Annotated in this window: 202 protein-coding genes, 1 tRNA gene and 1 pseudogene (2 of these 204 cut by a window edge); 108 read left to right on the forward strand and 96 right to left on the reverse strand. The window is 62.5% G+C overall.

The window, feature by feature from the left end; translation table 11 throughout:
- The 3 genes from sufC to VGD45_RS05840 all read right to left on the reverse strand — a co-directional run.
- Positions 1–608 carry the 5' portion of a Fe-S cluster assembly ATPase SufC gene (sufC, locus tag VGD45_RS05830; protein WP_331154330.1) on the reverse strand. It extends 145 nt beyond the left edge of the window, so the window shows 608 of its 753 coding nt (coding positions 1–608); it begins with the start codon at positions 606–608; its stop codon lies off the left edge, out of view.
- Positions 609–733: 125 nt separating this feature from the next.
- A complete protein-coding gene (sufB, locus tag VGD45_RS05835) occupies positions 734–2,191 on the reverse strand; it encodes a Fe-S cluster assembly protein SufB (RefSeq protein ID WP_331154331.1) in 1,458 nt (485 codons plus the stop codon).
- A gap of 20 nt (positions 2,192–2,211) precedes the next feature.
- A complete protein-coding gene (locus VGD45_RS05840; RefSeq protein WP_331154332.1) occupies positions 2,212–2,670 on the reverse strand; it encodes an SUF system Fe-S cluster assembly regulator in 459 nt (152 codons plus the stop codon).
- A 278-nt stretch (positions 2,671–2,948) separates the two neighbouring features.
- Here VGD45_RS05840 and VGD45_RS05845 point away from each other — a divergent pair, with 278 nt between their 5' ends.
- The 8 genes from VGD45_RS05845 to VGD45_RS05880 all read left to right on the forward strand — a co-directional run bounded on the left by VGD45_RS05845 (position 2,949) and on the right by VGD45_RS05880 (position 9,168).
- The gene (locus VGD45_RS05845) at positions 2,949–3,968 is read left to right on the forward strand and encodes a class I fructose-bisphosphate aldolase (protein ID WP_331154333.1); all 1,020 of its coding nucleotides are present in this window, start codon (positions 2,949–2,951) and stop codon (positions 3,966–3,968) included.
- Between the two features lie 56 nt (positions 3,969–4,024).
- Positions 4,025–4,876, forward strand: coding sequence for an ABC transporter ATP-binding protein (locus VGD45_RS05850; protein WP_331154334.1), 852 nt, complete (start codon positions 4,025–4,027; stop codon positions 4,874–4,876).
- Positions 4,873–5,640, forward strand: a complete 768-nt coding sequence (gene mlaE, locus VGD45_RS05855) for a lipid asymmetry maintenance ABC transporter permease subunit MlaE (RefSeq protein WP_331154335.1) — start codon at positions 4,873–4,875, stop codon at positions 5,638–5,640. The genes VGD45_RS05850 and mlaE overlap by 4 nt, the downstream gene beginning before the upstream one ends.
- Before the next feature lie 13 nt (positions 5,641–5,653).
- Positions 5,654–6,196, forward strand: a complete 543-nt coding sequence (mlaD, locus tag VGD45_RS05860) for an outer membrane lipid asymmetry maintenance protein MlaD (RefSeq protein WP_331154336.1) — start codon at positions 5,654–5,656, stop codon at positions 6,194–6,196.
- The gene (locus tag VGD45_RS05865; RefSeq protein ID WP_331154337.1) at positions 6,193–6,861 is read left to right on the forward strand and encodes an ABC transporter substrate-binding protein; all 669 of its coding nucleotides are present in this window, start codon (positions 6,193–6,195) and stop codon (positions 6,859–6,861) included. Before mlaD ends, VGD45_RS05865 begins: the two co-directional genes overlap by 4 nt.
- Before the next feature lie 8 nt (positions 6,862–6,869).
- A complete protein-coding gene (locus VGD45_RS05870) occupies positions 6,870–7,205 on the forward strand; it encodes an STAS domain-containing protein (RefSeq protein WP_331154338.1) in 336 nt (111 codons plus the stop codon).
- Positions 7,206–7,292: 87 nt separating this feature from the next.
- Positions 7,293–8,423 carry an aminotransferase class I/II-fold pyridoxal phosphate-dependent enzyme gene (locus VGD45_RS05875; RefSeq protein ID WP_331154339.1) on the forward strand — a complete coding sequence of 377 codons (1,131 nt, stop codon included), beginning with the start codon at positions 7,293–7,295 and terminating at the stop codon, positions 8,421–8,423.
- 370 nt (positions 8,424–8,793) lie between these two features.
- Positions 8,794–9,168 carry a hypothetical protein gene (locus tag VGD45_RS05880; protein ID WP_331154340.1) on the forward strand — a complete coding sequence of 125 codons (375 nt, stop codon included), beginning with the start codon at positions 8,794–8,796 and terminating at the stop codon, positions 9,166–9,168.
- Positions 9,169–9,211: 43 nt separating this feature from the next.
- On the opposite strand, the gene VGD45_RS05885 is transcribed toward VGD45_RS05880, so the two are convergent.
- A complete protein-coding gene (locus VGD45_RS05885) occupies positions 9,212–9,982 on the reverse strand; it encodes a VacJ family lipoprotein (RefSeq protein ID WP_331154341.1) in 771 nt (256 codons plus the stop codon).
- 121 nt (positions 9,983–10,103) lie between these two features.
- Positions 10,104–11,609: a M48 family metalloprotease gene (locus tag VGD45_RS05890; RefSeq protein WP_331154342.1), complete on the reverse strand. Its 1,506-nt coding sequence runs from the start codon at positions 11,607–11,609 to the stop codon at positions 10,104–10,106.
- Between the two features lie 345 nt (positions 11,610–11,954).
- On the opposite strand from VGD45_RS05890, the gene VGD45_RS05895 reads away from it, so the two are divergent.
- The 3 genes from VGD45_RS05895 (at position 11,955) to VGD45_RS05905 (ending at position 12,904) form a co-directional block, all read left to right on the forward strand.
- Positions 11,955–12,368 carry a cupin domain-containing protein gene (locus VGD45_RS05895; protein WP_331154343.1) on the forward strand — a complete coding sequence of 138 codons (414 nt, stop codon included), beginning with the start codon at positions 11,955–11,957 and terminating at the stop codon, positions 12,366–12,368.
- Positions 12,369–12,464: 96 nt separating this feature from the next.
- Positions 12,465–12,557: transfer RNA gene (locus VGD45_RS05900), tRNA-Ser, on the forward strand.
- Between the two features lie 80 nt (positions 12,558–12,637).
- The gene (locus tag VGD45_RS05905; protein WP_331154344.1) at positions 12,638–12,904 is read left to right on the forward strand and encodes a hypothetical protein; all 267 of its coding nucleotides are present in this window, start codon (positions 12,638–12,640) and stop codon (positions 12,902–12,904) included.
- 35 nt (positions 12,905–12,939) lie between these two features.
- Here the strand turns inward: VGD45_RS05905 and VGD45_RS05910 are convergent, their stop codons facing one another.
- The 3 genes from VGD45_RS05910 to VGD45_RS05920 form a co-directional block, all read right to left on the reverse strand.
- Entirely contained in the window at positions 12,940–14,538 is a 1,599-nt protein-coding gene (locus tag VGD45_RS05910; RefSeq protein ID WP_331154345.1) for a methyl-accepting chemotaxis protein, read from the reverse strand.
- A gap of 99 nt (positions 14,539–14,637) precedes the next feature.
- A complete protein-coding gene (locus VGD45_RS05915) occupies positions 14,638–15,765 on the reverse strand; it encodes a DJ-1/PfpI family protein (protein WP_331154346.1) in 1,128 nt (375 codons plus the stop codon).
- Positions 15,766–15,848: 83 nt separating this feature from the next.
- Entirely contained in the window at positions 15,849–17,201 is a 1,353-nt protein-coding gene (locus VGD45_RS05920; protein WP_331154347.1) for an amidase, read from the reverse strand.
- Positions 17,202–17,297: 96 nt separating this feature from the next.
- On the opposite strand from VGD45_RS05920, the gene mltF reads away from it, so the two are divergent.
- On the forward strand, positions 17,298–18,725 hold the full coding sequence (mltF, locus tag VGD45_RS05925) for a membrane-bound lytic murein transglycosylase MltF (protein WP_331154348.1): 1,428 nt from the start codon (positions 17,298–17,300) through the stop codon (positions 18,723–18,725).
- 146 nt (positions 18,726–18,871) lie between these two features.
- Here mltF and tagH read toward each other — a convergent pair whose 3' ends face one another.
- Positions 18,872–20,269: a type VI secretion system-associated FHA domain protein TagH gene (gene tagH / locus VGD45_RS05930; RefSeq protein ID WP_331154349.1), complete on the reverse strand. Its 1,398-nt coding sequence runs from the start codon at positions 20,267–20,269 to the stop codon at positions 18,872–18,874.
- A gap of 120 nt (positions 20,270–20,389) precedes the next feature.
- Here tagH and VGD45_RS05935 point away from each other — a divergent pair, with 120 nt between their 5' ends.
- Positions 20,390–20,719 carry a DUF1820 family protein gene (locus VGD45_RS05935; protein WP_331154350.1) on the forward strand — a complete coding sequence of 110 codons (330 nt, stop codon included), beginning with the start codon at positions 20,390–20,392 and terminating at the stop codon, positions 20,717–20,719.
- Positions 20,720–20,806: 87 nt separating this feature from the next.
- On the forward strand, positions 20,807–24,709 hold the full coding sequence (purL, locus tag VGD45_RS05940) for a phosphoribosylformylglycinamidine synthase (RefSeq protein WP_331154351.1): 3,903 nt from the start codon (positions 20,807–20,809) through the stop codon (positions 24,707–24,709).
- 45 nt (positions 24,710–24,754) lie between these two features.
- Here purL and VGD45_RS05945 read toward each other — a convergent pair whose 3' ends face one another.
- The gene (locus tag VGD45_RS05945) at positions 24,755–25,408 is read right to left on the reverse strand and encodes a hypothetical protein (RefSeq protein ID WP_331154352.1); all 654 of its coding nucleotides are present in this window, start codon (positions 25,406–25,408) and stop codon (positions 24,755–24,757) included.
- Between the two features lie 72 nt (positions 25,409–25,480).
- Positions 25,481–27,157, reverse strand: coding sequence for an energy-dependent translational throttle protein EttA (gene ettA, locus VGD45_RS05950; protein ID WP_331154353.1), 1,677 nt, complete (start codon positions 27,155–27,157; stop codon positions 25,481–25,483).
- A gap of 132 nt (positions 27,158–27,289) precedes the next feature.
- On the opposite strand from ettA, the gene VGD45_RS05955 reads away from it, so the two are divergent.
- From VGD45_RS05955 to VGD45_RS06035, 17 genes are all read left to right on the forward strand, one after another.
- The gene (locus VGD45_RS05955) at positions 27,290–30,190 is read left to right on the forward strand and encodes a monovalent cation/H+ antiporter subunit A (RefSeq protein ID WP_349263226.1); all 2,901 of its coding nucleotides are present in this window, start codon (positions 27,290–27,292) and stop codon (positions 30,188–30,190) included.
- Entirely contained in the window at positions 30,190–30,534 is a 345-nt protein-coding gene (locus VGD45_RS05960) for a Na+/H+ antiporter subunit C (protein WP_331154355.1), read from the forward strand. Before VGD45_RS05955 ends, VGD45_RS05960 begins: the two co-directional genes overlap by 1 nt.
- A complete protein-coding gene (locus tag VGD45_RS05965; protein ID WP_331154356.1) occupies positions 30,531–32,159 on the forward strand; it encodes a monovalent cation/H+ antiporter subunit D in 1,629 nt (542 codons plus the stop codon). Before VGD45_RS05960 ends, VGD45_RS05965 begins: the two co-directional genes overlap by 4 nt.
- Positions 32,156–32,641, forward strand: a complete 486-nt coding sequence (locus VGD45_RS05970) for a Na+/H+ antiporter subunit E (RefSeq protein ID WP_331154357.1) — start codon at positions 32,156–32,158, stop codon at positions 32,639–32,641. The genes VGD45_RS05965 and VGD45_RS05970 overlap by 4 nt, the downstream gene beginning before the upstream one ends.
- The gene (locus tag VGD45_RS05975; RefSeq protein WP_331154358.1) at positions 32,638–32,919 is read left to right on the forward strand and encodes a K+/H+ antiporter subunit F; all 282 of its coding nucleotides are present in this window, start codon (positions 32,638–32,640) and stop codon (positions 32,917–32,919) included. Before VGD45_RS05970 ends, VGD45_RS05975 begins: the two co-directional genes overlap by 4 nt.
- Positions 32,916–33,233 carry a monovalent cation/H(+) antiporter subunit G gene (gene mnhG, locus VGD45_RS05980; RefSeq protein ID WP_331154359.1) on the forward strand — a complete coding sequence of 106 codons (318 nt, stop codon included), beginning with the start codon at positions 32,916–32,918 and terminating at the stop codon, positions 33,231–33,233. Before VGD45_RS05975 ends, mnhG begins: the two co-directional genes overlap by 4 nt.
- Positions 33,234–33,396: 163 nt before the next feature.
- On the forward strand, positions 33,397–34,392 hold the full coding sequence (locus VGD45_RS05985; protein ID WP_331154360.1) for a hypothetical protein: 996 nt from the start codon (positions 33,397–33,399) through the stop codon (positions 34,390–34,392).
- 106 nt (positions 34,393–34,498) lie between these two features.
- Positions 34,499–35,761 (forward strand): serine hydroxymethyltransferase, encoded by a 1,263-nt coding sequence (gene glyA / locus VGD45_RS05990; protein ID WP_331154361.1) that lies wholly within the window; start codon positions 34,499–34,501, stop codon positions 35,759–35,761.
- A 56-nt stretch (positions 35,762–35,817) separates the two neighbouring features.
- On the forward strand, positions 35,818–36,324 hold the full coding sequence (gene nrdR / locus VGD45_RS05995; RefSeq protein ID WP_331154362.1) for a transcriptional regulator NrdR: 507 nt from the start codon (positions 35,818–35,820) through the stop codon (positions 36,322–36,324).
- A gap of 2 nt (positions 36,325–36,326) precedes the next feature.
- Complete coding sequence (ribD, locus tag VGD45_RS06000) at positions 36,327–37,478, forward strand: bifunctional diaminohydroxyphosphoribosylaminopyrimidine deaminase/5-amino-6-(5-phosphoribosylamino)uracil reductase RibD (protein ID WP_331154363.1); 1,152 nt, start codon at positions 36,327–36,329, stop codon at positions 37,476–37,478.
- A 38-nt stretch (positions 37,479–37,516) separates the two neighbouring features.
- On the forward strand, positions 37,517–38,110 hold the full coding sequence (locus VGD45_RS06005; protein ID WP_331154364.1) for a riboflavin synthase: 594 nt from the start codon (positions 37,517–37,519) through the stop codon (positions 38,108–38,110).
- An 18-nt stretch (positions 38,111–38,128) separates the two neighbouring features.
- Positions 38,129–39,235, forward strand: coding sequence for a bifunctional 3,4-dihydroxy-2-butanone-4-phosphate synthase/GTP cyclohydrolase II (gene ribBA, locus VGD45_RS06010; protein ID WP_331154365.1), 1,107 nt, complete (start codon positions 38,129–38,131; stop codon positions 39,233–39,235).
- A gap of 94 nt (positions 39,236–39,329) precedes the next feature.
- Positions 39,330–39,806, forward strand: coding sequence for a 6,7-dimethyl-8-ribityllumazine synthase (gene ribE / locus VGD45_RS06015; RefSeq protein WP_331154366.1), 477 nt, complete (start codon positions 39,330–39,332; stop codon positions 39,804–39,806).
- Positions 39,806–40,264, forward strand: a complete 459-nt coding sequence (gene nusB, locus VGD45_RS06020) for a transcription antitermination factor NusB (protein WP_331154367.1) — start codon at positions 39,806–39,808, stop codon at positions 40,262–40,264. Before ribE ends, nusB begins: the two co-directional genes overlap by 1 nt.
- A gap of 29 nt (positions 40,265–40,293) precedes the next feature.
- Positions 40,294–41,274, forward strand: coding sequence for a thiamine-phosphate kinase (thiL, locus tag VGD45_RS06025; RefSeq protein ID WP_331154368.1), 981 nt, complete (start codon positions 40,294–40,296; stop codon positions 41,272–41,274).
- Between the two features lie 5 nt (positions 41,275–41,279).
- Positions 41,280–41,780: a phosphatidylglycerophosphatase A gene (locus tag VGD45_RS06030; RefSeq protein WP_331154369.1), complete on the forward strand. Its 501-nt coding sequence runs from the start codon at positions 41,280–41,282 to the stop codon at positions 41,778–41,780.
- 52 nt (positions 41,781–41,832) lie between these two features.
- A complete protein-coding gene (locus VGD45_RS06035) occupies positions 41,833–43,146 on the forward strand; it encodes a serine/threonine-protein kinase (RefSeq protein WP_331154370.1) in 1,314 nt (437 codons plus the stop codon).
- A 74-nt stretch (positions 43,147–43,220) separates the two neighbouring features.
- Here the strand turns inward: VGD45_RS06035 and folE2 are convergent, their stop codons facing one another.
- The 4 genes from folE2 to VGD45_RS06055 form a co-directional block, all read right to left on the reverse strand.
- Positions 43,221–44,054: a GTP cyclohydrolase FolE2 gene (gene folE2 / locus VGD45_RS06040; protein WP_331154371.1), complete on the reverse strand. Its 834-nt coding sequence runs from the start codon at positions 44,052–44,054 to the stop codon at positions 43,221–43,223.
- 139 nt (positions 44,055–44,193) lie between these two features.
- Positions 44,194–46,083, reverse strand: a complete 1,890-nt coding sequence (dxs, locus tag VGD45_RS06045) for a 1-deoxy-D-xylulose-5-phosphate synthase (RefSeq protein WP_331154372.1) — start codon at positions 46,081–46,083, stop codon at positions 44,194–44,196.
- 88 nt (positions 46,084–46,171) lie between these two features.
- Positions 46,172–47,113 carry a farnesyl diphosphate synthase gene (locus tag VGD45_RS06050; RefSeq protein ID WP_331154373.1) on the reverse strand — a complete coding sequence of 314 codons (942 nt, stop codon included), beginning with the start codon at positions 47,111–47,113 and terminating at the stop codon, positions 46,172–46,174.
- Between the two features lie 3 nt (positions 47,114–47,116).
- Positions 47,117–47,398, reverse strand: a complete 282-nt coding sequence (locus tag VGD45_RS06055; RefSeq protein WP_331154374.1) for an exodeoxyribonuclease VII small subunit — start codon at positions 47,396–47,398, stop codon at positions 47,117–47,119.
- A 274-nt stretch (positions 47,399–47,672) separates the two neighbouring features.
- On the opposite strand from VGD45_RS06055, the gene VGD45_RS06060 reads away from it, so the two are divergent.
- The 5 genes from VGD45_RS06060 to parC all read left to right on the forward strand — a co-directional run bounded on the left by VGD45_RS06060 (position 47,673) and on the right by parC (position 54,499).
- Positions 47,673–48,089 (forward strand): rubrerythrin family protein, encoded by a 417-nt coding sequence (locus VGD45_RS06060; RefSeq protein WP_203169133.1) that lies wholly within the window; start codon positions 47,673–47,675, stop codon positions 48,087–48,089.
- A 169-nt stretch (positions 48,090–48,258) separates the two neighbouring features.
- Positions 48,259–49,638, forward strand: coding sequence for a heterodisulfide reductase-related iron-sulfur binding cluster (locus tag VGD45_RS06065; RefSeq protein ID WP_331154375.1), 1,380 nt, complete (start codon positions 48,259–48,261; stop codon positions 49,636–49,638).
- The gene (locus tag VGD45_RS06070) at positions 49,628–50,230 is read left to right on the forward strand and encodes a DUF3501 family protein (RefSeq protein ID WP_331154376.1); all 603 of its coding nucleotides are present in this window, start codon (positions 49,628–49,630) and stop codon (positions 50,228–50,230) included. Before VGD45_RS06065 ends, VGD45_RS06070 begins: the two co-directional genes overlap by 11 nt.
- A 97-nt stretch (positions 50,231–50,327) precedes the next feature.
- Positions 50,328–52,217: a DNA topoisomerase IV subunit B gene (parE, locus tag VGD45_RS06075; protein ID WP_331154377.1), complete on the forward strand. Its 1,890-nt coding sequence runs from the start codon at positions 50,328–50,330 to the stop codon at positions 52,215–52,217.
- Between the two features lie 38 nt (positions 52,218–52,255).
- Entirely contained in the window at positions 52,256–54,499 is a 2,244-nt protein-coding gene (gene parC / locus VGD45_RS06080) for a DNA topoisomerase IV subunit A (protein ID WP_331154378.1), read from the forward strand.
- Between the two features lie 9 nt (positions 54,500–54,508).
- Here the strand turns inward: parC and VGD45_RS06085 are convergent, their stop codons facing one another.
- Together VGD45_RS06085 and epmB are read right to left on the reverse strand one after the other, a co-directional pair.
- Entirely contained in the window at positions 54,509–56,563 is a 2,055-nt protein-coding gene (locus tag VGD45_RS06085) for an EAL domain-containing response regulator (protein WP_331154379.1), read from the reverse strand.
- A gap of 38 nt (positions 56,564–56,601) precedes the next feature.
- Entirely contained in the window at positions 56,602–57,684 is a 1,083-nt protein-coding gene (gene epmB / locus VGD45_RS06090) for an EF-P beta-lysylation protein EpmB (protein ID WP_331154380.1), read from the reverse strand.
- Between the two features lie 75 nt (positions 57,685–57,759).
- Between epmB and efp the strand changes: the two genes are divergently transcribed.
- Positions 57,760–58,335 (forward strand): elongation factor P, encoded by a 576-nt coding sequence (efp, locus tag VGD45_RS06095; protein ID WP_331154381.1) that lies wholly within the window; start codon positions 57,760–57,762, stop codon positions 58,333–58,335.
- Between the two features lie 197 nt (positions 58,336–58,532).
- Here efp and VGD45_RS06100 read toward each other — a convergent pair whose 3' ends face one another.
- Positions 58,533–59,012 carry a GAF domain-containing protein gene (locus tag VGD45_RS06100; RefSeq protein ID WP_331154382.1) on the reverse strand — a complete coding sequence of 160 codons (480 nt, stop codon included), beginning with the start codon at positions 59,010–59,012 and terminating at the stop codon, positions 58,533–58,535.
- Between the two features lie 134 nt (positions 59,013–59,146).
- Here VGD45_RS06100 and VGD45_RS06105 point away from each other — a divergent pair, with 134 nt between their 5' ends.
- Together VGD45_RS06105 and VGD45_RS06110 are read left to right on the forward strand one after the other, a co-directional pair.
- A complete protein-coding gene (locus tag VGD45_RS06105) occupies positions 59,147–61,735 on the forward strand; it encodes a serine/threonine-protein kinase (protein WP_331154383.1) in 2,589 nt (862 codons plus the stop codon).
- A gap of 135 nt (positions 61,736–61,870) precedes the next feature.
- Positions 61,871–62,857 (forward strand): aldo/keto reductase, encoded by a 987-nt coding sequence (locus VGD45_RS06110; protein WP_331154384.1) that lies wholly within the window; start codon positions 61,871–61,873, stop codon positions 62,855–62,857.
- 5 nt (positions 62,858–62,862) lie between these two features.
- Here VGD45_RS06110 and epmA read toward each other — a convergent pair whose 3' ends face one another.
- From epmA to VGD45_RS06125, 3 genes are read right to left on the reverse strand one after another with little or no spacing between them, the layout of a single operon-like run.
- Entirely contained in the window at positions 62,863–63,819 is a 957-nt protein-coding gene (gene epmA, locus VGD45_RS06115) for an EF-P lysine aminoacylase EpmA (RefSeq protein ID WP_331154385.1), read from the reverse strand.
- Complete coding sequence (gene asd / locus VGD45_RS06120) at positions 63,816–64,700, reverse strand: archaetidylserine decarboxylase (RefSeq protein ID WP_331154386.1); 885 nt, start codon at positions 64,698–64,700, stop codon at positions 63,816–63,818. The genes epmA and asd overlap by 4 nt, the downstream gene beginning before the upstream one ends.
- 24 nt (positions 64,701–64,724) lie before the next feature.
- Positions 64,725–65,360 carry an SCO family protein gene (locus VGD45_RS06125; RefSeq protein ID WP_331154387.1) on the reverse strand — a complete coding sequence of 212 codons (636 nt, stop codon included), beginning with the start codon at positions 65,358–65,360 and terminating at the stop codon, positions 64,725–64,727.
- 27 nt (positions 65,361–65,387) lie between these two features.
- Here VGD45_RS06125 and prmB point away from each other — a divergent pair, with 27 nt between their 5' ends.
- The 12 genes and pseudogenes from prmB to VGD45_RS06185 all read left to right on the forward strand — a co-directional run bounded on the left by prmB (position 65,388) and on the right by VGD45_RS06185 (position 79,917).
- A complete protein-coding gene (prmB, locus tag VGD45_RS06130; RefSeq protein WP_331154388.1) occupies positions 65,388–66,401 on the forward strand; it encodes a 50S ribosomal protein L3 N(5)-glutamine methyltransferase in 1,014 nt (337 codons plus the stop codon).
- Positions 66,402–66,439: 38 nt separating this feature from the next.
- Positions 66,440–67,546, forward strand: coding sequence for a chorismate synthase (gene aroC / locus VGD45_RS06135; protein WP_331154389.1), 1,107 nt, complete (start codon positions 66,440–66,442; stop codon positions 67,544–67,546).
- A gap of 135 nt (positions 67,547–67,681) precedes the next feature.
- Positions 67,682–68,704, forward strand: a complete 1,023-nt coding sequence (locus VGD45_RS06140; RefSeq protein WP_331154390.1) for an aspartate-semialdehyde dehydrogenase — start codon at positions 67,682–67,684, stop codon at positions 68,702–68,704.
- Positions 68,705–68,878: 174 nt separating this feature from the next.
- Positions 68,879–71,884, forward strand: coding sequence for a FimV/HubP family polar landmark protein (locus VGD45_RS06145; protein ID WP_331154391.1), 3,006 nt, complete (start codon positions 68,879–68,881; stop codon positions 71,882–71,884).
- Between the two features lie 61 nt (positions 71,885–71,945).
- Entirely contained in the window at positions 71,946–72,767 is an 822-nt protein-coding gene (gene truA, locus VGD45_RS06150; RefSeq protein ID WP_331154392.1) for a tRNA pseudouridine(38-40) synthase TruA, read from the forward strand.
- Positions 72,768–72,797: 30 nt separating this feature from the next.
- A pseudogene (gene accD, locus VGD45_RS06155) lies at positions 72,798–73,652 on the forward strand (acetyl-CoA carboxylase, carboxyltransferase subunit beta); the annotation flags it as partial.
- 22 nt (positions 73,653–73,674) lie between these two features.
- Positions 73,675–74,949, forward strand: coding sequence for a bifunctional tetrahydrofolate synthase/dihydrofolate synthase (gene folC / locus VGD45_RS06160; protein WP_331154394.1), 1,275 nt, complete (start codon positions 73,675–73,677; stop codon positions 74,947–74,949).
- 56 nt (positions 74,950–75,005) lie between these two features.
- On the forward strand, positions 75,006–75,761 hold the full coding sequence (locus tag VGD45_RS06165) for an SPOR domain-containing protein (RefSeq protein WP_331154395.1): 756 nt from the start codon (positions 75,006–75,008) through the stop codon (positions 75,759–75,761).
- A gap of 122 nt (positions 75,762–75,883) precedes the next feature.
- Positions 75,884–76,477: a CvpA family protein gene (locus tag VGD45_RS06170; RefSeq protein WP_331154396.1), complete on the forward strand. Its 594-nt coding sequence runs from the start codon at positions 75,884–75,886 to the stop codon at positions 76,475–76,477.
- A 2-nt stretch (positions 76,478–76,479) separates the two neighbouring features.
- Positions 76,480–77,982 carry an amidophosphoribosyltransferase gene (gene purF, locus VGD45_RS06175; RefSeq protein WP_331154397.1) on the forward strand — a complete coding sequence of 501 codons (1,503 nt, stop codon included), beginning with the start codon at positions 76,480–76,482 and terminating at the stop codon, positions 77,980–77,982.
- A 28-nt stretch (positions 77,983–78,010) separates the two neighbouring features.
- Positions 78,011–79,309 carry a serine/threonine-protein kinase gene (locus tag VGD45_RS06180; RefSeq protein ID WP_331154398.1) on the forward strand — a complete coding sequence of 433 codons (1,299 nt, stop codon included), beginning with the start codon at positions 78,011–78,013 and terminating at the stop codon, positions 79,307–79,309.
- Entirely contained in the window at positions 79,306–79,917 is a 612-nt protein-coding gene (locus VGD45_RS06185) for a tRNA-(ms[2]io[6]A)-hydroxylase (protein WP_331154399.1), read from the forward strand. Before VGD45_RS06180 ends, VGD45_RS06185 begins: the two co-directional genes overlap by 4 nt.
- Before the next feature lie 17 nt (positions 79,918–79,934).
- Here VGD45_RS06185 and VGD45_RS06190 read toward each other — a convergent pair whose 3' ends face one another.
- From VGD45_RS06190 to VGD45_RS06200, 3 genes are read right to left on the reverse strand one after another with little or no spacing between them, the layout of a single operon-like run.
- The gene (locus VGD45_RS06190) at positions 79,935–80,186 is read right to left on the reverse strand and encodes a hypothetical protein (RefSeq protein ID WP_331154400.1); all 252 of its coding nucleotides are present in this window, start codon (positions 80,184–80,186) and stop codon (positions 79,935–79,937) included.
- A 58-nt stretch (positions 80,187–80,244) separates the two neighbouring features.
- Entirely contained in the window at positions 80,245–81,018 is a 774-nt protein-coding gene (lpxH, locus tag VGD45_RS06195) for a UDP-2,3-diacylglucosamine diphosphatase (RefSeq protein WP_331154401.1), read from the reverse strand.
- Positions 81,015–81,716: a peptidylprolyl isomerase gene (locus VGD45_RS06200; protein ID WP_331154402.1), complete on the reverse strand. Its 702-nt coding sequence runs from the start codon at positions 81,714–81,716 to the stop codon at positions 81,015–81,017. The genes lpxH and VGD45_RS06200 overlap by 4 nt, the downstream gene beginning before the upstream one ends.
- A 5-nt stretch (positions 81,717–81,721) precedes the next feature.
- On the opposite strand from VGD45_RS06200, the gene gltX reads away from it, so the two are divergent.
- The 4 genes from gltX to VGD45_RS06220 all read left to right on the forward strand — a co-directional run bounded on the left by gltX (position 81,722) and on the right by VGD45_RS06220 (position 86,023).
- The gene (gltX, locus tag VGD45_RS06205; RefSeq protein WP_331154403.1) at positions 81,722–83,149 is read left to right on the forward strand and encodes a glutamate--tRNA ligase; all 1,428 of its coding nucleotides are present in this window, start codon (positions 81,722–81,724) and stop codon (positions 83,147–83,149) included.
- A 13-nt stretch (positions 83,150–83,162) separates the two neighbouring features.
- Positions 83,163–84,575: a cysteine--tRNA ligase gene (gene cysS, locus VGD45_RS06210; RefSeq protein ID WP_331154404.1), complete on the forward strand. Its 1,413-nt coding sequence runs from the start codon at positions 83,163–83,165 to the stop codon at positions 84,573–84,575.
- Between the two features lie 379 nt (positions 84,576–84,954).
- Positions 84,955–85,431 (forward strand): Hsp20 family protein, encoded by a 477-nt coding sequence (locus VGD45_RS06215; RefSeq protein ID WP_331154405.1) that lies wholly within the window; start codon positions 84,955–84,957, stop codon positions 85,429–85,431.
- 82 nt (positions 85,432–85,513) lie between these two features.
- Positions 85,514–86,023: an Hsp20/alpha crystallin family protein gene (locus VGD45_RS06220; RefSeq protein ID WP_331154406.1), complete on the forward strand. Its 510-nt coding sequence runs from the start codon at positions 85,514–85,516 to the stop codon at positions 86,021–86,023.
- Here the strand turns inward: VGD45_RS06220 and VGD45_RS06225 are convergent.
- Positions 86,013–86,822: a TenA family transcriptional regulator gene (locus tag VGD45_RS06225; protein WP_331154407.1), complete on the reverse strand. Its 810-nt coding sequence runs from the start codon at positions 86,820–86,822 to the stop codon at positions 86,013–86,015. The genes VGD45_RS06220 and VGD45_RS06225 overlap by 11 nt on opposite strands.
- Positions 86,823–87,298: 476 nt before the next feature.
- Between VGD45_RS06225 and VGD45_RS06230 the strand changes: the two genes are divergently transcribed.
- On the forward strand, positions 87,299–88,828 hold the full coding sequence (locus VGD45_RS06230; protein WP_331154408.1) for an FAD-dependent oxidoreductase: 1,530 nt from the start codon (positions 87,299–87,301) through the stop codon (positions 88,826–88,828).
- On the forward strand, positions 88,821–90,143 hold the full coding sequence (locus tag VGD45_RS06235; RefSeq protein ID WP_331154409.1) for an NAD(P)/FAD-dependent oxidoreductase: 1,323 nt from the start codon (positions 88,821–88,823) through the stop codon (positions 90,141–90,143). Before VGD45_RS06230 ends, VGD45_RS06235 begins: the two co-directional genes overlap by 8 nt.
- Positions 90,144–90,191: 48 nt before the next feature.
- Here the strand turns inward: VGD45_RS06235 and VGD45_RS06240 are convergent, their stop codons facing one another.
- The 4 genes from VGD45_RS06240 to VGD45_RS06255 all read right to left on the reverse strand — a co-directional run bounded on the left by VGD45_RS06240 (position 90,192) and on the right by VGD45_RS06255 (position 93,534).
- Entirely contained in the window at positions 90,192–91,328 is a 1,137-nt protein-coding gene (locus tag VGD45_RS06240; RefSeq protein ID WP_331154410.1) for a hypothetical protein, read from the reverse strand.
- A gap of 66 nt (positions 91,329–91,394) precedes the next feature.
- Entirely contained in the window at positions 91,395–91,856 is a 462-nt protein-coding gene (locus VGD45_RS06245; protein ID WP_331154411.1) for a DUF421 domain-containing protein, read from the reverse strand.
- A 14-nt stretch (positions 91,857–91,870) separates the two neighbouring features.
- Positions 91,871–92,368 carry a hypothetical protein gene (locus VGD45_RS06250; protein ID WP_331154412.1) on the reverse strand — a complete coding sequence of 166 codons (498 nt, stop codon included), beginning with the start codon at positions 92,366–92,368 and terminating at the stop codon, positions 91,871–91,873.
- Between the two features lie 80 nt (positions 92,369–92,448).
- Positions 92,449–93,534 carry a sensor histidine kinase gene (locus tag VGD45_RS06255; RefSeq protein ID WP_331154413.1) on the reverse strand — a complete coding sequence of 362 codons (1,086 nt, stop codon included), beginning with the start codon at positions 93,532–93,534 and terminating at the stop codon, positions 92,449–92,451.
- A gap of 191 nt (positions 93,535–93,725) precedes the next feature.
- On the opposite strand from VGD45_RS06255, the gene VGD45_RS06260 reads away from it, so the two are divergent.
- The 4 genes from VGD45_RS06260 (at position 93,726) to VGD45_RS06275 (ending at position 99,725) form a co-directional block, all read left to right on the forward strand.
- Positions 93,726–94,220, forward strand: a complete 495-nt coding sequence (locus tag VGD45_RS06260) for a sigma-70 family RNA polymerase sigma factor (protein WP_331154414.1) — start codon at positions 93,726–93,728, stop codon at positions 94,218–94,220.
- A gap of 2 nt (positions 94,221–94,222) precedes the next feature.
- Positions 94,223–95,185, forward strand: coding sequence for a FecR family protein (locus tag VGD45_RS06265; RefSeq protein WP_331154415.1), 963 nt, complete (start codon positions 94,223–94,225; stop codon positions 95,183–95,185).
- Positions 95,186–95,271: 86 nt separating this feature from the next.
- The gene (locus VGD45_RS06270; RefSeq protein WP_331154416.1) at positions 95,272–98,166 is read left to right on the forward strand and encodes a TonB-dependent receptor; all 2,895 of its coding nucleotides are present in this window, start codon (positions 95,272–95,274) and stop codon (positions 98,164–98,166) included.
- The gene (locus tag VGD45_RS06275) at positions 98,163–99,725 is read left to right on the forward strand and encodes an alkaline phosphatase D family protein (RefSeq protein WP_331154417.1); all 1,563 of its coding nucleotides are present in this window, start codon (positions 98,163–98,165) and stop codon (positions 99,723–99,725) included. The genes VGD45_RS06270 and VGD45_RS06275 overlap by 4 nt, the downstream gene beginning before the upstream one ends.
- Position 99,726: 1 nt before the next feature.
- Here VGD45_RS06275 and VGD45_RS06280 read toward each other — a convergent pair whose 3' ends face one another.
- The 7 genes from VGD45_RS06280 to VGD45_RS06310 all read right to left on the reverse strand — a co-directional run bounded on the left by VGD45_RS06280 (position 99,727) and on the right by VGD45_RS06310 (position 108,046).
- Positions 99,727–100,710 carry an MDR family oxidoreductase gene (locus VGD45_RS06280; protein WP_331154418.1) on the reverse strand — a complete coding sequence of 328 codons (984 nt, stop codon included), beginning with the start codon at positions 100,708–100,710 and terminating at the stop codon, positions 99,727–99,729.
- A 111-nt stretch (positions 100,711–100,821) separates the two neighbouring features.
- The gene (locus VGD45_RS06285; RefSeq protein WP_331154419.1) at positions 100,822–101,952 is read right to left on the reverse strand and encodes a CaiB/BaiF CoA-transferase family protein; all 1,131 of its coding nucleotides are present in this window, start codon (positions 101,950–101,952) and stop codon (positions 100,822–100,824) included.
- 89 nt (positions 101,953–102,041) lie between these two features.
- On the reverse strand, positions 102,042–102,851 hold the full coding sequence (locus VGD45_RS06290; protein ID WP_331154420.1) for an enoyl-CoA hydratase/isomerase family protein: 810 nt from the start codon (positions 102,849–102,851) through the stop codon (positions 102,042–102,044).
- 123 nt (positions 102,852–102,974) lie between these two features.
- A complete protein-coding gene (cofH, locus tag VGD45_RS06295) occupies positions 102,975–105,428 on the reverse strand; it encodes a 5-amino-6-(D-ribitylamino)uracil--L-tyrosine 4-hydroxyphenyl transferase CofH (RefSeq protein WP_331154421.1) in 2,454 nt (817 codons plus the stop codon).
- The gene (gene cofC / locus VGD45_RS06300) at positions 105,429–106,091 is read right to left on the reverse strand and encodes a 2-phospho-L-lactate guanylyltransferase (protein ID WP_331154422.1); all 663 of its coding nucleotides are present in this window, start codon (positions 106,089–106,091) and stop codon (positions 105,429–105,431) included.
- Positions 106,092–106,247: 156 nt separating this feature from the next.
- A complete protein-coding gene (locus VGD45_RS06305) occupies positions 106,248–107,012 on the reverse strand; it encodes a LytTR family DNA-binding domain-containing protein (protein ID WP_331154423.1) in 765 nt (254 codons plus the stop codon).
- Between the two features lie 2 nt (positions 107,013–107,014).
- Complete coding sequence (locus VGD45_RS06310; RefSeq protein ID WP_331154424.1) at positions 107,015–108,046, reverse strand: sensor histidine kinase; 1,032 nt, start codon at positions 108,044–108,046, stop codon at positions 107,015–107,017.
- Between the two features lie 146 nt (positions 108,047–108,192).
- Between VGD45_RS06310 and VGD45_RS06315 the strand changes: the two genes are divergently transcribed.
- The 5 genes from VGD45_RS06315 (at position 108,193) to VGD45_RS06335 (ending at position 115,535) form a co-directional block, all read left to right on the forward strand.
- Positions 108,193–109,056 (forward strand): cytochrome c, encoded by an 864-nt coding sequence (locus VGD45_RS06315; protein WP_331154425.1) that lies wholly within the window; start codon positions 108,193–108,195, stop codon positions 109,054–109,056.
- 108 nt (positions 109,057–109,164) lie between these two features.
- Positions 109,165–109,704: a sigma-70 family RNA polymerase sigma factor gene (locus VGD45_RS06320; RefSeq protein WP_331154426.1), complete on the forward strand. Its 540-nt coding sequence runs from the start codon at positions 109,165–109,167 to the stop codon at positions 109,702–109,704.
- A 2-nt stretch (positions 109,705–109,706) separates the two neighbouring features.
- Positions 109,707–110,759, forward strand: a complete 1,053-nt coding sequence (locus VGD45_RS06325; protein ID WP_331154427.1) for a FecR family protein — start codon at positions 109,707–109,709, stop codon at positions 110,757–110,759.
- A 133-nt stretch (positions 110,760–110,892) separates the two neighbouring features.
- Complete coding sequence (locus VGD45_RS06330) at positions 110,893–113,889, forward strand: TonB-dependent receptor (protein WP_331154428.1); 2,997 nt, start codon at positions 110,893–110,895, stop codon at positions 113,887–113,889.
- Positions 113,889–115,535, forward strand: a complete 1,647-nt coding sequence (locus tag VGD45_RS06335; protein ID WP_331154429.1) for an FAD-dependent oxidoreductase — start codon at positions 113,889–113,891, stop codon at positions 115,533–115,535. Before VGD45_RS06330 ends, VGD45_RS06335 begins: the two co-directional genes overlap by 1 nt.
- Before the next feature lie 8 nt (positions 115,536–115,543).
- On the opposite strand, the gene VGD45_RS06340 is transcribed toward VGD45_RS06335, so the two are convergent.
- Both VGD45_RS06340 and VGD45_RS06345 read right to left on the reverse strand, forming a co-directional pair.
- Positions 115,544–116,593 carry an alpha/beta hydrolase family protein gene (locus VGD45_RS06340; protein ID WP_331154430.1) on the reverse strand — a complete coding sequence of 350 codons (1,050 nt, stop codon included), beginning with the start codon at positions 116,591–116,593 and terminating at the stop codon, positions 115,544–115,546.
- A 70-nt stretch (positions 116,594–116,663) separates the two neighbouring features.
- Positions 116,664–117,047 (reverse strand): DoxX family protein, encoded by a 384-nt coding sequence (locus tag VGD45_RS06345; protein ID WP_331154431.1) that lies wholly within the window; start codon positions 117,045–117,047, stop codon positions 116,664–116,666.
- Between the two features lie 147 nt (positions 117,048–117,194).
- Here VGD45_RS06345 and VGD45_RS06350 point away from each other — a divergent pair, with 147 nt between their 5' ends.
- The gene (locus tag VGD45_RS06350; RefSeq protein ID WP_331154432.1) at positions 117,195–117,992 is read left to right on the forward strand and encodes an AadA family aminoglycoside 3''-O-nucleotidyltransferase; all 798 of its coding nucleotides are present in this window, start codon (positions 117,195–117,197) and stop codon (positions 117,990–117,992) included.
- 55 nt (positions 117,993–118,047) lie between these two features.
- Here VGD45_RS06350 and VGD45_RS06355 read toward each other — a convergent pair whose 3' ends face one another.
- On the reverse strand, positions 118,048–119,331 hold the full coding sequence (locus tag VGD45_RS06355; RefSeq protein ID WP_331154433.1) for a metal-dependent hydrolase family protein: 1,284 nt from the start codon (positions 119,329–119,331) through the stop codon (positions 118,048–118,050).
- Positions 119,332–119,437: 106 nt separating this feature from the next.
- Positions 119,438–120,070: a DUF1326 domain-containing protein gene (locus VGD45_RS06360; RefSeq protein WP_331154434.1), complete on the reverse strand. Its 633-nt coding sequence runs from the start codon at positions 120,068–120,070 to the stop codon at positions 119,438–119,440.
- A 138-nt stretch (positions 120,071–120,208) separates the two neighbouring features.
- On the opposite strand from VGD45_RS06360, the gene VGD45_RS06365 reads away from it, so the two are divergent.
- Positions 120,209–120,535 carry an antibiotic biosynthesis monooxygenase family protein gene (locus tag VGD45_RS06365; RefSeq protein WP_331154435.1) on the forward strand — a complete coding sequence of 109 codons (327 nt, stop codon included), beginning with the start codon at positions 120,209–120,211 and terminating at the stop codon, positions 120,533–120,535.
- A gap of 6 nt (positions 120,536–120,541) precedes the next feature.
- Here VGD45_RS06365 and VGD45_RS06370 read toward each other — a convergent pair whose 3' ends face one another.
- From VGD45_RS06370 to VGD45_RS06425, 12 genes are all read right to left on the reverse strand, one after another.
- The gene (locus tag VGD45_RS06370; protein ID WP_331154436.1) at positions 120,542–121,102 is read right to left on the reverse strand and encodes a 3'-5' exonuclease; all 561 of its coding nucleotides are present in this window, start codon (positions 121,100–121,102) and stop codon (positions 120,542–120,544) included.
- A gap of 38 nt (positions 121,103–121,140) precedes the next feature.
- Entirely contained in the window at positions 121,141–121,914 is a 774-nt protein-coding gene (locus VGD45_RS06375) for an alpha/beta hydrolase-fold protein (RefSeq protein WP_331154437.1), read from the reverse strand.
- A gap of 64 nt (positions 121,915–121,978) precedes the next feature.
- The gene (locus tag VGD45_RS06380; protein ID WP_331154438.1) at positions 121,979–124,558 is read right to left on the reverse strand and encodes a hypothetical protein; all 2,580 of its coding nucleotides are present in this window, start codon (positions 124,556–124,558) and stop codon (positions 121,979–121,981) included.
- Positions 124,559–124,691: 133 nt separating this feature from the next.
- Positions 124,692–127,280: a DUF7133 domain-containing protein gene (locus tag VGD45_RS06385; protein WP_331154439.1), complete on the reverse strand. Its 2,589-nt coding sequence runs from the start codon at positions 127,278–127,280 to the stop codon at positions 124,692–124,694.
- A complete protein-coding gene (locus VGD45_RS06390; RefSeq protein WP_331154440.1) occupies positions 127,202–128,578 on the reverse strand; it encodes a putative oxidoreductase C-terminal domain-containing protein in 1,377 nt (458 codons plus the stop codon). Before VGD45_RS06390 ends, VGD45_RS06385 begins: the two co-directional genes overlap by 79 nt.
- Before the next feature lie 5 nt (positions 128,579–128,583).
- Entirely contained in the window at positions 128,584–129,951 is a 1,368-nt protein-coding gene (locus VGD45_RS06395; RefSeq protein WP_331154441.1) for a Gfo/Idh/MocA family oxidoreductase, read from the reverse strand.
- Positions 129,952–129,961: 10 nt separating this feature from the next.
- Complete coding sequence (locus VGD45_RS06400; RefSeq protein WP_331154442.1) at positions 129,962–132,823, reverse strand: TonB-dependent receptor; 2,862 nt, start codon at positions 132,821–132,823, stop codon at positions 129,962–129,964.
- A 222-nt stretch (positions 132,824–133,045) separates the two neighbouring features.
- Complete coding sequence (locus tag VGD45_RS06405) at positions 133,046–134,206, reverse strand: Gfo/Idh/MocA family oxidoreductase (protein WP_331154443.1); 1,161 nt, start codon at positions 134,204–134,206, stop codon at positions 133,046–133,048.
- Between the two features lie 9 nt (positions 134,207–134,215).
- Positions 134,216–135,556, reverse strand: a complete 1,341-nt coding sequence (locus VGD45_RS06410) for a DUF1080 domain-containing protein (RefSeq protein WP_331154444.1) — start codon at positions 135,554–135,556, stop codon at positions 134,216–134,218.
- Between the two features lie 92 nt (positions 135,557–135,648).
- The gene (locus tag VGD45_RS06415) at positions 135,649–136,668 is read right to left on the reverse strand and encodes a hypothetical protein (RefSeq protein WP_331154445.1); all 1,020 of its coding nucleotides are present in this window, start codon (positions 136,666–136,668) and stop codon (positions 135,649–135,651) included.
- A 15-nt stretch (positions 136,669–136,683) separates the two neighbouring features.
- On the reverse strand, positions 136,684–137,910 hold the full coding sequence (locus tag VGD45_RS06420; protein WP_331154446.1) for a M56 family metallopeptidase: 1,227 nt from the start codon (positions 137,908–137,910) through the stop codon (positions 136,684–136,686).
- A complete protein-coding gene (locus VGD45_RS06425; RefSeq protein ID WP_331154447.1) occupies positions 137,907–138,329 on the reverse strand; it encodes a BlaI/MecI/CopY family transcriptional regulator in 423 nt (140 codons plus the stop codon). Before VGD45_RS06425 ends, VGD45_RS06420 begins: the two co-directional genes overlap by 4 nt.
- A 208-nt stretch (positions 138,330–138,537) precedes the next feature.
- Here VGD45_RS06425 and VGD45_RS06430 point away from each other — a divergent pair, with 208 nt between their 5' ends.
- Positions 138,538–138,921: a hypothetical protein gene (locus VGD45_RS06430; protein ID WP_331154448.1), complete on the forward strand. Its 384-nt coding sequence runs from the start codon at positions 138,538–138,540 to the stop codon at positions 138,919–138,921.
- Between the two features lie 145 nt (positions 138,922–139,066).
- Here VGD45_RS06430 and VGD45_RS06435 read toward each other — a convergent pair whose 3' ends face one another.
- Positions 139,067–140,662, reverse strand: coding sequence for an IPT/TIG domain-containing protein (locus VGD45_RS06435; protein ID WP_331154449.1), 1,596 nt, complete (start codon positions 140,660–140,662; stop codon positions 139,067–139,069).
- Positions 140,663–140,699: 37 nt separating this feature from the next.
- Between VGD45_RS06435 and VGD45_RS06440 the strand changes: the two genes are divergently transcribed.
- Entirely contained in the window at positions 140,700–140,891 is a 192-nt protein-coding gene (locus tag VGD45_RS06440) for a hypothetical protein (RefSeq protein WP_331154450.1), read from the forward strand.
- A gap of 224 nt (positions 140,892–141,115) precedes the next feature.
- Here VGD45_RS06440 and VGD45_RS06445 read toward each other — a convergent pair whose 3' ends face one another.
- The 5 genes from VGD45_RS06445 to VGD45_RS06465 form a co-directional block, all read right to left on the reverse strand.
- A complete protein-coding gene (locus VGD45_RS06445; RefSeq protein ID WP_331154451.1) occupies positions 141,116–144,277 on the reverse strand; it encodes a TonB-dependent receptor in 3,162 nt (1,053 codons plus the stop codon).
- A 91-nt stretch (positions 144,278–144,368) separates the two neighbouring features.
- Positions 144,369–145,445, reverse strand: coding sequence for a FecR family protein (locus tag VGD45_RS06450; protein ID WP_331154452.1), 1,077 nt, complete (start codon positions 145,443–145,445; stop codon positions 144,369–144,371).
- Positions 145,446–145,448: 3 nt separating this feature from the next.
- On the reverse strand, positions 145,449–145,964 hold the full coding sequence (locus VGD45_RS06455; RefSeq protein ID WP_331154453.1) for an RNA polymerase sigma factor: 516 nt from the start codon (positions 145,962–145,964) through the stop codon (positions 145,449–145,451).
- A 178-nt stretch (positions 145,965–146,142) separates the two neighbouring features.
- On the reverse strand, positions 146,143–147,540 hold the full coding sequence (locus VGD45_RS06460) for a glycoside hydrolase family 27 protein (RefSeq protein WP_414717558.1): 1,398 nt from the start codon (positions 147,538–147,540) through the stop codon (positions 146,143–146,145).
- A 111-nt stretch (positions 147,541–147,651) separates the two neighbouring features.
- Complete coding sequence (locus VGD45_RS06465; protein WP_331154455.1) at positions 147,652–148,605, reverse strand: LysR family transcriptional regulator; 954 nt, start codon at positions 148,603–148,605, stop codon at positions 147,652–147,654.
- Between the two features lie 166 nt (positions 148,606–148,771).
- On the opposite strand from VGD45_RS06465, the gene VGD45_RS06470 reads away from it, so the two are divergent.
- The 9 genes from VGD45_RS06470 (at position 148,772) to VGD45_RS06510 (ending at position 158,078) form a co-directional block, all read left to right on the forward strand.
- Positions 148,772–150,250, forward strand: a complete 1,479-nt coding sequence (locus VGD45_RS06470; protein WP_331154456.1) for a form I ribulose bisphosphate carboxylase large subunit — start codon at positions 148,772–148,774, stop codon at positions 150,248–150,250.
- A gap of 15 nt (positions 150,251–150,265) precedes the next feature.
- A complete protein-coding gene (locus VGD45_RS06475; protein WP_331154457.1) occupies positions 150,266–150,682 on the forward strand; it encodes a ribulose bisphosphate carboxylase small subunit in 417 nt (138 codons plus the stop codon).
- Positions 150,683–150,773: 91 nt separating this feature from the next.
- Positions 150,774–151,724, forward strand: coding sequence for a CbbX protein (gene cbbX, locus VGD45_RS06480; protein ID WP_331154458.1), 951 nt, complete (start codon positions 150,774–150,776; stop codon positions 151,722–151,724).
- On the forward strand, positions 151,721–152,782 hold the full coding sequence (locus tag VGD45_RS06485) for a class 1 fructose-bisphosphatase (RefSeq protein WP_331154459.1): 1,062 nt from the start codon (positions 151,721–151,723) through the stop codon (positions 152,780–152,782). Before cbbX ends, VGD45_RS06485 begins: the two co-directional genes overlap by 4 nt.
- Before the next feature lie 10 nt (positions 152,783–152,792).
- Entirely contained in the window at positions 152,793–153,716 is a 924-nt protein-coding gene (locus VGD45_RS06490) for a phosphoribulokinase (RefSeq protein WP_331154460.1), read from the forward strand.
- A gap of 31 nt (positions 153,717–153,747) precedes the next feature.
- Positions 153,748–154,461 (forward strand): phosphoglycolate phosphatase, encoded by a 714-nt coding sequence (locus VGD45_RS06495; RefSeq protein WP_331154461.1) that lies wholly within the window; start codon positions 153,748–153,750, stop codon positions 154,459–154,461.
- Between the two features lie 14 nt (positions 154,462–154,475).
- Complete coding sequence (tkt, locus tag VGD45_RS06500; protein WP_331154564.1) at positions 154,476–156,512, forward strand: transketolase; 2,037 nt, start codon at positions 154,476–154,478, stop codon at positions 156,510–156,512.
- Positions 156,509–157,573 carry a class II fructose-bisphosphate aldolase gene (fba, locus tag VGD45_RS06505; RefSeq protein WP_331154462.1) on the forward strand — a complete coding sequence of 355 codons (1,065 nt, stop codon included), beginning with the start codon at positions 156,509–156,511 and terminating at the stop codon, positions 157,571–157,573. Before tkt ends, fba begins: the two co-directional genes overlap by 4 nt.
- A gap of 82 nt (positions 157,574–157,655) precedes the next feature.
- On the forward strand, positions 157,656–158,078 hold the full coding sequence (locus tag VGD45_RS06510) for a c-type cytochrome (RefSeq protein WP_331154463.1): 423 nt from the start codon (positions 157,656–157,658) through the stop codon (positions 158,076–158,078).
- Positions 158,079–158,186: 108 nt separating this feature from the next.
- Here the strand turns inward: VGD45_RS06510 and VGD45_RS06515 are convergent, their stop codons facing one another.
- The 5 genes from VGD45_RS06515 to VGD45_RS06535 are packed head-to-tail and all read right to left on the reverse strand — an operon-like array spanning position 158,187 to position 163,275.
- Complete coding sequence (locus VGD45_RS06515) at positions 158,187–159,566, reverse strand: sigma-54 dependent transcriptional regulator (protein ID WP_331154464.1); 1,380 nt, start codon at positions 159,564–159,566, stop codon at positions 158,187–158,189.
- On the reverse strand, positions 159,559–160,680 hold the full coding sequence (locus VGD45_RS06520; RefSeq protein ID WP_331154465.1) for a sensor histidine kinase: 1,122 nt from the start codon (positions 160,678–160,680) through the stop codon (positions 159,559–159,561). The genes VGD45_RS06515 and VGD45_RS06520 overlap by 8 nt, the downstream gene beginning before the upstream one ends.
- Complete coding sequence (locus VGD45_RS06525; protein WP_331154466.1) at positions 160,677–161,309, reverse strand: hypothetical protein; 633 nt, start codon at positions 161,307–161,309, stop codon at positions 160,677–160,679. Before VGD45_RS06525 ends, VGD45_RS06520 begins: the two co-directional genes overlap by 4 nt.
- Entirely contained in the window at positions 161,306–162,643 is a 1,338-nt protein-coding gene (locus VGD45_RS06530) for a BamA/TamA family outer membrane protein (RefSeq protein ID WP_331154467.1), read from the reverse strand. Before VGD45_RS06530 ends, VGD45_RS06525 begins: the two co-directional genes overlap by 4 nt.
- 23 nt (positions 162,644–162,666) lie before the next feature.
- The gene (locus VGD45_RS06535; RefSeq protein WP_331154468.1) at positions 162,667–163,275 is read right to left on the reverse strand and encodes an outer membrane beta-barrel protein; all 609 of its coding nucleotides are present in this window, start codon (positions 163,273–163,275) and stop codon (positions 162,667–162,669) included.
- 256 nt (positions 163,276–163,531) lie between these two features.
- Here VGD45_RS06535 and VGD45_RS06540 point away from each other — a divergent pair, with 256 nt between their 5' ends.
- The gene (locus VGD45_RS06540; RefSeq protein ID WP_331154469.1) at positions 163,532–164,050 is read left to right on the forward strand and encodes a hypothetical protein; all 519 of its coding nucleotides are present in this window, start codon (positions 163,532–163,534) and stop codon (positions 164,048–164,050) included.
- A 271-nt stretch (positions 164,051–164,321) separates the two neighbouring features.
- Complete coding sequence (locus VGD45_RS06545; protein WP_349263227.1) at positions 164,322–165,080, forward strand: GlcG/HbpS family heme-binding protein; 759 nt, start codon at positions 164,322–164,324, stop codon at positions 165,078–165,080.
- A gap of 54 nt (positions 165,081–165,134) precedes the next feature.
- Here VGD45_RS06545 and VGD45_RS06550 read toward each other — a convergent pair whose 3' ends face one another.
- Positions 165,135–165,956: an IclR family transcriptional regulator domain-containing protein gene (locus VGD45_RS06550; RefSeq protein ID WP_331154471.1), complete on the reverse strand. Its 822-nt coding sequence runs from the start codon at positions 165,954–165,956 to the stop codon at positions 165,135–165,137.
- Between the two features lie 153 nt (positions 165,957–166,109).
- On the opposite strand from VGD45_RS06550, the gene VGD45_RS06555 reads away from it, so the two are divergent.
- From VGD45_RS06555 to VGD45_RS06585, 7 genes are all read left to right on the forward strand, one after another.
- Positions 166,110–166,919, forward strand: a complete 810-nt coding sequence (locus VGD45_RS06555) for a citryl-CoA lyase (protein ID WP_331154472.1) — start codon at positions 166,110–166,112, stop codon at positions 166,917–166,919.
- Between the two features lie 9 nt (positions 166,920–166,928).
- Positions 166,929–168,095: a CoA transferase gene (locus VGD45_RS06560; protein ID WP_331154473.1), complete on the forward strand. Its 1,167-nt coding sequence runs from the start codon at positions 166,929–166,931 to the stop codon at positions 168,093–168,095.
- Between the two features lie 26 nt (positions 168,096–168,121).
- On the forward strand, positions 168,122–170,341 hold the full coding sequence (locus VGD45_RS06565) for a TonB-dependent receptor (protein WP_331154474.1): 2,220 nt from the start codon (positions 168,122–168,124) through the stop codon (positions 170,339–170,341).
- A gap of 31 nt (positions 170,342–170,372) precedes the next feature.
- On the forward strand, positions 170,373–170,909 hold the full coding sequence (locus VGD45_RS06570) for a VOC family protein (RefSeq protein WP_331154475.1): 537 nt from the start codon (positions 170,373–170,375) through the stop codon (positions 170,907–170,909).
- Between the two features lie 16 nt (positions 170,910–170,925).
- Positions 170,926–172,077, forward strand: a complete 1,152-nt coding sequence (locus VGD45_RS06575; protein WP_331154476.1) for a cobalamin-independent methionine synthase II family protein — start codon at positions 170,926–170,928, stop codon at positions 172,075–172,077.
- Positions 172,078–172,118: 41 nt separating this feature from the next.
- Positions 172,119–172,895: an alpha/beta hydrolase gene (locus VGD45_RS06580; RefSeq protein ID WP_331154477.1), complete on the forward strand. Its 777-nt coding sequence runs from the start codon at positions 172,119–172,121 to the stop codon at positions 172,893–172,895.
- 110 nt (positions 172,896–173,005) lie between these two features.
- A complete protein-coding gene (locus VGD45_RS06585) occupies positions 173,006–175,546 on the forward strand; it encodes a TonB-dependent receptor (protein WP_331154478.1) in 2,541 nt (846 codons plus the stop codon).
- A gap of 41 nt (positions 175,547–175,587) precedes the next feature.
- On the opposite strand, the gene VGD45_RS06590 is transcribed toward VGD45_RS06585, so the two are convergent.
- Together VGD45_RS06590 and VGD45_RS06595 are read right to left on the reverse strand one after the other, a co-directional pair.
- Positions 175,588–176,358 (reverse strand): hypothetical protein, encoded by a 771-nt coding sequence (locus tag VGD45_RS06590; protein ID WP_331154479.1) that lies wholly within the window; start codon positions 176,356–176,358, stop codon positions 175,588–175,590.
- A 216-nt stretch (positions 176,359–176,574) separates the two neighbouring features.
- On the reverse strand, positions 176,575–177,225 hold the full coding sequence (locus VGD45_RS06595; RefSeq protein WP_349263228.1) for a DsbA family oxidoreductase: 651 nt from the start codon (positions 177,223–177,225) through the stop codon (positions 176,575–176,577).
- A gap of 152 nt (positions 177,226–177,377) precedes the next feature.
- On the opposite strand from VGD45_RS06595, the gene VGD45_RS06600 reads away from it, so the two are divergent.
- Complete coding sequence (locus tag VGD45_RS06600; protein ID WP_331154481.1) at positions 177,378–177,632, forward strand: YheU family protein; 255 nt, start codon at positions 177,378–177,380, stop codon at positions 177,630–177,632.
- Positions 177,633–177,677: 45 nt separating this feature from the next.
- Positions 177,678–179,021, forward strand: coding sequence for a glutathione-disulfide reductase (gor, locus tag VGD45_RS06605; RefSeq protein WP_331154482.1), 1,344 nt, complete (start codon positions 177,678–177,680; stop codon positions 179,019–179,021).
- Positions 179,022–179,031: 10 nt separating this feature from the next.
- On the opposite strand, the gene VGD45_RS06610 is transcribed toward gor, so the two are convergent.
- The 4 genes from VGD45_RS06610 to VGD45_RS06625 all read right to left on the reverse strand — a co-directional run bounded on the left by VGD45_RS06610 (position 179,032) and on the right by VGD45_RS06625 (position 184,345).
- Entirely contained in the window at positions 179,032–180,189 is a 1,158-nt protein-coding gene (locus VGD45_RS06610) for an aminotransferase class V-fold PLP-dependent enzyme (protein WP_331154483.1), read from the reverse strand.
- 24 nt (positions 180,190–180,213) lie between these two features.
- On the reverse strand, positions 180,214–181,596 hold the full coding sequence (locus VGD45_RS06615; RefSeq protein ID WP_331154484.1) for a PhoPQ-activated pathogenicity-related family protein: 1,383 nt from the start codon (positions 181,594–181,596) through the stop codon (positions 180,214–180,216).
- 165 nt (positions 181,597–181,761) lie between these two features.
- Positions 181,762–182,547 carry a 2-keto-4-pentenoate hydratase gene (locus tag VGD45_RS06620; RefSeq protein WP_331154485.1) on the reverse strand — a complete coding sequence of 262 codons (786 nt, stop codon included), beginning with the start codon at positions 182,545–182,547 and terminating at the stop codon, positions 181,762–181,764.
- Positions 182,548–182,614: 67 nt separating this feature from the next.
- Entirely contained in the window at positions 182,615–184,345 is a 1,731-nt protein-coding gene (locus tag VGD45_RS06625) for a hypothetical protein (protein ID WP_331154486.1), read from the reverse strand.
- Between the two features lie 198 nt (positions 184,346–184,543).
- Here VGD45_RS06625 and VGD45_RS06630 point away from each other — a divergent pair, with 198 nt between their 5' ends.
- Positions 184,544–185,308: a DUF2182 domain-containing protein gene (locus VGD45_RS06630; protein WP_331154487.1), complete on the forward strand. Its 765-nt coding sequence runs from the start codon at positions 184,544–184,546 to the stop codon at positions 185,306–185,308.
- Here VGD45_RS06630 and VGD45_RS06635 read toward each other — a convergent pair.
- Complete coding sequence (locus tag VGD45_RS06635) at positions 185,305–185,955, reverse strand: glutathione S-transferase family protein (protein WP_331154488.1); 651 nt, start codon at positions 185,953–185,955, stop codon at positions 185,305–185,307. The two genes, VGD45_RS06630 and VGD45_RS06635, sit on opposite strands and share 4 nt — an antisense overlap.
- Before the next feature lie 178 nt (positions 185,956–186,133).
- Here VGD45_RS06635 and VGD45_RS06640 point away from each other — a divergent pair, with 178 nt between their 5' ends.
- From VGD45_RS06640 to VGD45_RS06650, 3 genes are all read left to right on the forward strand, one after another.
- Complete coding sequence (locus VGD45_RS06640; RefSeq protein ID WP_331154489.1) at positions 186,134–186,718, forward strand: class I SAM-dependent methyltransferase; 585 nt, start codon at positions 186,134–186,136, stop codon at positions 186,716–186,718.
- A 90-nt stretch (positions 186,719–186,808) separates the two neighbouring features.
- Positions 186,809–187,165, forward strand: coding sequence for a phage holin family protein (locus VGD45_RS06645; protein WP_331154490.1), 357 nt, complete (start codon positions 186,809–186,811; stop codon positions 187,163–187,165).
- Positions 187,166–187,283: 118 nt separating this feature from the next.
- Positions 187,284–188,330: an ATP-dependent DNA ligase gene (locus VGD45_RS06650; RefSeq protein ID WP_331154491.1), complete on the forward strand. Its 1,047-nt coding sequence runs from the start codon at positions 187,284–187,286 to the stop codon at positions 188,328–188,330.
- Here the strand turns inward: VGD45_RS06650 and ligD are convergent.
- Positions 188,285–189,529 (reverse strand): non-homologous end-joining DNA ligase, encoded by a 1,245-nt coding sequence (gene ligD / locus VGD45_RS06655; RefSeq protein ID WP_331154492.1) that lies wholly within the window; start codon positions 189,527–189,529, stop codon positions 188,285–188,287. The genes VGD45_RS06650 and ligD overlap by 46 nt on opposite strands.
- A gap of 96 nt (positions 189,530–189,625) precedes the next feature.
- On the opposite strand from ligD, the gene VGD45_RS06660 reads away from it, so the two are divergent.
- Entirely contained in the window at positions 189,626–190,294 is a 669-nt protein-coding gene (locus tag VGD45_RS06660; RefSeq protein WP_331154493.1) for an MOSC domain-containing protein, read from the forward strand.
- A 15-nt stretch (positions 190,295–190,309) separates the two neighbouring features.
- On the opposite strand, the gene VGD45_RS06665 is transcribed toward VGD45_RS06660, so the two are convergent.
- Positions 190,310–191,641 carry an MFS transporter gene (locus tag VGD45_RS06665; protein ID WP_331154494.1) on the reverse strand — a complete coding sequence of 444 codons (1,332 nt, stop codon included), beginning with the start codon at positions 191,639–191,641 and terminating at the stop codon, positions 190,310–190,312.
- A 137-nt stretch (positions 191,642–191,778) separates the two neighbouring features.
- Between VGD45_RS06665 and cyoA the strand changes: the two genes are divergently transcribed.
- The 7 genes from cyoA to VGD45_RS06700 are packed head-to-tail and all read left to right on the forward strand — an operon-like array spanning position 191,779 to position 198,607.
- Positions 191,779–192,942, forward strand: coding sequence for a ubiquinol oxidase subunit II (cyoA, locus tag VGD45_RS06670; RefSeq protein WP_331154495.1), 1,164 nt, complete (start codon positions 191,779–191,781; stop codon positions 192,940–192,942).
- A complete protein-coding gene (gene cyoB / locus VGD45_RS06675) occupies positions 192,942–194,960 on the forward strand; it encodes a cytochrome o ubiquinol oxidase subunit I (RefSeq protein WP_331154565.1) in 2,019 nt (672 codons plus the stop codon). Before cyoA ends, cyoB begins: the two co-directional genes overlap by 1 nt.
- A gap of 4 nt (positions 194,961–194,964) precedes the next feature.
- The gene (gene cyoC, locus VGD45_RS06680) at positions 194,965–195,597 is read left to right on the forward strand and encodes a cytochrome o ubiquinol oxidase subunit III (protein WP_331154496.1); all 633 of its coding nucleotides are present in this window, start codon (positions 194,965–194,967) and stop codon (positions 195,595–195,597) included.
- Positions 195,594–195,992 (forward strand): cytochrome o ubiquinol oxidase subunit IV, encoded by a 399-nt coding sequence (gene cyoD, locus VGD45_RS06685; protein WP_331154497.1) that lies wholly within the window; start codon positions 195,594–195,596, stop codon positions 195,990–195,992. Before cyoC ends, cyoD begins: the two co-directional genes overlap by 4 nt.
- Positions 195,929–196,726 carry an SURF1 family protein gene (locus VGD45_RS06690; protein ID WP_414717559.1) on the forward strand — a complete coding sequence of 266 codons (798 nt, stop codon included), beginning with the start codon at positions 195,929–195,931 and terminating at the stop codon, positions 196,724–196,726. Before cyoD ends, VGD45_RS06690 begins: the two co-directional genes overlap by 64 nt.
- The gene (locus tag VGD45_RS06695) at positions 196,723–198,039 is read left to right on the forward strand and encodes an ATP-binding protein (RefSeq protein WP_331154499.1); all 1,317 of its coding nucleotides are present in this window, start codon (positions 196,723–196,725) and stop codon (positions 198,037–198,039) included. Before VGD45_RS06690 ends, VGD45_RS06695 begins: the two co-directional genes overlap by 4 nt.
- The gene (locus VGD45_RS06700; RefSeq protein ID WP_331154500.1) at positions 198,032–198,607 is read left to right on the forward strand and encodes a response regulator transcription factor; all 576 of its coding nucleotides are present in this window, start codon (positions 198,032–198,034) and stop codon (positions 198,605–198,607) included. Before VGD45_RS06695 ends, VGD45_RS06700 begins: the two co-directional genes overlap by 8 nt.
- 47 nt (positions 198,608–198,654) lie before the next feature.
- Here VGD45_RS06700 and VGD45_RS06705 read toward each other — a convergent pair whose 3' ends face one another.
- Positions 198,655–199,089, reverse strand: coding sequence for a cupin domain-containing protein (locus tag VGD45_RS06705; RefSeq protein WP_331154501.1), 435 nt, complete (start codon positions 199,087–199,089; stop codon positions 198,655–198,657).
- 224 nt (positions 199,090–199,313) lie between these two features.
- Here VGD45_RS06705 and VGD45_RS06710 point away from each other — a divergent pair, with 224 nt between their 5' ends.
- Positions 199,314–200,972, forward strand: a complete 1,659-nt coding sequence (locus tag VGD45_RS06710; protein WP_331154502.1) for a phospholipase D-like domain-containing protein — start codon at positions 199,314–199,316, stop codon at positions 200,970–200,972.
- A 54-nt stretch (positions 200,973–201,026) separates the two neighbouring features.
- Here the strand turns inward: VGD45_RS06710 and VGD45_RS06715 are convergent, their stop codons facing one another.
- Both VGD45_RS06715 and VGD45_RS06720 read right to left on the reverse strand, forming a co-directional pair.
- Entirely contained in the window at positions 201,027–202,067 is a 1,041-nt protein-coding gene (locus tag VGD45_RS06715) for a DUF5924 family protein (RefSeq protein WP_331154503.1), read from the reverse strand.
- A 69-nt stretch (positions 202,068–202,136) separates the two neighbouring features.
- On the reverse strand, positions 202,137–206,099 hold the full coding sequence (locus VGD45_RS06720; protein ID WP_331154504.1) for a two-component regulator propeller domain-containing protein: 3,963 nt from the start codon (positions 206,097–206,099) through the stop codon (positions 202,137–202,139).
- 557 nt (positions 206,100–206,656) lie between these two features.
- On the opposite strand from VGD45_RS06720, the gene VGD45_RS06725 reads away from it, so the two are divergent.
- Positions 206,657–206,875: a hypothetical protein gene (locus tag VGD45_RS06725; RefSeq protein ID WP_331154505.1), complete on the forward strand. Its 219-nt coding sequence runs from the start codon at positions 206,657–206,659 to the stop codon at positions 206,873–206,875.
- A gap of 29 nt (positions 206,876–206,904) precedes the next feature.
- Entirely contained in the window at positions 206,905–207,078 is a 174-nt protein-coding gene (locus VGD45_RS06730; RefSeq protein ID WP_331154506.1) for a hypothetical protein, read from the forward strand.
- 14 nt (positions 207,079–207,092) lie between these two features.
- Here the strand turns inward: VGD45_RS06730 and VGD45_RS06735 are convergent, their stop codons facing one another.
- The 20 genes from VGD45_RS06735 to VGD45_RS06830 form a co-directional block, all read right to left on the reverse strand.
- A complete protein-coding gene (locus VGD45_RS06735; RefSeq protein WP_331154507.1) occupies positions 207,093–209,078 on the reverse strand; it encodes a flagellar biosynthesis protein FlhA in 1,986 nt (661 codons plus the stop codon).
- Positions 209,079–209,107: 29 nt separating this feature from the next.
- The gene (locus VGD45_RS06740; RefSeq protein WP_331154508.1) at positions 209,108–210,172 is read right to left on the reverse strand and encodes an EscU/YscU/HrcU family type III secretion system export apparatus switch protein; all 1,065 of its coding nucleotides are present in this window, start codon (positions 210,170–210,172) and stop codon (positions 209,108–209,110) included.
- Positions 210,169–210,960, reverse strand: a complete 792-nt coding sequence (sctT, locus tag VGD45_RS06745; RefSeq protein ID WP_331154509.1) for a type III secretion system export apparatus subunit SctT — start codon at positions 210,958–210,960, stop codon at positions 210,169–210,171. The genes VGD45_RS06740 and sctT overlap by 4 nt, the downstream gene beginning before the upstream one ends.
- A 2-nt stretch (positions 210,961–210,962) precedes the next feature.
- Positions 210,963–211,229 carry a type III secretion system export apparatus subunit SctS gene (gene sctS, locus VGD45_RS06750; protein WP_331154510.1) on the reverse strand — a complete coding sequence of 89 codons (267 nt, stop codon included), beginning with the start codon at positions 211,227–211,229 and terminating at the stop codon, positions 210,963–210,965.
- 7 nt (positions 211,230–211,236) lie between these two features.
- Entirely contained in the window at positions 211,237–211,890 is a 654-nt protein-coding gene (sctR, locus tag VGD45_RS06755; protein ID WP_331154511.1) for a type III secretion system export apparatus subunit SctR, read from the reverse strand.
- A complete protein-coding gene (gene sctQ, locus VGD45_RS06760) occupies positions 211,887–212,975 on the reverse strand; it encodes a type III secretion system cytoplasmic ring protein SctQ (protein ID WP_331154512.1) in 1,089 nt (362 codons plus the stop codon). The genes sctR and sctQ overlap by 4 nt, the downstream gene beginning before the upstream one ends.
- Positions 212,959–213,531 carry a hypothetical protein gene (locus VGD45_RS06765; protein WP_331154513.1) on the reverse strand — a complete coding sequence of 191 codons (573 nt, stop codon included), beginning with the start codon at positions 213,529–213,531 and terminating at the stop codon, positions 212,959–212,961. The genes sctQ and VGD45_RS06765 overlap by 17 nt, the downstream gene beginning before the upstream one ends.
- A gap of 140 nt (positions 213,532–213,671) precedes the next feature.
- Positions 213,672–214,196 (reverse strand): hypothetical protein, encoded by a 525-nt coding sequence (locus VGD45_RS06770; RefSeq protein WP_331154514.1) that lies wholly within the window; start codon positions 214,194–214,196, stop codon positions 213,672–213,674.
- Entirely contained in the window at positions 214,196–215,527 is a 1,332-nt protein-coding gene (locus VGD45_RS06775) for a FliI/YscN family ATPase (protein WP_331154515.1), read from the reverse strand. Before VGD45_RS06775 ends, VGD45_RS06770 begins: the two co-directional genes overlap by 1 nt.
- Positions 215,528–215,530: 3 nt before the next feature.
- Entirely contained in the window at positions 215,531–216,178 is a 648-nt protein-coding gene (gene sctL / locus VGD45_RS06780) for a type III secretion system stator protein SctL (protein WP_331154516.1), read from the reverse strand.
- Entirely contained in the window at positions 216,175–216,900 is a 726-nt protein-coding gene (locus VGD45_RS06785; RefSeq protein WP_331154517.1) for a SctK family type III secretion system sorting platform protein, read from the reverse strand. Before VGD45_RS06785 ends, sctL begins: the two co-directional genes overlap by 4 nt.
- Positions 216,890–217,753, reverse strand: coding sequence for a type III secretion system inner membrane ring lipoprotein SctJ (sctJ, locus tag VGD45_RS06790; protein WP_331154518.1), 864 nt, complete (start codon positions 217,751–217,753; stop codon positions 216,890–216,892). Before sctJ ends, VGD45_RS06785 begins: the two co-directional genes overlap by 11 nt.
- On the reverse strand, positions 217,750–218,142 hold the full coding sequence (locus tag VGD45_RS06795) for a hypothetical protein (protein WP_331154519.1): 393 nt from the start codon (positions 218,140–218,142) through the stop codon (positions 217,750–217,752). The genes sctJ and VGD45_RS06795 overlap by 4 nt, the downstream gene beginning before the upstream one ends.
- Before the next feature lie 36 nt (positions 218,143–218,178).
- Complete coding sequence (locus tag VGD45_RS06800) at positions 218,179–218,664, reverse strand: tetratricopeptide repeat protein (protein WP_331154520.1); 486 nt, start codon at positions 218,662–218,664, stop codon at positions 218,179–218,181.
- A 13-nt stretch (positions 218,665–218,677) separates the two neighbouring features.
- Positions 218,678–218,896 carry a hypothetical protein gene (locus VGD45_RS06805; RefSeq protein WP_331154521.1) on the reverse strand — a complete coding sequence of 73 codons (219 nt, stop codon included), beginning with the start codon at positions 218,894–218,896 and terminating at the stop codon, positions 218,678–218,680.
- Positions 218,897–218,967: 71 nt separating this feature from the next.
- Positions 218,968–219,216 carry a hypothetical protein gene (locus VGD45_RS06810; protein WP_331154522.1) on the reverse strand — a complete coding sequence of 83 codons (249 nt, stop codon included), beginning with the start codon at positions 219,214–219,216 and terminating at the stop codon, positions 218,968–218,970.
- Positions 219,213–220,346 (reverse strand): FHA domain-containing protein, encoded by a 1,134-nt coding sequence (locus VGD45_RS06815; RefSeq protein ID WP_331154523.1) that lies wholly within the window; start codon positions 220,344–220,346, stop codon positions 219,213–219,215. Before VGD45_RS06815 ends, VGD45_RS06810 begins: the two co-directional genes overlap by 4 nt.
- A gap of 41 nt (positions 220,347–220,387) precedes the next feature.
- Positions 220,388–221,248: a hypothetical protein gene (locus VGD45_RS06820; protein ID WP_331154524.1), complete on the reverse strand. Its 861-nt coding sequence runs from the start codon at positions 221,246–221,248 to the stop codon at positions 220,388–220,390.
- Positions 221,249–221,332: 84 nt separating this feature from the next.
- Entirely contained in the window at positions 221,333–224,164 is a 2,832-nt protein-coding gene (locus tag VGD45_RS06825) for a tetratricopeptide repeat protein (RefSeq protein WP_331154525.1), read from the reverse strand.
- Positions 224,165–224,181: 17 nt separating this feature from the next.
- Positions 224,182–224,724: an ECF-type sigma factor gene (locus VGD45_RS06830; RefSeq protein WP_331154526.1), complete on the reverse strand. Its 543-nt coding sequence runs from the start codon at positions 224,722–224,724 to the stop codon at positions 224,182–224,184.
- Between the two features lie 381 nt (positions 224,725–225,105).
- Between VGD45_RS06830 and VGD45_RS06835 the strand changes: the two genes are divergently transcribed.
- From VGD45_RS06835 to VGD45_RS06845, 3 genes are all read left to right on the forward strand, one after another.
- Entirely contained in the window at positions 225,106–227,973 is a 2,868-nt protein-coding gene (locus VGD45_RS06835; protein ID WP_331154527.1) for a LysM peptidoglycan-binding domain-containing protein, read from the forward strand.
- Positions 227,974–228,107: 134 nt separating this feature from the next.
- On the forward strand, positions 228,108–230,303 hold the full coding sequence (locus VGD45_RS06840) for a hypothetical protein (RefSeq protein WP_331154528.1): 2,196 nt from the start codon (positions 228,108–228,110) through the stop codon (positions 230,301–230,303).
- A gap of 98 nt (positions 230,304–230,401) precedes the next feature.
- Positions 230,402–230,686, forward strand: partial view of a hypothetical protein gene (locus VGD45_RS06845; RefSeq protein WP_331154529.1) — the 5' portion only. Its footprint extends 225 nt past the window's final position; the window shows 285 of its 510 coding nt (coding positions 1–285); it begins with the start codon at positions 230,402–230,404; its stop codon lies off the right edge, out of view.

Below are 230,686 nucleotides of genomic sequence, written 5' to 3' on the forward strand. Positions count from 1 at the left end.
TGCGTGACTAGCACGATGGCGCGCTCGGGGCTGCGCAGGCTGTTAACGCCGTTGGCGACGACACGCAACGCGTCGATGTCCAGGCCCGAGTCGGTTTCGTCGAGGAGTGCGAGCGAGGGCTCCAGCACCGCCATCTGCAGAATCTCGTTACGCTTCTTTTCGCCGCCGGAGAAGCCTTCGTTGACGCCGCGATTCAGAAAGCTCTCGTCCATCTGCATGAGCTTCATCTTCTCGCGCACCAGCGTGAGAAACTCGAACGCGTCCATCTCTGACTCGCCGCGATGCTTGCGGATGGCGTTCAAGCCCGCCTTCAACAGATACACATTATTTACACCGGGGATTTCCACCGGGTACTGAAACGCGAGGAACACGCCTTCGCGGGCGCGCTCTTCGGGCGGCAGCGCCAGCAGGTCCTTGCCTTTATATGTGACGCTGCCGTCGGTGACGGTGTAGCCCTCGCGGCCGGCGAGCACCTGCGCGAGCGTGCTCTTGCCCGAGCCGTTCGGGCCCATGATGGCGTGGACTTCGCCCGCGCCGACCTCGAGATCGAGGCCGTGCAATACCTGCTTTTCGCCAGCGAGTGCGTGAAGGTTCTTGATGGTCAGCATGCATTGATACCTTAGTAACTCATCTCAAGCAGCCATCCCTGGGGCCTCAGCCAGCCAGTACATCCGTGTACTGTCGTTCGCGCGGTCCGAGGACACGTTAAGTGTCCTCGGAAAGGCATCCGCGCTCACCCGACGGACCCCTCGAGGCTCACTGCGAGCAGGTTCTGAGCTTCGACGGCGAACTCCATCGGCAGCTCCTTGAACACGGCCTTGCAGAAGCCGTTGACGATCATGTTCACCGCGTCCTCTTCGGAGATGCCGCGGCTCAAGCAATAGAACAGTTGATCGTCACCGATCTTCGAGGTGGTGGCTTCGTGCTCGACGCTCGCGGTCGGCGTGCGGACTTCCATATAAGGGAAGGTGTGCGCGCCGCACTTGTCGCCCATGAGCAGCGAGTCGCACTGGGTGAAGTTGCGCGCGTTGATGGCGCTCGGCAGCACCTTCACCAGACCGCGATAGGCGTTCTGACCATGACCGGCCGAGATGCCCTTGCTCACGATCGTGCTGCGGGTGTTCTTGCCGATGTGAATCATTTTGGTGCCGGTGTCGGCCTGCTGATAATTGTTGGCCACGGCCACCGAGTAGAACTCGCCCACCGAGTTGTCGCCGGTGAGGATGCAGCTCGGATACTTCCAGGTGATGGCCGAACCGGTCTCCACCTGCGTCCAGCTGATCTTCGAGTCCGCGCCACGGCACTCGCCACGCTTGGTGACGAAGTTATAGATGCCGCCGCGACCTTGCTCGTCGCCCGGATACCAGTTCTGCACGGTCGAGTATTTGATCTGCGCGCCTTCCAGCGCGATCAGCTCGACGACCGCGGCGTGCAACTGATTCTCGTCGCGCATCGGGGCGGTGCAGCCTTCGAGATAGCTCACGTGCGAGCCTTCTTCGGCGACGATCAGCGTCCGCTCGAACTGGCCGGTCTTCGCGGCGTTGATGCGGAAGTAGGTGGACAGCTCCATCGGACAACGCACGCCCTTCGGCACGAACACGAACGAGCCGTCCGAGAACACGGCCGAGTTCAGGGTCGCGAAGTAGTTGTCCGTGTAGGGCACGACGCTGCCGAGATACTTCTCGACCAGCTCGGGATATTTCTGCACGGCCTCGGAGAAGGAGCAGAAGATCACGCCGGCCTTGTGCAAGCGTTCTTTGAACGTCGTGGCCACCGACACGCTGTCGAACACCGCATCGACGGCGACGCCGGCAAGCCGGGCGCGCTCGTGCAGGGGAATGCCGAGCTTGTCGTAGGTCTCGAGCAGCTTCGGATCGACTTCATCGAGACTCTTGGGCGCATCCGCCTTAGGTCTCGGCGCCGAATAGTAGGAAATCGATTGGTAGTCGATCGGCTGGATGCGCAGGTGCGCCCAGTGCGGCTCCTGCATGGTGAGCCAATGCCGGTACGAGCGCAGGCGCCAGTCGAGCATGAACTGGGGCTCGCCCTTCTTGCGCGAGATGAGACGAATGACGTCCTCATCCAAGCCGGGCGGAACGGTGTCGGATTCGATGTCCGTGACGAAGCCGTGCCGGTACTTCTGGGCGACCAGGGCTTCGAGGGTAGGATCGGTTTGCGGATTACTTGCCATTGTCTGAATCAGCGCAAAAGTTAATCGTGCGGAGCTCGCAGCCGGGTCAGCGGCACGGTGGTGGTGGTCACCCCGCGCTCGGAACCCGCCAGCTGCGCGAGCGAGATGTCGGTGAGCGCGCGGCGAATGGCGGCGTTGACCTTCTGCCAGGTATGGCCGACCGCGCACTGCGACTCGATGCCACAGGTGCTGTGGGAGCCGCTGCACTCGGTGATGGCGAAGGGGCCTTCGAGCGCATCCAGGATGCGGGCCGCGGTGATTTCACTGGGTGGCTGTGCCAGTTGATAGCCGCCGTGGCTGCCGCGCGTCGACACGACCAGGCCGCTCCGTTGCAGCTTTTTCAGCAGTTTGCTGACGGTGGGCAGACCGATATGGGTGGCCTCGGCGACTTCCGCGGCCGTCCACAAGCGCTCCGGCTGCCCCGCGAGGCGGGCCAGGATCACCGTGCCGTAGTCGGTCAGCTTGCTGATGCGAAGCATGGCGGTTCCAGAGATAGGGAAGGAGGAAATGGGACCATTCTAGTCCCAATACAACCCCCTGACCATCCTGGTGCCAAACTTGCTCAGTCGCTGTGGGCATGGAACCCGTCGCGACGGGGCGTAGTCCAACGTTGTCGTTCCGCTACAACAAGGGCGTCCGCAGAGAAGGGAGGCGATTTGCTATTCTACGCGCCCCATAACTTGAGGCTTGCCGGCCGGGCTGACGCCCGCGAGGCGTAGGGTCGCGCGCAAGCTCACCCCTGAAGGCGGAGGATCGTATGAATCGCAGTGAACTCGAATCGATTGCGCGCGCAATGGTTGCTAAAGGCAAAGGCATCCTGGCGGCCGACGAATCCGGCGGCACCATCAAGAAGCGCTTTGACAGCATCCAGCTCGAATCGACCGAGGAAGCGCGTCGCACGTATCGCGAGCTGCTGTTCACCACTCCGGACGTGGCGAACTACATCAGCGGCGTGATTCTTTACGACGAGACCATTCGCCAGAAGACCAAGAGCGGCACGCCGTTCGCGGAGCACCTGACCAAGCTCGGCATCGTCCCGGGCATCAAGGTCGACATGGGCGCCAAGCCGCTGGCCGGCTTCCCGGGCGAGACCATCACCGAAGGTCTGGACGGTCTGCGCGAGCGCCTGGCCGAGTATCACAAGCTGGGCGCGCGCTTCGCCAAGTGGCGCGCGGTCATCGACATCGCCAAGGACATTCCGAGCCAGTTCGCGATCGAAGCCAACGCGCACGCGCTGGCCCGCTACGGCGCGCTCTGCCAGGAAGCGAACATCGTTCCGATCATCGAGCCGGAAGTGCTGATGGACGGCGATCATTCCATCGAGCGCTGCGAAGAAGTGACCAGCGCCACGCTCGAGGCGGTGTTCGAGCAGTTGCATTCACACCGTATTCATCTCGAAGGCATGATCCTGAAGCCCAACATGGTCATCTCGGGCAAGAAGAACACCTCGCGCGCGGGTCGCCAGCAAGTTGCCGAAGCCACGGTGCGCACGCTGAAGCGTTATGTCCCGAGCGCCGTGCCGGGCATCGCGTTCCTCTCCGGCGGCCAGAGCGCCGCGGAAGCCACCGAGCACCTCAGCCTCATGAACAAGATCGGCAATCTGCCGTGGGAACTGACGTTCTCGTACGGCCGTGCTCTGCAGGATGAAGCGCTGAAGGCGTGGGCTGGCAAGCAGGAAACGTTCGCGGCCGGCCAGAAGGCGTTTGCTCGTCGCGCCAAGTTGAATGGCATGGCGCGCAGTGGCAGCTACACTGCTCAGTCCGAGCAGGCCGCCTAAGGCAGGGCTAATGATGGGCGGCGACAATGCATCGTGTGTTCACCTCGGGGTCATGAATGGTCTCTGCTGTTAGCACCCCTGCGTCGTCCGCCCAATCTGCCGCCGTCACCGAATCGCTCATCGAGATTCGTGATGTGCATTATTCGGTCGGCGGCAGATCGATCTTCTCCGGCCTGAATCTGTCGATTCCGCGCGGTCGGATCACCGCGCTCATGGGACCGAGCGGCACCGGTAAAACCACTCTGTTGCGTTTGATCACCGGCCAGATCAAGCCGACGCGCGGCCAGATCACGTTCGACGGCATCGACGTGTCGTCGCTCAAGACCAAGGAGCTGTATGCCCTGCGCCGGCGCATGGGCATGCTGTTCCAGAACGGCGCGCTGCTCACCGACATGGATGTGTTCGAGAACGTCGCGTTCCCGTTACGCGAGCACACCGATCTTCCCGAACCTTTGATTCGTAACGTCGTGCTCACCAAGCTGCAGGCCGTGGGCTTGCGGGGCGCTGCGCGGTTGATGCCATCGGAGTTATCGGGTGGCATGAATCGCCGTGTCGCGCTCGCGCGCACGATGGCGACCGATCCCGAAGTGCTCATTTATGACGAGCCCTTCACCGGTCTCGATCCGATTTCGATGGGCATGATCGTGCGCCTGGTGCGTCATATGAATAACGCGCTGGGCATCACCAGCATCGTGGTGTCGCACGACGTGAAGGAGCTCACCGAGCTTTCCGACACCAGCTACATCATCGCCGCCGGCAAGGTCGCCGCGTCCGGCGAGCTCAAGGACCTGAAAGGGCATCAATCCGACATCGTCAACCAGTTCGTCAACGGACTGCCCGACGGTCCCGTGCCCTTTCACTATCCGGCGGCTGATTATCGGCAGCAGTTGCTGGCGGACTCCGAATGAAACTACTGCGAGAGCTGACGGGTAACGCGTTCGATTTCGCCGGGACCGTCGGCGGCGTTACCTTGTTTCTCGGTCGCCTGCTCGGGCAGATACCGCGCGCGCTGCTGCGGCCGTCGCTGATCGTCGCGCAGGTCCACAATACTGGCGCCTTGTCGCTCGTCATCATCATGACTTGCGCCTTGTTCGTCGGCGCTGTGCTCGGCTTGCTGGGCTACGACACACTACTGCGCTTCGGTTCCGAGGATGCGCTTGGCACCGTGGGCGCGCTGGGCCTGGTGAAAGAGCTGGGTCCCGTCGTGACCGCATTGTTGTACGCCGGTCGTGCGGGTACGGCGCTCGCTTCCGAGCTCGGCCTGATGCGCGCGACCGATCAGCTGACCGCGATGGAAATGATGGCGGTCGATCCGATGCGCCGTGTAGTCGCGCCACGCTTCCTCGGCGGCCTGATCGCCATGCCGCTGCTGACGGTCATCTTTATCGCGATCGGCATCTTTGGCGTGCAACTGGTCGGCGTGCAGAACTTCGGCGTGGACTCGGCGTCGTTCTGGTCGCAAATGCGCGCTAGCGTGGAGTTGAACGATGTTGCCGAAGGCGTGATCAAGGGCTGTGTATTCGGTTTCGCGTGCAACTTGATCGCGGTGTACGAAGGCTACACCGCGCATCCCACCGCCGAAGGCGTGGGCCGCGCGACCACCCGCACCGTGGTGATTTCGGCGGTGCTGACATTGATGCTGGATTACATGATCACGGCTGTGATGCTGTGATTGCGGAGCGAATATGCAAGCGACACGCACTGTAGAAATTTCGACCGGATTGTTCGTGCTGTTGGGATTCGCGGCACTGTTCTTCATGGTGACGCAGATCACCAACCGTGATCTCACGGTCGACGGCGCTAGTTACGACGTGACCGCGCAGTTCGAGAACATCGGCAGCCTCAAGCCTGGCGCCGCGGTCTCGATGGCGGGCGTCACAGTGGGCCGCGTCGATTCCATTACCTTCGACCAGAATGTCTACAAAGCGGTTGTGAAAATGCGGATCGCCTCCAATTTCAACCGTATTCCGAATGACAGCGATGCAGCCATCATGACTTCGGGCCTGCTGGGCGGGCAGTACATCGGCATCACGGCGGGCGGCTCTGAGGAGTTCCTGAAAAACGGCGACCGCATCGAACTGGTGCAGGACGCGCTGGTGCTGGAGAACTTGATCAATCAGCTCGTCGCCAGCTTCATGGGGCGGCGTGACGAGAACAATTCGGGCGGCAACTCGGGCGGAGAGTCCGGCGAGGGCGCCCAGACCAAGACGGAGGAAGCGAAGCAATGAATCTCTTCGTGAAGCAGACTCGTAGAAATATTCTTTCGGCCGGGTTGTCGCTGGTTGCGACACTGGGCCTGTTCGCAGGCGGCGCGCATGCGCAGGATGCCTCGACGCTCGGACCGCAGGAGCTGGTGTCCAAGGTCGCGAACGACACCTTGAAGGATCTCGACGCGAATCGCGCCGAGTACGCCAAGAACAAGGGCAAGGTGCGCGAGCTGGTCGACAAGAACATGCTGCCGTACTTCGACACCGCCTATGCGGCGCAGCTGGTGCTCGCGAAGCACTGGCGCACGGCGACGCCGGAGCAGCGCAAGCGCTTCGTCGAGGCGTTCTATCAATCGCTGTTGCAGAACTACGGCGAGGCGCTGCTGGAGTTCACGCCGGATCGTTTGAAGATCCTGCCGTTCCAGGGCAACCCAGCGGACAAGGTGGCCACGGTGCGCACCGAGATCCGTCGCGACAACGGCAGCCGCGTACCGGTGAACTACTCGCTGCGTCAGACGGAGAAGGGCTGGCGCGCTTATGACGTTCAGATCGAAGGCGTGTCGTACGTGAAGTCGTTCCGTACGGACTTCGGCGCTGAGATCGACCAGAAGGGTCTCGAGGCCGTGATTCAGCGGCTCGAGCAGCAGGTCGCCAGCGGCACGGTCAAGAAGCCGACCGCGGCCTGAGTATCTCGATGAACGCGAAGCCCGCGACAACCCCGGGTCCCGCCAAACTTGAAGCGCTCGCCGACGGGCGCTTCAAGGTTTACGGCGCGCTCAACGCCGAGACCGTGACCGAGCTGCTCAAGCGCAGCGAGGCGGCGTTCAAGGGCGCGGTTTCCCTCGAGATCGATCTCGCCAATGTTCCGGAAGGCGACAGCGCCGGCCTGGCGCTGATGATCGAGTGGCTGCGGCTGGCCAAGCAGCGTCAGCAGACCATTCATTTCAAGAACGTGCCCGAACAGATCGCGGCGCTGGCGCGCATCAGCGAAGTCGCGGATCTGCTCGACTGCGGCGCTAAACCCTGCTGATTTCCTAGTTTCTTCCCTGGGACGTTTCCTACCGCCGTTTGCGGGCAGGTGGGTTCATAATGGGGCTCTCCGTTGCCGGGTGCCCCGATGCTCGCTCACGTCGATCCTTTCCACGCCATCACCATCAGCCGTCTCGCTCATGAGCTGCAGGCTCAGGGCCGATCGGTCATTCACATGGAGTTCGGCCAGCCCTCCACGGGCGCGCCTCGGGCGGCGATCGCGCGGGCTCATCAGGTGCTCGATTCGGATCCCATGGGTTACTGGGAGAGTCCGGCGCTCAAGGCGCGGCTGGCCCGGCACTATCTGGAAACTTACGGGGTCAAGGTCGAGCCCGAGCAGTTCGTTCTCATGTGCGGGGCTTCGCCCGCGCTGACGCTCGCGTTGAGCTCCACATTCTCCGCCGGCGATCGCATCGCGCTGGCCCGGCCGGGGTATGTCGCCTATCGCAACACGCTGCGAGCGCTGCATCTCACGCCGGTTGAGATTTCGTGCGGGCCTGAGTCGCGATTTCAGCTGACGGCTGCCGCTTTGGGGGCGCTCGATCCGGCGCCTCAAGGTGTGATCGTTGCGAGCCCTGCCAATCCGACGGGCACCATCATCGTTGCTTCCGAACTGGAGGCGATCGCGCGCGTCTGTCGCGAGCGGAATATCACCATCATTTCTGATGAGATCTATCACGGCCTGAGCTACGTGGCTCCCGCGCGCTCCATGCTGGAGTTCGAGCCCAAAGCGCGCGTCGTCAACAGCTTCTCCAAATACTTCAGCATGGTCGGCTGGCGGCTCGGCTGGCTGCTCGTGCCGCCGGAACATCAGGCTCGCGCTCGCGCCTTCATGGGGAACTTGTTTCTTACGGCGCCTTCGCTGAGTCAGCACGCTGCGTTGGTGGCGCTCGATTGTCGCGAAGAGCTGGAAGGTCACGTCGCGACCTACGCGCGCAATCGCGAGTTACTACTCGAGGCTCTGCCGCGCCTCGGCCTGACTCACATCGCCCCGCCCGATGGCGCCTTTTACATCTACGCCAACGTCGGCCACCTCACCAACAACAGCCTCGACCTCTGCCTCTCCCTTCTCCGCGACACCGGCGTCGCCACAGCAACCGGCATCGACTTCGACCCCGTTGAAGGCCACCGCTACATGCGCCTCAGCTTCGCGGTATCTACCGCGGAAGTTAAAGATGCAATCGCGCGCATGCAGTCATGGTTCGCGCGCCGCGCGTGAGGCGCGAGCTTGGGATTGAGCGACGTTTGGGGGTAGGAGCAAAGAGATTGGCGGTCTAAGAGGATGCTGGCTAAGGACAGTTCCCAACGCCTGTCCTCAAACCATTCGGTGCCTTGAATGAGTGCGACGGCTGAAATTCAAAAACGTCCCCCGCGTCGCATGCCCGGCCTTCCAGCGCACATTCAGGAATATCTGTTATGCGTTTTGTTTCATCTACTCCTGCCGTTTCTGCCAATCCTCATAGAATGGGTCGTCTCCGCTAGCATCAGTCAGCAAACGATACTGCTATTCCTAGCAGTCTGTCCGTTATCGATCGGTGTTAGTTCGCGCAGTCGGCGCCATTCTGGGAATTCGGCTAAGGTAGTGGGTTATGCAAGCAGAAATCCTGATGTCTGTTGCATCGGCCGTTGCGGCAATTATTGGAGTCGCCTGTAGCATTGCCTCGATCAAACATAAATCTGAGGCGGAGCAGCAATTTCTCGATATCCTGGCAAAACGAGAATCGGTCGTTCGGTTGCATCACCTCCGCGATCAGATAGTGCGCGATGGAGTGGCAACGACCAAGGAGTTGCAACGGCTCATCGACGCATTGGATGCCGAGAGTGAAAGATTGTCCGAAGAGCATCGTCGCCTAATCATCGAAGGTCTCCATCAGCCGTCGATGCGCGGGCGAGCCAGGTACGTCGCGAAGCTGATGGATAAAGCCGGAATAGGATCTGGCGCAATCCCGACCGTGACCGAGTAGGCGCGCCGGAACTGTTCGGGCGCGCCTCGGGCAAAGCCTACTGTTACTGCTGCGGCGGCTGAGGCGCTTCGGGCTCTTCGGTTTCTTCCGGCTCTTCGCCCATCACGTCTTCGAGGGTTTCCGGAGGGGGATTGCCGTCGAAGATGTTGTATTCGCGCTGTTGGACCCACGCGTCGCGGATGAAGACGTACGGGTCGTAAGTGCGCTGTAACGTTTCATCCAGCGGCAGCAGTTCCGAGCGGCTGTGGACGACGTTGATCACGCGGTTGCCCCATTCGGCTTCCCAGGGAAGGTCGGTGTACTGCAGCGGGTTGGTGAACCAATCGAACACGCGGGCCGGGGCGTCGCGCATGGTGGAGGGGCCGAGCAGGGGCAGGTTGATGAACGGGCCGGAAGAGACACCCCAGAAGGCCAGGGTCTGGCCGAAATCCTCGTCGTTCTTTTCCAGGCCGAGCGGTGTGGCGACGTCGAAGATGCCGGCGACGCCGAGGGTGCTGTTGATCAGGAAACGCCCGGTGTCCTTGAAGCCCAGCGCCCACTTGCCCTGCAGGAACTGGTTGATGAAGGTGCCGGGGTACTCGAGATTGCTCAGCACGTTGCCGATGCCGGTGCGGACGAACTGCGGCGTGACCTTGCGATAGCCCTTGGCCACCGGCTTCAACGCCGCTCGATCCAGCGTGTCGTTGAATTTGTAGACGCCGCGATTCCAACCCTCGAAGCTCTCTTCGTTGGTGGTGCGGCCCGGCGCGCTGGCGCAACCGGCGACGGCGAGCGAGGCAAGCAGCAGGGGCGCGGCGCGCAATGACTTGGACATGCGTCGAGGATCCTTCAGGCGACCAGTATTGTTGCGACCAAGATAGGTAGACGGCGCGCGCCGGAAAAGCAATCGGTACGCGGGGCCAGGATATTGCACACCTGGCGAAACGAGGATTGTATCAATTTGCGCGACGGCCGCCGTTGCTCGCTTCGATGGGGCGACGGGCGGCTCGCTTGGGCAATGCTTGCTGGATTTCGTCCAGACGGGCTTCGAAGCGGGCGCGCTGCACCTCGGAGATCTTCGGCACCGCCAGCGCCAGCTGCAGCTGATTGACCGCCAGCAACAGGTCGCCGCTCAGGATGTGATACTCGGACATGTAGTAGTACGAGTCCGCCACGTCGCCGGCGGCGTTCGCCGCGAGGGCAGTGAGCTTTGCTTGCTCGGGCGTGGGCGGCACCGTGTTGAACAGGTCGAGCAGAATCTCGTGCGCCTGCTTGGCGTCGCCCTTTTGCATCAATGTTTCGGCGTACCGGATGGTCACCGCCACGTTGCGCGGGAACAGCTCGCGAGCGCGCTTCAATGTTTGCAACGACGCGTTGCCATCGCCGGCCTGCAACTGCGCCTGGCCGAGCGCGGTGTGGTACTGGAGCATGGTCGGATCGGCGGCGCGCAGCCGCTCGAAGATCGGCACGGCCTTGGCGGGCTGACCAGCCATCATCAACGCCAGCGCCTGACCGTAAGTCTGCGCCGAAGTCGCGTCCGGCTCGTTGTTGATGGTCGCCGCGTAATACGAGCGCGGATCCTCGCCGGCAGGCGTCGACAGCACGCGCAAACGCTCGCGTGTCAGCGCATAACTCAAACTCTGGGGCGCAGGAGTTATATCCAGCTGAGCCGCACGCTCTTTGGTTTCGGCGATACGGTTGCTGCTCACCGGGTGCGTGCGAAGCATCTCGGGCATGTTCAATTCGCTGCTGCCCGCGAGCCGGCTCATTGTCTCGAAGAATGCGGGCATGCCGTTTGGATCGAAGCCCGAGCGGGCCAGAATGCCCAGTCCGACTCGGTCCGCTTCGGTTTCGTTGGAACGCGTGAAGCTGATCTGTTGCTGGATGGCCAGACTCTGCGCCGCTGCCACGCCGGCCATCGCGGCGTCGCCACCGCCCGCCGCCGCACCGACCAGAATGGCCGCGAGCATGGCCGCCGTCGACACGAGGCTCGAACGACTTTGCGCGGCGATGCTGCGAGCGATGTGTCGCTGTGTAACGTGAGCAATTTCGTGCGCCAGCACGCCGGCCAACTCGCTCTCGTTCTCGGTCTTCAACAACAGCCCGGTGTTTACGCCGATGAACCCGCCCGGCAACGCGAACGCATTGATGGCATTGTCCCGGACCATGAAAAAGTTGAAGCGTTGCGAGCCGTCGTGCGCCTGGCTGGAGAGCTTGTAACCCAGCGTGCGGATGTACTCGGTGACTTCCGGATCCTCGAGGATCTGATCCTGGTCGCGCAGACCACGCACGATCATGCGGCCGATCTGATACTCGTCCTCCAGGGTCAGCATGGCCTGCGCCGGGCTGCCGATGTCCGGCAAATCCTCCGGGTCGGCCGCACTCGTGCCCCCGACCAGAACCAGGGACGCCAGGGTGGCGCACAACAGCGCCTTGAGCTTGGAGCAGGTGGGGATTTTCACAACGAGCAGTGTGGTGCCGGCCGGGAAGGCTGTAAAGCGTCACAACTTCGACCTTAATGGCCGCTGTACGTTCATCGCTGACGCAAAATTCGCGACAGCTCAGTGAGTTGGCGTCGCCCCACGGCCACGGCTCGCGGTGGTTCGCAGAGGCGGTCCCGACGCGGGCCGCGCACCAGACTGAGGATGTTCCGGCTCGCACGGGGCGAATATTCGCGGCCCGTTCGGCCACCGGATTCCCACGGCTCGCACCTGTCGCAGGTGGGCGTCAGTCGATTTCGTGCGGCGATTGTCACAACCGGCGGGCCTGGCTCGTCTGATGGCCATTCCTCCAACAGCGAGCACACCATGAAAAAGACAGCGTTACTGATGACGATCGGGGCCATCGCGGCCAGCGTGCTGGTGACCCAGTGGGCCCCGGCCGCTCAGCAGGCGCAGGCAGAAGTAAAGGAGCTCATGACCAGGGAGCTGACCGATCTGCCGGGCAAGGAAGGCAAGATGATCACAGTCACGTACCCGCCGGGTTACGTCGGCGCGATCCATCGGCACGATGCGCACGCTTTCGTCTACGTGCTGGAAGGCTCGATCGTCATGCAAGTGAAGGGCGGCCCGGAGCAGACCCTCGGCGTGGGCCAGACCTACTACGAAAACCCCGCCGACATTCACCTCGTGGGCCGCAATGCGAGCGACACCAAGCCCGCCCAGTTCGTGGTGGTGCTGGTGAAGAACAAGGGCGCGCCGGTGACCATCCCGGTGCGCTGAGCCTGTCGGGCGCCTTCGGACGAGTTTCTTGGCCAGAAGGCGACACGAACCCCTTTCTAGCGGGGGGCGACTCCATTAGAATGCCGCGCCCCGCACGGAGAGGTACCGAAGCGGTCACAACGGCACCGATTCGAAATCGGTTGAGGGCATTACGTCCCTACGAGGGTTCGAATCCCTCCCTCTCCGCCAAATTAAAGAAGCCCTCGCAAGAGGGCTTTTTTAGTTTGCGGCTCGGGAAGGCGTCGGCCAGCGATCGCGTGAGCACGACCATGAACAAGAGCATCTATCTTCGGCATGAGGGCTACACATACATCCGCGTGGAGCCTACGGATATCGGCCGTGAAATGGAGAACCTCAAGCTCACGATTCAACTCGCACGCGCGAGGATCGTTGAAGTCAAGGGCGGGCTGAACGAGCTGGAAGAGAATTCGACGCAATATGAGGATCGGATGGATGAGGTCAACGATCTGGAAATGCTGATCGAAGACAGCAATGCGCGCTTCGAAAAGCTGCTGAATATCCCGCAACAGGAATGATTTCCGAACGTAACCGAATGGCGGCCAAGCGCCGCTCAAGCGGCTAGCGCAGTTTCATGAAGCGACGCCGTCTGTGGAGCCCGCACCGGCGACACCGGCGCTGCCGACCGTGACTCGACGCTGAAGAACCCGACGGCCGCGAGCAAGTGCCGCGTTTGATCGGACATCGAGTTGGCGGCCGCGGCCGCTTCCTCGACCAGCGCGGCGTTGCGCTGGGTCACTTCGTCGATCTGCCCCATGGCGCGGTTGACCTGGTCGATGCCTGCCGACTGCTCCTCGGTCGCCGCCGAAATCTCCGCGACGATCTCGGCAACTTTTTTCACGCTCTCCATGATTTCGGTGATGGTCCGACCGGATTCGTCGACCAGAGAGCAGCCGGCCGTGACTTTCTCGACGGATTCGCCGATCAACCCTCTGATCTCGCGAGAAGCGCCGGCGCTGCGCTGAGCGAGGTTCCGGACCTCCGATGCGACCACTGCGAAACCCTTGCCCTGTTCGCCCGCGCGAGCTGCTTCGACGGCCGCGTTGAGCGCAAGCAGATTGGTTTGAAATGCGATCTCGTCGATGACACTGATGATCTCGGCGATCTTGCGACTCGACGCGTTGATCTCGTTCATCGCAGTCACGGCGCGGGTGACCACCATGCCTCCCTTGTCGGCCTGACCGCGCGCGCTGAGCGCGAGCCGGTTCGCTTCGCGGGCGTTGTCGGCATTTTGTTTCACGGTCGCAGTCATTTGTTCCATGCTCGCGGCCGTTTCCTCCAGCGCCGCAGCCTGTTCCTGCGTGCGCTGACTCAAGTCGTCGTTACCGTCCGCGAGCTGACGCGCCGTCGCACCGACTCGATCGGTCGCACCATGCACCGTGACGACGATGTCCGAGAGCTTTCGATCCATTCCTTGCAACGTTTCGAGCAGTGCGCCGAGCTCGTCGCGCCGCTCGATGTTTATTTCGCGCCCCAGCTCGCCGCGCGCTATGCGGCCGATTGCTGCGGACAAACGGGTGATGCCTGCAGTAATGGCGCGAACGATGGTCGTCGATGCGGCCAATGCGACGAGCACGGCAACGAACAGAAGCACGAGCGTCATCATTTTCGAACGTGCGAGCATGCGGGCCGCATCGTTCTCGGCGCTCTGCGTAGTGCTTTGGATCCGATCGCTCACGTTGGACATCTGCTCTTCGAGATCTTCGAAGGACGTCATGAACGTGGGCATCAGACTGCGGGCCCGCGCCTGGTCGGTGGCAGCCGCTTCGAAAATGGACTCGGCGTTTGCGATATAAGCCTGGAGCGCCGGCCTCACCGCGGCAAGCGCGGCCTTGGTTTCGCCCGTGGCGAGTCGATCGTTCTGATCCAGGACCTCACGGAAGTGCTGAACGTGCTCGTGGAGCGAGTCTTTGGCTTTGTCGTAATCGGCCGGCGATTCGGCCAGCAGGGCTGCGAGCACATCTGCACGCAAGGCATCGTGCATCATGTCGCCCTCGATGTGATTGCGTAGCGTGCGGCTCGTGAGCACGACGTCCGCGAGCGAGTCACCGGCAACCGAAAGATCGTAGCGCGCAGTCAGGCCGAGCACGGTCATCAGCGCCAGCATCAGCGCGACCAGCGCGTACAACCGTGACCGAATCGACATCAGCATAGCAAGACCCCCGCGTTTCTCTTCACGCAGCTATCGGCCGCCGCCGTCGGAACATTCTGCGACCGGCGGAGAATTCAGGGTTCGCCTTAGGTGTCGGTCTTAGGGTCGCGACTGGTTCGAGCAGTCCGGTCGGCCGGCGTATTCGAGCTCCATCGAGACCCACTCCTGGCGCGCTTCGCCGAAGCGCGAGCCGATCTCGCACAGGGTGCGGTCGAGTTGCTGGATGGGTTTGAGCTCGGCGGTCAGCGGCAGGCGAGGGGCGTCATCGGGGGCGGGCTCGGGCAAGAGAGTGAGTCCGCTGCGGAGTTGCACTGGATTCGGCGCGGCGGCTGCGACTGTGATGTGCCCAGTACGCGACCACGCGTCGGCGGTGAAGGCGAGGGAGATGTCGTCCATGCCGTTCTGAACGTCGACGCGCCATTGCTCGTCGCGCCAGAACGCAAGTTTGTTGAGGATGAAGCTCAGGCCGCGAGTGAAGTTGAGACCGAACAGAGAGCTGTCGTGGACGGGTGTCCACGAGTCCACGCCGAATTCGGATGCGAGCGTCTGCGCTTTGTCACGTCCGCCGATGGCTTCGATCAGCGCCAGCATGGTCGGCACGGACGCCGTGATGCCGGTGGTCGTGGCGATGTTGTCGTCGAGCACGTAACGCTGATGAGGCACGTACTCAGCGCTCGGGTGGTTCTCGATCAACTCATCGCGGTAATACCAATGCGTGGTGAAGCGGCGCTGATCGAGGAGCCCCGCATTGCCCACGACCAGTCCGCCGGCGCAGATGCCGATGATTCGTGCGCCCCGATCCGACTGTTGTTTCAGCCAGGTTGTGATCGTGGCGTCGTTGTTGTTACTCATGGCGGGAACGATTACGTAATCCGCGCCGGACGGATACGTTTTATCGAAGCCGGCGAGATCCTGAGCCACTTCGACCTGCAGAGCGGGATATAAAGAAACACGCCCGGCGCGCGGGGCCACGGCGTGCACTTCGGCGATGTCGGCACGTTGCAGAACCGCGTGCGTCAGCAGGAAGTCCGTGATCTCGGTGCCTTCGTTCAGCGCAACGACTGCGATGACCGGCCTGCCTTCGCGGCGCGGCTTGATGGCATCGATAAAGGCTTGTGCCTGCTGTTCGAGCGCCGCGCTATCGGCGGGAGGGGCGGGTGGCACATCGGAGCCGCAGCCTGCCAGTGCGAACACGGCCGCCGTGGCCAGTGAAAGAAGCTTATGCATGCGCTCTCCGAATCCGTCGACGAGAAAGTCGCAATCGCTCCGGCGAATATCATACAAGCAGCGCCGTGCTCACAAGCGCTGGCTCAAATATTTTGTGTCTTTTTGAGCGAGGCCTCGGCGGCCTGCGCGATGGCCAGCAACCGTTCATCGCCGCCGCGTCGACCGATCAGCATCAAGCCCACGGGGGCGTCGCCCTGGCGATGCACGGGTAAAGAGATGGCGCAGCGATCCAGGAAGTTGGCCAGAGAGGGATTACGCAGCACCAGGCTGTTGAGCCGGATGTAGTCGGCGTCCTGTTCGAACGCGGCCATGGGCGGCGGGATGATCGGCGTCGTGGGCAACACAAGTGCATCGAAGTCGGTCGTCACCTGGTCGACGGCGTCGATGATCTCTGCGCGAGCATCGTGCGTCTCGCGCACGTCCTGATCCGTCGGATGGCGCGCTTTGAGGATTCTGTTTGCGACGCGCGGGTCGTATCGATCCCGGAAGCGTTCGAGAAACGGGCGATGCCACGCGTACGCTTCCGGGGTGGCAAGCCCACCTCGCGAATTGATTTCAGCGATACGCAACAACTCTGTGAGCGGCCCACGTGAAATCGTCGCGCCTGCGCGCGAGAGATCGCCGATGCCACGCTCGAAAGTCTTGGCAACGTGCTCATCCATGTCATTCAAAACAAGTGACGTTGGCAGGAGCAGACGAACGTCGCGAAGAGAAACATCGGCAAGTGGGCGAGGTGTGACGCCGCGCAAGATCGCATCCAACGTCGCACAGCACGCCACGCTGTTCGCGAGCGGGCCAATCGAGTCGAGCGAGTGAGCCAGTGGAACGACGCCATCCCGCGGCACGCGATGAGCGGTGGGTTTGAAACCGACGATGCCGCAGAACGCCGCCGGGATGCGGCATGAACCGCCGGTGTCCGTTCCCAAGGCGGCAGCTGCCATGCCGTCCGCGACGGCGACGGCGCCACCCGATGTCGATCCGCCGGGAATACGACGAGTCGCGCGATCGAACGGACTGGCGGGCGTGCCGTAGTGTGGATTCAGCCCGAGACCGGAGAACGCAAACTCGGTCATCGTGTTGCGGCCGATGAATATGAACCCGGCGGCGCGCAGGCGTGCGATCACCGGAGCGTCGCGCAGCGCTGGCGGCTCATTTTCCAGAATGCGTGAGCCGGCGCGTGTGACTTCGCCAGCGATGTCGAACAGATCTTTGATGGATAGGGGAATGCCTGCAAACATCGGCAGCGCTTCCCCCGCCGCGCGCTTTCGATCGATCTCGTCGGCCTGGGCTCGCGCCGCTTCCGTTGCCACGGTCATGAAAGCTCTTGCGCCTTCGCCGTTTGGATCGGCGATGCGGTCAAGCGCCTGGTCAACGAGTGCGCGGGCCTGGATCCGGCCGCTTGACAGTGCTTGTGAGAGGTTGGCAAGGGTTTGCATTAGGGGAGTCTCTCACAGTAGCCCGTATGCGACATTGCTCCGGGGCCGGCTTTCGGGTCCAATGCCGGGCCTCGCGGGTTGCCACTTGGAGGCGGGTTGAAGATCACCCTCGCCATTATCGCTATGCTGCTGTTGGGTACGTGCTCCCAGCCGCCGAGCGTCATGGAGCAGATATTGCGCAGCGGAGAACTGCGTGTGGTGACCCGCAACCTTCCGAGCGCTTACTACCTGGGCGCCGATGGCCCGCAGGGGCCCGAATTCGATCTCGCCGCCCGATTTGCTGCTGAGCTGGGCGTCAAGCTCTTCATTTATTCCGTGCCCAACGTGGCGGACGCCATGCGCGAGCTCGAATCGCGCCGTGCGCACATCGCGGCGGCGGGTTTGACGCGCGGCTTGCGCCTGCCGCCGCAGACGGGGTTTGGCCCGCCGTATCAACAGGTGCGCGAGCATCTGATCTTTCGTCAGGGTGATTCTCGTCCGCGGCGGCTCGATCAAACCTACGACAGTCACATCGAAGTCGTCGCCGGGAGCGCGCATGCCGCGACGCTCGAGCAATTGCGCGTTCATTACGCCAATCTGAGTTGGGTGGAGAACCCGGCCGTCGAGACCGAAGAGTTGTTGTATCGCCTGTCCCGGCGCGAGTTCGACTACACGGTCGCCGATTCGAACGAGTTCGCCATCGGTCGCGCCTTTCATCCCGAGATCCGGATTGCATTCGATCTGTCGGGCGGCAAGGCGCTCGCGTGGGCCGTCGATGCGCGCGATCCGACGTTGCTGAAGCGAGTCACGGCGTTCTTTTCTTCTGCGCGCGCCGAGGGCAGGTTGGCTTCGATTCTGGATACGTATTACGGCGGCACGGATCGTTTCGATTACATCCAGGCCCGCGTGTTCATGGAGCACATCGAGTCGCGGCTGCCGCAGTACCGGCACTGGTTCAAAGAGGCGGCCGACGAGGTGGGGATCGATTGGCGGCTGCTCGCGGCGGTCGGTTATCAGGAGTCACATTGGGATCCGAACGCCACTTCGCACACCGGCGTGCGGGGCTTGATGATGCTGACGGAAGAAACGGCGCAGTCGCTGAATGTGGGCGATCGACTCGATCCGCGGGCGAGTATTTTTGGTGGCGCGCGATATTTCGTCTGGCTGCGTAATCAGATTCCGAAGCGCATCCTGGAACCGGATCGCACCTGGTTCACGCTCGCTGCCTACAACGTCGGCGTCGGACATTTGGAGGACGCACGCATCCTCACGCAGATGCATGGCAAGGATCCCGATTCTTGGAATGACGTGCGTGAGCATTTGCCTTTGCTGACGCAGGCCAAGTGGTACACGCGTGTGAAGCGAGGTTATGCGAGAGGTTGGGAGCCTGTGCGCTTCGTGGAGAATATCCGCGGCTACATCGATATCTTGGATTGGGTTGCGACGGACAGCGGCCCGGCCGCGCAGCGTGACGCGAAGCCAACCGTCACCACGACGAGCACCACCGCGCCGCCGCCGAACGGCATGCTCACGCCTCGGCGATAAGACCCCCACCCCAACCCCTCCCCTGCTGGGGGAGGGGCTATGGATTTTTATAAAAAAGGTATTTTTCTTTCTCAGCAGAGGAAACAGCGGCTGAAATGATTTTGCCGCTGGAGAAGCCGCACGGTTGAGCGCGCGGCTTCGAGAGGTTAGCGCTTCTTCTGCGCCGCCTTCTCAGCGTACGTGCGCGCCAGTTCTTCGGCGAACAGCGTCGGCAGGTTCTGCTCGTTGCGCTGATTCAGCACGTGATAGAACTCGGTGTACAGGTCCCAGTATTTCATCTTGTTGGCCGCGCCAAGCAGCGCGCCGCGTTTCAAGCCGCGGTCGAACTTTTCTTGCAACTCACCCGGCTCGATGCGGTTCATCACTTCGTCGATGGCGGCCTGGATGGCGCCCGAGAGCGCCTGCTGATGCCCGCGCAGATCGGCGAATGAATCGCGAATCGCTTCAACAGGGCCGAGATAGCGAGTGTTGCTGTGTCCGTCGAACAGTTTGAGCAACGCCTCGTCGACGCTCGCCGAGAACTTCAGCGGATTGTTGTCGACCGGTTGAATCTGTGTCTGGCTCAAGCGCAGGCGGTTCTTTTGATCCGCGCGGCCTTTGAGCACATCCATCAAACCGAGCACGACTTCGCGCGTCATCTGGCCGGCCAGCTGCAGCAGCGCGTGCTGCGTTTCCAGCGGCAGTGACGATGGGTCGATGCCAGCGCCACGACAGAATGCTTCCACGCCATTGGCCGGCTCCAGCGTGCCGCCGCCGTCGGTGGCGCGGCGAGCCGGGGTCGGAGCAGGTTTTTCCGCGGGGCGCGCGAGCGAGCCCGGATTGGTCAACGCCTGCAGCGACTTGCGATCGTACGGCTGGGTCTGCATCTGCCAGTCGTCCGGTTTACGACCAGGCGTGATGGTCCGCTGTTCGGGTTCGTCCGGGTTGTCCAGCAGCGAGGTGAAACCGCTGCGGGTCGGGCGGCTGGGGATGCCGGGTCGGGTGGTCTGCAGGTCGATGCCGAGCGCCTTGTTGAGGTCCAGCAGGCTCGGGCTGGACCCGCCACCGCTGGCAGCGGGCGCCGGCTTCGGCGGATCGACCGGCTTCATGGCCGCGTCGCTCAACAGGTCGGTGAGATCGAGCTCCTCGCCCAGGTCCACTTCGGGCTCGGGCGAGCCGCGGCGGGCAGGGGCGCGCACCGGCGCCGGCATCTGGCCGCTCGCGTCCGAGGGAAAATCGTTGCGCTCGTCGATGCTGACGATGATTTCATAATCGCCGAGCCGGAGCCGGTCGCCATCTTTGAGTGCGTAGGCACCCTCCACCGAGGCGGGCACGTCGGACCCGTTTATGAAGACGCCGTTGGTGCTGGTATCCTCCAACACCCATTGGCCGGCGCGAAACTCCACCTTGCAGTGGTGGCTGGAAATGTAGCGATCCGGGTCGGGGAGGATCCAGTCGTTGTCCGCGGCACGGCCGATCCTTCCGCCGGTGACGCCGAACAGGCGCGAGCTGCGCTTGCCGAGCGCCTTGTAGTGATCGCTGATGATGCGGAGTTTCAGTGCCATTTCAGGGTCAAAACTGACCGGAACTTAGGAGATTGCCTTACGCGCTCGTGCCGCCGGACGATGCATGTGACATATGACATAGCCCGGCACGCAGCGTACCAACCAAGGCCCAACAGCAAGATGGCAGCCAGTCACATTTTCAAGGTCGTTTTTGTCAACCAGGGCAAGGTCTATGAAATCTACGCCCGCAAGGTGAGCCATGGCTCGCTGTTCGGCTTCATCGAAGTCGAGGAGCTGGTGTTTGGCGAGCGTTCCGCCGTGGTGGTCGACCCCACCGAAGAGAAGGTCAAAGCCGAATTCGAAGGCGTGAAGCGCACTTATCTGCCCATGCACTCGGTGCTGCGCATCGACGAGGTGCGGCAGCAGGGCGTGAGCAAGATCAGCAACTTCGAAGGCTCCAACGTCACGCCGTTCCCGATGCCGGTGTATACGCCGGGCGACAAGAAGTAGCCTGCCCGGAACCGGGCAGCACCCTCCGCAGAACGGGCCGATTTCCGGTATGATTCGCGCCCGTTCCGCTGCCCCCCGTCGCAATACATGCTGACACTGTCTGGCGCGCCTGCTCTTTCCGATTTCCGTACCGCTCGCCTGCTTGCCGCTCTCCGTTCGCGAGTCCCTGCCGTCGAGTCTCTCACCACGCGCTTCACGCACTTTGTGCAGGCGCCACGGGAGCTTACGGCCGATGAACGGCGCGTCCTCGACGCGCTGCTGACCTACGGGCCGGCGCAGCCACCCGCGCCCCCAGAGGCATCCGCCCAACTCATCGTCGTGATTCCGCGGCCGGGCACGATCTCGCCCTGGTCGAGCAAGGCGACCGACATCGCGCAGGTGTGTGGATTGCAGGCAATCGAGCGCATCGAGCGCGGTATCGCTTACTTCGTGCGCGGCTCGTCGCCGCTGTCGGCAGACGATCTCAAAGCGATGGCGCCGGCGCTCTACGACCGCATGACCGAAGCGGCGGTGTTTTCCTACGACGATGCGGCTCAATTGTTCGATCATCAGTCGCCGCGACGTCTGAACACTGTGCCGCTGCTGGCGCAGGGGCGGGACGCGTTGGTCAAAGCGAACGAATCGCTCGGCCTGGCGTTGTCGCCGGACGAAATCGATTACCTCGCCGACAATTTCAAGAAGCTGGGCCGCGACCCGACCGACGTCGAGTTGATGATGTTCGCGCAGGCCAACTCCGAGCACTGCCGTCACAAGATCTTCAACGCGGACTGGATCATCGACGGCGAGCGGCAGCCCAAATCGTTGTTCGCCATGATCAAGAACACGTACGCGAAGAATTCGCGTGGCGTGCTCTCCGCCTATCGCGATAACGCCGCCGTCATCGAAGGTCCGGTGGGCCGCCGCTGGTTCGCGGACGTGAACGATCACCAGTACGAGTTCAACGACGAGCCCATCGACATCCTGATGAAGGTGGAGACTCACAATCATCCGACCGCGATCTCGCCGTTCCCTGGCGCGGCGACAGGCTCGGGTGGCGAGATTCGAGATGAAGGCGCGACTGGCCGCGGCGGCAAGCCGAAGGCGGGTCTCGCGGGATTCTCCGTATCTCACTTGCGCATTCCCGGCTTCGAGCAGCCGTGGGAGAAAGATTTCGGCAAACCGGGGCGCATTGCTTCGGCGCTGGACATCATGATCGACGGCCCGCTCGGCGCGGCCGCGTTCAACAACGAGTTCGGCCGGCCGAACATCCTCGGCTATTTCCGCACGTTCGAATTGGAAGGTCAGTCATCGAGTGGGCGCGCCACGCTGCGCGGGTATCACAAGCCCATCATGATCGCCGGCGGCGTCGGCAACGTGCGTCGCATGCACGTGGAGAAGTCGGAGATTCCTCCGGGCTCGAAGATCGTCGTGCTCGGCGGCCCCGCGATGTTGATCGGCCTGGGCGGCGGCGCCGCTTCGTCCGTCGGCAGCGGCGCGAGCACGGAAGATCTGGATTTCGCGTCCGTGCAGCGAGGCAATCCCGAAATTCAGCGCCGCGCGCAGGAAGTCATCGATCAGTGCTGGGCGATGGGCGAGAACAATCCCATTCTGCTGATTCACGATGTCGGCGCGGGCGGCCTGTCGAATGCGATTCCCGAATCGGTCGCGCACAGCAGCGATCGCGGCGGCCGCATCGATCTTCGCACCGTGCCGTCGGTCGAGCCCGGCATGTCTCCGGTGGAAATCTGGTGTAACGAGGCGCAGGAGCGCTATGTGCTGTTGATCGCCGCCAAGGATGTGAAACGTTTTGCCGAGCTGTGCGAGCGCGAGCGCTGTCCGCACTCCGTTGTCGGTGAGATCACCAACGACGGCTGGCTGAAGGTGGGCGATCCGTTGCTGAAAGATCCGCCGGTGGATCTGCCGCTCAACGTGATGCTCGGCAAGCCGCCGAAGATGACGCGCGATGTGAAGCGTCTGCCCCCGCTGGGGGATGACTTCGCCGGCGCCGGGCTGCATGTGCCCGACGCGGCTTATCGCTTGCTGCGCTTCCCGGCCATTGCCGACAAAACATTCCTCATCACGATTGGCGACCGTACGGTTGGCGGCTTGATCAGTCGCGACCCCATGGTCGGTCCGTGGCAGGTGCCGGTCAGCGACGTCGCTGTGACCTTGAGCGATTACACGTCAAAGACGGGTGAGGCGATGGCGATGGGCGAGCGCACGCCGCTCGCGTTGCTCAATGCGCCGGCATCGGGTCGCATGGCGGTTGCCGAAGCCGTTACAAACATTGCCGCAGCCGATGTCGCCGCGCTCGATCAGGTGCGCCTGTCCGCGAACTGGATGGCTGCGTGCGGCGAGCCCGGTGAAGATGCTGATTTGTACGCTACCGTGAAGGCGGTGGGCGAGGAGTTCTGCCCGGCGCTCGGCATCACCATTCCCGTCGGCAAAGATTCGCTGTCGATGAAGACCATCTGGCAAAGCGACAAAGGCACGCGCCGCATGGTCGCGCCGCTGTCGCTGATCGTCTCGGCGTTCGCGCCGGTGCGCGATGCCGGTCGCACACTGACGCCGCAATTGCGGCCGGAGATCGACAGCTCGCTCGTGCTGATCGATCTCGGCGCGGGTCGCGATCGTCTCGGCGGCTCATGTCTCGCGCAGGTGTTCGGCAAGCTCGGTCACGAGGCGCCGGATTGTGACGATCCCAAAGTGCTCGCGAATTTCTTCGCGGCCATCGTGGAGTTGCGGGCGGCCGGGTCCGTCATTGCCTACCATGATCGCTCGGACGGTGGTTTGTTTGTAACGCTCGCCGAGATGGCCTTCGCGGGTCATTGCGGGGTGGACGTCGATCTGGGCGTCGAAGTGCGCGATCCCAACGCCGCGTTGTTCAGCGAAGAGTTGGGTGCGGTGCTGCAGGTTCGCACGGGCGATGTTAAGTCCGTGCTGGGCGTGCTGGATCGCCACGGCCTCGCGACGATGAGTCGGGTCATCGGCAAGGTGACGAAGGACGATCGCGTGCGAATTCGTTCGGGCGGCGATGCGCTGCTGGATGAGACGCGCACCAACCTGCATCGCGCGTGGTCCGAGACCAGCTTCCGTATGACGAAGCTGCGCGATAATCCGCAGGGCGCGCAGGAGCAGTTCGAGACCGTGACGGATCCGAACAATCCGGGTCTGAACGTCAAGCTCGGTTACGATCCTAAGCAGGACATCGCGGCGCCGTTCATTTCCAAGGGCACGCGTCCGAAGGTGGCGATCCTGCGCGAGCAGGGCGTGAACAGTCACGTCGAGATGGCAGCTGCTTTCCATCGCGCCGGCTTCTCGCCGTTCGACGTTCACATGACCGATCTGGTCGCCGGTCGCTTCGATCTGAACGATTTTCGCGGCATGGTCATCTGCGGCGGCTTCTCGTATGGCGATGTGCTGGGGGCGGGCGAGGGTTGGGCGAAGTCGATCCTGTTCCACTCGCAGCTGCGCGATTCGTTCACCAAGTTCTTCTATCGGCCTGAGACGTTCTCGCTCGGCGTTTGCAACGGCTGTCAGATGATGGCGGCCTTGCGCGAGCTGATCCCGGGCACCGAACATTGGCCGAAGTTCGTGCGCAATCGTTCGGAGCAGTTCGAAGGGCGCTTGAGCCTGGTGGAAGTGGTGAAGTCGCCGTCGCTGTTCTTCGCCGGCATGGAAGGCTCACGCATGCCCATCGCCGTCGCGCACGGCGAGGGTTACGCCGACTTCGCGGGCCGCGGCAACATCGATGCGCTGATCGGCGCGAATCTCATGTCGCTGCGTTTCGTCGATAACAACGGCAATGCGACGGAACGTTATCCCGCGAACCCGAACGGCTCGCCTCGCGGCCTCACCGGCATCACGACGCCGGACGGCCGCGTGACGCTGCTGATGCCGCATCCGGAGCGCGTGTATCGCACGCTGCAAAACTCCTGGCGCCCGGACGGTTGGGGCGAGGACAGCCCGTGGATGCGAATCTTCAGGAATGCTCGGGTGTGGGTGGGATAACGCCGCCGCAGGTTTTACTTTCAGCTCGCCGCTGGCCCGGAAAAGTTACTTCCAACTGCCGGCGGCCTGCTGAGCGGCGGCGTTCACGGGCCGAGCAATCAGCCCGGACTGCGTGATCGAAACTTCATAGCGCGCGCCATCTGACATCGGCATGTAAGCGGCGTTGCCATACACCGCATCCACGAACGGCAGGCGGTCGGGCTTGTCGAGCGTCATCTGCCACAGATCCAGGCCAGGATTCTCCGAGAGCCCGTACACGGTGCGCTCGCCGGTGCGTTCCTGCTCGATGTTTCTATAGCGGCCGCTGACCCGCTCCAGACGATATTGGGCGTCCAAGCCGAACAAATTCGCCCAGCCTTTCCATTTCAAAACGCGAGCGTCGAGCTGCCACTCGTCGCCCGCCAACACGAACATCTGGATTTCGCCGTTGGGCACTTGAGTGAGCGTGGCGTTGAAGGACTGCGGGCCCCGCTGCTGGAACACGATCTCCGCCACCGGACGCTCGTGAGTCAGACGAGCGTAGGTGTGCAGATTCAAAGAAACGACGAACAGCAGCGCGGCGACGGCGAGCAACAACGAGCCCATCACGGCGCTGCCGCCAGCAGCGAGGAAGCGCGCCCGGAACAGGCGCTGACACGCGAGTATCAGCAGCAACAGTCCGAAGATCGCGATGACCAGAATGACTGCGTCGGATATCACGGGCTAACAACCTCCCATGTCAGCGAGCCTTGCGATCGCCGCGCCTCTCATCCGGCCGCGCCCGTCGCTGCCTCACGCATCCAGCTTCTTGTAGCGGATGCGATGCGGCCGATCGGCATCTTCGCCCTTACGACGTTTGAAATCCTCGACGTACTCGGCGTAATTGCCTTCGAACCAGGTGACTTCGGAGTTGCCTTCGAAGGCCAGGATGTGGGTGGCGATGCGATCCAGGAACCAGCGATCGTGCGAGATCACGATGGCGCAGCCTGGGAAGCCCAGCAGCGCTTCTTCCAGCGCGCGCAGCGTTTCCACGTCCAGATCGTTGGTCGGTTCGTCGAGCATCAGTACGTTGCCGCCGCTCTTCAGCACCTTCGCGAGATGCACGCGATTGCGCTCACCGCCCGACAGCTCGCCGATCAGCTGTTGTTGTTGCGTGCCGCGGAAGTTGAAGCGGCCCACATAGCCGCGTGACGCGGTTTCGTAGTTGCCGACTCTGATCATGTCGAGGCCACCGGAGATTTCCTGCCACACCGTGTTGCTATCGGTGAGCGACTGACGCGATTGATCCACGTACGCCAGCTGCACCGACGGACCAATTCGGATCTCGCCCGAATCTGGTTTTTCCTGGCCGGTGAGCATGCGGAACAGCGTGGTCTTGCCGGCGCCGTTCGGGCCGATCACGCCGACGATGCCGCCGGCCGGCAAGTTGAAGCTCAGGTTGTCGAACAGCAGCCGATCGCCGAAGCCTTTCTTGAGATTCTTGGCTTCGATCACCAGCTCGCCCAGGCGCGGGCCGGGCGGGATGTAGATTTCGTTGGTCTCGTTGCGCTTCTGGAATTCCTGCGAAGCGAGCTCCTCGTAGCGCTGCATGCGGGCCTTGCTCTTGGCCTGGCGCGCCTTGGGATTCGAGCGCACCCACTCCAATTCGCGTTCCAGCGTCTTGCGCAGGCCTTCCTGCTGCTTCTCTTCCATCGCGAGGCGCTTTTCCTTCTGGTCGAGCCAGGAGGAGTAATTGCCTTGCCAGGGAATGCCGTGGCCGCGGTCCAGTTCCAGGATCCAGCCGGCGACGTTGTCCAGGAAGTAACGATCGTGCGTGACCGCGATGACGGTGCCGGGATATTGCTCGAGGAAACGTTCCAGCCACGCCACCGACTCGGCGTCGAGATGGTTGGTGGGCTCGTCGAGCAGCAGCATGTCCGGTTTGGACAGCAACAAGCGGCACAGAGCGACGCGACGGCGCTCGCCGCCGGAGATCTTGGTCACATCCGCGTCCCACGGCGGCAGGCGCAAGGCGTCGGCCGCCACTTCCAGCGTGCGCTCCAGTTCCCAGCCGCCCTTGGCGTCGATGGCGTCCTGCAGCTTGGCCTGCTCCTCGAGCAGTTTGTTCATTTCGTCCGGATCGAGGTCGGGATCGGCGAACTTGTCGCTCACCGCGTTGAAGCGGTCGATCAGCGATTGCACGTCGCCCACGCCTTCGAGCACGTTGCCGCGCACGTCCTTGTTGGGATCGAGCCCGGGCTCCTGCTTCAAGAAGCCGATCTTGATGCCCGGCTGCGGACGTGCCTCGCCGTCGATCTCCTTGTCCTCGCCCGACATGATGCGCAGGAGCGTGGATTTACCCGAGCCGTTCAAGCCGAGCACGCCGATCTTGGCTCCGGGAAAAAACGACAGGGAGATGTCCCGCAGGATGACGCGCTTGGGCGGCACCACCTTGGAGACGCGATTCATGGTGTAGATGAATTGGGCCATGGCTTACCGGGTCGAGGGCGCAGGAGTGCGCGTAAGGGAGCGGAATGATACGGCGCTCGATCATTGACGGCTACCCAGCCGATAGTCTGCAAGGCTACCCAGCCGATGCCCGATCATGCAGCATTGAGCCCGATGACCCTGTATCTCGTATTACTGTTACCGTTCCTCGGCGCCATGGGCGCGGCGCTGTTGCGAGCCAATGCCCGTAATCTGGAGGCATGGCTTGCGGCCGCCATCGCGGTTTCGTGCGCGACCTTGCTGGCGATGTTCTATCCCGACATGGCGGCGGGCCGCGTGGTGCGGGTCGCGGTGGACTGGCTGCCGCAGTATGGCCTGACCTTCGGGTTGCGGCTCGACGGCTTCGCGTGGATGTTCGCCATGATGGTGACGGTGATCGGCGCGCTCGTCGTGGTCTATGCGCGCTATTACATGTCGCCGGAAGATCCCGTACCGCGCTTCTTTTCGTTCCTGCTGGCGTTCATGGGCTCGATGCTCGGCGTGGTGTTGTCGGGCAATCTGATCCAGCTGGTGCTGTTCTGGGAGCTGACCAGCTTCACGTCGTTCGTGCTCATCGCGTACTGGTATCACCGCGCCGATGCGCGAGCGGGCGCACGCATGGCGCTGACAGTCACCGCGGCTGGTGGCATGTGTTTGCTGGCGGCGGTGCTCATGCTGGGTCACATCGCTGGCGGATATGACCTGGATCAGGTGATCGCGGCGACACAGGCCATCCACGCACATGCGTTGTATCCGGCGATCGTCGTGCTCGTGCTGCTCGGCGCATTTACGAAGAGCGCGCAGTTTCCCTTTCATTTCTGGCTGCCGCGCGCGATGGCCGCGCCGACGCCGGTGTCTTCGTACCTGCATTCGGCGACCATGGTCAAAGCAGGAGTGTTCCTGTTGGCGCGGACATGGCCCGTGCTTTCGGGCACCGATCTGTGGTTTGCGATCGTTTGTAGCGCGGGCCTCGCCTCGCTGCTGCTCGGTGCTTACGCGGCGACCTTCCAGCGCGATATGAAGGGCGTGCTGGCGTACTCGACCATCAGTCACCTCGGGCTCATTACGCTGCTGTTGGGCATGAACAGTCCGCTCGCGCTGGTCGCGGCCGTGTTCCACATGCTCAATCATGCAACGTTCAAGGCTTCGCTGTTCATGGCGGCGGGCATCGTGGATCACGAAACAGGCACGCGCGATCTGAAGCGTTTGGGCGGCTTGTATCACGCGATGCCCATCACCGCGACGTTGGCAATGGTGGCGGCCGCGGCCATGGCGGGCGTGCCGTTGTTGAACGGTTTCCTGTCCAAGGAAATGTTCTTCGCCGAGACCATGTTTGCAGGCGAGGCGCTGTGGCTACGCGTAACTCTGCCGGCCACGGCGATTCTGGCGGGCATGTTCAGCGTCGCGTACTCGGCGCGTTTCATTCGTCAGGTGTTCTTTGGAACCGCGCCCGACGAGTTGCCGCGTGCGCCTCACGAGCCGACGCGATGGATGTTGTTGCCGAGCGCGACTCTGGTGTTGTTGTGTCTGCTGGTGGGTACGTTGCCAGGGCGGACAGTCGGTCCTGTGCTGGATCTCGCGACTCGATCCATTCTCGGTGACGCACACATGCCGAGCTACAGCTTGAAGGTGTGGCACGGCCTGAATGCACCGCTGCTGATGAGCGCGGCCGCGTTCCTCGGCGGGCTGGCGATCCACGCCGTGTTGACCCGACAGGGTCATCCGGAAGGCGTGTTGACGCCGTTGTTCCGTCGCTTCGATGGCAAGCGCGCCTTCGCTGTCTATCAGATTTCGCTGGTGCGCGCGGCGACCTTGCTGGTGCGGCTCATTTCCTCGTCGAGGCTGCAAATTCAGTTGGGCTTGATCGTCGCCTTCGTGGTCGCGGCGGGCGCGGTCGCGACCGCTGGAGGGCTGCAGTTCGACTTCACTTCCGATTGGACGCAAATCGACGTGGCGTTCGCCTTGTTGTGGCTGGTGGGTGCAGCTTGCGCCATCGGGGCGGCGATGCAGGCAAAGTTTCATCGTCTGGCCGCGCTGATCATGGTGGGTTGTGCGGGCCTCGTGACCTCTCTCACCTTTGCATGGTTTTCAGCGCCGGACCTGGCGCTGACTCAGGTGAGTGTGGAAGTCGTAACCACCGTGTTACTGCTGTTGGGCTTGCGCTGGATGCCGAAGCGCTTGCCGCTGGAGTTGCTGAATCGAGATCGGCCGCGCGCGCGTGCTCGTCGCGTTCGTGACGTCACGCTTGCGATTCTCGCTGGAGCGGGAATGGCGGCGCTGGCTTATGCAGTGCTCATGCGGCCCGCCGGTCCGGGCATACGAGATTTCATCGTGGCGAACGCGCTGCCCGGTGGCGGAGGGCAGAACGTCGTCAACGTGATCCTGGTCGACTTCCGCGGGTTCGATACATTCGGCGAGATCACCGTGCTCGGCATCGTCGCGCTCACGATCTACAAGTTGCTGCGTCGATTCCGTCCCGCGCCCGAAGTCATGACCACGTCTTCGGAGAAGCGCGATCCGGCGCGCGAGCTGCCCGATCCTCGCGACCCGGTGCCGAGTGGCGCGCTGTTGGTGCCGGCGATCCTGGGCCGATTGTTGCTGCCGATGGCGGGCGTCGTATCGGTGTTCTTTCTCTTGCGCGGACACAACGAACCGGGCGGCGGTTTTGTCGGCGGCCTGGTGATGGCGACTGGCTTTATCGCGCAGTATCTCGTGAACGGAACATTGTGGGTGGAATCGCGGATGCGTATCCATCCGCAGTATTGGATAGGCGCGGGGCTGCTCTGCGCCGCAGGCGCCGGTGTGCTCGCCTGGTTCGCCTCGCGCCCATTCATGTCCGCGCTGGTGTGGGAGCCGAAGCTGCCGTTGTTCGGCAAGCTGCACCTGTCCAGCGTGTTGATCTTCGATCTCGGCGTGTATCTGCTCGTGGTCGGCACCACGACGCTGATGTTGATTGCGCTGGCGCACCAGTCGCTGCGTAGTCACCGTCGCGCGGCCGAAGCGGAAGAGATGACCAGTATCAGGATGGTGCGCTGATGGAGCTGATCTATTCCCTCGCGATCGGCATCTTCTGCGGCTGCGGCGTGTGGCTGCTGCTGCGGCCACGAACCTTCCAGGTGATTCTCGGGTTGGTGCTGCTGTCGTACGCGACCAACTTGTTTATTTTCGCGATGGGCCGCCTGACGCTCGACCGGCCGCCGTTGATCGATCCCAACGCCATAGCCGATGCCACACTCTATGACGATCCGATACCGCAAGCGCTGGTATTGACGGCCATCGTCATCGGCTTTGCGACCACGGCGCTGTTCCTGGTGATGTTGATCGCCTCGCGTGGCTTCACCGGCACCGATCATGTCGACGGCGTGGAGAGAAACGAATGAACTGGCTGCAGCATCTGCCGGTTCTGCCCATCGTCCTGCCGCTGGTAGCGGGCGCGCTGCTGTTGTTCCTGCCGCAGTCACGCACGCTGCTGCGCCCCTCGATTGGGTTGTTCTCGACTCTGTCGCAAGTCGCGATCGCGGCCTACATGCTCTATCGGCTGATCCGGCCGCAGCCCGGGTTGCTCGAGCATGGCGTCGAGGTTTACGTGCTCGGCGGATGGGTCGCGCCCTACGGCATCGTGCTGGTGGTCGATCGGCTCTCGGCGCTGATGCTGGCGTTGAACGCGGCCATCGCTTTGCCCGTGCACGTGTATTCGCTCGCGCGCTGGGATCGCGTCGGAGTGCACTATCACTCGCTGTTGCAGTTCTTGTTAATGGGACTGAACGGCGCGTTTCTCACCGGCGACTTGTTCAACCTGTTCGTGTTCTTCGAGATCCTCTTGGCCGCCTCCTATGGATTGCTGCTGCATGGTTCGAACGCCGTGCGCGTGAAGGCCGGCTTGCACTACGTCGCGGTGAATCTGACGGCTTCGCTGATATTCCTGATCGGAGTGGCGTTGATTTACGGCGCCTCGGGTACGTTGAACATGGCCGATATGGGCTCTGTTTGGACCACGCTGTCCGCCGCCGATCGCACGGTGTTCGAAGCGGGGATAGGAATTCTCGGGATCGCGTTCCTGATCAAGGCGGGTGTCTGGCCGCTCAACTTCTGGTTGCCGAGCGCTTACACCGCAGCGAGTCCGCCCGCGGCGGCGATGTTCGCGATTCTGACGAAGGTGGGCGTCTATGCGTTGCTGCGTCTGGGATCGTTGCTGTCTCAGCCCGAAGCCCCGGCGCCATTCTCCGGTCCATGGCTGTTCTACGGCACCGTCGCGACGATGTGGTTCGGCATCGTGGGCATGCTTGCCGCCCGACAGTTGAGCCGGCTGGTGGCGTTCTCGGTGATTGTTTCTTCCGGCACCTTGCTTGCCGTCTTCGCTCTCGGCATCGACTCGGCGATCGCGCCGGCGCTGCTGTATCTGATCGCCTCCGTTCCTGCGGGCACGGCGTTTTTCCTGATCGCGGGCATGACGGAGCGCCTGCGCGTCAACACCGTGGGCGAAACGATGGCGCCGCAGCCGACCACTTACACGGCTTTCATGGCCGGTGAACCGCAGGAGCCCGAAGCCGCTGATAACGAGCTGGATGAAGTCGGCGTCGCCATTCCCGCCGCGCTGGCCTTCCTGGGCATGGCGTTCGTCAGTTGCGTGATCCTCACGACAGGGCTGCCGCCCCTGGTGGGTTTCCTTGCCAAGTTCTCGCTGATCTCCGTGCTGCTCGGTGCGGCCATGGATGAGTCGTCGAAGGATGCCTGGCTGCTGATCGTTTCATTGCTTGCGGCGGGCTTCGCGGGCTTGATCGCTCTGACCAGTCGCGGCATTCGCAGCTTCTGGTTCAGCGGTCGCACGACGCCGAGATTGCGCTTCATCGAAGCCATGCCGGTGGCGTTTCTGATCGTGCTGTGCGTGACGATGACGGTGATCGCGGGCCCGGTCATGGAATATCTCGAGCTCGCGGCCGAGTGGTTGCATCAGCCGGATGCATATATCCACGCGGTGATTCCCGCCACGGAGTCTCCGCTATGACGCGCGTCCCCGTGCTGTTTCCTCTGAGTTTGGCCGTGCTGTGGCTCGTGCTCGCTGAATCGCTGTCGCCGGGCAACGTGCTGCTGGGCCTCGTGCTTGGGTTTGGCATGACGCTGACTTTTCAGAAGCTGCGGCCGGTCAGGCCGCGGCTGCGCCGACCCCAAATCGCGATCCGTTTGCTCGGCATGGTGCTGGTGGACATCGTCCGATCGAATATCGCCGTCGGGCGCGTCGCGCTCGGGCTGACCGGTGGACGCGTCGTGAAGTCCGGATTCCTCGACGTTCCCCTCGATCTGCGCGATCCGCACGGGCTCGCGGTGCTGGCCATGATTGTGACCGCCACTCCCGGCACCGTCTGGTCCGGCCTCGCGCAAGATTCGTCGATGCTCAAGCTGCACGTGCTGGACCTGCAGGATCCGGAACATTGGATCCGCACCATCAAGCAACGGTACGAGCGGCCGCTGATGGAGATGTTCGAATGAACGTAGTGCTGAACGCCTCGGTATGGTTCGCGCAGCTGTGTTTCGCCGTGGCGATGGTGAACGCCGCCATCATCATGATGCGAGGTCCGACCGCACAGGATCGTGTGCTCGCGCTCGACACGCTGTACATCAACGGCATGCTGACGCTGCTGCTGTTCGGCGTGCGGTGGACCTCGGACGTGCACTTCGAGGTCGCCATGCTGATCGCGTTGTTTGGGTTCGTCGGCTCGGCGTCGCTGGCGATGTTTCTATATCGAGGCGAGGTGATCGAGCCATGATGGCGGACGTTCCTCTCTGGGCCGCGGTGCCGGCCACCGTGCTGCTGATCGCCGGCGGGCTGCTCACGCTGGTGGGCTCCATCGGGCTGCTGCGGCTGCCCAACTTCTTCATGCGTATCCACAGTGTCTCGATGGGGAATACCCTCGGCGTGGGATGTGTGCTGGTGGCCTCCATGCTGCTCGATTCGGCGGTGGCGGGTCAGCTGGTCCTCCATGAACTGCTGATCACGTTGTTCGTGGTGTTCACCGCGCCCATCACGGCGATCCTGCTCATGCAAGCCGCGATCAGAAGAACCAAGCCGCCGCGCAAGTGATGCGCGCGGCGCAATCGCCGGTGGCGAGGGCGCTGCGTGAAAACTGAGGGGAAAGATCGCAGCGCGCTGCTGCTATGGCTATCGCAGCGACGTTGCGGGTAGAGTGCGGCCATCGTCAAAATCCCCTGCAGGAACCGATGTCCGCCGTCCGGGTGCTTTGTCCGTGAACGACACCAACTGTCGTGTCCTGCTCGTCTCCGGAGATGAGATCGCGCGCTATGGGTTTGGCGACGGGCACCCGTTCGGGACCGATCGCCATGAAGCGTTCATGCGCGAGCTGCACAACTGCGGCATGGACGGCCGGGTGCTTCGGGCCAGCGCCCGCCCCGCGACTCGGGAAGAGCTGGAGTGGTTTCATGCTCCCGCCTACGTGGACTTGGTCCGGGACCGTTCGGTGACCGGGCACGGTTATCTGGACGCAGGCGATACGCCGGCATTTCGTGGCGTCTACGAGGCAGCCAGCCATGTCGTTGGCGGGACACTGACCGCGGTCGAGGCGGTCATGGCCGGAACGGCGCGCCGCGGCTTCATTCCCATCGGCGGACTTCATCACGCGGCTCCCGAGCGTGCCGCCGGCTTCTGCGTGTTCAACGACTGTGGCATCGCTGTCCATTACCTGCGACACCGGCACGGGCTCAAACGCATCGCCTACGTCGACATCGACGCTCATCACGGCGACGGCGTGTTCTACGCCTTCGAAGACGATCCGGACCTGCTGTTCGCGGACCTGCACGAGGATGGCCGGTATCTATACCCGGGCACCGGGCGGGCCGATGAGACCGGGGCCGGAGCCGCCCGCGGCACGAAACTCAATATCCCGCTGCCGCCCGGCGCCGAAGACGACGCGTTTCACGACGCCTGGGCCCGCGTCGAGGAATACCTGCTGGCCGGCCAGCCCGAGTTCATCCTGCTTCAATGTGGCGCGGACAGCCTGGGTGGCGACCCCATCACTCATTTGCGCTTCACCGAGGCCGCGCACACCCATGCGGCCGCCCGCTTGTGCGCGATCGCCGACCAGCTTGGCCATGGCCGCGTGGTCGGCATGGGGGGCGGGGGCTACAACCGCCGCAACCTGGCGAAAGCCTGGACCGGCGTCGTCGGCGCCTTCCTGGACAGCGAGGCGCGGGAAGAGTCCTTGGGGGAAATCGCAGCCCGCTGAGCCCCCGTTCGAGCCAAGCCTCTGTACCCGCTCGGTTCCGGCCTAGCTGCCTCGGCTGAAACTCCCGCTTTCCCGTACAATCGGCGCCCCCACTGCCGAGGTATCCATGTTCCCCGCCAACGCCAACATCGCCGGCTTCGACCCGGAATTGCAGGTCGCGCTCGACGCCGAGCGCCGCCGCCAGGAAGCCCACATCGAGCTGATCGCTTCCGAGAACTACGCCAGCCCGCGCGTGCTCGAAGCGCAAGGCTCCGTGCTGACCAATAAGTACGCGGAAGGCTATCCGGGTAAGCGCTATTACGGCGGTTGCGAGCATGTGGACGTGGCCGAGCAGTTGGCCATCGACCGCGCCAAGAAACTGTTCGGCGCCGCTTACGCCAACGTGCAGCCGCACTCCGGCTCGCAGGCCAATGCCGCCGCGTATCTGGCGCTGGTCAATCCCGGCGACACCATCCTCGGCATGAGCCTGGATCACGGCGGCCATCTCACTCACGGCGCCAAGGTGAATTTCTCGGGCAAGCTGTTCAAGGCCGTGCAGTACGGCCTGAATCCCTCGACGGGTGAAATCGACTACGAGCAGGTCGAGCGTCTGGCGCAGGAACATCGTCCGCGCCTGGTCATCGCCGGCTTCTCGGCCTACTCGCGCGTCATCGATTGGGAACGTTTCCGCAAGATCGCCGACAGCGTGGGTGCTTACTTCCTCGTCGACATGGCTCACATCGCAGGCCTGGTGGCGGCGGGTGTGTATCCGAGCCCGGTTGGCATCGCCGACGTGACGACCACGACCACGCACAAGACCCTGCGCGGCCCGCGCGGCGGCATGATCCTCGCGCGTGAGAACGAAGAGGTTCAGAAGAAGCTCAACTCGCTCGTGTTCCCGGGCACCCAGGGCGGACCGCTGATGCACGTGATCGCCGCCAAGGCGGTGGCGCTGCTCGAAGCGTTGCAGCCGGAGTTCGTTGCTTACCAGAAGCAGGTCGTCGCGAATGCGCGCGCCATGGCAGCCGCTTTCATCAAGCGTAACTACAAGGTCGTGTCCGGCGGCACGGACAATCATTTGTTCCTGCTGGATCTGATCGGCCGTGACATCACGGGTAAAGATGCGGATGCGGCACTCGGCCGTGCTCACATCACGGTCAACAAGAACGCGGTGCCGAACGACCCACGTTCGCCGTTCATCACCAGCGGCCTGCGCATCGGCACGCCGGCGTCGACCACTCGCGGCTTCAAGGAAGCGGAAGTAACGGAAGTGGCCAACTGGATCGCCGACATCCTGGACGAGAACGGCAGCGAGGCCGCCGTCAACCGGACGCGCGCGAAGGTGGAAGAGATCTGCCGTAAGTTCCCGGTCTACGCGCAGGCCAAGTAACAAGGTCAGGTAACAAGGCCAGGTAACAAGGACACGCTCGGCGGTTTTCTCGGCATATGCATTGTCCCTTTTGTAATCACGAGGAAACCAAGGTCATCGATTCGCGGCTGGCCGGCGAAGGGCAGCAGATTCGCCGCCGCCGCGAATGTTTGAAGTGCGGCGAGCGCTTCACGACCTTCGAGACCGCCGAGCTGGTCATGCCTCGCATCGTCAAGAGCGACGCCAGTCGCGAGCCCTTCAATGAGCAGAAGCTGCGTAACAGTCTGCTCAAGGCGCTGGAAAAGCGACCGGTGGCGAGCGAGGGGTTGGATGCTGCCGTGGCGCATATCTGTCACAAATTGCGCGCGCTCGGTGAGCGTGAGGTGCCAGCCCGCCTGATCGGCGAGATGGCCATGGAAGAGCTGCACTCGCTGGACGAAGTGGCGTACGTGCGTTTCGCCTCGGTGTATCGCAGCTTCCAGGACGTGGAAGCGTTTCGAGAAGAGATCGAACGCATGCGCGCACGGGTGCGCGACACCGAAGGCCAGTTGCCGCTCTGGGCGGGCGGCGACAAGAAGAAATAACCGTGTTTTCCCCATTCGACGAGCGGATGATGCAGCGGGCGATCGAGCTCGCCGCGCTCGGTCGTCACACCACGCCGCCCAATCCGTGCGTTGGCTGCATCGTTACTCAAGGCGAGCGCATCGTCGGCGAAGGTTGGCATCGCAAGGCGGGTGAGCTGCATGCCGAGCCGATTGCTCTACAGGCGGCCGGCGCTGAGACCAAAGGCGCGACTGCGTATGTCACTCTCGAGCCGCATTCGTTTCACGGCAAAACTCCGCCGTGCACGGATGCGCTGATTCGAGCGGGTGTGCGCCGTGTCGTCATCGGCGTGCTCGATGCAAATCCGAAGGTCAGCGGTGACGGCGTGCGTCAGTTGGAAGCCGCCGGGATCGACGTGCAGGTCGGGCTGTTGGCGGACGCGGCGCGCGAGTTGAATCTCGGCTTCGAGAAACGAATGATCACGGGGCTGCCGCGCGTGATCGTGAAATCCGGGATCAGCCTGGATGGTCGTATCGCCCTCGCCAGCGGCGAAAGCAAATGGATCACTGGTGCTGCCGCGCGTGCTGATGTGCAGCGACTGCGTTCGCGGATGAGCGCGGTGCTGACGGGCGTCGACACGGTGCTGGCCGATGACCCGCAGTTGAATGTTCGCGATCCGTCGATCGATATGCTGGGCCGTCAGCCAATGCGTGTCGTGCTCGACAGCAAGCTTCGTACGCCGCCGGGCGCGGCTATGCTGAAGCTGTCAGGAGAAACATTGGTGTTTGCTGGCAGAGAGGCGGTCGATGGGCCGGCGGCTGCTGCCGCGACATCGCAGACGGCGAAGGCAGGTTCTGCCGCCGACGAACTGCGGCGGGCTGGAGCGGAAATCATTGCCGCCGACCTGGATCCTTTCGGCCGCATCGATCTCGATTTCGTGCTGCGAGAGTTGGGCCGCCGGATGTGTAACGACGTGCTGGTCGAATCCGGGCCCACGCTGGTGGGGCGAATTCTGCAGCTCGGCCTGGCGGATGAGTTGATCGCCTACGTCGCACCTGTCCTGCTGGGGCCGGACGCGCGCGCGATGGCGAATCTGCCACCCTTGCAAGGGCTGGAACAGGCACAAAGATATACAATGCACTCCGTCGACCGGATCGGCGACGACGTGCGATTGATTCTGCGGCGTCCCCTTTGACCCCCTCATTAGTCATTATTCATCGCTCACCGCTCGAAATGTTTACCGGAATTGTTCAGTCTATCGGCGAAGTGCGAGCCGTCACGCCGCGCGGCGGCGATGTCGAATTGCTGATCGGCGCGCCCGGTCTGGATCTGAAGTCGGTCGCCATCGGCGACAGCATCAGCTGCAGCGGTTGTTGCCTGACCGTGACGCGCATCGAAGGTGACGCTTTTGCCGCCGACGCTTCGCTGGAAACATTGAACGTGACGACGCTGGGTCAGTGGCAGACGGGCGCGCGCTTGAATCTGGAAAAGGCGTTGTGCGCAGGCCAGCCGCTCGGCGGACATTATGTGACAGGTCACGTGGATGGCATCGCGACGGTCGTCGAACGCGTGAACGATGCGCGTTCCATTCGCGTGCAGTTCGAAGCGCCGGCGCCGCTCGCTCGTTACATCGCGCGCAAGGGCTCGGTCTGTATCGACGGCGTCAGTTTGACGGTAAACGACGTTGATGGCGCACGTTTCTCCGTCAACTTGATTCCGCACACGCTCGAAGTCACCACGCTCGACGATTACCGCGCCGGCACGCGGGTGAATCTCGAGGTGGATATCATCGCGCGCTATCTGGAACGACTGAACGCTCCGGTCTGAGATTTGTTTGGGACTCGCATGAAGCTGAATACTATCGATGAGATCCTGGCCGACCTTCGCGCCGGCAAAATGGTCATCATCATGGACGATGAGGATCGTGAGAACGAAGGCGACCTGGTGATGGCCGGCGAGTTCGTTCGTCCCGAAGATGTGAATTTCATGGTGCGCTATGCGCGCGGCCTGATCTGTCTCACCTTGACGCGTGAGCGTTGCAGACAGCTGCGCCTGCCGCTGATGGTGAGCGAAACGCACGCCGATCATCGCACCAATTTCACTTTGTCCATCGAAGCGGCCGAAGGCGTGACGACAGGCATCTCCGCGCACGACCGAGCCGCGACGATTCGCGCCGCCGTGCGTCGCGATGCGAAGCCGGAAGATCTGCGCCAGCCCGGCCATATCTTTCCTGTGATGGCGCAGGCGGGCGGCGTGCTTACTCGCGCGGGCCATACCGAAGCGGGTTGCGATCTGACCAGGCTCGCTGGTTGCGAGCCGGCGGCGGCCATCGTCGAGATCTTGAATGACGACGGCACCATGGCGCGTCGCCCGGATCTCGAGAAGTTCGCCCAACAGCACAACCTCAAGATCGGCACCATCGCCGACTTGATTCGCTATCGGTTGGAAAAGGAGCGCTCGGTGGAGCGCATCGCCGAGCAGCAGGTGCAGACGGAGTTCGGACCGTTCCGCATGTTCTGCTACGAAGATCACGTGAATCGCACGGTGCACCTGGCGTTGGTCGCCGGTGAGGTGAGCGATGGCAAGCCGCCGCTGGTGCGCGTGCACTTGAAGAACACGCTGGGCGATGTGGTCGGCATTCACGAGCCCGCGCTCGGATGGCCGCTGCGTTCGGCCATGGCCCGCATCGCGAAGGAGGGGCACGGCGTGATCGTGATCCTGCGCCCCGACGAAACGCCGCGAGACCTGATGGATGCGGTGGCGGCGGTCAGCCAGCCCGAGAAGGCCCATACGCCTCGCCATGTCGGTCCTGAAGTGCTGCGAACCTATGGCATCGGGGCGCAGATCCTGCGCGATCTCGGTGTGACCCGGATGCGGGTGCTGTCCGCGCCCAAGCACATGCATGGCCTGTCGGGCTTCGACCTGGAAGTGGTCGAGTACGTCGACGCCTGAGGGGCCGCCCACGGGGACACAGGGGATAAAAGATATCCCCTTTGTCCTGGTATACTGCGCTACCCGGCCTGCGGCGCTAACCCCTTAAATTCCCATGGAATCCATCAAGACCCTCGAAGGCGACCTCCAGTGTCGCGAGCTGCGGTTCGCCGTCCTGGCGTCGCGCTTCAATGAGTTCATCGTCGATCAGCTGGTGAAGGGCGCGGTCGACTCGCTGCGTCGCCACGGCGCCAGCGACAAGCAGATCGAGATCATTCGCGCCCCTGGGGCGTTCGACTTGCCCGTGGTGGCTCGCAAGCTCGCGCTGAGCAAGCGGTATGACGCCATCATCGCGCTCGGCGCGGTGATCAAAGGCGCGACGGCGCACTTCGACTATGTCGCAGGCGAATGCGCCGGCGGCCTCGCCCGGGTAGCCAACGACACCGGCATTCCGGTTTCCTTCGGAGTGCTCACCACCGACACCATCGAGCAGGCCGTCGAGCGTGCCGGCACCAAGGCCGGTAACAAGGGCGCGGATGCGGCGGTGACCGCGATCGAGCTCGCCAACCTGCTGCGCAAGATCGAAGCTTGATGACTGACGAAGCTCCCAAACAAATTGCTCGTGGCACGGGCTCGCGCGCACGGTCGCTGGCGCGGAAGCTGGCGATGCAGGCTCTGTATCAGTGGCAACTGACGCAGCAGGACGCCGTCGAGATCAAGCAGCAGTATCTGGAAAGCGAGGACTCGGCGGGCGTCGACGAGGATCATTTCGTCGAGCTCGTCACCCAGACCATCGCTCGCAACGAACAGATCACCGGCGCATTGAAGCCGTTCGTCGACCGCCCGCTCGAGCAGCTCGACCCGGTCGAATCCGCCATTCTGATGATCGGCATGTACGAGCTGCAGCAGCGCCTCGATATTCCTTACCGCGTGGTGATCAACGAAGGCGTCGACCTGTGCAAGCGCTTCGGCGCCACCGACGCCCACAAATACATCAACGCCGTGCTCGATCGAGCCGCCCGCGAGATTCGCGCCGCTGAACGGCAATAGCCGCCGCCACGGACTGAGGTCTTCTAGCCATGAGCCTCGGAGAATTCGACATCATCGCCCGCTACTTCGCTCGCAAGAGCACGCGTGGCGATGTGTTGCTCGGCGTCGGTGACGATGCCGCCGTGCTCGATGTTCAGCCGGGCCGCAAGCTCGTGGTCGCCATGGACACCATCGTGGAGGGCGTTCATTTCCTCGCGGACTCCGATGCGGCGGACATCGGCTATCGCGCCATCGCGGTAAACTTAAGCGATCTGGCGGCCATGGGCGCGGAGCCCGCGTGGATGACGATGTCACTATCGCTGCCGCGTGCAAATGAGCAATGGTTGAGCGGCTTCGCGAGCGGCCTGTTCGAGCTGGCCGACGAATACAACGTCGCCTTGGTCGGCGGCGATACCGTACGCGGCCCTCTGGTGGTGACGGTGCAAATCGCCGGCTGGGTCGAAGCGGACGCGTGGCTGACGCGTTCAGGCGCGAAGCCGGGCGATCTGTTGTTTGTTTCAGGCATTCCCGGCGAAGCGGCCGCCGGTCTCGCTGTCATTCAGCGTCGCATGTTGGGCGGCGAAGCGGCGGCGTTTCTCAAACATCGCTTTCTCAGACCACGGCCGCGCATCGCGTTGGGACGGCAACTACGTACCGTCGCCAGTGCGGCCATGGATGTATCCGACGGTTTGATCACCGACCTCAAGAAACTTTGCGTGGCGAGCGGCTGTGGCGCTCAGCTGAACGTCGATCTGCTGCCGGAGTCGGCCGCCATGCGCGAGCTGTTCGAAGCCGATGACGGTCTGCAGTACGCGCTGGCGGGCGGCGACGATTACGAATTGCTATTTACGCTGCCTCCGGATCGCGCGCCTGCTGTGCTGAGCGCGTTACAGCTCGAGCAGCGAGTGACGCAAATTGGCGTCATGACGTTGGGCGAGGAGGGGACCGTGCAGTGCCTGCGCGACGGTCAGCCGTTCAGGATCAAGCGCGCGGGCTACGATCATTTCGCGGCCGGCGATCAGGGCAGCTAATACTTATGAAGTGGACCGCCGATCCCGCCCTGATGCGCGAGCCCGTGCATCTGATCGCATTTGGCTTCGGCAGCGGCCTCATGCCGAAAGCGCCAGGCACATGGGGGACGCTGGTCGCAATTCCAATCACGTTATTTGTGATGCAGTTCGGCTTTGCCGCGCATCTCGGTTTCGCAATCTTCGCGTCGCTTTTCGGAATCTACGTCTGCGGCGAGAGCGCGCGACGGCTGGGCGTGCACGATCATCCTGGTATCGTATGGGACGAGATCGCCGGGTTCGCCGTCACGATGTTGACGGTCCCGGCTAATTCCGCCGGAGGCGGATCGAGAATAATTTACTGGGTCGTCGCGGGGTTCGCCTTGTTCCGACTGCTGGACATCTGGAAGCCCTGGCCGATCCGGGAGGCTGATCACAGTCTCTCCGGCGGACTGGGAATTATGCTTGATGACGTTATTGCGGGCATTTTCGCGGCAGCGATCCTGCTCGGTATACGGTACATCCTCTAGTGCATGCATCCTGACGAGGGGCGCGTGCGAACGATAGTTCAGTGAGCCAGTAGTGAGCCCGAGCAGTGAGATGGGCGGTCTGATGGCACAGCGCAGCGCCACACGCGAACAGCGCATTCCCGAAAAGATCGGGAAATATGTCATCGTCAAAGAAGTCGGTCGCGGCAGCACCGGCGTCGTCTATCTTTCCCACGATCCTTACTACCGTCGCGACGTCGCCATCAAGGTCTACAACCTCGAGTCGCACGACGAGGACCGTCAGCGCGTCACGCGCAAAATGTTTCTTTCGGAAGCGCACATGGTCGGCATGCTGCAGCATCCGAACATCCTTCCTATTTTCGACGCGGGCGAAGAGAACGGTCACTACTACATCGTGACTGAGCACGTGCACGGCGCGCGCACGCTGTCCGCATACTGCAAGCCGGACAACCTGCTGCCCGTCGATGATGTGGTGGAGATCATGTACAAGTGCGCCAAGGCCCTGCACTACGCGCACAGCCGCGGCGTGATTCATCGTGACATCAAGCCGTCGAACATCATGCTCACGCAAGCCAACGACGTGCGCATCATCGACTTCGGCATCGCGCTGGTGGCGGACTCGGATATCTCGCGCATCGAGGGCATTGCCGGTAGTCCGTCGTACATGTCTCCGGAGCAGGTTCAGTCGCTGGAGATCACCAACCGGTCGGATCTCTATTCGCTCGGTGCGGTGTTGTACGAGATGCTGACCGGCTTCCGTCCGTTCCGCGGCGGCAATCTTTCCAAGCTGCTCCATCAAATCGTTTACGCCACGGCGCAGCCGATTCATTCGCTGCGACCGGATATTCCGGAGGTGCTGGAGACTTCAGTGGCCAAGGCGCTGCAGAAGGACCCGGCGAAGCGCTATCGCAACGGGTTGGAACTGGCGGCGGATCTGACCCGCGTTCACCAGGCACTGCGAGATGGCACGTCCAAGCTGGATCGCCAGGAGCAGTTCTCCATCCTGCGCACTTTGAAGTTCTTCCACGACTTCTCCCAGTCGGAGATTCTCGAAGTACTGCGCGCGAGCACGTGGCAGGACTACGAGGAGGGCGAGGAGATCGTCAAGGAAGGCGAAATGGACGATCGCTTCTACGTCATCGTTTCCGGCAGCGTCGCGGTCATGCGCAACGGCAATAACGTGGGGCAGCTGGAAGCGGGCGACTGTTTCGGCGAGACCAGCTACGTCCGCGGCGCGAAACGGCTCGCGACCATCAAGGCGCTGTCTGGAGTGACGTTGATGAAGGTCAGCTCCACTTTGCTCGAGCAGAGCTCGGCGGCGTGTCAGCTGCGATTCAACAAGGTGTTCCTGCGCAGTTTGATCAGCCGGTTGCAGAGCCCGAGCTGAGTCACAACGGGCACATTCGTCCACAAAAAAAGCCGGGCGAACCCCGGCTTTTTTAAAACAAAACTATGGCGGCGTTATAAGCCGACGACTTCGTCCTTGTCCTTCTCAATCAACGCATACGCCGAATGATTGTGGATGGACTCGAAGTTCTCCGCCTCCACCACATACGCGCGCACACGCTCTTCGTTGTTCATGCGAACGGCCACATCGCGCACGATGTCTTCGACGAACTTCGGGTTCTCATAAGCACGCTCGGTCACATACTTCTCGTCGGCGCGCTTGAGGATGCCGAACACCTCACACGAAGCCTCCGACTCCGCGATGTCGATGAGCTCTTCGAGGAACATATGACCGTCGACCTTGGCCTTGATGGTGATATGCGAGCGCTGGTTGTGCGCGCCGTACTTGGAGATGTCCTTGGAGCAGGGGCACAGGCTGGTGGCCGCGACGACGACCTTGAGCCACAACTCGGACTGGCCGTTGTGAAGCTCGCCGATGAGCGACGCCTGATAATTCATCAGGCTCTCCACGCCCGACACCGGCGCCTTCTTCATCACGAAGAACGGAAACTCCATCTCGATGTGACCCGTCTGTGCGTTCAGCTTCTCGGTCATCTGCGCCAGGATGTCTCGGAACGATTCGACGGAGATCTCACGTTCGTTACCATGGAGCAGCTCGACGAAGCGTGACATGTGGGTGCCCTTGAAGTTGTGGGGCAAGGCCACGTACATGTTGAAGTTCGCAATCGTGTGCTGCTCGCCGCTGGAGCGGTCCTTCACCCGGACCGGGTGATACACGTCCTTGATACCGACCTTGTTGATCGGAATGCGGCGGGAATCGGCGCGGGCCTGCACGTCCTCGATGGAGGTCGGGGGCGGAGACAGGACGCTTTTGGGCAGTGTCGACATACAGAGTTTCCGGACCGGGCCGGAGCACCGGCCTATGCTGGCAATCGATTAGGTCGAGGCCAGTATAGATCAAGGGGTGCGGAGGCCGTTCCCCCGTCCCGGAAATACACACATGCCCTAAATCGAGGATTGGCGGCGCTCAGCCGCCCACCGCCAGACGCTTTTCGCCCTGCCACCAGCGCGTAATTGCCGTCTCCAGCGACGCCATATCCAGCCCCGCGGCCGCCAGGCAGTCCTCGCGGGAGCCGTGCTCGATGAACCGGTCCGGGATGCCCAGGTTCAGGGTGGGCGGAATGTGACCGTGGGCGGCCAGACATTCGGTGATGGCCGAGCCGGCACCGCCGGCCACGACGTTTTCTTCGACGGTGACGATGGCGCGGTGACTGGCCGCCACGCGCACGATCAGCTCTTCGTCCAGCGGCTTGATGAAGCGCAGGTTCACCAGCGTCGCGTCGAGCTTCTCGGCGATCCGTTCGCAGAACGGAACCATCGCACCGACAGCGAGGATGGCGAGCCCACTGCGGCCCTCGCGCCGCGTTTGAGCTTTACCGATGGGCAGGGCGCGCATGGTCGATTCGATCGCCGTGCCCGGGCCCTGACCGCGCGGGTAACGCACGGCCGCCGGCAGGTTGGACTGCACGGCGGTGTACAGCATCTGGCGGCATTCGTTTTCATCCGCCGGCGCCATGACGATCAGGTTGGGAATACAGCGCAGGAACGACAGGTCGTAACTGCCCTGGTGAGTCGCGCCGTCGCCGCCGACCAGGCCGGCGCGATCGATCGCGAATGTGACGGGCAGATTCTGGATCGCCACGTCGTGAATCAATTGATCGTAAGCCCGCTGCAGGAACGTCGAGTAGATCGCGACCACCGGCCGCAAGCCTTCGCACGCCATGCCCGCCGCCAGCGTCACCGCATGTTGTTCGGCGATGGCGACGTCGAAATAACGAGCCGCGAAACGTTTGGAATATTCGACGAGCCCGGAGCCTTCGCGCATGGCCGGCGTGATCGCGACCACTTTCGGATCGGCCGCCGCCATGTCGCACAGCCACTGGCCGAACACCTGAGAGTAGCTCGGACCGCTGGCCTTCTCTTTGAAGATCACGCCGCTCTTGGCATCGAACGGACCCGGGCCGTGCCATTTGATCGGATCGGCTTCGGCCGGCGCATAGCCTTTGCCCTTGCGCGTGATCACATGCAGGAACTGCGGGCCCTTCAGGTCGCGCAGATTCTTGAGCGTGGCCACCAGCGCATTCACGTCGTGCCCGTCGATGGGGCCGATGTAGTTGAAGCCCAGCTCTTCGAAAATCGTGCCCGGCAGCACCATGCCTTTCATGTGCTCTTCCGAGCGGCGCGCGAGCTCCCACACCGTGGGCATGCGGCTCAGGACTTTCTTGCTGCCTTCACGCAAGGTTGCATACAACTTTCCGGAAAGCACGCGCGCGAAATAGTTCGAGAACGCGCCGACGTTTTCCGAAATCGACATGTCGTTGTCGTTGAGGATGACCAGCATGTCGACATCCAGACTGCCGGCGTGATTCAACGCTTCGAACGCCATGCCGGCGCTCATCGCGCCGTCGCCGATCACGGCGACCACGCGACGTTCTTCATTCTTCGCAGCCGCCCCGATGGCCATGCCGAGCGCGGCGGCGATCGAGGTGCTGGAATGACCGACGCCGAAGGTGTCGTATTCGCTTTCGGCGCGAGTCGGAAACGGCGCCAGGCCATCTTTCTGCTTGATCGTATGCAAACGATCGCGGCGACCGGTGAGCACCTTGTGCGGATATGCCTGATGACCCACGTCCCAAACGAGCCGGTCGTGGGGCGTATCGAAGACATAATGCAGAGCTACGGTGAGCTCGACGGTGCCGAGGCCGGCGGCGAAATGTCCGCCCATCTGGCTCACGGTCTCGATGAGATATTGGCGCAGCTCCGTGGCGACCTGCGTCAGCTCGCTGGCAGGAAGCTTGCGCAGATCGGCTGGTGAGCCGATCGCAGCCAGCAACGGATGAGGCGTGGCGGGATTCATGGCCGGCGAAGTCTACAGGAAACCAGGCGGACGATTGGTGGCGCAGTTCGGGCGAGCGGCGGATGAATCGTGGCGCTCAAGAGGGTGCTCAGTACTTCCGCAAGACCAGCCAGTCCGACATCGCCGCCAGCGGCGCGGCCTGCAGACCGGTTACTTTCAACGCGGCCAGCGCGCGAGCATGCAATTCATTCATGCGCTGACGAGACGGTTCGACGCCCGCGACGGAAGGATAGGTGGGCTTATCGAGCGCGCGATCCGCGCCCGTCGCCTTGCCGATCACCGCTACATCGCCTTCGACGTCCAGCAGGTCGTCCTGAATCTGAAAGGCCAGGCCGATGGCGCGCGCGTAATCGTCCAACGCGCGCCAGGTGGTTTCGGAAAGATTTGGAGCGCAAGCGGCGGCCATCATCACGGCGGCATGAATCAACGCGCCCGTTTTGCGAACGTGCATTTCTTCGACATCGGCCACGGATAACTTGCGACCGATGGCCGCGAGATCCAGCGCTTGTCCGCCGGCCATGCCGTTGGTGCCGCTCGCGACTGCCAGCAGCTGTACGAGCTTGAGTCGAACGGCCGGATCTGCCGGCGCGCCCGAGCCGCTTGCGAGCAACTCGAACGCCAGAACCTGCAGCGAGTCGCCGACCAGAATGGCCGTCGCTTCATCGAACGCCTTGTGACACGTCGGCCGCCCGCGGCGCAGATCGTCGTTGTCCATGGCCGGCAGGTCGTCGTGCACGAGGGAATAAGCATGAATCAACTCGACGGCGCACGCGGCTGCATCGAGCGTCGTTTCTGGAATACCTAGAGCCGCGCCCGTTGCATAAACCAGCGTGGGACGCACGCGTTTGCCACCGCCCAGCACGCTGTAACGAATCGCTTCGTGCAGGCGGCTCGGTTGAACGTCGATGGCAGGCAGGCGAGCCGACAATTCGTGCTCGACGCGTGCCTGCCAGATTTTGAGTTGCACGGCGAAGTTGGCCTGCGGGCCTGAAGCCAGCGAGGGCTCGACCAGCCTCGGTTGGAAGGACATGCGTTACCGCTCGTCGTCCGTGTCGGTGTCGAAAGGCGCGGCCGTGAACTCACCTTCGGCGCCGCTACGCTTGAGCAGGATCTCCACTTTCTGCTCGGCCTGCTTGAGCGCGCTCTGGCACGAGCGCGTCAGCTGCACGCCGCGCTCGAAGTGGCGCAGCGAATCGTCCAGCGACAGGTCGCCCTCCTCGAGCTTGTCGACGATGGCTTCGAGCTCGGCCAGCGAGCGTTCGAAATCGGCGGTCGGCTCGGTGGAGGTGTCGGCGGTGGGAGTTTTACTGGTCACGATACGTGAAATCGGGGTCATTGGCGGCGCGGCAAGCTTATAGCTTCTTGGCCACCAGCAACAGTTGATGAGAATGCTGAAAGAGCCCTTAATAGCAAATGAATACCAAGGCAGGACTCGACTCCGCGCCGTTGACTCCGTCAGCGGCCGGGACTAGATTCTGCGCGTTAGACTATGTCTAATGGGCCTGGGCCCCAGCCTATACAGTGGGCCCTCAAGGGCCGATTTCAGAGTTTCGCCACTTCCTACCCGCCGGCAATCGAGGTGAGCTGTAATGAAGAATCTGAAAGGCACGAATACTGAGAAGAATCTAAAGGACGCCTTCGCGGGCGAATCCCAGGCGAATCGTCGGTATCTTTACTTCGCAGCCAAGGCGGACGTGGAAGGCTTCAACGACGTGGCGGCGGTATTCCGTTCGACCGCCGAGGGCGAGACTGGCCATGCGCACGGCCATCTGGAATATCTCGAGGCTGTGGGCGACCCGGCGACGGGCCTGCCGATCGGTCCCACGGGCGCCAACCTGAAGGCGGCCATTGCCGGTGAGACCCACGAGTACACCGACATGTACCCGGGCATGGCCAAGCAGGCCCGCGACGAGGGTTTCGAGGAAATCGCCGACTGGTTCGAGACGCTCGCCAAGGCCGAGCGCTCGCACGCCAATCGCTTCCAGAAGGCGCTCGACACGCTGTAACCAACCGCCGGCGCCGTTTGCGCCCTTCGCGGTCAACGCGCACCGGGCCGGTCCTGCGCATCCATGCGCCCCCGGCATTCGGGCATCCTGCCCAGCACCGGCAGAGACATCTCTGCCGGCCGTTGGCTTTGCGTGTTCACTCAGTCCCAGCCATTCGCCAGGTAACTGCGTGTCCGAACAAAAAAACACCACAGCCCGCGAGGGCAGCCTGGAAGCGCCGACGCGCCATCCCATCGCGTGGCAAGATCCCGACTACGGCAACGAAGCGTCGCTGTTCAAAGAGCTGGAACGCATCTTCGACATCTGCCACGGCTGCCGGCGTTGTTTCAGCCTGTGCAATTCGTTTCCAACGTTATTCGACGCGGTTGACGAATCGTCGACCGGCGAAGTGGATGGCGTCGACAAGAAGGTCTACTGGGACGTCGTCGACCACTGTTATCTGTGCGACATGTGCTACATGACCAAGTGTCCGTACGTGCCGCCGCATCCCTGGAACGTCGACTTCCCGCACTTGATGCTTCGAGCCAAGGCATTCAAATTCAACAACGCTCCCGAAGGAGCGAAGCCGGTCACGCCGCGGGACAAGATTCTCAGCGCCACCGATCTGGTCGGCAGCATCGCGGGCATTCCGGTGATTGCCGAGGCGGTGAACGCCATCAACAAAACTGATTTCGGCCGCAACATGCTCGATCGGACCCTCGGCGTGCATCCCAAGGCGCCGGTGCCGGAATATCACAGCAACACCTATCGCAAGCGTCATTCAGCCAGGCAACATCCGCAGCTCGAAGCCAAACCCGCGGGCGATACGCGCGGCAAGGTGGTGTTGTTTGCGACTTGCTACGGCAATCGCAACGAACCGCAGCTGGGCGAAGATCTCACCGCGATCTTCGAGCACAACGGCATTCCAGTCAGGATCGCCGGGCGCGAGCGCTGCTGTGGCATGCCGAAGCTCGAAATCGGCGATCTGGAAAGTGTGGAGCGGCTGAAACAAGAGAACATTCCGGAACTCGCGAAACTGGTGGACGAAGGTTGGGACATCGTCACGCCCGTGCCATCGTGCACGTTGATGTTCAAGCAGGAACTGCCGTTGATGTTTCCTGACGATCCGCAGGTCATCAAGGTGCGGGACGCGATGTTCGATCCCTTCGAATATCTGTGGGCGCGTCACAAGGCGGGCCTGCTGCGAACCGAGTTCCCGCACAAGCTGGGCAAGATCAGTTATCACGTGCCGTGTCACTTGCGGGTGCAGAATCTCGGCATGAAGACGCGAGACATTCTGCTGCTGGTGCCGGAGACGCAGGTCGACGCCATCGAGCGGTGCTCGGGACACAACGGTACTTACGGCGTGAAAAAAGAATTCCGCGACGTGTCGATGAAGATCGGCAAACTGGTGATCCGGCGCGTCAGCGACTCCGGCGCCGACTACTATTCCAGCGACTGCCCGATGGCGGGTCGCCAGATCGAATCCGGCCTGGCCGGCGCCGACGAGGGCACGGCCACGCCGCCGGTGCATCCGCTCACTTTGTTGCGGAGGGCTTATGGGATCTGAACCTGTTCAGCGCGGCCGGCTCGGCCGGGCCGACTTGCTGAGCCTCGAACAGTATTCGACGGCCCGCAAGGAATTCCGCGGCCGAGTGCTGGAACACAAGCGCAACCGCCTGATCCCCATCGGCCCGAACGTCACCTGGGCCTTCGAGGACCGGCTCACCATCCAGTATCAGATCCAGGAGATGCTGCGCGTGGAGCGCATCTTCGAAGCGGCGGGCATTCAGGATGAGCTCGACGCGTACAACCCGCTGATCCCGGACGGCTCGAATTGGAAAGTCACGTTCCTGATCGAATTTCCCGATCCTGATGAACGCAAGCAACGCCTGGCGGCGCTCAAGGGCATCGAAGGCCGCTGCTGGGTTCAGGTCGCCGGCCTGGAGCGGTCATACGCCATCGCCGATGAGGACCTGGAGCGCGAGAACCACGAGAAGACTTCCTCGGTGCACTTCCTGCGCTTCGAGCTCGATGCCGAGATGGTGGCGCAGGCGAAGGGCGGGGCGCCGGTAAGCGTCGGCATCGATCATCCGAACTACAATTACGACGTCCAACTCTCGGAACCGCAACGCAAGTCGCTGGCTGCCGACCTGGTCTGAAGCGGCCGCCAGATCCCTGGGTGGATGTACAGGCGAAAGCGCGTGCTATCATCCGCGCCGCCCTAACTCTGCCCCTAACGAAATCAGCTCGTTACAGATGGCTCAATCGTATAACGCGTCCGACATCGAAGTTCTAAGCGGTCTCGACCCCGTGCGCCGGCGTCCCGGCATGTACACGGACACGAGCCGCCCCAACCATCTTGCCCATGAAGTCATCGACAACTCCGTCGATGAGGCCATGTCCGGGCACGCCAAGCGCATCGACGTGAAGGTGTACAAGGACGGCTCGCTGGAAGTCGCCGACGACGGTCGCGGCATGCCGGTGGACATTCATCCTCAGGAGAAGGTCAGCGGCGTCGAGCTCATCCTGACCCGCCTGCACGCTGGCGGTAAGTTCAACGATAAGAACTACAAGTTTGCCGGCGGTCTGCACGGCGTCGGCGTGTCCGTCGTCAATGCGCTGTCCAAGAACCTGGAAACCTACATCAAGCGCGGCGGCAAGGAATACAGCATCAGTTTCGCCTCCGGCAAACTGAAGTCGAAGCTGAAAGTGATCGGCGACGTTGGCGCCAAGAACACCGGCACGCGCGTGCGCTTCTGGCCGGATGCGAGCTTTTTCGAAACGCCGAATTTCTCGATCCCGAAACTGAAGCACGTGCTCAAGGCCAAGGCGGTGTTGTGCCCCGGTCTGCACGTCACGCTGGAAATCGAAGGCGGCGAGAAGGAAGAGTGGCAGTACTCCGGCGGCCTGAACGAGTACCTGACCGAATCGCTGGGTCAGGGCGAGTGGCTGCCTCAAGAACTTTTCACCGGCAGCATCGAAAGCGACGCGGAAGCCGTCGAATGGGCCCTGGCGTGGCGCATCGACGAAGGCCCGCGCGTCGAGGAAAGCTACGTCAACCTCATTCCGACCGAGCAAGGCGGCACGCACGTCAACGGCCTGCGCGTCGGCCTCACCGACGCCGTTCGTGAGTTCTGCGAATTCCGCAATCTGCTGCCCAAGGGCTTGAAGCTGGCGCCCGAAGACGTTTGGGACGGCGTCACTTACGTGCTCTCGATGAAGATGAAAGAGGCGCAGTTCGCCGGTCAGACCAAAGAGCGTCTATCGTCGCGCGAAGCTGCCGCGTTCGTCTCCGGCGTGGTGAAGGATCAGTTCGGTCATTGGCTGAACCAGCATCCGGAGTCGGGCGAGAAGATCGCGCAGCTGGCGATTCAGAGTGCGCAGACTCGCTTGAAGGCATCGAAGGCGGTCTCTCGCAAACGCGTCGTCGCCGGCCCGGCCTTGCCCGGCAAGCTGGCTGACTGCTCCTCGCAGGAGCCCGAGCGCGGCGAGTTGTTCCTGGTCGAAGGCGATTCCGCCGGTGGCTCGGCCAAGCAGGCGCGCGATCGCGAGTTCCAGGCAGTGATGCCGCTGCGAGGCAAGATCCTGAACACCTGGGAAGTCGATGCGAGCGACGTGTTGTCGTCTCAGGAAGTGCATCACATCGCCATCGCGCTCGGCGTCGACCCGGGCTCGGACAAGCTCGACGGCCTGCGCTATCACAAGGTTTGCATCCTGGCGGACGCCGACTCCGACGGTCAGCACATCGCCACGCTGTTGTGCGCGCTGTTCCTGCGTCACTTCCGTCCGCTGGTGCTGGCGGGTCACGTCTATGTCGCCATGCCGCCGCTGTATCGCATCGACTTGGGCAAGCAGGTGTTCTATGCGCTCGACGACGCGGAACGTCAGGGCACGCTCGATCGGCTCGCTGCGGAACATCCGCGTGGCAAGCCGACGGTCACTCGCTTCAAAGGTCTGGGTGAGATGAGCGCTCTGCAGTTGCGCGAAACCACCATGGCGCCGGAAACGCGCCGCCTGGTGCAACTCACCGTGGACGCGAAAGACGAAGCCGACTCGACGATGGACATGCTGCTGGCGAAGAAGCGCGCGAGCGATCGCCGCGAATGGCTCGAGACCAAGGGCAACCTAGCCGAAGTCGTTCCCTGAGCCGCGCCGCCGTCACTCAATAAACATTCTCTGGATCTATGCCCACGCAACCTCCTTTGAACTTCGAAGGCGTCGAGCGGCAGCCGCTCCGCGCCTTCACCGAAAAGGCGTACCTCGATTATTCGATGTACGTCATCCTGGATCGCGCCCTGCCGCACATCGGCGACGGCTTGAAGCCGGTGCAGCGGCGCATCGTTTACGTCATGAGCGAGCAGGGCTCGTGGCAGGCCGCGAAACACAAAAAAGCGGCGCGCGCTATCGGTGACGTGATCGGTAAATATCATCCGCACGGCGACTCGGCTTGCTACGAAGCGATGGTGCTGATGGCGCAGCCGTTCTCGTATCGCTATCCGCTGGTCGACGGACAAGGCAACTTCGGTTCCTCCGACGATCCGAAGTCGTTCGCGGCCTATCGTTACACCGAAGCGCGCCTGACCAAGTACTCGGAGCTGCTGTTGTCCGAGCTGGGGCAGGGCACGGTGGAGTGGATTCCGAACTTCGACGGCACGCTGGAAGAGCCCAAGCTGCTGCCGGCGCGCGTGCCGAACATCCTGCTGAACGGCGCGACTGGCATCGCGGTCGGCATGGCGACCGACATTCCGCCGCACAACCTGCGCGAGGTCGTGAATGCCTGTATCAAGTTGCTCGAAGATCCCGATACGCCGCTACGCGAGCTGATGAAAGACGTGAAGGGCCCGGACTTCCCGACCGGCGCCGAGATCATTTCGCCCAAGGCCGATCTCAAGCAAATCTACGAAACCGGCAACGGCACATTCCGCGCGCGCGCCACGTACGAGTTGGAAGACGGCGAGATCGTCATCACTCAGCTGCCGTATCAGGTGTCGGGCAGCAAGATCCAGGAGCAGATCGCGGCGCAGATCAACGCCAAGAAGCTGCCAATGGTAGAGGACATCCGTGACGAGTCCGACCACGAGCATCCGACGCGCATCGTGATCGTGCCGAAGTCGAGCCGTGTCGACCAGGTGCAGGTGATGAATCACCTGTTCGCGACCACGGATCTGGAGCGCACTTATCGCGTCAATCTGAACATCATCGGCCTCGACGGCCGGCCGCGCGTGATGGGATTGAAGGAGCTGCTCGAAGAGTGGCTCAAGTACCGCATCGACACCGTCACGCGCCGTCTGCAGTGGCGCCTGGAGAAGGTGAAGTCGCGCCTGCATATCTTGGAAGGTTTGCTGATCGCGTATCTGAATCTCGACGAAGTGATCCGCATCATTCGTCGCGAGGACGAGCCGAAGCCGGTCTTGATGAAGCGCTTCAAGATCACCGAGATCCAGGCGGACGCAATTCTCGACACGCGCCTGCGTCACCTCGCCAAGCTGGAAGAAATGAAGATCCGCGGCGAGCAGAGCGAGCTGCAGGCCGAGCAGGACCGCCTCGACAAACTGCTCGGCAGCAAGGCCAAGCTGAAGAAGCTGGTGCGCGACGAGCTGGAAGCGGATGCGAAGGAATTCGGCGACGACCGTCGCACCAAGATCGTCGAGCGCGCGGCTGCGGTCGCCATCGATGAGACTGAGCTGGTCACGAGCGAGCCGGTGACGGTGATTCTGTCCGAGCGCGGCTGGGTGCGCGCTGCCAAAGGACATGAAATCGATCCGACCTCGATTTCTTACAAGACCGGCGACGGATTCCTCGCGGCTGCGAAGGGCAAGAGCACGCAGCAGGCGGTGTTCCTCGACAGCACCGGTCGCACGTACACGTTGATTGCCCACTCGTTGCCATCGGCGCGCGGTAATGGCGAGCCGTTGTCAGGCCGCCTGGATCCGCCGGAAGGCGCGACGTTCTCGGGCGTGATTATTGGCGAAGCGACAGAGAAGTGCGTGCTCGCTTCGGACGCGGGCTACGGCTTTGTCGTGCCGGTCGGTGAGCTGCACTCTCGTAACAAAGCCGGCAAGGCGGTGCTCAAAGTGCCGGATGGCAGCAAGGCGCTTGCTCCGGCGCTCGTGCCGGCCGACGAGAATGCGTTGATCTGCGCGACCAGCAGCGAAGGCAAGATGCTGGTGTTCCCGGTGAAGGACTTGCCCGAGCTGCCCAAGGGCAAGGGCAACAAGATCTTCGGCGTGTCCTCCAAGGGCGATGAGACCATGACGGCCATCGCGGTCATCACTTCGTCGCAGAACCTCGTGGTTCGCTCGGGCGAGCGCAAGATGACCATCAAGTTCGCCGACCTCAAGGAATACAAGGGCGAACGCGCTCAGCGCGGGGCGGTGTTGCCTCGTGGCTGGCGGAAGGTCGATAAGCTCGAGGTGGAGAGCGCGTAACCCGCGCTCTCAGCCCATCACCACCTGCTCGGGTTCATTCACGAAATAGCCCTGAATGAACTCGATGCCGAGCTGCCACAGCACCGCCATCGTATTCGCATCTTCCACGCGTTCTGCGATGGTGGAAATGTTTCGTTCCTTGGCTTGATCGACCAGCTCGCGGACGCGGGCTTGCAGCGCCGGATCGACCGCCAGGCCCTGCATCAGAGTGCCGTCGACCTTGACGAAGTCGATGGGCAGGTGGGCGATCAGGCGTTGCGGGTCGCGGCCCGTGCCGAAGTGTTCGATGGTGAAGCGGAAGCCGGCTTTGCGCAGGCCGTTGGCGAGCTCGCTGGTGTCGGCCAGGTATTCCGTCGCGATCTGCTCGCTGATCTGGAAGGCTAGGCGGCTGGGCTCGATGCGCGAGGCTTTGAGCTGATTGTGCAGCCACTGCAGTAGCGACTTATCGCGCACCGAGTCCTTCGACAGACGCACGAACAATTGTTTCACCGGGCGGCTGGCGATGAAGGTCATGGACGCGCCGATCACCCAGCGGTCGATGTTCTTCATCAGGTCGTTGCGCTCGGCGGCCGACATGAATTCGGCGGGCAACAACTCTTCGCCCTGTTCGTCGACCATGCGCACCAGCACGTCGAACATGCCTTTGTCTTCGCCGAGCAAGCTGGCGACGGGCTGTTGCATCAACCGGAAGCGGTTTTCCATGAGCGCCGCCCGGATGCGCTTCACCCACAGCTCGTCGGCGGCTTCTCGCTTCGTGTCTGCCTCACGATGATCGACGATGTTCACTTTGCCGCCGCCGGAAGTCTCGGCGGTGCGTCGCGCCGACAGCGCATCGAGGATTGCGCTGCCCGCATTGGGTGAGCGGGGGTCGATCAAGCCGACGCCGACGCTGCACGTGCAGGAGATTTGTTTCTCTCCCAGTCGGAACACCTGCGTGCCCACTTTGCGGATCAGATTCGCGGCCCACACCTCGATGTCTCGAGCGGTGCCGCGCTCCATCAGCAACACCAGCGTGCCATCGCCGAAGCGGCCGAACAGGTCGGTCGGCTGACGAGTCTCGCCGATCAGGCCAGCAAACTGCGCCATGAAATCTTCAAAAGCCAGCGGCCCGATGTCGTCCGCAACCGCTTCAAGCTTGTCGGGCTGAATGGCAACCAGCTCGCGCACGCCCGCCTTGATGGGCTGGGCCAGCGCTTTTTTCAGATGTTCGATGAAGAAGCGACGTTGCAGAGCGCCGGTGCTCGCGTCACGCTCCAGCGCTTCGGTGAGCTGCTCGTTGAGATTGCCGGACTCGCCGCGCTTGCGAGCGGCGAAGCACAGCCGCACGGCGGGCTCGCCATCGAACTCGACCCGCGACAATTCCATTTCCAGCGGCACGCTCGAACCGTCGTTCAACAAAGCATTCGCCTTGAGCGGGTGGTTCGACCACTTGCCCTGCAGACATGCCACCAGCGCGCCCTTGAGCGCGGCGTGCGCTTCAGGATCGAACACGTCCATCAGCGGCGTGCCGGTCAGCGCGTCGGCTTCGGTGAAGCCATACAAATCCAGCCACGCCGGATTGGCGTCGACGATGATGCCTTCCTGCACGTGAGCGATGGCGTCGGCCGAGCCGGCCATGAAAGATTTCAATTGATCGCGATATTCGCGCGCCGAGCTGATGGTGCTGTTGAGCGCGCGCGCCTGGCGACTCGCTTCCAGCTCGCGAGCAACGACGCCGCGCAGGCGATTCGGGTTCATCAATGTGATCACGTCGCGCGCGCCCTGTTGCATGGCATTGGCCATGATCTCTTCGTCGACCTGATCGCGCGCGAACAGCACCGGCACCTCGGCGCCATACTGCCTGACGACCGTCATGACCTTGGTCATGTCGGCGGGATCCGGTCCGACGAACGCAACCAGCATGTGCGCGTTGATCTGTTGCAAGGCCTCGCCCAGGTCGGTGAGCTCCTTGATCCAGTTGCAACGGACCGCCACGCCCGCGTTGCGCAGGGTGCTGTTGATCGCCTCGACATTGTCCTGATGTCGGGTCAGGACAATCATCGGCACGGCGCTAGATTCGGCCAACGTTCTGCTCCAGCAAACTCATTCAATGAAAAATAGGGTCAATCGACCCTATCGGCGCCGACCACGGCGGTCTTAGCCGGGGCGCCTGCGACTTCCCGAACCAGCTTCGGCACTAAGTACCCGGGCAGTTTCGCGGTCAGCTCCCGGTGGAGCTGCAGCGCCCGGGCTTCGGGCAGGTCGAAATGCGCCGCGCCCTGCACCTTGTCCAATACATGGAGGTAATAGGGAAGGACGTGCGTCTCGAATAGCGCTTCACTCAATTCGGCCAGCGCCGTGACGTCGTCGTTGACCCCTTGGAGCAGCACCGATTGATTCAGCAGAGTGACGCCCGCCGCCTTCAGGCGCCCGCACGCCTGGCGCACCGACTGGTCGATTTCCCGGGCGTGGTTGGCATGCATCACCACCACCTTCTGCAGACGCACTCCTTGCAACCAGTCGAGCAGGCCGAGATCGATGCGCTCGGGCAGGACGATGGGATAACGGGTGTGGATCCGCAGGCGCCGGATATGAGGGATCGCCTGAAGGCCGTCGGTCAGCTGCTTCAATCGCCGATCGCTCAGGCTCCACGGATCGCCGCCGCTGAGAATGACCTCGTTGATGGTGGTATCGGCGCGCAGGTGGTCGAGCGCCGGCTGCCAGCCCTGTTGAAGGGCCGACTCTTCCGAATAGGGAAAATGCCGGCGAAAACAGTACCGGCAATGGACGGCGCAGGCGCCGGTGGTCACCAGCAAGGCCCGGCCTTGATACTTGTGCAGTAAGCCCTGAGCCGCGCGGCGGTTCATGTCGCCGACCGGATCGGTCACGAAGCCCTCCGTCACCTGCAATTCGGCGGCGACCGGCAATATTTGCAGCAGCAACGGATCGTTCGGGTCGCCCTTCCGCATCCTTGCCACGTAACTGCGCGGTACGCGCAGGGCGAAGTCCTTGGCCGCCGCGATGGCGGGCAGGACCAGTGCTGGATCGAGGTCGAGCAGGCTGCACAGCTCCCGAGGATCGGTCACCGCTTCAGCCAGCAATTGCTGCCAGCCGGGCTCACGAGGCACGGATTTAGCCGTGGAATCGAGGGAAATGGCGTCGAACTGCGGGGCCAACTGGTTTGCGTGGGAGGTTGCGGCTATCATCTGCGCCCTTTGCCGGGGACCCCGCTGGAAATGCGGGGCCGGTCCATTTTCGCAGACTTTCAGCCGCGGTGCCCAATGGCCAGTTACTCCACCAATGAATTCAAGTCGGGCGTCAAGATCCTGCTTGAAGGCGTCCCGTATTCCATCGTCGAAAACGAGATGGTCAAGCCCGGCAAAGGCCAGGCGTTCAACCGCGTCAAAGTGCGCAATCTGAAGAACGGCAAGGTTACGGAGCGCACGTTCAAGTCGGGCGACACGGCCGAGGCCGCCGACGTCGTCGAAACCGAAATGCAATATCTCTACACGGACGGCGAGTTCTGGACTTTCATGAATCCGGAGTCGTTCGAGCAGTACACCGCCGGCAAAGAAGCCATGGGCGACGGCGCGATTTGGCTGAAGGACGGCATGAATTGCACGGTCATGCTGTGGAATGGCGAGCCGCTCAACGTGACGCCGCCGGCGCACGTCGAGCTGAAGGTCATCGAGACCGACCCCGGCCTGCGCGGCGACACCGCCACTGGCGGCGCCAAACCCGCCAAACTGGAAACCGGCGCCACGGTGCGCGTCCCGTTGTTCATCAACGAAGGCGAGTACATCCGCGTCGACACCCGCACCGCCGAGTACATCGCCCGCGCCAAGGCTCCGGCTTAAGAGAAAAAAGACTGCCTCGGTGGCTCGCACGCCGCCGAGGTGGGGTATCTCCTTCCGGCACCGTGCTCCCCCTCAGTCGCGCTTTCGCGCGACGTCGTCGGGTCCCATCCCTGGGCGCACTTTGCCGAAAAGGTCCCTCTTTCTCGACAATGCCGGAAGAAGATACCCCACCTCGACGACGTGCCGAAACGTTTGTCTTAGTTTGACAGCAACGCCGCCACGAACTGTTCCAGTCCTTTCTTATCCTGTTCGTCGAAGCGAGCCAGCTTCGGGCTGTCCAGGTCGAGCACGCCGAGCAACTCGCCGTTGCGGATCATCGGCACCACGATTTCTGAATTCGAAGCGGCGTCACATGCGATGTGGCCAGGGAACTCGTGCACGTTGCGGACGAGCTGTGTGGCGCGCTGAGCGGCGGCGGTTCCGCAGACGCCTTTGCCGATAGCTATGCGGACGCATGCGGGTTTTCCCTGAAAGGGGCCGACCACCAGCTCGCCTTCCTTGAGCAAATAAAATCCCGCCCAGTTCAAATCGGGCAGCGAGTGATATATCAGCGCCGCGCTGTTCGCGAGATTGGCGATGAAATCGCGCTCGCCTGCGATCAAACCCTGCAGCTCCTGCACCAGTTGCTGATAAAGCACCGGCTTGGGCTGGCTGGCGTCGATGTGACTCTCGTGCATGGCTCGGCTCGTTGACAAAGACAATAGCGCGATTGTAACTCCGGCCAGCCGGTCACACTGTTGCGATACTGACGCTTCCAGCTTTGCCCATCGCGCGTGTACGCTGACGCGCACAACATCAGCGGATGAATCCTATGGAGCCGGGAGCCAGCCCCGAGCCCCCCAGCGACGCGGGGCTCGATCCAACCGTACAGCAACCTGCCACCACGACCCGCCGCGAGCTGCCGCCTGGCGAGATCGTCGGTCGTTATCGCATCGTCCGTCTGCTCGGCCGCGGCGGCATGGGCTCGGTGTATTTCGCCGAGCGCGCCGACGAGGAATATCAGCAGTCGGTGGCGTTGAAGGTGGTCGAGTGGTGCCCCGCTGTGACCGACCTCGCCGGTCGTTTCCGCGCGGAACGACAAATCCTTGCGCGTCTCTCGCACGAGAACATCGCTCGTTTGCTCGACGGCGGTCAGATGCCCGATGGCACGCCGTATCTGGTGATGGAGCACATCGCCGGTACGCGCATCGATCATTACTGCAAGCTGCGACGGCTCGGCACCGAAGCCAAGCTCCGGTTGATGCAGCAAGTGTGTGCGAGCGTGCAGTACGCGCACCAGAACCTGGTCATTCACCGCGATCTGAAGCCCTCGAACATTCTGGTCACCGAAGAGGGCGTGGTGAAGCTGCTCGATTTCGGCGTCGCCAAGCTGCTGAGCCCGGACGCCGGCGCCGACTCGATGACCCAGCAGATTGACCGCGTGTTGACGCCGGACCATGCCAGCCCCGAACACCTGCTCGGTCAACCGGTCGGCACGACGTCCGACGTCTACGCGCTCGGCGTATTGCTCTATGAGTTGTTGAGCGGCAAGCGGCCGTTCGAGTTCGCAAATTTATCCTTCAGCGAAATCACTCGCATAGTCGGCCTCACCAGTCCTGCGCCCCCGAGCACGAGGGTTCCTGTTGAAGCGGACCGGCGTGGGCTCGCAGCGGAGTTGCGTGGCGATCTCGACAACATCGTGCTCAAAGCGATGCATCGCGAGCCGAACCGCCGTTATCAGACGGCGGCCGCGCTCGCGGCGGATATTCAGAATTATCTGGAAGGCAGGCCGGTACAGGCGCGTCCGGATACATGGACCTATCGCGCACGAAAATTCGTGCGTCGTAACGCGTGGGCCGTGGCTGGATCGACAGCCTCCGTGCTGATGATCGCCACCGTGATTGCGTTCTACACCGTGCGGCTTTCGGAAGAGCGCGACATCGCACAACGCGAGCGCAAGGCTGCCGACACCGTCGCCGAATTCATGATCGACGTGTTTCGTCGCGCGAACCCCAATGAGACTCGCGGCGCTGAAGTGTCGGCGCGCGATGCGCTCGACGCCGCGGCAGCGCGCATCGATCGCGATCTGCTCAATGAGCCGCATCTGCGTTTGTCACTGATGCGCAAGATGGGGCAGTCCTACAGCGGTCTGGGTCTCATGCCCGAAGCACTCGGTCTCATGGAACGGCAGGTGAGCCTCGCGCGCTCGGTGTTCGGCGAAACTCACGTCGAACTGGCGCGCGCTCTGGAGGCGCTGGGTCACATTCATCACTCCACGTCCAAGTTCGTTCTGGCGGAACAGGCCTTCGGCGAAGCCGAGCTGATCCGGATGCGCCTGGGTCTGGAGCACGACGCCGAATGGGCGCGCTTGCTGCATTCCATCGCCAGCAATCTCCGGGCCGAACAGCGCTTCGAGGACGCGATCAAATATCACAAGCGAGCGGAAGAGAGCGCTCGCGCGTTGCCCGAGCTGGAGCGCGCGACCTTGGGCAATGTGCTGCAAGGGTTGGCGTTCACATACGGCGAGTCTGGCAACTACGCCGAGGCCGAGCGTTATGCGCGCGAGGCGCTGCCGCTGCTGGAAGGCGCGACCCACGAAGGCCACGATTTGTATAGCAACGGCCTCAACACGTTGGCGAACATCCTGCGGCGACAGTTCAAGCTGGACGAAGCGGAGGCGTTGTTTCGACGTTTCGTCGCGCGGCAGACCGAGATCCTCGGCAAGAATCATTTCCTCGTGGCCCGCGCGCAAAACAATCTGGCGACGTTGTTACGAGCCAAGGGCGACTACAAAGGCGCGGAGCAGGCGCTGCTGGAAGCGTTGCGAATCTACGAGTCGGGCCGCGAGCCGGATCAACTCGACCTCGCGATCTCGCATCACAACCTGGCGGGCGTGTATCGCGAAGACGGAGACTTCGCGCAGGCGCTGGAGCACGCGGATCGAGCGATCGATCTCAAGCGTAACGCGACGGGGCCGGGCAGTCCGCAACTGGTGAGCTCGCTGTTGGAACGGTCCGCCGCCCTGCGTAGTCGAGGCGATTTCGCCGCCGCGCGTACCGCGTTTGCCGAGGCAGAGTCGATCGCGAGTCAGCGCTTCGATCCGAACGATCGGCGCCACGTGCTGGTTCTGTTGGAGCGTGGACGCTTGAATCTCGCGACCGGACAGAAGGCAGCAGCCGCGCATGATCTGGAAGATGCCGTAGCTCGCTTGCGCAAGCAGGACGAAGCCGCACGCCTCGCCGAGGCTCTCTGCACACTTGCCGAGTTGCGCGCATCGTCGGGCGATGTCGGCGGTGCACGTACTTTGCTCGATGAAGCTGCGACGTTGCGTTTGAAAATCATGCCGGCCACGCATCCCGCTGTCGTCGCCGTGCAAAGTCAGTTGCGCGCTCTAGAGGTGACGGGTCTGGCTGCGAAGTAAAACGCACGCTTGCCCTTCGCTGCGCGAGAGCGCATTTTCAGGCAAACACATTTTTAGGCAAGCATTGCGCGGCTTCGTATAACGCCTCCGAGTCCTTCGGCGGTCACAATGCGCGCCGTAGATGAGGAGAGCGACATGCAACAACGCAAATTGGGTACTCAGGGTCTGACGGTGTCCGCGCTCGGGCTGGGCTGCATGGGCATGGCTCAGGTCTACGGCGCGAGCGACGACAGCGAATCGATCGCGACCATTCATCGCGCCCTCGAGCTCGGTATGAATTTTTTCGATACCGCCGAGGTGTACGGGCCGTACACGAATGAAGAGTTGCTCGGCAAGGCGCTCAAAGGCAAACGGCAGCAAGCCGTCATCGCGACCAAGTTCGGCTTCGATCTGACCGCGAAGGACCGGCTCGGCGCTCTCAACAGCCGCCCGGAGAACGTGTTCAAGGTTGCTAACGAGAGCCTGCAGCGGCTCGGCACCGACTACATCGATTTGTTTTATCAGCATCGCGTCGATCCCGCCGTGCCCATCGAGGAAACGGTTGGCGCCATGGCGGAACTGGTGAAGCAGGGCAAAGTGCGTTACCTCGGCCTTTCCGAAGCGGGCGCGGCGAACATCCGGCGCGCGCACGCCGTGCATCCGATCTCCGCGCTGCAGAGCGAATATTCGCTGTGGGAACGCAACCTCGAGCCCGAGATCATTCCGCTGGTGCGCGAGTTGAGCATCGGTCTGGTGCCTTATTGTCCGCTCGGCCGCGGCTTCCTCACCGGCACGGCCCCGCGTCTGGAAGCGACGAACGATGCGGATTTCCGTCGGCGCGATCCGCGCTTCCAGGGCGAGAACTACGATCGCAATCTGCACCTGGTCGAAGAGGTGAACGCCGTAGCTCAGCAGAAGGGCGCAACCGCGGCACAGATTGCGCTTGCCTGGGTGCTGCAGAAGGGCGATGACATCGTGCCCATCCCCGGCACCAAGCGCCGCAAATATCTCGAAGAGAACGCAGTTGCCGCGTTGATCACACTTACGCCGCAGGAGTTGCAGGTACTCGACGCCATCGGCGAGCCGGGCGAAGTGGCCGGCCCGCGCTACAACGAGCCGTTCATGAAGCTGGTCGATCGCTGATCGATTCAGGCGCGGTCGAAGGGAAACGCGAGCACGGCGTCGATATGTTTGGCGCCGGTCGCGCACATCACGAGGCGATCGAAGCCCAGCGCGACGCCGGAGCAATCCGGCAGTCCGTGCTCGAGCGCGGCGAGGAAACGTTCGTCGATGGGCATCGGCGGCAAGCCGCGCTTGGAGCGCTCCGCGATGTCACGTTCGAAGCGCGCGCGTTGCTCGGGCGCATTGCCGAGCTCGTGAAAGCCGTTGCACAGCTCCAGGCCATCCATGTACGCCTCGAAGCGAGATGCGACCGGCCCACGAATCTGCGCGAGCGCCGCTTGCGACGCCGGATAGTCATAGATAAACGTCAGCCGATCGTGGCCGAGCTGCGGGCCGACCAGAATGCCCATGATCAGATCCAGACACGCGTCGCGGTCGCTCCGGATATCGCGCGGGACTTCGATGCCCTGGCTTTCCAGACGCGCGATCAGCACGGGTATCGGATCGTCGAACGGATCGATCCCCGCATGCAGATGCACCGCTTCGCGGTAAGTGAGCCGCTCCGAGCGATCGAACGAGCGTGAGGGGGGCAGCATGGCGCTGATCAGCCGCTCGACGTCCGACATGAGCGAGTGATGATCCATGCCGAGTCGATACCACTCGATCATGGTGAACTCGGGATTGTGATAGCGGCCGCTCTCGCCGTCGCGGTACACCTTGCAGATCTGCCAGATGTCACCGCAACCGGCCGCGAGCAGACGTTTCATCGCGTACTCGGGCGAGGTGTGCAGGAAGGTGTGTCGGCCGTTGGCGGTCGCGGCAACGCTCGCCAGATGAATGTCTGTGACAGCGGCCGCGCTCAACGTCGGCGTATCGACTTCCAGCGCGCGCGTGGCCGTGAAATATTCACGAGCGGCTCGCAACATCGACGCCCGCGTTTCGAGCGTGGCGATGGCCGCGGTCGGGCGCCAATCGTTGCTCATTGCGAGACTCGTGCGATGGGACGACCGAGCTGAACGGTCGCATTCGCGTGCATCGCCGAGGTATCCCAATGAATGCGGCCGCGCTCGAACAGCAGCACGACGGTAGAGCCCATGTTGAAGCGGCCCAGCTCTTCACCTTTCTTGAATTCGCGGCCCACGCCTTGGGCAATGATCTCGGGCCGCTTGTTCCGACGCGGCGGCGGATTCACTTCGCCACAGTGCACCGTCTCGATGCTGCCGACGTGCAGCGCGCCGACCAGAATGACCGCGACCCGTCCGATGGGCGTGTTGAATTCGCAGATCAAACGTTCGTTTCGAGCAAACACTCGCGGCACGGCGCGCGCGGTCGATGCGTTCACGCTGAACAAATCGCCCGGCACATAGATGTTCTTGAACGCCGCGCCCGCGTACGGCATGTGGATGCGGTGATAGTTGTACGGCGCGAGATAGATGCAGGCAAAGCTGCCGTTGGTGTAGGTGGCAATCGATTCTTCATCGCCCGCCAGCAGCTCCTGCAAGGTGTAGTGCTGACCCTTGGCCTGCAGAATCGACTCGTTCAGCAACTCGCCCACCTGGCTCACGGTGCCGTCCACGGGACTCACGACGAACTCGGATTCGATGGCGATGGGGCGCGCGCCAGGCTTCAACGCGCGCGTAAAAAACTCATTGAAGGTTCGATATGCAAATGGATTCGGCTGCACGGCCTCGGCCATGTTGATGTCGAACAGATTGAGAAAGATGCGCAGAAACGTGTTCTTGACGAACCGTGACTCGCTGCGCGCGATCGCATAGATGCCGCGCGACATGATGTGCTTGGGCAGGACGTGCTGAAGCGCGGCGAAGAGCCGGTCGCCGGTGCTGACGGAAGGAACGTCGGTCATGAGCGGTCGGTCACGAGCTGGCGATCAGGAGTGAGGAGAGGCGGCGACGATGCTGCGATAGTCTTCGGCGATGATGGGCACTTGGTGCGGCGTCGAGCTCAACGCCCGCAGCGCGCCGTTCGGGTCGACCACGAAAATGGCCGCGGAGTGATCGACGGTGTAATTGCCGCCCGGCAGCGGTGAGATCTGCACGGGCACGCCCATCTTCAGAGCGAATTCATGAACCGCCTCCTGCTCGCCGGTGATGCCGGTGAAGCTGGGGCTGAACGACTTCACGTATTGCGCCAGCCGCTCCGGCGTGTCCCGCTTCGGATCTACCGAGACGAGCACGATGTGCGGGCGCTGTTCCTGCGGCAGATCCGCCAGCTGCTTTTCGACCTGCGCGAGCAAGGCGAGCGTGGTGGGGCAGATGTCGGGGCAGAAGGTGAAGCCGAAGAACAGGATGCTCCAGTGACCGCGCAGCTGCTCCGGCCCGAACGGCTTGCCTTCCTGATCGATGAAAGCCATGGGCGGCAGCGGCCGCGCCGGATCGATCAGCGTGGCCTTGGCCAGAGTGGGGGCATCGGAGCGGTCCAGCACCGCGCGCGCCAGCAGGATGCCGGCCGCTATCGCTACAATAGCGACCACTGCCGCGAGTCCTATCGATTTTGCTTGACTCATTGGTCTCCTCGTGGCGCCAAGTATCGCATGCCCGCAAAGAAATCCGCGCCCAGGAAGTCCACCGCCAAGGTCCGTGCATTAGGCAAAAAGCCGCAGGCCACCGCGAAGCGGGGTCGGACAGCTACGGAGACGAGCAAATCATCACCGGTGGCCCGCGCGCCGGAGTCTGCAACCGTTGCACAGCTGATCAGCTTCGCCGCCGAGCAGTTTGCGCACGCCGAGCTGTGGTTCGGTCATGGCACCGACAACGCGGTCGATGAGGCCGCGGAGCTGGTGTTCTTCGCAGCCGGCCTGCGGCACGACGAGGCCGAGGAAGTGTACGGCCAGGTCCTCACCTCGAAGCAGCGGGGCAAGGCGCTCGACTTGATCGAGCGGCGCATTCGCGAGCGCGTGCCGGCCGCCTATCTCACGCATCGCATGTGGTTCGCCGGCCATGAGTTCTACGTAGATGAGCGCGTGCTGGTGCCGCGCTCGCCGATCGCCGAGCTGATTCACGCGCACTTCCGGCCCTGGATCGATCCCGCCAAAGTGCGCCGGATCCTCGACATCGGCACGGGCTCAGGCTGCATTGCCATCGCCTCGGCGCTGGCCTTTCCCAAGGCCAAAGTAGATGCAGCGGATCTTTCGCCCGACGCGCTTGCGGTCACGCGCATGAACATCGAGCGTCACTCGGTTCAGTCGCGCGTGCGAGCGGTGCAATCCGACGTGTTCGAGGCGCTGGAAGGCGAGCGTTACGACGTGATCGTTTCCAATCCGCCCTACGTAGGTGACGAAGAGCTGGCGGGCCTGCCCGAGGAATATCGTCGCGAGCCGGTGATGGGCTTGCACGGCGGTCGCGACGGTCTGGACATCGTGCATCGGATCATCGACCAGGCGGCGGCGCATTTGCAGCCGCACGGAATATTGATCGTCGAGGTTGGCAACTCGGAGGACGTGCTGGTCGAAGCGCGCCCCCGCATGCCGTTCACCTGGCTCGATTTCGAGCGCGGCGGCGGCGGTGTGTTCCTTCTGACCAGAGAACAGCTGCTCCACAAGCGCTAAGCTAGTCAGTCATCGTCAGTCAGTAGTCCCTTCCCAGAATGTCCGGCAACACCCTAGGCAAGCTCTTCACCGTCACCACCTTCGGCGAAAGCCACGGGCCGGCGCTCGGCTGCATCGTCGATGGCTGCCCGCCGGGCCTGGAGCTGTCGGAGGAGGACATTCAGCCGGAGCTGGAGCGGCGGCGCACGGGCACCTCGCGGCACACCAGTCAGCGCAAGGAGCCGGATCAGGTGAAGATCCTGTCCGGCGTGTTCGAGGGCCGCACCACCGGGACGCCCATCGGCCTGCTGATCGAGAACACGGATCAGCGCTCGCGCGACTACGAGAAGATCAAGGATCGGTTCAGGCCTGGCCACGCTGACTACAGCTATCAGCAGAAATATGGCTTTCGTGACTATCGCGGCGGCGGTCGCTCCTCGGCGCGCGAAACGGTCATGCGTGTGGCGGCAGGCGCGATCGCACGCAAATATTTGCGTACCCGCCTCGGCGTAAACATCCAGGGATACCTGGCGCAGCTGGGGCCACTGGTGCTCGAACCGAAGTCGCTGGCCACCGTCTACGACAACCCGTTCTTCAGCCCCGATCCCTCGCGCCTGGAGGAGTTGGAGGACTACATGGTCAACCTGCGCCGCGAGGGAGATTCGGTCGGCGCGCGCGTCAACGTGATCGCGAGCGGCGTGCCCGCGGGCTTGGGCGAGCCGGTGTTCGACCGGCTGGATGCCGACATCGCTTTCGCCATGATGTGCATCAACGCGGTGAAGGGCGTGGAGATCGGCGCCGGCTTCGCGAGCGTCAGTCAGAAGGGCAGCGAGCATCGCGACGAAATGACCCCGGACGGCTTTCTATCCAACAACGCAGGCGGCGTGCTTGGCGGCATTTCTTCAGGGCAGGACATCCTGGTCAGCATCGCCCTCAAGCCCACTTCCAGCATCATCATTCCGGGGCGCACCGTGGATGTGGATGGCAACCCCGTGGAAGTGGTTACGACGGGCCGCCACGACCCCTGTGTAGGACTCCGCGCCACCCCGATCGCCGAGGCCATGCTGGCGCTGGTCCTGATGGACCACTACCTCCGCAACCGCGGTCAGAATGCGGATGTGACCAACAAATTCACGCTCAAGCCGCTGCGTCCGAGCGGCGATTGAGGTAGTGTGCGCGGCCCGATTTAATGAACCTTATGTCGAAACGGCCTCGGCCACTTTCGACCAGAAAAAAGAGTCAGGCTGAGCGGCATGGTGCCGATCAGCCGGTGCAATTGGCGAGCAACTGAGTCTGGAGTCATGAGCAAGCGGTGGAATGTGGCGGTTTTGGGTGCGACTGGCCTGGTCGGCGGCAACATGCTGTCGATTCTGGAGCAGCGCAATTTCCCTGTGGGCGAGATCTACCCCCTGGCGAGCGCCAAATCCGTCGGCAAAACCATTCGCTTCAAAGGCAAAGAAGTGCCCGTGCTGGATGTCGAGACCTTCGACTTCAGCAAAGCCCAGGTCGGTCTGTTCTCGGCCGGCGCCAGCGTCTCCAAGGTGCATGCCGTGCGTGCCGGCCAGGCCGGTTGCGTCGTGGTCGATAACACCTCGCAGTTCCGTTACCAGGACGACATCCCGCTGGTGGTGACCGAGGTCAATCCGCACGCCATCGCGGGCTACAAGAAACACAACATCATCGCCAACCCGAACTGCTCGACCATGCAGATGCTGGTGGCGCTCAAGCCGCTGCACGATGCCGCGGGCATCGAACGCATCAACGTCGCGACCTATCAGTCCGTGTCCGGCGGCGGCCAGAAGGCCATCGACGAGTTGCAGGGCCAGACCGAGACCCTGCTCAAGGGCGGCACCGTCACCCCGAAAGTGATCGCCAAGCAGATCGCCTTCAACTGCGTGCCCCAGATCGACGTGTTTCTGGACAACGGCTACACCAAGGAAGAAATGAAGATGTTCTGGGAGACCCAGAAGATCCTCGAGGACAAGAACATCAAAGTGAACGCCACCGCCGTGCGCGTCGGCGTATTCGTCGGCCATTCCGAGGCGGTGAGCATCGAGACCCGACGCAAGCTCACCGAGGGCGAAGCCAGGGAATTGCTGAGCAAGGCCCCTGGGGTGGTGCTGATGGACGAGCGCAAGCCGGGAGGGTATCCCACGCCAGTGACCGAGGCCGCCGGGACCGATCCGGTGTTCGTGGGACGCATCCGGGAAGACATCAGTCACGACCGGGGTCTAAATCTGTGGATTGTGTCCGATAACGTTCGCAAGGGAGCAGCGTTAAATAGCGTCCAAATCGCCGAGATTTTGGTGAAAGAGTATTTGTGAGCTATAGTTGCGCGCCTAAAGTCATGAAGCACATGAGCTTTTCATGCGCTTCATGACCCTCGACGCGCGTCATCTGTAGCACGGGCGCTTTCCATAAGGTCGTTGCATAACGCCTTAAAAGGCCAAGCCCACACATCGCTAAAGGATGCTTCGGGACACGTACCGGGAGAGCTGATGAGAAGACACCTGCCGCGCCTGCTGCTGACGGGCGCCCTGCTGTCCCCTGTGACGCTGTATGCGTTGGGTCTGGGGGAAATTCGCCTGAATTCCGCCCTGAATCAGCCTTTCGATGCGGAAATCGAGCTGCTGTCCCCGACCGCGGAGGAGCTGGGCAGCCTGAAGGTCACGTTGGCCAGCAACGACGTGTTCTCCCGCTATGGCATCGACCGGCCCTCGTACCTGAACAATTTCGATTTCTCGGTGAGCCGCGGCCGCGATGGCAAAGCCACCATCAAGGTGACATCGAACCGTTCGGTCACCGAGCCGTACGTGACCCTGCTGGTCGAGGCGAGCTGGGCCCGTGGCCGTCTGGTCCGCGAGTACACCGTGCTGCTCGATCCGCCGGTGTTCATGCCGTCGCAGAACGAAACCGCTCCCGCGCCGGTGACCACGCCGCAGTCGGCCACGACCGCGGAAGGTCGCATCGAGCGTCGTCCGACTCCGGCCCCCGAACCCGCTCCGGTTCCCGCCCCGGCTACGCCGCGGGCAACGCCCACGCCTGAACCGACTCCCGCGCCGTCGCAGGCTCAACGCACCGAAGAGCCGACCGCGAGCGATCAGGTCATCGCGTCGCCGGGCAGCGAGTACACCGTTCAGCGCAACGACACGTTGTCGAAGATTGCCTCCGCCGCGAACCCCGGTCCGCGCCGTGTGAACAATCAGACGATGATCGCGTTGTTCCGCGCCAATCCGCAGGCCTTCAGCGGCAACAACATCAATCGTCTGCGCGCCGGCAGCGTGCTGCGCATTCCTGAGTTGTCCGAGATCGAAGCGATCTCCGCGGATGAAGCCGGCGCGGAAGTGTCGCGGCAGGTCGCGGAGTGGTCTGGCGGCGTGGTCGCCGACACCACCCCGGAAAGCGATCGCCTGCGACTGGTGACGCCGCAAGAAACACCGACGCCGCCGACACCGGCCCAGGCTCCGCAGCAGCAGGCTCAGCAACAGCCGCAGCCGTCTGCATCGCCGGGCACGCCGAGCACGCCGGATCGTCGTCTCGAAGTCGAAAACCCTGGCCTGGCTCAGGCGCAACAAAACGTCGACCCGACGCCCGCGCAGCCGCCGGTTGAACCGATGCCCTCGGAAGAGGTGGTGACGCCGACCGACTCGCAGGCGACCGAGCCCGCCCCGGCCACCGAAGAGCCCGTGGCTCCGGCTGCGGAAGCGCAGCCGCAGACGCCGCCCAAGGCAACTCCGGCGCCGACGCCCGAGCCGTCGCTCCTCGATACGCTCAAAGATTACGCGTGGGTCGCACTGATCGCGCTGGGTCTGTTGATCGTGCTCGGCGTGGCGTTCGTGCGCCGTCGTCGCGAGGCCGAGGAAGACTCGCTCGATTCGCTGTCCATGCCGATGGATTTCGAGCCGCCGTCGGAACGTCCGGCGCGTGCGCTCGCGCCGTCGAGCAAGGGCGGTCGCGCCGATGCATTCCTGGTCGAGGGCGAAGACGACGCCGGTCTGGTGAAGACCAACCTCGACGAAGACCTGGACTTCGACGCGCCGGAACCGACCAAGCGTCGTGAACCGTCGCGTGGCTTCGAGCCTGCTGCCGCGGCCCCGGCTGCGCGCGGCGTCGAAGACACGATGAGCAGCGAGTCCGCCGTCCGCTTCGATCAGCAGGACGCGCTGGCCGAGGCCGACTTCCACATGGCGTACGGTCTGTACGACCAGGCCGCGGATCTGGTGAAGATCGCCATCGACCGCGAGCCGTCGCGTCGTGACCTGAAGCTCAAGCTGCTCGAGATCTACTTCGTCTGGGGCAACAAGGACCTGTTCCTCGACACGGCGCGCGACCTGTACGAGACGCGCGGCGAAGCGGCCCAGGGCGAGTGGGACAAAGTCGCGATCATGGGCAAGCAGATCGCCCCGGACGACTCGATGTTCAAGGGCGAGGGCGGCCACGTCGATCTGGTCGACGTGAACCTCGAAGGCGGCGAGAACCGCGTCGACGTCGATCTGTTCGCCGAGCCGAGCGATGACCGCCAGGCGCTGGATCTGGAGTTCGCGAGCGGCGAGCGCCGCGGCCCGAACGACGCCACGCAGGTGAGCAACGATCTCGACTTCCTGCTCGACGAGCCGAACGACGACGACACGCAGGAACAGCGCACGCGCGAAGTCGATCAGCTGGCCCGCACGCAGGAAACGCCGACCATCGAATCGCCGATGATCGATCGCACCGTGCAGACGGTGCGTGAGAAGGTCGACACTGCCTTGTTCAGCAAGACCGGCAGCACCGGCGACACGGCTGAATTGTCGATCGACGACCTCGGCCTGGATGTGAACTCCATCGACCAGGGCCAGGCCCTGGAAGACACGACTTCGATCGAGAAGGATCTCGGCGACGTGCGCCCGCTGCGCGACGACGAGATGACGCAGCTCGCGCCGTCGCTGAGCAGCTTCGATCGCACGATGGAAGCGCCGCGAGTGTCGCGCTTCGATGGCGACATCGAGAGCACGGGCACGATCTATATCGATCAGGTGGATCTCGCGGCGGCCGCCGGCGACACGGCGGAACATCGCCGTCCGGACGTGGACTCGACGGCGTCGATGAAGAAGCCGCTGGCCATGACGGACATCGATCTCGACCTGGACAACCTGTCCTCCGAGCGCGTGAGCTCCGACACCGTGCGTCGGCCTCGCGAGGAAGAGGACATCTTCTCCGGTGACGTGTTCGGCGAGCGCACGCAGGATGTGACCCGCGGCGGCGGCATCGACCTCGACGTTGGCGATCCGCTGGCGGGCGAGGACAACGAGCCCACCCAGCGCCAGTCGCTGACCACCGAAATGGAGCTGTCCGAGCTCGAGCCGGTCACCATGAGCGAGGTCGGCACCAAGCTCGACCTGGCCCGCGCCTACATGGACATGGGCGACCCGGACGGTGCTCGCAGCATCCTCGAAGAGGTGCTCGGCGAGGGCAACCCGAACCAGAAGCAGGAAGCTCAGCGCCTCATGGACTCTATTCGCTGAACCCGACGGCCGGGCCTCGCGCCCGGCCTTCCCGTTCGGATGAACCGGGCACAATCTCTGAATGCCCCGAATAGCTCTCGGCCTCGAATACGACGGTAGCGACTTTGCCGGCTGGCAGTCGCAGGCGCACGCGCGTGGAATTCAGGCGGTGGTGGAAGAGGGATTGTCCGTCGTCGCCGACCATCCGGTAGAAGTCGTGGCGGCGGGCCGAACCGACGCGGGCGTTCACGCAGCCATGCAAGTCGTGCACTTCGACACGACCGCCACGCGCACCGAGCGCTCGTGGATGCTCGGCGCCGTTTCCAACATGCCGAAGGAAGTGAGCGTGCTCTGGGCGCGCGAAGTGCCAGAAGGCTTCCATGCGCGATATTCCGCGCTCGCCCGGCGTTATCGGTATGTAATTCTGAACCGTGTAGCACGGCCGGCGCTCAATGCTGAACGCGTGGCGTGGATCCGTGAGCCGCTGGACGAAAAACGCATGCACGAGGCCGCCCAGCATCTGGTTGGCGAGCACGATTTCTCGTCGTTTCGTGCGGCTCAATGCCAGTCGCGCACCCCCATGCGTAACTTGCACGAAATTTCCGTGACGAGGCATGGCGAACTGGTCGTGCTGACCGTCTGCGCCAACGCCTTCCTGCATCACATGGTCAGAAATATCGCGGGCGTGCTCATCGCCATCGGCACGGGCGAGCGGCCCGTGGACTGGTCCGCCGAGGTGTTGGCGCACCGAGATCGCAAGCTGGGCGGCGTGACCGCCGTGCCAGGCGGTCTTTACCTGGCGGGAATCCGCTATGCGCCGGCATTGAATCTGCCCAGCGAGCCGGAATTCACGGTATTGGCTCCGGTTCCGGCAACTTGCCGGCCGGTTCCGGACCAAGTATAGATGCCCCCTCTCTAAATTCAGGCCCTTGCTATGACCTGGTTTGAAAAGATCATGCCTTCGCGCATCAAGACCGAGCGCCGTACGCGTTCGGTGCCCGAAGGCCTGTGGATGAAATGTTCCGCCTGCGACGCGGTCCTGTACCGCGCCGAGCTGGAGCGGAACCTGCACGTGTGTCCCAAGTGCGGTCATCACATGCGCATTCAGGCTCGCGATCGGCTCGAAGCCTTTCTCGATCCGGAAGGGCAGGTGGAGATCGCGGACAATATCGAGCCGGAAGATCCGCTGAAGTTTCGCGACACCAAGAAATATCGCGACCGTCTGCAGGCCGCGCAGAAGAACACGCAGGAAAAAGACGCGCTGATCGTGATGACCGGCACGCTGCTCGGCGAGCCCGTGGTCGCGTGCGCGTTCGAGTTCTCGTTCCTCGGCGGCTCAATGGGCTCGGCCGTGGGTGAACGTTTCGTGCGTGCGGTCGAGCACTGTCTAGAGCATCGCAAGCCGCTCATCTGTTTCTCCGCGAGCGGTGGCGCGCGCATGCAGGAAGCGTTGTTGTCGCTGCTGCAAATGGCGAAGACCAGCTCCGCGCTGGCGCGCATGGCGCAGGCTCGCTTGCCGTACATTTCAGTGCTGACCGATCCCACGACCGGCGGCGTGTCCGCCAGTCTCGCGATGCTCGGCGATGTGAACATTGGCGAGCCCAAGGCGCTCATCGGTTTCGCCGGCGCGCGCGTCATTCAGCAGACCGTGCGCGAGACCCTGCCCGAAGGTTTCCAGCGCAGCGAGTTCCTGCTGGAACACGGCGCGCTGGACATGATCGTCGACCGTCGCGACATGCGTGAGCGCATCGCTGGTCTGCTGACGATCTTCATGCAGCGGCCCGCGCCACAGCCCAAGGTCGCAGCATAGTGTGAGATCGCTTGCCGATTGGCTGCGCTGGCAGGAGACGCTGCATCCGAGCGCCATCGACCTCGGCCTGGACCGCATGCGTCGCACGTTGCAGCGGCTCGGTTGGCGTCAACCAGCGTGTCGTGTCATCACGGTCGCCGGCACCAATGGCAAAGGCTCGACCGTAGCGCTCACGGCGCGGATCCTTCGCGAGGCGGGGTATCGTGTCGGCACGTTCACCTCGCCGCATCTGATTAGTTACAACGAGCGCATCACCATCGACGGGCGCGAAGTGTCCGACGCGTCGTTGGTGGCGGCATTCGAGCGCATCGATGCCGCGCGCGGCAGTGACACGCTGACCTTCTTCGAATTCAACACGCTCGCGGCATTGCTGGTGTTCGACACGGCGTGCCTCGATGCGATCGTGCTCGAAGTCGGCCTCGGCGGCCGGCTCGACAGCGTGAACGCGGTCGACGCCGACGTGGCCGTGGTCACGTCGATTGCGCTCGATCATTGCGACTGGCTCGGACCGGACGTGGAAAGCATCGGCCGAGAGAAGGCGGGCATTTTCCGCGCGGGCAAACCCGCGATTTTCGGCTCGCGCGAGATGCCTGCATCCATCGCGGCGGTCGCTCAGGAATTAGGCACGCCGCTGTATCGGCTCGGTCAGGATTTCGACTGGCGACGCGACGGCGAGCGCTGGTCCTGGCGCGGCCGTTCATCCAGTTACGACGATCTGCCGCGCCCGGCGCTTCATGGTGATTTGCAGTTCGATAACGCATCGGCGGTGCTGTGTGCGTTGGAGTGTCTGTCGTCGCGGCTGCCGATTAAGCGCGAAGCGATCGAGCAAGGCCTCGCGAACGTGACATTGCCTGGCCGCTTTCAGGTCTTCCGCCGAACGCAGCCAGCGGACGTCGAGTGGATCCTGGACGTCGCACACAATCCCGCTGCCGCTCAGGCGCTCGCAGGGCAACTCGCGTCGCGGCCCACCGGCGGTCGGACCATCGCTGTATGCGGCATCCTCGGTGACAAAGACATCGAAAGCATCGCGAGCACACTGCGCGGATTATTCGACGCGTGGATCGTCGTCGGGCTCCAGAGTCCGCGCGCAGTACCCGTCGACGCGTTGTCGCAGCGTCTCTCCAACTTGGGCGCGACTGTCGCGACGACTGCCACGGATGTCGCCGCTGGCTGTGAAGCGGCCGAGACGATGTCGCGATCTGGCGATCGCATCGTCGTGTTTGGCTCGTTCCTGACTGTCGGCCCCGCGCTCGAGTGGTTGCAAGCGAGAAGTTGAGATTGCGACGTTAACTTCCGTGTCGCTGGCGCGTCGCGCCTTTTATACTTCGCGCCGTGGAACGCCCCGTTAAAGAACGCCTGATCGGCGCGGCCGTGTTGATGGCCGCGGCCATCATCCTCATTCCCGAGATGCTCTCGGGACCTGGCCGCGACTCCGCGGAACAGCAGGCGCAAGCGACCGAAGCGGGTGAGGGCGGCAACGACAGCCCCATCAAGACGTACACGATCGATCTGAGTCAGTCGCCCGGCGCACAGCCGTCGATGCCGGTCGAAACGACCGATAACCGCGCGCCGCCGCCGGAAGCGGCTCCGCCGCCTGAGACGACACCCGCGCCAGCCGAGCAGCCAGCGCCGGAGCCTCAGGTAAATCCTGAATCGCAGCCGGTCACTCCCGCCGAGACGCCCGCGCAAAGAACACCCGCGCCTGCGCCGGTGGCTCAGACGCCTCGGCCCGAGCCGCGCGCGGAAACCCCGCCTCCGGCGAAGCCTGAACCGCAAAAAACCGAGCCTCGCGCCGTTGCTTCCGCGCCGGCCGCCCCCAGATCGTCGCCTCCTACGGCAACAGGCCCAACCACGGGCAAAGGCTGGGCGGTTCAGTTGGGCAGCTATTCCAGCGAGGCGACGGCGCAGCGGCTGTCGAACGAGTGGCGCGCCAAGGGGCAGAGCGCCTTCGTTATGCCAGTGACCGCGGGGGGCAAGACCCTGTACCGCGTACGCATCGGGCCGAGTAAGGATCGCGCGGGCGCTGAATCGGTGCTCAAAGCCGTGAAGGCGAGCATTCCAAGCGCCGCTGTGGTGGCCCATCCGTGAGGAATTTGCGGTCTTGGCGGACGCGCACTGTTCAGTGTGCGACCTCCGTTGTTTCTAAAAGGCGCTGCACTGATAGAATCCGCGCGCCCCAACCTCCGAGGCCGTAAATCGTTGTTGCGCTTATGAATGGTGCTGACTACCTGATTCTCGGCGTGCTGGTTCTTTCGATGCTCTTGGGGTTGATCCGCGGATTCGTCCGTGAAGCCATCGGCGTGATCGCCTGGCTGGGCGGTCTGTGGCTCGCCTGGCGTTATGCTCATGTGCTGGAGCCGTTCCTCGCTGGCAGAGTCGGCGATCCGCCGGTGAGTACGTGGGCCGCGCGCACGCTGATCGTGCTCGGCGTGCTGGTGATCGGCTGGCTCCTGGCCGGCATTCTCGTTTACATGCTGAGACATTCAGGCCTCAGCGTCGCCGTCGACCGCCTGCTCGGACTGGTCACGGGATTCGTGCGCGGCGTGGTCGTCGTCGCAGTGTTCGTGTTGTTGGGTCAGTTCGTGCAGCTCACCCAGACCAGCTGGTGGAAGAGCTCGCGGCTGATGCCGTACGCCTCCGAAGCAGCCGGGTGGCTGGATACCTTCGCGGAAACTGGCATGAACGAGCTGGAAAAGCAGGCTCGGCCTGCTTCCGGCAAGACCCGTTCCGCGTTGAACTTGCAGCTTGCACCGGCATATAGGTCCGGAGTGGTTGCGGCTCGAGCGTCTTTTGCAGGAGTCTGAGCATGTGCGGCATCGTTGGCATCGTCGGGCATAGCCCGGTCAATCAACAGATTTACGACGCGCTCACGGTCTTGCAGCACCGTGGTCAGGATGCCGCGGGCATCATGACGTACCAGGACGGCGAGCTGTTCATGCGCAAGAAGACCGGCCTGGTGCGCGATGTCTTTCAGGAACAGCACATGCTGAAGCTGAAGGGCAACGTAGGCATCGGCCACGTGCGCTATCCCACCGCCGGCTGCGACAGCGCCTCCGAAGCGCAACCTTTCTTCGTAAATTCGCCGTACGGCATTTGCCTCGGCCACAACGGCAATCTCACCAACACTGCCGAGCTGGCCGAAGTGCTGACGCGTGAAGATCTGCGTCACCTCAACACCAGCTCGGACTCGGAAGTACTGCTCAACGTGCTGGCGAGCGAACTGTCGCGCGTGAAGACGCCGCGCGCCTCGGCCGCGGATATTTTCGCCGCGCTGAGCTCCGTCTATCGTCGTGTGCGTGGCGGCTTCGCGGTCGTGACGATGATCGTCGGTCACGGTCTGCTGGGCTTCCGCGATCCGCACGGTATTCGTCCGCTGGTGCTGGGCAAGCGCGAATCGGCGCAAGGTCCTGAGTACATGCTCGCCTCGGAAAGCGTGGCGCTCGACATGCTGGGCTTCACGCTCGAGCGCGATGTGGGTCCGGGCGAGGCGGTGTTCATCGACGAGCACGGCCGCTTCTACTCGCAGCAGTGCGCGCCGGCCGCGAAACATACGCCGTGTATTTTCGAGTATGTCTATTTCGCGCGGCCCGATTCGAAGATGGACAACATCTCCGTGCACAAGGCACGCCTGCGCATGGGCGATCTGCTCGCGGAAAAGATCAAGCGCGTCTGGGCGGATCACGACATCGACGTGGTCATTCCGATTCCGGACACGAGCCGCACAGCGGCTGTGCAGGTCGCGCAGCTGCTCGGCGTGAAGTACCGCGAAGGCTTCGTGAAGAACCGCTACATCGGCCGCACGTTCATCATGCCGGGCCAGGAGCAGCGTAAGAAGTCGGTGCGCTCCAAGCTCAACGTCATCGATCTCGAGTTCCGCGGCAAGAATGTGCTGCTGATTGACGACTCGATCGTGCGCGGCACGACCTCCGCTCAGATCATCGATCTGGCCCGCGAGGCGGGTGCCCGCCGCGTGTACTTCGCGTCGGCCGCGCCGCCGGTGCGTTACGCCAACGTTTACGGCATCGACATGCCGACGGCTTCCGAGCTGGTCGCCAGCAACAAGACCGAAGAGGAAGTCGCCAAGTCGATTGGCGCGGACAAGCTCATCTATCAGGATCTCGACGACCTGGTGCGCGCGTGCTTGCACCACGATTCGCAGATCGAGCAGTTCGATACGTCGTGCTTCTCGGGCGAATACGTCACGGGCGACATCACGCCGGCTTATCTGGAGCGTCTGCAGGCAGAGCGTTCCGATCAGGCCAAGGCAAAGCGTCGCGGCGGCACGCTCAAAGCTATCCGCGCGGTCTGAGCACAGCGCTAGCGACGTGAGCTAACTCATGGCATTGCCAGCGGGTCCAGCGACACGTCCTCTCGCGGCGGCGTCTGCCAATCTCGCGCCTCGAGTGTTGATCGTTACCGATCACACCGAGCTGGCGCGAGCCCTCGAACATCACATTTCCATCGTCTGGTCGGATGCGGAGTGCCGCATCCATGCGCCGTTGATTTCAGGTCGCCTGCATTCCGCGTTTACCGCCGTCGGTTACGACGCGGTGTTGCTCGATGGTCGCAGCGAGCGTGGGCGTGGCGAGGAGTGGCTGGAGAATTTCCTGTATCGCTCCGGGTTTCCGCCGGTGATTTATCTGGCGCCTGGAGACGATCCTGCTTTGGCGGCGCGCGTCGTGAAGCGCGGCGCTGTCGATTGTCTGGTTCGCGAGCGTATCGATCATCGTCGGCTCGCAAGCTCGATGCGCGATGCCGTTCAGCGTCGCCGTCAGGAACTCGCGCTTTGGCGCACGGGCTCGCAGGCTGAGCAGCTGTCTCGCTTCGGCCCGGTGAAAATTCTCGGCCATCGTTTCGTGCGAGAACTCGCTGTCGGCGGCACGTCGATGGTGTATCTCGCCGAGAGCGAGCGCGCCGGCGAGATGGTGGTGCTGAAAGTGTTGCGAGACGCGCCGGAGACCGGAGATCAGCACACGCAGTTCTCGCGCTTTCTCCAGGAGTACGAGCTGATCTCGAAGATCCGTCATCCGAACGTGGTGCGCATTTTCGATCTGGGCATCGCCGACGATCACGCCTACATCGCGATGGAATATTTCCAGCGCGGCGATTTGCGCGGGCGCATCGCGAAGGGCATCGAACCGCAGCTGGCGCTGCAGTACCTGGCGCAAATGGCGGCGGCGCTGCAGATGGTTCACGAAGTGGGCGTGCTGCATCGGGACTTGAAGCCGGGCAACATCATGGAGCGCGCGGATGGCTCGCTCGCTTTGATCGACTTCGGTCTGGCCAAACACACCGAGGTCAACATCGAGATCACGGGCACCGGCGAGATTTTCGGCACGCCGTACTACATGAGTCCCGAGCAGGGCCATGGCAAAGAACTGGACGAGCGCAGCGATCTGTACAGTCTCGGTGTGATTTATTACGAAATGCTCACGGGCAAGAAACCCTTTCTCGCGCCGACGCCGATGGGTGTCATTTACCTGCACGGCAACGCGCCACGGCCAGTCCTGGCCGGAGAGTTGAGCGTGTATCAACCCGTGCTCGACAAACTGATTGCGATCGATCCGGCGCAGCGTTTCGCCTCCGCTAGTGAGTTGGTCACTGCAGCGTCACGGATCGAGGCGGTGCCTGCATGAACGCCGTCGCTATTCAGCCGGCCCATCCCGTTCTGCTCGCGCCGACTCCGGCGCGCTGGTACGAGGTTGCGTGTGAGCGCTGGCGCGAGTTGCTGGTCGATCACGCCAACTGCGAGAAGAAGGCAGCGTCGACTGCGCTGAGCCTGATTTTTTCGTATCCGGAGGATATGGCGCTGACGGACAAGTTGTCGCGCCTGGCACGCGAGGAACTTCGTCACTTCGAGCAGGTGCAGAAGCTGATGCTGGAGCTGAATGTGCCCTTCACTCGCATGCAGCCATCGCGATACGCCGAAGGCCTGCGCGCACACATCAACCGCTCCGAGCCTGCGCGCCTGCTGGACCTGCTGTTGTGTGGCGCTCTGATCGAAGCTCGTTCCTGCGAGCGTTTCGAAGGACTGGTCCCGTTATTATCCGAGCCCCTGAAGGGCTTCTACAGCGGCCTCGCCGTTTCAGAAGCCCGCCACCAAGGCTTGTACCTACGCCTCGCCGAGCAACGCGCCGGCGACATCGATTGGCGCACCCGCCTGCAACAACTCGCCGCAATCGAAGCCGACCTGGCGACCTCTCCCGATCCCCAATTCCGCTTCCATTCCGGCCCGCCGACCTAGCCTGAAGCCTCGTGCTATCAGTCCTCTCGTGATGCTGCACGAAGACTCACGAGTCCGACCACTAACGCAAGTACCGCCAAAGGTAGGAGTAAGACTAAGTCGGCGCGTATCGCGCGGTCACCCGTGGGGGAACGCCACATCGACGTGTAGAAGTCCGCGATGGCAAACAGGATGAGAAAGATACCGGAAAACGTTGCGCCGGCAGCGCGATACTTCCGACCCTGCCCGAAAAAGAACATGCCTGCGAGCGCGGCAAAGAATGCGAACATCGGTCCTACTCCATAGCCAGTATCCAACGCGGTGACGAAGCGCCGCCCGCTCACATTCTCATCGGCGCAACCCCGCCAACTCGAATCCGTTCTCGCTCCAGCGCAGCACGCTGCCTTGCTCATACCAATCGCCCAGCACGATGCGCTTGGCGACGTGATCGCCCACGCTCACATCATGAATGGCCGGCCTGTGCGTATGGCCGTGCACGATGACATCGGCATGCTCCGTTTCGAACGTGCGCCGAACCGCATCCTGATTCACATCCATGATCTGCGGCCTGGTCCGATCCATCGATTCGATGTGCTTCTTGCTGCCCGCGCGCATTCGTGCCGCAAGCTGCTGCCTGCGAGCCAACGACAAACAACGTAAAACGAACTGCACCACCGGGTTCCGAACGATACGCCGCAGCCGCTGATAATCCGGATCGTCGATACACAACGTATCGCCATGCATGAGCAGCACGCGCTTGCCGTACAGCTCGATCATCGTACCGTCGGGCAGCAGCTTGACGCCGGTCTCCTTGGCGAACCGCCGCCCGATCAGAAAATCGCGATTGCCGTGAATGAAATAAACCGGCACACCGGCTTGGGTGAGCGAGCGCAGCGCCTCGATGACGCGGCGCTTGTCCGGGTCCGGATCGTCATCGCCAATCCACGCTTCGAACAAATCGCCGAGGATATAAAGCCCCTGCGCCTGACGCGCCTCGCGCTCCAGGAATTCCAGAAATTGCGCCGTGATGTCCGGCCGCTCGCCGTCGAGATGCAGGTCGGAAATGAACAGGGTCACCGGCTGCCCGGCGCCATTCCTATCCCGACCCGCCGCGGCGCTCATTTCAGCACTTCAACCTTCTTGATCACGACGGGCTGCAGCGGCGCATCGCTCTCGAAAGGCGCCACACTGCCCGTGGCCACCGCGCCAATGTCATCGACCACGTTCATGCCCTCAATTACGCGGCCGAACACCGCGTAGCCCCAGCGGCTGGGCTGCGGATCCAGCGCCGCGTTGTCCGCCAGATTTACGTAAAACTGCGCCGTGCCGCTGTGAGGATCGCCGGTGCGCGCCAGGCCGACCGAGCCGCGGCGGTTCGACAGGCCGTTGCCCGACTCGTTAGGCACGCCGGCGCGGGTGGGCTTTTCGACGTTCTTGGTATCGAAACCGCCGCCCTGGACCACGAAATTGCCGATCACCCGGTGAAAGATCGTGTCGGTGTAGTGGCCGGCATTCACGTATTCAAGAAAAGAGGCGACGGTGAGCGGTGCGCGCTGCGTGTCCAGCTCGATGACGAAGCTCCCAAGGGTGGTTTCCACCCGGACGCGCGGCGCGGCGGACTGGCTGGACGCCAGCGACGCGAAACCGAGCAGCAGGGCCGCCGTCAGGGCGAGAACGCGAAAAAGTCCTGAAATGCGCATGTGTGTCCGCCATGGAATGAGGCCGTTGATTTTAGCAAAGGCGGCCGGAACAAGGCCGACGGGCGGTCCTACAGCGCTGACACCGGCGGCCGTATAGAATGCGCGGTCCCAAGGAAGCACCCCAGATGTCGTCAGAGTCGCCCGATTTGCTCGTCACCCGCTTCGCACCCAGCCCCACTGGGTACCTGCACTTGGGCAACGCTCGCACCGCGCTGCTGAATTTCCTGGCGGCCCGCAAGGCCGGCGGGCGCTTCATTCTGCGGGTCGAGGACACCGACGAGGCGCGCTCCAACGAAGATTTCATGACGGCGCTGTTCGAGGACCTGCACTGGCTGGGCGTCCACTGGGACGAGGGCCCGGACATCGGCGGCCCGCACACCATTTATCGCCAGCAGCACCGCCGGACCATCTACGAAGAGTGGTTGTCGCGCCTGGACTCGGCGGGCCTGACCTATCCCTGTTTCTGCACGCCGGCGGAGCTGAACATTTCACGCAAGCGCCAGCTCGCGGCCGGTCAGCCGCCGCGCTATGCGGGCACCTGCCGGAATCTCACGTCCGAAGAGCGCGCCGAACGGCTGGTGCGCGGCTTGCCGGCAGCACTGCGTTTTCGCGTGCCGCAGGGGCAGGTCGTGTCGTTTGTCGATCTCGTGCACGGCGAGCAGCGCTTCAACACCGATGACATCGGCGACTTCATCATCCGTCGCACCGATGGCAGCACCGCGTTCTTTTTCTCGAACGCCGTCGACGATGCATTGATGGGTGTGACGTTGGTCCTGCGTGGCGACGATCACATGACCAACACGCCGCGACAGATCCTGATTTTGCAGGCGCTGGCTCTGCGGGTGCCGCAGTACGCGCATGTGGCGCTGTTGCTCGGGATGGATGGCGCGCCGCTGTCCAAGCGACACGGCGATACGAGTTTGCGCGAGTTGCGCGACCGCGGTTATTTGCCGGGCGCTTTGCGCAATCATCTGGTGCGGCTTGGACATTCCTGTGTGACCGATGGCTGGCTGGACGATGCGGCGCTGATCGCCGATTTCGATCTGAAGCGGCTGGGCCGCGCCGCCGCCAAGTTCGACGATGCGCAGTTGCGTCACTGGCAGAAAGAAACAGTGGCGCACCTGTCCACCGAAGAGTTCGTCAGCTGGATTGCCGCGGTGCTGCCACCGGGCCTGGATGCTCAGAAACAGGCGCAGTTCGTCACGGCCATTCGCGGCAACGTCGAATTGCCGTCGGATGCGAAACAGTGGGCCACTGTGGTGTTCGGCAAGCTCGAGGAATTCGAGCCGGCTGCGCTCGCTGCGATTCGCGAAGCGGGCGAGGGCTTCTTTACCGAGGCGCTGAAGGTCATCGGCCAGCCTGGCGCCGAGTTCAAGCCGGCCGTGAAGGCGTTGGGCCAGGCCACCGGCAACAAGGGGCCGGCGCTGTTCATGCCGCTGCGCGCGGCGCTGACCGGGTTCACTCACGGGCCGGAGCTCGCGCCCATGCTGGCGCTGCTGCCGGTGGCCGAGATTCAGGCGCGTCTGGAGCATGCCCGCAGGCTCGCGGTCTGACACAATCCGACCCATGCAAATCTTCAATTCACTGACCGGTCGCAAGGACGAGTTCCGCACGCACGAGCCGGGCGTGGTCCGCATGTATGTCTGCGGCGATACGGTTTATGACTTCTGCCACATCGGCCACGCGCGCTCCAAGGTGGCTTTCGACATCGTGCGCCGCTATCTGGAATATCGCGGCTACAAGGTGGTGTTCGTTCGTAACATCACCGACATCGACGACAAGATCATCAAGCGCGCCGCCGAGAACGGCGAGAGCATTCAGTCGCTGACGGATCGATTCACGAAGTTCATGCACGAGGATTATGATCGCCTCGGCATTCTCAGGCCCACGCACGAGCCCAAGGCCACGGAGCACATCCCTGGCATCATTGCGATGACGCAGCAGCTCATCGACAAGGGCTACGCGTACGTCGCGAGCAACGGCGACGTTCTTTACTCGGTGTCGAAGTTCGCACCGTATGGAAAGCTGTCCGGGCGTGACTTGGAAGACATGCGCGCGGGCGCACGCGTTGCCGTGGATGAAGCCAAGCATGATCCGGCCGACTTCGTGCTGTGGAAACGCGCCAAGCCAGGTGAGCCGTTCTGGCCGTCGCCCTGGGGCGATGGCCGACCGGGCTGGCACATCGAGTGCTCGGCCATGTCGCTCGATCTGTTGGGCTCGCACTTCGATATTCACGGCGGCGGCATGGACTTGAAGTTCCCGCACCACGAGAATGAAATCGCCCAGTCGTGCGCGGCCACCGGCGATACGTTTGCGTCTTGGTGGATGCACAACGGGTTTGTGAATGTCGAAGACGAAAAGACTTCCAAGGCCGAGAAGATGTCCAAGTCGCTCGGCAACTTCTTCCGTATTCGCGACGTGCTCGACTCGGAGCATGTGCGCGATCCGGAAGTGCTGCGATTCTTCCTGGCGTCCAGCCAGTATCGCGGCCCCATCAATTATTCCCTGGTGCAGATCGAGCAGGCCGACGCGGCATTGGGCCGCCTCTACACGGCCCTTCGCGATGTGACGCCGGCTGCTTCGTTCCAGCCGAGCGAAGCTTCGCGTCGTTTCGAAGCCGCCATGGACGATGATTTCAATACGCCGGATGCCATCGCCGCTTTGCAAACATTGGCCACCGAGGTCAATCGCGCCAAGAGCGCGGGCGACACCGCTGCGGCCGGCTCGCTTGCAGCCGAGCTGAAAGCGCTGGCCGGCGTACTCGGTCTGTTACAGCTGGCGCCCGAAGAGTTTCTGCGGAAAGGCGCTGGCGCCTCCGGCCTGAGTGACGCCGATATCGAGCGCCTCATCGGCGAGCGCAAAGCCGCCCGAGTCGCTAAAAACTTCAAAGAAGCCGACCGAGTCCGTCAGCAACTCTCCGACGCCGGCGTCATCCTCGAAGACAAGCCCGACGGCACGACCACTTGGCGCCGTAGCTGAGCCGGAAGACGTTTGGCAACGCAGAACACTGAAAGAGAGTTCAGCGCTGCCGCACCGCCGAGTCCAACTGTTCCGTACCACCGCGCTGACGGCGGTGGATGCCGGGGAGGGATGTTCTCCCGGCAATTGGGACCAGCAGGGACGCTGGCCCAATAGCGCTACATGGACGTACAAGCAGGCGACACGCGGACAGCGTGGCGAGGCGGGTGCAGCGGTGCCGGGGAGGACATCCCACCCCGGCAGCCGCCGCCAGCCACCCACCGTTCCGCCCAAAAACCCCCTCTTGAACCTCCAAAAGCCGTCCCTAAATAAATCCCCGAGCGGTCGCCGACCTTCGGGGCCGCGGTTTTTTCATATTGCTCCATTCGAGGATATGGTCATGAGAACTGCTTTCGATTTTTCTCCCCTGTTCCGTTCCACCGTCGGCTTCGACCGCGTTTTCGACCTGCTCGATAACGCCAGCCGCGTGTCCACCTTCGACAATTGGCCCCCGTACGACATCCTGAAGACGGGTGACGACCAGTACCGCGTCACGCTCGCCGTCGCCGGCTTCGGCGAGAACGAGCTGAATGTCACGCAGGAGCGCAATCTGCTGCTGGTGAGCGGTGAGAAGGCCGCTGCCGAAGACAGCCAGTATCTGCACCGTGGCATCGCAGGACGTTCGTTCCAGCGCCGTTTCGAGCTGGCCGATCACGTCCGTGTCGTCGGCGCGAACCTGTCGAACGGCCTGTTGACCATCGATCTGAAGCGTGAGATCCCCGAGGCGATGAAGCCCCGCCGGATCGACATCAAGGCCGATCTCAGCCTGCCCAAGGCCGAGAAGACCCAGATCGAGTCGGGCATCAAAGCCGCCTGACTCCGCCTGGAGCAGAGTCGAGAAAAGCCGCGGCGCCGGAACTCCGGCGCCGTAGGCGTTCGTTTGATCGCAGGAGACAACCATGAGTGTCCGTGACTTGATCCCGTGGCGTCGGGGCAGTTATCAGACGCCAACGATGTTTCGCGACGACGATCGCAATCCATTTCTGTCGCTGCATCGTGAAATGAATCGTTTGTTCGACGATGCCTTCCGCGGCTTCGACACGCGGTGGCCGGCATTCGGCTCGGCGCTCTCGTCCGAGCGCGGCGGTTGGCCCAGCGTCGAGATCGCCGAGACCGACCAGGAATTGAAGGTGTCCGCCGAAATCCCCGGCATGGACGAGAAGGACATCGAAATTCTGGTGGATGAGGGCACGCTCACGTTGCGTGGCGAGAAACGCTCCGAAATCGAAGACAAGGAGAAGCAATTCTCCGAGCGTTATTACGGCCACTTCGAGCGCCGTATCCCGCTGGCGGCGGACGTGCAGGCGGATCGCGCCGAAGCCAAATTCAAGAACGGCGTGCTTACCGTCACCATGCCGAAAAACGCTAACGCCAATCCGCGCGTGAAACGGATTGCCATCAAGAGCTGACGCAGATTGGGGCGGCCTCGAGCCGCCCCAATTTTTTGTGCGGCATGTGAGACGTCGCCGCGGCAGCCAGGCAATCGTCGAAAGCCGTGCGCATGTACTCGTAACTTTTCACGATCGCCGATTCGATGATCGCCACATCGCGCCGCTGCGGCCGGTGACCGATGAGCGTGGCGACGATTTCCAAAGCTTCCCACGGGTGCGTGTCATCGTAGTGCGCGTGAACGCGCAGCCACTTCATCGCCTGCTTGCGAATATTCTCGGGAAAACCTCGCTCGTACAGGGACGAGTTGCAGACCAACGCCGCCCATTCTCCGGTCGTCCCTTCGATCGCATAATTCGTCGCCGCCATGGCGACCGGCAGCGGATCGCGTTCGCAGGTGTGCCAGCACCAATGGCTGAGCGCGTCGGCATTGCTGGAGCGCCAGCCGAACAACAGATCGTCGCGGCTCAGCCCGTGCGCCTGCGACCAGTCGATCCAGTACTCGACATGGTTCTGTTCCACCCGGATGTTGCGGATCAGATATTTCCGCGCCATCGCATGGCCCGCGCCCAACTGGTACTGCACCTTGAGCAGGTTCAGCGCCATGTACTGCGGGAACTGCTCGATCACCGGCCAGAAGCTGGTCAGGAACCGCTTCATCGCCGCTGGCGGCAGCATTCCCAGGTGCATCTGGTGAAAGATCTCGTGCTCGACGACCGTGCGTCTCGACTCGGAGCACGCCGCGACGATTTCCTGCAGCCACTGGGGGTAGCTGGCGAGCTCCATCAACGGGCCCGTTCTGACGAACTGACTGTCCATGTCGTCGCGCTCCTGGTGACATCGTCTGGATATCACATTGACGAGGGATCATTGCCGATTCGCCCGTCGTGCACGGAGCGACATCGATAAAACGTTGGATCGGTGCGCGTTGCTCGTTGATTTGCCTTGCAGTTACCTCACCCGCGTAGCGCTGACTACAGGGGTGACAGAGTTGTCAAGTTGTACGCGCGGCAATATGGTCGCACGCTCAGCGAAGCTTCGGCAAATAATTGTTTTCTGATATTGGGCTGCGTTCCGATGACGCCGACGTTGAAGGCCGCCACGGTCTGTCGCGACAGATCCCGGATCGGTACGGCGATGGAGCGCGAGGTTTGGCAACTTCGGTCCGTTCTTCCTTCGCGTCCGGCAAGTAGGGTGAGTCTCCTTACGTACGATTATTGTTGACTATCTGCTGGCAGCGCGAGGAGCCCGGAACTTGCTGGAAATGCACAACGTTCATGAATGTGGATGTCTCTATGTCGCCAGCCCCCGCCAACCCTTCGCTTTGGATGAATGTCACGCTGCCGGAATTTCCGGCACTGGCGGCGGACCTCGATGTCGACGTGCTGGTCGTCGGCGCCGGGCTGACCGGCATCACCACCGCGTATCTGCTGCTACAGGAAGGTGTACGGGTCGCCCTCATCGATCGCGAAAAAGTTGCAGGCGGCGAAACGTCCCGCACCACCGCGCATCTGACGTATGTCACCGACGAGCGGCTGCATCATCTGGCGAGTAAATTTGGCGCAGATGCGGCGCGTAAGTTTTGGGAAGCCGGCGCGGTCGCGATCGACACCATCGAAACCATCGTCGAGACGACCGGCAACGATGCGCAGTTCGTGCGCGTGCCCGGGTATTTGCACACGCGCATAGGTGCGGAGCCCGACCGGAAAGATATCGACAACTTGCGCAAGGATGCCGAGTTGGCGCAGTCGTTCGGGTTCGATGCGACGTTTACCGAGAGCACACCGTATGCGCGCACGCCCGGCATTCGCTTCGCTCAGCAGGCGAAGTTTCATCCGCGGCTTTATCTGAAAGGATTGTTGAACGCGATCGCCAACAAGGGCGGGCAAGTGTTCGAGCACACGGCGCTGCAGTCCGTCGAGGATGGCGATCCGATGATCGTGCATGCCAACGGCCGGAAGATTCGTTGTAAGTATCTGATCATCGCGACTCACAATCCGCTGATGGGCAAGAAGGGCGCGCTGACCGCCACCTTGTTTCAAACCAAGCTGGCGCTGTACACCAGCTATGTGATCGGCGCTCGCTTACCCGTGGGCACGGTGCCCGAAGGTTTGTATTGGGACACGAGCGATCCTTACGAGTATCTGAGAATCGAGGAGCACGAGGATCACTTGTATGCGGTCTTCGGCGGCGAAGATGTGAAGACCGGGCAGGAGCGCAATGCCGAGGAGGTGTTCGACAAGCTCACCCGGCGCTTGTTCTCGGTGCTGCCCGAGGCCACCGTCGAGCGGCGCTGGCTGGGGCAGGTGGTCGAGACCGACGATGGCATGCCGTTCATCGGCGAGAACGAGGAGCGAGAGTTCATCGCGACCGGTTTCTGCGGCAACGGCTACACGCTCGGCACGCTCAGCGCTTTGATGGCGCGCGATCGGTTCCTCGAGCGAGGCAATCCTTGGGTCGGCCTGCTGGCCGTGAATCGATCGCCCTTCCACGGCGGCACGTGGCGCTACGTGCAAGAGAACGTCGACTACCCTTATCATTTCGTCCGCGGTCGCCTGCAGCCAGCGGACGCCGAGTCGGCGGACGAGATCGGTCGCGGCGAAGGCAGGATCGTCCATCACGAGGGCAAGAAAGTCGCTGCTTATCGTGACGACGCGGGTCAGTTGACGTTGTTGGCGCCTCAATGCACTCATCTGAAATGTCTCGTGAAATGGAACAGTGCCGCTCGCACTTGGGATTGTCCTTGCCATGGCTCGCGCTTCCATCCCACCGGCGCGGTGCTGAGCGGACCTGCGGAACAGCCGTTGAAGCGGCTGCATGAGTAAAGGAGCCGACGAGTACGACGTCATCGTCGTCGGGGCAGGCGCAGCGGGTCTCGCGGCCGCGGCTCATCTCGGCCGCAACGGCAAATCCGTTTGCATTCTCGAAGCTCGCGACCGTGTCGGCGGGCGCATCCTCACTGTTCGCCCTCGCGGCGCGGTCGTGCCGTTAGAACTCGGGGCTGAGTTCATTCACGGCGAATCGCCTTGCGTGTTCGAGCAACTGCGCCTCGCCGGCGACGTTGCTGTGGATGCCGCTCAAACGCGCCATCGCGCCCCGCAGCCTGGCAGGCTTCGACAAAGCGAAGATCTGTTCGACACCATGAAGCGGCGGCTGAAGAGTATTCCCAAGCCGCGGGTGGATCTGCCTTTCGCCGAGTTCCTGGACAAGCATCGGCGGCAGTTGTCTCCGACCGTGCGGTCGTTCGCCACCATGCTGGTGGAAGGCTTCGATGCGGCCGATCCGGCGCGTGCTTCTGCCATCGAGATACTGAAAGAGTGGGGCGGCGGGAGCGCCGCCGATGCGCCGACATTTCGTCCGCAGCGGGGCTATGGCGCGTTGATGGATTCGCTCGCGGGCAGCCTGGATCCCGCGAAGGCCTGCGTGCAATTGGATAGCGTCGTCAACGAAATTCGCTGGCGGCGCGGCGAGGTGAATGTTCTGTTCACCCGGCATGGGGAGCCGGATGAGGTTCGGGCGTCGCAGGCGGTTATCACATTGCCGCTTGCAGTCATGCAACTGCCCGCTTTGACTCCCGGCAGTGTGCTGTTCACTCCGTCGCTGCCGCGCAAGCAGTTGCCATTGTCGCGCTTGCTGATGGGCCCGGTGGTCAAGCTCGTTCTGTGTTTTTCAAAACCCTTCTGGGCCGAGCTCGAAGACGGGGAACACCGCGACGTTGCTTTCTTCCACGCTCAGGGCGCGCCGTTTCCCACCTTCTGGAGCACGCTGCCGGTCCGCACCCCCATCCTCACCGCCTGGAGCGGCGGTCCCAAAGCGATGCGCCTCGTCGGTCGCTCAACCGATGAGATCTTGCGCCCGTGCCTCGACAGCGTCGCCGAGATCTTCGGCAAGCGCCGCGATTATCGAAAGATGCTCGAAGGCGTCTATTGGCACGACTGGCAGAACGATCCCTACTCCTCCGGCGCTTATAGCTTCGCCGCCGTCGGCGGCGGCCCCGCCCGCCGTCAACTCGCTCGCTCCGTGGAGCAAACATTGTTTTTTGCGGGTGAGGCGTTGGATGAAGAGGAATCGTCCAGCGTGGGCGGCGCGCTCAATACCGGTCAGCGCGCGGCTCGGGAGTTGCTGCAAGTCGCAATTTGACAGTTAACGTTTCCGCGGAAATGTTTGGAAGTACATCATCTGGCGGCGCTATTCGTTATCGTCAGATTCTTCCGCCTCGTCTTCTTCCGCTTCCTCCTCTTCCTTCTCCCCCTCATCCCTCCGATTGGTAAACCGCGCATTCCCCAGCCCGGTGCCGATCGTCAGCACGCCCCAGTGCTCATAGTCCCGCATGCCAGGAACCTCGCTCAGGCCCTGCACGACGGCGTCGTTATGCATGACGATCACCGTCTCGTTCTCGCCGATTTTGGGAATCGCGGCGCGCAGCTTCTCCGGAAGGTTGAAGCTCTTGTGCTCCCAATCGCCGGGTAGGTTCTGGCCGCCGCGTTCGATGGAGCCGTCGGAGCGGATGACGCCGGGGCAGCCGATGCCGATGAAGGGAGCGAGATTGGCGCCGTCTTTGGACGCGCGTTTGATCAAACCGACGAGCATATCGATGAGTCGCTGCACGGCGTCTTCGCGCTCGGGTTCATCCTCGCTATGACGCCAGAGCTCGAACTGCCCGATCTCGGCTTGGGAATAATCGGCGGCCTTCTTACGCCGAAGCTCGACGATGCCTGCGCGGATGTTGCTGCCGCCGATGTCGACGGCGAGGATGCTGTCGTGGCCGGAGAGGATCCACGAGGGAACGAGCTGGATGCAGCCGATCAAACCGGCGTGATCCGCGTCGTGATGAATCGGTTTGATGTCGACGTCGATGCCATCGGCCTTGAGCAATACGGAGGTTCGCCCGATGGCGAGCTCGCCGATGCGGCTCTGGCGGAGGCCGCCGCCGACGACGAGCGCTTCGGTGTTTTTCCAGTCTTTCAGTTTCAGAAACCGCCGGATGACTTGAGCGAACTCCTGCGCGAACTCTTCGATGGCGCCGTGAATCACCCCGGCGGCTTCGGCGTCGCCCTCGACCAGCGTTTTGTCCAGGTGTTTCTTGCTCAGCTCCTCGCTGGGCTGCTCGCCGAGCGGGTCGTCGCCGGCGCGACTGACGCGGTCGCGCCAGTCGTCGAGAATGGCTTGAAAGGCGCGGCGGCTGGCGCGGTCGCCGAGGAAGCCTTCGGGGCTGCGCATCTCGGCATTGTAGGCATCCACGACGACCAGGCTGAGCACCTTGCCACCGTGCGCCAGCAGCGGCGTCGGCGTGTCGTCGGTGTTTTTCGCGGTCTTTCTGGCCATTCTGGAGCGCCCGATGTCATCTGGTGTAGAGCAAACACCCGGCGGGCCGTTACGTTCCAGCGGGCCTCAGGAATCCTTGCCCGAGGACTCGGCGGGCACGATGGAAATGCCGCCGCTTCGCTCCAGCACCGCGAACTTGATCTGTTCGATGCGTTCGAGTCCGTGCAGCTCGCGCGCCGCGACCAGGATTTCCTGCTCGTCGATGCGTGAACGATCCATGCGATCCTGCAGCAGCTTGCCGTGATCGACGATGACTACCGGGGTGTCGTCGAGGATCCGATCGAGCGCCTCGGAGCGTTGCTTCAGCACCGATAGCGCGATGTCGAGCAGCACCAGCGTGCCGATGACGATGGCGGCGTTGATGATGGAAAAGTCCTCGCCCAGCAACGCCTGCTGCGTGGCCTCGCCGATGATCAACAGCAGAATGAAATCGAACACGGTGACCTGCGCGAGCGTGCGCTTGCCGGCGATGCGCATGATGATCAGCAGGATCAAATAAACGGCGGCGGCGCGAAGTACGGAGTCCATGGGGCCTCCCAGCTCTAGGGATAGACGATTTGCTTGAAGCGCACCACCTGCCTCCCCACGCTGAGTTGCGCCTCCTGCAGTCCCGCATGCTCGGCCTCCAGATGCACGCGCACGGTCATCGGTTCGCCCGAGCCATCGGTGGCGAAGCGCAGCAGCCCGGTCCGGTGATGCGTGGACTCCAGCGGTTGCGGAAAGATCTCGGTGATCTGCACGCGCCGTAAATACTCGGCGTTGAGATGCAGTTCGACATGGCCTGCGGAAGCGTGCGTGGGTAGCGTGATCTCCAACGATTGCGGCGCGAGACGTCGAGAGAACCTTTGATATTCCATGCGCACCTGGCCGTCGGCGCTGGCGATCGACGATTGACTGAGCGGACCGTCGCCGAACAGTCCCGCAAGTGCGCCGAGGATAAAGAGCACCAACAGCGCGAGGAAAATTTTCTCGGCCGTGGTGTGGCCTCGATATTCGGGTAATCCCAGCTGGGCTTCGGCGCTGCTACCTTGTTGTCGCATGAGGGGTCCGGGGCGTGCCGGGCGGCAGGGTCGTTCAATCCCAATCAATGCCGTCGCGCCCAGGAATGTTCCTACGGTCGTCAGCGGGCCGGCCCCAAGTTACTGAGCCGGGTTTCCAGCTCGAAGCGCAGTCCGTCGGGCAGGTAACACAGGTTCGCTTTGCCGCCGAAATCGCTTGCCAGCACGTCTTCGATCAACCGTGAGCCGAAGCCGCGTCGCTCCGGCGGCAGGACTTTCGGTCCGCCCGACTCGATCCAGGTGAGACGCAGACATTTGTCGCCCGCGATGGGCTGCAGGTTCCAGCGAACGCGGACTGCGCCAGTGGCCACTGACAACGCGCCGTATTTCATCGAGTTGGTCGCCAGTTCGTGAATTGCCATGCTCAACGAGAGCGCCTGCCGCGCCGAGAGATGCACTAGCGGGCCATCGGTGCAGATGTCGCCCGGCGCAATGCTGTGCGGAGCCAGCGCGCCTTTGATGATTGCCGCCATCGGCGCGCTGTTCCAACTCGATTGCGTCAACACGTTGTGCGCCTCTCCCAGCGCCTTGAGCCGACGTCCGAACGTGGTGCGCGCTTCATCGAGCGACGCCGAGGTGCGCAACGTTTGATCCGCGATGGAGCTGACGATGGCCAGCGTGTTCTGCATCCGGTGCGCCAGTTCGGTGTTGATCAGTCGGGCTTGCTGTTGCGCCTGCACTTTCTCGGTGGTTTCAATCACGGTGTCGAGCATGCCGGCGATGCGCCCGTCGTCATCGCGCACCGGGCTGTAGCAGAACGTGAAGAAGGCCTGCGCGGGTCGCCCGCCGCGCTGGATCATGATCTCGTAGTCTTCGATGAACGTAGGCTCGCCGGCATACGCGCGCTCCACCAGGGGGCCGATGATGTGCCAAACCTCCGCCCAGACATCGTCGAACGACCGGCCGATGGCGGGCGGCTTGTCGCGCAGGATGGGCAGGAACGCGTCGTTGTGAATGACGATGTGCTGTGGACCCCACAACAGACACTGGGGGAACGCGGAGCCGAGAATGGCGCCCACCATGGTGCGCAGGGAGTTCGACCAGCCGCTGATCGGGCCGAGCGGATTGGAGGCCCAGTCCAACCTACGGATCGCCTGTCCGCTCGCGCTGTGACCCAGGAAGAGATGCAGGGCGTCGGCCGTCGTCATGCGCACCGTCCTTAGGAATTGGATCGGAGCTGTCGTTTAAAAGTAGAGCGGCGCTTACCGCTTTCAATGCCGCTTCTGCGCTTTTGTTCCGTCCGTAGCCGCTTGTCCGTCACGAAACCGTCAAATAACTGACTTAGTCTTTGCGCCCGCAAAAGCGGGTGTGTTCCGGCGATGGCTGGGGTTTCGTGGCGATGTTTTCCGAAAAGCCGGACGTGGATAAAGATCGTGCCGTATGGGGCCGCCTGCGGCGGCAGATTGCGTCGTTATCCGGTCGTCCCCAGGACGCCAACGACTACTTGAACGACGCGTACCTGCGGTTGTCCGAGCACGACGGCTCGCCGATCCGCAATTTAGAAGCGTTCATGGTCCGCATCGCCGTCAACCTGGCGCGCGACGACCATCGTCGGCAACGGCGCAGAAATCTCAGCACGGATCAGGACCTCAGCGCCATCGCCGACGCGAGTCCGACACCCGAGGAGATGCTCGACGTGCGCCAGCGCCTGAACGCCGTGCAGGCCACGCTTTCCCGTCTCAATCCGCGCACGCGGCAGATTCTGCTGATGCATCGGCTCGACGGGTTGCGCTATCGCGAGATCGCCGACCGTCTTGGGATCAGTGAAAGTGCGGTTGAGAAGCACGTCGCCAAGGCGGCGCTGGGCCTGTTGCGTGCGAGCAAGGCGCTTTGAGGATGTTTAGAAACATCGCCGCGCGTTTCGCTCGGGCTCGCATCGAGCGCGAGGCAGCCGAGTGGCTGGCGCGCTTGCATTCGGACGATTGCGACGAGCGCACGCGTGCGGGATTTCGTAAGTGGCTGCGGGACGATGAGAGTCACGCAACCACATTCGAGGAGCTGACGGCCGTTTGGGAACTGATCGGTGCCCGCGCGCCGCGCCAGTCCGCGTCATCGGTGCGTTTCAATCGTAGGAGCGTCTTGGTCGGTGGTGGCGCGGCTCTGACGGCGGCCGCCGGCGGCTTCGTCGCGTTAACCGCGGGCGCCGAGGTTTATCGAACGGATATTGGAGAGCGACGGTCCATCGTGCTCGCCGATCGATCGAAGGTGCTGCTCGATGCGAACACGCAATTGCGCGTGCGGAATCGCGATTCGGGCTGTGAGGCGACTTTGGAACGCGGTCGAGCGCACTTCGATCTCAGCTCGCGGACATCCGGTTCGCTGATCGTCCGCGCAGGCGGTTGCAGGCTGCGCGTCGATCGTGGCGCTTTCGAGATCGAGACGCGGGGAGGGGAGGCAGCGCGCATTCTGATGTTGGATGGCTTGGGCGCTCTTGATGTGGATCGCGCTGTGGCGTCGCCGGTGAGCACGCTCACCAGCGGTCATGTATTTGACGAATCTTCGACGACGGTCACACGAGTTGCCGCGCCGGCTGTGGAGCGATTGATAGCGTGGCAGGGCGGCCGCGCAGTGTTCAGCAACGACAGCGTGGCGGAGGCGGTCGAGATCATGAATCGCTACGACCGCCAGCGTTTGATGCTCGATGACGAGGGCGTCTCGAATTTGCGGATTAGTGGGACATTCAGAGTGGGGGACAACGCGGCGTTCGCGGATGCGTTGAAAGCAATGCTGCCCGTGGCCGTCGTGAAGAAAGATGGATCTTTACATCTCGAACACAGGGACGATTTCGGCCCGTCATAAAACATTCACAAAAATCTTCTGAGGATTTCGCCGCCGGCGGCGTCGATTGCGCGACCGGCCGGTATGGCCGCCAACCTCGGAATATCATGCAGCTGTCTCATTGTCGTTCGGGCATGTCCGCGCTCGTTGCAGCCATCGCCCTGGCCCTCTCCGCTCCGTCGCAGGCGCAGACGGAAGAGGTGAGCATTTCGATGGCGACTCAGGCGCTCGACGCGGCGCTGAACGCCGTGGCTCAGCAGAGCGGCGTGGATATTCTGTTCAGTCCGGCGGACGTGGCCGGGCAGCAGGCGCCGGCGTTGCAGGGAGAGATGAGCGCGTTGCAGGCCGTGCAGGCGTTGATCGCCGGCACGCCGCTGGAAGTCGTGACGACGTCCTCGCGTGCGCTGATCGTGCGACGGAAAGAGTCTCTGCGAGTGGCGCTCGCGGCAGACTCGGCTGCGTCGGTGTCTCACGTGGGCGACGTTGAGGAAGTCGTCGTGACGGGAACGGCGCTCCAGAATCAGGAAGCCGTCGCCAATCGTCGCAGCTCGCTGACCATCGTCGACACGCTCACTCAGGACGACACCGGCGATCTCGCCGACAAATCGCTCGCCGACGCGCTGAGTCGTGTGTCTGGCGTGAGCACCATGCAGGTGCTGTACGGCGAACAGGAAAGTCAGTACGTCGCGGTTCGCGGCATCACGCCCGATCTCAACTATGTTTCCGTCGATGGCATCGGCATGATCTCGGTGGCCAACCAAGGCAACGGGCAACGCCGCGTCGATCTGGCGCTGATTCCGAGCCAGGCGGCGCGCACCACCGAAGTCTTCAAAACATTCACGGCCGATCTGGATTCCGGTGCGATCGGCGGCATCATCAACATCGTTCCCCGCAGCGCCTTCGAAGGCGGCAACAAGTTCTACATCGATACCTCCGTCAGCTACGCCACCTACAACGACGTGCCCGGCGGTAATAGTCCGGGCGGTTACGAGGACTCGCCCTGGGGCGCCGGCATCAAGCAGTTGTGGTCGCAGCGCTTCGGTTCGGACGAGCAGTTCGGCATCGTGATCAGCAGCGTCTATCAGCAGCGCAGCTACGACGAAACCAAGCGCAATCCCAACGGCCGCGCTTACTACACATCCACCGGCGCGACCACCACGCCGATCAGTCCGGAGTACAACGGCTACGATGCGGCCCCGACGGCGTTCGTCAGCTACGACTTCACGAGTTTCGTCGAGAACTACGGCGGCTCGGCGCTGCTCGAGTTCTCGCCGACGCCGTCCTGGTACAGCTCGCTGATGCTCTATGACTATCGGCAACGCGAGGACCAGACGACCAACGCGCCGACGTTGCGCGCGTTCACCGGCATCACGGGCCAGACTCAGACCACGGGCACGCTGCGCATTCCCGATGTGCGAACCGTTTTCGCTTACGACCGTTTCGATACGGAAAGTCGCGGCGCCATTCTCAAGACGCGCTACGAATTCGAAAACGAGTCCCGGCTGGAGTTTCGCGCCGGCTACAACGACAACACCTTCGATAACCCCGAGAACGAGGTCACCTATCAATACAGACCGACGAATTCGTATGTGACTTACGACGTATCGGGCGACTCGGTGTCGTTCACGCTCTCCGACCCACAGTCCATGATGGTCGCGAGCAACTATTCCCTGCTGAGCGCCACCGACATCACGACGAGCGCCAAAGGCGAAGCGGCGGAAGCGCGGCTCGACTACTCGTTCAACTTCGATTCGGACAGTCTCGGCTGGGGCTTGAAGGCCGGCCTGGGCACGCGTGATTTCGACATGCGCCGCGATCTCACGGACACGACGTTCACGACCAACAGATCGTCGCTCACGCTTGCGGCCTACGACCCGCATTACACGCCTTGGATGTGGAACTATCCGGTGCTGTGGATCGACTATGAAGCTTATAACGCCAACGTCCGGCCCAATCTGGCCGTCAACGCCGCGACCTCGGCGGCGAACTCGCTGAGCCAGGACTACTCATACGATGAGACGGTGTCGTACGGTTACATCTCGGGAACCTATGCAACGGAGAGCACCCGCGTGATCGCCGGACTACGCGCAGACATGGCGGACTACAGTGCAGACGCGCCGCTCAGTGTGGGCGGCGTATTTCAGAACGCATTCGAGCACTACTCAGGTGACTATGCGTATCTGTTGCCCTCCCTGAACGTGCTGCATGACCTGACCGACCAGCTGCGTTTGAAGGCGGGCTACAGCCGCACCCTCGGCCGGCCCGCGCCGGAAGACATCGCCCGAGCCGAAACTCGCAACGACTCGACGTTCACGATCAGCCGCGGCAATCCGAACCTGGACCCGCGTCGCGCCGACAACGTCGACCTGGCGTTGGAGTACTACCTCGAAGGCGGCAGCGGTCTGATCAGCCTCGGCGGCTTCGCCAAGAACATCAAGGACGACATCTACGCGTTGAAACAGGAACAGCTGATCAACGGCGTTCCGTACACCATCAGCACGCCGATGAACGCCAGTGAGTCCAAGCTGCGCGGCATCGAGTTCCAGTACATCGAGAACCAGATCCCCGGACTGCCCGGGTTCCTGGCCGGGAAGCTCGGCGCATCGTTCAACGTTTCGCGCATGTGGGGCGAGATGGATTACGTCGTCGACGGCAAGGCGCTGCACGTCGACCGCCTGTTGTTCCAACGCGATTGGCTGGCCAACGGCGCGCTGTTCTACAAACTGCCGCGTGGTGGCGAAGTGCGAGTGGCCTACAACTATGGCGACGAGTACTACGACGGCATCGGCGCCGATCCGTGGCTGCATCGTGGACCGCAAGAGCGAGGCCAATTGGATTTCACGGTTCGCTACCGCGTGCTGGACGACTGGATCGTGAAACTGCAGGCCGTGAATCTGCTCGATGACAATCTGAATCTGGGTTACGGCGAAGATCTCAGCATGCGCCGCGCCGAGATGAAAAAAGGCCTGACGTTCTACTTCAACATCATCTACAAGCCATGACCAATCGCACGATCGCGCGCCGTGACGTTCTGAAGCTCGCGGCGGCGAGCAGTCTCACGTTGCTGTCGGGGCGGCGCGCCTGGGGCAGCCAGCCGCACGGCGGGTATCCGTTCTCGCTCGGTGTCGCATCGGGAGATCCGTGGCCCGACGGCTTTGTGATATGGACACGACTGGCGCCAGCGCCGCTCGAGCCTCATGGCGGCATGCCGATGAAAGTCGTGCCAGTGGAATGGGAGATTGCCGAAGACGAACGTTTCTCACGCATCGTCCGAACCGGCTCTGAGTTTGCTCGGCCGGAGCTCGGTCATTCCGTGCACGTGGAAGTGGCGGGACTCAAGCCGGGCTGGCGCTATTGGTATCGCTTTCGCGCAGACGGCGAGGTAAGCCGCGTCGGAACGGTTCGCACCACGCCAGCGGCAGGCGTCGCGTTGGACCGTGTTCGCATCGGCGTTGCCGGTTGTCAGCACTACGAGGAAGGTTGGTTTACAGCGTATCGCCATCTCGGCTCGACGGATGAGCTCGATGCGATCTTCCATTACGGCGATTACATCTACGAACACGGGCCACGCGATTGCACCAAACGGGAGTGCGTGCGCACCCATGTCGGCGACGAGCTCTATTCCCTCGACGATTACCGCCGACGTTACGCCTTGTACAAGCAGGATCCCGATCTGCAGTTTGCACACGCGGCTGCTCCGTTTCTGGTCTCGTACGACGATCACGAAGTCGATAACAACTGGTACGCGGAGTGCGATCAGGACGGGAGCCCTGCGGAACCATTCCTCATGCGTCGAGCCGCCGCGTTCCAAGCCTGGTACGAGCACATGCCCGTGCGCCGTGCGCAGTTCCCGGCTGGCGGCCAGATTCGAATGTATCGTCGCTTCGATTACGGCGATCTGCTTCGTGTGCAGGTGTTGGACACGCGGCAGTATCGCAACGGCGGTACCAAGCAGCCGAACACGCAACTGCAAGGGTGTCGGCTCAACCCATCGGGGCCCGTCACCATGCTTGGCGCGCAGCAGGAGGAGTGGCTGTCGGCGGGACTGGACAACTCGGCGCGGTGGAATCTGCTCGCGCAGCAGGTGATGGTGATGCCGTTAACGTATCCAACCAGCCGCGCGGCGGGTCGAGTGAACGTCGATTCCTGGAGCGGTTATGCCGCCGCGCGTGAACGCCTGGTCGCGGACATTCGTGAGCGCAATCTGAAGAACGTCGTGATCGCGACCGGCGACGTGCATCAACATCATGCCGGTGTGGTTCCTGTGCGCGAAGGCGATCTGGACGGCCCTGCGGCCGCGACCGAGTTCGTCTGCACGTCGATCAGTTCGGGCGGCGATGGCGTCGAGATCGGTAAAAGCTGGCAGAACACACCGGCGGAGAACCCGCATTGTCAGCTGTTCAACGCGCGCCGCGGATATCAGATATTCGACATTGGCCACGATGTCTGGCGCACGCAAGTCTGGACCATGGATAAGGTGAGTGCGCCCGGCGGTCGCGCGTCCATCGCGACAAGCTTTGCGGTCGAACGAGGCAAGGTCGCGTTGAACCGCGACAGCTGAACTATCGATTCACGTCGACGACGAGGCGACCGCGAATTTTTCCGCCAATAATGTCTTGCGCCGCCTGCAACGTTTGTTCCAATCCCACGATCTTGCTGACGCGATCGAGCGCGCTGCTGTCCAGATCTCGGGCCAGGCGGGCCCATGCTTGCTGACGCGGCTCGCGTGGCGCCATCACGCTGTCGATTCCGAGCAGCGAGACGCCTCTGAGAATGAACGGCGCGACGCTCGCCGGGAAATCCATTCCCTGCGCCAGGCCGCACGCGGTGACGAAGCCGCGATATTTCGTTTGAGCGCAGGCGTTGACCAGCGTGTGACTGCCGACGGAATCGACGACGCCGGCCCAACGTTCCTTTTGCAAAGGCTTGCCGGGTTGTGACAGCTCGTTGCGATCGATGACCTGTCGCGCACCGAGTGCTTTGAGATAGTCGGCTTCGCTGGCTTTTCCGGTAGCGGCCACCACTTCGAAACCCGCGCGCGCGAGCAGGGCGATTGCGATGCTGCCGACACCACCCGACGCACCGGTGACCAGCACCTCGCCGCGATCAGGCGTGAGGCCGTGATCAATCAACGCATCCACGCACAAGCTGGCGGTGTAGCCGGCGGTGCCGATGGCCATTGCTTGTTGTGAGGTGAATTTCTCCGGCACTCGCTGCAGCCACTCGGCTTTGACTCGCGCCTTCTGCGCAAAGCCACCCCAATGGCCTTCGCCCACGCCCCATCCGTTCAGCAGAACTCGGTCGCCCGCTTCCCAATCGCTGCTCGTGGAGCTCTCGACGACACCGGCGAAGTCGATGCCGGGCACCATGGGAAACTTGCGCACGACCGGCGATTTGCCGGTGATGGCGAGGCCGTCTTTGTAGTTGAGCGTCGAATACTCGACCCGAACCGTCACGGCGCCTTCCGGCAGATCGTTCTCGGAAACCTCGGCCAGCCGCGCTGACTGCGCTCCGTCCTGCTTGTCGATCAAGATCGCTCTAAACATCGCCGACCTCGCACGCTCGTTTCACCCAAGCTAGCCGACGTGGGCGCGGCTGGTCAACACAGGTGTTGGGTTAAGCCCGCGCATTGCACCGGTGAAACAGAGCGATTGCGTCTATGACATCACGCGATCGATGAGATTTTCTGGCAGCCGCCATTCCCGCAGCGTTTGCGCGTCAGCGCGAGAGCTCTCTTGAATCGACGACGGAGTGCGAGAGAAACGTGGAGCGGGCGAGGGTTGGACCAAGCCGTCGTGTGTGGTGAACGTGCCGCGAGCGACGTTGTGTGGATGGGTGAGGGCTTCGCTCATGGACAGGATGGGCGCGAAGCAGGCATCGGTGTCTTCGAGCAGCGCGCACCAGTGAGCCTGCGACTGGCTTTGAAATATCTGCTCGAATCGCGCGCGCATCCCGGGCCAGCAACTGCGGTCCCAATGATTGGGATAATCGGTCACCGGTATATCCAGCTTCTTCAGCAAGGCCGCGAAAAACTGCGGCTCGAGCGCGCCAACGCAGATCCACTTATCGTCTGCGCAGCGGTACGTGTCGTAGAACGGCGCGCCGCCGTCGAGAAGATTTGCATGTCGCTGTTCGCGCCATTCACCCGCACCGCGCATTGCGAACATCATGCTCATCAGCGAGGCCGCGCCATCCGTCATCGCGCAGTCGATCACCTGGCCGACGCCGGTGCTGCGAGCATTCAACAACGCCGCAAGCACACCCATGGCGAGATACAACGCGCCGCCGCCGAAGTCGCCAACCAGATTGAGCGGCGGCGTCGGCTTGGTCGCGCTGCCAATCGAATGCAGCGCGCCTGAAAGCGCGATGTAGTTGATATCGTGGCCGGCGGTGTGCGCGTTCGGACCGTGCTGGCCCCAGCCGGTCATACGTCCGTACACCAGCTTGGGGTTGTCACCAAGCAGGACGTCCGGCCCCAGCCCAAGTTTTTCCATCACGCCAGGGCGAAATCCCTCGATGAGCGCATCGGCGCTCTTGCTCAGGGCGCGACAAACTTCGATGCCGTCGCGCTGTTTCAGATCGAGCGTCAATGTGACTCGTCCCCGGTCGAGGATGCCGTCGAAGCTCTGCATGGGATTGTTTGGCCGCGCGATCCGCAAGACCTGCGCTCCCAGATCGGAAAGCAGCATGCCGCAAAAGGGCGCGGGGCCAAGGCCGGCAAATTCCAGCACACGCACGCCATGCAGGGGGCCTGTGGCAGCGGATCCAGTCGACGCAGTTGGATTCATCGGCGCTTGCACCGGGGTCGAACTTTTGCGGAGGAAAATAGTAGTCCGGGGCCGCATCGACTACCATATCCCTTGCAACAGCCGGCTGCTCAACCGCCGTTGGGCTTGCTCGGATCCCGGCAGAAGACGGGCCGGCGTTTCTCCTGGATCGCCTTGACGGCTTCGCGGTGGTCGGCGGAGCGTGCGGTCACGGACTCGTACGCGATACCGGCATCCATCACCGCGTGAGCAACGCGCTTCAGCTCGAGATTGAGCAGCACTTTGGTCCAGCGAATCGCGTTCATGGAGCCGTGCTGCAGACGATTACAGAAGCCAACGACGGCGTCGTCCAGCTGGCTCGGCGCCACGCAATGATTGACGAGCCCGATCTGCTCCGCCTGTTTGGTGCTCATGGTCTCGCCGGTGAGCAGAAATTCCTTGGCGCGGCCCAGTCCGATGCGCTGTGCCCAGATCGCCGCGCCACCGTCGCCGGCGACCAGGCCGACGCAGACGTGCGGATCGCCGATCTTCGCGCCATCGACTGCATAGATCACATCGCAGAGCAGGGCCAGCGTCGCGCCCAGGCCGACGGCCGTGCCGTTCATTTTGCAAATCAGCGGTTTGTCCAGATCGAGCATGGCGAACACGATGCGCTTGGCGATGCGTGCTTCGTGATCGAAGCGCTCGGGCGCGGCGGCGTTGCGCGCCAGGTGCTCAATATCGCCGCCGGCGCAGAACGCCCGCCCGGCGCCGGTCAATATGACGATATCGGACTGCTCGTCGATCGCGGCGAAATTGAATGCGTCCGCCAGCTCGTCGTGCATTTCCAGGTTGACGGCGTTGAGCACGTCGGGCCGGTTCAGAGTAATGGTCAGGACTCGATCTTTTCTGGTCAGTGCCAGCGTGCTGTAGCTACGCACGTGTGTCGCTCCTAGAATTTGGCTCGAATGGAAACGCCCATCGCTGCCGGAGTTCCCAAGCCCGCGCCGATGCCGGTGGCGTTAGCCTGCGCCATGGTGCGGTACCCCCAGTCGGTGACGTTATCACCGTACACGGCCAAGGTGTAGCGGTCCGACGTCCCTGCGTACATCCCGCGCCGTGTCGACCGGAGTTCGCGCGCAGGGTGCGTTGTATAGCTCGTGGAGCGGCGGGGAGCGCTCGGCGCAGGCGATTCGGTCTGCGTTCGCATCACCATAGAGTGTGGTCCGCTGTCGATGCGGCCGACCCAGCGCGCGGATGAGCTCCTGCATCTGGGCGGGCGCCAGTTCCTGGCCGTGAACGGAGCCGGCGGCGCGACTGATCGATTCGTTCATCAGCGTGCCCCCCAGATCGTTCGCGCCCGCCTGCAAACAACGCTGCGCCCACTGCGGACCGAGCTTCACCCACGAAGCTTGCACATTGCGAATGAACGGATGTAGCACCAGCCGCGCGACCGCATGCATGAGCAAAGCTTCACGCAGCGTGGGGCCCTGGCGGGCGCGGCCGCGAAGATACATTGGGGCTTCCATGTGAACGAAGGGCAGCGGCACGAACTCAGTGAAGCCACCGGTCTGCTGTTGCAATTGCCGCAGTAACAACAGGTGACGCGCCCAATGCTCGTATCCGTCAATGTGCCCGAACATGATGGTCGACGTGGTCGGCAGCGCAGCGCGATGCGCCTGGGCGACCACGCTGAGCCATTCCTGCGTGCCGAGCTTGTCAGGCGCGAGGTCGCGACGGACCTCATCGTCCAGAATCTCCGCGGCAGTCCCTGGTAAAGAGCTCAGGCCGGCCAGCTTGAGCTCATCGAGAAACTCGCCGACGGAAATGCCCAAAGTCCTGGCTCCGTGGCTGACTTCGAGCGGCGAGAACGCGTGAATGTGGATCTCGGGCTGGGCCTGCTTCGCTTTGCGACAGATTTCCAGATACGTGTGACCGGTGAAAGAGGGGTGGATCCCACCTTGCATGCATACTTCGGTGCCACCACGCTCCCAGGCTTCGCGAACACGCCGTTGTATCTCATCGTGGTCCACGAGATACGGCGCGCCACGCAGATGCTCATGCGTCCGCCCCTTTGAGAACGCGCAGAAGCCGCACTTGTACAAGCAGATATTGGTGTAGTTGATGTTGCGAACGACCGCATACGTCACCGTATCGCCTACGGTCTGCTGGCGTAGTGCATCGGCCGTTTCGCAGACACGGACGAAATCAGCGCCACGAGCAGTGAAAAGCTCTGCGATCTCGCACTCGGTAAGTTGTACGCCCGAGGCGGCTCGCTCGATCAGCCCAGTCATATTCGCCGCACGCGGCGTGGCCATCAGCGGTACGTCGCGCAGGTCATCAGCATTGGCCGGCTCGGCTGCGCCGGCATGCCAACAGCCAACACGTGCCCACCCTGCGCCATCCGAGAGCCGCAGTATCGAACCCCGCACCTCATCCGCAATCCATTCGCCGTGAGCTTGAACATATCGTGGATACACGGTGAGCCGCTCGACCAGGTCACATCCTGCTCGCGCCGTCTCCGCTGCCAGTCGGTCGAGATGGGGCCAAGGCGCTTCCGGGTTCACGTGGTCTGGCGTGAGCGGCGACACGCCGCCCCAATCGTTGATGCCGGCGGCGATGAGCTCTGTCAGATCGCCGCCATACAAATTGGGCGGCGCTTGTATGCTCATGTGAGGACCGAAGATCAAGCGGGCAGCAGCCACCGTCCAGCACAAGTCATCACTGGAGGGTTCCGGCGCGCGCTGCATCTTCGTGCCAGGCTTGGCGCGGAAATTCTGGATGATGATCTCCTGAAGGTGGCCATAGCGATCGGACAATTCACGCAGGGCCAATAGCGCATCGATGCGTTCGCGCCGCGTCTCGCCGATGCCGATCAGGATGCCGCTGGTCATGGGAATCCGAGCTTCGCCGGCCAGGCGCAATGTTTCCAGACGTCGAGCGGGCAGCTTATCCGGAGATCCAAAGTGCGGACCGCCGCGCTCGCAGAGCCGCTCTGCCGCCGACTCCAGCATGATGCCCATCGAGGGAGCCACGTGACGGAGTCGGGCGAGATCGTCGGCGCTCATCAGCCCGGGATTGAGGTGAGGCAGCAGCCCCGTCTCGCGCAACACCAGCCCCGCCACGTGTTCGAGATAAGCCAGGGTCGTGGCAAAGCCCAATGCAGACAGCGCTTCGTGCGCCCGCGCATAACGCAGCTCCGGCCGATCGCCCAGAGTGAACAGTACTTCCTTACAGCCGAGCGCGGCTCCCTCTCGCGCGATCCGTAACACATCCTCTGGTTCGAGATACGGCTTCGCCAGGCGACCTGGTGTTTGGGCGAACGTGCAGTAGTGACAAACGTCGCGGCACAACTGCGTCAGCGGCACGAACACCTTACGTGAATAGCTGACGCAACTGCCCCAGCCGCGCTCGCGGAGCGCAGACGCAGCCGTCGAGAGAGCGCGCCAATCCGAATGGTCCAACAGTGCATGACACTGTCTTGGAGTAGGGCGCCCTTCGAGCCGCTCCGGCGTCATTCACCCTCCCGCCGCCACAGTGCGTTCATCGAGCAGGTCCATCGAACCGTCGCCGCCGTGCAGACGCAGATATTCAAGGTCATCGGCGCAATCCAAGTCGAGCGCAAGCGCGTCGATCTCCACGACGCGCGCAGCCACACTTACTGCCTGGGCTGCCGCCACATGCCGTTCGAAACTGCGCTGACCGAAGTGCGGCGAAATGACCAGCGGCGGCGTGCAGAGCAAGGCATTGGTGCCATCGCGATGGCAGTCGGGCGCGAGCACGACATTTGGACTCGCATCCGCGGCGCCGAACAGCTCCTCGATGGCAGCTTCGGAGATCAATGGCAGATCGCCCGGCAGCATCAGCACGCGAGCAGGGTGCTCGGCCTGCAAACGGTGCAAGGCCAACTCCAGCGCGGGCGCCATGCCGACATCGATGGTTTGTAGGATTGGCACTGCGCCCAACGTCCGGGCGAATGACGCGATCTCACGACTGGAGGTGACGACGCCAACCGCGTCGATGCGATCGCTTTCCCGCAAGGCGCGGATCACCCGCCCGGCGAGCGCAAAAAACAGTTGGACTCGCCGCCGAGGGTCGAGAACCTCGGCAAGTCTCGATTTGGCGTGGTGACTGGCCTTGAGCGGCACCAGTGCCCACGTTGGCGCGCGCATCTGTGTCATAGGCTCGTTCGAGGCGGGCCTGCCGTAATCGTCGCAATCGCGGTCTTGTAGAAAGCACCCTGATAGGTCAGTTGTTCCTCGGTCCACAGCCGGCAATCAAATCGAGCAGCGTGTACGTCCTGCCGCCAATGGACGGCAGCACATTCGCCGGCGTGGTCAACGCGCCAGTCGGCGAATTTCCTGGGAGCGAGCGCGACTCACCGGGACTGCCGCGCCATCTTTCATGCGCACTTCGAGTCGTGAATCGTCCAGCGCGAGCAACCGATCGACGCGATCGAAGTTCACGATGTGCGAGCGGTGCACTCTGAGAAAAGGCGGGTTCGGAAGGCGCTCCTGCAAGCGGCTGAGCGTGATGGCGACGAGATGCCGCCGACTGAGCGCATGAATCACCACGTAGTCGTCGGCAGCTTCGACCCTGTCGATGTCGGCGATGTTCACAGGAATGAACGCGTTGCCGTCTCGAACCACGATGCGGTTGGCGGGTTCGGAGGCGGCAGGCGTAGTCAGGATCATGCGGGCGCGCTCCAGCTGAGCGGCCCCGTCACGTGCCTGCACGACTTTGCGTGCGCGCTCCAGTGCCGTCACGAAACGGCCTGCGCCGAAGGGCTTGAGCAGATAGTCCACGGCTTCGAGCTCGAACGCACTCACGGCGTAGTGATCGTGCGCGGTGGTGAAGATTACTGCCGGCATCGTGGTCATTCTTTGCAGGCGGGTGACGACGTCGATGCCGGACAATTCGGGCATCTGGATGTCCAGGAACAAAACATCCGGCTGCAGGTGTGAGATCCGGTCGAGCGCGGCGACGCCGTCCTCCACTTCGCCGACACATCTTGCCCAGGGAACGTCGGCGAGCAATGTGACGAGCTTGCGCCGCGCGAGCGGCTCGTCGTCCACGATCATGGCTGTTATGAGTTCCTCCATGGTCAGACTCGCACGGGCAATTGCAGTTTCACCGTGAATCCGGTTCGCGGCTGAGTTATGACATCCAGCGCACTCGTATGCGGGAAGCGCGCTTTGAGCTGACGTGCCACGGCGCTCAGTCCCAAGCCGGAAGCTCGTGAGAGTACGTCGGGCTGCGCGCCGTTGCCGTCGTCCGCAACTTCGATGAGTAGGTGTGAAGAGGAGAGACGCGTCGACAGTCGGATGGTGGCTCCTTCGCGACGCGGCGCAACGCCATGGCGCACGGCGTTCTCGACCAGCGGTTGTAACAAGAGCGGTGGAATGGCGAGCTCCAGAGATTCCGGATCGATGTCCTCTTCGACACGCAGCCGATGGCACAGGCGCAGCTTCTCGATGGCGAGATAGTTACGCACGAAATGAAGTTCTTGTTCGAGCGACACCTCGGCCATCGCATCCCGCTCCACATTCAGCACATATCGCATCAGCTCGCCAAATTGCTCTAGCGCATCTTGTGTGGCTACTGGATCTTCGCGGGCCAGCTGCGTGAGTGAATGAAGCGTGTTGAACAAGAAGTGAGGGTTGAGCTGCGCACGCAGCGCCAGTAGTTCCGCTTTGGTCGCGGCCAACTCTTTCTCACGCAGGCGAGCTTGTATTTCCGCCGCATAAGCGAGCACGCCGTAGCCAATCAGGCCCCAGGCGAATTGCCACACGGCGCCGTCGCTCAGGAATGGAGTGAGCCACTCAGGATGTGAGAAGTAGACGAGCACGCAGAAGGCGCTGACCCAGGCGGCGCTGAATGCGACTGCAGTGACGACATGAAGCGCGAGCGCGTGAAGGACTGGCTCGTCACGTTTTCTCCTCAGCAACAATCGCCACACCACGCGACCCAGCAGCACGCACGGCGCGACGAATCCGATAGCTGCGACGGCGGCTTCGAGCCAGGAGAGCTGTTCGATTCGATACACCACTGTGAGCGCAACGACGGTGGCGAGCACCGCCAGGCCCCAACGCATCGAGCTGCGCTGGGAGCCCTCGAAAGTTTGGCTGGATCGCATATCCACCTCTCGCCCGGCAAGGTAAGGCGGCTTCGCCGTGAAGGGAAGGGAGTTCGCCGCCGGATTTTGCCATTCACCGAATATCGCTGTGCGACCGACGCCGCGCTCGGCAGGCTGCGCGTGCTATGGGAGCGGAGGTCGTCCAGTTGAGTACGGCGCTCAGGCCATTGATTTGTTTGTTGCTCGTCGCGTTGCTGAGCGCGTGCGCTTCGCAGCCGATCGTTGTTTCGAGTTTCGGTATCCATGCTACGACTCGCCCCGAAGTCATCGAGCGCGGTCGTTATCTCGTTTATGGCCCGGCGCACTGTGCCGAGTGCCATGGGGCCGATCTGTCGGGCGGCCGTGAGTTTGCCTCGAATGGTTTGTTCGGCCGGGTCATCGCGCCGAATCTGACCACCGATCCGATTGCTGGGCTGGGTGATGTCAGCGACGACGCGTTGGTGCAGAGCTTGCGCTACGGCGTGTCCCGGCATGGGCGGCCGATGCTTCCTTACATGGTGTACTTCGCTCTTGCGGACGACGATCTGCAAGCCATCGTTTCTTTTCTGCGTACGGTGCCGGCCGTTCCAGGCGTGGCTCCTCAGGATGGGTTGAGCGCATTGGGACGTTTCAGCGTGCAACACCTGCTGCCTCGTCAGCTACCCACCGAACGCCCATCGGAGCACGTCGAGCCGGGAAGGAACGCGGAGTACGGTTCTTATCTCGCTGACGCGGTGGCCGTGTGTCGAGGTTGTCACACGCGACGACGCTGGAACGGCACGTTCACCGGCACGCCCTATGCGGGTGGCACGAAAATCCGCGGCGAGAGCGGTGAGTTCATCGCGCCGAATCTCACGCCGGGGCCGGAGGGCGTCCTGAACAGCGACTCCGAACAGAACTTCATAGATCGATTTCGTCGCACCGGTCCGTCGAAGCAGGGCTCGCCCATGCCCTGGTCCTCTTATGCCCGCATGTCCGACATGGAGCTCGGTGCGATCTATCGTTACCTGCGCTCGCTGCCGCCGGGTTGAGCGACTCCGAGCGGAACCCCTAAACTCCGCTGGCGGTTTTCCGCCCCACGCGCGTTCTTATTCTTTATGGCGGGATGCGCCGGGTAGCCGTGGGAGATCAGGGTCGAGATGGATGCGCCGAGACAGGCACACCGCTCCGAAGGCGCGGAATCAGAGCACATAGCACTGCTTTCGACGCAGTTTCGACCGGCGCTACGCCGGTTCTTCAGCAAGCGGGTCAAAGAACAGCACGAGATCGACGATCTGGTGCAGGACGTGTTCGTGCGTCTGGTGCGCAAGGTCAACGCCGACGGCTCGCAGATCGTGGCCGGTTATGTCTTCCAGACCGCGCAAAGCGTGCTCAACGACTGGCTGCGCAAGCGTCAGGTGCGGCAGGCGACCGCCCACGAGGATATCGAGCTCGACCAGCCCGATCTCAAGGATGATTCCACGCCCGAGCGCGTTCTAGTAGGTAAGCAGAGCCTGGCGAAGGCCACGGCGGCCGTGCTGGAACTGCCAGAAGTCACGCGCACGATTTTTCTTCTGCGCCGGCTCGAGGGCATGCGCTACAGCGACATCGCGAAGCGTCTGGGAATGCCGATGAGCACGGTCGAGAAGCACATGGCTCGCGCAGTGGCCCATCTCGATTTGCGTCTGAACGGGAAGTAAAGATGCGAGCTCGCCCCGTCCCAACAGATCTTTCACCCGCCGAAGCGGCCGCGCGCTGGGCCGTGCGCATGGATGCCGACAGTGTGACAGACGAGGAACGCCGCGCCTTCGAGGCATGGCGCGATCGTTCACCCGAGAACGCCGCTGCCTACGAGCGAGCCGCCGCGTCGATGCGCGTATTCGATGACGCGCAGGACGATCAGCACCTCGATGCTTTGCGCCGGGCGGCGCTTCGCTATCAGCCGGAGCGGCGGTTGTTCGGCGCGAAGTCGATTGCGGCCGGCATCGTGCTGGCGGTCATCGGCGTCACGGCGCTGATCGCATTCGGTGGCGGACCCAATCTCTTCAAGAATGTGCCGGTTGCCTCTCTCTATGAGAAAGGCGTCGCCGATTACGTGACCCGGCGCGGCGAGAAGCTGGATGTGACTCTGCCGGACGGCTCCGCCATCACGCTCAACACCGATACGGATCTGGACGTCGTCTTCGACGGCCGGCATCGGACTGTCGAAGTGCTGCGCGGTCAGGCGTTCTTCAACGTCGCCAAAGATCCATTGCGGCCGTTCATCGTCGTCGCCGGCGGCAAGCAGATCGTTGCGGTTGGAACAGCGTTCGACGTGCGGCTCGACGAGGAGCGCGTCGAAGTGCTGCTCGTCGAAGGCCGCGTGGTGGTCGAGAACGTGACGCAAGCAGGCTCGGCTGCGCCTCCGGCCCAGGCGGCCGAGGCCAGCATTCATATGAACGCTGGCGAGACCCTGGTTGCGACCGACAAAGAAGTCGTGCATAAGCCGGCCCCGGACGCGGATCGCCTGCTCAAGTGGCGCGACGGGCTGATCGAATTCGACAACACTTCTCTGACCGAAGCCGTCGAAGAGTTCAACCGTTACTCGGCGCAGACCATCAGCATCGAAGACCCGCAGCTCGGTCAGCTTCGAATCTCGGGCGTGTTCCGCACCAACAGCCAACGGAAGTTTCTGGAAGCAGTGACGAGTCTGCATCCGGTGGTGGTCGAGTATCGCGGCACGGATGAGTTCGCGCTCGTGGCTCGACGGCCATGAAGACGATTTACATGAGATTGCGTCATGACCCTGGCGGTTTTCTCCCGGTGTCGCGTTCTTTGGAATATTCGGATCGCCGCGGCAATCCGGATCTAACAGAGCCGTAGGCCATTCATTGCGATTTGGGGGAACCGTGCAAGAACACAAACAACTGATTTTACGGCGCGCAATCCGTCAATGGGCCACGGGTGGAGCGTGTGCGCTCGCCCTCATCGGCAACGCCTTCGCTCAGGTCAGCGAACAAACGACGATCGAGATCGAGAGCGGCAAGCTGGCGCAATCGTTGACCGCGCTGGGACGGCAGACGCGCACCGAGTTGGTGTTCGATCCCACCGTGGTGGCCGATCGGCAAGCACCGAGCGTGCGTGGCTCGATGACGGCCGATCAGGCGCTGGAATACTTGCTCTCGGGAACGGGCCTGCGCCATGAGCGAACGTCGTCCGATGTCGTGCTGGTGTTGGCGCAAGCCCCGGCAACTCAGTCAGTTCCGGCCGCCGCGCCCTCGGCCGAGGAATCCTCGAGTGGTGACGGCCAGGAAAGCGCGGCTGCGAGCGAGTCTGTGCTCGAACAAATCACGGTCGTGGGAATTCGCAAGTCGATTGCCGACGCGATCGAAGTGAAGCGCGACGCCACGCGCATCATGGACACGATCTCCGCCGAGGACATCGGCAAACTGCCCGATCAGAACGTCGCCGAGACGCTCAGTCGTATTCCAGGTGTGCAGGTGACGCGCGTCGAAGGCGAAGGCAAGTCCATCACCGTGCGCGGGCTCGGGCTGAACAAACTCCTGCTCAACGGCAAGAGCTTCATTGGCAGCGCTCGCAACGGCGATCCCAATCTCGCGGATGTTTCTCCGGAACTGCTCGCGGGCGTGGATGTGATCAAGGCGCCGTCGGCGGATCTGGTCGAAGGCTGGCTCGGCGCGGTCATCAACTTGCGCACCAAGCGACCGCTGGATCTCGAAGACTCGGTCATCTCCGGGCGTCTGCAGAGCTCGTATGCGGACCGCGCCGAAGAGTGGGGCGAGAAAGTCTCTGGCTTCATCGCGCACACCTTCGCCGATCGCAAGTTCGGCGTGCTGTTGAGCGGCTCCTATTCCGACTCGACGGGCGCGAGCGATATCTACCAGTCCGGCGGCTGGACGCAGGTGACCAACGTCGATGTGACGGGCGACGGCGTCAACGATACGTTCTTCCGTCCGCTGCGCTTGATGACCTGGTCGAATACTTATGAAGACGAGCGCTACTCGGTGAACGCTTCGGCGCAGTGGCGGCCCATCGACGACCTGACTTTCACGCTCGAAGGCGTGAAGTCCCGGCGTGACACCGACCGGGTTCGTTCGGTTCAACAGACCATTCTCAACAACAACATCACCAACGGCGTCATCGACGCGAGCGGCACGCTGGTCTCGGGTAATTTCTCGGGCGTGACGCTGCGTCCCATGCTTTATGGCGGCGACTCGTACTCGGACAACGAATACTTGAGCGCTAACGCCAACTGGAGCCGGGATCGCTGGACCGTGAATCTCAACGCCTCGGTCAGCGAAGGCGAGGGCGCGGGCCTGGGTGGCGATGGCGGCAACAACAATTCCGGCAACGACAACGTGCTCGTCACCCGCCAACGCGCCGGCAACATCGTGAATGTCGCGTACGACGCGGCAGGCTCGGATGTTTCGCCGAACTATGGCATCAACGCAAACTTCGACATCTTCGATCCGTCGCAGTACGAGGTGTACAGCACGTTCGATGTCGATTACGTCGCCGAGAACAAGGGCCACGACGCCGACTTCGACGTCGAATATCAGCTGGACGGATTCTTCACGTCGGTCAAGGTGGGCGCGCGCACCGAGACCATCGAAGTGTTCGGCGGCAATCCGCAGTCGAGCTATCCCGCGTTCTCGACCCACGATCCGACGCCGGGCAGCCCGTTGCTGGCAAGCGAAGTTCCGGGGCTGTCTTACACCGGGCTGCTGGGCGGAATGTTTCCTGGCGAGAGCGGTAGCTACCCTCGGCAGATCCTCACTGGCTCGGTGAGCTTCGACACCATCCGCAACGCGCTGGGTGCAACGCCGATTTCTTTCGACAGCACGGCAGCGAAGGCGACCATCAATCAGGTCGAGCAAACCACCGACGCGTTCTTTGCGATGGTGCGGTTTAGCACCGACGTGTTCGGTGTGCCGATGACGGGCGATCTGGGCGTGCGCCAGGTCAATGTCGATCGCGAATCGCTCGGTTATACCATCGTGGGCAATCAGGCCCTCCGGGCGCGGGCCGGCAAATCGTTTTCGGACACGCTGCCCAACCTCAATCTCATTTTCGACTTGCGCGACGATGTTCGGCTGCGATTCGCCGCTGCAAAGGTCGTGGCGCGTCCGGATCTGACCAGCACCGGCGTCGGCTTGTCGCTGCAGCCGGTTTCGATGACGGGCTCTTCGGGCAATCCGGATCTCGATCCGTTCCGCGCCACTCAGTTCGACACCACGGTCGAGTGGTACTTCGCGCCTGCCAGTCTGCTGGCCGCGGGCGTGTTCTATAAGGATGTTTCGGCGTTCACGACTTACTCGGAATCCGTCGAGGAACACCCGGAAGCGCCGAACAACACGCTCACCGGTCCCGCTGCGTACACCTATGTGATCGGCCGGCCGACCAACGGCAAGGACGGCAAGATCCAAGGCATCGAGCTCAACTATCAGCAGGCGCTGTCCATGCTGCCCGAGCCGTTCGATGGGTTCGGTTACGCAGTCACTTACACCTATGCGGACAGCGAGACGCCGGACATCGACGAACTGACGGGCAAGCGGAATCCGCTCAACAACTCATCCGAGCACAGCGCCAACGCGGTGGTCTATTACGAAAAGGGCCCGTTCAGCGGACGCGTCGCCTACAACTATCGCAGCGAGTACATGACCAATGGCGGCTCGATTGCGTCGGGCGGCGCGAACTGGGCGGATGCGCGTGGTCAGGTGGATGCGTCGGCGTCGTTCAGGATCAACGATAACTTCCAGCTCACGTGCGAGGGCGTGAATCTCACGCGCGCGATCAACAGTTTCTATCGCACTAATCCTGGCCGGCTCTATAGCTCGTATCTGGACGATCGCCGCATTTATTTCGGCGTGGCGGCGACGTTCTGATGATCTCTCGAATCGTTCTCGGCCTCTGTGCGTTGGGGTTGATCTCGGGCTGCGCCGGCACTGCTAAAGATACGCCGGCGGTGAGCGATCTGGTCGTGTACGGCTGCACGCCAGCCGGGTTGACCGCGGCCATCGCGGCGAAAGGCCGCGGTCGCAGTGTGACTCTGCTTTGTCGTGACGGTTACGTTGGCGGGATGACCACCAACGGTCTCGGCTGGGCCGACACCGGCAATCACGCCGCGATCGGCGGCATGGCGCGGCGGTTCTATCGAGATGTGAAGGCGCATTATCAAGCTGCGGGCTTCAAAGGCATCGCGACCTCGCAGTCAAAGACTGAAGGCGAAGAGGATGCGATGTGGGTGTTCGAGCCTCACGTCGCCGAGGCCATCTACATGCGCTGGCTGAAAGACGCCGGCATCGAGCCCGTGTTCAACGCCAAGTTGCGGCTCGATCCGAGTGCCGTGACCAAGCAGGGCAGCCGCATCGTCGCCATCGAAATGTTGGACGGCTCGCGTCACGAAGGCCGCATGTTTGTCGACGCTACTTATGAAGGCGACTTGATGGCCATGGCCGGCGTGACCTTCACGACCGGGCGGGAAGCGAACGCGGTTTACGGCGAGGATTACAACGGCGTGCAGACCGCCAACGCGGATCAACACAACTTCGAGCTGAACATCGACCCCTACGTGAAGCCGGGCGATCCCGCCAGCGGACTGGTGCCATTGATCGAGCCCGGCCCGCCGGCCGCGGACGGCTCCGGTGACCAGCGCATTCAAGCCTACAACTTTCGCTTGTGCATGACGAAGGACCCCACGATCCGCGCGCCGTTGCCGAAGCCGGCGGATTACAACCCGTGGACCTACGAGTTGCTGGGCCGCTATCTCGACGCCGGCTGGCGTCACAAATTCCGCAAGTACGATCCCATTCCAAATCACAAGACCGACGTCAACAACTACGGCGCAATCTCGACCGATTTCATCGGCGGCAACTACGACTATCCGACCGCGGGCTACGAGCGGCGTCGTGAGATCTTCGAGGCGCACAAGAGCTATCAGGCGGGTCTGCTATGGTTCCTGCAGAACGACCCTCGCGTTCCCGCCGACGTGCGCGAGTCAATGGCAGAGTGGGGACTGTGCGCCGACGAGTTCGTCTCCAACGACCACTGGCCGCGTGAAATGTACGTTCGCGAGGCGCGGCGCATGGTGTCCGATTTCGTCATGACCGAACGTCATCTGGAAGGCGAACTGCCGACGCCGCGCTCGGTCGGCTTGGGTTCCTACACGATGGACTCGCACAACGTGCAGCGCTACGTGACCTCGGACGGCTTCGCCCGCAACGAGGGCGACATTCAGATCCATCTCGATCGCACGTACGAAATCAGCTACGACGCCATCGTGCCCAAAGCCGACGAGGCGACCAACCTGTTCGTGCCGGTCGCGCTTTCCGCATCTCACATCGCCTATGGCTCCATTCGCATGGAGCCCGTCTTCATGATCCTCGGGCAATCCGCCGGCGAGGCCGCCGTCCTGGCCATCGAGAAAGCCAGTTCCGTGCAGAACGTTCCCTACGAAACATTGGCGCAGCGCCTGCGCGCCCAGGGGCAGCTCATCGATCCGGTCAGCGGCAAGTACGTGCCGGGTGGCTGATCGTCGATCTACTTCGTCCGAGCAATGCCATGCTCGGCGAGCCAGGCGGCGAGCACGCCGAAATACTCGGCGGCGTTGGGCCCTTCTCTCGACGAGAGCGCCGGGTCTATCTGGTCTTGCAACGAGACCGACGTGTTCATGGAATGATCCGCTCCGGCGATGACGGTCACATCGACGTTCGGATGCTCGGCGGCCTTGGCGCGCAATCGCTCGACGGACGTCTGCACCGGCACCCACGGGTCCGCGGATCCGTAGATCACGAGCGCCGGCTGCTTGACCTGGCTCAACGTCGCCAGCGGATCATGGCGAATCTCCTTCGCCCAGCGCGACTCGCCCGGGTCCTTGAAGGTCTTGCTCATGTATATGTATTGGAACCACGGCTTGGTCGCGGCGGCGTCCAGCAACGCCTGAGTGCTCGCCCGATCGCGTGTGCCGCGCATGAAGTCATCCAGCGCCGTCCGCACGGCGACGGCTTGATCGACGTCGGATTCGGAATAACCTCTGATGCGAAGGATGTTCGCCGACGCGAAAATCATCTGGACGTCCGGCGTCGTCATGGGCGCCGAAATCGAGACCGCGAAGGCCGCCTCGGGGCTTCGCGAGGCCGCGAGCAACGACAGCCAGCCGCCTTGACTCAGGCCCCAGAAGCCGATTCGTTTTGCATCGATGCGCGGGTCCTTCGCCAATGTTTTCTGGGCAGCGATGCCGTCGTCGGCCAGCATCGCATAGTCGCTGTCGGCCAATTTGCCGCTCGATGCTCCGCTGCCGCGCCGGTCGAACACGAAAACGGCGACGCCCAACGAGGGCAACATTTCGGTGACGTGCCGATACAAGGGGAGGTCTCGCGTCGGTGAGGACGCGGAATGGAACACGATCGCCAGCGGAGCCGGTCTGGCGGCTTTGGGCATATATAGAGTGCCGCTAAGCTTCGCCCCGCCACTGTCGATCGCTTTGGCTTCGACGTCGACCGATCGACTTGGCGCCGCACTCCAAAGGTGCGAGGGATTCGGCGCTGCCGAACCTTCGGCTGCCTGCAACGGCATCGTCACTGTCGCCATGGCGAGTGCTATCGAGAGGGTGATCCAGCGAGCACAGCAATCATTGCGCAAACTCTTCTCCCAGGCGTCGTTACTTTCCGTTGACACTGAACCGACCAGGGCCCATGAGCGCGATGGCGATGGCGGTGAATAGAAACATACCCTGCAACTCGAGCGCCCACCCGCCGGTTTTTCCTATCACGAACAGATCGGCTCGATGCGCGAGAGCGATCGCGAACAGCATGTTGATCGCGATCAACGCAGCGCCGATGCGGGAGTACCAACCGAGTAGGACGAGGACGGGGGCGACCACCTCGCCGACATAGACTCCATAGGTGACGAATGACGGCAGCCCGGCCGCGGTGACCATGCCCGACAGCCCGCCGACGCCGCCGATGAGCTTGGCGACGCCATGGAACAGAATGAGCGAGCCGAGCGCCAATCGCAGAATCAGCTTGCCAGTGCTCTCGTTCATGTGCGCCTCTCGTGGTGCAGCGGTTCGTGCGCGAATCTTACTCTTCCGTGCGCTTCAGTTCAGCCAGAGCGCCTGCAGCTTGCGGGACAGACGGTCTGTCCTGAGCCTTACAGTGCGCGCCGACGGCACTCAGATACAATCCCGCCCGTGAACGCTACTCTCCCGACCCCCGTCGCTTCGCAATTGTCCAAAGCTCGTGCGGTTCTCGAACGGCATCTGGACGGAACGATCCTTGCGATTCACTTGTTCGGCTCGGCTGTCGATGGCGGGCTCAGGCCGTTTAGCGATATCGACCTGTTAGTGACCGTGAGCGCGCCTCCGACCGAAGCCACGCGGCAGGCTCTGATGACGGAGCTTCTGACGGTCTCGGCTCCGCCTGGATCGGATGCTCATTTGCGACCTCTCGAGGTCACCGTCCTCGCGCAGTCGGAGGTCGTGCCGTGGCGATATCCGCCGCAACGTGAGCTCCAATTTGGCGAATGGCTGCGCGAAGACTTGCAGGCTGGTGTTTATGAGGCTCCAACCCTCGATCACGATTTAGCGATTCTTCTGACCAAGGCCCGCGATCACAGCGTCACGCTGCTGGGCCCCGACGCAGCGAACCTGTTCGACCCAGTTCCGCGTGCGGATCTCGTTCGATCGCTGCGTGACACTGTCGCGCAGTGGAACGTGCCCGAGGATTGGGCGGGTGATGAGCGCAACATCGTTCTGGCGCTCGCCCGCATCTGGTACACGGCCACGACCGGCCAGATTGCGTCAAAGGATGCAGCGGCCACTTGGCTGTTAGATCGGTTGCAAGGGGCGCATCGAATCGTGCTGAGCAAAGCCCTCGCGGCTTATCGTGGCGAGAAGCAAGATGATCTCGCGCGCCATCCCGCGGAAGTCGCTGCATTTGTGACCTACGCGAGACAAGCAATCGAGCATCTCTGCAGCGACCGTCCGTGACGCTCTGGTATCTCGGCGGAATTTTACATTCGGCGTTTCCGCGGAAACGTCCGAGCTACTTGGATTTGTACACCTCGCCGGCCTTCATCACGAACTGCACGTTTTCGAGCAGTTGAATGTTGGCGATGGGATCGCCCTCGACCGCGATGATGTCCGCGAAATAGCCGGGCGCGAGCGCGCCGATTTGATTCTTCAAGCCCAGCGCATCGGCGCCGACCAGCGTGGCGGCTTGGATCGCCTGCATCGGCGTCATGCCGTAGCGGACCATGATGGCCAGCTGCTTCGGGCTGTCGCCATGGCGGTGCACGCCGGTATCGGTGCCCATCGTCAGCTTGATGCCGAGCTTGACGGCCTTGCGGAAGTTTTCTCGCTGGATGGCGGCGACCTCCCGATCTTTGCGCAGAAACTCTTCCAGCTCGCCGCGCTTCGGTCCCTCGGTCTGCGTGTATTCGGTGTTGTAGATATCCATCGAGAGAAAAGTGCCGAACTTCCTGGCGAGCTGCAGACCTTCATCGTCGATGAGGCTGGCGTGCTCGACCGTGTCGACGCCGGCGCGAATCGCGACTTTGATGCCATCGGCGCCATGAGCATGCACCGCCACCTTGCGTCCGTGCATGTGCGCTTCGTCGATCAGCGCGGCGACTTCAGCCGCCGTGTATTGTTGAGCGCCAACTTTTGTGCCCTTGGAGAACACGCCGCCTGTGCCGCAGTATTTGATGAGATCCGCTCCGTATTTCACATTCCGTCGCACCACTCGCCGCACGCCATCAACGCTGTCCGCGACGCCGTCGGATTCATGCTCGAACTCTGGCGCCAGCATGTTGTCGTCGCAATGTCCGCCCGTGATGCCGAGCGCCGGGCCCGAGACGAGCATTCGCGGCCCGGGAACGTCGCCGTCGTTGATGGCGTCTCGCAAGGCGATGTCGGTATAGCCCGTGGCGCCCACGTCTCGAATCGTCGTGACGCCTGCCAGCAGCGTCGCCTTGGCATTCGCAGCGCCTTTCAGCGCCAGGCGAGGGTGGGACACCCCGTAGCCATGATAAGGCGGCAGCGTCGGATCCGACGTGACATGCGTGTGCGTGTCGATGAGGCCGGGCAACACCGTCGACCCCGATAGATCGATGATCTTCGCGCCGGCGGGAATGCTAACTGCACTGGCCGAACCAATCCCTTCGATCCGATCGCCGCGAACGATCAGCACCTGATCGCTGAGCACCTTGCCAGTGACGACATCGACCAGCCGGCCAGCGCGAATCGCACTCACCGGCCCTTCGGCCGCAAATGCCGTGTTAAAAGCGAGATGACCGGCGAGCAGCGCCGCGAGCAATGAACGCACCATGTTTATCCGTCAACTTCCACAAGGGGCGCGCATATTGCCACAGGGCGCGGCAACGGCGATCCCCCGGTATGCTAGCGCCCGTCGACGGACGGCCTTGTGACGTTTATTACGGCTGGTTCGACCACTGAATGGACGCGTAGAGGCCGTTCTTGCCTGAAGTATCCCAACGCATGCCGTGATCTCTGAACGTGTTGCCAGCGGCCCCGACTGCCAACGCCATCTTGTCGGGGCTGACCGGATGGCCGAGGTTCGCCCAGGTCTCGCCGCTCGGATGCATGGTCGGCAACGGATCGACGGACATATGCAAAATTCCCGGGATCTCCGCGGACCGCGTCTTGCCGTCGATCCGGAAGGCGATGGGGACTTTGCGCACTCCAAGGTGCTTGCCGATCAGCGGTGTGAATGCCGCCATGGGGCCGCCGGCCGCGCCAGTGAAGATTGCCGTTAAGGCTTCGGTCTGCGCGTCATCGGCGCGCTCATCGATATAGGCGGCGATGGACCAATCTCCGTCCGCCATGACGCCGGGCGAATGCAGGATGACGAAAACGTTGAGTCCGTCGAGCGCGATGTCGCCGTAATGGCCGCTTTCGACGTGGAAGATCAGCGGCACGTTGCAAAAGCCCTCGGTCGGCCGCGAGGTCAATGGCGGCGCCGCCGACACGAGGCACGGGCACACCACATCGCAACTGCAATTCTCGAAATATTCACCGGAAAGGCGCCATGGAATCTCGGTGGCCATCGCTCTCTCCCGCTGGGTTGAACCCCGGGGGAATGTTACGCCTCGGCACGCGAGGGGGCGAGGCCCGTTCATGTAGGCAACGCAGCCAAGCTGTAAACTGCACGCCCCCGTCGTCGTGGCTAATGGACTGAAGCTCTTATGATCATTCGCGAGTGGCGTGGCCGTGCGCTTCGAGACAAGGCCGGCGAGTACCCGACGCACTTTCGAAAAACCGTCGTACCGGAGCTGCGCAAGGTTCCTGGCTTTCTTGGGGCGACGCTGAGCAGACGGGAAGAGGGCGATCGGATCGAGTTCCTGGTGCTGTCCGGATGGGAATCCATGGAAGCCATCCGCGCGTTCGCGGGCGACAATCTCGATAAAGCGGTGGTCGAGCCGGGAGCGGTTGCCGCGTTGAGCGACTACGATCAAACAGTGCGTCACTACGAAGTGGTGGCGGACATCGATAATGCCCCAGAGACGGCGTGAAACCCGTCAGCGCGGGAGTTTCGCCGTTCCGAACACATACGGCAGCAGTCGCGCGATGTTTCTTGCATCGTCGATGCCGCGGTGATGCGAACCCTGGAATTCCATCTTCGCCATCCGCACGGCGTCGCCTAGCCCGGGCTTCTTCGATAGTCCCTGACGTTCGGCCATCAAACGCTTGACGTTGAGGTGCGGTGCGCTGATCGGGTAGGGAATCTTGTGGAACTCGCAGTCTTGTTTCAGCTGCTTGAGGTCGTAGTCGCCCCAGGAGCAGAACACGAAACTGTCGTAGCGGTATAGCCACTGTTTGAACTGTTGGATTGCCTCGCCAAACAGGGGCGCGGCGTCGACGTCCTTCTGCTCGATGGAGGTCAGCGAGATACAAAATGGCGTCAGTCTGGGATGCCGGACCGGGCGAATGAAGGTCTGGAATTCGCTCACGACTTCGAAGGTCTGCGCCTCGGCCATGACCGCGCCGATCTCGATGATCTCCATATGCTCGCGGGGCACGGTGCCCTTGTCACAGCACGTCGCCTCGAAGTCGATTACCAGGTAGCGTGCTGCCTGCATGTCTCGATCCATAACGTTTGCTTTTGTCGCCCAGCAGTTCAGCGTCGTCGCTGCGCGAACAGCCACTCCGGCAGCTCGCGCTCCGCGAATGCACGGGTCCACACGTTGTGACCTACGTCCGGGTATTCCGTATATCTGACCGATGGATTGACCGTGCGCAACGCGTCGACCATCTCGCGTGAGCGCAACGGGAGCACAGTGGCGTCCTTCGCGCCGTGGAACGCCCATACGACAACGCCCCGCGCCGAAAGAATCCGCTTCGTATCCCCGCCGCCGCACAATGGGACCGCAGCGGCGAACAGATCGGGATATCTCGCGATGAGGTCCCAGGCGCCAAAACCGCCGCGTGACTGACCGACGACGTACACCCGAAGCGCGTCGATAGGCAACTGCGAACGAAGTTGGTCCAGCAGTTCAACTAACGCGGCTACGTGAACCGATGGTTCATCGCTCGATGAGTGCCATGTCGCGTTCTCGGGAATCTGCGGTGCGAGCACAAATGCTGGATGCCGTTGTCGGAGGCTCGGTTCAATCCAGACGTGCGTGCCAAGCGCATTGCCGTCCACGATCTGCTTGCGATTGTCCGTGCCGGCGCCGCCGCTGCCGTGGAGATACAGAATCAGAGGCAACGTCTGGCCGCGCTGGGCCGAGCCCGGGGAATAAAGACGATACGGCAGGTTCGTCCCCGCCTTACTTCGATACTCGCCCGCCACGAAGCCATCGACGACTGAACTGTCGCTGGCGACGCTCGCAACTGGCGCCGAGACCAGTGCTATGAACAATGCCAGCAATGGAGTTGAAATCCGCTGCATGGCCGCCTTCATCCGGGCGCTAACCTTGCAGCGTGCTGGCACGGTCGTGCGCCTCAAATGTTATTCAATTTGCATTATGAGGCGCCGCCGGAGAAACGGCTGCACCTGCCGCCGTCGGTTCGCCTGCTGCCACGGGCGGCGTCGCGGACGGCGCGACTTCGGCGGGCGGAGCTGGCGGTTGTTCTGCGACGAGCGCGGCGACGTTCACGATCGATGGATCGTCACGAAGCTTGATATAGAGACCGCTCTCTCCGGGCCGCGGAACGGGCAGGGCCCGCCCCGGGAAGCCGGCGGGCACTTCAACGGCCTGCTTGAAGTCGGGATCGCCCGCGACGGACTTCACGAGGAAAAGATTGGAGCCGGTGAGCTTGCAGGACTGATCCGCCTCCGCAGGGCACTGCAGTGCCTGCAGCACAGGCAGGCGCACCAGCGTCACCAACGGCTGCCAGTCGCCCGCGGCGCCATTGTTCACGACACGAAACTTCAACGGCCCGAAGGCCGAAAAGCCGAAGGCTTTCGCTGGATCGAAGGTGGCGATGGCGACTCTCGTGTCCGCAAGCGTGAGTCCACGGTTGGCGAGACTCAACGTGGTCGTAAATGCTTCATCCGAACTTGCGATCTCGATGTTTGCTTCTCGGCTGAAGACGGAGGGCGATTTCGCGCGCACCGAGAAGATGAGCTGCGCATCCTGCGGCAACTGGTTCTCGCTGGCTAACGAGATGTTGCTTTCGTTAGTGCGAGTCGAGGCCTGCACGCTCTTGCCGACCAGCTCGACGCTGGGGCGGGGCGCGGCCACCGAGACATTGACGTTGTAGGTCCGGCCGTCTCGCAGGATGACTTTGGCTTTGGCGGCCGTGCCCTGCTGCAGCTTCGGCGCGGGCTTTGTTTCGTCCGGGTTGCTCGCCGAAGCGTCCGCCGCAGGCGCGACCTCCATGCGCAGTGAGTCGCCTTCGATCATCGTGCTCGAGGGCGTGGGCACGAAGTCGATGCCTTGCAACGAAAGAGTGGCGACGTCGCCGAGTCGGCTGCCTTTGAGCATGCCGTGCGATTCGCCCTCGTGAAGCGTGAAGCTCTCGAAGCGGCCCGCTTCGGGATAAGCGCGCAACTCGAGCGGCTGCGGCTCGCTCGAGCCGTACTGCGAGACCAGCAACGTCAAAGCGCCCGGCTGCGCCTGCTGCAGCGGCAGGTTGATTTCGACTTCGTTCGCTTTGACCGGAGACCAGTCCACCCGCAGTTCCTTGCCGGTCGGATCCTTCACCATGATGCGGTCGATGCAAGCGACGCTGCCGGCTTGCAGGTGAATGGTATTGGCGCGACCGACGATCAGCGACTGGTCGTCCGTGGACGACGGCGCCCAAGTCTGGTCGTGCGTATTGACGAGTTGAAAGGCCGGGCCTTCGAACTTCTCGAAGCCCCAGAACCCGTGCAGCGAACCCCGGAAACGATCCGCAAGACTCGCGTTCCCTAGCGGAGACGTATCGACGACGAACCCACCCTGCGTGGCGTCCGCCGTGGCGGGCAGCTCGATCACTTCGCCGTTCTTGCCAGTCACACGAAGGAACGTGTTGTGCGCGTACTCGGTCGCGAACACCAGCGGCGCGCCTTCGACGGGCAGCACCAAAGAGTCCTTGCGAGCGCAGTAGATATCTTTCGGGCTCACGGCATGCAGCGGCGGCGGCAGCGCCTTCTCGATTGCGGGCAGCGCGGCCGTCAGCACCGACTTGGGATCGTGAAAGGACGGCGGCGTGTTGAGCGTCAATGTGAGCTGCGTGCCGACGGCCGTCGCGAGCGCCGGGATGTATTGATAATTCGCGATCCGGAACGAATCGAACAGCCGGCCGAGGTCGAGCAAGGACGAGATGTATGGGCTGTAGTACCCATTGTTGCCCTCGCGCGTGGAGCTGGCGGTCATGAGCAGGTCGCTCGCCGGCCCCGAGGTGAGCGCTTCGACGATGGACACGCTGTGACCGTCGTTGAGGATCAGCGTGTCCTGTCCCTCCATCAGGCAGGGCGCTTGCAGCTGGGGCAGGCGGTCGAGACATTTCGGGTCGACCTGGATGCCGAGGCTGCGGGCCAGCAGCGGCGTGGTGTCTTTGAGCACCGCCGGGTTGGCCGCGTTGAGCTGACGGATCGCGGTGAGATAGCGTTCCAGGCGCGAGCGATCGAGCGTTGCCTGATTCAAATCCTGGGTCGCGCGCACAAAGGCGCCAGGGCGGCCGCGAACCGCGTTGACCAGCGTTTTGAAATCGCCGCCGTCTTCCGGCGCCAGGAAAATCAGCGCCTGCTTCGCGCCGTCGGGCACGGCGATGCTCAAGCCCTCCTGGCCACAGCTGCGCTTTTTCTTTTTCCAGGTCTCGCAGCGGAAGAACCACTCCTTCGGCGGCGGATTGGTGGGCCCGCGCAGGAAGCTCACCACCAGCAGGTAACGCTCCGACTGATTCTCCGGAAAATCAGCCTTGATCCACAGCTTGTCGCCCGCGGCCAGGTGCGGGGCCTGGGCGATGGGCAGGATGGTTTCACCCCGGGAGACGGTGACTTCGAGCGTCGGGCCCACCAGATCGAAAGGGGCGGAACTGGCGGCGAGCGCGTTGGCGGCAGCAAGAACCCCGAGACTCAATATCCATCGGCAAAGTCGCAATCTCATGGGTGCGGATCGTAGGATAGAGCGCGCATGCACGCCAACGCTTATCTCGCCCGGAGCGCAGGTTATGTCGGAGATCCGAGACGTGACGGCGCCCCGGAATGGGGCTCAGGGGCGCCGTAGCTGAACGGCTCGTTCAGCGAAGTGGCTGGAGCTCTTCGTCGCTCCAGGGCTCGTCGCGATGTGACACGACTCCGCGAATGGACTCGACCGTGCTCGGCTCGATGGGCGAGGCCTCGTTGCCCCACGACCGCCGCACATAAGTAAGTATGGCCGCGATGGTCGCATCGTCGAGCGAGCCGCCCAGACCGGGCATGGCCAGCTGATCGACCTTGCCGTTGAGCACGATGCGGACCAGCGCCTGCGGCGACCCATTCACCCAGGACGATCCGGCGAGCGCCGGTGCGAGGCCTGTCATGCCCTGACCTTCGTCCTGATGACAGGCGGCGCAGACGGCGAAGGCGCTGCGTCCTTTCTCATACCGCTCGCGCTGTTCGGGCGTCAGCTTCGCCAGCGAAGCGGCGGCATCGACGGTTGCTCCTCGCCAGCGCAGCGACTTGAGCAACAGCGCCGCTCTCGGGGCATCGACGTCCTTGCTGGATGCAAGTGCGACCAAGGCGCGTGGCTCTGCAGGCAGGAATGCCATGCGCCTCGAACCATCGTCGGCGCGAGGAATGAGACGATCGACGCCGTCGAGCAGGGCAGTGCGGACCCACGGCGTCGTTTTAGGATTGGTCAGACGATCGAGCAGCGCCTGGGTCTGCTCGGCGTTCCCCGAGTGCAGCACTGTCGCGGTGGCCACCGCTAACACAGGTGACACGGACGGAATATCGCCGGCGGCGTCGCTTCCGATCAGCGTCGTCGCGAAAGCGAACTCGCGTCCGGCAATGCTGCTGACAATCGCGTCCGCCACGAAAGGCAGTGAGCCTGCTTGTTCGGCGATCTCGAGAAGTGCGGCGTCGGCAAGCTTCGGCGGCGCGCTGCCCAACGAGAGCGCAACCTGACGAACGACCGCGGGCTCGCTCCAGCGAGCACGTTCGAGCAATGCGACCGTGCGCTCCGGCTCGGCCGTCAGAAATCTCTCGGAAACTCGCACACCTGTCGCAGCGACGCGAGCTTCAGGATCGCGCAGCGCTGCTGCGGCGGTCGGCCAATCGATGGCGTCGATGCCATCCAGTGTCCACAGCGCGTGCACCCGGGTTGCCGCACGAGGTGACGTTGTCACCAGGCGGCGAAGCGCGGTCGCCGAGCTCGCGTCGTGGCGCTCGACGAGCAGACGTTGCGCAGTCTCACGAACCCAAGCTTCGTCATGATCGAGCGCGCTGGCGAGTTGCGCGGAGCTGGCCTTCGCCAGATTCGGAATCGTTCGGCGCGGAGCATTCTCCGGCACGATGCGATACACGCGACCCATGCCGAGCGGCGCTTCCAATCCGCGCTCTTTGATTTGATTGCGCAGATAGGTGGTGAGAAAGATGCGGTGCTGAATCACGCCGCGATACATATCGACGACATACAGCGAGCCATCCGGCCCGTTGTAGACGCTCACCGGCCGGAAACGCTCGTCGGTCGATGCGAGAAATTCGGTTTGCTCGTGAGCGTTGCGCACGTGAGGCACGCCGTCGCGTTCCTCGATCTTCAAGCGCTTCACGAGGTTGCCCGCAGGCTCGGCGATGAAAGCATCGCCCCGAAAGCTTTCTGGAAACATCGAGCCACGATAGATCGCGGGCCCGCAGGCCGCGGTGAGCACGGGAAGCGTGCCGTCCTCTCGAAGGATGCGATAACCGCGATTGACGCCGGTATTCACGCGAGCCGGCCACACCGATATTTCATCGGCGCGCGCCATCTGCACATTCGCGCCGCTTGGATTCGGCAGGTGGCGGTTGCGGAGCAGATATTCGGCCGGCAGCGCATCCGTGTAGAGCGCGACGCTATTGTTGTTGAAGTAAAGCTGGCCAAAATCGTCCTGCGCGATGCCCCATTGACCGCGGAAGGCCGTCGGCTCGCGTCGCCACTTTCCAGCTTGGTAGCGGAAGCGAGTGGTGTGGTTCGCGCTATAGATCCAATTGTCGAAGCCCCACAGCAGGCCGTTGGCGCTGTGTTCGGGGTTGGATGGATTGCCGTAATCGTTGGCGATCAGTTGCTTGTCGTCGGCCTTGCCGTCGCCGTTCGTGTCGCGCATGAACCAGAGATTCGGCGGCTCCGCGACCAGCACGCCATCGCCGACGAGCGCCAGCGCGCGAGGCAAGACCAGACCGTTGGCGAATTCCGTGCGCTTGTCCATGCGCCCGTCTTTGTTCGTATCTTCGAGCGTGGCGATGGTCCCGATCGGCGCGTTCTCACCAGCCCCTTCGACATTGGGCATGTACGCGCGCATTTCGACCACCCACATGCGTCCATCCGGTCCGATGCTCATGGCGACCGGATCGAACAACAAAGGATCGCTCGCGACGATTTCCACACGAAAGCCCGGCGCAACGCGCAGTGTTTTCAGCGCTGCTTCCGGGCTCAACGCGGGCGCCGGTGGCGCCTTGACGGGCGGCGCTTCTTGTTTCTCTCCAGGCCGGTCGCCGCTCTGCGCCTGCGCATGCCACGCAGGCGCGAACGCCAGGCAGGCGGCCAGGGCCGCCGCGGAAAATCTCCGGCGCTTCAGTTCGGCGGCGTGCGGCTGAGCTGGTAGGCCTGCATGATCGTGCTGTACTTGGTCAGCATGTTTGGAACTTCCCATGCCGGCAGCTTGCCCGAACGCAGGTATTTGAGGAAGTTTTCCGTCACCTGAGCGAAGTGCGCTTCGTGGCCCACGTTGTATTTATCGGGCACGGTCACGGCCCAACGCTCGCCGTCGCGGCGTACGCCGATGCCGGGATAGTTAGCCTGCAGTGCATCGATTGCGTTCTTCACTGCCGCATCGTGTGCCGCGGCGCTCACGTCTTTGGCGCGCTCTATATAGAGCACGGGCTTGAACTGTTGAGCCGCGCCCTGCTGGATCGTGAGCGAGGCTTTCGAACCGCGCATCACAGAGAAGTGCGTATCCCCGCCACCCGCCGGGGCCTCGAAATCCCACTTGACCGAGACCAACGCATGCACGTCGCGCAGCCGATAGGTGAACTGGCCATTCGCGTAAACGTTCAGCACGCCATTCTGCACGTCCTGCTTCAGGAAGGCAGGGAACGCTTGCGCGCCGGTGACCTTGCGGAACTGCTCGAGCGTGATCGGTGTGCGGCTGTGGCTCGCGCTCAGAACTTTCGCGTCTTCGGGCTTGAGCGTCTGTTCCGGAAACGCCTGCCACTGCACCAGATCGACGAGGTGCGTGGTGACATCGACGAGCCCTTCGCCTTGCTGGCGGACGTCGAAGAACCATCGCGGCCGTTTCAACGGCGAGCCCGCGACGATCTTGGAAAAGTGATGCACGCTTTCCTTGCGAATGGCCGGATCGGTGGGGCTGCCTTTCTGCAGCGTGCCGAACAACTCCGGCCGCTGCGACAGCTCACGTTGCAGGATGGAGGTGATCTCGAACCGCTCGGTCATGATGTCGTAGAGCAGGGTGCCTTTTTTCTCGGCGAGCGCGAATGCCTGCTCGAGCTTCTCGAGATCCGACGGCGTGATGGCCATCGGCTTGTCGGCCAGTACGTTCAAGCCCGCTTCCATGGAGCTGAGGATGTACTGCGCCTTTTGCGCATTGTTGCCGGAGATCACGACGACGTTGCCGCTGCGATCCTTGAGCATGCGTTGCAAGTAGTCCGGTCCGGTGTAGATCTCCGTCCGCCAGCTGGTCGGTTGCTCCTTGCGCGCGTTGAAGCCGTCGATGCGCTTCATGTGCTCGAGCACGTCGTCGCCTTCGGGCGCATAGACGTGCACCAGCGGGTCGACGCCTCGATACATATATTTCTGCACCAGGGCGGCGTGGAAGTGGCCTGGATCGAGCGTCAGCAGACGCACCGGTCCGCTGACGCCTTCGGCGCTGGAGGTGAGCGCGACACCGAGCATCAGCGTCGCGCCGATGACTCCCTTCAACAGATTTTTCATATCGCTCAGGTCTTGATCACGCGGGTGACGCCGTAGGGCGCGCGTTCCGGCCGCGACAGCAAGGCGTTAGCCTCGGCGTCGTTCACGAAACGTTCTGTCTTCACATCCCACGTGAGCGGGCGTTTCAACTTCATGGCGATCCAGCTGACGATGCACGCGCTGCTGCTGCGATGGGCAACGTGCGCGGGCGCGAGCGGATCTTTACGGGAGATGACGCTTTCCAGCCAGTTCTTGTGATGACTGTCGCTGCGAGGCAGCTCGACCTTCAGGCCCTTCGAATCGAGCAGGCGTTTGTCGCTGGCGTCGAGCGGCGGCATGGTCTTGCCGGACTTGGGATCGCTCGCGGTCGCCTGGCCGTCGCGCGTCACCCAGATCCAGCCGTCGTCGCCGAAGAACTTCAGGCCGTTGTTGTGCTTGTCGGAAACATGCACGCGAACGTCGCCCGGATAAGTGAGCTTCACGTCATAGGCGCCGTGCACGTTCCAGATCTTGTTGGTTGGGAAATCCGCGGTGCCCTCGACTTTCGACGGGCCGCTCGCTTCCAGATTGAGCGCCCAATGCATGGTGTCGTAGTGATGCGAGCCCCAGCCTGTGATCATTCCCAAGCAGAACGACTCGTTGCGCAGCCAGCCCGGCCGCGAGTAGTCCTTGCGCGGATGCACCCGCTGCTCGGTGTAGTAGGCGAACTCGGCGGGCCCGACCCATTGCGCGTAATCCAAACCTTCCGGCACTGGCTCCACCGGATTGTCGGGAGCGGTGGGATCGATGGGCAAACCGATCTCGACGCGGCGGACCTGACCGATGCGGCCCGAGCGGATCAACTCGGCCGCCTGCCTGAACTGCGTCCACGAACGCTGCTGGCTGCCGACCTGCAGGATGCGTTTGGTGCGCTTCACGGCGTCCCGAAGCACGATGCCTTCGGCGATCGTCATCGTGAACGGCTTCTGCAAATAAACATCCTTGCCGGCAAGCACCGCGGCGAGCGCCGGCTCGGCATGCTGATGGTCCGGCGTGCTGATGACGACGGCGTCGATGTCCTTGCGTTGCAGGATCTCGCGATAGTCGCCATGCACGCTGACCTCGGGAGCGGCGCCGCCGATCTCGCGATACAACTCCTCGACCCGCGTCTTGCCATCGGCCGCGCGACGAGCGTCCACATCGCACACGGCGACGATGTCAGCGAGCCCCGATTTCAAGACGCCGGGCATGTCGTGGTCGCGCGCGATTCGCCCGCAACCGATCTGGCCGACGCGGATGCGGCTGTTCGGCCCGGCGGCAAGCAGCCCACTCGGCAGGATCAGCGGCAACGACACGCCTATCAGCGTCTTGCCGAAGGTGCGGCGGGAAAAGGAACTGGTGTGTCGTTGTCTCATGGTCGTGATCCTAAAACTGTCCGCGAATCCCTAGAATGTACTGACGGCCGGGTCGGTTCAACGTGTTGGCGCGGTTTTCGTAACCGTAGAAGGAATATTCTTCCTCGTCGAGCAGGTTGAGCACCTCGAGGCTCAGGGTCAGGTCCTGGCCGAGCGCGGTGAAGTTGACGCTGCTGTTCAGGTCGAGATATCCGCCCTCGTAACGGAAGCCGGTTTGCGGAGAGGTGGAGCCGCAGTTCACCTCGCACTCGACGTAGTCGTCGCGGTAGTTGTACGACAGCCGCATGGCGAAGCGCTCCTGCTCGTAGTAGGCCACCGCGTTGTAGTTGGTTTTGGCCAGGCCGAGGATGGTCTGACTGCCCGAGTCCAGCCGCGTGTAGTTCAGCGTCATGCCCAGGCCGTTCAGCAGGTTGTCGAGCCGCTGCTGATACAACACCTCCGCGCCCTTGAGGTAGGTCGTTGCCTCGACGTTGACCGGCGTATTGAACAACAGAATGGTGTCGAGGCCGTTGGGCAGCAACGCCAGGATGGTCGGATCGGTGATGGTGTCGAGCGCGATGCCGGCGTTGCGGAACGGCTGCGGCACATTCTGCCGCGTGACGAAGCCGGTGATTTCCTTATAGAACAAGTTGCCGCCCAACACCGCGCCTTCCGAGAAATACCACTCGACGCCGCCGTCGAGTTGATCGGCGAGGTACGGATCCAGATTCGGATTGCCCTGTCTCACGACGCCCGCCGTGCTGATGTTCGTGAACGGCTGCAGGTCGGCCGGGTTGGGGCGAGTCATGGACTGCGAGACCGAGAACCTTGCGAGCACCGTGTCGCTCACGTCGTAGGCCAGATTGAGCGACGGCAATATTTCGGAGTATTCGCCCTCGATGGTGTTGCGCCCGTAGTCTTCCTTGCGCACCCCGAACAGATTGGTGGCGGCTGCCGGCGTCGACGGCAGGCGGATGAATCCTTGCATCTCGTGCTCGGTCTTGGCGTAGCGCAGGCCGGCGTTGACGCGCAGCGTACGACCCCACAACTCGAATACGGCGTTGGCTTCCACATAGGCGGAGAGATTGTCCTCCTCGAAACTGCCGGAGTTCTGGAAGTCCAGATTGGCGTTCGCATCGAGCACGCCGTAATTCATCATGCGGCCGAAAGCGTCGAGGTCGCTGACGATCCAGCGGTTGTAGCCCACCGGGTCGTCGAAGTGCTCGCCGTAGTTCACCGGCACCACTTCGGAGAAGCTGCCGATGTTGAACTCGTTGAGGTTGGCGCCGCCCGTGTAGCCGAAGGGCGTCAGCGCCGCGCCCTGAGTTGCGCCGACGGACGAGGAGTAGGCGAGCCGCTCGCGCGAGTAGCTGTTTGCGAGCGCGCCGACGCGGATATTTGTTTCCTCGTCGCCGAAGGTGAGATCCAACGCGAGGTTCTCGTTCTCTTCTTCACGCGTGCGCGGCTGGACGCGAACCGTATTGAAGCGCCAATTGTTGGCGTCGGCGAGATCGAGATGCGGCGTGATCACGGGAATGCCGCTGCCGGGCACGTTGATGTCGACCTGTCCCGGCTCCGACAGGAACAGGTAAGTGGTCATGCGCCAGCGGAAGTCCGATTCCGCCCTGGACGCTTTCATATCGAGAGCGATGTTGTCCGTGATCTGCCACGAGCCGCCCAGGCCGACGTGCCTGAAGTCCGACTCCTGCTGGAACACACGGTTCTCCGACCAGAACTTGGCGTTCAGCAGCGAGCCGCTGGTGAGCGTGTTGTTGGCGTCCACGGTGAAGTTGCTCGGCGTGATGTAGCCGAACCCGGTTGCGTTATCGGTGAGCGCCGTGGTGTTTCGCACCAGCAGGTTGTTGACGTAGCGATCGAAGTCGGCTTCCAGCTTGGCGTAGATCACATCCAGATTGAACAGCAGGGCGTCGGTCGGCGCCCATTGCAGCGCCAGCGTGCCGCCGACGCGATCACGCTCGCCCAGTTGTACTTCGGGGCGGCCGAGGCGAGGCACCTGCGTGCGCATCAATTGCTCGTTGGTGAGCCCCGACTCGTTGATGAAATCCGGTCCCTGGTTGGCGGTCGACGCGAACACGCTGGGCAGGTTCCAGGTAAAGCCTGCGTCATAAGGCCGGCCAATCTCATTGTTGGGAACGCGGCCGGAGGTCCAGCCCTGCGACGACCAGCCGTCGGTGCGGAACGTGCGCTGTGACATCGAGACGCTCAACAGCGCGCCGAATTTACCGTCCCAGTTCTTGCTGACCAGAAAGCTGCCGCGCGGGTCGAGCTCTTCCGAGGTCGATTGATACGCGCCTTGCAACTGATAGCTGGCCTGGAAGTCGTTGTAGTCGAACGGGCGCGGCGTGCGCAGGTTGACCGTGCCGGACAGGCCGCCTTCGACGGTGCTGGCGCGCGGTGTTTTCGAGACCTGCAGCATGCTGAAAATTTCCGACGGCAGCAGATCGAAATCGAACTCGCGATTGTTTGCTCCCTGATCGACGCTGCCTTCGGATGCTGCCGATACCGGCATGCCGTCGAGCAGCACGCGCGCGAAGCTTGGACCCATGCCGCGCAGTGAGATCTGCTGCCCTTCGCCGTTGGTGCGTGAGATCTGCACGCCGGGCACGCGCTGGAGCGCTTCGGCGAGGTTGTTGTCCGGCAGCTTGCCGACGTCTTCGGAGGAAATGGAATCGGTGAAGTTGACCGAATCGCGTTTGTTGTCCAGCGCGACCTCGAGACTTTGGCGGAAGCCGGTGACGACGACTTCCTCCAGCCCACCTCCGTCGGAGCTCGCTGCAGGTGGGGTTTGCTGGGTGGTGTCCTGGGCGAACGCCAGGCCGCCAAGACACAGCGAGAGCAGGCTTGCGCCCGTCGTGGGAATGCCCCGATTCATATCAGCTCCTCCCGAATTCGTTGGATGGCCGAATCGACGCGGAGGAAACATTTCGATTTACCGCGGGCGAGCGCGGCCGTGGCCGCTGAACGCAGCCGTTGGAATCGGATTCCCCCTAGCGGCCACTTTCAACGTTTGGAAAGTGGCCTGACCAGTAGATTGTTAGTCGATCCCGACGAGCCTGTCAATTCCGCGTTGGGACCGCTCACGTGGTCTGACCAGTTAGCTGAGCACGGGGGCGGTCGCGTGTTTTTGCGCGGTGAGCACTAATTCGGCCGCGAGCAGGGCCTGCTGCTGGTCCTGCGCGGTCTGAGTCCGCTCGACGATGTCGTTGACGAACAGCGGGCCGAACGGCAGGGCGACGCCTTTGCAGTCGATGTAGCGCGCCTGTTTCTTGTCGACGATGTACAGGTGATCGCCGCCGGGCAGATTCGACGCCACGTTGACGTATTTGCGCAGCTCGATATATCCCTCGGTGCCGAGGACGAACAAGCGTCCGTCGCCCCACGTGCTCAGGCCGTCGGGCGTGTACCAATCGACGCGGATATAACCCGTGCCGCCGTCGCCGACCACGGTCATGTCGCCGAAGTCTTCGAATTTCGGACGATCCGGATGCGCGATGTTGCCGGTCTGCGAAGCGACCACGCGCGCCTTGGTGCTGTTGGTGTAGTAGAGAAATTGATCGGCTTGGTGTGAGCCGATGTCGGTGAGAATGCCGCCGAATCGCGCTTTATCCCAGAACCATTCGGGCCGCGACGGCGCATTCACACGATGCGGCCCGAGGTTGATGGTCTGCACGACGCGGCCGATCGCGCCTTGCCGGATCAACTCGCCCGCATACACGGCCGAGCGCACTTCGAGGCGCTCCGAATACATCACGGCGAACTTGCGGCCGGTTTCTTTCACGGCGCGACGAACTTCTTCGAGCTGTTCCAGCGTGGTGATGCCTGGCTTGTCGGCCAGGTAATCTTTACCGGCTCGCATCGCTCGCACGCCCAAGGGCGCGCGCAGATCGGGAATCGAGGCGGAAGCGATCAGTTGAATGGACTTGTCTTCGAGAATCTCGTCTTCGCTGCGAGCGACTTTGACGTCGCCGAACTTGGCGCGAAAGTCTGCGACTTGTTTGGGATCCGCGCCGTACACGCCGACCAACTTGCCACCGCCGCGTTGGATCGCCGCGGTCATGCCGTAGATGTGTCCGTGGTCGAGGCCGACGGCCGCGAAGCGAATGGAATGTTTCGCTGCCGGCGCTGTGGTTTGCGCTTTGTCGTGAACCGCCGAGGCGGACGTGGCGCCTTGCGCGAGCGCTGCCGGCGACATGGAGGACAGCATCCCGGCGAGGCCGGCGGATTGCAGGAAGGCGCGTCGATCTGTGTTGCTCATGAGGGATTCCTAAAGCGCTCGGATCTTGATGCTGCGGAAACGGACTTCGTCGCCATGATCCTGCAACAGGATGCGACCGCGTTCCAACTGGCCGAATTCAGCGATAGCTTTGAACTTGCTCGCGGCCACCCGGCGATTGAAATCTTCCGAGCCGCGCGTGAACTCCAGCACCTTCACGCCGTTGAGCCAATGCTCGATGCTGCCATCGGGCCGCGCGACGATGCGCGCATGCTGCCATTGACCCACTTTCGGCGCGAGGCCGACGTTGGTCATGAGCCTGGTGCGCGGTTGAATATCGTAGAGCGAGGCCAGCGTGCGGTTGCCGTCGGCGCCTTGCTTGGCGTCGTCGTGCCGCTCGTCGTCAAGTAGTTGATATTCCAACCCCAACGCGTCGCCGCCGCCGTAGTCGCCGACGTAATATTTGATGCCGCTGTTCGCGCCCGGCGTGAGTTGGAAGTCGAGCTGCAACTCGAACGCGGCGAAGGTTTCTTCGGTGACGATGTCGCCGCCGCCACCGCCGGTCACGGTCAACTCGCCGTCGCTCATTCGCCAGCCGCGCGTGGGGAATGCTTCGCCTTTGGCGCTGCGCCAGCCTTTGTCGGTTTTACCATCCCACAGCAGCTTCCAACCTTGATTGCGTTCGACTTCGCTCAAGTCGTTGGGAAGGGTGTTGCGAACGAAGATCTTTGCCTGAGCGGGCGAGGCGGCCGACGTCTGCTTGATCCGCAGATTGCGCCAATGAATTTTGCGGCCCGCTTCGTCGGGCTTGTCGATCGAATGCACCTGGAGCGCGATGAAGCCCTCTTTGTAAGTCGGATCCAGAACATACGCGGACAACTCGCCGTTGACCCAGGTGCGCATCGACGGCCCGATGGCCTCGATGCGGATCTTGTTCCACTCGTTGAACTTGTAGAGGCCGGGCTGCGGATTCAGTGTGCCGGGATACCACCAGCCGGTCATGGCTTCGTCGTAGAGCCCGCCGGTCCACTGGCGTTCCGACGGATCGAGATCCATCTGCGGGCCATGCACGCGGCCCTCCATTACTTCCGGCTTGCTCTGGCTGCGAAACTGCACGCCGCTGTTGCTCGGGCCCACGGTTTGTTTGGCTTCGAACTCCAGGATGAAGTCGCCGTAGGTCTTGTCGGTCGCGAGGAAACTGTTCGGCGTGCCCGCTTTGGTGGTGCCGACGATGGCGCCATCGACCACCTCGTAGCTCGCGGTGCCGTTGATCACTCGCCAGCCATTCAGCGACTTGCCGTCGAACAACGGCTGCCATTCAGCATCGTTCGCCGCGTGCGCCTGGGTGAGGAGCAGTGGCGCTACAGCGATCCAACTCAGCACGAACTTCATTATCGAATCCCCCGCGTAAGGAACAGGTCGCGGGGGCGAGCATAACGGACTGGCTCGGAACGTCCAGTTGGAGGCGTGCGGCGCCTGGCGATTCAGGGCTCGCCGGCCGGGCCGACTTTGATGCCGCCGATATCTTTTTCTGTCACTGGCCGCAGTGTTTGCATGGCTTCTTCGCTGACCGGGCCGAACGGCCGACGGGGCGACAGCCCGCTTTGATCGAACACGGCGAGGGAATAGGAACCGACTCGGGTCGCGCCGGTGGCGCGCAGCCAGTTGGCGAACGAAGTGGCGCTGGCGGGACTGTCGAACACGAGTCGTATCGCGCCGAGGGTTGGATCGAACAGAGCGACGCGTTCCTTGCGGGTGGCGTTGGTGGAGGCGAGGCCGAGGTCATAGAGCGGCTGGCGCAGAGAGTCGCGATCGACGAGCGTGACTCGCGTCTGACTGTCGCACACCCACTCATCGTCAGTGTCGCCCAGTCGCACGACGAAAGTCAGTTCCAGCGTCGCCTCGACAACATCGAGGCCGGGAGGGTGGCGCACGGGAAGCAACTGCGCGGACACACGATCGCTCAGCAAAGGTTTGCCGTCATCGCCCCACAGCGCGGAGAAACGAACGACGGTGTCATCGATTGCAACGCCGCCTGGCATCACGAGCAGGTCGATGGATTGGCTGCCCGTGAGATCGGCGCGTCCCTTAGAGATGCGGGTGACTTTGAGTTGCCCGGGAGAAATCGCGACAGTCGAGACCTCGTCTGCGCTCTTTGTCGGAGAGGCAACGTCGAATCGCTCCCAGCCGAGCAACGTGCCGCCGAGCGTGGACACGCTCAATGCGCTCCAGACAATTTGATCCTTGGGTCGCAAGCCGTTGGGAGTCACGGCGACGAGCAGTCGTCGGCCGAGCGAGCCGTTGGTGGCGATCGAAGTGTGCTTGAGGCTCGCTGTCTGCAACTCGACCGGACGCACTTCGGCTTGCAATGTGACTTGGCCCGCGAGCCGCTCCGGGCAGTTATACGTCGGATAGCCGCTGGTGAACTCGGCACGCTGCGGAGGCGTGCCGCAGGCGGCGAGGGCAGTGCACGCAATCCATAGCGAAAGATGACGACGCGCCATCGACACACCCGCGGTTCAGTCGTTGTTGAGTTTGAAAGTAACGGCGAATCGGCCCCACATGCGCGCCGGCATGCCGTCGATCGTGCCGGGACTCAGGCGCCAGCGGAACGTTTCATAAAAGGCGGCGTAATCGAGATCGGGGTAGCCGCTCGACTGCGTGATCTTGGCATCCGCCACACTGCCGTCTTCCAGTACGAGCAGCCTCAGCACGACCGTGCCGGTCTGGCCGAGTTGGCGAGATGCTGACGGATAGCGCGGCGCTGACAGCGGAATGGTGGGATTACTTTTCGGAAGTACGATATTCGCGTTCGCCCCCGGTCCGGACTCGAGCACGTCCGAGTTGTCTATGTCGCTGTCGCGGTTGGACGGTGAGCGAATCGCTGCGGTAGCCGCGACAATGGGCGCGAGTACGCATGCGGCCAGCAGTGTTCTGCGAACGCTCGACTCACCCACGTTGCTTTGTTGCAAGATTCGTTTGATCCGGTGGCCGAGAGAATGATTTCTGATCATCGGCACCACATATTCGCCGACTCCACCGCGTCGCGCGAGATTCAAAAGCACTTGAGCATAGGTCGTGCGCTCGTCGCGGCCGTCGATCGCGGCATCGTCGCTGACGTGCTCATTCAACAGCGCCAGGCGGCTGGCCAGCCACCACGCAAACGGATTGAACCAGAATATGTTTCGATACAACTGCGCCAGCCACTGCACATAGAAATCTTTGCTCGCGAGGTGCGAACGTTCGTGCGCGATGGCCAGCCGTCGGGCCTCCGCGGACCAGCTGTCAAAGTCGGTCGGAACGAGAATGGTCGAAAAGACGGTGGCGGGTGCTTTCACTTCGTCGCTCATGCGAACGTCCAGGCCGTCATGAACGTTCGACGACAATCGCCGCGCCCGTCGCCGCATCGCCCAGCATCGGGCGATGCCGAAGCAATGGCGAATGACGAGCGCGCCGGAGAGCGCTGAAAGCAGCGCGAGCACGACTGTGCTGCTTTCGTTAGAAACCGGGCTTGGCGCCGAGAATGTCAGCAACTCGGTGTAGCTCGCGCTGAGCGTGGGCGTGGGCATAGGTGACAGTGAGCCCAACTCCAGAATCGCTGGCATCAGCAGAGCAGAGGCCAGCACGATGCGCCAGGCGGTGCGTTCCAGCCGCGGATCCTCGATGCGCAGCGCCTTCAGCGCCAGAAACACGAGCAGGCCCAGCACGATCGATCGGGCCGTGTACTCAGCGATGAGAAGCATCATGGCTGCACTCCTTTCTTGGAACGACGCGAGGGCTCTTTCGCGGGCTGCTGCTGTTCTGCCTGTTTGATGGCGGCCAGCAACCGGTCCGCCTGTTCGCGATCGACCATCTTGGCGTCGACCATGCCGACCAATACTTCGTCCACCGAGCCGTCACAGAACCAGTCGACGATTTTTTTGATAGCGCGGGCGGCCACGCGACGGCGGGGCTCGGCGGCTTCGTAGATGAACGTCCGGTTGGTCACTTTGTGATTCACAAAGCCCTTGGCTTCGAGCCGACGCAGCACGGTGCGCACCGTCGCCTCCTTCAGATCGCGCTTGAGTTTCTCCCTGACGGCCTCGGCGCTGAGCGGGCTGTGCGCCCAGACGATCTTCATCACGGCCCGTTCGAGCTCGCCCAGTTCGGATTTGGTCGCGCGCATGACGTGTGTTACCGGCTGTACTGTTACGGACGGTAACAGATGGTCCGGCGGGACTCAAGTTGCGCCGGTCCCGGGCCGCGTCTATTGTGCGGCCCGGGGCATTCGGCGCCCACGGCAGGTAAAAACGTTCATCATGCGATCTGTTTGCAAGCTTCTGGTTCCCGCTGCTCTTGTAGTTATTGCCGGATGCGAACAACGCGGGCCGACGGTGTACGTGCTCGACGCTCCGCAGACAGTGCAACTCACCGCGACCGCCTCGGCCCCGAAAGTGAAGCAGGGCGAGACAGTCGTACTGCACGTCGAGCAGCGCACGACGGGTCAGTGGAAACAAATTCCTCGCAGCCAGCTCACCCAGGGTCAATGCTGGGTCTATCGTCCGCCGGTCGAGCTCGAGCCGGAAGTCGCGCACAGCGTGCAATGGGAAGTGGTTCCGGAAAACTCCGTCGAGTTCCACCAGGAGTACCAGCTCGACAAGAGCCGCGTCGCCACCATGTTGACGCCTGGCAAAGTGACGTTGACGCCGATCAGCAAGGTCAAGTGCGAAGAAGGGCGCACCGTGTACGGAACGCCGGTTGAAATCGAGGTCGAGTGAGCTCATGTCGCTCGCCGGTGAGACGGTGTTCGAATGGCGTGGCGCTTTTAGCAACCAGGAAGTCAACGAGCTGCACGCCGAAGCTTTCGAAACGCGCGTGTGCCGGGCGGGCTCATGCGGCTACGCTGAGCTGTCGCAGCCGCTCTCAGGGCAGCGGAATCACCAGTGCTCGCGCGTCGCCGGCGATGAACACTGCTCGCTCGTCGTGGCTCACGAGCATGCGCAACCTGTTCGAAGTGTTTGCGGGACTTTGAGGCACAGCGATGGCAGGCAGGATCTCGGCGAACGATCCGGCGGTGGCGGCGGTCAAGTCGAAGGTGCGGACCGTGCCGTTCTGGTCATAGGCATACGCCCGCTGGCCGCTCGGCGAAAACGCAGCCACGCGCGTAGAGCCAGGCAACGAGCCCAACAGCTGAAAGTCGCGAGAGTACACGCGTGTGTTGTCGAACAACGCGCGCTCGCCGGTACGATCCAGGTCGACCGCATCGGCTATGAAAGGAGACGACACAGGGGGGAGGGTGAGCTGCCCGGTGCTGGCGTCGTACGACACGACACCGGAGTTACCGTCTATCGCCAGTACAATCGAGCCATCGCGGCTGGCTGCCAACCTGCCAGTGGTAACGCTGTATGAAGGCGTGAAGGCGCCAAAGAGGTGCCGCAGTTGAGAATACTGCAGTAAGCCCGCAGGGTCCGTGGCGATCACGATCTGGCCGTTGTTCGCGCTCGCCATTCCCCTGAGCTCGGAGGATATCGGCGCTCTCACCTCGGCAAATAGCGTCGTGGGATTCAGTTCCGACAGCATGAAACCGCTACCGACGGGGGGCTCGAATGAGTTGACCATCAGTCGGCGGCCATCGGCCGTGAAGGCGCACGCCCTCATTTGAGAAAACGTGGCGGTTGCCGCGACGGAGCCGCCCGCCGCCAACGAGTAACGATACAACTGCGTCGGGCCCGTGTCGGGACGCGCCGCGACCAGCAGCGAGTCGCGTTCGGCATCGTGAACCAGGCACACAGCCAGTGAGGCGCCTGCGCTGGAATAGTCGAACACGGTGACTGAATAGTTCTTTGGAGGGATGACTTGCAGCGCCGCGCGGGTGCCCGCCGTCTGCCCGTTGACGATGTTGACTTCGTAGCTGCCCGCGGCCAGTACAGGGTGGCGCGCCCGAATCTCGGTGTCGCTGACGACTGTATAGGACACGGCGTCTGTTCCACCGAAACGCACGGCCGTGATGGGATAGCGCGTCAGGTTCTCGCCGCGGATGATTACATCGCCTTCGGTTCCTGTCAGCGCCACATAGGGAGCGACGAAATTCACGCGTTCGCGGGTGATATTCATCGTCACCGGAACGTCGACGGCAACTCCGACGGTGGGCTGCAACCGAATGTACCCAGTGTGAGCGCCGCTGCCGAGGATCGCGAGCTCAGCGGGAACCAGCGACGCTGTGACGCGGGTCGTGGCGCCGGCGGTACTACTCGTCGGACTGACGATGAGCCAGGGTACTGAAGCAGAGGCCGTCCAGTTCTGCGCGGGCCAGCCGGAGACATCGAACGTGCGGACCAGATCGCTGGGCGCATTCGTATTGCCGATCGAATAGGTGAGACTGGCTGGCGAGCTGCGCAGTCCATGGATGTTGTAGGTGACATTGACGGTCTGTGGCGTGCCGATGACGCCTGAAGTGCAGGCGACGCTCGTGGTGCACGCGGTCACCGTGATGACGCTGTTGTAACTTCCGGGTCCCAAGTCTCGCGGAGGCGCCGGATAAACGTTAGCAATGCCCGTGGCTGAGCTGGAGACGGCGAAATCGCTGACCGAACTGACGGCAGGGCCCGTGATCCGCGCGTTGATGAACAGCGTCTGCGGCGAGATACCGCTGATAGTGCCGGTAATTCGCATCGGCGGCATCGAGGCGCTTTCGCTATTGGTGGCTTCGAATGTCAGCGAGGCGGGCGAGATCGAAAACTGGCCCTGACTCCCCGGGGTGCCGCCACCGCCGCCACCACCTCCGCCGCCGCACGCGGACAACAGGACTCCCATGCACACGACAACCGCTGCCCTGTGGCCACTGGCATTCGCTACCATGCTTGTCCCGCTGAATTCAGATTGTAGTTTGTTCTCCTTAGTCTAATGATTGCTTCGCGGCCGCACAAACGTCTGTGCGGCCATGTTTCCTCTTACAGCGAACAGACGGTCGCTTCAGAACTCCGCGCGCACTCCGAGGGTGTAGCGACGACCTGTTTCTTCCAGCAGCAGGATCTGATTGTCGTAGCGGCCGACCCGGTGCTGTATCTCGTTGCCGAGGTTCACACCTTCCGCGAACACCGAAAAATTGTCCGTGATCGCGTAACTGGCGCGAGCATCGATCTGCTGATACGGCTGCACGAACGTGGGCTCTCTGCCGAAGCCGACCGCGGTTCGCAGGAAACGTTCGCGACGGTTCCAGGCGACGCGCACCTCCAGCGGCCCGCGCTCGTAGAAGCCGACCACGTTGTAGGAATCGCCGAGGCCTTCGAGCGCGAATGTTTGTGAGATGTCTTCCACGTTGAGCTCGGCTCCGCTTTCCACCAGCGTGGCGTTCGCGCCCAGGCCGAAGCCGTTCCAGAGACCCGGCAGCCAGTCGAAGCTGTGCTGGAAGCCCATTTCGACGCCTTTGACGGTGGCGCTTTCCAGATTGTCGAGCAGGCTCACTTCGAACACCGGATCGCCGGAGAACAGGTTGTCCGCATCGGCGATGGGCAGCACGCGGTTCTCGACGCTGTTCACCAGGAAGTTCTCGACCTCCTTGTAGAACAGCCCGACGGTGACGAAGCCGTTTTCCTGGTAGTACCACTCGGCCGACAGATCCACGTTCCTGGATTCGAACGGCTTGAGATCGGGATTGCCGCTGGACGCCTGCAGGTTGCCGGGACGAGTGGTGCCGATGACCAGGCGAGGGGACAACGCGCCGAGAGGTGGGCGGGTCAGCGTCTTGGAGGCGGCGAAGCGCACGATCACATCGTCGGTGACATTCAGGCGGAAGCTCAGGCTCGGGAGGAAATCGTTGTACTTATTGGTCTGGTCCACCGTGATCGGATCGCCCAGCACGGTCCGATACAGCGTCGGATCGCCGCTGTTTCTAAGGTCCAATAACTCTTGTGAGATACCGAAGGCCGTGGTCTCCGTGCGCACGTAACGAGCGCCCAGCGTCAGATTCCACGGCATGTCGCCCATCGAGCCTTCTAAACTCGCATCCGCATACAGCGCGGCGACTTGCTCCTCGACTCGCGAGGAGTCCGGCCGCTGATGGATTTCGAAGCCGTTGTGCGCGGCGAGTTCCGCCAACGTAGTGCCCGCAGGCAGTTCGAGAAACGCATCGCGCGCAGCCGCGGCCTCAGAAGATTCGAGATACGCGAGCAACGGATCGATATCGAATGCCTGCCATGCGCTCGGCACGGACACGCGGCCACCGAGAAAGCCGGAGCCGACGTTGTACGGTCGCATCAGCTGGTCAGGGATGCCCACGAAGTAGCCGCAGTACATGCAAAGAATCTCGTTGTCCGATAGGCGGGTGTCGCGGCTCTGTTTCTCATCGGAATAGAACGCACCGACGGTCACGCGTCGCAGCGTCTCGTTGTCCGGTTGCCATTGCGCCTCGATGCGATGCTCGAAGATTTCATCTTCGAGATCCGCACCGCCACCGAGCGGACCGCCGCCGCTGCCACGCATGTTGAAGTGCGCGACCGGCAGACTCGGATCGACATAGTCCTGCGACGGCACACCGGTGACAGATGGAATGCCATTTGGCCCGTAGGTAAGTGTGTAGATGTCTTTGCGGAAGCCGACGACCGCCACGTTCGTGCCTTCCGCGCCACCGGATTTCGCGCGTGACCAGGACGAGTCGAGTGCGACGTTGACGCTGTCGGTCACATCCCACGCCAGATTGATGCCGCCCGCGTAGATGTCGGTGGGGCGGTCGCGTACCGAGCGAGTGAAGTCGACGGCGGCGTCGATGGTTTGCGTGATGCTGGTGGCCGTGCGGTTCTCATCGAAGGTCGCGGCCGTGATGATCGAGGGCGTCACGAAAAAGCCGAGTGAGTTCGCCTCGGTGAACACGCTGAACTTGTCGTACATGCCATCGACGGTCAGGCGCAGGTTGTCCGCGATCTGATATTGGAACGTGGTGTTGAAGTTGATGCGTTCGCGCTCTTCGTCGATGGGACTGACATTCAGGTTCTGCGGGATGAAGAACTGATCGTCCTCGGAATAGCCTTGCGCGGCCAGATCGTCCGCGATCAGCTCCATGCTGTCGCGAGGAGCGGTAAGAATGCCGTCGGTGAGAATGCGTTCCGAGCGATTCTCTCGCTTTTGATACGAGCCGGAGACGAGCAGGCCGATGCGTCCATCCGCGAAGACGTCGCTGATCATGCCGAACACTTCGGGCGTGGTGTTCTCCGAGAGATCCTCATACAGCGCCTTGGCGGACAGGATGCTCTTGAAATCGCCAAGCTCCAGGGGCCGCGGTGTGTGCAACAGGATGGTCGAACCGATGCCGCCTTCCTGCAGCAACGCGGTGGCGCTCTTATAAACATCGACGCGTGAGATCAACTCGGCGGGCAGCACGTCGAAATTGAACGAGCGCGCGCCGGTATCCGAAGCGAGGCGTCGGCCGTTGAGCAGCACCGTGTTGAACTCCGGACCGAAGCCACGCACCGTGACGGCCTGGCCTTCGCCGCCGCTGCGATCGATGGACACGCCGGTGATTCGCTGCAAGGACTCGGCGATGTTGGTGTCCGGAAATTTGCCCAGGCTTTCGGAGGCGATCGAATCGACGATCTGATCGGAGTCGCGCTTGATCTCCATGGCCTGGCGCAAGCTGCTGCGGATGCCGGTGACGACGACTTCTTCCAGGTCCTGACTCTCGGCTCCGGTCGATTGCGCGGCGGCCTGGCCGCTCGCGACGCCGAACATGACGGCCGAAGCCGCCGAGGCCAGACGAACGTTTTTCACTATCGAAGGTTTGCTGATGCGTGGCACGCGATTGTCTCCAGGCTCCGATCTGCCGGCGCGCTCCTGAGAAGGAGGCGGCGCCGGCAGAATCGTGACGGTGCGGTCGTTGAGGTATTTGAACGTCAGTCCCGTGCCGGCGAGCAGTTGGGCGAGCGCCTCTTCAGGCGTGAATTGACCGACCGCGCCGCGTGTGCTCAGCGCGTCGACCTCTTCGGACACGTAGACCAGCTGAAAGCTGCGTTCCTTGGCCAGGCTTTGCAGCGCCAGGCCCAGGCCCTGCGCTGGAATGTGAGTTTGTTTCCTGACGGCGGCTTGCGACTCCGCCGTCCCGGACAAGCCCACCAGCGCCAGGCAAACAGCTGCTACGCTCACTCGCATGACATCCCCCAAGCCTCTCGCGCGAGGCACGTATTCTCGAGCCGCCATCTGATGTGACGGGCTCAACCTCAATAGAGCGATCCCTTCACCGATCGGTTACCGTCGTGGAGCGCTTTTTCGTCAGATATATGGCGCCGTCCGTTTCTTCCACATGCACGCCCGCGCGCTCGCGCAGAAATGCCAGCAATGCGCCGGGATCCGTCGAAGCGAACACGCCGCTGATGTGAAATTCATAAAGCTCCGCGTCGCGTAGAACGAGTTGCCGCTGGTTGTAGCGGTTGAACTCTTCGGCGACTTCGCTGAGCGTCGCGGCGTCGAATACCAGTTGCCGCTGCGTCCATGCGATGGCGCGGGCAACATCGGGGCGTGTCACTTCCTTGGCCGCCGTGTCAGTCACCGTAATTTGCTCGCCCGCGGCGAGCATGAGCGTCGGCTCGGACATTTCGACGGCGACGGGATCGACGCGAGCATCGGGAACATTCGTCAGCACAGAGACTCGACCTTCAACGACCGTCACGACAGTACCCTCGCGCTTCTTGTTCACATCGAATTGCGTGCCGACAGCGCGCACGCGCGTGCCGTCGGTGGTGACGGTGAAGGGTCTTTCCGCATTCTTCGCCACACGAAACAGCGCCTGACCTTCGAGCAACTCCAACGCCCGTTCGTGCTCCGAGTAGCGCACGCGGACTTTGGAGCGCGAGTTGAGCTCCATCGTCGAGCCGTCGGACAGCGTGATGGAGCGCTGCTCGCCGATCTGAGTCACATAAACAGGCTCGCGAAACAGATACACCCAGACGAGGGCGGCGAGGCCGATGGCGACGGTGGCGATTGAAGCCGCGAGCCATCGCATCGGCGCCTGACTCGAAGATGCGCCGCTCGGAATGGAAGGGCGGGTCAGCGGTACGACGTTGCCTCGATCCGCGAGCGCCTCGGAAATGAGCGTGTCGGTATCCCAGCGACGTTCCGCGTCCAGGCCCGGCGCTTCGTCCCAAATCGCAGCGAGCTCCAGATAGGCGCTGAGATGTTGGGGCGACTGTCGCAGCCAGCTATCGAACTTGCGACGCGCGATATCGTCGAGCGCGCCGCTTCGGCAGTTCACGAACCACTCCGCGGCTTCGGAGTAGATCTGCGAATTGAGTTTGGCAGAGGACGGGCGCGCCATGGCTCAACCTCTCTCCAGTCGCTGGCGTAACTGCACCAGCGCCTGCATGAGGTTCTTTTTCACCATTGGCAGCGACGTGCCGAGTCGCTCGCTGATTTGCTCCAGCGACAGTCCGTCACGACGATGCAGCAGGAACGTGGCCCGGAGTTTCGGCGAGAGTTGATCGAGCTCAGCCTGCAGTTGTTCGAGACACTGCTGCGCATCCAGATCGAGCACCGGATCTACATCCGGCACGGCTCGCGCGGAGTTCAGCATCTCGCTCAGCTCGACGGACGGCGGCGTCGCCGATTGGCGAAGCGCGTGCTGTTGAACCACGTGTTGCGCGACCGTGAACAGATAAGCCTCCGGCGATCGGATCGACTCGACGTTCGGTACGCGCAACATGCGCAGATAGACTTCCTGGAGGATGTCGGGCACGTCGGCGGCGTTGCGTACTCGCAGCAGCAGGAACCGACGCAGTTTCACGCCATGACTGGCGACCAGGCCGGTAATCATTACGCGAGCAGCTTCGGCTGACATGTTCCTCCGAACGTCGGCCCCTGGAGTGGTGACTCTCTGCAGGTAAGAGCGATAGCCGACGAAGTGGTTACCTCGTCGACGCACTTTTTGCTTCAGGAACTATCCGACGAGTGGCATTTTTTCGCGGACGACGCCTTCGATCGGCGGAGCATTTCGACCAGTTCCTAATTGGCTGAGGTCAGGGGAGTCGATTAATCCGAGCTTCCGTAGGCGTGAGGCTATACAGGAAGCAGGCGTGCGGCGCGAGCGTCGCGGTCACGCGATCGCGAACGGTGCCGAGGTCTCGTTGTGCCCAGAGGTCTCGCACTTTCACGGATTTCAAACCCAGGCGTGACAGGTCGAAGTGGACTTGCTTGGTATCTGCCTTGTCGCTGACGTTGAACATCGCGAGGTAGCGCGCTTCGCCTTGCTCGGCGCGCGCGGTCCAGGTGCGGACTTCTTCGATGAGCAAGGCAGGTTTGTTGTCGCGGCTCGCTTGATTCACCGCAAGCACTTCACGGTTGGTCAACAACGCGAGCGTCGCTGCATCTAAGTGCCGCAGATCGCCGCCCATGATCAGCGGCGAGCGCGCGATGGACCACAGCGTCATCAAGGTCCGCTGCTCATCGGGCGTGAAGCGGGAGTCACGTTTGCCCATTGCGAGACGGCCCAGCGGCAGCATGTCCGCATCGGGCCAGCGTCCCGGCTGCTGGTACAGAGACCAGTTTTCCAAGCGCGTGAACTGCGCTTTCAACTGCGGCCACTCGTCCCAAAAATCATCGCTGATGCGCCACATCTGCGCGAATCGGCGCACGTGCTCGCCGCTCACGAGCGGTGTTTCACCGGGCGAGAGACTCAGGATGATCGGCCGTCCCGTCGCTTGAATGGCTTTGTGTGCAGCTTCGACCTCCGGCGCATTCGCGTCGTAGGGGCGACTCATGTCGTCCATCTTCACGAAATCGATGTCCCACGATGCGAGCAGGGCGAACACACTGTTGTAGTACTCCTGCGCGCCGGGCTTGCTCATATCGACGCCGTACATGTCCGGGTTCCATGGGCAGATGCTCGCGGTGTTGGCAATGTCGCGCGCTCTCCATTTGCCGCCGAGAATCGGAAGGTTGCGTTCGACTGCGAGCCGCGGAATGCCACGCATGAGATGCACGCCGAACTTCAGTCCGAGCGCGTGAACTTTGTCGGCGATGGGTTTGAACCCGGCACCTTTTACACTGGAAGGAAATCGATTCGGCGCGGGCAGCAAGCGCCCGTGGCCATCCATGGTCGGGATGGGCTTGGTGTTGTAGTCATAGCCCTTGGCTGCGCCTTCGTACCACTGGATGTCGATGGTGAAGATGTCGTAGCCAAACGGCTTCAACTCGCGCGCCATGATTTCGGCATTGGCGAGCGCCTGCTCCTCGGTGATGGTCGTCGCGAATGAATTCCAACTGTTCCAACCCATCGGCGGTGTGGGCGCAAGCAGCGCCTTGCCCGGCTGTTCCGTCGAAGTGGCCGTTGCCGATTTGTTCTGCGTGAGCAGCCCGAGCGCGCCGGCAGCGGCGAGCAATTCGCGACGATTGAATCGTGTCGACACAGTTTCCATCCCCCGAGAGTGCATGGAGTCAGAGAGCGATTTCCCACCAAGCGGTTACCGTTCTCCGCTCCGGGCAGGCACTTTCAATTGTATGAGTAATTACGGGAGATGCAAACTGGTTCAGGTGACTGCGGCGAGTGGGATGGGTTTACTCTCCTCGGCGGCTTTGCGGATGATGGCCGCGCCATGCTCGAGCAGAAACGTCCGGAAGGCCGACGTTATTGGCGACAGGCGCTTGTCGCGCAGATGAATTACATACCAGTCGCGGATCAACGGCAGGCCGACCACATTCAAGATCACCAGCTTGCCCGCCGCGAGCTCCAGGCCCACGGTGTGGATGGAAATGAAGCTGATGCCCATCCCCGCCATCACCGCCTGCTTGATGGTCTCGTTACTACTGACTTCCATGGACACGTGGATCGACACGCCGCGTTCTCGGAACACGTGCTCCATCGAGGCGCGTGTTCCCGAGCCTTCCTCCCGAATGATGAACTTCTCGCTGCTCAAGCGCTGCAGCGGAATCCGCCGTTTGTTTGCGAGGGGATGACTGGGCGAAGCGATGATGACCAGCGGGTGCTTGGCGAAGGGCTCCGCCACGGTGACGAGCTCGCGCGGCGGACGGCCCATGATCACCAGGTCGATCTCGTTGGATGCGAGCTGCTGGATGATTTCTTCCCTGTTGCCCACCGTGAAGCGGATCGTGACTTCCGGATACGCGGGGGCGAATGCTGACAGGAGCGAGGGCGCGAAGTACTTCGCCGTACTCACTGCACCGAGCTTCAACACGCCTCGTCGCAACCCACGCATGGCGGCGAGCGACTCGCCAGCTTCGCGCAGCAGATCGGTCACCTGTGATGCATATCGTAATAATTCATCGCCGGCCGCGGTTAGATGAATCTGCCGGCCCACGTGCTCGAGCAGGGGCAGACCGACCTCTGTTTCCAGCAACTTGATCTGTTGAGAAATCGCCGGCTGGGTCAGATGTAACTCACGTGCGGCGCGCGTGAACGAGCGGTTCTGCGCCACCGCTGCGAACACTCGCATCTGCCTCAATGTGACGTTGCGCATCGGCATGGTCGGCTCCCCACGTACCTGGCGCCCCCGACCATGGCACACGTGCCGGCCTTCGCTCAATAAGGAAAAGTTATGGTGAGGCCAATTTTTTCGAATTGGACCTAATGTCCGTCCCCAGCCACGCTGTACCCCGAGTCGACAGCAATTTGACGGCACTGGCGAGGCAATGACCATGAAGAGAATCGGCGGCAATCGGGGCGCACCGGACTCGGCGGCGGAACGTTATCGCGCCGGAGTCCTGAAGTATTCGCAAATGGGCTACTGGGATAGCGGCTACCGGCCGAAGGACACGGACGTGCTGGCGATGTTTCGAATCACGCCGCAGGAGGGCGTCGAGCCGAACGAGGCCGCCGCGGCCGTGGCCGGCGAATCCTCGACTGCGACGTGGACCGTGGTGTGGACCGATCGACTCACCGCCTGCGATCGTTATCGCGCCAAGGCGTACAAGGTCGAGCCGGTGCCCGGTTCGCCGGGACAGTACTTCGCCTACATTGCTTACGACCTGGATTTGTTCGAGCCCGGCTCGGTCGCGAATCTCACCGCGTCCATCATCGGCAACGTGTTCGGCTTCAAGCCGCTCAAGGCGCTGCGGCTCGAAGACATGCGCTTCCCCGTCGCCTATGTGAAGACGTTCGCTGGACCGGCCACCGGCATCATCGTCGAACGCGAGCGGCTCGATAAGTTCGGGCGGCCGCTGCTCGGCGCGACCGTCAAGCCGAAGCTCGGCTTGTCGGGCAAGAACTACGGCCGCGTGGTGTACGAGGCGCTGCGAGGCGGTCTCGATTTCACCAAGGACGACGAGAACATCAACTCGCAGCCTTTCATGCATTGGCGCGATCGGTTCTTGAACTGCATGGAAGCCGTCAGTCGCGCCGAAGCGGTGAGTGGCGAAGTGAAGGGCCACTATCTGAACGTCACCGCGGCGACTATGGAAGATATGTACGAGCGCGCCGAGTTCGCCAAGGAGCTGGGCTCCGTCATCGTGATGATCGATCTGGTGATCGGCTACACCGCCATCCAGTCGATGTCGAAGTGGGCGCGCAAGAACGACATGGTCCTGCATCTGCATCGTGCCGGGCACGGCACGTACACGCGGCAGAAGAATCACGGCGTTTCTTTCCGCGTCATCGCCAAGTGGATGCGGCTCGCCGGTGTGGATCATCTGCATGCCGGCACCATCGTCGGCAAGCTCGAAGGCGATCCGAACGCGGTGCAGGGCTTCTACAACGTGCTGCGCGAGCCGCGCAACGAGTTGGATCTACAGCGCGGCATTTTCTTCGAGCAGGACTGGGCCGGACTGGGCGGCGTCATGCCGGTGGCCTCGGGCGGCATTCACGCGGGCCAGATGCATCAGCTGCTGACGTATCTCGGCGATGACACCGTCTTGCAGTTCGGTGGCGGGACCATCGGTCACCCGATGGGAATCGCTGCTGGCGCGACCGCGAACCGCGTGGCGCTGGAAGCGATGGTGCTCGCTCGCAACGAAGGTCGTGACATCTGGCGTGAAGGCCCGTCGATCCTGGCCGACGCCGCCAAACATTGCACACCGCTGCGTGCCGCGCTCGATACCTGGGGTGAGGTCACGTTCGACTACGCGAGCACCGACACGCCCGATTTCGTTCCGACACCGACGGCCGCTGCTTGATCCGGGGACACCACCATGCGACTCACTCAAGGCACCTTTTCTTTCCTTCCCGATCTCACCGACGCTCAGATCAGCTCGCAGATCGAGTATTGCCTGCAGCGCGGCTGGGCCGTGTCGGTCGAGTACACCGAAGATCCGCATCCACGCAACACGTATTGGGAGATGTTCGGCATTCCCATGTTCGATCTCAAGGACGCGGCTGGAATCATGCGGGAAGTCCAGGAATGTCGAAAGACGTTTCCCAATCGATACATCAAGGTCAACGCGTTCGACTCGACCCGCGGCGTCGAGTCGCTGCGCCTGTCCTTTCTGGTCGCGCGCCCCGACGAGGAGCCTGGTTTCGAGCTGCTGCGAGAGGAGGGGCCGGGCCGTCAGGTGCGCTACGCACTGCGCTCCTATGCAACGAGGCGGCCAGAGGGGCACCGTTACTGATTAGAAGCTTTCGTTGAAACGCACCCCACGGGGGTGACAAAGCGCTCCCGCCCGAGGACACACGGGCGGGACGCCGGGGGACGTTTGTTACATGAATTCTGTGCTCAAACAAACTGCTGACGACGGGGCCCACGACGCGAGCTTCAATCTCGAGACGGCGTTTCGTGACTCGCATGTCGCCGATGTGCTCGAAAAGCTCGAGGCCGAGCTGGTCGGTCTCGCGCCCGTCAAGACCCGGATACGCGACATCTGCTCCCTGCTGCTCGTGGACACTCTGCGTCGACAGGCTGGGCTGAGCACGGAGGCGCTGTCTCTGCACATGAGCTTCACCGGCAATCCCGGCACCGGCAAGACAACGGTGGCGATGCGCATGGCGGAGATCCTGCATCACCTCGGCTATGTGCGTAAGGGTCATTTGGTCGCAGTGACGCGCGACGATCTCGTGGGTCAATACATCGGCCACACCGCGCCGAAGACACGTGAAGTGCTCAAGCGTGCGATGGGCGGAGTGCTGTTCATCGACGAGGCCTACTACTTGTATCGGCCTGAGAACGAGCGCGACTACGGTCAGGAGGCCATCGAGATCCTGCTGCAGGAGATGGAAAACCATCGCGACGACCTGGTGGTGATCCTGGCTGGCTACGAAGACCGCATGGAGCGGTTCTTCCGTAGCAATCCCGGCATGTCATCGAGAATCGCGCATCACATCGCGTTCCCGGACTACACCTCCGAGGAATTGATGGCGATCGCTCAGCTGATGCTCGAGCAAATGCAATACGTTCTGAGCGCCGATGCGCAATCGACGCTGCGTGAATACATCGCGCGTCGCCAGACGCAGCCGCATTTCGCGAACGCCAGGTCCGTTCGCAACGCGCTCGATCGCGCACGCCTGCGTCAGGCGAGCCGCTTGTTTGCCAAACGGGGCGCGTCGCTGGCCAAGCAGGATCTGATGACGATCGAAGCCGAAGACATCAGGGCCAGCCGCGTGTTCGCGGAGCCCGCGCCCGTGGAGACACAACGACAAGGGGAGTTGCAGACATGACCAGAACGTTGACCCGATTCTTGATCGAGGAACAGCGCCGTCACCAGCATGCCACCGGCAATTTCACCGCGCTGGTGAACGATGTTCGATTGGCATGCAAGCGCATCGCGACCCTGATGGGCAAAGGCGCGCTGTCGGGCGCGCTCGGCGAGGTCGATACGGTCAACGTTCAGGGCGAGCAGCAGAAGAAACTCGACGTGCTCTCCAACGACATTTTCATTCGCACCAACGAGTGGGGCGGGCAGCTGGCGGGCATGGTGTCGGAAGAGATGGAACAGCCGTATGCGATCCCGGCGGAGTATCCGCGCGGCAAGTACCTGCTGCTGTTCGATCCGCTCGATGGTTCTTCGAACGTGGACGTCAACATGGCAGTCGGCAGCATATTCTCCGTGCTGCGCTGTCCGGAGGGTGTCACAGAGCCCACCGTGGAGGACTTTCTGCAGCCCGGCACCGAGCAAGTGTGCGCCGGCTACGCCATCTACGGGCCGTCGACCATGTTCGTGCTGACGATGGGACGCGGGGTGCATGGGTTTACGCTCGATCGTGAGATTGGCGAATTCATGTTGACGCATCCGGATCTGCGCATCCCCGAGTCAACCGACGAGTTCGCCATCAACGCGTCGAACTCGCGGCATTGGGAGCAGCCCATCAAGCGCTACGTGCGCGAATGCCAGGAAGGCGCCGCGGGTCCGCGTGGCCGTGATTTCAACATGCGTTGGATTGCCGCGGTGGTCGCGGATACACATCGCATCCTCATGCGTGGCGGCGTGTACATGTATCCGCGCGATCGCAAGGACCTCGCCAAGGCCGGCCGGCTGCGCTTGCTCTATGAAGCCAATCCGATCGGCTTCCTCATCGAACAAGCGGGCGGTCGTGCGAGCACCGGGCGCGAGCCGGTGTTGACGATCAAGCCTGAGAGTCTGCACCAGCGCATTGGATTCGTATTCGGGACGCGTGCGGAGGTCGAGCGCATCGAGCGCTATCACCGCGAGTACAACGATTTCGAATTCAAGGCGCCGTTGTTCGGTTCTCGCAGCATCTTCAGAAGTCCCGCATAGGCAGGTTCCCATGTCAGCCACGCATCCCATCATTGCCGTCACGGGCTCTTCCGGGGCCGGTACGACGTCGGTCATGCGAACCTTCGAGCAGATCTTCCGGCGCGAGGCGATCACGGCCGCGTTCATCGAAGGCGACAGCTTTCATCGTTACGACCGCGCCGGCATGAAGCAGAAAATGGCCGAGGCGGTGGCGAGCGGCGACTATACGTTCAGCCACTTCGGCCCCGACGCGAACCTGTTCGCCGAGCTCGACGGTTTGTTCCAGAGCTATGGGGACAGCGGTCGTGGACGCCGGCGCAAGTATTTGCACGACGATCATGAGGCGGCCCCGTATGGACAGAAGCCGGGCACCTTCACCGAGTGGGAACACCTGCCGGATCCGACCGACGTGCTGTTCTACGAAGGATTGCACGGCGCGGCGGCTCACGAAAACCTCCAGATCTGGAAGCATGTCGATCTGCTGATCGGCGTCGTGCCGGTCATCAATCTCGAGTGGATCCAGAAGCTGCATCGTGATCGCGCGACACGAGGCTACTCCACCGAGGCGGTGGCGGACACCATCCTGCGGCGAATGCATGACTACGTTCATTACATCTGTCCGCAGTTCTCACGCACGCACATCAACTTTCAGCGTGTGCCGATGGTCGATACATCGGATCCGTTCATCGCACGGTTTATTCCGACACCCGAGGAATCCTGCCTGGTGATTCGCTTCGCGAATCCGGCGGGCATCGATTTCCCTTATCTGCTGACCATGCTGCACGACTCTTTCATGTCCCGGCCGAACACCATCGTGTGTCCGGGCGGCAAGATGGATCTGGCCATGCAGCTCATTTTCACTCCCATGATTCTGCGGCTCATCGAACGGCGCAAGGAATCGCTGGCGCGAAGGTCGCAACGCTCGAGCAGCGCGCTGTTGGAGCCGACATTCTGAGAACAACTTTGAACCCTCGAGGAGGTCCGACATGCCCAAACTCATCGATTGCATCGACGCCGTCTCGTTCGACCTCGACGGCACGCTGGTCGACACCGCGCCGGATCTCGCGGCGGCGGCCAACATGATGCTGCTCATCCTGGGCGGCCGCCCGCTGCACGAAGAGCGCGTCACTGCGTTCATCGGCGGCGGCATCGATGAGTTCGTGGCGAAGATCGTCGAGGAAAGCACTGTAAAGCCCGATCCAGCGCAACATGCGGCGGCGAACGCGTTGTTCCGTAATCTCTACGGCCAACGTTTGTTCGAGCGCAGCCACCTGTACTCGGGGGTGGTGGATACGTTGCGAACCCTGCACGAGGCCGGGCTCAAGTTGTTCTGCGTGACCAACAAGGAAAGCAAGTTCGCGCTGCCGCTGCTGAGATCGGCGGGGCTGAGCGGATTTTTTTCATCGGTGTTCTGCGGCGATCGTTGCGAAGATCGAAAGCCCAGTCCGAATATGCTGCTGGCCGCTTGCGAGCAAGCGGGTGTTCAGCCCTCGCGGATGCTGCTCGTGGGCGACTCGGGCGCCGATGTGGTCGCCGCGCAAGCTGCTGGCTGCCGTGTCGTGGTGGTGGACTACGGCTACTCACACGGCATGCCGGTTGCGCAGTTCCAGCCGGACGGAGTCGTCAGCAACTTCGAGGAGATCCTGGCGCTGAGCGTCGCTCAGCAGAGTGGTTGTCACGCGCTGAGGGCCATCGCATGAGCGCCGAGATCAAGATGCGGCCAGCCTCACAAAGCACCGAAGCCCGGCGCGACAGCGTCAACGTGTTGCGCGTCCTCGCGATGGATGCGGTTCAGAAGGCGAATTCGGGTCATCCCGGCATGCCCATGGGCATGGCGGAAATCGCCGAAGTCTTATGGCGACGTCATCTGCGCCACAACCCCGCCAATCCACAATGGTTCAACCGTGATCGTTTCGTGCTGTCCAACGGTCACGGGTCGATGTTGCAGTATGCGCTGTTGCATCTGACGGGTTACGACCTGCCGTTGCAACAGTTGCAGCGTTTCCGTCAGTTGCATTCGAGGACGCCGGGACATCCCGAGTACGGCGTCACGCCGGGAGTGGAAACCACGACCGGGCCGCTCGGACAAGGTATTGCCAATGCGGTTGGCATGGCGATCGCCGAATCAGTGCTCGCGGCGCAGTTCAATCGGCCCGGTCAGGAGGTCGTCGATCATTACACCTACGTCTTTCTCGGCGACGGTTGCATGATGGAGGGCATCTCGCACGAGGCGTGCTCGCTCGCCGGAACGCTGGGTCTCGGGAAGCTGATCGCGTTCTATGACGACAATGGGATCTCCATCGACGGCCACGTGTCGGGATGGTTCACCGACGATACGCCGGCGCGCTTCACGAGTTATGGCTGGCATGTGTTGCAGGTCGACGGGCACGACAGCGAGGCGATCGACAATGCGATTCGCGCCGCCAAAGCCAGGGCCGACAAGCCCTCGCTGATCTGCTGCAAGACCGTCATCGCGCACGGCTCGCCCAACAAGGCCGGCACTCACGATTCTCACGGCGCTCCGCTGGGCGACAAGGAAATCGCTGCCACGCGCGCCGTGCTGGGGTGGGAGTATCCGCCTTTTGACATTCCGCCTCATATATATGAGAGCTGGGATGCCCGGAGCGCAGGCGCTGCCGCCGAGGCGGCCTGGCGTCATACGCGATCGGAGTATGCGAAGTCACATCCCGAGCTGAGTCAGGAGTTCGAGCGTCGCATGCGAGGTGAGTTGCCCGGGGACTTCGGTGAGCACATTCGCAGGTTGATGACGCGAACGCATGCGAAGGCCGCGACCATGGCGACGCGCAAGGCGTCACAGGAGGCCATCGAAGGCATTGCGCCTGTGTTGCCCGAGCTGATTGGCGGCTCGGCGGATCTTGCGAGCTCGAATCTGACGCTTTGGACCGGTTCTCGCGCGATCACGAACGGCGGTGGAGGGAATTATCTCTACTACGGCGTGCGCGAGTTCGGTATGGCCGCGGTCATGAACGGGCTGGCGCTGCACGGCGGATTCATTCCCTACGGCGGCACGTTCCTCACGTTCTCGGACTATTGCCGGAATGCTCTGCGCATGGCGGCGCTCATGCATATCCGGTCGATCTTTGTGTTCACGCATGACTCGATTGGGTTGGGCGAGGATGGTCCGACGCATCAGCCGGTCGAGCATCTCGCGACGTTGCGCGTGATCCCCAACATGGACGTCTGGCGGCCGTGCGACACCGTGGAGTCGCTAGCGGCATGGGCCGCCGCCATCGAGCGCGCCAACGGACCCACGTGCCTGGTGTTCAGCCGTCAAAATCTTCCGTTTCAGGCGCGAAGTCTGGAAGCAATAGATTGCATTCGGCGGGGCGGCTATGTGCTGGTGGAGCCGGAAGAGGAACCTCGCGCAGTCATCATTGCGACGGGTTCTGAAGTGGGGCTCGCGGTTGAAGCACAGAAGGTGCTTACGAGTGAAGGTGTGCCTGTGCGTGTCGTTTCCATGCCGTCCACCAACGTGTTCGATCGGCAAGACCCGCTGTATCGCGAACAAGTGCTGCCAGCCCACTTGCCGTGTGTCGCCGTGGAAGCCGGCGTCACAGATCTGTGGCGCAAGTATGTCGGCCGTCGTGGCGCGGTCATCGGCATCGATTGCTTCGGCGAATCGGCACCCGCGTCGGACTTGATGCGTCATTTCGACTTCACGCCGGAGCGAGTGGTGTCGGCGGTGCTCGCGGGGACTGATTCGACAGAAGACGATAAGGGGGTCTCATGAGCCTGGTTTCACTACGACAATTACTGGATCACGCGGCCGAGCACAGCTATGGCATGCCTGCGTTCAACGTCAACAATATGGAACAAGTGCAGGCCATCATGCGGGCGGCCGACGAAACCGACAGCCCAGCCATCCTGCAAGTATCCGCTGGAGCGCGTAAGTACGCGGGCGAAGCGTTCCTGCGTCACATTGTTCTCGCGGCGGCGGAAGCGTGGCCGCACATTCCGATCGTGTTACATCAGGATCACGGTGCGAGCCCGGCCGTGTGTCAGGCATCGATTCGCTCCGGCTTCACCAGCGTGATGATGGATGGCTCGCTGCGTGAGGACATGAAGACGCCTGCTACTTATGACTACAACACGCGCGTGACGGCGAAGGTCGTCGAGATGGCCCATGCAGTCGGCGTGTCGGTGGAAGGAGAGCTCGGTTGCCTGGGTTCGTTGGAGTCGGGAATGGCGGGCGAGGAGGATGGCTCGGGTGCGGAGGGGAAGTTGACCCACGACCAGATGCTCACCGATCCGGACCAGTGCGCCGACTTCGTCGAGCAGACAGGCGTCGACGCGTTGGCTATCGCCATCGGGACGTCGCATGGTGCATACAAGTTTTCGCGGCGGCCAACCGGTGACATTCTCGCGATCTCTCGGATTCGAGAGATTCACGAGCGCATCCCGAATACGCACCTGGTGATGCACGGCTCTTCGTCCGTGCCGCAGGAGTGGCTCGCGATCATTCGCGAGCACGGCGGTGAGTTCAAGGAGACTTACGGTGTGCCGGTCGAGCAGATTCAGGAGGGCATACGCAACGGTGTGCGTAAGGTAAACATCGATACGGACATACGCATCGCCATGACCGGGGCGATGCGGCGGCTGATGAATACGGATCGCAGCGAATTCGATCCGAGAAAGTTTCTGGCGCATGCGACTTCGGCGGCGGAAGACATTTGCCGTTCGCGCTTTCTTGCCTTCGGCTCGGCCGGGCAGGCGAGCAAGATCAAGCCGCTGTCGCTCGAGCGGATGGCGGAGGGATATCGCAAGCGTGAGCCGGCGCTCAAGATCGCTTGAGCTCGTGGCGGCGTATTTTGGAACTTCAGTTCAACAGCATGCGGTGGACCATGTAAACAACGTCTCTTTCAGGGGGTAGCCAATGAGCAAACGCGCCTTTGCACTGAGTTTCATCGTCGCCGCGACTGCACTCGCGGCGAGCCAGGGGATCGCGGGCGAGTCCCCGCCCTATGAAGTAGTCGATGGTCACAAGGTGGATGAGAAGACTCTCGGTGGCTGGCGCACGTGGCGTGCGCTCGCATGCGAACGGTGTCACGGGGCGGAGCAGGAGGGTCTCGTCGGCCCTTCGCTGGTGGAGAGCCTGAAGGCACTGTCCAAACAGGATTTCGAACAGGTGGTGCTGAATGGGCGACCCGAAAAAGGCATGCCGAATTTCAGCGCCAGCAAAATGGTGAATGACAACCTCACTGGGCTGTACGCCTATCTCAAGGGCCGCTCGGACGGCGCGATTCAACCGGGGCACCTCGAGAGCATGAGCAAGGACGGCCTCGCGGCCAAGAAGTAGCTTCGACTCAAGCAGCCGTCCATGGAGCCTCAGCCAGCCGGTACATCCGTGTACCGTCGTTCGCGCGGTTCGAGGCGACGTTAAGTCGCCTCGAAAAGGCATCCGCGCTCACCCGCCGAAGTAATCCTTCTTGGAGATGCCGAGGGCGGACATCCGCCGGTGCAGGTACGGCCGGCGGACGTGGAGGTCGAGGGCGGTGCGGCTGATGTTGCCGGCGTGTTTTTTCAGTGTGGCGAGGATGAGATCGCGTTCGGCCTGGTCGCGGCAGTCCTTGAGGCTCGACTGGGCGGTGTGCTTGCTGCCGGGGTCGTCGACGACGGCGAGCACTTCTTCGGGGAGATCGAGCAGGGTGATGCGGTCGCCGCTCATGATGAGTACGCGTTCGAGCAGGTTCTGCAGTTCGCGCACGTTGCCGGGCCAGGAATACTGCTCCAGCTCGTGCATGGCGTCGGCGTCTACTTGCTTGGCGCGAAGATTATGCTTCGCGCACAAGCGAGCCACGATGAAGTTCACCAATAGAGGAATGTCGCGCCGGCGTTCGCGCAGGCTCGGCACGCGCAAGGGGACCACGTTGAGTCGATAATACAGGTCTTCGCGAAAGGAGCCGTCAGCGACGCAGCGTTTCAGATCCTTATGCGTGGCGGAGATCACTCGCACGTCGACGCGTAGAGTTCGCTCGGCGCCGAGCTTCTGAATCTCGCCATGCTGTAGAGTTCGCAGAATCTTCGCCTGCGCGCCCAACGGCAAGTCAGCGACTTCATCCAGGAACAGCACGCCCCGATGCGCAGTCTCGAACAGTCCGCGTCGGGGCGCATGAGCGCCGGTGAAGGCGCCGCGCTCGTGACCGAACAGCTCGCTTTCGATCAGATTTTCGGGAATCGCCGAACAGTTCACTTTCACGATGGGTGCGTCCCGCCGCGAAGAATTCGCGTGAATCAGATTCGCGACCAGTTCCTTGCCCGTGCCGCTCTCGCCGGTGATGAGCACGCTCGCCTGCGTGTCCGCGACTTTCAAAGCATCGGCGATCAACCGCTGTATGGCAGGCGAGTCGCCGACGATCTCCCCAACGCCTTCGCGCGCCTCGATGGCGTGCAGTCGCTGCTGGAGTGCTGCATGTTCCAGGCAACGCCGCGCGAGCACGCTGATCTTCTCTGCACTGAAAGGTTTCTCCAGAAAATCGAAGCCGCCGATCTTCATGGCCTGCGCCGCCTCGGCGAGCGTGGCATGGCCCGAAATGAAGATGGTCGGTACGGCGCTCCCTTCGACCTGCAGCTTGCGAAAAAAGGCCAAGCCATCGATCTCGCCCAAACGAATGTCCAGGATCATCAAGTCGACCACCCGTTCATCGAGGGCGCGAGCCGCGCTGGCCACGTCATGTGCGGCGATAACGTGCATGCCCTCCTGCTCGAGCGCGATTTGAATCGCGTGGCGGATGTTCTTCTCGTCGTCGAGCACCAGGACAGTCGGTTGAATGGAAGCGTCAGCCATGACGGGCTCCTGGCAGGCTGATGACGAACTCCGGTGCGCCATGCTGAGGCCGATAGCGGATGTCTCCGCCATGGTCGATCACGATCTTGCGTACGATCGCCAGCCCCAGGCCCATGTTGTCCTTGCCGCGCGTGCCCGAGACGTAAGGGTCGAACAAGCGGGGCACGAGATCGTCGGGAACGGGCACGCCGTCGTTGCGCAACGAGACCTCGATGCCCTGGTCCGTCTGCGTTAAACGCACGAAGAAACGAACCTCACGCCCGGGATTGGCTTCAACGCCATTGCGCACCAGATTGGTTAAAACCTGGCGAAACAGAGTCGGATCGATGCTGGCTCGCACGCTCGTCGCGGGCTCCGCATTCCACTCGATCCTCGCATTGGGAAACATCGAGCCGACGGCCTGCAGTTGTTGCGACAGAGTCGCCGACAACTCCACCGGCTCCAGCTTCACTGCAGGGAGCCGAGCGAAGTCAGAGAAGTGATCCACGGTCCGCTTCAAATGTTGCAACTCTTCTCCGATCATCGCCTGCGTCTGCGCGAGCCGCGCAGCGAATTCCTCGTTGGAGAGCTGTACATGCGCCTTGCGCAGAGAGCTCACCAGTACCTCGATGGGCGTGAGCGGATTCTTGATCTCATGGGCCAGCATCTTCGCCAGCTCCTGCCAGGCCGAGATCTCCTGCAGATAGCGGACCTTCTCGCGCTGTTTCAGCAGCTCATCGAACGTTTGCGTATAGGCGCGCGCGATCCGGCGGCTCAACAATGCTGCGACGAGCACCGAGAATGCCAGCGCTGCCACCAGCCCCAACGCGAAGTAGATGCGCAACGATTCGAGCACGCTGCGACGAACCAGCGCAGGGTGCTCATAGACGTGCCGAAGCTCTTCGATCGCTTCGAACTGCTCTCGGTACTCCGCCTGGCGCTCCGAATCGAGCTTGCGCAACGTCAGCAGGTTCTGCGAGCTGTCTTCGAGAACGCGGGTAATGTGCGGGTTGAAGCCGAGGTTCAGGCTTGTCTGCAGGCTGCGATCCAGGAAGTACAGCGCGGCGAGCATCGGCAGCACGCTCACCACGAGAATCGTGAGGAACAGCAGCAGCTTGATATTCCGATCGCTCACCGTGCGCTCACGTTGAAGGGCGTCGAGGTCACTTGTTCCCGCCACTGCGCGGCCATGTTCTGATCGGCGGCATAGTGCTCGAAGATGCGGTTGAAGACGGAGTTCGATGTGGACTCCGACGCGGCGCCAGGCGCGCCCTCCAACGGCACATACCGACTGTTCTCCTTGACCCATTCGCGGATCTGTTCCATGCGCTCACGCTCGATCGGATTCAGCAGTACCTCTGCTTGTAGCGTCAGTGTCGCCGGCGTCGCGGGACGTTCGAACAACTGCAGGAGACTCAAATCGATCAGCCAGGCCCATGCCTCATCCACGGTCCGCAACTCCGGTGCGCTGAGCGCCGTGCCGTTGACAGTGAGCTGGCTACTGAAACGTTCATCCCACAGATCGTACTTGAGCGCAATCTCGACGTTCGCATTCGCGCGAGTTTCCGTACCTTCGAGCAAGGTTATGCGGAGCAGGACCCGGTTCGTCAAGCCGCTGCGAAGATCTTTGCGAAGCGATTCGGGGAGAGCGAGGCCGCGCACGCGTACTCCAATGTTCCGCTCACGGATGACGGGCGTGATGTCGGCCGCCTCCACGATAGCGCCGAGCAACAGCAGACAGATGAGGCACAGGACGCGCGTCACTCAGCGCTCCTGTCGGTGTGCAGCCCGGACCCGATGACATACAGGTCGACCATACCGAACGAGCGCGTCTGCAAGCGCACGCCGGCCTTCACGCCGTATTCTTTCTGCCGCTCGCCGCGCAGACTATGGCCCTGCGGGCTGTACCCGGTCTCGACGTACCACCGCCCGCGTTGTATTTCGCCGTCCGCGCTGCCGCCGATCGGTCGGGAGAAACCCCCGACGAATTCGAAGTGCTCATCGACGAACGACCGATATTCCGTGCTGGGCGTGTCGGCGACTTGCATGACCCAGGAGGTGCCGTTGTCGGTCGTCCAGGTCTTGCGAATGCCGCCCTCGGTGATCATGTCGTGTTCTGTCGAAACCCACGACCAGTGCAACACCGCGCGTGAGCCACGCGTGGGGAAATACGGGTCATCCTCCGAGTTCCATCCATACGTGGCAGTCACGTTGTGCCTGTCGTATGCGACGTCGAACCGAAAGTCGCTGCCGTCGGACGACCGGCCCGTGATCCGGACGTCAGGGAACGTGATGTATCGGTAGCCGAGGCTCAGGAATGAAAAATCGAAGATGCGGCGACCCACTGTTACGTCGACGCCGACGTGCTGGGCCTTCGCCCGCGTTCCATTGATCGTCTCGCTGTCCAGATAGGCACCCGACACGCCCGCGATCAGGTACGTGCGCTTGTCATCGCGCCAGTGCGGATCGACGTACTGCAGACGACCGCCGTACTCGCTGCGAACCAGGCCGTCGAGCGGCGCGTATGCGTACACCGTCAGGTCGAGCAGCTTGCCGGTGCCGAACAGGTTTTGGTGGGTGAGGCGGCCGGCAAGCAGCTGGCTTGCACTATCGAAGCGCAGCGAGGTGCCGGCGAGCCACTCGCGCAGGTAGGGATCCGCTTCGACGACTTCGACGATGACTCGAACGTGGCCTCGTGCGATGCCCCGCTCCAGATAGATATCCACTGAGTCGAAGCTCGGCAGCGACGCCAGACGCAGGCGCGCGTTGCTCAGCTCGACTTCGTCGACGCTGTCGCCAGGCGCGAGATAAATGTGCCCGAGGATGAAATCGCAGGAGGTCGCGAGATTGCCGCGACAGGTCAATTCGTCGATGGTCAGAACATCGCGGCCTGTCGCCGACTGTTCCGGCGATTGCGCCAGAGCCGCCCAAGGCAGCAGCAACAGGATGAATAGCAGCCAGCGCAGCCGAAATCTCATGGCGTGAAGCGTCGTCGAGCGGGCCTTCCTGAAGATCTGGCACTCATGCGCGGCGTTATTGTTGTCCGACGCATCTGCCGTGTATTGTGCACGCGGCCGATACGTCAGGGGAGTGTCCATCTTCGTGGACACTCCGCGCCGACTCAGAATCGCCAGAGCACACCGGCGGTGCCGTTGAAGTAGCTGGACCGGCCGGTCTCGGGCTCGCCCACATCGTCGAGATATGTCACGTCCAGATAAACCTGGAGCGGCTCCGTCACATTGAACCGCAAGCCGGCGCCGTAGAGCGGATCTTCGTTGTCGTTGGTGAGGCGCCCGGCGAAAGGCGTGGCATCGATCGTGCCCGAGAACTGCAACTCGGTGCTGGAGAACAGCACGCCTGCCTTGATGTACGGTTCCCATCGACCGATCGGAAACGTGCCCACCAATGCGAACGTCGCTCCGTCCGCGCCGAAGCTGGCGTGTGCGCTGGCATCGCTGAGCCCCGTGGCATCCGTCAGATCGGACTGGATTTTGCCGAGGTCCACATAGCCAAGCTCCAGCGCGATGTTTCGATTGAAGCGATAGCCGAGGCCGACCGTCCAGCTCCACTCGTCGTTCTCGGTCTCGCCCGTGAGCGCGCCGAGATTCGACCCATCTGGCGCGTCGATCCGCCCCAAGCCCGCGCTGACATACGGACCGGATTCGTCCGCCGCTACGGTGCCGGCCAGCGCGATGCCGATCCAGGCGGCGCAAGCGCATGTTCGTTTCATCTGTGTCTCCTCCAAGGACGAGAAATCTCTCGCGAAGGCGGACACAGCAAGGGTCATTCCAGCCGGATCGCACCGGCTGTCCAGGGAAACAATTCGTTATAGAACAGTGAAGAAGCGCCGCTCGCGCTCGATCGGGAGTGTCCACGTCCGTGGACGGTCGTGCTCTTTCCAGCGCGCTGTAACTCCGGAGCCGCGGCGGTGTATTTGTCGGAAGGTAGAATCGCTGAGCTCGGATTGCTCAAAGGAGAACAGGTTCATGAAGATGCACATCGCGCCCTGCCTGGTGGCGGTCGTGTCGCTCGCGGTCAGCGCCTGCAGTGCGGACGATAAGGGGATGGACGTTCAATTGAAGCTCACCGACGAGGCCAGCGCGGCCGATGTCGGCTTGCCGATGTATCCTGGGGCGAAGCCCTACAAGGATCCTGGCGAGTCCCGTTCCGGCGCCAACCTGGGCCTGTCGACTGGATCGTTCGGTCTGAAAGTGGCCGCCGCCGAACTGGAGTCGTCGGACCGACCGGACAAGGTCGCGGCGTTTTATAAGAAGGCGCTCGCCAGATATGGCGAAGTTCTCGAATGCACCGATGCCGCGTCCAAAACCTCCAGCGCCGAATCCGAGGACCGACTGACTTGCGACCCGCACGAACCCGGGGACCATGAAGTCGTCTACAAGGTGGGCGTCAAGGACCATCAGAGAATCGTGGCCATCAAGTCGCACGGCAACGGCAGTCGATTCGCCCTGGTGCATGTGGACGTGCGTGGCGAAACCAAACGTTGAGCGAAACTGCGCCCGCCACTGAATGCCATTTCTGTTTCGTGAGCGTATAAGGGTCGATGATCATCGCCGAGCGTGATGCATCGGCCCGCTCAGTTCATGTGCAGGGCGCACCGAAGGAGTTTGCTTGCAGGATTACCCGGAGCGTAGCAGCCGCGCCGCTGTCGTTTCGTCCGCGTGATCGATCCAATCACCCGCAGCGAATAACAGGAGCAAGCTCATGAACGCGAATCTGCGTCGATCGTGGTGCGTGGCGACTCTGGCGGCAGTCACAATGACGGCGGCGGCCAATGACGGGGAAAATGGTACGTCACAAAACGGAGCGAGCTCGAGGTGTGCCTCGTTGCCGTCGTACGCACAATTGAAAACAGCCTTGACCGCGGCGCGACAGGAAGACAACGGCGGTTTCGATCTCGACATGTGGGGCACGATCGTCGATCGCGACGGCGTCGTTTGCGCGGTTGCGTTCACTGGAGAAAATCGCGGATCGCAGTGGCCCGGCAGTCGCGTGATTTCTGCTCAGAAGGCGAACACGGCGAATGCTTTCAGTCTGCCCGGTCTGGCATTGTCCACTGCGAATCTATACGCGGCGGTGCAGCCTGGCGGCTCGTTGTATGGTCTTCAGCACAGCAATCCCGTCGAGACGCTCGTCGCATATCGCGGACCTGCTGCTCGCTTCGGCCAATCGAACGATCCGATGGTGGGCTTGCGCATCGGCGGCGTGAATGTGTTTGGCGGCGGATTGGCGCTGTACAACGAGCGCGGCGTCCTCCTCGGCGCCGTCGGGGTGAGCGGCGATACTTCGTGCGCCGATCACAACATCGCCTGGCGCACCCGGCACGCGCTCGATCTGGACTTCGTGCCAGGGGGCGTGAGTGCGGCGGGCGATGACAACATCAACTACATTGGTGTCGTGCCCGTGCCGAGCCTCGCCAACGACTTCTCACATCCGGTCTGTGAGATCGCCGGCGAGGACAATGTCACTGATATCAGCGCGACCTTGCCGCCGATTCAGGAAGTCGAAGAAGATTAGAACGAGACTCGTGGCGGACGGGCAGTGCCGTCCGCCACGTTGCCGGTCAAAACATCACGTCTGGGCACTGAGCGACAATCCCGGCACTCGCTGCAGTTCGCGGGAGATCTGCGCACTTATGCTTTGCAGGAGCGCGACGCGTTCTTTGGCCAGTCTGGCGCGCGTGGTTTTTTTCGAATGGCTGGAGCTGTTGAGCGCCGCGACGACGCGGCGTGCTTTGTCGAATATGGGCACCGCGACAGCGACCACACCATATGCCAGCTCATCTTCGACGGCGGAGTATCCGACGCGTCGGCATTCCTCGATCAGCGCTCGTAACTTTGCGCGATCGGTGACCGTGCGCTCGGTCAGCGCCGTGATCTCCGCTTCCTCGAAATATTTCTCTAAACCTTCCGGCGACAGACCGGCGAGCAGCACGCGGCCCATGGACGTGGGATAGGCAGGAAGGCGACTGCCGACATGCGCTTCCAATCGCATCAATGTACGCACCGACGCGCGTGCTACGTAAACAATGTGGGTGCCGTCGAGCACCGTCAGCGCCGCGGAATCGCCGGTCTGACTCGCGAGATCCTCCAGATAAGTCTTGGTAAGCACCTCGATATTCATCGAGTCCAGATACGCCGCGCCCAGTTCGAGCACCTTGGGCCGCAGTAGGAAGTTGCGTCCCGACTGCATCACATAGCCCAGCTCCGCGAGCGTCAGCAAACATCGCCGCGCCGTCGCGGCAGGGAGGCCGGCTCGACCGGCGATCTCAGTGAGCGTCAACGACGGTGAGTCGTGCGTGAAGGCGCGGATGACTTCCAGGCCCTTCGCCAGCCCGCCCATGGCTTCGCGTCGCAATGATGAGGCTGGGTTCGAGGCGCCGGCTTTCTTCATGACAAATGCCTCTGAGGGGCTCTTTTCGATAAGCGAAAAAACGCGGCAATCGCGATTGACAGCCCCGGGGGCCGGATCCAGCATGATTCGTATGACGAATATTTATTCGATATCCGAAAAATTGTCCAGGCATGGCCCGCAGGGAGCGCGGGCATGAAGATCGGTGCGCAGGCCGATCGGGCCTCGGCGATCTCCACCTCGAACGAGGCAACCATCCTCGTGCGCGGGCGTGATCTGTGCGAGGAACTGATCGGGCGCATCTCTTTCACCGACCACGTCTGGTTGCTCGTCACGGGTGAGTTGCCGAACGAAGCACAGCGTCGTGTGCTCGATGCAGCCTTGGTCGCGATTGCCGAACATGGATTGGTGCCGAGTGTGCAAGTCGGCCGAATGACACTCGCCGCGGCGCCCGAAGCGCTGCAAGGGGCGGTCGCGGCAGGATTGCTCGGCTGTGGGTCGGTGATTCTCGGCGCGGCCGAAGATGCGGGCCGCTTGTTAGATGAAGTCGCTTCGCGAGCCGCGTCGCGTTCGTCGATGGACGACGTGGCAATCGAGATCATTCGGGACTACAAGGAAGCGCGGCGAGCCATTCCTGGTTACGGTCATCCGCTGCACAAGGGCTACGATCCGCGCGCTCGGCGATTGCTCGGAGTCGCAAAGGAAACCGGAACGAGCGGGCGTCACGTCGAGGCGGCTCAGGTCATCGAGAGCGTGCTGCCGGAGATCGTGGGCAAGCCACTCGCCATGAATGTTTCAGCGGCGATTCCGGCGATTCTGTTGGACGCTGGATATCCGTTGCTGGCGTTGAAAGGGGCGCCGCTGCTTGCGCGCACCGCCAGTCTCATCGCACATCTCTTGGAAGAACGCTCGCGTCCGATCGGCTTCGTGCTGTCGCATGCGGGCGCATTGGCCATCGACTACGACGGGCCACAGCCGGATGGGTTCGTGAGGCGCGATCGATAGAGATGCATCATGCAATCCGTCCTCTCCGGCATCCGTATCGTCGAGCAGGGCACGTTCATCACCGGCCCGTGCGCCGGCATGATGCTGGCCGACCTCGGCGCCGATGTCATCAAGGTGGAGAGTCCCACCGGCGATCCTTACCGGAGCTATCAGGGCGGACAGTTCTCACCGCATTTCCAGGCGTACAACAGGAATAAGCGCAGCCTCGCTCTCGATCTGCATCAGCAGGCGGATCGCGAGGCTTTCCAAAGCCTCATCGGCAATGCGGATGTTTATATCCAGAACTTCCGCCCTGGTACCGCCGAGCGGCTCGGCGCGGGCGCCCAACGCTTGCACGAGTTGAATCCGCGGCTCGTGTATTGCTCCATCAGCGGCTTCGGCTCCAGCGGGCCGTATGCCGACCGGCCGAGTTACGACTCGGTGGCTCAGGCCCTCAGCGGCTTTCTGAGCGTAGTGGTCGATCGCGATCGTCCGCGTTTCCTCGGGCCAGCGCTCGCCGATGCCATCACTGGCATCTACGGGGCATTCGGAATTCTCGGCGCGTTGATCGAGCGCTCGCGCACGGGGCGCGGGCGGCACGTCGAAGTCTCGATGCTCGAAGCCATGGCGCACTTCGCCGTTGAGCCGTTCGCCGCATTCTTCGCTCTGAACGAGATACCGAAGTCGAGCGACCGGCCGCGACTCGCGCAGGCATACATCCTGCGCACGGCGGATCCCGAGCTCGTCGCGATTCATCTCTCGTCCATCGAAAAGTTCTGGCAAGGCCTGACCACCGCGCTGGACAGCGAGCGGCTGAGCACTGACGAGCGCTTCCGGACCCGGCAGGGACGCATCGATCACTACGAAGCGCTAGGCGCGGAGCTCGATGCATTGTTTTCACGTCATCCGCTGCGGCATTGGGTCGAAAGGCTCGAGCACAACGACGTGCCGTTCGCGCCCATCAATCGCGTCGATCAAGTGGTCGACGATCCGCAGGTGCGCCATCTCGGACTGATCGTTCCAGTAGAATCGGCGAGCGGCGGTAAATGGGCGGTTCGTCCCGCCGTCCAGTTCGATGGCGCGAAATCGGAACGAGTGACGTCGGCGCCGCTGCTCGACCAGCACGGCGCGGAAATTCGCAAAGCCCTCGCTGCGAGCGGGGCCTGGCCTGAAGTCTCGGAGGTCACGGCGGGGTAAGGGCGAGCGGCATGGGGGAGCGGACCATGACTATGAATAAGTGGGGGTGGGGGCTGGTACTGACTGGCGTGTCGGCGGCGTTGTGTCTTGCGCCGTTCGATGCGCCAGCTCAGGACCAGGGCCAGCCGCAGAGTCTGGAGAGCGACACCAGTCTCGAAGAGATCATCGTCACCGCGCGCAAACGCGACGAGGCCGTGATCGACGTGCCCGTGGCGATCAACGTGTTCACGGCGGCCGATATCGAGACGGCCGGTATCGAGCGGCCGCAGGACTTCATCGACCTCACGCCCAACATGAGCCTGGTGCAGACTCAGAATCAAGGCACGTCGTTTGTGACAGTGCGCGGCATCTCACAAGCGCGCAATAGCGAGCCTTCGGTCGCGGTGCTGATCGACGGTGTGTTGATGGTCAATCCGTCGCAGTTCAACCAGGAGCTGGTCGATATCGAAAGCATCCAGGTGCTGAAAGGGCCGCAGGGCGCGCTCTACGGGCGCAACGCCATCGGTGGCGCGATCATCGTGAATACACGAAGGCCGACGGACGAGTTCGAAAGCAGCATCACGGCAGGTTACGAGTCCGGGCCCGGCCAGCGGCTGCGCGGCAGTATGAGTGGCCCGATCACGGATACATTGAAGTATCGGGTGGCGGCGTCGTATTTCGAGACGGACGGGTACATCGACAATGCATTCCTGGGCGAGGAGGCCGATCCGTTCCGGGATGTATCCACGCGCGTGCGGTTGCTGTGGGAGCCCTCGGACAAGTTCACGGCCGACCTCCGACTGAACTCGTCGCAGGTGGATACGCAGGCGCTGTATTTCAACATCACCGAGAGCGTCAACGACACGAGCCTGCCAGTGCGCGTGAACAATCCTGGCGTGAACGAGCGCGACATGTACGGTGTCTCGCTCAAGATGGATTACGAAACCGGCGCCGGCACGCTCACGTCGGTCAGCTCCTATGACACGCTCAAGGAGATTCTCACCGGCGACCAGTTCGACTTCCTGCCGATCGAAGACTCGGTGTTGTTTGCGTTCTTCCGCTCGGATCAGGCCCAGCATCAGTTCCTGGACGTGGAAGCCGTGAGTCAGGAGTTGCGCTTCACTTCGCCGGCCGGGCAGCGCGTGCGCTGGATCGCTGGGGTGTATGGCATTGCCACGGATCGTTTCATCTCGACGGGCAACGTTTTCGATCTCGGCACGGGTGTCGTGCCGCAGGTACGCCGGCGGCCGTTGCCTGCGTTCAACCCGCAGTTCACGTATCTGGCCGACTCGCAGGACAACTTCGCGTGGGCGGTGTTCGGCAACGTCGATTTCGATCTGACGGCGAAGATGGAAATGTCGCTGGCCATGCGCTACGACCGCGACGAACGGGAGAACACGACCGAGACGCCGGCCGCCTTCATTCCTGGGCCACTGGTCGGCATCGCCTTCCCCGGACAGGTTCGCGATCGCACCTGGGATGAGTGGCAGCCAAAAGTCACATTGCGCTACAAACCCAGCGACAGCTCGACTCTGTACGCCGGCTTCAGCCGCGGATTCCGCAGCGGCGGTTTCAATCAGACCGGCGTCGGCTCGGCCGGCATCGCCGGGGTGGAAGATCTGTTCGACGCCGAAACCGCGGATACCTATGAAATCGGAGCGAAAGCGGAATTCCTGGAGCGCCGCCTCAGCGCGAGCGTGAACGTCTATCACACCCGCGCCGAAGGTTCGTACTTTTTCGTATTCGATCCCACCACCAGCACGCAGAATCTGGGCAACCTCGAGCGGGTGGATTATCAAGGGGTCGAGCTGGAATTGAAGGCGCTGCTCGCGACCGGCTTCGAGGCGTATCTCGGCCTGGGTTACACCGACAGCGAGATCAAAGAATCCAGTCGCGCGCCGAGCGATGTGGGCAATCAAGCGCCGCTGGTGTCCGAGTACAGCGCGAATCTGGGCCTGCAATATCGCCGTCCGCTCGGCGACGAGTTGAGCATGTTCGTACGCTCGGACCTCGAGGCGATCGGACCGACTTGGTTCTATCCCGATAATTTCACCGAGCGTGATCCCGTTGAGTTGGTGAACCTGCGCTTGGGACTCGATGGCGGCGCGTGGAGCGCGACGGTGTGGGGCAAGAACCTGACCGACGAGGAGTACAACGCCGAATGGTCGCCCGGTCCGCAGTTCTTCCCGAGCCCGGGGTACACCAACAACTTCGTATTCAAGGCGCTACCGCGACGCTGGGGCGTGGATCTGACGTACCGGTTCTGAACGCGACGCGCCCTCTTATAGGAGCACGATCATGGCCACGGTTCAAAAGCTGCCGACTCGACTGCACCACACCGCATACGTGTCGAAGAATCTGGAAGCGACGCGCCAGTTCTACGAGGACATCATCGGGCTGCCGTTGCAGGCCACCTGGTGCGAGTCCGATGAGTTGTTCGGCGCCGAGCGCACGTATTGCCACCTTTTCTTCGGCATCGGCGACGGCGGCGCGCTCGCATTCTTCCAATTCGCGCGGCCCGAGGACCAAGAGTTGTTCGGGCCGAAGATGCCGGAAACGCCGTTCCATCATGTCGCACTGAAAGTGGACGCGGACGTGCAGAAGGGCATCGAGCAGAGGCTGCGCGCCGCCGGTTACACCGAGCCGAAAATGTTCGTGCTCGATCACGGCTATTGTCGTTCGCTGTATGCGGTCGATCCGGACGGCATGATCGTGGAGTTCACGGTCGATCATCCGGATGTCGACAAGATCAACGCCACGCGCCGGGCCGACGCTCACGCCGAGTTGAAACGGTGGCTGGCGGGCGATCATCGGTCCAACAACATGTACCGTTGAAGCGGAGGCTCGATCCTTGAAGACCAGTCGGGACAGACTCCTGGTGACGCTCGTCGGCAGCCTGCCGCGCTCACAAGCCGTCACGGACGTGTTGTTTGCTCGCGAGCGTGGCGAAGAGCTCGACGAGTCTGCTGGCCAGGCAACCATCGCGGACGCGGTGAAAGACGCCGTTCACCGGCAGGTGGCGAGCGGTGTGGACGTAGTCAGCGATGGTGAGATGAGCAAGATCAGCTATGCCACGTACATCAAGAACAGGCTGACAGGATTCGCAGGCGATACGCCGCGTGAACCCGGGCAGGACCTGGTCGAGTTCCCGCGCATTCTGAAGCGCCTGGCAGATACTGGAGCGACGGCGAAGTACACGCGGCCTCGATGTGTTGCCGAGATTCGCGTCAGTGACTTAAAGCCCGCGCAGAGGGACGTAGACAATCTCAAGGCGGCGCTCGCTGCCTCGTCTGCCGCTGAGGGCTTTCTGAACGCCGCCTCGCCGGGCGTGATCGCGCTGTTCCAACCGAACGATTACTACCGTACCCAAGGCGAATATCTCGAAGCGGTGGCGGAGGCGATGCGTGCCGAGTACGAGTTGATTACCAGCGCGGGGTTGCTCGTGCAGATCGATGCGCCGGACCTCGCGATGGGGCGGCATACGATGTATCGACATGACACCGTCGATGATTTTTTGAAGAGCGCCGCCCGTCACGTCGAAGTGTTGAACCATGCCTTGCGCAATGTTCTCGCCGAACGCGTGCGCATGCACGTGTGCTGGGGTAATTACGAAGGCCCGCATCATCACGACGTGCCGCTGGAGCAACTGCTGCCGGTCGTGGTCAAGGCGAAAGTGCAGGCGCTGCTCATCGAAGGCGCGAATCCACGTCACGAGCACGAGTGGGGCGTGTTTCGAGATTATCGGCTGCCAGAGGACAAAGTGCTCATCCCCGGCGTCATCAGCACCACGACCAATTACATAGAACATCCCTTGCTGGTCGCCGAGCGCCTGTGCCGATATGCCGACGTGGTCGGTCGGGAGCGCATCATGGCGGGCACCGACTGCGGATTCGGCACGTTCGCCGGCTTCGGCCCCGTGGATCCGGACGTTGCCTATCTCAAGTTGAAGTCGCTGGCGGAAGGCGCGGCGATCGCTTCGGATCGATTGTGGGGGCGGCGCTGAACGGCGAGAGCTTCATCGAAGTCGAAGGAGCAACACTACGCGTGCGTAGCGCCGGGAAGGGTGCTGCGGTGGTGTTCGTGCACGGCTGGGCGCTCGATCTGGATATGTGGCAGGCGCAACTCAACCTGCTCGCGCCGTGGTATCGAGCGATTGCATTCGACCGCCGTGGTTTCGGCCTGTCTTCGGGTGAGCCGAGCATCGAGCAGGATGTCGAGGACATCGCGCGGCTGCTGGATTGCTTCGGAATCTCGCAGGCAGCCGTCGTGGGCATGTCACAGGGGGCTCGGGTCGCTCTGCGTTGGGCGATAAAACATCGCGAGCGCGTCTCGTGCCTCGTGCTCGATGGCCCGCCAGCGGAAGGTTTGCCGCTGACTGTCGATACGCAAGAGATTCCCATCGACGACTATCGCGCGACGATCCGCAACCAAGGAATCGAGGCGTTTCGGCGCAAATGGGCACAGCATCCCTTTATGCGCTTGTATACAACAGCGCCGGGCGCACGCTTGCTACTGCAGGAAATTGCCGCCCGCTATCCGGCGCGGGATCTGTCGATGCATGAACCGTGTGCGCTGTTTCCTCTCAAAGTCGGGGATCTGCAAGGGCTGAGCACACCCACTCTGATTCTCAATGGCGAATACGACTCGGAGCAACGACGCGCCACCGCGAGGCAGATGGCGGAATCCTTGCCGGATGCGCATTTGAAAATCATTTCCGGCGCTGGGCATCTCGCCGCCCTCGACGATCACAACAACTATGCGCGGATCCTGCACGGCTTCTTTTCTGCTCGAGCGGCGATGGGTAGAAATTTCCTGACTTGAGCTGTGCCATGCGGTTTCGATGCGCGCACGCCACAGCTTGCGTTCACAACCTATTTCCAATGTTATTTGTCGGTGCTAGACAAAAATAAGATTGTCAGCAGGGGGAGACCATGATCACGTCATTGCGCAGATCGCGAGAAACATTCGCGCGATCGGGTTTTGTAGGTGGACGGTTCGTTGCTCCGGTCGCGGCCGTGATGGCCCAGACGGTGCTCATGACGCCGTCCGTGCTTCAGGCGCAGGAACCGACGCCGGCCCCGGCTCCGACCAGCGGGACTTCGCTCGAGACTGTAGTTGTTACAGGCAGCGCGATTACTGAAGGCGTCAAGAAACTCGAGGCCAGTTACAACATCGTCACCGCCAACGAAGAACAGATCCGCCAGTCCAATCCCAAGAGCACGGCCGACCTGTTGAAGATCTCGCCGGGCCTCTGGCCGGAATCCACCGGCGGTCAGACTGGCGCGAACATTTCGATAGCCGGCTTTCCGAGCGGCGGCGATGCGCCGTTCTACACGACGCTGCTGATGGGCTCGCCGTTGTATGGCATGCCGACGCTGTCGTTCTTCGAAACCACCAGTATCTTCCGGCTGGACGACACCGTTCGCGCCGTGGAAATCTTGCAAGGCGGCCCGTCGGTGGTGTTTGCCGGCGGCCAGATGGGCGCGACCTCGAACTTCTTTCTCAAGACGGGCAGCGAAGAGCCTTCCGGCAGCCTTGGCCTGACCTATGGCGACGAGAATCTCTATCGCATCGACGGCTTCTACGGCTTCAAGATCGCCGACGGCTGGTATGGGAGCTTCGGCGGTTTCTATCGCACCTCCGATGGCGTGCGCGAGTCCGAGTTCCCGGCCGACGAGGGCGGGCAGGTGACAGCCACGCTCAAGCGCGAGACCGATCGCGGCGATCTGATCCTCTATGCGCGCTATTTGAACGACAAGAACCAGTTCATCACACCCATCCCGATGATCCAGCGCGGCGAGGACGATTTCAGGGAGTATCCCGGATTCGACGCGCTCACCGGCACTTATAATAGCGAAGCCCTCCGGCACGTTCGGCTCGACGGCTATCCGAACGGAGGAACTACCGCCGATCTGGCCGACGGCCGTGGCGTGGACATGGTGTTTCTCGGCGCCACTTACGATCACGAGTTCGACAACGGCTGGTCGATCAGCAACAAGTTCCTGTACAACGCCGGCGACGTCGACACCAACGCGCTGTTCTCAGGCTTCAATCCCGCGCCGCTGTTCGACGAGTTGTACACCATCCCCGAAGAGCTCGGCGGGCTCGAGCTGCCCTTGGGATCGGCGACCACGACTTTCGTCGGCGGTGGCGCCGTGCCGCTGACCCAGGACGTGATTCATCAAGGCTGGTGGTACATCCACAAGGAGCTGGAACACTTCAATAACGACTTTCGCCTGAGCAAGGAACTGTTCGAGGGCAACACGCTGACGGTCGGCCTGTATACGGCGTACTACACCATGGACGACGAGTGGGCGCTCGGTGCACAGATGTTCATGACCAACGAGGTGAATGCCCGGCCGATCACCGTCAGCTACGTCTCGGGCGGCCAGACGTTCCTGCGCACCGACGAGCAGGGCTTCCTCGACAATGGCGGTTTCAACATCGCGCAGCGTGGCCACGCATTCAACAGTGCCATCTATCTGTCCGATTCGTGGCGCATCGACAGGTGGCTGCTGGACGCCTCGGTGCGTTACGAGAACCAGGATGCGACCAACCGTGTGTGCCATCTGGAGGACGTGAATCTCGACGGTAACCCGCTGACTGTCTATAACAATGAAGTGCCTGTGTGCGACGGCACGCTGGACATCACGGACTACGATGAAAACTTCACTTCGTGGACGGTGGGCGCGAACTATAGTTTCACGGACGCCATGTCCACCTATGTGCGTGTGAACCGCGGCGGGCATTTTCTAGACTTCGACAACGGCATTCGCGGCAGCACCACCGGCAATACGCCGCCCGTGCAGGTCGTGCGTAATTACGAAATCGGCTTCAAGTTCCAGAACGAGTTCGTCTACGCCGACCTCAGCGGCTATTTTCGCGACTTCACCGGTTTGCAATATCAGCAAACGGACCGGACCGGCGCACCCACCGGCGCCCGGCTTCTATACGGGTCGGAGTCATACGGCGTCAACTTCATCGGCGCGGTCACGCCCATCGAGAACTTCAGGTTTCAGGTGGTCGCGAATTACGTCGACGGCGAGTACACGGACTACGACGCGTGCTTCCCGTTCACCAACGTCGTGATCGGCGACGGCTGCGCGCCCATCGAAGGACAGCAATTGCAGCGGCAACCCGAGCTGCGCTACATGCTCACGCCGAGCTATCTCGTGCCGTTCGACTGGGGCGATGTCGAGGCGTTCGTGACGTACACGTACGTCGGCGACCGCACGCAAGACCAGTCGGGGCTACAGGAGCTGGGCGATTACTACACCTGGGATTTCGGCGTTACCGCGCGCGTTGGCGAGAACTGGTTGTTCACCTTGCGAGGCACGAACATCACCGACGAGCTGGGCATTACCGAAAGTAATTCGCGCATCTTCGGCGTGGCGGCCGGTGGCGGCGGCGTGCTGCTGGCTCGCCCGCTCGAAGGCAGCGAGGTCAATTTCCAAGCCAAATATCAGTGGTAGCCGGCTGAGTAACGCGGGCGCCTCGAAGCTTGTCGAGGCGCCTATTCGGCCGGAGGCTCGCCCGGTTTCGCCGCGGAATCCTCCTGCGCGGGAGGAGTGGCTTTTTTCTCGGGATCCGGCATGGGCTTCAGCCGGCCGGTCGGCAGCAGCGCCTCGACGGTGACTTGCGGAGGAATCCTCGATAGTCCTTCGCAATTGAAGCCTCTGCGCACCACGCGTACGTTGAGCCGGCGGAACACCTGCTGACTCATCTGTTCGAGCAGGTCGCAATCCTCGGCCTGCAGGCGCATCGTTTTATGTGACAACGTCACTTCCTGCCGCTGCGCCTCGAACAGGATGGGATCGTTGAACGCCGCGGCCGCATTGCCCGTGACACGAGACACCAGCTCGCGGCGGGATTTGTCCTTTTCCAGCTCGTCCAGCACTTTCTGCGTGACCTCGACCGGGAACATCACCTCGGCGCGGATGCTCGTCGACTGTTCACGCCCGGACATCGGATCGCGCATCCTGGCGGATCCGCCCCAGCGGTCGTCCATACGGCTGCGGTCTCGGCCGAATGTCGGGTCGAACGTCACTTCCTCTTCCGGCATGTAGCCGAGGTTGCAATTGCGCGCGTTGACTTTGACGTCGTCCCGGGCGCCGATGCCGATCAGAATGAGGGCGACCCGTTGTTCCAGTTCGGGACACGAATACAACCGACTGGCGCCGCGATACTGGAAGGAGATTTCGTGCGCTTTATAAACTGCGGTGATCGGCTCCTGCGATCCTGCTTCGGCGCCGAGCGCCGGGCCGGCGGCCACGAGCAGAGTCAAAGCCAATCCCGTGCAGCGCTGGTTCCAGGCTGCGGTCATTCTGGATAAAGGCGAAGCGGTCATGGATCCCCAGCCCCCCGCTGCATGCCGTCGGCGGCAGTGGCATTCAGTCTAGGCTCGCGCGCGCGCAACGTCGAGCCATATTCATTCGCGGCGGCTCGGGAGGTGTAGTCCGGTGCGCACGTGGGAGGCGTGCGCACGGCAATCATTCAGCCGTCATTTAGGTTCGGCCGCGATCTGGCGCAGCGCCTGCTCGAACACCTCGACCGGTTGCCCGCCCTGAATCAGATACTTGTCGTTGACGATGACCGAGGGGACGGCCCGGATGCCGAGTTGCCCGTAACGCTGCTCGAGCTGGCGCACGTCGTCGCCAAACTGGCCGGATTCCAGCACCTGGCGCGCACCTTCGGGATTCAGACCAGCCTGGCGGGCGACATCGATCAGCACTTCCCGATCGCTCGGATTGCGGCCCTCGGTGAAGTAGGCGGCAAACAAAGCCCGTTTCAGTTCGTGCTGACGACCTTCCAGCTCCGCCCAATGCAACAGCCGATGCGCGTCGAACGTGTTGTAGATGCGGGAGCGCTTTTCCATGTTGAACGTGAAGCCCAGCGCCGCGCCCCGGTCCCGGATGCCTTCGCGATTCCGCTGCATTTCCTCGGGTGTCGAGCCATATTTCTGCGCGATGTGCTCGACCATGTCCTGACCTTCCGGCGGCATTTGCGGATTCAGCTCGAACGGCTGGAAATGAATCTCGGCGGTGGCCGCGTCGCCGGCACGCTCGAGCGCCTGTTCGAGGGAGCGGAGTCCGATCACGCACCACGGGCAGGACACGTCGGACACGAAATCGATTTTGAGATGTGACGTCATGGGACGGACGGTAACAGTCATCGTCCGCTCATGGAAGTGAAGATCGTGCTGGCGGCCTTGTTCACGGGTGCGCTCGGGACAGACAAGGTCCGTGTCACTATACAATGGGCCCTCAGGGACGACCCGACACCACCCGAACTGCCCGAGTCAGCATGTATCCCGACGACGAAGATCAAACCCCGGTTCCAGTGCCGCATACCGAGTTGTCGGCCGAGGCGCTGCGCGGCGTCATCGAAGCGTTCGTGCTGCGGGAGGGGACGGAATATGGGGAGCGCGAGTTCACGCTCGAAGAAAAGCGCACGCACGTGCTAAATCAACTGGAGCGCGGCGAGGCGCAGATCATGTTCGATCCGGTGACGAGCTCGGTCGATATCGTGGTGACCCGAAAGTTGGGTTCGCGTTCGTAGTAGACTCGCGGCCTTCGGGCTCCGTCCCGCATCGATCCATTGCTCATGGCCAGCCAGCGAGACTACGACCTTTTTGTCATCGGCGCCGGTTCAGGCGGTGTTCGCGCGGCGCGCGTGGCCGCCGCGCACGGCGCTAAAGTTGCGATCGCCGAAGAGCATCGCATCGGCGGCACCTGCGTGATCCGCGGTTGCGTGCCGAAGAAGCTGCTCGTGTATGGCGCGCATTTCGCGGAAGATCTCGAAGATGCACGCCGCTTCGGCTGGCACGTGCAAGACGCGAAATTCGACTGGCCGACGTTGCGTGACAACGTGCTCGCCGAGGTGACGCGCCTGAGCGGGTTGTACACCCAGACGCTCGACAATAATAAGGTGAAGATATTCACGCAGCGCGCGGTGGTCACTGGCGCGCACAGCGTTCGCGTCGGCGATCGCGAGATCACGTCGGACGTGATTCTCATCGCGACCGGCGCGCGGCCGCATGTGCCCAGTGCTCCCGGATGCGAGTACGGCATCACTTCCAATGAAGCATTCCATCTCGAACAGTTGCCTCGACGCATGCTGATCTCGGGCGGCGGCTACATCGCGAACGAGTTCGCCGGTGTGTTCAACGAGCTCGGCGTCAAGGTCACGCTCGTCAACCGCTCGGACGTGATCCTGCGCGGCTACGATGCGCAGATTCGCGACCGGCTGCTGCAGATTTCGATGATCAAAGGCATCCAGTTCCTGTTCAACTCGCCCATCGAAAAGATCGTGAAGGAGGCGAGCGGCGCGCTCACCGTTCACATGCCGGACGGTCCGGTCGAATGCGACGCGGTTATGTTTGCTACCGGGCGCGTGCCGAACACTGATGGGCTTGGGCTCGAGAGCGCAGGCGTGGAGATCGACTCGAAGGGCGCGGTACGCGTGGATGACGAAAGTCGCACCACCTGCCCGTCGATTTATGCCGTCGGCGATGTCACCAATCGCGTCCAGCTCACGCCCGTCGCCATCCGCGAAGGGCAAGCGTTCGCCGACACTGTCTTCGGTAACAAGCCCACGAAGGTGGACTACAACTGCATCGGCTCGGCGGTGTTCAGCCATCCGCCGCTGGCGGGCGTCGGGCTCACTGAAGGTGACGCTCGCAACAAGTACGGCGCGGTGAAGGTCTATACCGCCGACTTCCGGCCGATGAAGAACGTGCTCGCGGCACGCAACGAGCGCGCTCTATATAAGATCGTCGTCGACGCCGCGAGCGACAGGATCGTCGGCGCGCACATGATCGGCCCGGACGCGCCTGAGATCCTGCAGGTCCTCGCGATTGCTGTTAAAGCGGGGCTGCGGAAGTCGCAGCTCGATGAGGTGGTCGCGATTCATCCGACGATGGCGGAAGAGTTGGTGTTGCTCAAGTAACATCGAGCGCTCATCGTAGGCTCTCGCGCAGGGCCGCCACCAATCGATCGATGTCGGTGGCGGTGCTGTGCAAATGCGGGGCGACGCGAATGCTGGTGCCGCGCGCGGCGACATAAACATCACGTTCTGCGAGCTGGCCTACAAGATTGTCCGGTAATCCGGACTCGGCTCGGAGCCCGATCATGTGACCGACGCGGTCCTTCGGATCGGCGCACGTGAGACCGAGCGATGCGGCTCGCGAAGCCAGCTCCGCCGTCCATTCACTGAGCTGTCGTTGAATACGCGCCGGCGTCCACTCCGCGATTTGTTTGAGCGCGGCCTGCGCCATCGGCAATAGATAGAGCTGCGCCGACTCGCCCTGTCCGAAACGCGCGGCGCCTTCCTTGTACGTCTCGGTGTATTCCACCAGTCTCGCAAAATTCTCGCTGCCTTCGCGGTGCAGCCACGACTCTTCGAGCGGCACGCCCTTTGAATGCCATCGCTCGGCGACATACAAATATCCCAGCGCGTACGGCCCGAGTAACCATTTGTAGCCGACGGTGACGAGAAAGTCCGGCTGGATCTCCGCCACATCGAACGGGTAGGCGCCCAACGATTGGCTCGCATCCACCACCAATGCCGCATCGTTCGCTCGGGCTGCCGCGCCGACCCGACGCAAGTCGATGAGTGTCCCGTCAGTCCAATAACAGTTAGGCGTTGCGACCACGGCGGTGCGCCGATCGATGAGCTGGACGATCGCGTCGGTGCGCGTGCCTCCCGGCGTCGGAACCGCGACACGCAGCTCAGCCCCGCATTCCCTCGCGAGCCGTCGCCAGCTGTAGAAATTGGATGGATATTCCTGATCGAGGACTACGATGTTGTCCCCGGCCTTGACCGGAACATTCAGCGCCGCAACCGCCACTCCATAACTCACCGCCGGCACCAGCGCGACACTCGATGCCTGCGCATTGATGAGCCTCGCGAACGCGGCGCACAGTTGCTCCTTCCCGCTGAACCAATCGCTGGCTTCCAATGTCCACGGCTTCGCCATCCGCTCCACGGTGGCTCGGCCAGCGGCAGTCACGACTTTGAGTCGCGGACAGAGGCTGGCGCAGTTGAGGTAAGTGACGTGGTCGGGAATCTCGAACGCTGCACGCTCTTGGGACGAGCCGGGTTTCGTCGGGGTCATTCATTCCTTCCGTGTTTAGATGTCTCAGCATTCGACCGCTGCGCTGCCTTTCGGACCGGCGATACACACAGTCGTCGTGGTGGAGAAGGCAGGGCTGCCGGTCTCTCGAAACGAGGTTTCGCCGAACGCGGCGGTATAACCCTTGGCTCGCCGCTCCGCCGAGCAGACATAGCCGTCGCTGAGTCTCGAACACCTGCGGGCCGTCCAGCGGGCTTCGCGGAAGTCGCGGGTGAGACTGTGGGCGCTCCAGACCCGAACGTTCTGTATGGGTTGATCGGCGCTGAGCTTGAGGATGAGCGCGTTGCGTTTCGGCGTGAACGACCAGGTCGTGCGTGGCAGGGGTTTGCCGGCCGCGGCGTAACGATGAACCGCGCTCAGACTGCCGATGACGCGATTGGCATCGCGCAGCCCATGGCCTTGATTCGGGACGTACAGGACATGCTTGGGATTCGGCAACCCGGGCCAGTAGATCTTGAGTGCATCGAGCGGCCAATAGCGATCGTTCGTACTGAGCAGAATCAGTTTGGGCTGGGTGAGACGCTCGCGATAGCGGAAAGGGTCGACCATGGACAACAGCGCGTCGCCGCGCGGTGTCTTGAGTTTCGTGGGCAGGTCGAGGGATGAGTAGTCTGCAATCTCTTCCGAGAAATCTCCCCACGTGGCGCGCTGATGGTCCATCTGCGCCGGCATGTTCAGCACGTCGATCACCATCGGCGCAACGGCCATGACTCGTTGATCGACAGCGGCAGTGAGCCACGCGGTCCAGCCCCGCTTCGAGGCGCCGGCGACGGTGAACGAGTCAGGGGATACAGCCCATCGCTTGCGAAGGATGTCCTGCACGGCGTCCATGGCGCGCGTTGCGCTCTTCACCATGGGCAGGAGCAGGGGCCAGTCGTCTTCGCCGGTTTGCAGATATTGATCGAACGTGTATGCGATCAGCGCATCTTCCCTGCGCTCGAACATCGGCTGAAACGGCACCTGGCGGAGCACGGCCACGGGCGCGCGAATGGATTCCGCAAGGCGCGCGAACAACATCGCTTCGCGCGGCAGCGCCGTCTGTTTGCGCTCACCTTCGTACTCGGGTTTCCAGCGACCGCCGTGGATGAACAGCAGCGCGTGCCGCGAATCGCTCTTCATATTCGCTGGACGCAGCACGAATAATTGATGTTTCCAGGGAATGCCGCGCCAGATCTGCGAGGTCATCAGGTACTCGGCGTACTCGGCCGTCCCGACGCGACCGGAGGTCACTTCTCGCCATTCGAGACTGGCATCGGGTCGCGCGACGTACGCCGCCAGATGGCCCGCAAGTATCGGTTCGCTTTCGCTGGACCACGCTCGCGGTCCCGTCGCGCACAGAAGCGTCAAGACGAGAAGGACGCTGCGAATAAGAATCGTCCGCTGAAACATGACCGGCGGCCTAAGCGGCGGCTCGAACCCGAGTCAGGCGAAGCTATCCTAGCGCAAGTCGCGTGACGCGTAGAGTTCAGATTTCCGCGACTAGCTTCGTCATGCCGCGACGGCCCATGCTAGTCGAGGCGCGCAATAGTGAGCCTGGACGGTGCGCATGGGATGTCAGCAGATCGACGCCGTCACCGCCGGCAGCGGGCCGAGTTGAAAAGAATAGCTGTCGCCGACCACGGCAAACTTCGTGGGAATGATCGAGCCGGTCATGATCCATTGGCCGGGTCGAAGATCTTCGCCATTCTCTCGCGCAAACTGCGCAACCCAGCCAAGAACGGATAGTGGGCCGCTCGACACGTCGCTGCTGGATCCCGTGGCCACTTGCTCACCATTGACGAACAGTCGCCCGTCGAGGCCGCGAAGGTCGCCGAAGGCGGCGGGCGGCACTGCTTCCCCAAGCACGATGCCTTTGTTCCAGCTGTTCTCGGCAGCGATGGAGCTTGCTTCGAGATGGGCATAGTCCGCATCACGATCGTCGACGACTTCGAACGCCGCCGCGATCGCATCGACGCACCCGATCAGTTCGCTGACGTCGCTCGTTCGCGGTACCGACCTGCCGATGCGCAACGCCAGCTCGCTTTCAACGCCGAGCCGGTGGAAATCCGCCTTTCGCAGCGTGGCTCCGCTTTCGCGGACGCCGCTGCTGAAAATACGGCCGCCGATCGGCTCGCTCACGCCACAGAAGTTTTGCATCTTCTCGGTGGTCAGACCCACCTTGTAACCAGCGATGCTTTCTGTGCCGGAGCGAAGGGCGCGCGCCACGATCTCGGCTTGAATCTCATAAGCCTCATCGAGCGTGATCGGGCGCGCGTCGATGCGATGTAGCTGGAACGTCGTGCGGTTCCTGATATGCACTTCGAGCCGATCGACGATGGAGCGAATCTGGCCGGCGTGCACTCTTCGACACCCGAGTGAAGTGAGGTGTTCGGGAATGTAGCACAGCCCATTCAGGAAAAATTCGCTGCTATTCCATCTCGCCGCGCTCCACGATCTCCAGGTCCGCCAGTATTTCCGGAAAATGATTCGCGAGCAGACGACTGGCAAACGGGCTCGGCTTTTCGAAGGCCTGCAGCGATCTGCGGCTGTGTTCCAGATCTCTTTGCCAGCGCGTGTGAAGTTCGGCGAGACCGGCGACAGCGCCCCGGTTCACGGCGTTTATCAATTGTTGGAGATCGACGCTCGCGGCCTTGCCCTGCTGTCTGGCCGCGACGAGCCGATCGCGTTCGGGCAGCATGGCTTTGATGATGCCGCCGAGCACAGCTTTTTCGATCAGCGGCCACGGTGGGCAGGTCAGGCATTCCTCGGGCAACGGTTTGGGGAAACGTTCCAGCAGCTCGATGGGAATCAACGGCCGGATCCAGTCGTAGATCATGCAGGAGCTGACGTACTGGCCGAGAATGTCACGCGCGCTCTCGCCGAGTTCCCAGGAAGGCATGCCGCCGTCGTAGCCTTCGATGGCGAGTGTCGATCCGGTGCTCCAGAACGCGGCATAGGTGAGCATCGCGTACTGTTGCGCCGGTGGCGACAGCCACACCGCGACGTTGCGAAAGTAAGATTTGATCTTGGCCCAGTTGTCGCCGCCGGCGATCTGCAGGCCGTCGATGTTCATGTTGAACCAGTGATGCCAGGTCGAATCGACCACCACGCGGCCGATGTCGGCGCGATGGCCGTCATAGGCGCCGATCACCGCGAACTGAGTCACGGGTGTAGGTGTCTTTTCGTGTTCGTAGGGCGGTTCGGGCCATGGGTGCGCCCAGGCAATCGCCTGCGGCAGCGGTCGTGATCCGCCATCCACCGCATTGGGAAAATCAGGGCCCGCCACGCCGCCGCCAAAGTCGTGCGCGATGTCGACCTGCACTTCACGATCGTCATAGACCCAGCCTTCGTGCGGATGATCGGGTAACACGTTCATCACGCCGTGAGTGCGCGTGCACAGGATGGGATGCGGGCGTTTCATGAAACCGCCGTAATAACGCACCTGGAGGGGCAGCGGCTCGCCGTCCAGCTGGGCGTCATCTGGAATTTCTGAAATGGAGGCGGGGTCGGCCTGATCTGGGCTCTGCGGCTGGTTGGTGTCGTGACGATAGCGCGTGGGTCCGCCATTGCTGCTAATGGGCCCGTTGATCGGCGGCACGCCGTCGACGTTGGTCCAGCGTCGCATCGCGCGCACTCGTGGAATCTTCCACGCCAGGGTCGCGCCGAGGAAGTGATGATCGCCCATCGCCAGCAAACCGCCGCGTCGCTCGTTCATCCACGTCGTGAGTGTGCGTAGCTCGCTCTGCGATACTTGTGTGGGATGAGATTCGATCGGCGCGTCGGATGGATCGCCGCCATTGCCTGGATGAAAGCCGAAACACCAGATCTGATGGAAACGATTGATCAGCGGCTCGGCGTCGAGCATCTGGTCGAAACGGAAATTGTTGTAGTCGGCGGGGCCGCCCATCGCCGCGGCGTCGCGCGTCGCGGTTTCCACTTCGAAGCGCACGTACTTGTATTCGCTGTCGTTATGCGGCGCTTTCTTGCGCAGGATCTCGATGACCTTGCCGACGCCGAAGAAATAATTCCAATCCACGCCCACGGCGCCGTCCACCACGACCAGGATTCGCACCGTGGGCCGTTTTGGAAAGGGCCAGTGCGCGAACTCCCAGATCGACTGATCGTGGTAGGGCGGAAACTTGTCGTGTGCACTCTGCATGACATCCCTCCTGGCGATTGCGACGGGCGACGAGTCGAGTCGCGATCGATCCTAGTCGCGTGCGGGAGGGAATGAATTCGTACGAAGGTTCCGACGTACCAAAGTTACATTTTGTGTTGCAGCACGCTGAGTGTTCGTCAGCGCGTAAACGTTACGATAAAGTGACGCTACCCGCGCGGGACGGGCCGGAGCGAGAGCATGCGAAAGTCTCCGTATCTGAGCGACAAAGCCTTTGTGATCGCAGGGCTCGCTGGAGTAGTCGCCTGCGCGTGGGCGTACTTGATTCCGGCCTCCATCGATATGTACGGCCGCATGGACGGGCCCGCCGCCTGGATGATGGAGACGAGTTGGGACGCCGGCTACATTCTTCTCATCTTCCTGATGTGGTCGGTGATGATGGTGGCGATGATGCTGCCGAGCGCGCTGCCGACCATCCTGATTTTTCACCGGGCCATTCGCAACGATTCGAGGATCCGCTCGCCGTCGCGCCGTATGTTTGCATTCGCGGCCGGATATTTGCTGGCCTGGTTCGGATTCAGTGCTGGCGCCACGCTGCTGCAGTGGGGTTTAGCCGAGACGGCGTTGCTGTCACCTATGATGGTGAGCGTCAGCCCGTGGCTCGGAGGCGCGATACTGATCGTCGCGGGTCTCTATCAATGGACGCCTCTCAAATATGCGTGCCTGCGACAGTGCCGCTCGCCGGTTGCGTTCCTCGTCGAGAACTGGCGGCCCGGCTTGCCCGGCGCGCTACGCATAGGTTTGCGCCACGGTCTCTACTGCGTCGGCTGCTGCTGGGCGCTGATGCTTCTGCTGTTTGTCGGCGGCGTGATGAGTTTGTTCTGGATCGGTGCGATTACTGCTTTCGTGCTGATGGAGAAGCTGGCGCCGAGAGGCGTGCAGGGAGGCAGATTGAGTGGAGTTGCATTGGTGGCTGCTGGGCTGTGGGTGCTGATGTCGTCTTAGCGGGGTAGGGAGGCGGTGAAGACCGCCAATTGATCCGCGAACGCACGCCTGTAGGCGGGCCGCGCTTCGCCGCGGGCGACGTAGGCAGCGAGGTTCGGGAATTTCTCCACTTCAGCGGTGCTGCTCAACCTGCGCAGCACCGTGACCATCAGCAGGTCACCGGCGCTGAATGCACCGTCGAGCCAGTCGGCATCGCCAAGTCGACTGGACAGTTCGCGCAATCGCACGCGGACGCGGTCCTCGAGAATAGGGTGGCGTTCTTGATACCAGTTCTTGTCCCGCTCCAGGATCGTCGCCATTTCGAGCTCGACGATCGGTGGCTCCACCGTGTTGAGCGCGGCAAACATCCATGCGATGGCGCGCGCCCGGGCATTCGCATCTTCTGGCAATAGCCCCGCATGGCGCTCAGCGATATGGAGAATGATCGCCCCCGACTCGAACAGGGTGAGATCGCCTTCCTCGTAGGTCGGAATCTGACCGAACGGATGCAGCCTGCGATGCTCGGGCTTCTTCAGCTCACCGAAGGACACCAGCCGAACGTCGTACGGCTGGCCCACTTCCTCGAGCGCCCAACGAACGCGCATGTCTCGCGCCAGCCCTTGGCCACGATCGGGCGAGGCTTCAAAGGCGGTGATGGTGGGGTTCATTGTCGCGCTCCGGTGATTGCATAACTGAAAGACGGCTGTGCTCGGCCGAAGCCGACAAGGCCGGCGACCATTTTTCCGGCCGGGTTTGGACGCTCCGCTTTCAGTTGAACCAGATGTTACGCTCCGTGCCAGAGGTTGGACTTCGGTGGTTTCACGGTGTCCCGCTGGAGGTCGAACGATGAGCTCGGCAAACGCCTACGAAGCGTACGCGCATGAGTTTCTCGCTGCTCGGGATCGATCCATGGTGGGCGCGGATATCGTCAGCGCCTGGGCGAAATCGCTCCCGGCCGGAACCGACGTCATCGAGATCGCGTGCGGCGGCGGTTATCCGGTGAGTCGCGCATTACTGGAGGCCGGCGTAAATCTTTGGGCCATCGATGCATCGCCCGCATTGCTCGAGAAATTCCGTTCGCGATTTCCTTCGATTCCGACGCAATGCGCACCGGCTCTGGAATGTGACTACTTCGGGCGGAAATTTGGCGCTGCTGTATCGATCGGTTTGATCTTCCTGTTGGAAGAATCGGAGCAGGTCGCGTTGCTACATCGATTTTCCGAAATCCTGTTGCCCAACGGGCGGTTGCTCTTCACCGCGCCCATCGAGACATGCTCGTGGCGGGATATCACCACCGGACACGATTGTCGGTCGCTAGGCCATGCGCGGTATATTCAGATTCTGCAGGAAGCGGGATTTCGCCTTGTCGGCACGCGCGTCGATAAGGGCAAAAACAATCACTACGAAGCGCAGAAAGTTGGCGCGGGTTAGTGAGGCCGCCTGCGAAGAAATTCATTCGCCGGACGTTTCCGCGGAAACGCCGAATGTAAAATTGAACCCACCACCGTGGAGGCATGAAACATGAGCCTGATCCTCTCCTGGCTGATCCTATCCCTGGCCGTTTGGGTCACGGACGCCGTCCTGCCCGGCTTCCATGTCAAAAGTGCCAAGAGTGCGTTGCTCGTTGCCGCCATCTTCGGTGTGCTCAACTTTCTCCTGGGCTGGTTGCTGTTTGCGGTTTTCACCGTCGCGACGCTCGGCATCGCCTGGCTGCTCGCATTCATTACGCGCTGGATCATCAATGCCATCCTGCTCGTGATCACGGATAAGCTGACCGACCACCTGAAAATCGACAGCTTCGGATGGGCCCTGGGTGGCGCGCTCGTGATGTCGCTGGTCGGTACGCTCGGCGAGTGGGTCGTGCGGTCGGTGTTCTAGCGAGGGCAGGCATTACACAGTATTTGCTGACATCCGCTGTTATTTGACGTTTCGTCCCGCGGTGCCATGATTGGGGTCGATGGCGACAGCGGTTGCAGTCAAGCCCCCGGTGGAACCCATGCTGGCAAAGCTGGCCGACGAGCTGCCGGCCGGCGCCTACTTGTACGAGCCCAAATGGGATGGGTTCAGGGCCATCGTGTTTCGCGGCCAGGACGATGTGTATCTGCAGAGTCGCGACTCGCGGCCGCTCGATCGTTATTTTCCGGAGCTGCACGATGCGCTGCTAAAACGCTTGCCGCGCAACTGTGTCGTGGACGGGGAGATCGTGATCGCGACGGAGCGAGGGCTCGACTTCGACGCGCTTCAGCTGCGGCTGCATCCGGCGGCATCTCGCGTACAGAAGCTCGCAAAAGAAACGCCTTCTTCTTTCATCGCTTTCGACATTCTCGCGGTCGGAGCGCGTGATCTGATGAACGCACCGCAAGCGGAGCGGCGCGCGGCCCTCGAAAAGTTACTCGGCGACGTGAAGCCTCCTGTCTATCTGACGCCGATCACCCGCGACCGAGACGTTGCAGTCGACTGGCTAACTCGCTTCGAAGGAGCTGGCCTGGACGGCGTGATCGCGAAGCCGGAGTCCGGTGCGTACCTGCCGGGCAAGCGCGCGATGATCAAGATCAAGCACGCGCGCACCGCGGAGTGTGTAGTGGCCGGGTTCCGCTATCACAAGAGCGGCAAGGACGCGGTCGGTTCTTTGCTGCTCGGCCTGTACGATGACAGCGGAACACTCCAGCACGTTGGCGTTACCTCATCGTTCACGATGGCAATGCGCAGGAAACTGGTTGAGGAGCTTGCGCCACTTCGCAAGAACGCGATGGACGATCACCCATGGCGCGAATGGGCAGGCGCGGCGGCAGAATCGAGCCGCATGCCCGGGTCGCAGAGTCGCTGGAGCGCCGGCAAGGATCTGTCATGGGAGCCGCTCAGGATCGAGCGCGTCTGCGAGGTGAAGTACGATCACATGCAGGGCAACCGCTTCCGGCACGCGGCAATCTTCCTGCGCTGGCGACCTGACAAACAACCGCGGGACTGTCGTTACGATCAGCTCGAAGTCACCACGCCTTACGAATTGGAGCGGATCTTCTCGTCCGGATCGAGCGGCTCCTGAGGCGGCCGCAGCGCTTCGGGAACGTGTTGAAGATTGATTCGGGTTCGAGTCCAGGTGCTATAGCGTCCGCGCATTGCGTCGACCAGTACGTCAGCGGGCTGTAAATGTGCTGCGGCTTCGGGATGGCGCGATTTCCAGCGCTCCACACCGGCCACAGCATCTTCCTTGCGACGAGCGCGCCCAATCTCGATCAGAGGGAATTTCGACTTGCGCTTGGACGGTTGAACGCGAGGCGGCTCCGAGCTCTGTCTTGGGTAATGCGGCGGCCAGGGCGCATCGCCCAAACCCTGCCGCTCGAACAATTCGAGCAGCCCTTCGATCGAGCCGGCGTGCTCATCGATTTTTGCATGCAGATCGCCGAGTTTCTCGAAGCGGGCTGGCATGGAGACCAGAGTGAAATCCCCCGGCTCGCATCGATCGACCTCGTCCCACGAGAGTGGCGCCGAGACAGGCGCGTTAGGTTTGGGGCGGACGGAGTATGCGGCGGCGACGGTTCGGTCCTTCGCGTTCTGGTTGTAGTCGACGAATACACCGTGCCGCTCCTCCTTCCACCACTTACTCGTCGCGAGTTTCGGCGCGCGCTGCTCGACTTCGCGCGCCAATGCGAGAGCGGCGAGGCGCACTTCATCGAAGCTCCAACGCGGCTGGATACGCACGCAGATGTGCATGCCACGCGAGCCCGACGTCTTGGGCCAGCCGACGAGCTTGAAATCGTCGAGCACACTTCGAGTGACGGCAGTGACTTGCTGGATCTGCTTCCACGTGACGCCAGGCACAGGGTCGAGATCGACGCGCAACTCGTCTGGATGATCCAGGTCCTCGGCGCGAACCGGATGCGGATGCAACTCGAGGCAGGCGAGATTCGCGAGCCACGCGAGTGCTGCTGCGTCCCGCGGCACGACTTCCTCCGCCGCGCGGCCCGATGGGAAGCGCAGCTTGACGACCTCGATCCACGGCGGTCGACTGTCCGGCGCGCGCTTTTGATAGAAGTGCTCGCCCTCGATGCCGTTGGGGTAGCGCACCAGCATGTTCGGTCGGCCCCCCGCGCCGCGCAGCGCTCCTTCGCTCACGGCGACGTAATAGCGGACGAGGTCCAGCTTGGTGAGCTTCGCCTGCGGGAACAGCAGCTTCTGTGGATTCGAGATGGCAACTTCGCGCCCGGCGACAGTGAGGATCTGAGCTGCGCTGTTCTTGGCCATGATTAGCCTGATTGCGTGCATCGCTCCCGTGCGATAAAGATGCAACGACGGCGCAGCCGCCCGGTTCCCGCAAAGAGAAATCACACAAGAGAAATCATGATGGCAAGCCTCCTGGCCGTTCTTACCGGCAGCGTTCGACCTCTCGGGCGCACGACGAGTGGCATCGACAAGAAGTCGGTGAGCGGCCCACGGCGCGTGGAGCAGATGGGCCTCGTCGGTGACAGTCAGGCTGACCGGCGAGTGCACGGTGGCATCGACAAAGCGGTGCACTGCTATCCGTGGACTCACTACGAGTTCTGGCGACAGCGTCTGCCTGGGCATGCGCTACTGCAGGAGCCGGGCGCGTTCGGAGAAAACCTGAGTGTCGAGGGTATGGACGAGCAGGGCGTCTGCATCGCCGACCGGCTGCGCGTGGGCAGTGTCGTGTTCGAGGTGAGTCAGGGGCGGCAGCCGTGCTTCAAGCTCAACCTGCGATTCGGCGTGAAGGACATGGCGGCGCAGGTACAGGAAACGTTGCGCGCCGGGTGGTATCTGCGTGTTCTAGAGCCTGGCGTACTCAGCGCGGGCGATCGTGTCGAGCTCTTGGATCGCCCACATCCGGAGTGGACGATCGCACGCATCCTCACGGTGATCAGAGATCGCGAAGTGAACCCAGCGATTCTCGATCCCTTGCTCCACCTGCCGCTGCCGTCGAGCTGGCGGCGCATGTTCGAGCGACGGTTACATTCATCCGAGGTCGAAGACTGGTCGCGACGACTCGGATGAATCAAGACGGGGCGGTTATCGATCCTGCACCATCTGCCGATTAACAAACAACGCGATGAGCGTGCCGACCGCGCCGGACAGCAAGTACGCGCCGGCCCAGCCGAGGCCGAAGCGACTCGACAATTCCAGCGCGACCCAGGGTGCGAAGCCAGCGCCGAATAGCCAAGCGAGGTCGGAGGTGAGCGCCGAGCTCGTGTAGCGGTGACTCAACGGGAAGTTGGAAGCGACCGCGCCCGACGCCTGACCGAAGGCGAGACCGAGCAGCAGGAACCCGGAGATCATGAACACGATCTCGCCAAGCTCGCCGGCGGCGAGCAACTGAGGAGCGAAGCCGCTATACGCCGCGATGGCCGCAGCGGTGCCGCCAAGCAGAGTGCGGCGGCCGACGCGATCGGCGATCCAGCCGGAAGTGACGATGGCGGCAACGCCGAACGCCGCGCCGATCGCTTCGATGAACAGGAAGCGCGCCGGCCCTTCGTTGGTATAAAGGAACACCCACGACAACGGGAACACGGTCACCATGTGAAACAACGCGAAGCTGGCCAGGGGAGCGAACGCGCCGACGACGATCAGTCGGCCGTTGATGCGCAGAGTCTCGAGGATCGGAGTGGGTTGCAGTTCCTGCGTCTCGAACGACTTGGTGTACTCGGGGGTCACGACGATACGCAGGCGCGCGAACAGCGCGACCACGTTGATGGCGAACGCCACGAAGAACGGATAGCGCCAGCCCCAGCCGAGGAAGTCAGCAGCGGACAAGTGACCGATGATGTAAGCGAACAGCGCGCTCGCGACCATCAATCCGAGCGGCGCGCCGAGTTGCGGGATCATCGCGTAGTAGCCGCGCCGCTTTTGAGGCGCATTCAATGCGAGCAGCGAGGCGAGGCCGTCCCACGAGCCGCCCAACGCAATACCCTGACCAATGCGTAACAGGCCGAGCAGGTAAGCCGCGGCGATTCCGATTTCGTCGTAGCTGGGAATGAAGGCGATGGCCACCGTCGACGTGCCGAGCAGGAACAGGGCCACGGTGAGCTTCATGCCGCGGCCGTAGGTTCGGTCGATGGCGGTAAAAATTACTGTGCCGAGCGGACGCGCGACGAAGGCGAGCGCGAAGATCGCAAACGAGTACAAAGTACCGGTGAGCGCATCGACGTAAGGAAAAATCAGTTTCGGAAACACCACCACCGAGGCGATGGCGTACACGAAAAAGTCGAAGAACTCCGACGTACGGCCGATGATGACGCCGATGGCGATGTCACCCGGCCGAACTTCGCCGGCATGCGCTTCGTTGGTCCGCCGGGCATCGCGTTCCAGCGATGAAGTAGGCGCACCGGATTGCGCAACCGTCATAAAGCACTCCTCTGGATCATGGCGCACGTTATAGGCCCGAAGCGCGCATTGGACCATTGGGCAAAATGCCCAATGTCGCCGCGCGCTCGCGCCCCCTATCCTGCGCACTCGTCATGCCGAGCCCCAAATCAGTAGCGATGAAGAACTTACTCCGCGTGCTCGCGGTGCTGCCGCTCTGTGCGGTGCTGTCCGCTTGCGACATGGTGGTGCTCAATCCCACCGGCGACGTGGCCGCCCAGCAGCGCGATCTGCTGGTCTGGTCCACTTTCCTGATGCTGCTCATCATCGTTCCTGTGATGGCGCTCACGGTTCTGTTCGCCTGGCGTTATCGTCACAATAATCGCGAAGCGCGCTACGAACCCGATTGGCATCACTCGATGCGCCTGGAACTGGTGATCTGGTCGGCGCCGCTACTCATTATTATCTGTCTCGGCGCGCTGACCTGGCTCGGCACGCACCTGCTCGACCCTTATCGTCCGCTGGATCGGCTCGCGCCGGGCAAGGAAGTGCCTCAGGACACGCAGGCGTTGCAGGTCAACGTCGTGGCGCTGGATTGGAAGTGGCTGTTCATCTATCCACAGTACGGCGTTGCTACCGTCAACGAATTGGCGGTGCCGGTGAATCAGCCGGTGACGTTCCGAATCACGGCGTCGTCGGTGATGAACTCGCTGTATATCCCCGAAATGGCCGGCATGATTTACGCGATGCCGGGCATGGAGACGCGTCTGAACGGCGTGTTGAACAAAGCCGGCGTGTCGGAAGGATTTTCCGCCAACTACAGCGGCGCGGGTTTCTCCGGCATGAGATTCAAGGTGCGCGGCGTGAACGACGCCGAGTTCCAACGCTGGATCGCGACCGCGCGCATGGGTGAGCAATCGCTGACCCGCGATCTGTATCTGCAACTGGCGAAGCCGTCCGAACGTGAGCCGGTCCGATATTTCTCGACCGTCGATTCGCAGCTCTACAGCGCCATCCTCGGCATGTGCGTGGAGCCCGGCAAGATGTGCATGCACGACATGATGGCCATCGACGATCGCGGCGGGCTTGGCATGGGCGGCATCTACAACGTCGCCAAGATCGACGACGATCGCCCACGTGCGGTGTTCGGCTCCGACGCCTCGCACGTCATCGGCATGTGTACCGCGCCGGTGGTGCAGACCTTCGAAGATGATTTGTTGCCGCAGGTCGATCGCTCGCCATTGCGTGGCGCCGGCCTGCCTCGCCCCGTGTCGAATATGTCCCGTTCGCTGGTCGCGGACGCGGCCAGTCCGTTCGCGACCCGTCCGTTGAGTTCGCAGTGATGCAGTTGCCTTATCAAGATTCTCCCATTCTGCAGCTGATCTTCGGTCGCCTGAGCCCGGCGGCGCTGCCGCTGCACGAGCCCATCGTCGTCGCAACCTTCGTGGCGGTCGCCATCGGCGGCATCGCCATGCTGGCGGCGGTGACGCGCTATCAGCTGTGGGGCTACCTGTGGCGCGAGTGGATCACCAGCATCGATCACAAGCGCATCGGCATCATGTACATGATCCTCGGCATCGTCATGCTGCTGCGTGGCTTCGCCGACGCCATCATGATGAGGCTGCAGCAGGCGATCGCGTTCGGTGGGTCCGAGGGCTATCTCAACGCGCATCACTACGATCAGATCTTCACCGCGCACGGGGTGATCATGATCTTCTTCGTGGCCATGCCGCTGGTCACGGGCTTGATGAACTACATCGTGCCGCTGCAGATCGGCGCACGCGACGTCGCCTTCCCGTTCCTCAACAACTTCAGTTTCTGGATGACCACGGCGGGCGCGATTCTCGTCATGTTCTCGCTGTTCGTCGGCGAGTTCGCGCGCACCGGCTGGCTGGCGTATCCGCCGCTCTCGGGCATCCAATACAGTCCGGATGTCGGCGTCGACTATTACATATGGGCGCTACAAATAGCCGGCGTAGGAACCTTGTTATCGGGCGTCAACCTGCTGGCGACCATCATCAAGATGCGCGCGCCCGGCATGACGCTGATGAAAATGCCGGTGTTCACCTGGACTTCGCTGTGCACGAACGTGCTGATCGTGGCCGCGTTCCCGGTGCTGACGGCGGTGCTGGTGCTGCTGTCGCTGGATCGTTACATGGGCACCAACTTCTTCACCAACGATTTCGGCGGCAATCCGATGATGTACGTCAACCTCATCTGGATCTGGGGCCATCCGGAGGTGTACATCCTGATCCTGCCGCTGTTCGGCGTGTTCTCCGAAGTCACTTCCACCTTCTGCGGCAAGAAGCTGTTCGGCTACAGCTCCATGGTGTACGCGACCGTCGTGATCACGATTCTGTCGTACATCGTCTGGCTGCATCACTTCTTCACGATGGGATCGGGCGCGAGCGTCAACTCGTTCTTCGGCATCACCACCATGATCATCTCCATCCCCACGGGTGCGAAGATCTTCAACTGGTTGTTCACCATGTATCGCGGCCGCATCCGCTTCGAGCTGCCGATGATGTGGACGGTGGCGTTCATGCTCACGTTCGTGATCGGCGGCATGACGGGCGTGCTGCTGGCGGTGCCGCCGGCCGACTTCGTGCTGCATAACAGCCTGTTCCTGATCGCGCACTTCCATAACGTGATCATCGGCGGCGTGCTGTTCGGTCTGTTCGCCGGCATCAATTACTGGTTCCCCAAGGCGTTCGGTTTCAAGCTCGACGTGTTCTGGGGCAAGGTCTCGTTCTGGTTCTGGGTGGTGGGTTTCTGGGTGGCGTTCATGCCGCTGTACGTGCTCGGCTTGATGGGCGTGACTCGCCGCATGCGTTACTTCGAGGATCCGTCGTTGCAGATCTGGTTCCAGATCGCCGCGTTCGGCGCGTTCCTGATCGCGCTCGGCATCGGCGCGATGCTGGTGCAGTTCTACGTCAGCTTCCGCAAGCGCAACGAGCTACGGGACACGACGGGCGATCCGTGGGATGGCCGCACACTGGAGTGGGCGACGTCTTCGCCGCCGCCGTCTTATAACTTCGCGTTCACGCCCATCATTCACGATGGCGACGCGTGGTGGGACATGAAACAGCGTGGCTATCAGCGTCCGCTGTCGGGCTTCAAGGCCATTCTCATGCCGCGCAATACCGGCGCTGGCTTCATCATCGCGGTGTTGAGCACGGCGTTCGGCTTCGCGATGGTCTGGTACATGTGGTGGCTGGCGGCGCTGAGCTTCGTCGGCATAGTCGGCTACGCCATCTATCACACCTTCAATTACGACCGGGACTATCGCTTGCCTCTGGAAGAAGTAGTCCGCGCCGAAGAAGAGCGCACGCAGCTGTTGGCCGCGGCGGCACGGAGCTAAGCGAATGGGTCACGCACTGACTGCGGAACAAGCGGCCGCTCGCACGCTGTTCTACCAAGCGGACGAGCACGATCACGAAGCCGGCGGCAGCACGCTGCTGGGCTTCTGGATCTACCTGATGAGCGACTGCCTCATCTTCGCCGTGCTGTTCGCCACCTATGGCGTGCTCGGCGGCAACTATGCGGCCGGACCGGGACCGAAGGACTTGTTCGACCTGTCGCTGGTGGCGGTCAACACGTCGATGCTGTTGTTCTCGTCGATCACGTATGGCTTCGCCATGCTGGCTTCCTATCGCAACAACGTGGCGGGAACTCAGTTCTGGCTTGCCATCACCGGCCTGTTCGGCGCGGCGTTCTTAGGGATCGAGCTCTACGAGTTCGCGCACATGATCCACGAGGGCGCGACGCCTCAGCGCAGCGCGTTCTTGTCTTCCTTCTTCACGCTGGTCGGCACGCACGGTCTGCACGTGACGTTCGGCATCGTGTGGTTGATCACGTTGATGGTTCAGATCGGCAAGCACGGGCTCAACAAAGCCAATGCGCGCCGGCTCGCGTGCCTGAGCTTGTTCTGGCACTTCCTGGACGTGATCTGGATCGGCGTCTTCACGTTCGTTTACCTGATGGGCATGCTGCGATGAGCGCTCACGATCACGCGTCCCACCACCATTCCGGCGGCCACGAAGTCGGGCTCCTCCATGGTAATGAGCCGCCGCATGGCACGTTGCGCGAGTATGTCATCGGCTTCTTGCTCTCGGTGCTGCTCACGGCCATTCCGTTCTGGCTGGTGATGGGCGACGTGGCCTTCAGCAAGCAGACCATCGCGTTCGTCATCATGGGCTTCGCGGCCGTGCAGATGGTCGTGCACATGGTTTACTTCCTGCACATGACCCCCAAGAGCGAGGACGGCTGGACGCTGACCTCGCTGGTCTTTACGCTGATCCTCGTCGTCATCACGCTCGCGGGTTCGCTATGGGTGATGTTTCACCTCGACACCAACATGATGCCCCAGCACGAGGTCAGTCAGCCGCTGTGATCAGGCTGGCGGCGATAGCTATCGCCGCTCTGGCAGGGATCGGATTGCTGGTCAGCCTCGGCGTCTGGCAGGTCCATCGCCTCGCATGGAAGCGCGATCTGATCGAGCGCGTCGAGCAGCGAGTTCATGCGAATCCGGTGGCTCCGCCGGGTCGCGAGCAGTGGCCGAGCGTCGATCGCGCCAACAGCGAATATCTCCGCGTCACCGTCCAGGGACGTTACCTGAACGATCGGGAAACGCTGGTGCAGGCCGTGACCGAGCTCGGCGGCGGTTTCTGGGTGCTGACGCCGTTCGAGACCGTCGAAGGATTCACCGTCCTGATCAATCGCGGCTTCGTGCCGCCGCCCCAGCGCGATCCCGCCAGCCGCCCCCAAGGTCAGATCGAAGACACGACCACCGTGACCGGGCTGCTGCGTCTGAGTGAGTCCGGAGGCGGGTACCTCCGAACCAATCAGCCCGCCGAAAATCGCTGGTTTTCGCGGGATGTGGCTGCCATCGCGGCCGCCCGGGGTCTGACCGACGTGGCGCCGTATTTCATCGATGCCGAGGCATCCGACCCGAAGATCGCCGGCGCACCCGTGGGTGGGCTGACGGTGATCGCTTTTTCCAACAATCATCTGCAGTATGCGCTCACCTGGTTCGCGCTGGCGCTGATGCTGGCCGGGGGCGCGGGCCTGGTGCTTCGCCATGAGTGGCGCTCGCGCAGGCCCAATACGATGATTAGCACAACGTGAATTCGACAACATCCGTCGAGCCGGTCGCTCCGTCCCATATCGATACCGCCAATCGTAAGAACCTGGAGCTGTTGATCCAGCTGCGGTGGATGGCGGTGTTGGGGCAGGTCATCACCATTGCGATCGTGCATTTCGGGCTGCGCATTCCGCTGCCGCTGGAGCCGATGGCGTCGGTGCTCGGCGCGTTGCTGGCGCTCAACGCGCTCAGCTTTTTCTGGTTGCGGAAGCACTTGCACGTCAACAGCCAGGCGCTGTTTTTCGCGGTGCTGCTGGATGTAGCCGCGCTCACCGTGCAGCTGTATTTCAGCGGCGGCGCGACCAATCCATTCACCGCGCTTTATCTGTTGCAGATCGCGCTGGCGGCGGTGTTGTTGCCCGGGGCTGGCGCCTGGCTGATCGTGGCCGCGACCTTCATCGCCTTCCTGGGATTGATCGGCATCAATCAGCCGCTGGCCGTGGAGCCGTCCACCAGTCTGCTGAGATTGCACATTCTCGGCATGTTCGTTTGTTTCGTGCTCGGGGCGGTACTGCTCGTGTGGTTCATCAGCCGGATGACACGGAATCTTCGCGAGCGCGACACCTATCTCGCCGAGTTGAAGCAACGCGCGTCCGAAGAGGAGCACATCGTGCGGATTGGCCTGCTTGCGTCGGGCGCGGCGCATGAATTGGGCACGCCGCTCGCGGCCGTCTCGGTAATTCTCGGCGACTGGCGGCGCATGCCTGAAATAGCCCAGCATCCCGAGATGCTCCAGGAACTGAAGGAGATGCAGGCCGCCATCCGACGCTGCAAGAGTATTCTCAGCGGAATTCTGCTATCGGCGGGCGAGGCGAGAGGCGAAGCTCCGGCCGTGACCACTCTGCATCGCTTTCTCGACGAGATCGCGCGCGACTGGTCCGACGGCCGCCCGGCCGGAACGCTCCAATATCACGCCGGCAGCGGCGCGCTGGGGGAAGACGTGACCATCGTGTCGGATCAGGCGCTCAAGCAGGTGGTGACCAATCTGCTCGACAACGCCTTCGAGGTCTCGCCCGGTTGGATTCGATTGAACGCCGAGCGCCGCGGTGACATGCTGCGGATCGAAGTGCTCGACCTCGGACCCGGCTTCACGCCCGAGATGTTGGAAAACTTCGGCAAGCCGTACAGTTCGACCAAGGCGCGCCGGGGCGCGGGTTTGGGATTGTTTCTGGTGTCGAACGTGATTCGGAAATTCGGCGGTCGCGTGTCTGCCCAGAATCGCGAAGCGGGCGGAGCCACCGTCACCGTCGAGCTGCCGCTGGCAGCGTTGATGTATCGAGAGAAAGATCGTGGCTGAGGATGTCGACAACGATGACGCCGCCGTCGATGCGGGTCACGCGCAGAAGTTGCTGCTCATCGTCGAAGATGACGAGGCGCTGGCGCGCACGCTGAAGCGTTCGTTCGAACGTCGCGGCTATCGCGTGCTGACGGCGCAGAGTCAGGAAGAGGTCGTGGAGCTGCTGAAGTCCGAGTCGCCGGGCTACGCGGTGGTCGATCTGAAGTTGCATGGCGCGTCCGGTTTGTCATGCGTGCAGACGCTGCACACGCATGATGAAGAAATGAAAATCGTCGTGCTCACCGGTTTCGCCAGCATCGCGACCGCGGTCGAGGCCATCAAGCTCGGCGCTCGCCACTATCTCGCCAAGCCGTCCAACACCGACGACATCGAAAAGGCCTTCGAGAAAACCGAAGGCGACGCCGAAGTGGAACTGGGCGGCCGGCCCACGTCCATCAAGACGCTGGAGTGGGAGCGCATCCACCAGACCCTCGCCGACGCCGATTTCAATATCTCCGAGGCCGCCCGCCGGCTCGGCATTCATCGGCGCACGTTGGCGCGTAAGCTGCTCAAGCGTCAGGTCAAGTAGGCCCGCCGATTCGATCGTCACGATGCGATCGCTGCCGACGCCGCCTGCTACTTCGGAGTCGCCGGCGTCTTCCAGTTGATGACGTGATAAGTCGCCGGCCCCTCGCCGATATTACGCAGGGAATGCATCTGGTTGGATGCGTTGAAGACCACCGAACCCGGGCCCACTCGCTTCAGCTGACCGTCCACCAGCACTTCGACCGTGCCTTCCTTGACGATCACCAACTCTTCGTTGGGATGCTTGTGGGGCGCATGCGACGTTGCGCCGGCGGGCAGCGTCGTGACGTGCAACTCCAGTTCGTCCAGCGTGGCGGTCGGTGCACGCAGGAACTGGCGAACAGCACGCACTTCCTCTTGCTGGACCGGGATGTCGCGCCAGTCGATAGCTACCGATCCGATGGGCTTGGGCGCGCTGATGGCGGTGATGGCAAACGTGGCGGTCACGCAAACGGCGGCAATCGTGATGTCGCGAAATGTGATCACAACGGGCTCCTGCAAAGCTGGATTGGGCGCGCGGCAGAACAGTACGCGAAGCGCCGAGCTATTGTCAGCTATTTTCTACGGCCGTGTCGGTCGCGACTGCCAACACCGCACACATTTGTATGTAGTTTTTCTCCGCCCTGCCTCGGATTTCACGGGGATTGGAACGAGTGGCCCCCTGTTGAGTTGTGCCGATACGCGTGCTTCATTCATAGCAGAAGAGGGCTATGTCCCCGAGTCGTCCGGACAGTGAATCGATTCTCCGCCCGGGGCAGACCTGTTGGCGCGCTTCGATGGCGGAGCAGGCCACGTTGCTGATCGATGGCCAGGAATATTTCGCGGCCTTGCGGGCGACTCTGCTACGCGCACGTAAGCTGATTTTGATCGCTGGATGGGATATCGACAGCCGGGTGCACTTACCCATCTCCGATGATGCGTCCGGAGAAGCACTGACCGCGCCGACGCAACTGGGCGAGTTGCTTGGGTACCTCGTGCGGACTCGTCCGGGGCTGCAAGTCCACGTCACCCGCTGGAACTATCATTGGTTCTACCGCGACGACCGCGAGCCGGACACGCGTGAGCAACTCGAAGCCCGCGGTGTTCTATTTTACGAAGACGCCCAGCACCCAACTACCGGTTGCGTTCATCACAAGGTCGTAGTCGTCGACGATTCGATCGCTTTCGTCGGCGGTATCGATCTGACCCACAATCGCTGGGACACGCGCGACCATTCCTCGGACGATCCGCGGCGCCGTAACGAAGACGGCACGAGTTACATGCCGGTGCACGACACGCAACTGTGCGTGAGCGGCCCGGTAGTCACGGACATCGCCGCGTATTTGCGTGAGAACTGGCCCGGAGGTGGAGCACCGGCTGCAGTGCATGTGAACGACGAGTGCTGGCCGAAAGCGGTGCCGGTGCATTTTCGTCGCATCAACGTCGGCGTCTGTCGCACGTTGCCGGCGCCGCCGTGCACGGAGCCGGTGAGAGAAGTGGAAGCGTTTTATCTTGCGGCCATCGGGCGCACGGAGCGCTCGCTATATCTGGAGAACCAGTACTTCACCTGCACTCATATCGCCGAGGCCATAGCGAAGCGCTGTAGAGAAGCGCCGGCGCTGCAGGGGCTGCTCGTTGGCATGGAACGTCCGAAGACAGCAGCGGAGCTGCACACGATGGGCCACGGCATGCAGCGTTTCCATCGCGTGCTCGCGGACAGCGGGGTGACCGAACGTGTGCCGCTGGTGGCGGCGCTGAGTGGCGGTGAAGGGATCAATCTGCATTCCAAGCTGGGGCTGTTCGACGATCGTTGGCTGACTGTGGGATCGGCCAACTTGAACCGTCGCTCGATGGGCTTCGATGTCGAATGCAATCTGGTATTGGAAGCCACGACGGCTGAGCATCGTCAACGCATGGCAGAGCTGCGCAACGAGCTACTCGCGGAACATCTGCAAATGACGCCGAGCGCCATCGACCAGATGGTACGCACCGACGGGCTCGCCAGGCTCCCGACGCTTGCATGTGGCCAACGTCGATTGATTCGTTTGCGTCCTGAAACGTTGGCGGCCCATCTCGGGCCGCTACTGGTGCCGTTGTTCGATCGCGATTGTCACTGGATCCCGCCGCCAACCGCGCGTACCAAGCCGCGCGGATCGTTCGCTCAACGAGCAGTGATCGTGTTGCTGGCCTTGACCGCCGGCGGGTGGTGGGGCGAAGTGCCCGCTCTGCAATCGTTAACGAAGAGTGTCAGTACCGTGATCGAGGAGCTGCAAGCCGAGGCCGCGTTGTCACTCCGGAGCCTCGAGCCGCGCCCTCAGCCTGATGCGCGTCAGCCGCAACCTTCCGCAACAGCTTCTGCCCACGGACCCGAGACTCCGCAATCCAGGTGACTCACACTCGTCGCGTCTCACGCCCGAAGCGACGGAACAGGGCGACGCGGTAGCTCAGCCCTGCACGATGAATTGCATTCGCTTCAGCAGCTGACCTTGCGGCGTCCTCACATCCACGATCCAGCGGCCGACCGCGTTGGCGGGGAAACTTTCTTTGCGTGAATAGGTACGCCAGCCCTGCTCGTTGCCGCCGCGAATTTCAGAGCTGATGCGTTCGATTTCGCCGCGATGACGCCATTCGAACACGATGGACTGCGCGACACCGCTCGGCGCGCGAATCGCGGCGAACGCAACGACGCCCGCCGCGAGCTCCGACGTCGTCAATGTGCGTACAGGCGGGCCGGGCGTCAGATCGGCAATGGATTGTGTGATCACGCCTTGCGTCACCGCCAGACCTGCTGGTGGGACGTGTGCGCGCAAAACCCAGATCAGCAACGGTGCGAGCACGGAACAGGCAACCCAGATCCATCGGTGACGACTGGATCGCAGCGAGCGTAACGACATGGGCGAGGTCAACAACAACCACAGGCTCACGCCGCCAAGCGCGAGCGGCAACGATTCATCCAGCGACAAGTGCACCACCATGGGCACGACGACCACCGCGGCAATCAAACTGCAGTACGCATGAAACAGTAACCGGGTGGCCGCGCGCGCCGCGATCCAGCGTTCGTATAACGGATCGAGCGCAGTGAGAAGAGCGGCGCCGGATGCGACGGCGATGAATGCAATCTGCCCGACATCGCGCTGCATGGAGCCGAATAGAAACGGCAACGAAAAGAACAGCACTTCCTGCTGCAAGGACTGCGTCAGGAAGTTGGACACGAATTTGCCGATGCCCGAGCGGCGATTTTCGAGGTAACGCCGCACCAGCGGCTCGATGAGCAGCCACACCCAGCCAGCCAGAGCGGCCACCGCGATGTACCGCGCGAGGCCGGCGCCGCGCTTCACCATGGCGAAGCCGATCACGCCCGTGACGAAACTGATGCTCGGAATGAGCCAGGGAACGCGTTCAATAGCGCGCGCGATTCGCGTCGAGGCCCTCGAGGACTCGCGTTCGTTGGTCGCTGCTGCTGTGGTCGTCGAATCTGTCTCCATGTGGCGAAAGGGTCGCCGAGCCGGAGACAAAAGGGAAGGTGTTTGCGATCGGCGTCAAGGCGTCGGTGATTATCCGGCGCTCGCCGCCGAGGGCTCCGTGGGGTTGTTTTTCCGGGGCACGAAGCGCGTGAGCACTTCTTCCAAACGCTTCCGGTCGATCGGCTTGGTGAGATAGTCGTCCATGCCCGCGGCCAGGCAGCGTTCGAGCGTGCCGACCATCGCGTCGGCGGTCAGAGCGACGATGGGCACGCGAGCACCCGCTTGCTCGCGAGCACGGATGAGACGACTGGCTTCCAGCCCGTCCATGGTGGGCATCTGCATGTCCATCAGCACCAGGTCGTAACTGGAGCGTCCCAGAACCTCGACTGCTTGCGCGCCGTCGTCCACCACGTCGACCTCGCAGCCCAGTTTTTCCAGGAAACGACGGGCCACGCGTTGATTGACGGCGTTGTCTTCGGCGAGCAGCACGCGCCCGCCGACGAAGGGCAGGCCTTGAGGGACGATCGATGCGGGTTCGGCCGGCAACGATGGGTCATGCGACGCCGCCGGGCGCAGGGCGCGGTCGATGCAATCGAGCATCGCGCTGGTGCGCACCGGCTTGGGCAAGTAGCCGAAGAATGTTCCATGGGTCTCTCGCTGCAGGTCGCTGCTGCGATCGACTGGGGTCAGTAGCACCAGACGAATCGCGGACAAGTCCGGTGATCTGCAAATCTCGGCAGCGAGTGCGACGCCATCGAGTTGCGGCATGTGGTGATCGATGAGCGCGAGATCGAAGGGACGATCCGCAGCGCGTAATATTTCCAATGCCTGCTCGCCGTCCTGAGCCAGCGCAACGTTGAAGCCGGCGTCTCGGAGTTGGTCGGCAAGCGATCCTCGCGAACGCTCGTTGTCGTCGACGACGAGGACGCGGCCAGTCCGTGGGCTGGAAACGGCCGGCGAGTGAGCGATCACCGGAAGAGGCAGCCTGAACCAAAAGGTCGAGCCGCTGCCTTCGATGCTCTTGGCGCCGATGTTTCCGCCCATCGTTTCCACCAGCTTGCGCACGATCGACAACCCCAGGCCGGTGCCGCCGAAGCGACGGGTCGTCGATGTATCCGCTTGCGTGAAGGGCATGAACAGGCGATCGAGCACCGACGTTGCGATACCGATGCCCGTGTCGTGCACCGAGAAGGTCAGGCGGGCACGACCGTCGTCCTCGTCGGCGCTCTGGGCGACATCGAGCACGACTTGGCCGTGCTGCGTGAACTTGACTGCGTTGCCGACGAGATTGAGCAGACATTGACGGATGCGCTGCGGATCGCCCAGCAAACGTCTCGGCACGTCGCTCCGCACGTGCACGATCAGTTCGAGATTCTTGGCCGCGGCCTGGAACGCCATGATCGCGCCCACGTCGTCCACTAGATCGCGCACGTCGAACTCCAGCCGCTCGATGTCGAGCTTGCCGGCTTCGATCTTCGAGAAGTCGAGGATGTCGTTGAGAATCGTCAGCAGCGAGCCGGCGCTGGCGCGAATGGTCTCGGCGCAATCTCGTTGAGAGCGATCGAGCGACGTGTCGAGCAACAAGCCCGCCATGCCGATAATGCCGTTCATCGGCGTGCGGATCTCGTGGCTCATGTTGGCGAGGAAGTGCGACTTGGCCTGGGTCGCCATTTCGGCGTCTTCCTTCGCGGCCGCGAGCGCGCGAGTTCGTTCGGCGACCAGATTCTCCAGGCGCAGCGCGTTGCGGTTCAGGTGGCCGACTCGCAATCGATATAACAACCACACCAGGCCGAGCGCCGCGGTGATGCACAGGATGGAGAACCACGTGGTCTGATAGAAATGCGGCGCGAGCGTGAACCGCAGCGTGGCGCCTGTTTCGTTCCAAACGCCGTCGTTGTTGCTGGCGCGGACACGGAAGGTGTAGTCGCCCGGCGGCAGGCGCGTGTAGTAGGCGCTTCGGCGTGTGCCTGCATCGATCCAGCTGTCATCGAAGCCATCGAGACGATAGCGGAACTGCACTTTCTCGGGCGCCGCCAGGCTGAGCGCGGTGTACTGCACTTCCCATTGCGTGGCGCCGGCTTGGATACGCACGTTGCTCGCGAGCGCTTGTGACTTGCCATCGACGATGAGCGACTCGACGTTGACCGGCGGCGGCAGGGGATTGCTGGGGATGGCGCTGGGGTCGACGCGCACGACGCCGCGAATGGTCGGCAACCACAGCGAGCCGTCGGGCATCAACGTGCCCGCGCGTGTATTTCCGCCGTTGAACTCGGAAGTGCGCAAGCCGTCGGCGATGCCATAGCGACGATGCTTGAGCCTTGTCGCGCGGCCGGCAGCAAACATGTCGAGATCCTGACTCGCGATTGCGAACAGTCCGCGATTGGTCGTCAGCCAGTAGCTGTCATGTCCGTCGCGCAGGATCTGGATCACTGTTTCTGTCTGAGGCCCCGCGCCGCGGGCCAGCGATGTGACTTCGCCATCGCGGATGCGGGCCAGGCCACCGGTCGTTCCGACCCAGAGTCCGCCGTGACCGTCATCGTGCATGGTGAGCACACGATTGGAGGGCAGGCCTTGTTTGGGTGTGTAGGCGGTCAACCCGTCGTTGGCGAGTGCATATAAACCGTGCGCGTCGGTGGCGAACCACAGCCTGTGCTGGCTGTCTTCGTGAATGACGCTCGTCGTAACCGCGCCCAGCGCGGCGATCGCGGGCAGGGGCGGCTGGATCGTTCCCTGGTCGATGATATCGATGCTCTGATCGGTGCCGACGACGATGCGACCTCGCGAGTCTTCGATCATGCCCTTGACGACGTTGCCGGACAGGCCGGTGCGCTTGCTGTACTCGGTGAGCTGGCCGTCTCGATAGCGATACGCGCCTTTGCCTTGAGTGCCGAACCACAACGCGCCGTTGCGATCCACCAGGGCCGTGCGCACTCGCACGTTTTCGAGTCCGAAGCGCGGCGACAGATATTCGAATCGACCGTTGTCGTAGTGGCTCAGTCCGGCGTCGGTTCCGACCCAGGCATCCTGGCCTTTGCCCGGCGCGATGGTCCAGGACAGATTGCCGCGCAGGCCTTCGGCGAGGCCATACGATGTGAACTTGCCGTCGCGCAAACGTAGAAGGCCGCCGCCGTATGAGCCGACCCAGAGGCTGCCTTCGACGTCTTCGAGCAGCACGCGGACGTCGTTGCTGGGCACCGAGCCCGAGTCCAGCGTTACGAGCTTCGAACCGGTCAGACGAAACAATCCGGCGCCTGTGGTCGCGATCCACAAATTACGGTCGCGATCGCGTAACAGAGCGCGAATAGTGCCGCCGATATCGCGATCCGCGTGGACCGGGTGGAACTTGCTGGCATTGTGTTTGAAGAGCCGGCCCTCTTCGGTGCCGATCCAGATCGTGCCGTCCGCATCTTCATGCAATGCGCTGGCGTTCGCGGGAGCATTGGGCGCGGCGGGCAGTAACTTATAATTCGAGTCGCGGTTGTCGATGCGCAAGACGCCCTGCAGAGCCGTCGCCACCCACACCGTGCCCTCACGATCTTCGAGCACCGCCTTGATGCGGCCGGTGGGTTCGGGGCTCGCCAGATTCACCGCTTCGATGGTATCTGCGTGCTGTCTGAACAGTCCCTGCTCGGTGGCGATCCATACATCGCCGCGGCCATCCTCGATGATGTCGTGCACTGGCGCACCAGAGAGCGCAGTGTCGAGGCCGACCCTTTTGAATTGATTCGCCTCCAGCAGGAGCGCCCCCGACGCAGTGCCGATCCACAGCCGCCCGTCGCGATCGGCGCGCAGGGCTGTGATGAAATTACTGCGGAACTGCTGAACATTCCGGCGCTCGAACACCACGAATCGAGCGCCGTCGAAGCGAGCCAGACCTTCCTGCGTGCCGACCCATAAATAACCGTCACGAGTCTGCGCCAGTGACATGGGGGAGTTTTGCGGCAGGCCCTTGTCGAGCTGCCAGCTGTCGAGCACGTATTGGCTCGGCGCCTTGTTCGGCGTCAGCGCCTGCGCCGTGAGCGGCATCAGGGCGAGCACGAGCAGGGACAGCACGCATTTCCTCAACGTGCCCAGAACCTCCGTGCTCGCTCGTGTTATGGCGGGTGCGTCCATCGCACGAAAGTATCGGCATTTACAGAATCCGCCTTGAGAACCTGTCCAACGTTCCGTGACCGGAACCGACGCAATTAATGAGAACTGTGAAGCGCATCGGTCGAGGCGCGAGGGCGGTGGTGCACGTTATGGTGCATTGTCGTTGCCGGTCCGCGCCGGTTACCTCATCGTTAGCCCCTCAGGATCACCGGACCGATCGGCACTACAGTGAAAGGGAATCGCCATTGCCCCGTCTGCGGGCTCAAATTTCCGCTGGGCTTGTTCGGAGATCCGTCGGGCAACTGCAGGCAGTGCGCTTCCGAGATCGGTATTACGTACGCTCGTAACGGCGCTATCAATGCCAGCACGGTGGGCTGGGTACTGCTCCTGCCCGGTGCGCTCAACCTTTGGTTGCAGTCTCCTGTCAGGTCTTTCCTGCTTGCGCTGCCGGTTGCAGCGACCTGGTTTGTGCTGTTTCCGCGCCGGTATCGCGTGATTGGAGAGAAGGGAGCGCAGGGATGACGTTGCGGACGACCTTGGCGGCGATTAGACATCGGGCGCGCAGCAGGCCGCCGGTCGAGAAAGCCGCCGATTGCGTGGCGCTCTCGGTGCTGTTGATGAGCGCGAAATACCTTGGCTGGATGTGGCTGGCCTATGCTGGCGCCGCGCTCGGCGCCGGTAGCTTCGTGGCGATGATCTATTTTTACTTTCGTAAACAGCCCGCGGCCTCGCCATGAGAGCGACGCGTCAGGTCATGAATCGCCGCATGAAACAGATCGCCGGAATCGTGGGAGGCCTCGCAATGGTCGCCATCGGCACGCGCTCCAGAGATCTCTTGTGGGTCCTGGCCTGGGCGCCTCTTGGCATGGTGATCATGACGTTTTCCTTGAAATCGCTTCGGCGCGATCGTAAATCCATCGACGCGAAGCCGCCGCTGTAGCTGGGTGGCGCCGGTCAGCTCAACGACACCGACTGGACAGGGTCGATGCGAACGCTCGGTTCCAGCTCCTGATAGGACAGGACCGGGATGCGCCCGAGCTCGGGCTCGATCAGTTTGCGCAGGTGAGGACGAATTTCGAGCGACGTGAGCAGTACGGTCGGCGCGCGTCCTGCCGCCGGCGTGCCATGAGCAGCAAAGCTGCTCCGTAGCTTGTTCACGATTTCGCGGCGGCCCTGCGGGTCGAGCATCAGCACGGTGCCGGCTGACGTCTGACGCAGCGATTGGCGTAAGCGGTCTTCCAGCGTGGGATGGAGAACGACGGCGGACACGGAGCCGTCAGTGTTGGCGAAGCGATAAGAGATGTAGCGGGACAAGCTAGTGCGAACGTACTCAGTAACGAGTGTTGTATCTTTCTCGCGAGGCGCCCACTCGACCAGCGCATGTGCAATCTCACGCAAGTTGCGAATCGAAATATCCTCGCGAACGAGGCGTCTCAGCACATCCGTCAGGCGTGGCACGGGCATGTTTCTTTGCAGCTCGCGCTCCAGGTCGGGATATTCGTCCGCGAGACGTTTCAGCAGCAGCTGCGTTTCCTGAATGCCGATGAACTCGTCCGCGTGCTGCCGAAGAACCTGAAGCACATGACGGGCTAAGACCCTTTCCGGCCCGTCAGCTCCGGCGGCTCCATCGAAACGCAGCTCGCCCTGAGCCGCTGGAATCTCGTGAATACAAATCCGATACGCGCCGTCGGCGAGCTCGGGAATGCGGCGCATGACGATACCCGGAAAAGGCACGCCAAGATCCGTCTCCAACACCCGACGAATGACTTTGAGCTCGATTTCCAGCGCCTCGGCCCCCAAGTGGCGATCTATCGTCGGAAACACCTCGACGGACAGCGGCACCGCGAGCAAACGATCGGTCGAATCGAGCCAAGGTCTGACCAGCTCGCTCCCCTCGCGCCGCATGACCGGCATCGGTCGATCGCCAGCTTGTTTGTAACGTCGCCGATGCGGCAACAGCGTGAATCCGGCAGCGCCCACCAGGCCCGCCAGCACCAGGAACGGTAGCTTGGGAAAGCCAGGAATCAGCATGAGCGCAAAGATCACCACGCTGCCGATCAGCAGCGCGCGGGGATGTACCTTCAATTGTTCCGCGATCTCATCGCCAAGCCCGGGCGTGTTGGCCTTACTCGGATCGGCGACGCGTGTAATCAGGATACCCGCCGAAATCGACACGAGCAGAGAAGGAATCTGCGAGACGAGCGCGTCGCCCACGGTCAGCACCGCGTAGGTCTGCAACGCATGGTCGAGATCCATGCCCTTACGCAGCGTGCCGATCGCAAGACCCGCGAGAATGTTCACAGCCGCGATGATGAGCGCGGCAATCGCGTCGCCTTTGACGAACTTCATCGCGCCGTCCATCGCGCCGTACAGATGACTTTCGCGTTCCAATCGGCTGCGGCGTTGACGCGCTTCATCCTTGTCGATGAGGCCGGCGCGCAGATCCGCGTCGATGCTCATCTGCTTGCCGGGCATCGCGTCCAGTGTGAAGCGCGCGCCGACTTCCGCCACGCGCTCGGCGCCCTTGGCGATCACGACGAATTGCACGATGGCAATGATCAGGAACACCACCACGCCGACGATGATGTCGCCGCCCACGACCAGGTTGCCGAAGGTGAAAATGATGTCGCCCGCATCGGCATGCATGAGGATCTGCCGTGTCGACGCGATGTTCAGAGCGAGGCGGAACAACGTCGTGAACAACAGCAGCGACGGGAAGGTCGATAGTCCAAGCGGGGAGCTGACGTACAGCGAGACGAGCAGCAACACCACGGACATGCTCAGGTTCATTGCGATCAGCAGATCGAGCATGAGCGGCGACAACGGCAGGATCATCATGCCGATCGCCGCCACCACCAGCAGCATCAGCAGAATATTGTTTTGTAGTAGCGCCGCGCGCCAGGGAATCGAGCTGGGAATTTCCTTAGCTATCGTGGACACGTTCGCTGCTCCATATAGAGTGGTCCCGCTCAGGGCTCACGCCCGATCGAACGCGCCCATCGCAGCACTTCGGCGACGGGTTCGATCAGCTCATCGGGAATGTATTGATCGACGGGCGCCGTCGCTTGCAGGCGGCGGGCGAGGTCGACGTTCTGCATGACCGGAATGCCTTCTTCTTCGGCAATCCGTCGGATCTCGCGCGCGAGATCGCCTTCGCCTTTCGCCACCACGATAGGCAGGTCGGTCTCGCCCGCTTCGTAGTACAACGCGACGGCGATGTGAGTCGGATTGACGACCACGACGTTGGCGCGACGCAAGTTCTGAAGCATGGTCGCGTTCGACACTTCCTGGTGAATCTGCCGCCGCCGCGAGCGAATCTGCGGGTCGCCCTCCATCTCGCGCTGTTCGCGACGGACTTCCTCGACGGTCATCATGTTGCGGCGTCGATAGTCCCACCGCTGGAACCAGACATCGAAGATGGTAATCAGAATAAAGCCGCACAGCGCCGCCCACGAAAGAATGCTCAACACCCGCGTGCTCAGCGGCAAAAGCTGCGCGGTCTGGAGCCAGTGGGCCTGGAGCAAAGTCGATATCAGCTGGCGGCTCAACAGCCAGATGATTGTGACGAGTAGCAGTGTCTTGATCGTGAGCTTGATCAGCTCAATGACACTGTGACGCGAGAACAGTCGTTTCATTCCCTCCACCGGGCTGGCGCGGGAGAGTTGCGGTTTGACGGCCTCGAATGAAAAGACGCCGCCGACCTGAATGAAGGCGGCGAGGGCGCTCGCCACTACCAGCACGATGATGAGCGGCCAGATGAGATGCCAGCCTTCCAGCAACAGACCGCGCGTCCAGTCAGCCACGCTGGCCGGAGAATCGAGCGTGCGGAAATCCGCGGTCGCGGTCTTTTCCAGCAGTGCAGTCAGTCCAATCAGGAACTGAGCGCCGGCGAGCGAGAAGTACAGCACCGCTGCAAGCACCGCGACGGTGGCAGGCACGTCCGCGCTCTTAGGCACATCGCCCTTCTTGCGCAAGTCACGCAACCGCTTGATCGTCGGTTGTTCCGTCTTGGCTTGCGTGGACTGCTGGCTCATGGCGTGACTCGCTCGAACGGCGTCAGCATGGCGTCGAAACGCATCATCGGCAGCCAATCGCCGTTCGCGGCGACGATGGTTCCGTAGGCGAGCAGAAGAATCGCGAGGCCGAGCACCTTGAGCGGCAGCGTGACGAAGAACACGTTCAACTGAGGTGCGAATCGCGAGAGATATCCGACCGCGACTTCGAGCAGCAGCATGATCATGACGAAGGGCGCGGCCACTTTCACGGCGATGACGATCAGATTCAACACGCTGATCATCAGCAACTGCACCACGGCGAAATTGGATGCGAGCGGATGCAGGCTCGACAGCGGCCATATGCGATAGCTGTCGAACAGCATGCCGATCAGGGATAGCATGCCCCCAGCAATCAAGAACAGCGCCGTGAACAAGCGCATGAACAGCGTGCCCACCATCGAATCTTCCTGGCCCGACATCGGGTCGATGGTGGTCGCGAACGACAGGCCGGCTTGATATTCGATGATGGTGCCGGCCACGTACAGCGCCCAGAAGCCGACGCTCGCGACCAGGCCCAGTACCAGGCCGATCGCAGCTTCCTTGCCGACATAAAGCAGCAGACTGGACAGCGGCAGTGAAGCCGTGCTCGCGTCCTGAAAGGCCATCGGCAGCAGCGCCGTCGATAGACCGGCGACGAAAGCGATACGAATGAACGCCGGGATGCTGTTGCCCAGGAAAATGGGAATGACGCTGAATGCGACGGCCATGCGCGACATCAGCAGCGCGACCGTCATCAGAATCTGTTGCCACTGACTTTCCAGGTCCATGGTCAGCGGATGTTCGGAATGGCGTCGAACATGCGATTGGCGAAGTTCAGCAGCTCGCCGCCCAGCCACGCCGAGGTGAGCGCGATCGCGACGATGGAGGCGATCAGCTTGATGCCGAAAGAGATGGTTTGATCCTGGATCTGCGTGATGGCCTGCGCGAACGCGACCAGCAAGCCGACGACGCCGGCCACCAGCACCGCGGGCAGCGAGAGCCACAGCACGAGCAGCAGCGCTTCCTGGACGTTGGTTGCAAGTTGATCGAGGGGCATGGCGCGCTCAGCGATAGGTCAGGATCAGGCCGTGAATGAGCTTCGACCAGCCGTCCAGCAAGACGAACAGCAATAGCTTGAGCGGCACCGACACCACGGTGGGCGAGAACATCATCATGCCGAGGGCGACGAGAACGTTCGCCACGACCAGGTCGATGACCACGAACGCCAGGTAGAGCAGGAAGCCGATCGTGAACGCGGCTGTCAGCTCGCTCACTGTGAAGGCGGGTACCAGCACCATCAGGTCATCCGAGCGAAGCGCCTGTGCCTGTTCGGCGGGCCACAGCTGTTGCGCGGACTTGACGAAGAAATCTCGCTCGCGCGGTCTCGCGTGCTTGGAGAGGAATGCACGCAGTGGCTCGCGTGCGTCTGAAACGATGCGAAACAGGCTCGAGGCTTCCATGCGGCCGCTAGAGAGTCCCTGCTCGGCGCGCTCGGCGATCTGCGTTGCCAGCGGCGCCATGATGTAGATCGATAGCACCAGCGCGAGGCCGTTGAGCACGAGATTCGGCGGAATCTGCGGAAGGCCGAGGGCGTTGCGGACCAACGCCAGCACGATCACGATCTTCGCGAAGGACGTGACCATGATGGCGATCAGCGGCGCGAGCGACAGCAGCGCCAGCGTCAGCAGGACGACGACGGGATCGGGAGTGCCGGTCATACGGGCGCCGCGGCGCTTTCTTCGAGATAGACGTGAGTGATGCGGACGCCGAGTCGTTTGCCGATCGCCACGAGCGCGCCTCGCGCGATGAGGTTGTTGCCCACGCGGAGCTGAATGGTCGAGTCGCTGATGTCCTGCGGGAGTTCGAGCAGTGCGCCGGGTTGCAAACGTTCGAGCTGCGACAGCGGCAGGGTGAGTTCGCCGGCGTCGAAGGTGACCGGCACTTCCAGATTGCGCGAGGGTGGCGTGCGGTCGCTGTCGGTCGCGACGGGCTTGGCCGGAGCCTCCGCCGTTTGTGATTGCAGTTTCATGGCTAGCCCCTGAATGTTTTTGAGCTGCAGTTGGCGGTGGCGAACCGTGCCAACGGCGGCGCTGAGAGTGCCGATGCGACCGTCGACGTTGATGCCGGCCCGTGTCAGGCGAGCGGATTGCATCCAGACGACGTCGCCGATTTCGAGCTTGCGCAGTGTCGACGTCGTTATCTCGCTTCGTCCGAGGACGAGACGGAGAGGAATCGGTAACGCCTGCAGGCTTGCTCGTGGGGCCGAGTGAGCTGGCAGTTGTTCGTCGAGCCATGCCAGTGTGGCGGCGGAGCGCGTTAAGAGCTGACCGTGAGTTACGCAGCCGTCGCCTCCGCGTTGGAGGCGGAAGCCGAGCTTGATGGGCCAGTCTTGCGCTGTTTGCGGTTGCCAGCGTACGTCTGTGACTTGCAGAGATTCGGCGAGGGCGCGCGGTGCGTTCGATAGTAACGATGCGACTGCCTTGCGAACGACCAGACCGCGGAGGGCTGGCGGGAGCAGGTCGAACGGCTCGCCTATCAATAGAGGGTCGATTGCGCCGAGGTTTTCGAGCTCGATCTGCAGGGTGTGAGTGCCGCTGATGAGGGTGACGGCCAGCGTGAGATCGCTGAGTTGCACGTTGGCCCAGGAGAAGCGGAGCTCCTGACCTCGCATTTGTATCGCGGAGGGGCCGTGACGTTGCATCAGGCGCTGGATCGCTGGCAGCACCGCTGGGTCGATCGCCTCGAGCAACAGAGGGGAGGCATCGGTGGCCATATGATCGAGAAGCTCAGGCTGAGCGGCCATTGCCGTAGCCCTCTGAGATTTCGACGCGCGTTACCAGGCCGGTGCTTGCCGCGAGCCGTTCTTCCAGCTCGACTCGATTCGTCCACATGCTTCGATAGGCCGCATCGTTTCGAGCGAGCAGACGTACGCGAAGAAATGCGCCGTCGCGGATGAACTCGGCGGAGGCGCCGCCCACGATGGCGTGGTCGAGGGACACGATGAAACGACTCGCATCGGCCCGAGACGCGCGTTCCATCAGAACGCTCGTGGCCTGCTCGATCAGGCGAGCCGCCTCACTGTTGCCCGCCGCCGTCGGAAGATCCTGCGTCGTGTGAGGAATAGGCAACGAGTAATACAGAGAGCCGACCGTCGCTGGTATCGCCGACGCCGAGGAATTCACATCGCGACGCTCGCCACCCTCGGAAGCCGATGAGGTATCAGCTTCGCCGCGCTCGGCACCGGCAAGCGTCCCCACATTCAGGTTGCGATGCTCAGCATCGACCGCCGTTGCATGCGGACGTTGATGCGCAGGATTCGGGGCGTTTGGATCGCCACGCTCGGAAGCAGGCGAATTCATTGGATCGAGGACGGCGGAGGCGCAACCGCTCAATGCTTGGCTAAATCGATCTATGGTGTCTGCCCGCAACTGACGCCGATCGGGCGCGTGCGCGTTTGCGTCCGTCGAGGGCTGAGCGGATTGGACGGGGCGCGTTTCGATCATACGCCGGCGCTCACAACTTCGGTGGACCAGGCGGCGCGAACCTGGCGAGCGGCGATGACAGCGAGCTCTTCGGCTTCGCGGTGATGACGCTGGGACTTCGCGTGTACGAGCGACAGCTTGGAACGTTCGAGCTTTTCGCCGAGCGCTTCGAGCCTCACTTGCGCTTTACGAACAATAGACCGTGCCAATGCAACCTCCTCGGCGGCCACACGCAGGCGGGCTTCGATCTCGGCGAGCTGTTCGCGAACGTCGCGTTCCCAGGCGATGAGGACGACGTGATAACGGTTGTAGTCCTCACCGCGACTCAACACGCCATGCGTGCTCAACCACGTTTGCCACTCGCTTTCCCAAGCGTCACGCTGTCGCCGCACCTGAGCGAGCTCCGCGCGACAGGCGTCTGCTTCATCTTCGATAACGCGAAGCACGGCGAGCTTCGCCTGCAGATCGCGCTCAAGGCCGCCGAGCCGAGAGGCGCGAACGCGATGCAGATGCTCCAGCGTGACGATATCGTTAGACCGCATCAGGACTCCGCAACTCGCCGCAACAGCGCAACTGTTTCATGCAGGGATGCACGCTCGCCGATCTGCTGCCGTAACAGCTTGGTGATATTCGGCTTGCAGCGGATCGCCTTGTCCGCCACGGCGTCCGACCCGGCCTTGTACTCGCCGATCTGCAGCAGCACTTGAATGTCCGCATGCTTGGCCAAAAGCTCGCGCAACTCCGCCGCCGCCTTGCGATGTTCAGAAGTGGTCACGTGACTCATGACTCGACTGCGGCTCGCAGCGATGTCAATGGCGGGGTAGTGATCGGCCGCCGCCAACTCACGGGACAGCACAATGTGACCATCGAGCAGCGCACGCAGCTCTTCGCCGATCGGATCTCCCTCTTCGTCATCGACGAGCACGGTGTAAAACGCGGTGATCGCGCCGTACGCACTCTGCCCGGCACGCTCCACCAACGTCGGCAACGCCGAGAAAACAGAAGGAGGGTATCCCCGCCGCGTTGGCGGCTCGCCCGCAGCCAAACCGATCTCACGCAACGCCCGCGCATAGCGCGTCACTGAATCGATGAGCAGTAGCACCGACCGATTCTGCTGCCGAAAGTATTCAGCAATCGCCGTTGCCACGTTCGCGGCCTTCACGCGCTCGCCCGCCGGGCGATCCGACGTCGCCGCGACGACGACAGTGTTCGCAGCGCGGCCGGGCGGAAGCACATTGTCAATGAACTCCCGCACCTCGCGGCCGCGCTCACCGATGAGCCCGACCACCGTGACATCGGCCGCCGTGCCTTGCGCGATCATCGCGAGCAAAGTGCTCTTGCCTGCGCCGGCAGGCGCAAACACGCCGGTGCGTTGACCTTCACCGCAGGTCAGCACCGCATCGATCGCTCGCACACCCGTCTGCAACGAACGTTGAATGCGCTTGCGGTCGAGCGGATTCGGCGGACGGTTGTGAACCGGAAAATCCTGCGCGTTCTTCAACGGACCCAAACCATCGATGGGCTGACCGAATCCGTCTACGACCCGACCGAGCAGTCCGTCGCCCACGCGAATCGTCGGCGCCCGTCCGCAGTGGACCACTTCGGTCTGGACGGAAATGCCCTCGAGCTCGCCGAACGGCATCAGTAGGATCGCTTGCCGTTGCACGCCGACGACCTCAGCAAACATGCGCCACGACAAGTCGCTGGCGCGCAGCTCGCACAAATCCCCGATACGAGCCTGCACACCCGTCGCTTTGATCAGCGTTCCGACCGCTTCGAGCACCCGGCCGCGAGATTCGACCGGAGCGACATCGACCAGCGCTTCATCGAGCGCGGCGGCGAGATAGTGAGGGCGCTGTTGCCGGATGCGCATGACTCAACCCTCGGACCGCAAATCGCTGGCGAGCCGCTTGCCGACGAACGCATTGAGCAGGCCGCGGCGTAAAGCAGCGAGCTGAGTATCGATGCTGCCATCAATCACCCCGAACTCGCTTTCGAGCACGCAGGTGCCGCGCGACGCGTTCGGGTCTTTCGCAACGTCGATCCACTCGACCTGCGGAAACTCTTTCAGCAGCGACGAGACTGCCTCGTTCGCCGCATCGAACTGTTCGGCGCTGACCCGTAATCGCAGCGGCGTGTCGCTGTTTGCTTGCGCCAGAACCCGCCTGATCAACGGTTCCAGCAGCGTACGGTCGTTGGTATTCGCCAGGATCTGTTGAACCGCCTTGAGAACGGTCTGCACGATGCGACCTTCGAGCGACACGAACGAGTGCTCGAGCTGAGCCTTGGTTTCTGCTATCTGCGCGGAGAGTTCAGCACGCGCCTCACGCAATCCGGCCTCGTATCCGCGGCGACGCGCCTGTTCGATTTCAGATTCGAGATTCGCACGCAGTTCCTCGGCCGCACGACGAGCGAGTCGCAAAGTTTCGCGTGCCTCGACCAGCGTCGTGAACTCGTCGGCCTTGACCACGCATCCGCGCCCGGCCATGAGAGAGGCGCGATCGATCGAGAGCAGGGCGGTCACGCGGCGACCTCCGTCGTGGCAACGTTCTCGGCGAACAACCAGGACCAGTCGGGCGCGAGGAGCGGCAGGATCGTCAAGATCACATCCGCATTCAGCTGTCGATGGTTGAGTGCGGAACCGATGGAAAAGTTATCGTGCGACCATCCCATCGGGAATTTCAGCCGCAAGCGGCCATGCAACGCTTGAGTTTCTGGCGGCAACGCTGAATAGAGGGTCGCGACACCCAGGCGCGCCCAAGCATTGCTATCGACGAAGCGTGAGCGCCAATCCGCGGGCCACAATGGCGGCGATGCGGGGACCGGCATCGGCCCACGCCATTCGAGCACCAGTTTGTGAATGTCCTGACCGAGACTTCGCTGAATCAGGCTCGCGTCGTCACGACTCACCAGCAGCCGCAAATGCTGACGCACGAGCAGGCCAGCGATTGCGAGACACAATCGATGCAACGTCGGTCCATCGAGCAGCGCCAATCGTTTGGCTCGATCGGAGAAGTCAAAATCGAACTGATCGTCGAGCTGCCGTTCGCGCAGAATCGCCGTCGACAACTCGCGGATCCAGAACGGCTGCGATTCCAGGGCCGGCTCGATCGGGCCGATACGAGCCGTCAACGCGTCTCGCCAGCTGTGGTGCAAATACTGGGCTGGAAAAAGATTGAACGTCGTGATCGCCGCCGATAACGCTTCGCTGTTCTGGCCGGTGGCGCTCGCAGGGTCAGGCGGCACGACGATCCTCCCTGCTCAACGACGGGGGATCCGAATCTCGCGTGCCGCGCGCAGATTTCCCACGTGAGAGCAGACGGGCGACCCCAGATCCAACCGAAGGTGCATGCAACAGCATCACCAGCATCGCAGCCACGAGCAGCCAGGGAATGGCGAGCAGAATCCACAAAATGGTCGTGCTCGACGACGCAACCGTGGCTCCAAAAAACTTGGTCAGCGGAATCTGCGTGCCGGTCGTCACTGTGGCCCGAGCAGGGAAAAGGCTGACCGCGACATTGTCCGGTCCGAGCCCTTCGATGCTTCGCACGACCATATCCTTCACGGCCGGCACGAGCAGTTGCATGTTCAGATCGGGGCGATGTTTGATAAAGACCGATGCGGAGGAGGGTTTGACCGTCGTATCGAGCGCGTCCTGAGCGGGTACGACGATGTGGACACGTGCGACCACCACGCCATCGATCTCGGACAGCGTATGCGATAGCTCTTGCTGTAAGCCGTGGATGTAGCGCATGCGCTCTTCGGTGGGCGAGGAGATGAGCCCGTTGCGCTCGAAGACCTCGCCGAGACTCGAAAAGCGTTGAGCGGGCTGAGCGTCGGCGCGCAGCAGCTCGATGGCCGTTGCAACGTCCGCGTCTCGCACGTAGACGCTGAACTGTTTGTCGTCCGTCACTCGCTTTTCCGCTTCGATGCCGCCCCGGATCAGTGTCAGGAGCACATCGTTCGCTTCCGCTTCGGTGAGCTGCGAGTAGATCGCCTGCTTGCAGCCGGCGAGCGCCAATATCGAAAGCAATACTGCCGCCCGCCAGGCGTGGCGAGCGGACTGTCGGGTCGTCACGGCGTCATTCAGGAGACTCATGCACGCTGAGTCAGCGTCTGGACGCCGTTCTCGAAGATTGAAGCGCATTTCGAGGACACTTCGACATCCAGCGCGCAGTTGATCATTTGCATCTGCGTGACGACGAGATCCTTCGTGGTCACGTCCTTGCGATCCGCGAAACGGTTCAGCGCCGCCTGGCTCGCTTCCCAACGTTCCGAGAGCCGCTCCAAATGAAGCTGCAATCGGTTGTTGCCGACGCCGTTCACGGCGTTCAAGGTGGCCGAGTTCGCGGACGTCGCGTTGTTCGGTGCGAACATGAGCTGCTCGAACCGCGCCACCGAGTCAGGCGAGCTCGGCGCACGGCTGACGGGGTTTTGCGAGCTTTGCGGGGTAAACGCCAACTCGGGCAGAACGACGGTCGTGCTCACGCGGGAATCTCCGTTGTCATGACTGAACCAAGCCCGTCACGGGCCGACGTTGTAGTGCCGGAAAAAAGCGAATGAGCTCGCAACGCCCTCCGGCGGTCCTTCTTGCTTGCGGGCGAGCTCGACACAACAGTTCGCAATGCTGATAGCGCCGGCGTCGGTGCCGTCGGCAATAATTTTCTCGAACAGTTCCAGCGCCCCTGGGCGGCGCGCGTGGACCAGCATCGTGCCGAGCACCGCGCGGGCAATTTCACAATCGGGCTGGCTTTCGAGCAACGCGTTGAGCTCCTCGATCGCCTGATCGATCAGGCCACGCCGTGCATGCACCATCGCCAGCGCGATGATCGGCGAGGGCTTGCCCGGCCGCAGCTGACGCAGGCACGTGAAAATCTCTTCGGCGCGCTCGTGCATGCCGAATTCGGTGGCCAGAAACCCTGTCTCAGCAAGGCGCTCGAGCAGCAGCGGATCCGGGGCTTTGATTCGCCGTGGGGGAAGGCTGATGCTCGTGACGCCTTGCTGCGACATGAGGGCTCTCCTCTTAGCGCGAGATGGCGCGGGCCGGGGCCGACTTGGCCTCGGAGTCGCTCTTGATGATCGCCGACACGGCCGTCGCGACGATCTGATACTGATTCATGCGCAGGCTGGCCTGCGTCAGCTCGGCCGCCGTGGAGTTGGCGCCCAGGCCGTTCACCGCGGTGGATGCAGCGTTCTCGGCGCCGCCTACCGTATTCACCAATCCGTTCAGGGCGATGGTCATCGTCGTCTCCTCATATCGTGGGCTGGGCAATGGACAATGGGCACAATGCAATCGCATCGCTGCGACTGTTCTTAACAACCCCGCAAGCTCGCGTGCACCGCCTCCAGCACTTCGATCGACAGATCGGTGCTTTGAGCGAGAGCTTGCTGGGTCCGGAATTCCTCTTCGGGCAAGGGCTCGTGCAAACGCTGTCGCGCGTTATCGCGCGCCTGCTCGAAACAACTACGATATTCGGTGAGCACGCTGTCGCTCGCATCGTCATGCAATCGACGCGCGAGCTCGCCGTAAGTGTCTGGATCCTCGGGTTTCACCAGGTTCATGAGCGCTTCCCGAATGCGGCGACATAGAACTCATATTCGCGTCCGTCGCGTGCGAACACGACGCGATCGAGCTCGATGCGCTTGATGTTGAAACCGTCGAACTCGTCGCCTTCGCGATAACGCTTGCCGACCTCGTTGACGAGGTAGCGCTGCTGCCGCCACATCAGCACCGAGAAGCGCTGCGTGATCTGGTTGGGCTGCGCTTTCGGCGTTGCCTGGGCGACTTGCGCGGGTGGCAGCACTTGGAGATCGAGTAGACGCAGGCCGGGCACATCTTTAGCCAACATGCGCAGGCGGGAGGCGTCCTCTTCCGAGGGCACTGCATGCGTGCACGCGAGTTGGCCGCCGCCCCGATACTGAGGTTCGCAGGCGACGCGTGCGAGAGAAGCCATTCGCGACATCGCTTCGAGCATCTCATCCGTCGCAAACACTTCGACGCGCGGCCGGAAGCTCGATGCCGCGGCATCGTTGCTCAATTTGATTCGATGATCGTTGCTGGGCACGTAGCCGGACAGTAGCAGCTCGCGTCCATTGCGTTGATCGATGCCGATCTCCAGCTCGCCGCCCGTAGGCGCGATGTTCGCAAGCCACTGTCGAGCGGCGTCCACTCTGGAAGGCATGTCACCGGCTTCCGGGGTGGAGAGCGCCGCATAAGTCAGGCTCAGTGCGCCGGTCAAACCGACCAGCAACGTCGCGAACAGCACATACGGATTCACTTTGCGCAGCGAACCGATCGCGCCGGTCTCCTTGCCACGCGAGGCGAGTCGTTGCTGAAGGCGCTGCCAATCGGTCGACGATGCGCCGACGCTGAAGGCGGCCTTGCCGCATTCCACGATTTGTCCGTCGCTCAGCGCGGCGATTTCGCCAGGCGCGATGCGCCGGCCGTCGATGGCGATGGGCGCATCCAGGGCTCGACAGCTCATACCGAATCTATCCGAGCTGATCTGGCAATGAGCCGCCGCGACGCCGCCGTCGCAGAGGACGACGCCCGAGGAGAAGTCCGAACCAATCACGATCTTGCCTTCGCCCGGCAACTCCGCGGTCGCGCCATGATGCAGCCCGCTCAGCACGTAGATCTGTCTGAGGAGGTTGTTCGCTGACGCTTCGGTTGTTACGTGACGTTCGGACACGTGCGTTCACCGTGAGTGTGATGCACAAGACGTTAGCCTCGTCATGTGACGTCGCCAACGGAAAACGCAGGTCGTGAGGAGAAAACGTCCGGAGCACCCGGCGGTTTCGGACCACGCGTGCCTCGGTCGCTCAGCTCCGCCGCCGAATCGTCGATGACCGCGCGCGCGCTTTGAATCGATGTGGCATGCAGCTGATCGATCAGCAGCGCGAGCAGATCCTCGTGCCGATGATTGAAACGGAAGCACAGCTCGCCGAGGTACAGATGAAAAAAGCTGCAGGGGATCTTGCGAAGCGCGTGCAGGCGCTCTTTCGCGAAGCCCCAGAATTCTTCGATCGCGCTGGGACCGAGCGGAGCCGTGCTCCGAGTGTTGACGATCACATAGCGGCCGCGCACTTGAAGATTCGCGAGCGCCTGGCGATGGTCGATGGTCCACACTCCGCCGACAGCAGTGCGTTCACGAAGCAAAGGCACGCTTGCTTCAGCAGGGCCGTCAGGCGCGGCGACTACGACAGAGCCATCCTGCTGGCCGATGCCGAGGACTAGTACACGCGTGGCAGTCGTCCAGCCGCGAAAGCCACTGCGATGTTGCGATGGAGCCGGCCGACACTGAGCCAGCGCGAATGCGGAGCGACTCACACGCGCGTCGATGGCGCAACAGGCGCGAATCAATCGATAGAAGCGTTCCTTGGTGTCGACACAAGCATCCGCTTCGTGTCGTTGGCTATAAACGGATGCACCTTGCACGAAGGCGCTCAGCAGCTGCGTCTTGGCGGGCTCGGTGAGCCGCACGGATTCCCAGACTGAACGCCAGCTGTACCGGTGGCCGCAACCCTGGCACTTGTAACGTCCGTCGCCCAACTTCCAGCTCTGCGCGCTGGAGCAATGCGGACATGTCCTCATGTCTGCTCCCTTCGTTCGTTGCTAGTCGGAACCGACGCGGAGTTCGGTCCTACTGCTACTTACGAAATCGGGGAGTCAGAAGGCTCACTCAGAAATGAGATTTTTCCAGCGCGCGGCTTGCGCTGGCTTCCACGCCGCATAAAGCGTGACGAGCGCTTGAGCGGTGCGCTGGCGCAGCCGCGCTTCGTAGGCGGGCAGGCGTGTTGCAATCAAGCGTTCATACGTGCTCGTTAACATCCTTTCGGATTCTTCGCGCAAGCCGGCGCCTGCGAGCGCAGTCCCGAGCAGGCTCTCGGCATTCAACGTGCGCCAATGATCGGGCGCCGTGCGCTGTCGTTGCGCCGTTGTCTCGCGAAGCAGATTGAGAGCGTCGGAAAACTTGCCACTCGCGATCAGCACGGCAGCGAGTCGATCGTTCAAGTCGAGCGTGTACGACTCGGTCGGGCCGAACACTTCCACGGCGCGTGGGGCTTGTGCACGCAGCAGTTCCTCCGCCTGCGCCGTCTTGCCTTGTTCGTGATACGTTTGCGCCAGATGCGTGGCAGTGACGATCGCGATCGGATGATCGGCGCCGTACTCGCTCGTTGCACGTTCCACCACGCTGGCCTGCAACTCGGCGGCGGCGTCGAGCTTGCCGCGATCCCGATAGATCGACGCCAACAAGTTTTCGGCTCGCAGCGTGTTGGTGTGATTGGGGCCGATGGCCCGTCGCGAGCGTTCGACGGTGTCGATCTGCATGCGCTCGGCGGTTTCGAGATCGCCGACCTCGCGATGATTGGTGGCAAGGTTGTGACGGAGGATGAGCGTCTCGGGATGATCCTCGCCGGCAATACGGCGCGACACCTCGAAGCCCTGCCGATTGAGCGCGAGCGCCTCGTCGTACCGGCCAAGATCCGAATAGGCGTTCGCGAGATTGTTCATCGAGGTCAGCGTACTGGGATGCTCTGGCCCCAATGCCTTGCGACAGATTTCGAGCTCCTGCGAATGCAGCTGTGCCGCTTCTTCGTACTTGCCCTGGTTGCGATACGCGATCGCGAGGTTGTTCATGGTCGAGAGCGTTTCTTCGTGCGCTTCGCCCAGTGAGCGCTGCTGAAGCGGCAGGATGCGTGTCAGCAGCGCCACCATGTCGTCGAACTTCCCGCGCTGGTAGAGCAGTAGTGCGACGTTGCCGGCATGAGCCAATGTGTCGGAGTGTTCGGCTCCGAGCACGCGTGTCATGCGATCGAGGGTGTCTCTCGCAAGCGGCTCTGCTTCCTCGTAGCTCGATTCCGCGATCATGATGCTGACGAGATACGCTTGAGACTTGAGGGTGTCTGGATGATCCTCGCCCAGGTGTTCTCGGCGCAGCTCTAGGGCACGTTCGTGATGCTCGCGCGCCGTGGCGTAAGCGCCGAGCGCGTCATACGTCGTTGCGAGCGTGTGCTGGACGTTTGCTTCGAGAATGGGTTGATCGACGAAGCGCTCGCGTGCCTTGGCCGCTGCACGGTCGAGCACGGTGCGCAGCTTTACGTCGGGCTCGGGCTGCTCGTCCGGCCCCGCTTGAGCGAGCAGATCGTCGCGCAGGAAGTTGATGACCTGCTCGCGGGAAGCGGCTTCGATCTGGGCTCGTTGCTCGGCTTGCCTGGCGCGGACGGCGAGCCATGTGCTCATGACTGTGGCACCGACCAGAAAGAGAATGAATACCGCGAACATGCCGACGACAGCCCGATGCCGTCGCGCAAATTTGGCCAGCGCATACACGGCCGTTTGCGGACGGGCGAGCACGGGCTCGTTCCGCAAATGACGCTCCAGATCGTGCGCAAGCTCAGTGGCGCTCGCGTAACGACGATTGGGCTCCTTTTCGAGGCAGCGAAGCACGATCCAGTCGAGCTCGCCCTGCAGATGTTTGCTCAGCTGCGCCAGCGGGACGCGAACGCGTTCGACTGCATTCGAGGCTTGTTCCGGAGACAGTGAACGCAGCTTGTGCGACGGACGTTGCGGCGAGTCGCCGCGAATGCGCTGCTTGATGGACTCGACCTGCGAGTCCGACGAAGCACTGCCTTGAAAGGGCAAGCATCCCGTCAGCAGTTCGTACAGCAGGACGCCCAGAGCGTAAATATCGCTTTGAGCATCGACGGCGCCGCTGCCTGGATAAGTCTGCTCGGGGCTCATGTAGGCGGGCGTGCCGACGAACTGGTCGAAGGCGGTGAACTCGGTAACGTCGCCGGCGCGCCCTTGAGTTGCCTTGGCCACGCCGAAGTCGATGACCTTGGCTAGCGCCGCGCCTTCGTGCAAGGTCACGAGGATGTTCGACGGCTTGATATCGCGATGAATGACACCCTTCGAGTGTGCGTGCTGAATCGCGTGACACACCTGTATGAACAGCCGGATGCGCTCGTCGGGTGTGAGCCGGCATTGGGCGCAGTAATCGGTGATCTTGATCCCGCGCACCAGCTCCATGACGAAGTAGGGGCGGCCGGTCGGCGTCGCGCCGGCGTCGAACACCTTGGCGATGCCCGGATGATCCATCATCGCCAGCACCTGGCGTTCGGCCTCGAAGCGGCCGACCACCGCCCGGGTATCCATGCCGAGCTTGATGACCTTCAGCGCGACCTGTCGTTGCAGCGGTTGCGATTGTTCCGCCAGATAGACGACGCCGCAGCCGCCTTCGCCGATTTGTTGTAGCAGCGTATAGGGGCCGATGCATTCGCCTTCCGCATGGTCTTCCAGCCACGCGAGCTTGGAATCTTCAGCGGACGCTGAAAGAACGGGCGAAATAAACTCCGCGGCCGGTTGCACGCCGGCGAGCAGGGCGTCGATACGTTCGCGCAAGGCCCGGTCGTCGCCACACGCGCGATCGAGAAAGTGCGCGCGTTCCGAATCGGGCAGCGCCAGCGCTGAGGAAAACAGCGCTTCTTCCTGCTGCATCTGGCTCATGGTCGCAGCGTGTGACCCTAGGAATCGCGCAACTCGCGATAAATCCACGTTCTCGCGAACATCCACCAGCGGTTCGCGGTGGCGCGGGACACGCCGAGAGCCAGAGCGGCTTCATTGATTTCGAGCCCGACGAAGTAGCGCAGTTTCACGAGCTCCGCGACTTGCGGGTGCTCTACCACGAGCCGGTCGATGGCGGCGCTGATGGCGAGCAGTTGATCGTCCTCCTCGGAAGTCTCGGCCAGCTCGACTTCGTCGATATCGACATGTTGATTCGCACCGCCATGGCGCAACGCCTGACGCCGGCGGGCGCGGTCAATCAATATATGCCGCATGGTTTCGGTGGCCGCGGCGATGAAATGCGCGCGGCTTTGCCATTCTGCCGATTCTGCACGGCTGAGACGCAGCCACGCTTCATGAACGAGCGCCGTCGGTTGTAACGTCGCATCGTGCGCGCGCCTGGCTATTTGTGTCGCGGCCAGCCGCCGCAGTTCGTCATACACCGCAGGTAACAGCGCGGCGATCGTCGGTTCCAGCGAATGGCGGCGATTGCTTTCGAGCACTCACGATCCTTTAAATGCGAATGTTCCGTCGCAGCTCGTGGCCTCGACAGGCCAGGCCGCGCGATATCCGTATCGCGTCGGGATTCTTACACGAGCGCTAATAAAGTACAGCGTCCATTCGACGCAGAGGGCGACGCGGATTGGCGACAGTGTTCGTATGTAAATACTGCAAAAAACCGCGAGCGCGTCGGCTCATTATTTGACGTTCAGGTGACAAGCCGATTAAACCGGCAGACACCGCGAAGCTGAACGAAACGCGACCGTCCGGTCCGCAACGACCCGGCGCTGCGGCTATTTTTCCACCGCGGCGGTTCGCGATCTTTCTCCTGTCACAGCAAGCCGCTGTGATGTAGGCGCAATCGAAGCCCAGGAGTAAATCGCGTGACGTTCCAACCAGTGTCCAGCGGCTATCAGTCAGGGCGTAACGACCGCTATTGGTCGGAGCTGACGTATGTGATGCGATCGAACGAGGATCTGACGGACGTAGCGCAGCGCTACGGCATCACGGTCGACGAATTGCTCGCCGCCAATCCCAATGTGTCGTCCGCGACCAGTGTTCGCGCGGGCCAGGAAATCACCATTCCAGTCAGTGCAGAGCATGGTGGCCTGCCGATTGTCGATACGCACGGCGTGCAGGGCGCGCAATCGATGCAAGTCGTCGCCGACCAATATGGCGTTCCCGTGGCCGACCTCGAGAACGCCAATCCGCAGATTCCGGATTTCAATGTGCTATTCACCGGCGACACGCTGGCCATTCCGGCGCAACGGCAGAATGCGGGTGGCAGTGATGTCGCCACAGCCGTGCACGATTTGCAGGTTGCACAGGGCAATCTCGAACAGGCTCAGCGACGTGCCGCTAACGGTGACGGCGCTACGCGCGTCGAATTGCGGGAGGGGACGTATCAGAACCAGGTAACGGAGGCGGAGGACGCGCTTCGAACCGCGCTCGAAAATCAGATCGAGCAGCAAGCCGGCGCCGATCCCACCCTCGCGGATATCGATCGTCACGGCGCTGACATTCGCGCCGTGTACGCACAGGATCCGCTTGCGAGCGAAGCCATCGACGCGGCGCTCGTCGATTACAAACAGGATCGCGAAGTCGAGATGATTCTCGACGACGTTACGGCAGCGGGCGATACGCGCGAGCAACTGGAAGCATTGAGTCAGCGCTATCAAGCCGCACCCGACGAGATTCGCAGCAAGTTGGTGGCCGATCCGCGCGCGACCGATTTGTTCGAGGCGGCGGCTCAGTACGCCAATGAGCCATTGAGCGAGGCGTCGACCGATCCGCGAAACCCGGACGTGTTGCCGCAGACGAATTCCGCGATTACGCGACTCGATGAGATCACCGAGGGTCTCGATCCGCAGATCGCGGCGGGCATCGTGAACCAGGCATTGCCCGAGTACGAGAATATTTTCCAGCAACTCGAGCAATTCCCCGTACTCGGCTTCAACGGAACGCAGACCGCGGTGCGCATCGCCGATCGGGTGTGGAGCGCGTCGAACGGCTCCAGTCTGGTCAGTCGCCTGGTGGATCTCGGCACGATGGATGTGACTGGCGTGGGCACGCCGGTGTTCGAGGGCGCAGGCCCCGCGTATCTGATCGAGCTGGGACGCGAGGGCGGCTCGTTCCCTGGCGATGTTTCAATGTTCGAGTATGCGCTGTCAGGCGCCGAGCAATTCCGCGACAGCACGATCGCGGACCATACGGAGAGTTACGCCGAGCACATGGACGAGTTGCGATTCCTCGTCGAGAACGGCGGCGCGGCGATGTCGCCGGAGCAACTCGATGACGCGATTCAGGCGTATGTCAGCGAGAAAGGGCCTGAGTGGGAAAATCGCCTGAACGAGTTGCGCTCGCAGCTCTCCACCGATGGCACGGCGCTGCTCAATCAGGTTCAGCAGCTGGAAGCCGGGCTGAGCTCGGTGCCTGCGGATCAGCAAGAGAGCATGCGCCAGCGCATCGCCGAACTGCTGTCGAGCCCGGAGGCGCAGCTTGCAGTCGGCATGGCGTTGAATCAGAACCCGCCGCTGGTTCGGGGCGCCGCCGGTGACAATCTCGTTCAAACATTCGCGGATCTCGGCATCGTCGGCAAGGACAACGGGCTGGCTGTCGTGCTGGTCTCCTCGTACTTGCGCGAGAACGTGATGGGGCCGGCGGCGAACATCGATCTGTCGAATCCAGCGTCGGTCGAAACGATGCGCACGCAGCTGGAAGACGCTCTCCGGAATAACTCGGGTCTCGCGACGGTGTTGCAGATCACGCCGGATCAGTTGAACGACGTCGCGGACGGCATGCTTGGCCTGCTACCGGAGCCGGGCGCGGTGGATCAATTCGAGTATGCGAACAACGTCGGGCGCAACACCAACAACGCGCTCGATAAGCTGGACGCGAGCCTGGGACGCAGCAGCCCGTTCAATCTGGCCTTCCGAACCAGTGCGGTGGCCATCGTCGGTAGTGGCCTGGTCGACGCGGTCGACCGCTTTGGTGACGATCCTCGACTGCGGAATGGAATCGACGTTGTTTTGGAATCGGCGCGCGTGGGAGTAGATAGCACGCAGCTGTTCGCTGCGCTTCGTAACTGGCCGGAAGGCACGGGTGTTTCGGCGCTGAAGACCGCTGGAAAGTTCGTGCACGTGCTGGGCGCGACGATGGCGGGCGCTGACGGATTGAACCGGCTCGGGCAGGGCGACTATTTCGGCGCGAGCCTCAGCTTCGTCGTTGCGGGCGGCGTGACGTGGGGCGCGTTGGGCTCGTCCGCGGTGGCCGGTCCGCTGGGATTTGGTGCTGCCGCGTTGGCAACCGTCGGGCTGTGGATTTACGACGGCGTTCGCCAGTCGCAACATGCCAATCGTTTCCAAACAGACACGACTGCCAATTTCCTCGAGCACGCCGGCTTCGATGCAGACGCTGCGCATGTGTTGAACGATCACAGCGGCGAGGGCTATAGCGTCGTGCCGTTACTCATGCGGTACGGCGAGCTGAAAGGACTCGACGCGAGGCAAACGGTGGAGTGGGTGAATTCCATCGACAACGATCGTCTCGGCGCTCTGCGCGACAACTTGCATCGCACGCTCGATGAGATCGATGGCGATGTGAGTCGCTTCGAGCAGACGCACGAGAGCGACTCGCTTGTCGTGCCCGATACGGAACAACGGCCTTGGTTCGCCGCGAGCGGCGCGGCGCGGCCGATGTCTGTAGCGCAATTGGATGCGGTGCTGACGGTGTTGGAAGTTCGCAGACCCTGAGCACCGGGTCCGCAATGGTCGGGCGCTCGCTCTGTTTTTGACGGCAGGGCGCTGCGCCGACTGTTTCGAATCTCTCCAACAGGTATGGTCACGAGCATCGCCTCCGGCTCGCTTCGACCATCGATGGGAGATTCATGAGCACATTCATCTCGGCCTATTCCTACCAACCGGTCTATGACACTCACCAGCCGGCTCAGGTCACGATCGAGCCGACGGTCAAACGGCAGGTCGATCTGATCCTCGGCGAGAATGCGACCGCCGAGCAGCGCGAGCGCGCCTATCAGCTGGTGCAAGCCGAGGTGAACGACATGGGCGGCGTCGGCGACGCCGGCATCGTCGAAGAAGCCATTCCGGAATATGCCGCGCGGCTGCTCCAGGAAAATAACATTCCGACGGTCGCGGATCATCGAGTCGTCGATGCTGTCGATGCGCAGCTCGGTGCAGACGCGACGCCCGAGCAGCGACGCGAGGCGTACGAACTGATGCAGTCGTATGTCAACGACGTGGGTGGCATTGGCGATGCTGGCATCGTGGAAGAAGCATTGTCGTGGCAGGCGGGAAAACTGCTGCGTCAACACGGCCTGCCCGCGCGCATCAGCCAAGAGGTGGCTGACGCTGTCGATTCTCAGATTTCGCAGGACGCGGATTTCGCTCAGCGCATGCGCGCCTATGACATCGTGCAGGAGTACGTCGATAGCGTTGGCGGCGTCGGCGATCATGGCATCGTTGCCGAAGCGTTGCCCGGACGCGCTGGCGAGCTGCTGCGTGAGAATCGAATCCAGACGCAGGTTCGCGACTTGCCCGCGGCGATGGACGTGCTCGATCGCGACTTCGCGGTGTTCGATACCGCTTACGAAAACGACCGGTCGGAAGCGGACGGCAAGATCAGCATCGAAGATCTGCAGACGGTGCGTGACGGCGGTGACCGGTTCACTGCCGAACAGCGCTCGCTCGCCGCCTTCCTGCTGGACAGCCCGACCTATCGCAACTATCTCGATGTCGGCGCGGGTAAACGCAGCGTCGACGGCACGATCAGCCGCAACGATCTCAACGCCGTGAAGGATCAAGTTCCTTCGGGCGAGCAGTATCACCGGCTGCTCGATACTGCCGACGGTAACGGCGGCCTCGACGGCGACATCGGGCCGAACGATATCGACGCGCTGCTCGCCGATCCGCATGCGCCCGACGATCTGAAAGACGCGCTCCGGTTGTTGAAGCTGGGCGGCGAGGACGCGCTGGCGGATGTCGAAAGCTTCATCTCCGGGCTGACGCCGCATCGCTTGACCACGGCCAGCGAGTTGTACAACTCGTCGCAATTCCAGGCGCTTCCGGACGGGGACAAGCGACTGGTCGCGGAAATATTCCGGAATAGCGGCGGTAACGCGCTAACGATGGCCGAGGTGAAAACGCTGCTCGAAACTTCCGGCATGACGGCCGGGCAGCGAACCGCCGCGCTGACCCGAATCGCGATCGAGAACTCGCCGGAATTCCGCGCGCTTCCGCAATCGGATCGTGACCTCGTCACGCGCGCGTTGACGAACGGCAGCGACTCACGTGTCCCCGAGTCCATTCGCTCGCTGTTGGAAGACGGGCAGTTCGCCGAGCTGTCCACGGAACAAAAGACCGCGGTGCTGAGTCAGGTCGCGAACTATCCCGACAGCCGCTCCATCGCCAATCTGGAACGGCTGATCCAGAAGGACTGGTTCCAGGACTTCGGAATCGAGGATCAGCAACGCGCCCTGAAGCTGGTCGCGTTCCTGTCGCAGTACAACGGTGGCGACGCGACGGTGATCGCTAACACGCTGGATAAATTTCTCGCCGCCGACGCGCCCTATACCATGGACTTCGAAGCTCCCAATGGGACCTTCGGCACCGCGCTGGACGACGAGTTTCATCTGTTCCGCGGCTTCGTAGACGCAGGCAACGGCCCGTTGGATACGACCAACGACGACACGATGCACCTGGTCACTCATACGTTCGCGCACGAGGTGAATCATCTCGTCAACGGCGACACGGTGTCGGAGACCTTCGAGTATTTCAATGCCGAGTACCGCGGTTTCTATGTCGGATTCCGAGCGGAACATGGGCGTGATCCGACCGTCGACGAGGTCCTCGATCGCGTGAGGTTCATGCTGACGGCCACCGATGGCGCGTATGAGAATATCGCGCAGGCGCTGCAGAACGGCGGGACCGAGAGCGAGCAGATCATTGCCTTCATGGAGCGATTGCTGGGCCGAAACGATGTCACGGCCGCCAACGCCGCCACGCTCGATCCGACCAATGGCGGGGCGCTCGCGACCCGACCCCAGGGTAACCTGACCAACGATTGAGCCGACTACCGATCATGGCTTCCGCACACTTGAGGTTTCTCATGTCAGCCTACATGCTTGCTACCGGGTCCGGTCATGCTGCTGAAGGAGCCACTGCCTTGGACAACGACGCCGCAGCGAAGGTATCGCAGCTTGCGCAAGCGGAATATCGCTGGCAGGCCAGCGACACGGTGGTCGAGCGTCTGGATCGCCTGACTGCCGGCAACTGTGCGTTCTTCGTGGTTTCGCATCGGCGCGCGCCTCAGTCTCACGATCCGAGCTATGCTCTGCTGCCGGGCGACGAAGTCGTCTCGGAAAGCGATCCGTCGGCCGCGAGCAAGATCCTCGATGCATGCGGCTCACAGAGCGACGCCGGCATTTGGGCGGAAGTCATCGCGCGATTC

The organism is Steroidobacter sp., assembly GCF_036402275.1.
In the GTDB taxonomy this organism is placed as follows: Bacteria; Pseudomonadota; Gammaproteobacteria; order Steroidobacterales; family Steroidobacteraceae; genus Steroidobacter.

Bases quoted from the DNA above. Each gene is read 5' to 3' on its own strand.
- VGD45_RS06225 (WP_331154407.1), bottom strand. From the start codon at position 86,822: ATGGACAGTCAGTTCGTCAGAACGGGCCCGTTGATGGAGCTCGCCAGC.
- VGD45_RS05935 (WP_331154350.1), top strand. From the start codon at position 20,390: ATGGCAGCCAGTCACATTTTCAAGGTCGTTTTTGTCAACCAGGGCAAG.
- VGD45_RS05975 (WP_331154358.1), top strand. From the start codon at position 32,638: ATGAACGTAGTGCTGAACGCCTCGGTATGGTTCGCGCAGCTGTGTTTC.
- nrdR (WP_331154362.1), top strand. From the start codon at position 35,818: ATGCATTGTCCCTTTTGTAATCACGAGGAAACCAAGGTCATCGATTCG.
- gor (WP_331154482.1), top strand. From the start codon at position 177,678: ATGGCCAGCCAGCGAGACTACGACCTTTTTGTCATCGGCGCCGGTTCA.
- VGD45_RS06555 (WP_331154472.1), top strand. From the start codon at position 166,110: ATGAAGATCGGTGCGCAGGCCGATCGGGCCTCGGCGATCTCCACCTCG.
- VGD45_RS06635 (WP_331154488.1), bottom strand. From the start codon at position 185,955: ATGAACCCCACCATCACCGCCTTTGAAGCCTCGCCCGATCGTGGCCAA.
- VGD45_RS06145 (WP_331154391.1), top strand. From the start codon at position 68,879: ATGAGAAGACACCTGCCGCGCCTGCTGCTGACGGGCGCCCTGCTGTCC.
- VGD45_RS06730 (WP_331154506.1), top strand. From the start codon at position 206,905: ATGAAACAGATCGCCGGAATCGTGGGAGGCCTCGCAATGGTCGCCATC.
- VGD45_RS06490 (WP_331154460.1), top strand. From the start codon at position 152,793: ATGTCAGCCACGCATCCCATCATTGCCGTCACGGGCTCTTCCGGGGCC.
- VGD45_RS06615 (WP_331154484.1), bottom strand. From the start codon at position 181,596: ATGTTTCAGCGGACGATTCTTATTCGCAGCGTCCTTCTCGTCTTGACG.
- ligD (WP_331154492.1), bottom strand. From the start codon at position 189,529: ATGGCCAAGAACAGCGCAGCTCAGATCCTCACTGTCGCCGGGCGCGAA.
- VGD45_RS06265 (WP_331154415.1), top strand. From the start codon at position 94,223: ATGTTTAGAAACATCGCCGCGCGTTTCGCTCGGGCTCGCATCGAGCGC.
- sctS (WP_331154510.1), bottom strand. From the start codon at position 211,229: ATGCCCCTCGATCAACTTGCAACCAACGTCCAGGAAGCGCTGCTGCTC.
- VGD45_RS06250 (WP_331154412.1), bottom strand. From the start codon at position 92,368: ATGCGACAACAAGGTAGCAGCGCCGAAGCCCAGCTGGGATTACCCGAA.
- VGD45_RS06560 (WP_331154473.1), top strand. From the start codon at position 166,929: ATGCAATCCGTCCTCTCCGGCATCCGTATCGTCGAGCAGGGCACGTTC.
- VGD45_RS06460 (WP_414717558.1), bottom strand. From the start codon at position 147,540: ATGGAAACTGTGTCGACACGATTCAATCGTCGCGAATTGCTCGCCGCT.
- VGD45_RS06645 (WP_331154490.1), top strand. From the start codon at position 186,809: ATGAGCCTGATCCTCTCCTGGCTGATCCTATCCCTGGCCGTTTGGGTC.
- prmB (WP_331154388.1), top strand. From the start codon at position 65,388: ATGCCCGCAAAGAAATCCGCGCCCAGGAAGTCCACCGCCAAGGTCCGT.
- VGD45_RS06355 (WP_331154433.1), bottom strand. From the start codon at position 119,331: ATGGTGCGTTCATTGCTCGCGGCGCTGCTCGCCGGTCATCTCGCTTTT.
- VGD45_RS06425 (WP_331154447.1), bottom strand. From the start codon at position 138,329: ATGCGCGCGACCAAATCCGAACTGGGCGAGCTCGAACGGGCCGTGATG.
- VGD45_RS06215 (WP_331154405.1), top strand. From the start codon at position 84,955: ATGAGAACTGCTTTCGATTTTTCTCCCCTGTTCCGTTCCACCGTCGGC.
- VGD45_RS06690 (WP_414717559.1), top strand. From the start codon at position 195,929: ATGGGTGATGTTTCACCTCGACACCAACATGATGCCCCAGCACGAGGT.
- VGD45_RS05905 (WP_331154344.1), top strand. From the start codon at position 12,638: ATGAACAAGAGCATCTATCTTCGGCATGAGGGCTACACATACATCCGC.
- VGD45_RS05885 (WP_331154341.1), bottom strand. From the start codon at position 9,982: ATGTCCAAGTCATTGCGCGCCGCGCCCCTGCTGCTTGCCTCGCTCGCC.
- efp (WP_331154381.1), top strand. From the start codon at position 57,760: ATGGCCAGTTACTCCACCAATGAATTCAAGTCGGGCGTCAAGATCCTG.
- sctQ (WP_331154512.1), bottom strand. From the start codon at position 212,975: ATGGCCGCTCAGCCTGAGCTTCTCGATCATATGGCCACCGATGCCTCC.
- VGD45_RS06360 (WP_331154434.1), bottom strand. From the start codon at position 120,070: ATGGCCACCGAGATTCCATGGCGCCTTTCCGGTGAATATTTCGAGAAT.
- VGD45_RS06170 (WP_331154396.1), top strand. From the start codon at position 75,884: ATGAATGGTGCTGACTACCTGATTCTCGGCGTGCTGGTTCTTTCGATG.
- VGD45_RS06270 (WP_331154416.1), top strand. From the start codon at position 95,272: ATGCAGCTGTCTCATTGTCGTTCGGGCATGTCCGCGCTCGTTGCAGCC.
- VGD45_RS06805 (WP_331154521.1), bottom strand. From the start codon at position 218,896: ATGACCATCGCCCTGAACGGATTGGTGAATACGGTAGGCGGCGCCGAG.
- VGD45_RS06190 (WP_331154400.1), bottom strand. From the start codon at position 80,186: ATGTTCGCATTCTTTGCCGCGCTCGCAGGCATGTTCTTTTTCGGGCAG.
- mlaE (WP_331154335.1), top strand. From the start codon at position 4,873: ATGAAACTACTGCGAGAGCTGACGGGTAACGCGTTCGATTTCGCCGGG.
- sctR (WP_331154511.1), bottom strand. From the start codon at position 211,890: ATGACCGGCACTCCCGATCCCGTCGTCGTCCTGCTGACGCTGGCGCTG.
- VGD45_RS06765 (WP_331154513.1), bottom strand. From the start codon at position 213,531: ATGAATTCGCCTGCTTCCGAGCGTGGCGATCCAAACGCCCCGAATCCT.
- VGD45_RS06060 (WP_203169133.1), top strand. From the start codon at position 47,673: ATGAAGAATCTGAAAGGCACGAATACTGAGAAGAATCTAAAGGACGCC.
- sufB (WP_331154331.1), bottom strand. From the start codon at position 2,191: ATGGCAAGTAATCCGCAAACCGATCCTACCCTCGAAGCCCTGGTCGCC.
- VGD45_RS06310 (WP_331154424.1), bottom strand. From the start codon at position 108,046: ATGCGATCCAGCCAAACTTTCGAGGGCTCCCAGCGCAGCTCGATGCGT.
- VGD45_RS06725 (WP_331154505.1), top strand. From the start codon at position 206,657: ATGACGTTGCGGACGACCTTGGCGGCGATTAGACATCGGGCGCGCAGC.
- fba (WP_331154462.1), top strand. From the start codon at position 156,509: ATGAGCCTGGTTTCACTACGACAATTACTGGATCACGCGGCCGAGCAC.
- epmB (WP_331154380.1), bottom strand. From the start codon at position 57,684: ATGATAGCCGCAACCTCCCACGCAAACCAGTTGGCCCCGCAGTTCGAC.
- VGD45_RS06320 (WP_331154426.1), top strand. From the start codon at position 109,165: ATGGATGCGCCGAGACAGGCACACCGCTCCGAAGGCGCGGAATCAGAG.
- asd (WP_331154386.1), bottom strand. From the start codon at position 64,700: ATGACCGACGTTCCTTCCGTCAGCACCGGCGACCGGCTCTTCGCCGCG.
- VGD45_RS05895 (WP_331154343.1), top strand. From the start codon at position 11,955: ATGAAAAAGACAGCGTTACTGATGACGATCGGGGCCATCGCGGCCAGC.
- VGD45_RS06375 (WP_331154437.1), bottom strand. From the start codon at position 121,914: ATGCAGCGGATTTCAACTCCATTGCTGGCATTGTTCATAGCACTGGTC.
- gltX (WP_331154403.1), top strand. From the start codon at position 81,722: ATGTCGTCAGAGTCGCCCGATTTGCTCGTCACCCGCTTCGCACCCAGC.
- VGD45_RS06340 (WP_331154430.1), bottom strand. From the start codon at position 116,593: ATGGCGACAGTGACGATGCCGTTGCAGGCAGCCGAAGGTTCGGCAGCG.
- VGD45_RS05875 (WP_331154339.1), top strand. From the start codon at position 7,293: ATGCTCGCTCACGTCGATCCTTTCCACGCCATCACCATCAGCCGTCTC.
- ribBA (WP_331154365.1), top strand. From the start codon at position 38,129: ATGAAGCTGAATACTATCGATGAGATCCTGGCCGACCTTCGCGCCGGC.
- VGD45_RS06510 (WP_331154463.1), top strand. From the start codon at position 157,656: ATGAGCAAACGCGCCTTTGCACTGAGTTTCATCGTCGCCGCGACTGCA.
- cysS (WP_331154404.1), top strand. From the start codon at position 83,163: ATGCAAATCTTCAATTCACTGACCGGTCGCAAGGACGAGTTCCGCACG.
- VGD45_RS06240 (WP_331154410.1), bottom strand. From the start codon at position 91,328: ATGGCCAGAAAGACCGCGAAAAACACCGACGACACGCCGACGCCGCTG.
- VGD45_RS06585 (WP_331154478.1), top strand. From the start codon at position 173,006: ATGATCACGTCATTGCGCAGATCGCGAGAAACATTCGCGCGATCGGGT.
- VGD45_RS06495 (WP_331154461.1), top strand. From the start codon at position 153,748: ATGCCCAAACTCATCGATTGCATCGACGCCGTCTCGTTCGACCTCGAC.
- VGD45_RS06180 (WP_331154398.1), top strand. From the start codon at position 78,011: ATGGCATTGCCAGCGGGTCCAGCGACACGTCCTCTCGCGGCGGCGTCT.
- VGD45_RS05960 (WP_331154355.1), top strand. From the start codon at position 30,190: ATGGAGCTGATCTATTCCCTCGCGATCGGCATCTTCTGCGGCTGCGGC.
- VGD45_RS06475 (WP_331154457.1), top strand. From the start codon at position 150,266: ATGCGACTCACTCAAGGCACCTTTTCTTTCCTTCCCGATCTCACCGAC.
- VGD45_RS06140 (WP_331154390.1), top strand. From the start codon at position 67,682: ATGAGCAAGCGGTGGAATGTGGCGGTTTTGGGTGCGACTGGCCTGGTC.
- thiL (WP_331154368.1), top strand. From the start codon at position 40,294: ATGAGCCTCGGAGAATTCGACATCATCGCCCGCTACTTCGCTCGCAAG.
- VGD45_RS06385 (WP_331154439.1), bottom strand. From the start codon at position 127,280: ATGGGAAGTTCCAAACATGCTGACCAAGTACAGCACGATCATGCAGGC.
- tagH (WP_331154349.1), bottom strand. From the start codon at position 20,269: ATGGCACTGAAACTCCGCATCATCAGCGATCACTACAAGGCGCTCGGC.
- VGD45_RS06600 (WP_331154481.1), top strand. From the start codon at position 177,378: ATGTATCCCGACGACGAAGATCAAACCCCGGTTCCAGTGCCGCATACC.
- VGD45_RS06005 (WP_331154364.1), top strand. From the start codon at position 37,517: ATGTTTACCGGAATTGTTCAGTCTATCGGCGAAGTGCGAGCCGTCACG.
- VGD45_RS06285 (WP_331154419.1), bottom strand. From the start codon at position 101,952: ATGAATCCAACTGCGTCGACTGGATCCGCTGCCACAGGCCCCCTGCAT.
- VGD45_RS05910 (WP_331154345.1), bottom strand. From the start codon at position 14,538: ATGCTGATGTCGATTCGGTCACGGTTGTACGCGCTGGTCGCGCTGATG.
- VGD45_RS06455 (WP_331154453.1), bottom strand. From the start codon at position 145,964: ATGTCAGCCGAAGCTGCTCGCGTAATGATTACCGGCCTGGTCGCCAGT.
- VGD45_RS05970 (WP_331154357.1), top strand. From the start codon at position 32,156: ATGACGCGCGTCCCCGTGCTGTTTCCTCTGAGTTTGGCCGTGCTGTGG.
- VGD45_RS05845 (WP_331154333.1), top strand. From the start codon at position 2,949: ATGAATCGCAGTGAACTCGAATCGATTGCGCGCGCAATGGTTGCTAAA.
- VGD45_RS06530 (WP_331154467.1), bottom strand. From the start codon at position 162,643: ATGGACACTCCCCTGACGTATCGGCCGCGTGCACAATACACGGCAGAT.
- mlaD (WP_331154336.1), top strand. From the start codon at position 5,654: ATGCAAGCGACACGCACTGTAGAAATTTCGACCGGATTGTTCGTGCTG.
- VGD45_RS06370 (WP_331154436.1), bottom strand. From the start codon at position 121,102: ATGCAGGCAGCACGCTACCTGGTAATCGACTTCGAGGCGACGTGCTGT.
- VGD45_RS06105 (WP_331154383.1), top strand. From the start codon at position 59,147: ATGGAGCCGGGAGCCAGCCCCGAGCCCCCCAGCGACGCGGGGCTCGAT.
- VGD45_RS06630 (WP_331154487.1), top strand. From the start codon at position 184,544: ATGCGAAAGTCTCCGTATCTGAGCGACAAAGCCTTTGTGATCGCAGGG.
- VGD45_RS05955 (WP_349263226.1), top strand. From the start codon at position 27,290: ATGACCCTGTATCTCGTATTACTGTTACCGTTCCTCGGCGCCATGGGC.
- VGD45_RS06405 (WP_331154443.1), bottom strand. From the start codon at position 134,206: ATGAGCAACACAGATCGACGCGCCTTCCTGCAATCCGCCGGCCTCGCC.
- VGD45_RS06610 (WP_331154483.1), bottom strand. From the start codon at position 180,189: ATGACCCCGACGAAACCCGGCTCGTCCCAAGAGCGTGCAGCGTTCGAG.
- truA (WP_331154392.1), top strand. From the start codon at position 71,946: ATGCCCCGAATAGCTCTCGGCCTCGAATACGACGGTAGCGACTTTGCC.
- VGD45_RS06570 (WP_331154475.1), top strand. From the start codon at position 170,373: ATGGCCACGGTTCAAAAGCTGCCGACTCGACTGCACCACACCGCATAC.
- VGD45_RS06395 (WP_331154441.1), bottom strand. From the start codon at position 129,951: ATGAGACAACGACACACCAGTTCCTTTTCCCGCCGCACCTTCGGCAAG.
- VGD45_RS06450 (WP_331154452.1), bottom strand. From the start codon at position 145,445: ATGGCGCGCCCGTCCTCTGCCAAACTCAATTCGCAGATCTACTCCGAA.
- VGD45_RS06410 (WP_331154444.1), bottom strand. From the start codon at position 135,556: ATGAAGTTCGTGCTGAGTTGGATCGCTGTAGCGCCACTGCTCCTCACC.
- VGD45_RS06030 (WP_331154369.1), top strand. From the start codon at position 41,280: ATGAAGTGGACCGCCGATCCCGCCCTGATGCGCGAGCCCGTGCATCTG.
- VGD45_RS06545 (WP_349263227.1), top strand. From the start codon at position 164,322: ATGACGGCGGCGGCCAATGACGGGGAAAATGGTACGTCACAAAACGGA.
- cbbX (WP_331154458.1), top strand. From the start codon at position 150,774: ATGAATTCTGTGCTCAAACAAACTGCTGACGACGGGGCCCACGACGCG.
- parC (WP_331154378.1), top strand. From the start codon at position 52,256: ATGCCCACGCAACCTCCTTTGAACTTCGAAGGCGTCGAGCGGCAGCCG.
- VGD45_RS06770 (WP_331154514.1), bottom strand. From the start codon at position 214,196: ATGCGGTCTAACGATATCGTCACGCTGGAGCATCTGCATCGCGTTCGC.
- parE (WP_331154377.1), top strand. From the start codon at position 50,328: ATGGCTCAATCGTATAACGCGTCCGACATCGAAGTTCTAAGCGGTCTC.
- VGD45_RS06470 (WP_331154456.1), top strand. From the start codon at position 148,772: ATGACCATGAAGAGAATCGGCGGCAATCGGGGCGCACCGGACTCGGCG.
- dxs (WP_331154372.1), bottom strand. From the start codon at position 46,083: ATGAATCCCGCCACGCCTCATCCGTTGCTGGCTGCGATCGGCTCACCA.
- ribE (WP_331154366.1), top strand. From the start codon at position 39,330: ATGGAATCCATCAAGACCCTCGAAGGCGACCTCCAGTGTCGCGAGCTG.
- VGD45_RS05880 (WP_331154340.1), top strand. From the start codon at position 8,794: ATGCAAGCAGAAATCCTGATGTCTGTTGCATCGGCCGTTGCGGCAATT.
- nusB (WP_331154367.1), top strand. From the start codon at position 39,806: ATGACTGACGAAGCTCCCAAACAAATTGCTCGTGGCACGGGCTCGCGC.
- VGD45_RS06825 (WP_331154525.1), bottom strand. From the start codon at position 224,164: ATGAGCCAGATGCAGCAGGAAGAAGCGCTGTTTTCCTCAGCGCTGGCG.
- purF (WP_331154397.1), top strand. From the start codon at position 76,480: ATGTGCGGCATCGTTGGCATCGTCGGGCATAGCCCGGTCAATCAACAG.
- VGD45_RS06220 (WP_331154406.1), top strand. From the start codon at position 85,514: ATGAGTGTCCGTGACTTGATCCCGTGGCGTCGGGGCAGTTATCAGACG.
- mnhG (WP_331154359.1), top strand. From the start codon at position 32,916: ATGATGGCGGACGTTCCTCTCTGGGCCGCGGTGCCGGCCACCGTGCTG.
- VGD45_RS06550 (WP_331154471.1), bottom strand. From the start codon at position 165,956: ATGAAGAAAGCCGGCGCCTCGAACCCAGCCTCATCATTGCGACGCGAA.
- VGD45_RS06400 (WP_331154442.1), bottom strand. From the start codon at position 132,823: ATGAATCGGGGCATTCCCACGACGGGCGCAAGCCTGCTCTCGCTGTGT.
- VGD45_RS05915 (WP_331154346.1), bottom strand. From the start codon at position 15,765: ATGCATAAGCTTCTTTCACTGGCCACGGCGGCCGTGTTCGCACTGGCA.
- aroC (WP_331154389.1), top strand. From the start codon at position 66,440: ATGTCCGGCAACACCCTAGGCAAGCTCTTCACCGTCACCACCTTCGGC.
- VGD45_RS06365 (WP_331154435.1), top strand. From the start codon at position 120,209: ATGATCATTCGCGAGTGGCGTGGCCGTGCGCTTCGAGACAAGGCCGGC.
- VGD45_RS06070 (WP_331154376.1), top strand. From the start codon at position 49,628: ATGGGATCTGAACCTGTTCAGCGCGGCCGGCTCGGCCGGGCCGACTTG.
- VGD45_RS06465 (WP_331154455.1), bottom strand. From the start codon at position 148,605: ATGCCGATGCGCAACGTCACATTGAGGCAGATGCGAGTGTTCGCAGCG.
- VGD45_RS06335 (WP_331154429.1), top strand. From the start codon at position 113,889: ATGATCTCTCGAATCGTTCTCGGCCTCTGTGCGTTGGGGTTGATCTCG.
- VGD45_RS06380 (WP_331154438.1), bottom strand. From the start codon at position 124,558: ATGAGATTGCGACTTTGCCGATGGATATTGAGTCTCGGGGTTCTTGCT.
- VGD45_RS06840 (WP_331154528.1), top strand. From the start codon at position 228,108: ATGAGCACATTCATCTCGGCCTATTCCTACCAACCGGTCTATGACACT.
- VGD45_RS06540 (WP_331154469.1), top strand. From the start codon at position 163,532: ATGAAGATGCACATCGCGCCCTGCCTGGTGGCGGTCGTGTCGCTCGCG.
- VGD45_RS06415 (WP_331154445.1), bottom strand. From the start codon at position 136,668: ATGGCGCGTCGTCATCTTTCGCTATGGATTGCGTGCACTGCCCTCGCC.
- lpxH (WP_331154401.1), bottom strand. From the start codon at position 81,018: ATGAGCGCCGCGGCGGGTCGGGATAGGAATGGCGCCGGGCAGCCGGTG.
- VGD45_RS06255 (WP_331154413.1), bottom strand. From the start codon at position 93,534: ATGACGACGGCCGACGCCCTGCATCTCTTCCTGGGTCACAGCGCGAGC.
- cyoD (WP_331154497.1), top strand. From the start codon at position 195,594: ATGAGCGCTCACGATCACGCGTCCCACCACCATTCCGGCGGCCACGAA.
- VGD45_RS06740 (WP_331154508.1), bottom strand. From the start codon at position 210,172: ATGAGCCAGCAGTCCACGCAAGCCAAGACGGAACAACCGACGATCAAG.
- VGD45_RS05850 (WP_331154334.1), top strand. From the start codon at position 4,025: ATGGTCTCTGCTGTTAGCACCCCTGCGTCGTCCGCCCAATCTGCCGCC.
- VGD45_RS06810 (WP_331154522.1), bottom strand. From the start codon at position 219,216: ATGAACCTGGTGAAACCCGAGGATCCAGACACTTACGGCGAGCTCGCG.
- cofH (WP_331154421.1), bottom strand. From the start codon at position 105,428: ATGACGCCGGAGCGGCTCGAAGGGCGCCCTACTCCAAGACAGTGTCAT.
- VGD45_RS05840 (WP_331154332.1), bottom strand. From the start codon at position 2,670: ATGCTTCGCATCAGCAAGCTGACCGACTACGGCACGGTGATCCTGGCC.
- ettA (WP_331154353.1), bottom strand. From the start codon at position 27,157: ATGGCCCAATTCATCTACACCATGAATCGCGTCTCCAAGGTGGTGCCG.
- VGD45_RS06800 (WP_331154520.1), bottom strand. From the start codon at position 218,664: ATGTCGCAGCAAGGCGTCACGAGCATCAGCCTTCCCCCACGGCGAATC.
- VGD45_RS06280 (WP_331154418.1), bottom strand. From the start codon at position 100,710: ATGTTTAGAGCGATCTTGATCGACAAGCAGGACGGAGCGCAGTCAGCG.
- cyoA (WP_331154495.1), top strand. From the start codon at position 191,779: ATGAAGAACTTACTCCGCGTGCTCGCGGTGCTGCCGCTCTGTGCGGTG.
- VGD45_RS06820 (WP_331154524.1), bottom strand. From the start codon at position 221,248: ATGAGGACATGTCCGCATTGCTCCAGCGCGCAGAGCTGGAAGTTGGGC.
- cofC (WP_331154422.1), bottom strand. From the start codon at position 106,091: ATGACACAGATGCGCGCGCCAACGTGGGCACTGGTGCCGCTCAAGGCC.
- VGD45_RS06665 (WP_331154494.1), bottom strand. From the start codon at position 191,641: ATGACGGTTGCGCAATCCGGTGCGCCTACTTCATCGCTGGAACGCGAT.
- VGD45_RS06305 (WP_331154423.1), bottom strand. From the start codon at position 107,012: ATGGAGGAACTCATAACAGCCATGATCGTGGACGACGAGCCGCTCGCG.
- tkt (WP_331154564.1), top strand. From the start codon at position 154,476: ATGCGGCCAGCCTCACAAAGCACCGAAGCCCGGCGCGACAGCGTCAAC.
- VGD45_RS06595 (WP_349263228.1), bottom strand. From the start codon at position 177,225: ATGACGTCACATCTCAAAATCGATTTCGTGTCCGACGTGTCCTGCCCG.
- VGD45_RS05870 (WP_331154338.1), top strand. From the start codon at position 6,870: ATGAACGCGAAGCCCGCGACAACCCCGGGTCCCGCCAAACTTGAAGCG.
- folE2 (WP_331154371.1), bottom strand. From the start codon at position 44,054: ATGTCGACACTGCCCAAAAGCGTCCTGTCTCCGCCCCCGACCTCCATC.
- VGD45_RS06230 (WP_331154408.1), top strand. From the start codon at position 87,299: ATGTCGCCAGCCCCCGCCAACCCTTCGCTTTGGATGAATGTCACGCTG.
- cyoB (WP_331154565.1), top strand. From the start codon at position 192,942: ATGCAGTTGCCTTATCAAGATTCTCCCATTCTGCAGCTGATCTTCGGT.
- VGD45_RS06390 (WP_331154440.1), bottom strand. From the start codon at position 128,578: ATGAAAAATCTGTTGAAGGGAGTCATCGGCGCGACGCTGATGCTCGGT.
- sctT (WP_331154509.1), bottom strand. From the start codon at position 210,960: ATGGACCTGGAAAGTCAGTGGCAACAGATTCTGATGACGGTCGCGCTG.
- VGD45_RS06485 (WP_331154459.1), top strand. From the start codon at position 151,721: ATGACCAGAACGTTGACCCGATTCTTGATCGAGGAACAGCGCCGTCAC.
- VGD45_RS06260 (WP_331154414.1), top strand. From the start codon at position 93,726: ATGTTTTCCGAAAAGCCGGACGTGGATAAAGATCGTGCCGTATGGGGC.
- VGD45_RS06640 (WP_331154489.1), top strand. From the start codon at position 186,134: ATGAGCTCGGCAAACGCCTACGAAGCGTACGCGCATGAGTTTCTCGCT.
- VGD45_RS06625 (WP_331154486.1), bottom strand. From the start codon at position 184,345: ATGCAGAGTGCACACGACAAGTTTCCGCCCTACCACGATCAGTCGATC.
- VGD45_RS06715 (WP_331154503.1), bottom strand. From the start codon at position 202,067: ATGGAGACAGATTCGACGACCACAGCAGCAGCGACCAACGAACGCGAG.
- glyA (WP_331154361.1), top strand. From the start codon at position 34,499: ATGTTCCCCGCCAACGCCAACATCGCCGGCTTCGACCCGGAATTGCAG.
- VGD45_RS06100 (WP_331154382.1), bottom strand. From the start codon at position 59,012: ATGCACGAGAGTCACATCGACGCCAGCCAGCCCAAGCCGGTGCTTTAT.
- VGD45_RS06515 (WP_331154464.1), bottom strand. From the start codon at position 159,566: ATGGCTGACGCTTCCATTCAACCGACTGTCCTGGTGCTCGACGACGAG.
- VGD45_RS06125 (WP_331154387.1), bottom strand. From the start codon at position 65,360: ATGAGTCAAGCAAAATCGATAGGACTCGCGGCAGTGGTCGCTATTGTA.
- VGD45_RS06710 (WP_331154502.1), top strand. From the start codon at position 199,314: ATGTCCCCGAGTCGTCCGGACAGTGAATCGATTCTCCGCCCGGGGCAG.
- VGD45_RS06245 (WP_331154411.1), bottom strand. From the start codon at position 91,856: ATGGACTCCGTACTTCGCGCCGCCGCCGTTTATTTGATCCTGCTGATC.
- VGD45_RS06535 (WP_331154468.1), bottom strand. From the start codon at position 163,275: ATGAAACGAACATGCGCTTGCGCCGCCTGGATCGGCATCGCGCTGGCC.
- VGD45_RS06050 (WP_331154373.1), bottom strand. From the start codon at position 47,113: ATGTCCTTCCAACCGAGGCTGGTCGAGCCCTCGCTGGCTTCAGGCCCG.
- sctJ (WP_331154518.1), bottom strand. From the start codon at position 217,753: ATGAGTCTCCTGAATGACGCCGTGACGACCCGACAGTCCGCTCGCCAC.
- VGD45_RS05920 (WP_331154347.1), bottom strand. From the start codon at position 17,201: ATGCAAACCCTTGCCAACCTCTCACAAGCACTGTCAAGCGGCCGGATC.
- VGD45_RS06275 (WP_331154417.1), top strand. From the start codon at position 98,163: ATGACCAATCGCACGATCGCGCGCCGTGACGTTCTGAAGCTCGCGGCG.
- VGD45_RS06775 (WP_331154515.1), bottom strand. From the start codon at position 215,527: ATGCGCATCCGGCAACAGCGCCCTCACTATCTCGCCGCCGCGCTCGAT.
- VGD45_RS06420 (WP_331154446.1), bottom strand. From the start codon at position 137,910: ATGATGCTTCTCATCGCTGAGTACACGGCCCGATCGATCGTGCTGGGC.
- purL (WP_331154351.1), top strand. From the start codon at position 20,807: ATGCTGACACTGTCTGGCGCGCCTGCTCTTTCCGATTTCCGTACCGCT.
- epmA (WP_331154385.1), bottom strand. From the start codon at position 63,819: ATGAGCAACGATTGGCGCCCGACCGCGGCCATCGCCACGCTCGAAACG.
- VGD45_RS06660 (WP_331154493.1), top strand. From the start codon at position 189,626: ATGATGGCAAGCCTCCTGGCCGTTCTTACCGGCAGCGTTCGACCTCTC.
- VGD45_RS06345 (WP_331154431.1), bottom strand. From the start codon at position 117,047: ATGAACGAGAGCACTGGCAAGCTGATTCTGCGATTGGCGCTCGGCTCG.
- VGD45_RS06185 (WP_331154399.1), top strand. From the start codon at position 79,306: ATGAACGCCGTCGCTATTCAGCCGGCCCATCCCGTTCTGCTCGCGCCG.
- VGD45_RS06235 (WP_331154409.1), top strand. From the start codon at position 88,821: ATGAGTAAAGGAGCCGACGAGTACGACGTCATCGTCGTCGGGGCAGGC.
- VGD45_RS06565 (WP_331154474.1), top strand. From the start codon at position 168,122: ATGACTATGAATAAGTGGGGGTGGGGGCTGGTACTGACTGGCGTGTCG.
- VGD45_RS05965 (WP_331154356.1), top strand. From the start codon at position 30,531: ATGAACTGGCTGCAGCATCTGCCGGTTCTGCCCATCGTCCTGCCGCTG.
- VGD45_RS05865 (WP_331154337.1), top strand. From the start codon at position 6,193: ATGAATCTCTTCGTGAAGCAGACTCGTAGAAATATTCTTTCGGCCGGG.
- VGD45_RS06325 (WP_331154427.1), top strand. From the start codon at position 109,707: ATGCGAGCTCGCCCCGTCCCAACAGATCTTTCACCCGCCGAAGCGGCC.
- VGD45_RS06110 (WP_331154384.1), top strand. From the start codon at position 61,871: ATGCAACAACGCAAATTGGGTACTCAGGGTCTGACGGTGTCCGCGCTC.
- cyoC (WP_331154496.1), top strand. From the start codon at position 194,965: ATGGGTCACGCACTGACTGCGGAACAAGCGGCCGCTCGCACGCTGTTC.
- VGD45_RS06650 (WP_331154491.1), top strand. From the start codon at position 187,284: ATGCTGGCAAAGCTGGCCGACGAGCTGCCGGCCGGCGCCTACTTGTAC.